The organism is Bradyrhizobium ferriligni (assembly GCF_056837965.1).
Map to the genome: position 1 here is coordinate 1 of NZ_JBXEJO010000004.1, position 175,034 is coordinate 175,034.

Annotated in this window: 180 protein-coding genes, 2 tRNA genes and 1 riboswitch; of the genes, 104 read left to right on the plus strand and 78 right to left on the minus strand. The window is 65.1% G+C overall.

The annotated features are described in order from the left end of the window. On the minus strand, window positions 1-665 hold a 665-nt coding region (locus AC1VNY_RS02900), incomplete at its 3' end, for a flagellar biosynthetic protein FliO (RefSeq protein ID WP_482404030.1). 359 nt (window positions 666-1,024) lie between these two features. On the opposite strand from AC1VNY_RS02900, the gene flgB reads away from it, so the two are divergent. From flgB to AC1VNY_RS02945, 9 genes are all read left to right on the plus strand, one after another. Then, window positions 1,025-1,435 (plus strand): flagellar basal body rod protein FlgB, encoded by a 411-nt coding sequence (gene flgB / locus AC1VNY_RS02905; RefSeq protein WP_482404031.1) that lies wholly within the window; start codon window positions 1,025-1,027, stop codon window positions 1,433-1,435. Between the two features lie 111 nt (window positions 1,436-1,546). Further along, a complete protein-coding gene (gene flgC, locus AC1VNY_RS02910) occupies window positions 1,547-1,972 on the plus strand; it encodes a flagellar basal body rod protein FlgC (protein WP_018272466.1) in 426 nt (141 codons plus the stop codon). Window positions 1,973-1,998: 26 nt separating this feature from the next. After that, complete coding sequence (gene fliE / locus AC1VNY_RS02915) at window positions 1,999-2,310, plus strand: flagellar hook-basal body complex protein FliE (RefSeq protein WP_038385464.1); 312 nt, start codon at window positions 1,999-2,001, stop codon at window positions 2,308-2,310. A 145-nt stretch (window positions 2,311-2,455) separates the two neighbouring features. Further along, on the plus strand, window positions 2,456-2,719 hold the full coding sequence (fliQ, locus tag AC1VNY_RS02920; protein ID WP_016844766.1) for a flagellar biosynthesis protein FliQ: 264 nt from the start codon (window positions 2,456-2,458) through the stop codon (window positions 2,717-2,719). A gap of 18 nt (window positions 2,720-2,737) precedes the next feature. Next, a complete protein-coding gene (gene fliR / locus AC1VNY_RS02925) occupies window positions 2,738-3,508 on the plus strand; it encodes a flagellar biosynthetic protein FliR (protein WP_016844767.1) in 771 nt (256 codons plus the stop codon). 11 nt (window positions 3,509-3,519) lie between these two features. Beyond that, complete coding sequence (gene flhB / locus AC1VNY_RS02930; RefSeq protein WP_304496122.1) at window positions 3,520-4,593, plus strand: flagellar biosynthesis protein FlhB; 1,074 nt, start codon at window positions 3,520-3,522, stop codon at window positions 4,591-4,593. A 142-nt stretch (window positions 4,594-4,735) separates the two neighbouring features. After that, entirely contained in the window at window positions 4,736-7,300 is a 2,565-nt protein-coding gene (cckA, locus tag AC1VNY_RS02935; RefSeq protein ID WP_482404142.1) for a cell cycle histidine kinase CckA, read from the plus strand. A 242-nt stretch (window positions 7,301-7,542) separates the two neighbouring features. Then, a complete protein-coding gene (locus AC1VNY_RS02940; protein WP_482404032.1) occupies window positions 7,543-8,505 on the plus strand; it encodes a Tim44 domain-containing protein in 963 nt (320 codons plus the stop codon). Window positions 8,506-8,655: 150 nt separating this feature from the next. Further along, window positions 8,656-9,333 (plus strand): hypothetical protein, encoded by a 678-nt coding sequence (locus tag AC1VNY_RS02945; RefSeq protein ID WP_018272461.1) that lies wholly within the window; start codon window positions 8,656-8,658, stop codon window positions 9,331-9,333. A gap of 156 nt (window positions 9,334-9,489) precedes the next feature. Here AC1VNY_RS02945 and AC1VNY_RS02950 read toward each other — a convergent pair whose 3' ends face one another. Next, window positions 9,490-9,897, minus strand: a complete 408-nt coding sequence (locus AC1VNY_RS02950) for a DUF3606 domain-containing protein (protein ID WP_069276127.1) — start codon at window positions 9,895-9,897, stop codon at window positions 9,490-9,492. Window positions 9,898-10,049: 152 nt separating this feature from the next. Here AC1VNY_RS02950 and AC1VNY_RS02955 point away from each other — a divergent pair, with 152 nt between their 5' ends. Then, window positions 10,050-10,757, plus strand: a complete 708-nt coding sequence (locus AC1VNY_RS02955; RefSeq protein WP_482404033.1) for a glutathione S-transferase — start codon at window positions 10,050-10,052, stop codon at window positions 10,755-10,757. A gap of 101 nt (window positions 10,758-10,858) precedes the next feature. Here AC1VNY_RS02955 and AC1VNY_RS02960 read toward each other — a convergent pair whose 3' ends face one another. Together AC1VNY_RS02960 and AC1VNY_RS02965 are read right to left on the minus strand one after the other, a co-directional pair. Next, a complete protein-coding gene (locus AC1VNY_RS02960) occupies window positions 10,859-11,218 on the minus strand; it encodes a GFA family protein (RefSeq protein WP_016844775.1) in 360 nt (119 codons plus the stop codon). 9 nt (window positions 11,219-11,227) lie between these two features. Continuing rightward, complete coding sequence (locus tag AC1VNY_RS02965) at window positions 11,228-11,902, minus strand: methyltransferase family protein (RefSeq protein ID WP_092084988.1); 675 nt, start codon at window positions 11,900-11,902, stop codon at window positions 11,228-11,230. Between the two features lie 147 nt (window positions 11,903-12,049). Here AC1VNY_RS02965 and AC1VNY_RS02970 point away from each other — a divergent pair, with 147 nt between their 5' ends. Both AC1VNY_RS02970 and AC1VNY_RS02975 read left to right on the plus strand, forming a co-directional pair. After that, window positions 12,050-12,376: an ArsR/SmtB family transcription factor gene (locus AC1VNY_RS02970; protein WP_482404034.1), complete on the plus strand. Its 327-nt coding sequence runs from the start codon at window positions 12,050-12,052 to the stop codon at window positions 12,374-12,376. Next, the gene (locus tag AC1VNY_RS02975) at window positions 12,376-12,816 is read left to right on the plus strand and encodes an SRPBCC family protein (RefSeq protein WP_482404035.1); all 441 of its coding nucleotides are present in this window, start codon (window positions 12,376-12,378) and stop codon (window positions 12,814-12,816) included. The genes AC1VNY_RS02970 and AC1VNY_RS02975 overlap by 1 nt, the downstream gene beginning before the upstream one ends. Here AC1VNY_RS02975 and AC1VNY_RS02980 read toward each other — a convergent pair whose 3' ends face one another. Continuing rightward, entirely contained in the window at window positions 12,817-13,278 is a 462-nt protein-coding gene (locus AC1VNY_RS02980) for a hypothetical protein (RefSeq protein ID WP_482404036.1), read from the minus strand. A 103-nt stretch (window positions 13,279-13,381) separates the two neighbouring features. Next, window positions 13,382-13,699, minus strand: coding sequence for a Kazal-type serine protease inhibitor family protein (locus tag AC1VNY_RS02985; protein WP_482404037.1), 318 nt, complete (start codon window positions 13,697-13,699; stop codon window positions 13,382-13,384). Window positions 13,700-13,930: 231 nt separating this feature from the next. Between AC1VNY_RS02985 and AC1VNY_RS02990 the strand changes: the two genes are divergently transcribed. From AC1VNY_RS02990 to AC1VNY_RS03000, 3 genes are all read left to right on the plus strand, one after another. Then, the gene (locus AC1VNY_RS02990; protein ID WP_482404038.1) at window positions 13,931-15,598 is read left to right on the plus strand and encodes a fumarate hydratase; all 1,668 of its coding nucleotides are present in this window, start codon (window positions 13,931-13,933) and stop codon (window positions 15,596-15,598) included. Window positions 15,599-15,607: 9 nt separating this feature from the next. After that, the gene (locus AC1VNY_RS02995) at window positions 15,608-16,282 is read left to right on the plus strand and encodes a DUF429 domain-containing protein (RefSeq protein WP_482404039.1); all 675 of its coding nucleotides are present in this window, start codon (window positions 15,608-15,610) and stop codon (window positions 16,280-16,282) included. A gap of 233 nt (window positions 16,283-16,515) precedes the next feature. Then, window positions 16,516-17,103, plus strand: coding sequence for a hypothetical protein (locus tag AC1VNY_RS03000; RefSeq protein WP_482404040.1), 588 nt, complete (start codon window positions 16,516-16,518; stop codon window positions 17,101-17,103). Window positions 17,104-17,139: 36 nt separating this feature from the next. On the opposite strand, the gene AC1VNY_RS03005 is transcribed toward AC1VNY_RS03000, so the two are convergent. The 4 genes from AC1VNY_RS03005 to AC1VNY_RS03020 form a co-directional block, all read right to left on the minus strand. Then, window positions 17,140-17,436 (minus strand): hypothetical protein, encoded by a 297-nt coding sequence (locus tag AC1VNY_RS03005; RefSeq protein WP_028337138.1) that lies wholly within the window; start codon window positions 17,434-17,436, stop codon window positions 17,140-17,142. A 119-nt stretch (window positions 17,437-17,555) separates the two neighbouring features. After that, on the minus strand, window positions 17,556-18,110 hold the full coding sequence (locus tag AC1VNY_RS03010) for an inner membrane-spanning protein YciB (RefSeq protein WP_482404041.1): 555 nt from the start codon (window positions 18,108-18,110) through the stop codon (window positions 17,556-17,558). A gap of 54 nt (window positions 18,111-18,164) precedes the next feature. Beyond that, window positions 18,165-18,752: a hypothetical protein gene (locus AC1VNY_RS03015; protein WP_482404042.1), complete on the minus strand. Its 588-nt coding sequence runs from the start codon at window positions 18,750-18,752 to the stop codon at window positions 18,165-18,167. 321 nt (window positions 18,753-19,073) lie between these two features. Beyond that, complete coding sequence (locus AC1VNY_RS03020; protein ID WP_482404043.1) at window positions 19,074-20,477, minus strand: carotenoid oxygenase family protein; 1,404 nt, start codon at window positions 20,475-20,477, stop codon at window positions 19,074-19,076. A gap of 113 nt (window positions 20,478-20,590) precedes the next feature. Between AC1VNY_RS03020 and AC1VNY_RS03025 the strand changes: the two genes are divergently transcribed. Beyond that, window positions 20,591-21,316: a TetR/AcrR family transcriptional regulator gene (locus tag AC1VNY_RS03025; RefSeq protein WP_028339829.1), complete on the plus strand. Its 726-nt coding sequence runs from the start codon at window positions 20,591-20,593 to the stop codon at window positions 21,314-21,316. 13 nt (window positions 21,317-21,329) lie between these two features. Here AC1VNY_RS03025 and AC1VNY_RS03030 read toward each other — a convergent pair whose 3' ends face one another. After that, the gene (locus tag AC1VNY_RS03030; RefSeq protein WP_482404044.1) at window positions 21,330-21,932 is read right to left on the minus strand and encodes a hypothetical protein; all 603 of its coding nucleotides are present in this window, start codon (window positions 21,930-21,932) and stop codon (window positions 21,330-21,332) included. Window positions 21,933-22,096: 164 nt separating this feature from the next. Between AC1VNY_RS03030 and AC1VNY_RS03035 the strand changes: the two genes are divergently transcribed. Then, a complete protein-coding gene (locus AC1VNY_RS03035; RefSeq protein ID WP_482404045.1) occupies window positions 22,097-22,768 on the plus strand; it encodes an SET domain-containing protein in 672 nt (223 codons plus the stop codon). A gap of 23 nt (window positions 22,769-22,791) precedes the next feature. Here the strand turns inward: AC1VNY_RS03035 and AC1VNY_RS03040 are convergent, their stop codons facing one another. Further along, window positions 22,792-23,082: a DUF6522 family protein gene (locus AC1VNY_RS03040; RefSeq protein WP_482404046.1), complete on the minus strand. Its 291-nt coding sequence runs from the start codon at window positions 23,080-23,082 to the stop codon at window positions 22,792-22,794. Further along, entirely contained in the window at window positions 23,079-23,513 is a 435-nt protein-coding gene (locus tag AC1VNY_RS03045; RefSeq protein ID WP_482404047.1) for an RrF2 family transcriptional regulator, read from the minus strand. The genes AC1VNY_RS03040 and AC1VNY_RS03045 overlap by 4 nt, the downstream gene beginning before the upstream one ends. Window positions 23,514-23,596: 83 nt before the next feature. On the opposite strand from AC1VNY_RS03045, the gene AC1VNY_RS03050 reads away from it, so the two are divergent. Both AC1VNY_RS03050 and AC1VNY_RS03055 read left to right on the plus strand, forming a co-directional pair. Then, a complete protein-coding gene (locus AC1VNY_RS03050; RefSeq protein ID WP_482404048.1) occupies window positions 23,597-24,058 on the plus strand; it encodes a group III truncated hemoglobin in 462 nt (153 codons plus the stop codon). Then, window positions 24,055-24,213: a hypothetical protein gene (locus tag AC1VNY_RS03055; RefSeq protein WP_482404049.1), complete on the plus strand. Its 159-nt coding sequence runs from the start codon at window positions 24,055-24,057 to the stop codon at window positions 24,211-24,213. The genes AC1VNY_RS03050 and AC1VNY_RS03055 overlap by 4 nt, the downstream gene beginning before the upstream one ends. Window positions 24,214-24,268: 55 nt before the next feature. On the opposite strand, the gene AC1VNY_RS03060 is transcribed toward AC1VNY_RS03055, so the two are convergent. Further along, window positions 24,269-24,667, minus strand: coding sequence for a hypothetical protein (locus AC1VNY_RS03060; protein WP_482404050.1), 399 nt, complete (start codon window positions 24,665-24,667; stop codon window positions 24,269-24,271). Window positions 24,668-24,699: 32 nt separating this feature from the next. Then, a complete protein-coding gene (locus AC1VNY_RS03065) occupies window positions 24,700-24,924 on the minus strand; it encodes a hypothetical protein (RefSeq protein ID WP_482404051.1) in 225 nt (74 codons plus the stop codon). A gap of 94 nt (window positions 24,925-25,018) precedes the next feature. Here AC1VNY_RS03065 and AC1VNY_RS03070 point away from each other — a divergent pair, with 94 nt between their 5' ends. The 3 genes from AC1VNY_RS03070 (at window position 25,019) to AC1VNY_RS03080 (ending at window position 27,295) form a co-directional block, all read left to right on the plus strand. Beyond that, window positions 25,019-25,843, plus strand: a complete 825-nt coding sequence (locus tag AC1VNY_RS03070) for a helix-turn-helix domain-containing protein (RefSeq protein WP_038385984.1) — start codon at window positions 25,019-25,021, stop codon at window positions 25,841-25,843. Between the two features lie 62 nt (window positions 25,844-25,905). Next, on the plus strand, window positions 25,906-26,571 hold the full coding sequence (locus AC1VNY_RS03075) for a DsbA family oxidoreductase (protein ID WP_028339838.1): 666 nt from the start codon (window positions 25,906-25,908) through the stop codon (window positions 26,569-26,571). Window positions 26,572-26,656: 85 nt separating this feature from the next. Then, window positions 26,657-27,295 (plus strand): NIPSNAP family protein, encoded by a 639-nt coding sequence (locus AC1VNY_RS03080; protein ID WP_461193330.1) that lies wholly within the window; start codon window positions 26,657-26,659, stop codon window positions 27,293-27,295. A gap of 271 nt (window positions 27,296-27,566) precedes the next feature. Here the strand turns inward: AC1VNY_RS03080 and AC1VNY_RS03085 are convergent, their stop codons facing one another. Further along, entirely contained in the window at window positions 27,567-28,751 is a 1,185-nt protein-coding gene (locus AC1VNY_RS03085) for a GNAT family N-acetyltransferase (RefSeq protein ID WP_482404052.1), read from the minus strand. 173 nt (window positions 28,752-28,924) lie between these two features. Continuing rightward, window positions 28,925-29,377 (minus strand): hypothetical protein, encoded by a 453-nt coding sequence (locus tag AC1VNY_RS03090; RefSeq protein WP_304496098.1) that lies wholly within the window; start codon window positions 29,375-29,377, stop codon window positions 28,925-28,927. 160 nt (window positions 29,378-29,537) lie between these two features. Between AC1VNY_RS03090 and AC1VNY_RS03095 the strand changes: the two genes are divergently transcribed. From AC1VNY_RS03095 to AC1VNY_RS03110, 4 genes are all read left to right on the plus strand, one after another. Beyond that, window positions 29,538-29,765 carry a hypothetical protein gene (locus AC1VNY_RS03095; protein WP_016848541.1) on the plus strand — a complete coding sequence of 76 codons (228 nt, stop codon included), beginning with the start codon at window positions 29,538-29,540 and terminating at the stop codon, window positions 29,763-29,765. A 129-nt stretch (window positions 29,766-29,894) separates the two neighbouring features. Next, window positions 29,895-31,340 carry a caspase family protein gene (locus AC1VNY_RS03100; RefSeq protein WP_482404053.1) on the plus strand — a complete coding sequence of 482 codons (1,446 nt, stop codon included), beginning with the start codon at window positions 29,895-29,897 and terminating at the stop codon, window positions 31,338-31,340. 72 nt (window positions 31,341-31,412) lie between these two features. Next, window positions 31,413-33,437, plus strand: coding sequence for a pyrroloquinoline quinone-dependent dehydrogenase (locus AC1VNY_RS03105; protein WP_482404054.1), 2,025 nt, complete (start codon window positions 31,413-31,415; stop codon window positions 33,435-33,437). A gap of 455 nt (window positions 33,438-33,892) precedes the next feature. Next, a complete protein-coding gene (locus AC1VNY_RS03110; protein WP_482404055.1) occupies window positions 33,893-34,093 on the plus strand; it encodes a hypothetical protein in 201 nt (66 codons plus the stop codon). 33 nt (window positions 34,094-34,126) lie between these two features. Here the strand turns inward: AC1VNY_RS03110 and AC1VNY_RS03115 are convergent, their stop codons facing one another. Next, the gene (locus AC1VNY_RS03115) at window positions 34,127-34,336 is read right to left on the minus strand and encodes a PRC-barrel domain containing protein (RefSeq protein ID WP_482404056.1); all 210 of its coding nucleotides are present in this window, start codon (window positions 34,334-34,336) and stop codon (window positions 34,127-34,129) included. A 1,129-nt stretch (window positions 34,337-35,465) separates the two neighbouring features. Here AC1VNY_RS03115 and AC1VNY_RS03120 point away from each other — a divergent pair. Both AC1VNY_RS03120 and AC1VNY_RS03125 read left to right on the plus strand, forming a co-directional pair. Further along, entirely contained in the window at window positions 35,466-35,702 is a 237-nt protein-coding gene (locus AC1VNY_RS03120; protein ID WP_482404057.1) for a DUF6894 family protein, read from the plus strand. Window positions 35,703-36,225: 523 nt separating this feature from the next. Beyond that, window positions 36,226-36,519, plus strand: a complete 294-nt coding sequence (locus AC1VNY_RS03125) for an HdeA/HdeB family chaperone (protein WP_050387706.1) — start codon at window positions 36,226-36,228, stop codon at window positions 36,517-36,519. Between the two features lie 425 nt (window positions 36,520-36,944). Here AC1VNY_RS03125 and AC1VNY_RS03130 read toward each other — a convergent pair whose 3' ends face one another. Together AC1VNY_RS03130 and AC1VNY_RS03135 are read right to left on the minus strand one after the other, a co-directional pair. Further along, complete coding sequence (locus AC1VNY_RS03130) at window positions 36,945-37,406, minus strand: PaaI family thioesterase (protein WP_482404058.1); 462 nt, start codon at window positions 37,404-37,406, stop codon at window positions 36,945-36,947. Between the two features lie 41 nt (window positions 37,407-37,447). Then, window positions 37,448-38,923, minus strand: coding sequence for an amidase (locus tag AC1VNY_RS03135; protein ID WP_482404059.1), 1,476 nt, complete (start codon window positions 38,921-38,923; stop codon window positions 37,448-37,450). 200 nt (window positions 38,924-39,123) lie between these two features. On the opposite strand from AC1VNY_RS03135, the gene AC1VNY_RS03140 reads away from it, so the two are divergent. The 3 genes from AC1VNY_RS03140 to AC1VNY_RS03150 all read left to right on the plus strand — a co-directional run bounded on the left by AC1VNY_RS03140 (window position 39,124) and on the right by AC1VNY_RS03150 (window position 39,960). Then, on the plus strand, window positions 39,124-39,255 hold the full coding sequence (locus AC1VNY_RS03140; protein ID WP_482404060.1) for a peptidylprolyl isomerase: 132 nt from the start codon (window positions 39,124-39,126) through the stop codon (window positions 39,253-39,255). 74 nt (window positions 39,256-39,329) lie between these two features. Next, window positions 39,330-39,632, plus strand: coding sequence for a hypothetical protein (locus AC1VNY_RS03145; protein WP_028339850.1), 303 nt, complete (start codon window positions 39,330-39,332; stop codon window positions 39,630-39,632). Window positions 39,633-39,729: 97 nt separating this feature from the next. Beyond that, entirely contained in the window at window positions 39,730-39,960 is a 231-nt protein-coding gene (locus AC1VNY_RS03150) for a hypothetical protein (RefSeq protein ID WP_016848527.1), read from the plus strand. 67 nt (window positions 39,961-40,027) lie between these two features. On the opposite strand, the gene AC1VNY_RS03155 is transcribed toward AC1VNY_RS03150, so the two are convergent. Both AC1VNY_RS03155 and AC1VNY_RS03160 read right to left on the minus strand, forming a co-directional pair. Then, window positions 40,028-40,231 (minus strand): hypothetical protein, encoded by a 204-nt coding sequence (locus AC1VNY_RS03155; protein ID WP_016848526.1) that lies wholly within the window; start codon window positions 40,229-40,231, stop codon window positions 40,028-40,030. A 1,508-nt stretch (window positions 40,232-41,739) separates the two neighbouring features. Then, on the minus strand, window positions 41,740-41,967 hold the full coding sequence (locus AC1VNY_RS03160) for a hypothetical protein (protein WP_482404061.1): 228 nt from the start codon (window positions 41,965-41,967) through the stop codon (window positions 41,740-41,742). 692 nt (window positions 41,968-42,659) lie between these two features. On the opposite strand from AC1VNY_RS03160, the gene recA reads away from it, so the two are divergent. Next, complete coding sequence (gene recA, locus AC1VNY_RS03165; RefSeq protein WP_050402041.1) at window positions 42,660-43,748, plus strand: recombinase RecA; 1,089 nt, start codon at window positions 42,660-42,662, stop codon at window positions 43,746-43,748. A gap of 107 nt (window positions 43,749-43,855) precedes the next feature. Then, window positions 43,856-44,839 carry a hypothetical protein gene (locus tag AC1VNY_RS03170; protein WP_461195811.1) on the plus strand — a complete coding sequence of 328 codons (984 nt, stop codon included), beginning with the start codon at window positions 43,856-43,858 and terminating at the stop codon, window positions 44,837-44,839. A gap of 59 nt (window positions 44,840-44,898) precedes the next feature. On the opposite strand, the gene AC1VNY_RS03175 is transcribed toward AC1VNY_RS03170, so the two are convergent. The 4 genes from AC1VNY_RS03175 to gcvT form a co-directional block, all read right to left on the minus strand. Then, the gene (locus AC1VNY_RS03175; protein ID WP_482404062.1) at window positions 44,899-45,336 is read right to left on the minus strand and encodes an acyl-CoA thioesterase; all 438 of its coding nucleotides are present in this window, start codon (window positions 45,334-45,336) and stop codon (window positions 44,899-44,901) included. Window positions 45,337-45,507: 171 nt separating this feature from the next. After that, complete coding sequence (gcvP, locus tag AC1VNY_RS03180; protein WP_482404063.1) at window positions 45,508-48,381, minus strand: aminomethyl-transferring glycine dehydrogenase; 2,874 nt, start codon at window positions 48,379-48,381, stop codon at window positions 45,508-45,510. Between the two features lie 156 nt (window positions 48,382-48,537). Further along, window positions 48,538-48,903: a glycine cleavage system protein GcvH gene (gene gcvH / locus AC1VNY_RS03185; protein ID WP_038385968.1), complete on the minus strand. Its 366-nt coding sequence runs from the start codon at window positions 48,901-48,903 to the stop codon at window positions 48,538-48,540. Between the two features lie 20 nt (window positions 48,904-48,923). After that, the gene (gene gcvT, locus AC1VNY_RS03190; protein ID WP_482404064.1) at window positions 48,924-50,069 is read right to left on the minus strand and encodes a glycine cleavage system aminomethyltransferase GcvT; all 1,146 of its coding nucleotides are present in this window, start codon (window positions 50,067-50,069) and stop codon (window positions 48,924-48,926) included. Window positions 50,070-50,210: 141 nt separating this feature from the next. Further along, window positions 50,211-50,299, minus strand: a riboswitch (glycine riboswitch). Between the two features lie 202 nt (window positions 50,300-50,501). Here gcvT and alaS point away from each other — a divergent pair. Further along, window positions 50,502-53,189 carry an alanine--tRNA ligase gene (alaS, locus tag AC1VNY_RS03195; RefSeq protein WP_482404065.1) on the plus strand — a complete coding sequence of 896 codons (2,688 nt, stop codon included), beginning with the start codon at window positions 50,502-50,504 and terminating at the stop codon, window positions 53,187-53,189. 11 nt (window positions 53,190-53,200) lie between these two features. Then, window positions 53,201-54,451: a cyclic nucleotide-gated ion channel gene (locus AC1VNY_RS03200; RefSeq protein ID WP_482404143.1), complete on the plus strand. Its 1,251-nt coding sequence runs from the start codon at window positions 53,201-53,203 to the stop codon at window positions 54,449-54,451. A gap of 94 nt (window positions 54,452-54,545) precedes the next feature. On the opposite strand, the gene AC1VNY_RS03205 is transcribed toward AC1VNY_RS03200, so the two are convergent. From AC1VNY_RS03205 to AC1VNY_RS03215, 3 genes are all read right to left on the minus strand, one after another. After that, window positions 54,546-55,046: a DUF3455 domain-containing protein gene (locus AC1VNY_RS03205; protein ID WP_482404066.1), complete on the minus strand. Its 501-nt coding sequence runs from the start codon at window positions 55,044-55,046 to the stop codon at window positions 54,546-54,548. A gap of 36 nt (window positions 55,047-55,082) precedes the next feature. Continuing rightward, complete coding sequence (locus tag AC1VNY_RS03210; protein ID WP_016848511.1) at window positions 55,083-56,297, minus strand: NADP-dependent isocitrate dehydrogenase; 1,215 nt, start codon at window positions 56,295-56,297, stop codon at window positions 55,083-55,085. Window positions 56,298-56,423: 126 nt separating this feature from the next. Beyond that, window positions 56,424-58,151 carry an alpha/beta hydrolase family protein gene (locus AC1VNY_RS03215; RefSeq protein ID WP_482404067.1) on the minus strand — a complete coding sequence of 576 codons (1,728 nt, stop codon included), beginning with the start codon at window positions 58,149-58,151 and terminating at the stop codon, window positions 56,424-56,426. Between the two features lie 314 nt (window positions 58,152-58,465). On the opposite strand from AC1VNY_RS03215, the gene AC1VNY_RS03220 reads away from it, so the two are divergent. Further along, on the plus strand, window positions 58,466-59,665 hold the full coding sequence (locus AC1VNY_RS03220) for a TrmJ/YjtD family RNA methyltransferase (protein ID WP_482404068.1): 1,200 nt from the start codon (window positions 58,466-58,468) through the stop codon (window positions 59,663-59,665). A 389-nt stretch (window positions 59,666-60,054) separates the two neighbouring features. On the opposite strand, the gene AC1VNY_RS03225 is transcribed toward AC1VNY_RS03220, so the two are convergent. The 6 genes from AC1VNY_RS03225 to AC1VNY_RS03250 form a co-directional block, all read right to left on the minus strand. Next, window positions 60,055-60,900 (minus strand): class I SAM-dependent methyltransferase, encoded by an 846-nt coding sequence (locus AC1VNY_RS03225; RefSeq protein WP_482404069.1) that lies wholly within the window; start codon window positions 60,898-60,900, stop codon window positions 60,055-60,057. 163 nt (window positions 60,901-61,063) lie between these two features. Then, entirely contained in the window at window positions 61,064-61,249 is a 186-nt protein-coding gene (locus AC1VNY_RS03230; protein ID WP_482404070.1) for a hypothetical protein, read from the minus strand. A 227-nt stretch (window positions 61,250-61,476) separates the two neighbouring features. Next, window positions 61,477-62,169, minus strand: coding sequence for a glutathione S-transferase C-terminal domain-containing protein (locus AC1VNY_RS03235; RefSeq protein ID WP_482404071.1), 693 nt, complete (start codon window positions 62,167-62,169; stop codon window positions 61,477-61,479). A gap of 116 nt (window positions 62,170-62,285) precedes the next feature. Then, window positions 62,286-63,731 carry a PAS domain-containing protein gene (locus tag AC1VNY_RS03240; RefSeq protein WP_482404072.1) on the minus strand — a complete coding sequence of 482 codons (1,446 nt, stop codon included), beginning with the start codon at window positions 63,729-63,731 and terminating at the stop codon, window positions 62,286-62,288. A gap of 278 nt (window positions 63,732-64,009) precedes the next feature. Continuing rightward, entirely contained in the window at window positions 64,010-65,236 is a 1,227-nt protein-coding gene (locus AC1VNY_RS03245) for an ABC transporter substrate-binding protein (RefSeq protein ID WP_461195824.1), read from the minus strand. Window positions 65,237-65,469: 233 nt separating this feature from the next. Further along, window positions 65,470-65,931 (minus strand): PACE efflux transporter, encoded by a 462-nt coding sequence (locus AC1VNY_RS03250; protein WP_482404073.1) that lies wholly within the window; start codon window positions 65,929-65,931, stop codon window positions 65,470-65,472. A gap of 149 nt (window positions 65,932-66,080) precedes the next feature. Here AC1VNY_RS03250 and AC1VNY_RS03255 point away from each other — a divergent pair, with 149 nt between their 5' ends. Next, the gene (locus AC1VNY_RS03255; protein WP_482404074.1) at window positions 66,081-66,971 is read left to right on the plus strand and encodes a LysR family transcriptional regulator; all 891 of its coding nucleotides are present in this window, start codon (window positions 66,081-66,083) and stop codon (window positions 66,969-66,971) included. A 101-nt stretch (window positions 66,972-67,072) separates the two neighbouring features. Next, the gene (locus AC1VNY_RS03260) at window positions 67,073-67,801 is read left to right on the plus strand and encodes an SDR family oxidoreductase (protein ID WP_482404075.1); all 729 of its coding nucleotides are present in this window, start codon (window positions 67,073-67,075) and stop codon (window positions 67,799-67,801) included. A gap of 68 nt (window positions 67,802-67,869) precedes the next feature. Here the strand turns inward: AC1VNY_RS03260 and AC1VNY_RS03265 are convergent, their stop codons facing one another. Further along, window positions 67,870-69,042: a diguanylate cyclase gene (locus tag AC1VNY_RS03265; RefSeq protein ID WP_482404076.1), complete on the minus strand. Its 1,173-nt coding sequence runs from the start codon at window positions 69,040-69,042 to the stop codon at window positions 67,870-67,872. 257 nt (window positions 69,043-69,299) lie between these two features. Further along, on the minus strand, window positions 69,300-69,959 hold the full coding sequence (locus AC1VNY_RS03270) for a TetR/AcrR family transcriptional regulator (RefSeq protein WP_482404144.1): 660 nt from the start codon (window positions 69,957-69,959) through the stop codon (window positions 69,300-69,302). 254 nt (window positions 69,960-70,213) lie between these two features. Here AC1VNY_RS03270 and AC1VNY_RS03275 point away from each other — a divergent pair, with 254 nt between their 5' ends. The 7 genes from AC1VNY_RS03275 to cynS all read left to right on the plus strand — a co-directional run bounded on the left by AC1VNY_RS03275 (window position 70,214) and on the right by cynS (window position 76,889). Continuing rightward, window positions 70,214-70,756, plus strand: coding sequence for an OsmC family protein (locus tag AC1VNY_RS03275; protein WP_038385944.1), 543 nt, complete (start codon window positions 70,214-70,216; stop codon window positions 70,754-70,756). A 36-nt stretch (window positions 70,757-70,792) separates the two neighbouring features. Continuing rightward, window positions 70,793-71,968: an acyl-CoA dehydrogenase family protein gene (locus AC1VNY_RS03280; protein ID WP_482404077.1), complete on the plus strand. Its 1,176-nt coding sequence runs from the start codon at window positions 70,793-70,795 to the stop codon at window positions 71,966-71,968. A gap of 125 nt (window positions 71,969-72,093) precedes the next feature. Next, window positions 72,094-72,972, plus strand: coding sequence for a sulfurtransferase (locus AC1VNY_RS03285; RefSeq protein WP_482404078.1), 879 nt, complete (start codon window positions 72,094-72,096; stop codon window positions 72,970-72,972). A gap of 106 nt (window positions 72,973-73,078) precedes the next feature. Then, a complete protein-coding gene (locus AC1VNY_RS03290) occupies window positions 73,079-74,470 on the plus strand; it encodes a CmpA/NrtA family ABC transporter substrate-binding protein (RefSeq protein ID WP_482404079.1) in 1,392 nt (463 codons plus the stop codon). A 157-nt stretch (window positions 74,471-74,627) separates the two neighbouring features. Beyond that, entirely contained in the window at window positions 74,628-75,467 is an 840-nt protein-coding gene (ntrB, locus tag AC1VNY_RS03295) for a nitrate ABC transporter permease (protein WP_482404080.1), read from the plus strand. A gap of 2 nt (window positions 75,468-75,469) precedes the next feature. Then, entirely contained in the window at window positions 75,470-76,381 is a 912-nt protein-coding gene (locus AC1VNY_RS03300; RefSeq protein WP_482404081.1) for an ABC transporter ATP-binding protein, read from the plus strand. Between the two features lie 19 nt (window positions 76,382-76,400). Continuing rightward, window positions 76,401-76,889, plus strand: a complete 489-nt coding sequence (cynS, locus tag AC1VNY_RS03305) for a cyanase (protein WP_429036692.1) — start codon at window positions 76,401-76,403, stop codon at window positions 76,887-76,889. Between the two features lie 58 nt (window positions 76,890-76,947). Here cynS and purB read toward each other — a convergent pair whose 3' ends face one another. Both purB and AC1VNY_RS03315 read right to left on the minus strand, forming a co-directional pair. After that, complete coding sequence (gene purB, locus AC1VNY_RS03310) at window positions 76,948-78,378, minus strand: adenylosuccinate lyase (RefSeq protein WP_482404082.1); 1,431 nt, start codon at window positions 78,376-78,378, stop codon at window positions 76,948-76,950. Window positions 78,379-78,574: 196 nt separating this feature from the next. After that, a complete protein-coding gene (locus AC1VNY_RS03315) occupies window positions 78,575-79,387 on the minus strand; it encodes an isocitrate lyase/PEP mutase family protein (protein WP_482404083.1) in 813 nt (270 codons plus the stop codon). 112 nt (window positions 79,388-79,499) lie between these two features. Here AC1VNY_RS03315 and AC1VNY_RS03320 point away from each other — a divergent pair, with 112 nt between their 5' ends. Further along, the gene (locus AC1VNY_RS03320; protein WP_482404084.1) at window positions 79,500-80,444 is read left to right on the plus strand and encodes a LysR family transcriptional regulator; all 945 of its coding nucleotides are present in this window, start codon (window positions 79,500-79,502) and stop codon (window positions 80,442-80,444) included. Window positions 80,445-80,471: 27 nt separating this feature from the next. Here AC1VNY_RS03320 and AC1VNY_RS03325 read toward each other — a convergent pair whose 3' ends face one another. Then, on the minus strand, window positions 80,472-80,795 hold the full coding sequence (locus AC1VNY_RS03325; protein ID WP_482404085.1) for a DUF1476 domain-containing protein: 324 nt from the start codon (window positions 80,793-80,795) through the stop codon (window positions 80,472-80,474). Between the two features lie 349 nt (window positions 80,796-81,144). Here AC1VNY_RS03325 and purC point away from each other — a divergent pair, with 349 nt between their 5' ends. From purC to AC1VNY_RS03350, 5 genes are read left to right on the plus strand one after another with little or no spacing between them, the layout of a single operon-like run. Further along, complete coding sequence (gene purC, locus AC1VNY_RS03330) at window positions 81,145-81,912, plus strand: phosphoribosylaminoimidazolesuccinocarboxamide synthase (RefSeq protein ID WP_016843454.1); 768 nt, start codon at window positions 81,145-81,147, stop codon at window positions 81,910-81,912. 15 nt (window positions 81,913-81,927) lie between these two features. Further along, window positions 81,928-82,170 (plus strand): phosphoribosylformylglycinamidine synthase subunit PurS, encoded by a 243-nt coding sequence (gene purS / locus AC1VNY_RS03335; protein ID WP_057018386.1) that lies wholly within the window; start codon window positions 81,928-81,930, stop codon window positions 82,168-82,170. Window positions 82,171-82,181: 11 nt separating this feature from the next. Then, entirely contained in the window at window positions 82,182-82,436 is a 255-nt protein-coding gene (locus tag AC1VNY_RS03340; protein ID WP_057018387.1) for a hypothetical protein, read from the plus strand. Next, a complete protein-coding gene (gene purQ, locus AC1VNY_RS03345; protein WP_057018388.1) occupies window positions 82,433-83,134 on the plus strand; it encodes a phosphoribosylformylglycinamidine synthase subunit PurQ in 702 nt (233 codons plus the stop codon). The genes AC1VNY_RS03340 and purQ overlap by 4 nt, the downstream gene beginning before the upstream one ends. A gap of 5 nt (window positions 83,135-83,139) precedes the next feature. Further along, window positions 83,140-84,102: a tripartite tricarboxylate transporter substrate-binding protein gene (locus tag AC1VNY_RS03350; RefSeq protein ID WP_482404086.1), complete on the plus strand. Its 963-nt coding sequence runs from the start codon at window positions 83,140-83,142 to the stop codon at window positions 84,100-84,102. A gap of 183 nt (window positions 84,103-84,285) precedes the next feature. On the opposite strand, the gene AC1VNY_RS03355 is transcribed toward AC1VNY_RS03350, so the two are convergent. Beyond that, window positions 84,286-85,263, minus strand: coding sequence for a DMT family transporter (locus AC1VNY_RS03355; protein WP_482404087.1), 978 nt, complete (start codon window positions 85,261-85,263; stop codon window positions 84,286-84,288). A 235-nt stretch (window positions 85,264-85,498) separates the two neighbouring features. On the opposite strand from AC1VNY_RS03355, the gene pstS reads away from it, so the two are divergent. Beyond that, a complete protein-coding gene (pstS, locus tag AC1VNY_RS03360; RefSeq protein WP_482404088.1) occupies window positions 85,499-86,551 on the plus strand; it encodes a phosphate ABC transporter substrate-binding protein PstS in 1,053 nt (350 codons plus the stop codon). Window positions 86,552-86,633: 82 nt separating this feature from the next. On the opposite strand, the gene AC1VNY_RS03365 is transcribed toward pstS, so the two are convergent. After that, the gene (locus AC1VNY_RS03365) at window positions 86,634-88,868 is read right to left on the minus strand and encodes an alkaline phosphatase family protein (protein WP_482404089.1); all 2,235 of its coding nucleotides are present in this window, start codon (window positions 88,866-88,868) and stop codon (window positions 86,634-86,636) included. A 251-nt stretch (window positions 88,869-89,119) separates the two neighbouring features. Next, window positions 89,120-89,599 carry a PaaI family thioesterase gene (locus tag AC1VNY_RS03370; RefSeq protein ID WP_028339884.1) on the minus strand — a complete coding sequence of 160 codons (480 nt, stop codon included), beginning with the start codon at window positions 89,597-89,599 and terminating at the stop codon, window positions 89,120-89,122. 196 nt (window positions 89,600-89,795) lie between these two features. Here AC1VNY_RS03370 and purL point away from each other — a divergent pair, with 196 nt between their 5' ends. Then, window positions 89,796-92,027, plus strand: a complete 2,232-nt coding sequence (gene purL, locus AC1VNY_RS03375; protein ID WP_482404090.1) for a phosphoribosylformylglycinamidine synthase subunit PurL — start codon at window positions 89,796-89,798, stop codon at window positions 92,025-92,027. 97 nt (window positions 92,028-92,124) lie between these two features. Here purL and AC1VNY_RS03380 read toward each other — a convergent pair whose 3' ends face one another. After that, window positions 92,125-92,385 carry a GlsB/YeaQ/YmgE family stress response membrane protein gene (locus AC1VNY_RS03380; protein WP_016843463.1) on the minus strand — a complete coding sequence of 87 codons (261 nt, stop codon included), beginning with the start codon at window positions 92,383-92,385 and terminating at the stop codon, window positions 92,125-92,127. Between the two features lie 107 nt (window positions 92,386-92,492). Next, on the minus strand, window positions 92,493-92,969 hold the full coding sequence (soxR, locus tag AC1VNY_RS03385; protein ID WP_482404091.1) for a redox-sensitive transcriptional activator SoxR: 477 nt from the start codon (window positions 92,967-92,969) through the stop codon (window positions 92,493-92,495). 163 nt (window positions 92,970-93,132) lie between these two features. Here soxR and AC1VNY_RS03390 point away from each other — a divergent pair, with 163 nt between their 5' ends. Then, complete coding sequence (locus AC1VNY_RS03390) at window positions 93,133-94,248, plus strand: efflux RND transporter periplasmic adaptor subunit (protein WP_482404092.1); 1,116 nt, start codon at window positions 93,133-93,135, stop codon at window positions 94,246-94,248. A 28-nt stretch (window positions 94,249-94,276) separates the two neighbouring features. Beyond that, window positions 94,277-97,357: an efflux RND transporter permease subunit gene (locus tag AC1VNY_RS03395; RefSeq protein WP_482404093.1), complete on the plus strand. Its 3,081-nt coding sequence runs from the start codon at window positions 94,277-94,279 to the stop codon at window positions 97,355-97,357. Here the strand turns inward: AC1VNY_RS03395 and AC1VNY_RS03400 are convergent, their stop codons facing one another. After that, a complete protein-coding gene (locus AC1VNY_RS03400) occupies window positions 97,358-98,542 on the minus strand; it encodes an acyltransferase family protein (RefSeq protein ID WP_482404094.1) in 1,185 nt (394 codons plus the stop codon). A 187-nt stretch (window positions 98,543-98,729) separates the two neighbouring features. Between AC1VNY_RS03400 and AC1VNY_RS03405 the strand changes: the two genes are divergently transcribed. Further along, window positions 98,730-98,903: a DUF1328 domain-containing protein gene (locus AC1VNY_RS03405; protein ID WP_024582607.1), complete on the plus strand. Its 174-nt coding sequence runs from the start codon at window positions 98,730-98,732 to the stop codon at window positions 98,901-98,903. Between the two features lie 122 nt (window positions 98,904-99,025). Here the strand turns inward: AC1VNY_RS03405 and AC1VNY_RS03410 are convergent, their stop codons facing one another. Continuing rightward, window positions 99,026-99,385 carry a DUF427 domain-containing protein gene (locus tag AC1VNY_RS03410; protein WP_016843469.1) on the minus strand — a complete coding sequence of 120 codons (360 nt, stop codon included), beginning with the start codon at window positions 99,383-99,385 and terminating at the stop codon, window positions 99,026-99,028. 186 nt (window positions 99,386-99,571) lie between these two features. On the opposite strand from AC1VNY_RS03410, the gene AC1VNY_RS03415 reads away from it, so the two are divergent. Next, complete coding sequence (locus tag AC1VNY_RS03415; protein WP_024518049.1) at window positions 99,572-99,808, plus strand: BolA family protein; 237 nt, start codon at window positions 99,572-99,574, stop codon at window positions 99,806-99,808. 34 nt (window positions 99,809-99,842) lie between these two features. Continuing rightward, the gene (locus tag AC1VNY_RS03420) at window positions 99,843-101,024 is read left to right on the plus strand and encodes a low temperature requirement protein A (protein WP_482404095.1); all 1,182 of its coding nucleotides are present in this window, start codon (window positions 99,843-99,845) and stop codon (window positions 101,022-101,024) included. Window positions 101,025-101,033: 9 nt separating this feature from the next. Here AC1VNY_RS03420 and AC1VNY_RS03425 read toward each other — a convergent pair whose 3' ends face one another. From AC1VNY_RS03425 to egtB, 3 genes are all read right to left on the minus strand, one after another. Beyond that, on the minus strand, window positions 101,034-101,429 hold the full coding sequence (locus AC1VNY_RS03425; RefSeq protein ID WP_482404096.1) for a DUF4345 domain-containing protein: 396 nt from the start codon (window positions 101,427-101,429) through the stop codon (window positions 101,034-101,036). Between the two features lie 130 nt (window positions 101,430-101,559). Next, the gene (gene egtD, locus AC1VNY_RS03430) at window positions 101,560-102,528 is read right to left on the minus strand and encodes an L-histidine N(alpha)-methyltransferase (protein WP_482404097.1); all 969 of its coding nucleotides are present in this window, start codon (window positions 102,526-102,528) and stop codon (window positions 101,560-101,562) included. A gap of 53 nt (window positions 102,529-102,581) precedes the next feature. After that, entirely contained in the window at window positions 102,582-103,835 is a 1,254-nt protein-coding gene (egtB, locus tag AC1VNY_RS03435) for an ergothioneine biosynthesis protein EgtB (protein WP_482404098.1), read from the minus strand. 292 nt (window positions 103,836-104,127) lie between these two features. On the opposite strand from egtB, the gene grxD reads away from it, so the two are divergent. From grxD to AC1VNY_RS03460, 5 genes are all read left to right on the plus strand, one after another. Further along, window positions 104,128-104,460 carry a Grx4 family monothiol glutaredoxin gene (grxD, locus tag AC1VNY_RS03440; RefSeq protein ID WP_016843475.1) on the plus strand — a complete coding sequence of 111 codons (333 nt, stop codon included), beginning with the start codon at window positions 104,128-104,130 and terminating at the stop codon, window positions 104,458-104,460. Further along, entirely contained in the window at window positions 104,457-105,011 is a 555-nt protein-coding gene (locus AC1VNY_RS03445; protein WP_482404145.1) for an O-acetyl-ADP-ribose deacetylase, read from the plus strand. The genes grxD and AC1VNY_RS03445 overlap by 4 nt, the downstream gene beginning before the upstream one ends. A gap of 46 nt (window positions 105,012-105,057) precedes the next feature. After that, complete coding sequence (locus AC1VNY_RS03450) at window positions 105,058-106,344, plus strand: serine hydrolase domain-containing protein (RefSeq protein ID WP_482404099.1); 1,287 nt, start codon at window positions 105,058-105,060, stop codon at window positions 106,342-106,344. A 103-nt stretch (window positions 106,345-106,447) separates the two neighbouring features. Next, window positions 106,448-107,710 (plus strand): serine hydrolase domain-containing protein, encoded by a 1,263-nt coding sequence (locus tag AC1VNY_RS03455; protein WP_482404146.1) that lies wholly within the window; start codon window positions 106,448-106,450, stop codon window positions 107,708-107,710. A 21-nt stretch (window positions 107,711-107,731) separates the two neighbouring features. Beyond that, window positions 107,732-109,246 carry a serine hydrolase gene (locus AC1VNY_RS03460; protein WP_482404100.1) on the plus strand — a complete coding sequence of 505 codons (1,515 nt, stop codon included), beginning with the start codon at window positions 107,732-107,734 and terminating at the stop codon, window positions 109,244-109,246. A gap of 44 nt (window positions 109,247-109,290) precedes the next feature. On the opposite strand, the gene AC1VNY_RS03465 is transcribed toward AC1VNY_RS03460, so the two are convergent. The 6 genes from AC1VNY_RS03465 to murI all read right to left on the minus strand — a co-directional run bounded on the left by AC1VNY_RS03465 (window position 109,291) and on the right by murI (window position 114,664). Beyond that, a complete protein-coding gene (locus AC1VNY_RS03465) occupies window positions 109,291-110,358 on the minus strand; it encodes a threonine aldolase family protein (RefSeq protein WP_482404101.1) in 1,068 nt (355 codons plus the stop codon). A 92-nt stretch (window positions 110,359-110,450) separates the two neighbouring features. Beyond that, window positions 110,451-111,068: a 30S ribosomal protein S4 gene (gene rpsD, locus AC1VNY_RS03470; protein WP_016843156.1), complete on the minus strand. Its 618-nt coding sequence runs from the start codon at window positions 111,066-111,068 to the stop codon at window positions 110,451-110,453. A gap of 373 nt (window positions 111,069-111,441) precedes the next feature. Continuing rightward, complete coding sequence (locus AC1VNY_RS03475) at window positions 111,442-112,227, minus strand: acyltransferase (protein ID WP_482404102.1); 786 nt, start codon at window positions 112,225-112,227, stop codon at window positions 111,442-111,444. 117 nt (window positions 112,228-112,344) lie between these two features. Then, window positions 112,345-112,734, minus strand: a complete 390-nt coding sequence (locus AC1VNY_RS03480) for a cupin domain-containing protein (protein ID WP_482404103.1) — start codon at window positions 112,732-112,734, stop codon at window positions 112,345-112,347. Window positions 112,735-113,029: 295 nt separating this feature from the next. Continuing rightward, a complete protein-coding gene (locus tag AC1VNY_RS03485) occupies window positions 113,030-113,806 on the minus strand; it encodes an HpcH/HpaI aldolase family protein (protein WP_482404104.1) in 777 nt (258 codons plus the stop codon). Window positions 113,807-113,866: 60 nt separating this feature from the next. Beyond that, the gene (gene murI / locus AC1VNY_RS03490; RefSeq protein ID WP_482404105.1) at window positions 113,867-114,664 is read right to left on the minus strand and encodes a glutamate racemase; all 798 of its coding nucleotides are present in this window, start codon (window positions 114,662-114,664) and stop codon (window positions 113,867-113,869) included. 184 nt (window positions 114,665-114,848) lie between these two features. Here murI and AC1VNY_RS03495 point away from each other — a divergent pair, with 184 nt between their 5' ends. Together AC1VNY_RS03495 and AC1VNY_RS03500 are read left to right on the plus strand one after the other, a co-directional pair. Continuing rightward, complete coding sequence (locus tag AC1VNY_RS03495; RefSeq protein ID WP_482404106.1) at window positions 114,849-115,412, plus strand: cytochrome b; 564 nt, start codon at window positions 114,849-114,851, stop codon at window positions 115,410-115,412. Between the two features lie 101 nt (window positions 115,413-115,513). After that, window positions 115,514-116,566: an agmatine deiminase family protein gene (locus AC1VNY_RS03500; protein WP_482404107.1), complete on the plus strand. Its 1,053-nt coding sequence runs from the start codon at window positions 115,514-115,516 to the stop codon at window positions 116,564-116,566. A 55-nt stretch (window positions 116,567-116,621) separates the two neighbouring features. Here AC1VNY_RS03500 and AC1VNY_RS03505 read toward each other — a convergent pair whose 3' ends face one another. From AC1VNY_RS03505 to AC1VNY_RS03515, 3 genes are all read right to left on the minus strand, one after another. Continuing rightward, window positions 116,622-117,794: a M20 aminoacylase family protein gene (locus AC1VNY_RS03505; protein WP_482404108.1), complete on the minus strand. Its 1,173-nt coding sequence runs from the start codon at window positions 117,792-117,794 to the stop codon at window positions 116,622-116,624. A 167-nt stretch (window positions 117,795-117,961) separates the two neighbouring features. Then, the gene (locus AC1VNY_RS03510; RefSeq protein ID WP_028339906.1) at window positions 117,962-118,615 is read right to left on the minus strand and encodes a response regulator; all 654 of its coding nucleotides are present in this window, start codon (window positions 118,613-118,615) and stop codon (window positions 117,962-117,964) included. A 1-nt stretch (window position 118,616) separates the two neighbouring features. Continuing rightward, window positions 118,617-119,987, minus strand: a complete 1,371-nt coding sequence (locus tag AC1VNY_RS03515) for a histidine kinase (RefSeq protein ID WP_482404109.1) — start codon at window positions 119,985-119,987, stop codon at window positions 118,617-118,619. Between the two features lie 249 nt (window positions 119,988-120,236). On the opposite strand from AC1VNY_RS03515, the gene AC1VNY_RS03520 reads away from it, so the two are divergent. The 7 genes from AC1VNY_RS03520 to AC1VNY_RS03550 all read left to right on the plus strand — a co-directional run bounded on the left by AC1VNY_RS03520 (window position 120,237) and on the right by AC1VNY_RS03550 (window position 125,989). Next, window positions 120,237-121,019, plus strand: coding sequence for a MotA/TolQ/ExbB proton channel family protein (locus AC1VNY_RS03520; protein WP_028339908.1), 783 nt, complete (start codon window positions 120,237-120,239; stop codon window positions 121,017-121,019). Beyond that, window positions 121,016-121,705 carry a hypothetical protein gene (locus tag AC1VNY_RS03525; protein ID WP_028339909.1) on the plus strand — a complete coding sequence of 230 codons (690 nt, stop codon included), beginning with the start codon at window positions 121,016-121,018 and terminating at the stop codon, window positions 121,703-121,705. The genes AC1VNY_RS03520 and AC1VNY_RS03525 overlap by 4 nt, the downstream gene beginning before the upstream one ends. Beyond that, window positions 121,698-122,306 (plus strand): hypothetical protein, encoded by a 609-nt coding sequence (locus AC1VNY_RS03530; protein WP_482404110.1) that lies wholly within the window; start codon window positions 121,698-121,700, stop codon window positions 122,304-122,306. The genes AC1VNY_RS03525 and AC1VNY_RS03530 overlap by 8 nt, the downstream gene beginning before the upstream one ends. 626 nt (window positions 122,307-122,932) lie before the next feature. Further along, complete coding sequence (locus AC1VNY_RS03535) at window positions 122,933-123,067, plus strand: hypothetical protein (RefSeq protein ID WP_016843141.1); 135 nt, start codon at window positions 122,933-122,935, stop codon at window positions 123,065-123,067. Further along, window positions 123,064-123,657 (plus strand): TetR/AcrR family transcriptional regulator, encoded by a 594-nt coding sequence (locus AC1VNY_RS03540; RefSeq protein ID WP_482404111.1) that lies wholly within the window; start codon window positions 123,064-123,066, stop codon window positions 123,655-123,657. Before AC1VNY_RS03535 ends, AC1VNY_RS03540 begins: the two co-directional genes overlap by 4 nt. A 107-nt stretch (window positions 123,658-123,764) precedes the next feature. After that, window positions 123,765-124,505, plus strand: a complete 741-nt coding sequence (locus AC1VNY_RS03545) for a metallophosphoesterase family protein (protein WP_482404112.1) — start codon at window positions 123,765-123,767, stop codon at window positions 124,503-124,505. Window positions 124,506-124,510: 5 nt separating this feature from the next. Beyond that, entirely contained in the window at window positions 124,511-125,989 is a 1,479-nt protein-coding gene (locus AC1VNY_RS03550; protein WP_482404113.1) for a serine/threonine protein kinase, read from the plus strand. A gap of 13 nt (window positions 125,990-126,002) precedes the next feature. Here AC1VNY_RS03550 and rpe read toward each other — a convergent pair whose 3' ends face one another. Further along, window positions 126,003-126,704, minus strand: coding sequence for a ribulose-phosphate 3-epimerase (gene rpe / locus AC1VNY_RS03555; RefSeq protein ID WP_482404114.1), 702 nt, complete (start codon window positions 126,702-126,704; stop codon window positions 126,003-126,005). Window positions 126,705-126,955: 251 nt separating this feature from the next. On the opposite strand from rpe, the gene AC1VNY_RS03560 reads away from it, so the two are divergent. After that, window positions 126,956-127,732 carry an EF-hand domain-containing protein gene (locus tag AC1VNY_RS03560; protein ID WP_482404115.1) on the plus strand — a complete coding sequence of 259 codons (777 nt, stop codon included), beginning with the start codon at window positions 126,956-126,958 and terminating at the stop codon, window positions 127,730-127,732. A gap of 131 nt (window positions 127,733-127,863) precedes the next feature. On the opposite strand, the gene AC1VNY_RS03565 is transcribed toward AC1VNY_RS03560, so the two are convergent. From AC1VNY_RS03565 to AC1VNY_RS03590, 6 genes are all read right to left on the minus strand, one after another. Then, window positions 127,864-128,859 (minus strand): P1 family peptidase, encoded by a 996-nt coding sequence (locus AC1VNY_RS03565; protein ID WP_482404116.1) that lies wholly within the window; start codon window positions 128,857-128,859, stop codon window positions 127,864-127,866. A 181-nt stretch (window positions 128,860-129,040) separates the two neighbouring features. Then, the gene (locus AC1VNY_RS03570) at window positions 129,041-130,159 is read right to left on the minus strand and encodes a branched-chain amino acid ABC transporter substrate-binding protein (protein WP_028339917.1); all 1,119 of its coding nucleotides are present in this window, start codon (window positions 130,157-130,159) and stop codon (window positions 129,041-129,043) included. 166 nt (window positions 130,160-130,325) lie between these two features. Beyond that, entirely contained in the window at window positions 130,326-131,075 is a 750-nt protein-coding gene (locus AC1VNY_RS03575) for an ABC transporter ATP-binding protein (protein WP_018272406.1), read from the minus strand. Next, window positions 131,072-131,905: an ABC transporter ATP-binding protein gene (locus AC1VNY_RS03580; RefSeq protein WP_482404117.1), complete on the minus strand. Its 834-nt coding sequence runs from the start codon at window positions 131,903-131,905 to the stop codon at window positions 131,072-131,074. Before AC1VNY_RS03580 ends, AC1VNY_RS03575 begins: the two co-directional genes overlap by 4 nt. Next, entirely contained in the window at window positions 131,902-133,227 is a 1,326-nt protein-coding gene (gene livM / locus AC1VNY_RS03585) for a high-affinity branched-chain amino acid ABC transporter permease LivM (protein WP_028339920.1), read from the minus strand. Before livM ends, AC1VNY_RS03580 begins: the two co-directional genes overlap by 4 nt. Before the next feature lie 10 nt (window positions 133,228-133,237). Then, window positions 133,238-134,155: an ABC transporter permease subunit gene (locus tag AC1VNY_RS03590; RefSeq protein WP_028336793.1), complete on the minus strand. Its 918-nt coding sequence runs from the start codon at window positions 134,153-134,155 to the stop codon at window positions 133,238-133,240. Window positions 134,156-134,524: 369 nt separating this feature from the next. On the opposite strand from AC1VNY_RS03590, the gene AC1VNY_RS03595 reads away from it, so the two are divergent. Further along, window positions 134,525-134,671 (plus strand): hypothetical protein, encoded by a 147-nt coding sequence (locus AC1VNY_RS03595; protein ID WP_162832451.1) that lies wholly within the window; start codon window positions 134,525-134,527, stop codon window positions 134,669-134,671. A 94-nt stretch (window positions 134,672-134,765) separates the two neighbouring features. Here AC1VNY_RS03595 and AC1VNY_RS03600 read toward each other — a convergent pair whose 3' ends face one another. Further along, window positions 134,766-135,524, minus strand: coding sequence for a hypothetical protein (locus AC1VNY_RS03600; protein WP_028339922.1), 759 nt, complete (start codon window positions 135,522-135,524; stop codon window positions 134,766-134,768). 194 nt (window positions 135,525-135,718) lie between these two features. Between AC1VNY_RS03600 and AC1VNY_RS03605 the strand changes: the two genes are divergently transcribed. Next, entirely contained in the window at window positions 135,719-136,246 is a 528-nt protein-coding gene (locus AC1VNY_RS03605; protein WP_482404118.1) for a hypothetical protein, read from the plus strand. On the opposite strand, the gene AC1VNY_RS03610 is transcribed toward AC1VNY_RS03605, so the two are convergent. From AC1VNY_RS03610 to AC1VNY_RS03620, 3 genes are all read right to left on the minus strand, one after another. Continuing rightward, window positions 136,226-136,618 carry a carboxymuconolactone decarboxylase family protein gene (locus AC1VNY_RS03610; protein WP_028339924.1) on the minus strand — a complete coding sequence of 131 codons (393 nt, stop codon included), beginning with the start codon at window positions 136,616-136,618 and terminating at the stop codon, window positions 136,226-136,228. The genes AC1VNY_RS03605 and AC1VNY_RS03610 overlap by 21 nt on opposite strands. A 141-nt stretch (window positions 136,619-136,759) precedes the next feature. Beyond that, window positions 136,760-137,542 (minus strand): 3-oxoadipate enol-lactonase, encoded by a 783-nt coding sequence (pcaD, locus tag AC1VNY_RS03615; protein ID WP_069279692.1) that lies wholly within the window; start codon window positions 137,540-137,542, stop codon window positions 136,760-136,762. A gap of 83 nt (window positions 137,543-137,625) precedes the next feature. Continuing rightward, window positions 137,626-138,981: a 3-carboxy-cis,cis-muconate cycloisomerase gene (locus tag AC1VNY_RS03620; RefSeq protein WP_482404119.1), complete on the minus strand. Its 1,356-nt coding sequence runs from the start codon at window positions 138,979-138,981 to the stop codon at window positions 137,626-137,628. A gap of 210 nt (window positions 138,982-139,191) precedes the next feature. Here AC1VNY_RS03620 and AC1VNY_RS03625 point away from each other — a divergent pair, with 210 nt between their 5' ends. The 9 genes from AC1VNY_RS03625 to AC1VNY_RS03665 all read left to right on the plus strand — a co-directional run bounded on the left by AC1VNY_RS03625 (window position 139,192) and on the right by AC1VNY_RS03665 (window position 146,742). After that, on the plus strand, window positions 139,192-139,638 hold the full coding sequence (locus AC1VNY_RS03625) for an SRPBCC family protein (protein ID WP_016840413.1): 447 nt from the start codon (window positions 139,192-139,194) through the stop codon (window positions 139,636-139,638). Between the two features lie 168 nt (window positions 139,639-139,806). After that, window positions 139,807-140,292, plus strand: a complete 486-nt coding sequence (locus AC1VNY_RS03630) for a (2Fe-2S)-binding protein (RefSeq protein ID WP_016840414.1) — start codon at window positions 139,807-139,809, stop codon at window positions 140,290-140,292. A gap of 82 nt (window positions 140,293-140,374) precedes the next feature. Beyond that, window positions 140,375-141,181 carry an FAD binding domain-containing protein gene (locus AC1VNY_RS03635; protein ID WP_482404120.1) on the plus strand — a complete coding sequence of 269 codons (807 nt, stop codon included), beginning with the start codon at window positions 140,375-140,377 and terminating at the stop codon, window positions 141,179-141,181. Window positions 141,182-141,229: 48 nt separating this feature from the next. Further along, entirely contained in the window at window positions 141,230-142,138 is a 909-nt protein-coding gene (locus AC1VNY_RS03640) for an AAA family ATPase (protein WP_482404121.1), read from the plus strand. 111 nt (window positions 142,139-142,249) lie between these two features. Next, the gene (locus AC1VNY_RS03645) at window positions 142,250-143,452 is read left to right on the plus strand and encodes a vWA domain-containing protein (protein ID WP_482404122.1); all 1,203 of its coding nucleotides are present in this window, start codon (window positions 142,250-142,252) and stop codon (window positions 143,450-143,452) included. Between the two features lie 28 nt (window positions 143,453-143,480). Beyond that, the gene (locus tag AC1VNY_RS03650; protein WP_018272401.1) at window positions 143,481-143,804 is read left to right on the plus strand and encodes an XdhC family protein; all 324 of its coding nucleotides are present in this window, start codon (window positions 143,481-143,483) and stop codon (window positions 143,802-143,804) included. 2 nt (window positions 143,805-143,806) lie between these two features. Next, on the plus strand, window positions 143,807-144,508 hold the full coding sequence (locus AC1VNY_RS03655) for an XdhC family protein (protein WP_482404123.1): 702 nt from the start codon (window positions 143,807-143,809) through the stop codon (window positions 144,506-144,508). After that, complete coding sequence (locus AC1VNY_RS03660) at window positions 144,505-146,109, plus strand: NTP transferase domain-containing protein (protein ID WP_482404124.1); 1,605 nt, start codon at window positions 144,505-144,507, stop codon at window positions 146,107-146,109. The genes AC1VNY_RS03655 and AC1VNY_RS03660 overlap by 4 nt, the downstream gene beginning before the upstream one ends. 282 nt (window positions 146,110-146,391) lie before the next feature. Next, the gene (locus AC1VNY_RS03665) at window positions 146,392-146,742 is read left to right on the plus strand and encodes a DUF4189 domain-containing protein (RefSeq protein WP_420888210.1); all 351 of its coding nucleotides are present in this window, start codon (window positions 146,392-146,394) and stop codon (window positions 146,740-146,742) included. Window positions 146,743-146,811: 69 nt separating this feature from the next. Here the strand turns inward: AC1VNY_RS03665 and AC1VNY_RS03670 are convergent, their stop codons facing one another. Beyond that, window positions 146,812-148,029, minus strand: a complete 1,218-nt coding sequence (locus AC1VNY_RS03670; protein WP_482404125.1) for an NAD(P)/FAD-dependent oxidoreductase — start codon at window positions 148,027-148,029, stop codon at window positions 146,812-146,814. Window positions 148,030-148,340: 311 nt separating this feature from the next. On the opposite strand from AC1VNY_RS03670, the gene AC1VNY_RS03675 reads away from it, so the two are divergent. Beyond that, window positions 148,341-148,751, plus strand: coding sequence for a DUF2000 family protein (locus tag AC1VNY_RS03675; protein WP_304496026.1), 411 nt, complete (start codon window positions 148,341-148,343; stop codon window positions 148,749-148,751). Between the two features lie 29 nt (window positions 148,752-148,780). On the opposite strand, the gene AC1VNY_RS03680 is transcribed toward AC1VNY_RS03675, so the two are convergent. After that, on the minus strand, window positions 148,781-149,758 hold the full coding sequence (locus AC1VNY_RS03680; protein WP_482404126.1) for a bestrophin-like domain: 978 nt from the start codon (window positions 149,756-149,758) through the stop codon (window positions 148,781-148,783). Window positions 149,759-149,923: 165 nt separating this feature from the next. Here AC1VNY_RS03680 and AC1VNY_RS03685 point away from each other — a divergent pair, with 165 nt between their 5' ends. The 6 genes from AC1VNY_RS03685 (at window position 149,924) to AC1VNY_RS03710 (ending at window position 156,086) form a co-directional block, all read left to right on the plus strand. Beyond that, window positions 149,924-150,658, plus strand: coding sequence for a TetR/AcrR family transcriptional regulator (locus AC1VNY_RS03685; RefSeq protein ID WP_482404127.1), 735 nt, complete (start codon window positions 149,924-149,926; stop codon window positions 150,656-150,658). Then, window positions 150,655-151,440 (plus strand): HlyD family secretion protein, encoded by a 786-nt coding sequence (locus tag AC1VNY_RS03690; protein ID WP_482404128.1) that lies wholly within the window; start codon window positions 150,655-150,657, stop codon window positions 151,438-151,440. The genes AC1VNY_RS03685 and AC1VNY_RS03690 overlap by 4 nt, the downstream gene beginning before the upstream one ends. Continuing rightward, window positions 151,437-152,396 (plus strand): ABC transporter ATP-binding protein, encoded by a 960-nt coding sequence (locus AC1VNY_RS03695; protein ID WP_038388293.1) that lies wholly within the window; start codon window positions 151,437-151,439, stop codon window positions 152,394-152,396. The genes AC1VNY_RS03690 and AC1VNY_RS03695 overlap by 4 nt, the downstream gene beginning before the upstream one ends. 6 nt (window positions 152,397-152,402) lie before the next feature. Then, window positions 152,403-153,566 carry an ABC transporter permease gene (locus AC1VNY_RS03700; protein WP_482404129.1) on the plus strand — a complete coding sequence of 388 codons (1,164 nt, stop codon included), beginning with the start codon at window positions 152,403-152,405 and terminating at the stop codon, window positions 153,564-153,566. 190 nt (window positions 153,567-153,756) lie between these two features. Further along, window positions 153,757-154,998 carry an adenylate/guanylate cyclase domain-containing protein gene (locus tag AC1VNY_RS03705; RefSeq protein WP_482404147.1) on the plus strand — a complete coding sequence of 414 codons (1,242 nt, stop codon included), beginning with the start codon at window positions 153,757-153,759 and terminating at the stop codon, window positions 154,996-154,998. Between the two features lie 170 nt (window positions 154,999-155,168). Continuing rightward, complete coding sequence (locus AC1VNY_RS03710; protein WP_482404130.1) at window positions 155,169-156,086, plus strand: PhzF family phenazine biosynthesis protein; 918 nt, start codon at window positions 155,169-155,171, stop codon at window positions 156,084-156,086. Here the strand turns inward: AC1VNY_RS03710 and AC1VNY_RS03715 are convergent. Both AC1VNY_RS03715 and AC1VNY_RS03720 read right to left on the minus strand, forming a co-directional pair. After that, window positions 156,083-156,544: a DUF488 domain-containing protein gene (locus AC1VNY_RS03715; RefSeq protein WP_028339941.1), complete on the minus strand. Its 462-nt coding sequence runs from the start codon at window positions 156,542-156,544 to the stop codon at window positions 156,083-156,085. The genes AC1VNY_RS03710 and AC1VNY_RS03715 overlap by 4 nt on opposite strands. A gap of 10 nt (window positions 156,545-156,554) precedes the next feature. Further along, the gene (locus tag AC1VNY_RS03720; RefSeq protein WP_482404131.1) at window positions 156,555-157,388 is read right to left on the minus strand and encodes a DUF72 domain-containing protein; all 834 of its coding nucleotides are present in this window, start codon (window positions 157,386-157,388) and stop codon (window positions 156,555-156,557) included. Between the two features lie 140 nt (window positions 157,389-157,528). Here AC1VNY_RS03720 and AC1VNY_RS03725 point away from each other — a divergent pair, with 140 nt between their 5' ends. From AC1VNY_RS03725 to AC1VNY_RS03755, 7 genes are all read left to right on the plus strand, one after another. Next, a complete protein-coding gene (locus tag AC1VNY_RS03725; protein ID WP_482404132.1) occupies window positions 157,529-157,900 on the plus strand; it encodes a hypothetical protein in 372 nt (123 codons plus the stop codon). 67 nt (window positions 157,901-157,967) lie between these two features. Then, window positions 157,968-158,174: a hypothetical protein gene (locus tag AC1VNY_RS03730; RefSeq protein ID WP_057018442.1), complete on the plus strand. Its 207-nt coding sequence runs from the start codon at window positions 157,968-157,970 to the stop codon at window positions 158,172-158,174. A gap of 276 nt (window positions 158,175-158,450) precedes the next feature. Next, a complete protein-coding gene (locus tag AC1VNY_RS03735) occupies window positions 158,451-159,584 on the plus strand; it encodes a glycosyltransferase (RefSeq protein ID WP_482404133.1) in 1,134 nt (377 codons plus the stop codon). A gap of 7 nt (window positions 159,585-159,591) precedes the next feature. Then, on the plus strand, window positions 159,592-161,094 hold the full coding sequence (locus tag AC1VNY_RS03740; protein ID WP_482404134.1) for a glycosyltransferase family 39 protein: 1,503 nt from the start codon (window positions 159,592-159,594) through the stop codon (window positions 161,092-161,094). Window positions 161,095-161,172: 78 nt separating this feature from the next. Then, window positions 161,173-161,868 (plus strand): DUF899 family protein, encoded by a 696-nt coding sequence (locus AC1VNY_RS03745; RefSeq protein WP_482404135.1) that lies wholly within the window; start codon window positions 161,173-161,175, stop codon window positions 161,866-161,868. 426 nt (window positions 161,869-162,294) lie between these two features. Continuing rightward, entirely contained in the window at window positions 162,295-163,437 is a 1,143-nt protein-coding gene (locus AC1VNY_RS03750; protein ID WP_482404136.1) for a DUF2778 domain-containing protein, read from the plus strand. Window positions 163,438-163,566: 129 nt separating this feature from the next. Continuing rightward, entirely contained in the window at window positions 163,567-165,063 is a 1,497-nt protein-coding gene (locus tag AC1VNY_RS03755; RefSeq protein WP_482404137.1) for an AMP nucleosidase, read from the plus strand. Between the two features lie 20 nt (window positions 165,064-165,083). On the opposite strand, the gene AC1VNY_RS03760 is transcribed toward AC1VNY_RS03755, so the two are convergent. Next, complete coding sequence (locus AC1VNY_RS03760; RefSeq protein ID WP_176937246.1) at window positions 165,084-165,677, minus strand: cysteine hydrolase family protein; 594 nt, start codon at window positions 165,675-165,677, stop codon at window positions 165,084-165,086. Between the two features lie 123 nt (window positions 165,678-165,800). Here AC1VNY_RS03760 and AC1VNY_RS03765 point away from each other — a divergent pair, with 123 nt between their 5' ends. From AC1VNY_RS03765 to AC1VNY_RS03790, 6 genes are all read left to right on the plus strand, one after another. Then, window positions 165,801-166,640 (plus strand): LysR family transcriptional regulator, encoded by an 840-nt coding sequence (locus tag AC1VNY_RS03765; protein ID WP_482404138.1) that lies wholly within the window; start codon window positions 165,801-165,803, stop codon window positions 166,638-166,640. Window positions 166,641-166,844: 204 nt separating this feature from the next. Next, window positions 166,845-166,915, plus strand: a tRNA-Ser gene (locus AC1VNY_RS03770). A gap of 2 nt (window positions 166,916-166,917) precedes the next feature. Continuing rightward, a tRNA-Val gene (locus tag AC1VNY_RS03775) sits at window positions 166,918-166,984 on the plus strand. Between the two features lie 337 nt (window positions 166,985-167,321). Beyond that, entirely contained in the window at window positions 167,322-168,473 is a 1,152-nt protein-coding gene (locus AC1VNY_RS03780) for a slipin family protein (protein ID WP_482404139.1), read from the plus strand. A 222-nt stretch (window positions 168,474-168,695) separates the two neighbouring features. Then, window positions 168,696-172,052 (plus strand): adenylate/guanylate cyclase domain-containing protein, encoded by a 3,357-nt coding sequence (locus AC1VNY_RS03785; RefSeq protein WP_482404140.1) that lies wholly within the window; start codon window positions 168,696-168,698, stop codon window positions 172,050-172,052. 335 nt (window positions 172,053-172,387) lie between these two features. Next, on the plus strand, window positions 172,388-173,125 hold the full coding sequence (locus AC1VNY_RS03790) for a Crp/Fnr family transcriptional regulator (RefSeq protein WP_482404148.1): 738 nt from the start codon (window positions 172,388-172,390) through the stop codon (window positions 173,123-173,125). 17 nt (window positions 173,126-173,142) lie between these two features. Here AC1VNY_RS03790 and AC1VNY_RS03795 read toward each other — a convergent pair whose 3' ends face one another. From AC1VNY_RS03795 to AC1VNY_RS03805, 3 genes are all read right to left on the minus strand, one after another. Continuing rightward, the gene (locus AC1VNY_RS03795; protein ID WP_304496009.1) at window positions 173,143-173,340 is read right to left on the minus strand and encodes a hypothetical protein; all 198 of its coding nucleotides are present in this window, start codon (window positions 173,338-173,340) and stop codon (window positions 173,143-173,145) included. Between the two features lie 40 nt (window positions 173,341-173,380). After that, window positions 173,381-173,596: a hypothetical protein gene (locus AC1VNY_RS03800; RefSeq protein ID WP_016840464.1), complete on the minus strand. Its 216-nt coding sequence runs from the start codon at window positions 173,594-173,596 to the stop codon at window positions 173,381-173,383. A gap of 707 nt (window positions 173,597-174,303) precedes the next feature. Beyond that, a partial coding sequence (locus AC1VNY_RS03805) for a TCP-1/cpn60 chaperonin family protein (RefSeq protein WP_482404141.1) occupies window positions 174,304-175,034 on the minus strand: 731 nt, incomplete at its 5' end.

Consider the following 175,034-nt stretch of genomic DNA (forward strand, 5'->3'; position numbering starts at 1 on the left):
GCCTGGGGAGGCGGTGGCGGCGGCGTCACGGCGCGCTCGGTTGTGCGCAGCGGCGGCGGCGCCTTCGGCGGCTCGGCGGCGCGCGGCGGACGCGGGACCACCGGCTCGGAGCGCGGCGGCAGGCGCGGCGGCATCGGATCGGGCCGCGGCTCGCCGCGTTCGGGCGTGAAGCCCGCGAGCGGATCGCTGCGACGCTCGGCGAGCGGCGGCGGGGGCCGGCGCAGCTCGTCGGCGAAGGAGGGCCGCGCCTGACGCGGCGGCAGCTCCGGCTCAGGAAGCTCGAAATTGTCGGAGCGGGCGGCTTCGCTCTCGTTCCACGCTGCATCCGGAAGCGGCGCCACGCGCGGCGGCGCGGCATCGGCTGCGACCGCGGGGCGGGTCGACATTTGATCGCGCGCGGGCATCGCGCGGACGATATTCGGCTCGACGACGATATCGGTGGGGCCGCCGATCATCAGGAGATGCTCGATGTTGTCGCGGCGGACCAGCACCAGGCGGCGCCGCCCGTCGACGGCGGCAGCGTCGATCACCGCCAGGCGCGGCATGCGTCCTCGGTTGGCGTTGGCCCCGAGGCGGTTTCCGGCGAAGCGGCGGACGAGCCATGCGGTCACGCCGATCAGCGCCAGCACGACAACGAATGCCAAGACGAATGTAATGACCTGCATATTGGAGTCCCCGGCCATCTTGGCCTTCCTCAGCTTTCGCCATCAACGGGCGCGGATTGACAGGTGCGGTTTGCGCAGCGAATCGCGCCCGAGATTCGCCTTATTTCTTAATTCCCAGCGGCTTGCAGCCCACTGTTCTATTAATAAACCAAGAATCGCTTGTCCCAAAACGACTTCTCAGTGCCCCACACTGTCTTGGTTTGTGCTGGTTAACGCAGCATTCGTGGCGAAAATGCGCTCGCAGGCTGCAGTTGCGGCGTTCTCCACGGATCCGTCCGGCATTTTAACCACCTGTTAACCATACACCGGGCAAATTCTGCCTACCTCGGAAGAGCCCAGAGGTTAACGGAGCCGCGGCGATGGCCATGAACGATCTCCCGATCCTGTCGGCGTTGCGCACCAAGATGCAGTGGCACCAGGAGCGCCAGCGGGTGCTCGCCGAGAACATTTCCAATTCCGACACGCCGAGCTTCCGGCCGCGCGACCTGGTCGAGCCGAAGTTCGACCGGACCGGCGCGACGGTCGGTAGCGGCGTGGGGACGCTGCCGATGATGCAGACCAGCACCACCCACATGGCGGCGTCCGGGGCGCCCGACAGCTTCGACAACGATCGCGGCAAGAGCGGGTTCCAGACTCGCCCGGCCGGCAACGCGGTCAATCTCGAGGAGCAGATGCTGAAAGTGTCGGCCAACCAGATGGACTATGCGGCCGTCACCTCACTCTACAGCCGCAGCCTGCATCTCCTGAAAACCGCGATCGGCAAGGGCTAGGGCATGACCCGGAAAAGTGTGAGGCGGTTTTCCGTCGCGACAAACGCGGAATGCGTTTGCGCGGAGATCATGCCCCAACCAGCAAAAGCCTGACGGCGGCAGGAGGATCCCATGGCAGATGGAACAAGCGATTTCGCCCGCTCGATGAGCATCGCGACCTCAGGCCTGCGGGCGCAAGCGGGGCGCATGCGGGTGATCTCGGAAAATATCGCCAATGCCGATTCGACGGCGCAGACCGCGGGCGGCGACCCCTACCGCCGCAAGGTGCCGACCTTTTCCTCGACGCTCGATCGTACGCTCGACGCCCAGGTCGTGGCGCTGGGCCGGATCCGCCCCGACCAGTCTTCGTTCCGTGTCAAGCACGAGCCGGGCAATCCGGCGGCGGACGCCTCGGGCAACGTCAAATATCCGAACGTCAATGCGATGGTCGAAATGACCGACATGCGCGATGCCCAGCGCTCCTACGAGGCCAACCTCAACATTATCAGCGCGACGCGGCGGATGATCCAGCGCACGCTCGACATCCTCAAGTCCTGACGCAACAAGAACAGGGAACGTAAATCATGGCTACACCGACCGTCGCCGCCAACGCCTACGCCAACCTCGCCAAGATGATGGAGCGCGGCGGCGCCGAGAAGGCCGGGCAGGCCGTCGCCGGCCCATCCTTCAGCGCGCTGCTGAAGGACTCCGTCGGCAGCGTGCTGGAGGCGGGCAAGAAGTCCGACGCGCAGACCATGGCGATGGCCTCGGGCAAGGCGAACGTGATGGACGTGGTGACGGCGGTCGCCGACACCGACGTTGCGGTGTCGACGCTGGTCTCGGTGCGCGACCGCGTGATCCAGGCCTATGAAGACATCATGAAGATGCCGATCTGACGTCGCTTGCGACGCCATCCCGGGGCGATGCGCAGCATCGAGCCTCAGATGTGCAATTGCACATCAAATATCTCGAGGTTCCGGGTTCGATGCGTTGCATCACCCCGGAACGACGGTGCAAACAACTGACAGCGAGAACTCAACAATGACCGGCCCCGAAACCCTCGACGTGGCGCGCGATGCGATCTGGACCATCGTGGTGGTGTCGTCGCCCCTGATGGTGGTCGGCCTCGTGGTCGGCGTCGTGGTGTCGCTGTTCCAGGCGCTGACGCAGATCCAGGAACAGACCCTGATTTTCGTGCCGAAGATTCTCGCGATCTTCGTCACATTGCTGCTGGCGCTGCCGTTCATGGCGGACTCGCTCTCCAGCCACATGATGCGGATTTCATCGCGAATCATCGGCGGTTGATGCACTAATGCCGCGGTCATGCGCATCGATGTCTCCCTGCTGCCGGCGCTGGCCGCGATCTTCGTGCTGGTCTTCGCGCGCGTGGGCGCGATGGTGATGCTGCTGCCCGGTTTCGGCGAGAGCAACATCCCGGCGCGCGTCAAGCTGTCGATCGCGCTGTTGCTGACGCTGATCATCCTTCCCCTGCATCGCAACGCCTATCATGTCGACCTGACGTCGATCTCCTCGCTCGGCGTCCTGATGGTGCATGAGCTCATCATCGGCATCGTGCTCGGCGCGACCGCGCGGGTGACGCTGTCGGCGCTCAACGTCGCGGGCTCCGTGATCGCGCAGCAGCTCGGCCTCGGCTTCGTCACCGCTGTCGATCCGACCCAGGGGCAGCAGGGCCAGATCATCGGCAACTTCCTCACCATCCTCGGCCTCACGCTGCTGTTTGCGACCGACAGCCACTATCTCGTCATTGCGGCGCTGAGCGAGAGCTACCGCATCTTCTCGCCGGGCGAGATCATGCCGACCGGCGATGTCGCCGCGCTTGCGACCTCGGCCTTCTCCGCCGCCTTCAAGATCGGCCTGCAGCTGTCCGCGCCGTTCTTGGTGTTCGGCCTGGTCTTCAACATCGGGCTTGGCGTGCTGGCGCGGCTGATGCCGCAGATGCAGGTCTATTTCGTCGGCGTACCGCTCTCGATCATGGTCGGGTTCCTGATCTTCGGCGTCGTGCTCGCCGCGATGATGAACACCTATCTCGACTATTTCCTCGGCGTCATGCGCCAGCTCGCTCCGATGAACTAGGGGGAGAAGAAGTGGCGGACGATACCGAAGACAAAACAGAAGACCCTACGCAAAAACGTCTCGATGAAGCCCTCGAGAAAGGTGACGTCGTCAAGAGCCAGGAGGTCAACACCTGGTTCGTGATCGCCGGCGGCACCTTGGTGCTGTCGACCTTCTCGGGCTCGATCGGCAGCGGCATCTTGATGCCGCTGCGCAACCTGATCGCCAATTCATGGATGATCCGCACCGACGGCGCCGGCCTGCTGGCGCTGACACAGTCGCTCGGCTACGCGGTGGTCGCCGCGATCGGCGTGCCGTTCTTGTTGCTGGCCCTGGCCGCGATCGCGGGCAACATGGTGCAGCATCAGCTGGTGTGGTCGGGCGAGCAGCTCAAGCCGAAATTCTCCAAGATCTCGCCGGCTGCCGGCTTCAAGCGGCTGTTCGGCAAGCAGGCGGTGGCGAATTTCCTGAAAGGCTTGTTCAAGCTGATTGCGCTCGGCGCCGTGATGGTCGCGGTGTTGTGGCCCGATCGGATGCGGATGGAATCCTTCCTGCGGGTCGATCCGGCCGAGCTGCTGCCCGCCATCACCGGCATGACGGTGCACCTGTTGGCGGCGGTGGTGGCCATCCTCGCTGCGGTTGCGATCGCCGACTACTTCTTCCAGTACCGGACCTGGTACGAGCGTCACAAGATGTCGCTGCAGGAGATGAAGGAGGAGTTCAAGCAGTCGGAAGGCGACCCGCACGTCAAGGGCAGGATCAAGCAATTGCGGGTCCAGCGCGCCAAGAAGCGCATGATGGCCCAGGTTCCGAAGGCCTCGGTGATCATCACCAACCCGACCCACTATTCGGTGGCGCTGGCCTACGACCGCAGCATGTCGGCGCCGATCTGTGTCGCCAAGGGCGTCGACATCATCGCCTTCAAGATCCGCGAGATCGCCAAGGAGCACGACATTCCGATCGTGGAGAACGTGCCGCTGGCCCGGGCGCTCTATGCGACGGTCGAGATCGACCGGGAGATCCCGGTCGAGCACTATCACGCGGTTGCCGAAATCATCGGCTACGTGATGCGGCTGAGGCGCGGCCTGTCCGGCCTGCGTCAGTAAGGGGCGGAAAACCCGCTTGAAATGCGCGTAGCTTGCGAAATTGCCGCCTGATGGACTTGCGTTTTCGGGTCCGATTCAGGCACTCAGGGGTGAGGTGGCCGGCCGGTCGCCTTCGTGATGCAGACGAGCCATGTCTCTCCAGATGACCGCCGATAGCAACGATCCTTCCGTGACCGAGCCGTTCGTGGCCCACGGGCCAGCGCGGCGGAACGGCAGCATCCTGCTGGTGGTCCTGATCGCCGCCGGCATCGTCGCGGTGGCGGTCTGGCTGATGACCATCGGCCGCACCGAGGCGCAGCCCTATATCCTCGGCGTGCTGGCGCTGCTCGCCACCGTCGGGCTGTTCAACCTGTTCGCCCTTGCCGCCGGCATCATCCGCTTCTCCGACCGCGCCACCGATGATCCGGTGATGGCGCGGATCGCCGACCAGGCCCAGGAAGGGCTCGTCGTCACCGACTCCCGCGGCCACGTGGTCTATTCCAACGCCGCCTATCTCACGCTGACCGGCGCGGCCGGGCCGCAGGACGTCCGTCCGGTCGAGCGCGTCTTCATCGGCAACCCCGACGTCTCCGAGGCCGTGTTCCGCCTTTTGAAGGCGGCCCGCGAGGGCAAGCGCCAGCAGGAGGAGGTCCGCGTCGCCGGCCACGAGGCCGGGCAGGGTCGCTGGCTGCGCCTGCGGGTACGCCCGCTCGGCGAGGGCAAGCGCGATGCGAAATACGCGGTTTGGTCGATCGCCGACGTCACCCGCGACCGCGAGCGCCAGGAAGACGTGTTCCAGGAGCTGCGGCACGCGATCGAATATCTCGATCACGCGCCATGCGGCTTCTTCTCGGTCAATCCGGCCGGCGAGATCGCCTATGTCAACGCCACGCTGGCCAACTGGCTGGACTACGATCTGGCCGAGATCGGCTCGGGCGGCCTGAAACTGACCGACATCGTCTCGGGCGACGGCGCGGCGCTGTTGACCTCGATTGCGGCGGTGCCGGGCGAGGTCAAGACCGAGGTGTTCGACATCGACCTGCGGATGCGCGGCGGCAAGACCGTGCCGGTGCGGCTCTATCACAAGCTCGCCTTCGGCGCCGACGGCGCGGCGGGCGCCTCGCGCACGCTGGTGATCAGCCGCGCCCGCGACGAGCATTCCGATCCGGAGCGCGCCGCCGAGGTGCGCTTCATGCGCTTCTTCGACCATACGCCGATGGCGATCGCGACCGTCGATCGCGGCGGCAATGTGGTCGGCGCCAATGCGCGCTATGCCAAGCTGGCGCAGGGCCTGAACGGCGACGGCGGCGCCGCCAAGTCGATCTTCCGCGCCGTCAATCCGCGCGACCGCGGCCTCTTGATCGCCGCGATCAACCAGGCGGCCGAGGGCCAGGGCGACATCGCGCCGGTCGAGGTGATGCTCGACGGGCCCAAGGAGCGCTTTGCCCAGTTCTTCGTCACCACCGTCGAGAAGGACGAGCGCGACGCCGAGACCGCGATCGTCTACATGCTCGAGATCACCGAGCGGCGCGCGCTGGAAAACCAGATCAACCAGTCGCAGAAGATGGAGATGGTCGGCCAGCTCGCCGGCGGCATCGCGCACGACTTCAACAACGTGCTGTCGGCCATCATGATGGCCAACGACTTCCTGCTGAACGCGCACAAGCCGACCGACCCGTCGTTCCAGGACATCATGCAGATCAAGCAGAACGCCACCCGCGCCGCGACGCTGGTGCGGCAGCTGCTTGCATTCTCGCGCCGCCAGACGCTGCGGCCGCAGGTGCTCGATCTCGGCGATGCATTGAGCGACCTCACCATGCTGCTGCGCCGGCTGATCGGCGAGAAGGTCAAGCTCGACCTCGTGCATGGCCGCGACCTGTGGCCGGTGAAGGTCGACGTCTCGCAATTCGAGCAGGTGGTGGTCAATCTCGCGGTCAACGCGCGCGATGCGATGCCCGACGGCGGTAAGCTGATCATCCGCACCGCCAATGTGCCGACCGAGGAAGCCGCCCAGCTCGCCAACAAGGGCATGCCGGCGGCGGACTATGTGAAGATCGAGATCGCCGACACCGGCACCGGCATTCCGGCCGAGATCATCGACAAGATCTTCGAGCCGTTCTTCTCGACCAAGGACGTCGGCAAGGGGACCGGTCTCGGCCTGTCCACGGTCTACGGCATCGTCAAGCAGACCGGCGGCTTCGTCTATGTCGATTCCGTGCCGGGCGGCGGCACCACGTTCCGCATCTATCTGCCGCGGCATCGCCAGGAGCAGGAGGTCGCACCGGAGGCCCAGGCCGGCAACGGCGCGGCCAAGGAACCCGCCGTGGAAGCCGCCAAGCCGAAGCCCGATCTCACCGGGCAGGGCACCATCCTGCTGGTGGAGGACGAGGATGGCCTGCGCTCGCTCAATGCGCGCGGCCTGCGTTCGCGCGGCTACAGCGTGATCGAGGCGGCGAACGGCGTCGAGGCGCTGGAGGCGTTCGAGGAGAAGAACGGCGCCGTCGATCTCGTCGTCTCCGACGTCGTGATGCCGGAGATGGACGGCCCGACGCTGCTGAAGGAAATGCGCAGCCGCAACGCGGAGCTGAAGATCATCTTCGTCTCAGGCTACGCCGAGGACGCGTTCGAGAAGAGCCTGCCGGAGAACCAGCAGTTCGCGTTCCTGCCGAAGCCCTTCACGTTGACGCAGCTGGTCGCCGCGGTGAAGGAAACCATGACGGCGAATTAGCCGCGCGGTGATGCGCGTTGCGGATTCACCTGTTCCGGGGAGGTGGCGGGCGGGTGCTGTTCCGGTTGAACCTCGGCCGCATCTCGGGTTAGGACGCGCCGTCGCAGCCACAAGGACCATAGTGTCACATCTCCGCGACCGAGGGCCGCAGCCGCGGTTCCGGTTTCCCGCTTCACTTTTAACCGGCCCTGCCCATCTTAGGGGCGTTTCCCCATGCCGGGGAATCCTTTGAGGAAACCAACATGAATTTCTCGCAACGCACGCGTGGAATTGTTCGGGCGATCGCCGTCGCGATGGCGCTGGCGCTGCCCGTGATGATGACCGTTTCGGCGGCCGACGCCCGCGTTGGCGGCGGCGGCTCGCGCGGCTCGCGGACGTTCTCCGCGCCGCCTTCGACCAACACGGCGCCGGGCTCGGTTGCGCCGATGAACCGCACCTTCAGCCAGCCTGGTAGCCCGAACATGGGCGCGCCGGCGGCGGCGAATTCCGGCGGCCTGTTCGGTCGCGGCGGAATGGGCCGCGGCCTGCTCGGCGGCCTGGCCGCGGGCTTCCTTGGCGCCGGCCTGTTCGGCATGCTGTTCGGCGGTGGGCTGTTCTCGGGTCTCGGCGGCCTGTCGTCGATGCTTGGCCTCTTGCTGCAGATCGGCCTGATCGTGCTCGTGGTTCGCCTTGCGATGTCGTGGTGGCAGCGCCGCAACACGCCGGCGGCCGCCTATGCGGGTGGCCCCGACGTCGGCCCCGGTCCGCAGGCGAACGCCCGCTCGGGCTTCGGCTTCGGCCTCGGTGGCGGATCGAATGCGCCGGTCGAGATCGCGCCTGGCGACTACGAGACGTTCGAGCGCCTGCTCGGCGACATCCAGACCGCGTGGTCGAACGAGGACATCGCGAAGCTGCACACGCTCGCGACGCCGGAGATGGTGTCGTACTTCTCGAAGGATCTCGAGGAGAACAAGGCGCGCAATGTCACCAACAAGGTGACCAATGTGAAGCTGCTGCAGGGCGATCTGGCGGAAGCCTGGCGCGAAGGCGACAGCGAGTATGCGACGGTCGCGATGCGCTACTCGCTGGTCGACACCGTGCTCGAGCGCGGCACCGGCCGTCAGGTCGGCGGCGGCACGCAGCCGGAGGAGGTCACGGAGGTCTGGACCTTCGTGCGCCAGCGCGGCGGCAATTGGGAGCTTTCGGCGATCCAGCAGACCAACTGATCGATTGCCGGAGATGACAGACACAAGGCGCCGCGGCCTGGTCCGCGGCGCCTTTGTTTTGTGCCTTCATTCACATGTCGCGGCGCCGGAATATCCGGAAGGCCTGCGGGTTGATCTCAGCGGACCATAACAACCATCGGGAGGATTGAGATGAAGATCGTTGCGCAGATCGCGGTTCCGGCCTGTCTTGCGTTCGTCGTCGTGGCGGCGCCGCCGGCGGCGGCGCAGACCGCCGACACCAGCTTCTTCCTCACCAGCAACGGCATCGGCAACGGCGGCAATCTCGGCGGGCTCGCCGGCGCCGACAATCATTGCCAGACGCTGGCGCAGGCCGCCGGCTTCGGTGCGCCGAAGACCTGGCGCGCCTATCTCTCGACCCAGGCGGCCGACGGCAAGGCAGCGGAGAATGCGCGCGATCGCATCGGCAAGGGACCTTGGAAGAATGTAAAGGGCGTCGTGGTCGCCAAGGACGTCGCCGACCTGCACAGCGCCGGCAACAATCTCACCAAGCAGACCGCGCTGTCCGAGAAGGGCGAGGTCGTCAACGGTGCCGGCGACACGCCGAACCGCCACGACGTGCTGACGGGATCGCAGGCAGACGGTACGGCATTTGCGGCCGGCGAGGACCGCACGTGCAAGAACTGGACGAGCAGCACGCAAGGCGCCGCCATGCTCGGGCATTTCGACCGCAAGGGCCTGCGCGACGACGAGCCGTCCAAATCCTGGAACACGTCGCATCCCTCGCGCGGTCCCGACGGCGGCTGCTCGCAGGCCGACCTGAAGAGCACCGGCGGCGACGGCCTGCTGTACTGCTTCGCGGCGAACTGAGGGAAGCGCATCTGCTTCGTCATTGCGAGCGCAGCGAAGCAATCCATCCTGCCGTACGCGCGGAGCGATGGATTGCTTCGTCGCGGAGCCTGTCATCCGGCGGCGCTTTGCGCCGACCGGGTGGCTCCTCGCAATGACGGGATCGTGCGGCCGCGCTCAGCTCTTCTTGCGCTTGACGGTCTTCTTAACTGTCTTCTTGGCCGTCTTCTTTTTCTTTGCGGTTTTCTTCTTCGCCGCGAAATAGGCTTCGACCTTCTTCGAGGAATGTCCGACGGCTGCGACCGCGGTCTTGAGCCGGGCAGGGGTCACCTTGAACTTCTTCGACCAGTAGCGCACCTCGTAGGGCTCGCTGATCGCGATCCGCGCGCGGTCGGCGGCCTTGTGGCGCTGCTCCTTGAAATGGGCTTCCACCTTCTTGGCGGAATGCCCGACCTTCTTGACGGCGGCTTTCAGCTTCGCCGGCGTGACCTTGAACTTCTTGGACCAGTACGCAACTTCGTAGGACTCGCTCAACGCGATCAGAGCGCGATCTGCCGCGCCCCGCTTCTTCTTGCTATCCGCCATAAGATGATCCCTCATCGAAGATTCGACGTTGGAACCTTAGCAGCCTCGGCGCGGTTCGCCCAGGCGGCCGCGCGCGATGGACGATCTGACCGCGGCGCGGCTACGATCGAGCTGAAGCGAAGCGATGCGGCGAAGTTTTCGGAGGTAACTGCATGCACTATCAGCTTTACTACTGGCCGATGATCCAGGGCCGCGGCGAATATGTCCGTCTCGCGCTCGAGGATGCGGGCGCCGGCTACACCGATGTCGCGCGGGCCAAGGGCGGCATGGGTGCCATGACGAAGATGATGGAGGCACACAAGGGCACGCCGCCCTTCGCGCCGCCGTTCCTCAAGGCCGGCAGTCTCGTGATCGGGCAGACCGCCAACATCCTGCTCTATCTCGGCGCGCGCCACGGCCTCGCGCCGAAGGCGGAGGGCGGAAAGCTCTGGGTGCACCAGCTGCAGCTGACGATCGCGGACTTCGTGCTGGAGATCCACGACACCCATCATCCGCTCGGGCCATCGCTGTATTACGAGGACCAGAAGGCGCCGGCGAAGAAGCGCACCGAGGAGTTCTGGGATTCGCGGGTGCCGAAATATCTCGGATATTTCGAGGACCTCGTGCAGGCCAACCGCGGTGCGTTCGTCACCGGCCGCCGGCTGACCTACGCCGACCTGTCGCTGTTCCAGATCGTGGAAGGCCTGCGCTATGCGTTTCCGAAGCGGATGGCGGCGTTCGAGAAGAAGATCCCGCGGCTGATCGCGCTGCGCGATCGCGTCGCCGAGCGGCCGAACATCAAGGCGTATCTGGCCAGCGAGCGGCGGATTCCCTTCAACGAAGAGGGCATTTTCCGGCGCTACAAGGCGCTGGATTTGTAGGCACCGTCATTCCGGGGCGCGAAGCGAACCCGGAATCTCGCGCCACAATCTCTGGATTCCGGGTTCACGCTCCGCGTGCCCCGGAATGACGGCGTGGAAGGCTACCGGCTCCGCCCGTCCACCGGCGTCATCGCGATCTTCGACAGATCGATGCCATCGATGCAGCTGACATTCAGCGCCACGATGTCGGTGCCATCGGGCTTCTTGCCGCGCGCGAACACGTCGACGCCGCAATCGACGCAAAGCTGATGGCGGATCGCATGGCGGTTGAAGAGATATTCCTTGAGGTTTTCGGCGCCGGCGCGGAGCTGGAAGCTCGACGGCGGCATGAACACGAAGTGCAGGCCCTTCTTGGTGCAGATCGAGCAGTTGCAGGCCGTCACCATGGCCATATCGGTGGTGCATTCGAAGCGGACCTGTCCGCAATGGCAACCGCCGGTGTAGGTCTTGCTCTCTGCCATGATGATCCCTCACCACAGCCCGGGCACGAGGCGGTAGCGCACCCGTGCCGCATAATCGGCGTAGCCTGACAGTCCCGTCACCAGCGTGCGCTCCTCGATCCCTGTGCGGATCGCAAACATCACGAAGAACACCGGCACGAAGGCGAGGCCCCACCAGGAGCCGAGCGTCAGCGGCACGCCGATGAAGAACAGCATCACGCTCGTATACATCGGATGGCGGACCAGCGCGTAGGGACCGGTCGAGATGACGTGATGGTCGCGCTCGGTCTGCACCTTCACGACCGGCGCCGCGAACGAGTTGGTGCGGAACACCCAGAGGATCAGCACGGTCGACAACAGGTACAGCGCAAGGCCGAGCACGATCAGCGGCACGCCGTCATTGACGCCGTCAAAGCGCCGGTCGAGCCCCATCGCGACGAACCACAGCACGGCTACGACCAGGAACACCAGCATGAACCGCTTGTCCTCGGTGGGCTGGCCTTCACGCGCGGTGAGGCGCATGCGCTCGGCCAGCAGCCCGGGATCGACCTTGGCAAGCCACAGCCCGCAGGCCGGGCCGATCACGGCCGAGGCGATCAGATAGGCCCATGCGCCGGGCCAGTGCAGCGTGCCTGCGAAGGCGAACAGCAGCACGGCCATGGCGATGACGAAGAAGGTATTCTGCAGAAGGAGCTTTGCGATCATGAGCGGCTCCGCGCGATTCCAGTCGATATTATCGCACCCTTTTCCCGGCAAACATGCGACCGCAGCGATCAACTTTCGGAGCAGGCGAGACGTTCCTGCGTTGCGACTGTATTGACAGTCATATAAGCAATTGCTTATATATTTCTCATGCCCGCCGCCACGCAGCTGACCGATGTGCTCAAGACCCTCGCGGACCCGACGCGGCGGGCGGTGTTTGAGCGGATCGCGCGGGAAGGCGAGATCGCCGCGACCGGCCTGGTGCAGGGTTCAAAGGTGTCGCAGCCGGCGGTGTCGCAACATCTGCGCGCGCTGCGCGATGCCGGGCTGGTCGCCGAGCGGCGCGAGGGCCGGCATATCCATTATCGCATCGCGCCGAAGGGGCTCGGCCCGCTGATCGACTGGCTCGGCCATTACGAGAAGTTCTGGGCCGAGCGCTTTGCAAACCTGGAACGGCTGCTGAAGGAGAGTGAGTGATGGGTGAGACGCACGCGATCACGGTCGAGAAGGTGCTGCCCTACGCGGCCGAGAAGATCTGGCGGACGCTGACGACGAGCGATCGGATCGCGAAATGGCTGATGCCGAACGATTTCGCGCCGGCCGTTGGCCATCGCTTCAATTTCCACACCAAGCCGATGGGCGACTGGGACGGTGTCGTGCATTGCACGGTGCTGGATTGCGATCCGCCGCGTCTGTTGCGCTACTCCTGGAAGGGCGGCGCTGATACCAATCCGGAATACGGCTCGAAGCTCGATACGATCGTCACCTGGGCGCTGACGCCGGTCGAAGGCGGCACCCATCTGCGGATGGTGCATGACGGGTTCGTGCTGCCGGGCAACCGCTTCGCCTTCGACATGATGAGCCCGGGATGGGGCAGGGTGCTCGACGCCATCGCGCGCATCACCGGCGAAGGCTGATCACTCGTTGTTGCCGCGACGAACCGTGATCGACGCGTCGGTCTTGTTGCGGGTGCATTCGAGGTTGAGGCGGCGATAGCGCATCGTGATGGTGTTGCCGCGCAAGATGCCCATCCGCTTCAGGCAGCGCGAGGTGCCGGTGACGGCGTCGTCCTTCGGCACGGTGAAGATCAGCGCCGTGGCGGAGCCGACCAGGTTGAAGAACTCCGGCTTCATCTTGCGATCGGTCTTGGCGTAGAGCTCGATCGAATAGTCCTTGCCGCGGCAGCCGAGCGACAATTCCTTCGCCGCCGGGTGCGTGAGGTAGGTGATGTTGGCGGCGCTGAAATTGACCTTCAGCCCGTCGATCTGCCCGGCGAGCTGCTTGGCGATGTCCACGCAGGGATCGGCATGCGCGGGCGCTGCGACGAAAACCGTCGCCAGCGCGATCAGCGCGGCCAGCAGTGTGGAGCGGATGCTCAAAGGCAAGCGTCGGCGCAACGATGCTGTCACGAAATACCCCCCGCGGTATGAAAATACGCGAAGTTACATGCAGGCTCCCGCGGAGCCCGTCAATATGGCCGCGTCAGGACGAGCACTTGCCGTCCTGCGCCTTGGAAACTCCGGCGGCCCGGCGCTCGCAATCATTGCCATAGGTCTTGCCGTCGCAGCCGCAGACGGGCTTGAAGATCTTGTTGCAGATCGTCGGGCGGAACGCGCAGGTGCCGGTCTGGTCGAAGCGGCCGCAGGTCCCGGGCTTGAACTGGCAGAACTGGCCGCGACTGCTGCATTGCAGGCCGGCAAGGCCGCCGCACGGCTTGCCGAGGCGGGCGGCATCGGCGCCGGTCGGGACCGCGATCAGCAAGGTCAGCGCCGCGAACCAGATGAAGAGCGCTGTCTTCATGAAGGTCTCCTGATGGTTTCCTGATGGTTTCCCTGGCCGTTTCGCGGCTTGCCGGCGTTGTGGCAACCTGGGATTACGATGGCATGAAACATAGCACGTGGATTGCCGGTCCCGCGCATGGCTGGAAGGCGGCCGGCTTCCCTTTCCTTTGTCGGAAAAAGGCTTAGAACGGCTCTACATTGCCGGCGGCCCCGCGGCCGGCATCGGCCTTTCGAAACCGACGAGCAGCTCATGAACGCCCCCTCAGCCTTCCCCGACCAGCAGAAGCCCGTTCCGCCCTACAAGCACACGCCTCTGTTCCCGCTTGGTGCCGACACCACGCCCTACAAGAAGGTGACGAGCGAGGGCGTCCGGGTCGAGAAGGTGTTGGGCAAGGACATGCTCGTGGTGTCGCGGGAGGCGCTGCGGGCGCTTTCCGAGGCCGCCTTCGGCGACATCAACCACTATCTGCGGCCGGGCCACCTGAAGCAGCTGCGCTCGATCCTCGAGGACAAGGAAGCCAGCGACAACGACAAGTTCGTCGCCTTCGACTTCCTGAAGAACGCCAACATCGCGGCCGGCGGCGTGCTGCCGATGTGCCAGGACACCGGCACCGCGATCATCATGGGCAAGAAGGGATGCAACGTCATCACCGAAGGTGACGACGAGGCCGCGCTGTCCGAAGGCGCGCGCGATGCCTATCTGCGCCGCAATCTGCGCTACTCGCAGGTCGCTCCGTTGTCGATGTATGAGGAGAAGAACACCGCCAACAACATGCCGGCGCAATGCGAGATCTACGCCGAGGGCCAAGGGGATTCTGCGGGCGCCTACAAGTTCATGTTCATGGCCAAGGGCGGCGGCTCGGCCAACAAGAGCTTCCTGTTCCAGGCGACGCCCTCCGTGCTGACCAAGGACCGACTGCTCGCCTTCCTGAAGGAGAAGGTGCTGACGCTGGGCACCGCGGCGTGTCCCCCTTATCACCTCGCGATCGTGATCGGCGGCACCTCGGCCGAGCTCTGCATGAAGACCGTGAAGCTTGCCTCGGCACGCTATCTCGATGCGCTGCCGACCCACGGCTCGGCCGACGGCAATGCGTTCCGCGATCTCGAGATGGAGCAGGAAATCCTCAAGATGACGCAAAGCTTGGGGGTGGGCGCGCAGTTCGGCGGCAAATATTTCTGCCACGACGTGCGCGTGATCCGTATGCCGCGCCACGGCGCCTCGCTGCCGATCGGGCTCGGCGTCTCCTGTTCGGCGGACCGCCAGGTGCTCGGCAAGATCACCAGGGACGGCGTCTATCTCGAGGAGCTCGAGCACAACCCGGCGCAGTATCTGCCCGCGGTCGAGCAGTCGCTCGGCGGTGAGGTCGTCAAGATCGACCTCAACAAGCCGATGAAGGAAATCCTCGCAACGCTGTCGCAATATCCGATCAAGACCCGCGTCTCGATGACCGGCACCATGATCGTCGCGCGCGACTCCGCGCACGCCAAGCTGCGCGAGCGCCTGGAGAAGGGCGAGCCGCTGCCCGATTATTTCAAGAACCATCCGGTTTATTACGCGGGTCCCGCCAAGACGCCCGACGGCTACGCCTCCGGCGCATTCGGCCCGACCACGGCGGGACGCATGGATTCCTTCGTCGACCAGTTCCAGGCCGCGGGCGGCTCGATGGTGATGGTCGCCAAGGGCAACCGCGCGGTCGCGGTGCGCGAGGCCTGCAAGAAGCACGGCGGCTTCTATCTCGGCTCGATCGGCGGCGCCGCGGCGAACCTCGCCGAGCACTGCATCAAGAAGGTCGAGGTTGTCGAGTATCCCGAGCTCGGCATGGAAGCGATCTGGCGCATCGAGGTGGTCGACTTCCCGGCCTTCATCATCATCGACGACAAGGGCAACGACTTCTTCAAGGAATTGAATCTCGGTTGAGGATCCGGGTTGATTGCGGTCGGCCTCGACGGATTCTCCAAGGGCTGGGTCGCCGTCACCATCGACGGCGACCAGCGCACGATTTCCATTCACAGCGATATTGCCGACGCGCTGGCGCGTCCGTTCGATCGCGCCGGGATCGATATTCCGATCGGTATGACCGATGACGGCGAGCGCGATTGCGACCTGCTTGCGCGCGTGAGATTGCGCCCGCACACCTCGCGCGTCTTCACCGGCGCGCGGCGCTGGTTGTGGCAAGAGTTTGACGATCCGGACGCGGCGAACGAGGAAGCGCGGCGTCGCGGCCAGACCCGTGTGTCGCGCCAGCTCTGGCATCTCGGGCCAAAGATCATGGAGGTCGACGCGTTCGTGCGCGCGAACGCCACGCGCGATATCCGCGAGGTGCATCCCGAACTGGTGTTCCTGCGGCTGAACCGCGGCGAGGCCTTGCCGCGCAAGAAGTCGGAGGAGGGCGATGCGCTCCGCCGCAGGCTGCTGAAGCGAACGGGCTTCCGCGAGATCGATCGCTGGCTCACCGAGATGCGGACCGGCACCGGCGCGAAGCGCGATGACGTGCTGGATGCGTGTGCAGTGGCGCTGGCTGCGCGCGAACCTTGTGGAAGCGTTCCGGAAGGCGTGCCGCCGCCGGATGGGCACGGTCTGCCGATGCAGATCTGGTTTTAGTGGGTGTGACGGCGTCACACGCGGCGCGGCCGTCCGCCTCAGCCTGTATCGTTTGCATTAACCACGCTGCAGCGGCTGCGACGTTCTGCCACGCGCGAGGTTGTGCCCATCGAAGAAAGCAACCGATTTCAGCCAAGTACCCTTAAGGTTTGTCGTCGACCCTCCGCGCTCATCCAGAGGTCGGCGTGGATGAGATGACTCCGCGCTGACGATTAATCGCAATGGATGGGAGATTGACGATGAAGCCTTTTTCCTTCGGTGTATTTCTTGTGGCCTGCGTGGTGGTCTATCTGTACTTCACCCTTTTACCCGGCGACGGCATGGTCTATCGCGTGCCGATCGCGCAGGCACGCCAGGAACTCGCGAAGGCTGAGCTGCCGCCCTTGGTGTTCGGAAGCGCTGTGCTGGATGTCGGGGTCCGCAGCAACGGCGACTCGGAAGTCGTCTGGATCGTCCGCCGGAAGGGCGAGGAGTTGTTCCGCTACACCGCCCAGCTCTCGGCTGAGGACAAGGACTCCACGCGCGTCAAGCTGAAGCTGGAGGGCGCGCAGGGGCCTACCCAGAACTACGCCAAGAACCTCGAGGATAACCCCAAGACGCGGGACTTGTATCTCGCCGCGATGCAGGAACGCGTCTCTTCCACGCTGCAGCATCGGCAGTTCGAGATGTCGCGCCTTCATGCCGCGATGGCGTCTGCCGCGGCGGCGAACCTCGGCAACATCCGCGCTTCGGCGGATCAAGCTGCCGCGGCAGCTGCGGAGCTGGAACGCAGCTCCGTGCAAAGGACCTATCGCAACGAGCCGGCCGGCGTGCGTCGCTGAGCGCGCGACTGCGCCGGCCGGCGTGTTCGGCCGGCGTTACGCCCGCGTGCCGGTGAACGGGAAGCTGCCCATCGGGCCGATGCCCATCTCGCCGGAGATGCCGTCGCCGGAGACCTTGCCGGTGAATTCGAGCGTCAGAGGCATCGGATTGGTGATGGAAACCTTCCAGGCGACGTCGTCGCCGTTCACGGTGCCGTCGAAGATTTCGGTGGAGTTGCCCTCGGCGCCCTGCGTGCCGGTGAGCGTGCCGCCGGAGCTTGCCAGCGACAGCGTCGCCTTGCGCTCGCCCATCGGGGTCGTCATCGTGAGATTCCAGTTTCCGTCCACCGCCATTGATGTCTCCCCTCCAGGTAAAGCGCTTTCGAGCGAAATGGCTACCGGTTCGCGTGAAGAAAACGCGTGCGCGGGTATAGCCCATCTTGCCGCGCGCGCCTAGTTCGCGGCTGCGGCGATCAGGCGCGGGCGGCGGCGCGCAGCCGGCTTCCGACCAGGAAGCGGAAGGCGACATACTGGATCGCGAAGGCGGCGATCTTGGCGCCGACCAGCACCACCGACACGTAGAACGCCCACAGCTTCATGTCGCCGGTCGCCGCGATCGCAATGGTGCCGGCGGCGAGAATGAACATCAGCGCGGCCCAGGCGTAGCCGGCGAGGGTGGCGTATTCCGGAATCGTCTCGGTCACGATCGGCGGCAAATAGCGCAGCATCCAGCCGCGCTTGAGCATGATCGCGCCGATCGCGATGTGGCCGATCGCGGGCTTCGCCAGCACGAAGCGCGGATCGTTGGTGAAAAGCGTCGCGCCGCCGAGCACGATCACGAGCCCAAGGCTCGCCCAGGTCATGTAGCCGAGCGCCTGTCCCTTGACGCGCGCATAGATCACTTGTGCGATCGCGCCCGCGATCGCAACGCCGGTGGCGATCAGGACATTGTCGGTGGCGAAATAGACCACCAGGAAGACGATGGTGGAGAGGAAGTCGCTCGCAAGCCTGGCAAATACGCTCTTCATCGTCGTGGTTTCCGTTTCCTCGGGATGATCGTGGTGATGTTGTTATGACAGCGTTTAGCGGGACGGCAGCGCGCCGGCCGGCGGCGCCGCGTCCTTGGCCGCGCGATGGTGCGGATACCAGTGGGTGAAGTACACCGCCGCGTTACGTACGGCGAAGGCGATCAAGAGGCCCGTCCACAGCGGCAGCGCCGGCACGTAAAGCACCGCAATGTTGCCGATCAGCATGAGCAGCATCGCGACGGTCCAGGCACCGGTGATCAGGTAATTGGCGTGGATGAAGCCGGGCAGCTTCGCGGTTTCGGCATCGACCTGTTCCAGCGCATATTGCCGCGTGAAGGGATGGCCGATCATGATCGAGCCGAGCGACACCAGCAACATGCCGGCATCGACCGCGATCTTCACCGCGATGCTGCTCGACGTCGCGTCGACGAAGATGAGGTAGAGGCCGACCGCGGCGAACACGATCACCGAACCGACGCCGAGGATCTTGATGCTGCGGCCGCGTGCGACATCGAACGCGATCACGGCAAGGCAGATCAGGGCGGCACAGAGCAGGCTCACCGTGGCCGAGGTCACCAGCATCAGCATGGCGAAGGCGCCGTAGGGAGCGAGGATCAGGAAGATCGTCATGGTGAGCCTCATCGGCTGATCTTTACATCGTAAAGATACCCTAGAGGCGAGCAATGGAAGCGTCAAGCGAAATCTTTACAGTGTCAAAATCGTAAGGTGACTGGAAAAAATCCAGCTATGACAGTGACATAAAAATGGCTCCCGCACTTGGCGCTCGCCGTCCCGCATCGTTGTGGCCGGGCATGGCCGTTGACGGGCGGCGTCGCTTCCGCTCGCTTATGTCCCGGCCACCCACGTCTTTCCCGCAAGTGGCGACCAAGACGTGGATGCCCGGCACGAGGCCGGGCATGACGAGCGAGGAATTGCTGCTCTGACGTCTGGGACGATCGACGATTACTCCGCGCCCACCCAATTGCCGTGGAATCCATCCGGCACGCGGTGGCCGAGATGGACCAGCGCGGTTGGGCCCGCTTCGACATCTTGCGCGTTGAACACGGCGAGGTCGCTGCGGTTTTCGCGGGCGCGCCAGACCACCGCGAGCAGCCAGCCGTCGCCTTCCGCGGCGTCAGCGCCGCGCTCGACGAAGACAGGCTCGGAGATCGTATCGCCGGCGGGCAGCAGATAGTGGCCGAGCCGCTTGCCACGGCCATCGACGTGCACGATGCCCGACAGCGCACCGAACATCGGCAGATCGGGGTTGGCGCAGGCATACCAGCCGTGATTGCTGGCAAATCCGGCGCGGCGATCGTCGACGCGGGGGAATTCGCCGGTGAGGTCGTCGAGATAGGTCTGCGTGAAGCGGTCGGTGTTGCCGGAGAGGTCGAAGGTCCAGCGGCAATAGCGCGCGCGGTTCTTGCGCGGGTCGGTCGGCGAGCCGTCGGGATGGTTGAACAGCGGCGCTTCCTCGAACTGCATCACGTCGGCGATGATGCGGTTGCCGTCCTCCCACGCGTTCATCACGTGGAAAACGTAGCAGGTCTCGGCGCGGAACCAGACGATGTCCTTTGACGCGCCGCTGCGCTTCATCACGCCGACATAGGCGCCTTTCTCCGGCTCCCAGGCATAGGGCGCCTGTCCGCGCATCGCGCGCTGCATGCTGCCGGTGATCGGCAGGATCGGAAACAGCACATGATTCTCGGTGACGATGAAGTCGTGCACCATGCTGGCATAGGGCGCCTCGAAGCGTTCGAATCGCGTCACCACGCCGGACGAGCTCACCGCGCCGAACGACAGCGCCGGCGTCAACGGGCCTGCGGCGTTGTAGCCGAAGAACACCATCTCGCCGGTGACCGGATCGATCTTCGGATGCGCGGTGAAGGGGCCGGAGATTGCACCCTTGTAGTCGCAATAGCCGAGGCGATTGAGCGTGCCGGGCTCGATCTCGGTCGGCAGATGGCCTTCCTCCAGTGCGAGCAGCCGGCCGCCATGGAAGATGATGTTGGTGTTGGCGACGCCGCCGTCGGTCGTCGTGGTGGCCGGCGCATCCGGCATCTTGCGCCCGAAGCCGCCGAACAGCGCGCGGCCGGCATCATGCTCGGCCTGCCATTTCGGCGTGCGGACCCAGCGGTTGCGGTAGCTGGCGCGGCCGTTCTCGAGATGGAAGGCGTGCAGCATGCCGTCGCCGACGAACCAGTGCGCACCGGGCGCCTCGAATTGCGGGTTGGGACCGTTGCGATAGAGCGTGCCGTTCAGCTCGCGCGGCAATTCGCCCGAGATCTTCAGGAATGGCGCGTCGGCTTCGAATGGGATCGGCGCCAGATTGGTGCGCGCCGCATTGGATGTGACCTGGTCGAGCATTCCGCATCTCCCTGCATTATGATCTTTACATCGTAAAGATATCAGTAGGGATGACGCCGCCGATCGTCAAGCAAAATCTTTACAGTGTAAAAATTGCGACATATAAGGGCCCGATGGCAAGAATATCCAAAGAAAACAAGGCGACTCGCCCGGCACGGGCTCCGACCCGCCGGGTTGCACGGACCGCGGCGGCTCGTCCTGCCCCACGGCGCCGCGCCAACGACACGCCGTATCATCACGGCGATCTGCATGAGGCACTGTTGAAGGCCGCCGAGCGCGTGCTCGAGCGTGATGGATTGGCGGGACTGACATTGCGTGCGGTGGCGCGCGAGGCCGGTGTGTCGCACGCCGCCCCGACGCATCATTTCGGCGATCTCACCGGTTTGCTCAGCGAACTCGCAGCGATCGGTTTCCGGCAATTCGGCCTCGCGATGGCGGCTGCTGACGCCTCGGCGGCCACGACGCCCGAGAAGGGCGTGGCGAGCGCCAAGGCTTATGTTGCCTATGCGCAGGCACATCCCGGCATGTACGGACTGATGTTCCGCAGTGAGCGGCTCGATCATTCGCGGCCGTCGCTGCACGAGGCGTCCGAGGCTTCGTTCGCAGGGCTGACCCGCGGCGTCGGCGCCAGTCGGCACGAGCAGATTTCCAAGGAGCAGCTTACGCTGGACCAAGCGGCCGCGATCGCGTCCGCCTGGTCGCTGGTGCATGGTTTCACCATGCTGCTGCTCGACGGACGCCTCAAGACGATTCTGGATCGGTCGCCCGAGGGCACATCCGCGGAAATGTTGTTGACCGCGATGCTGCGATTGTCCGCGGGCCGCTCGGCGCGGCAATAACCAGTGCTGTGGGCTAGCGCCTCACAAGCGACGTGGTCCGGCCGCTCTGTCCGACCGTCTTCACCGTATCCGTGCCGCATTTGAAATCGCGGGCGAAATCGTCGGCGGCCTGTCGCGCCAGCGCGTTGGCGTTGGGATTGGCCGCGACGTCGACATAGGCGACGTGACAGACATCGCCCGGCGGCAGCCGGGTCACGGCGAGCATCGCCCGCGAGACGGGGCCGCCGCGCTTGTCCTGCTCGCTGTTGTCGGCGATCTGCCAACGCTGGATGATCGCAAACGGCTTGCTGCCGGCTGCACGCCATTCGACCGTATCGCCGGTCGAGCTGAACGGGCCGAACCAGGCCTGCGCCGCAGGTTCCCTGGCTGCTGCCTCGCGGTTTCGGCCGACCGAGACCACTTCGCGCAGATCGCCCTCGTTGATCAGCACCACAAGCCCGGATTTTCCCGGACAGACCCTCGTGGTGCTGCCGTCCTCCTCGCTGGGCTTGCCGATCATGCGGCAGGCCTTCGGCGCGGTCGATGTGTAGCTGCTGCTGATTGTCTCAGCGCCGGCCTGACCAGGATTTGCACCGGCAAGCGCCATAACGACTGTTGCAAAAGCAAGGTATTTCATAGGGGGAAACCTGGGATCCGGACGTTACTTTGTGTCTGACATATGCAATCTGGGGAAGGTTCAATAGACACGCGGGAAACACCTGACAGGCGCGCGGAATCGTCCTAGAAGGGCGGCTTCGCAACTTCTGTCGCGTGCACTTGCGTGCCGTAACCTTGATCGTCATGACCACGATATCATCCAACAAGCCCTATCGCGTCGGCCGTTCCCGTACCGGTCTTGGCCTTTTCGCCACCAAGCCGATCAAGAAAGGCACCAAGATCATCCGCTATTTCGGGCCGTTGCTCGACTCGAAGAAGAAGGATGAGGACGCGATCGAGAACAAATATCTGTTCGAGCTCACCAACCGCTGGACCATCGACGGCTCGATCCGCGAGAACGTTGCCCGCTATATCAACCACGCCTGCAGGCCGAACGCGGAATCCGACGTTCGCCCACGCAAGCGCAAGGTGTTCATCCGCGCCATCAAGGACATCGAGCCGGGCGACGAAATCAATTACGATTACGGAACCGACTATTTCAAAGCCTATCTGAAGCCGATCGGCTGTAAGTGCGATGCCTGCGAGAGGAAGCGCAAGAAGAAGCGCGCGGAGGCGAGGGCGGAGCGGGTGCGGCTGAAGGAAAGGGCCGAGCGGAAAGCACAGCGCAAGGCCGAGAAGCTCGCCGAGGAGCGGGCCAGGCAGCGGAAGGCGAAGAAGGCTGCCAAAGCAAACGGCAAGCTCGTCAACGGCACGGCGCTGAACGGCAGTCACCTCAATGGTCACAGCCTGATCAACACGGCGGGCAAGAAGGCTGCCTCGTCGAAGCGGGGCACCGCTCGGGCACTGAACGCCTGATACCCACGTCGCCCGAAAACGCTCTAGCCGCTCGGCCGGTGCGCCGCGCGTGGCAACGGGGAATTGCCGAAATCCAGCGTCGAGCGCTGGATGATCGTGCCGTGCTCGTCGATGACGAGACGGAAACGCTTGCTCCCCGAGAAGAATGTGAGGCGATGGCGCCCCTGATCAGCGTCGAGCCCGCGCTCCGAGCGCGTCGTGATCGCGCCCGAGCGCATCCCGGCCTGCAGCAGCGGAACCGCGATACCGAGGCCTTCGGCGATGATATTGGCGTCAACCTCGAACGCGCCGTCCGCGAATGCGATCGTCGTCATGATGCCCTCGCGGGATGGCGGACGGGACGCGGCAGGTAGGCGCATTCGGCGAGCGTCGTTCCGTCGAGCTCGCGCATGAAGGCCTCGCGTGCCGCCGCAAGCTTTGCCTTCAGCCGGCAGCGCGGCAGCAGCAGGCAGTCTCCGCCATCATCCCTGAAACATTCGACCAGCGCGCTGCTGCCTTCCAGCGCGCGCACCACCTCGCCGAGGGTGATGGTCTCCGCCGGCCGCGCCAGCGAGAACCCGCCGCCAGCGCCGCGCTGGGTGGCAATGAAGCCGGCCTCGGCAAGGTCGCGCACCACCTTGGCAAGATGATTGCGGGAAATCTCGAATTCGGCCGCGATCTCGCTGGTGGCAAACGACCGGTCCGGCTCGCCGGCCAGCCGCATCAGGGCGCGGAGCGCAAAATCCGTGAACGATGTCAGGCGCATGGAAGCCCTTCGAAATCAGCACTTGGCGGATCAGCTATAGCAGGCTAAATAGGCATTTGAAATACCTATTTAGGATGTGAGCCATGACAGGAGCAGAGCGCCGCGAGCAGATCACCGCCGGGATTGTCGCGCGGACTGGGATCACCGAGGCCATGATCGAGCAGCTGGTGCACGCCTTCTACGCCGGGGTCCGCAAGGACCCGATGATCGGGCCGGTGTTCGAGAGCAGGATCAGCAATTGGGCGCCGCACCTGGCCCAGATGTGCGCGTTCTGGTCCTCGGTCGCGCTGATGACCGGGCGCTATCACGGCACGCCGATGGTCAAGCATATGCCGCTGCCGATCGACGCCGCGCATTTCGACCGCTGGCTCGAACTGTTCGAGGCGACCGCAGCCGAGCTGTGCCCGCCGGCGGCCGCGGCGCATTTCATCGATCGCGCGCGGCGCATCGCCTCGAGCCTCGAGATGGGCGTCGCCAGCGGGCAGGGCGTGATGCTGGCGGTTGGCGAGCGTTACAGGCGAAGCGAAGCAGGAGCAGTGCAATGAGGAACAGGGCGAAGGCAATCGCGCGCGCCGTCGACAGCGCATGGTTTCATCAGGATCAGGCCGATCCGTTTTCCGGCAGCAGCCTGGTGCCGATGCTGATCATCGGCCTGGCGCTGACCTTTGCCGGCATGATCGTCGCGGTGGTGCTGAGCTGACAGAAACGGCCGCCGCGTTTGCCGCGACGGCCGCTCGTCACGTCTGGCGTTCAGTTTACGCCGCGACCGCTTCACCGCTGCGGCGCAGCCCGACATATTGCAGCTCGGCGAACACGCCGGTGGCGATCGCCTGGGCGAGGATCACGATGGTCCCGAAGAGGTTCGGCGACACCGCGCCCGACAGCAGCAGCGCGATGCTGGCGAGCGTCCAGGCCGCGTTGCCGACGACCACCAGCATCACCAGCGGCTTCGGCACCGACATGCGCGTGCCGAGCCAGCCGACCAGCGCCGTATAGGCGATCAGGAACAGCCCGGTCTCGCGCAGCAGCGCTTCCGGCAAGCCGAGCAGCGATGCCAGCGCGTCGGCGTCGAGCACCATCGCTATGGCGGATACGCCACTGAAGACGGCATCGGCAAGCAAAGCGCGGCGCAGCAGCTGGGACGAATGGATCATGGCACGGTCTCCTCTGGTTGGGATGGGGGTGGTCAGCGGAACAGCGACTGCAGCTGACGCCACAGCCGGAGCGGACACAGCGCCTTGCCGACCCTCATCTCGACCGCATAGACCTGCGCGAACACGAACACGCCGGTTGCGTGCACGAACGGCTGCGGCATGTTGAGCGAGCGCGCCAGCAGCCAGGTGGCCAGATGGACCAGCCACGGCAGCAGGACGGCGAGGGCGCGGACAAGGGACAGCATCAGCATGGTCATCTCCTGTGCCGTGGAAGATGAGCCGGCCGGCGCGCCAATTCGATTACCTCGCATGTAATGGAACGGGCGAATTTCGCATGGTAGGTTTTGCACCATGAACGCACATGCATCCATGGCGCGGGCCGAGCCCGCAAAACCCGTCCCGATCGGCGAGCACCTGCGCGAGTGGCGGCAGCGCCGCCATCTCAGCCAGCTCGACCTTGCCGTCGATGCCGAGATCTCGGCGCGGCATCTGAGCTTCGTCGAGACCGGCCGCTCGGCGCCGTCGCGCGACATGGTCCTCAAACTGGCGGAGCGCCTCGACGTGCCCCTACGCGAACGCAACGTGCTGCTGGTCGCCGCGGGTTTCGCGCCCGCATTCCCGCAACGCTCGCTGGATGATCCGGCGCTGAAATCGGCGCGCGAGGCCATCAACCTGGTGCTGAAGGCGCACGAGCCCAATCCGGCGCTGGCCTATGACCGGCACTGGAATCTGGTCTCTGCCAACCGCATGGTGGCGCCGCTGCTCGAGGGCGTGCCGCAGCGGCTGCTCGGCCAGCCCTTCAACATCCTGCGGCTTGCCTTCCACCCCGAGGGCCTCGCGCCGCGCACCGTGAACCTCGCGGAATGGGCCGCGCATCTTCTGGAGCGGCTGCATCGGCAATGCGAGGCAACGGCCGATCCGGAGCTGCTCAAGCTCTATCAGGACCTGAAGTCCTATCCGATCCCGGCGCGGTCGGCCCCGATCACCACCGACAACAACGTCGCGCTTCCCTTCAAGCTCCGCCTCAATGGCGAAATCCTGAGCTTCATCTCGACCACAATGGTGTTCGGCACGCCGGTCGACATCACGCTGCAGGAACTGGCGCTGGAGACCTTCTTCCCGGCCGATGAGCTGACCGCCGAGCGGATGCGGCAGATGGCAGCCAGTATGAAATAGCGGCTTGTCTCGGGACGCTTTCGGCCTACCTTTGGGGTTCCATTTCCGCCGGGAACCCCGCCATGAGCGATCTGAAGCCGCTTCGCCTCGACATCGTCTCCGACGTCGTTTGCCCCTGGTGCTATATCGGCAAGCATCGCATCGAGGATGCGCTCAAGCTGGTGCCCGATGTGCCGGTCGAGGTGCACTGGCGGCCGTTCTTCCTCAACAACTGGGTGCCGCGCGAGGGCATCAGCCGCGAGGAATATCTCACCGCCAAGTTCGGTTCGGTCGATGCCTACAAGGGCATCGCTGGCCGCGTGGTCGCCGCCGCCAATGAGGAGGGGCTCACCTACCATCCCGAGCTCGTCAAGCGGCAGCCCAACACGATCGACTGCCATCGCCTGATTCACTGGGCCGAGGCCAAGGGCAAGGCGGCCGAGATGAAGCAACGGCTGATGGAGCTGTATTTCCGCGACGGCGGCGATCTCACCGACAGCAACGTGCTGGTGCAGGCAGCAAGCGACGTCGGGCTCGATGCCGACGACGTGCGCAAGCGTCTTGCCACCGACGAAGATGTCGCGCTGGTCTCGGCGCAGGCCCAGGAAGCCGCCGAGAAGGGGATTTCGGGCGTGCCGACCTTCGTGTTTGCGCAGAAATACGCGGTGTCCGGCGCCCAGCCGGCCGAGCAGCTCGCCCGCGCCATCCGCCAGGTCTCGGCAGAGATCAACGCGCAGGCGGCGCAGTAGTCCGCAGTCCACATCAAAAGCCCGGCTCATGCCGGGCTTTTTCGTTTGCCCACATCATCCATCGGAAACAATCAGGGAGACCATCATGATCTATGAGCTGCGCACCTACACGGTACGTCCAGGCGCCGTCGGCGAGATGGTGAAGGCGGCGAGCACGATCTCGCGCGATATCCGCGCCGACAATTTCGGCAAGCTGGAAGGCTACTGGATCACCGAGATCGGTCCGCTCAATCAGGTCATGCATATGTGGAGCTACGCCGATCTCAACGAGCGGACCCGGCTGCGCGCCGAGCTCGCCAAGAATCCGCGCTGGACCGGCGAGTATATTCCGGTGATCCGTCCGCTGCTGGTGCGGCAGGAGGTGCGGCTGCTCAATGCTGTCATCCCGCCGGTGGCGCCGGCGACATCAGGCAACATCTACGAATTCCGCAACTATCGCGCCAAGCCGGTCGGCGGCGCCAAGCAATGGCTCGATCTGATCACCGGCGTGATGCCGGAGCGCGAGAAATACTCCAAGATCGTCGGTCTCTGGACCACCGAAGCCGGGCAGCCCAACGAGGTCTGCCACATCTGGGCCTATCCCGATCTCAACGCCCGCGCCGCCGCACGCGGCAACGCGATGAAGGATCCGGCCTGGCTGGAATTTTTGAGCAAGGGCACGCAGGTGCTCGAGGAAATGCACTCGACCATCATGCTGCCGGCACCGCACTCGCCGTTGCAGTGACGGAGGCGATCATTCGCGTCGCGACGAGCCGTGTTGTCCCGCAAGACAGAGAGGCCGCGTTGAGGCGGCCTTTCGTTTGGCGTCGGGACGTCGAGAGCGCGGGCAAAAAGCCTCATCCGATGTTTCCATCAGATGAGGCTTTCGAAGCAAGGGCGCGCGCCGTCTGAGAACCAGCGCGCCGCAACGCTAGTCGGGCCAGCTGACACCAACCTGACGGCGGCAGCCACTTGTTTCCCGATGTGTCTGCATGCCTACGAAAGGGTAAACCGCATTATCCGGACTTGCCGCGCCGGCTACGGATGAAGCGCACGGCGTCGCGCGCGCCTTCGTAGGCGAATTTGTTCAGGGTCAGCGCGGCGTGAATGGCCGGCACCAGCGGATCGCGGCGTCGCAGCGGCAGCAAGACGTCGCCGATCGCGAAGCGGCCGCGCCAGATCGGGTCGATCATGGGGTGGCCCGGCGCCGCGGTGGAATCGGCCGAATTGATCGCGGGATCGGCGCAGAGATGGCGCGTCAGCTCCAGCGTCAACTGCGCGCCGGGCGAATGTTTCGCAAAGCGCTCGTCGACGCCGATCTTGAAGAAGAAGGCGCGGTCCTGGTGGCGCACCACGATGCCGCCCGCGACCGGCTTTTCGCCCGCATGCAGCGTGATGATCTCGCAGCGGCCGGCTTCGGCCATCGTCGACGTCGCGCGGCGGATGAAGGCCGCATCGCCGGCATGCTGGCTGAGCGCCGTGCCGCGCTCTCCTTTCCAGCCACCGGCTTCGAGGACAAGGAAAGTCTCGAGCGCCATCGCAACCTCGTGCGGCGTGCGGGCGACAGAGAAGCGCACCGCGCCATGGTCGGACAGGCGATGGTGCTGACGGCGCAGCTCCTTCAGCTTCTTAGGCCCGAGCGCGTCGCGCAACAATTCCTCGGCATCGCGCGTCGCATCCAGCTGGGCGCGCTGATAGGCGCTCAGCACGCGCGGCTGCAACCCGTCTCGCGCCAGCACCGCGCGGATCGCCGCCATGGCCGGGCCCTCGAGCGACATGGTGCGCAGGATCAGCGCATGCGCGCCCGCATTGCGCGCCTGCCGCAGCATCTTGCCCACCGCTTCCTCGGCGGCGTCGCGGTCGAGCAGCGGCGTGCACAGCGTGCCATAAGGTTCGGCGCCGACTAGCGCGGGCATGGGGATGCGGTAGATCCGCCGCATCGGAACGACAGGCAACAGCCCGATCAATTGCCCGGCATCGCCGGCGGCGCTGAGCAGCGCCGCGCCGGTGCGGCCGCGCGCGGAGGCATCGACCGCCAATTCCCAGTCGGGCTGATAGTAGCCATTGGCCTCGATCGCGCGCGCGGCAAGCGCACGCCATGCATTGAGCGGCGCGGCCGACAGCGGCGGCAACGTGCGATCGTCCGTGGCATCCCTGCGCGATGCACGGTGGATCATTGCCTGGTCAGCAATATCGGCCACGTCGCTGTTTCCCCAGTCCGCGAGGCTGATTGGGCCTTGCGTTCGTCAGGGCAACGCTAGCGGAAAGAAATGGAAAATGCCGTTGAGGCCATCAGGCAATTTGAGCGGTCGTGTTAACGGGCCGTTCAGCATACCCGGTGCGCGCCGGCCTGGCCGGCTCGCCGGCTCAAGCGCTAGGGTTTGGCGCTCCGCTGCGCTTCCGCCGCAACGGTGCTCTCGACCGGTTCGTAATTCTGCGTCACGCAATTGTCGTCGGCCTCCACCTGCCGGCGATCGAAGATCGCGCCGTCGTTGATGAAGACGCGATAGGTCTGCGTCCCCAGCGGCTTGCCGATCACCGATGTCAGCTCGGCGCGCACGCAGGCGGTCCAGCCGGTGCCGCGCGGGTCGTGCAGCGGGGCGGAGACCCGCACATGGGTCGGCTGTGAACCGGCCGTGAACACCGAATCCAGCTTGCCCGCGACCAGCCGTTTGACGTCCGGAGGCGTCTCGAGCGGGGCCGGCTCTGTAGCCTTGACCTTCAAGGCCTCCGGCCACACCGCGTGGCTGTCCGCCAGCCCGCAGCCACTCAATATGAAGGCGGCGCCGGCCAGCAGCGCCGCCAGATGTACTTGTCCCTGTCCCATTGAGCGAATTTAATGTGCCGCCGCCAAGATTGCGCCCCCCTGGTGGCGCTGAATTCGCATCGCGCGGCGCTTTGTCGATCAACAAATGTCGAGCGACAAGTTATCGTTGGGGTAGAGGTATTACCGGATGTTGCTGCGGCGGCGGGGGAGACAGACTGACATGAAACGCTTCACGGTTGCTGCCGTCATTCTGGCGCTGCTCGCGACACCCACGCTGGCCCAGGGCCGGCGAGGGGGCGGTGGGGGCGATACGAAGACGGAGCAGAAGCCAAAGGTCGACGAGAAGGCCTACAAGGCCGCGCTCGATCGGATCCCTGAGCCCAAGGAGAAATACGATCCCTGGGGCGTCACCAAGCCGGCAGCGGATCCGGCCAAGAAGCCGAAATAGCCGGGTTCGCGAGGTCTCTGCGGCCATTCGACATCCGAAGCGGCGTCGCTCGGCAGCAGATTGCCGCACGGCATGAACCTTGGTCTGACGGCCTCCGACCCATCTTCGATGTCATTGTCGGAGGCCGCCATGCTTCGCCGTTCGCTCCTCAGCCTGATCGTTCCGGCAGCGATCCTGCTCGGCGTCGTGCCGGCGTCGGCGGAAAACCGGCTGGCGCTGGTGATCGGGCAGTCGGCCTACAAGTCGGTGCCCGCGCTGCCGAATCCGGCCAACGACGCCAAGGCTGTGTCGCAGATGCTGACCGATGCCGGATTTGCAGTGACGGCCGCATCGGACCTGTCGCAGGACGAGATGCGCGCACGGCTCAGCGATTTCGCCGGCCAGGTGGCGGCGAAGGGCGCCGACACCGTGGCGCTGGTGTTCTATGCCGGGCATGGCCTGCAGATCGACGGCGAGAACTATCTGGTGCCGGTCGATGTCGATCCGAAGCGCGAGGCTGATATCCCGATCCAGGCGGTTCGGCTCAACGACGTCCTGAATACGCTGACCTCGGTGCCGAGCCGGATGCGCATCGTGCTGCTCGATGCCTGCCGCAACAATCCATTCCCGGAGCTCAGCAAGACCGCGGGGCATGGGCTCGCCATCGTCGATGCCAAGGTCGGCTCGCCCGGCACGTTTGTCTCGTTCTCGACCTCGCCGGGCGCGGAAGCCGAGGACGGCAGCGGCGCCAACAGCCCCTACACGACCGCGTTGCTGGCCTCGGCCAAGGAGCCGGGCATCCCGATCGAGGACACCTTCAAGCGCGTTCGCCTCGCGGTGAACAAGGCAACCGACGGCCGCCAGACGCCGTGGGACTCGTCCTCGCTCACCGACGACTTCCGTTTCATGGCGGGTGCTGCGGCGTCGCCGGCGGCCACGCCGACGCCGGCCCCAGCCAAACGCAGCGTCGACGAATGGAAGCGCGAATTGCAGGGCAAGCCGATCGAGGCCGCGAATGAGCTGATGGTGGTCGACGGCACCGACGAATCCTATGAGGCCTTCGCCGCGATCTTCGCAGGTACGCGACACGGCCTGCAGGCACGCGACTGGCTCGACCGGCATCGCCGCATGGTGTCGTGGAATAGTGCTGTTCTCGCCAACACGGCGGCGGCCTATCGCGGCTTCCTCGCGCAATATCCTGACACCGACCTGACAGCGACCGCGCGCAAGATGATCGAACGGCTGCGCTACCGTCCCGATCCGGCACCCGCCGTCGCGCTCAGTGTGCCCGCGACCAACGTCGCGCTAGCGGCGCCGACGTGTCCCTGCAACGCCGCGCCGCCGCAACAGCCGCTGCAGCAGAGGGCCAACGTGCCGGTGAAAAAGCGTGCCGATCCCGATCCGCCGCGGCGCGCGGGCAAGCGCCCGCCGCGCGTCGTCGTCGAGGACGACGTCGTGGTGGTGCGCCGTCCGCCTCCAGCCGTGGTCTATGAGCCTGCCGGACCGCCGATCGGAATCGGGATCGGCATCGGCATCGGTGGCGGCGGTGGTTATCGCGGCAACTACGGCGGCGGCTATCGCCGGGGTGGATACTGACGCGCCGATCGCGTAAAGGCTTTCCCCGCATAAGATGCGGCGCCTGATGATCGCATCTTGGGGGAGGACGCGATGCGGTCGCTGTTTTGCCTGCTTGCCGCGCTGCTGCTGTGTAGTCAGCCGGCGCGCGCCTGGGAGTATTGGGGCGGCGACCGCGGCGGACAGCGCTTCTCGCCACTAGCGCAGATCACATCAGACAATGTCGGCACGCTGGTGCGCGGCTGGGAATTCCGCACCGGCGATCTCGATACCCGCCCGCCCGAGGTGATGAAGCGCACCAAGTTCGAGGTGACGCCGCTGTTCGTCGAGGACAGCCTGATCCTCTGCACGCCGCTCAACGAAGTGATCGCGCTTGATCCCGGCACCGGTGCGCAGAAATGGCGTTTCGATCCGAAGATCAGCATGGCGCAACGGCCGGCCAATCGCTTTGTCTGCCGCGGCGTCGCGCACTGGACGGACGATCGTGCGGCGGAAGGCGCGGCCTGCAAGTCGCGCATCTTCACCGGCACCAACGACAGGCGCCTGATCGCGCTCGATGCCAGAACCGGCAAGCCCTGCGCCGATTTCGGCAACGGTGGCGAGATCAAGATCGACGTTGGGATGAAGCTGGAATGGCCGGGCGAGTTTCAGATCACGTCGGCGCCGGTGACGGGACGCGGCGTGGTCGTGGTCGGGTCCGCGATCGGCGACAACCGGCGGGTCGACGCGCCGCTCGGCGCGGTGCGCGCCTTCGATGCGCGGACCGGCCAGCCGCGCTGGAGCTTCGATCCGCTCATGCACAATGGCGTCGAGGCCGGCCACAGCAATGTCTGGGCGCCGATGTCGGTGGACGAGGAGCGCGGCCTGGTGTTCCTGCCGACGACTTCGCCCAGTCCGGACTTCTGGGGCGGCAAGCGCCCCGGCAACGACGAGCACGCCAATTCCGTGGTCGCGCTGCGGATCGAGACCGGCGAGCTCGCATGGGCATTCCAGACCGTGCATCACGACGTCTGGGACTACGACCTGCCGGCGCAGCCGACGCTGGCGCGGATCGACACCGGCGATGGTCAGCACGACGTCGTGATCCAGCCGACCAAGCAGGGCTTTGTCTTCGTGCTCGATCGCGACACCGGCCAGCCGGTGTGGCCGGTCGAGGAGCGCGCGGTGCCGCAGAACGGCGCCGAGGGCGAGAGGCTTTCGCCGACGCAGCCGTTCCCGACCCACGTGCCGCCGCTGCTAACGCAGCGGATGACGGCCGACGATGTCGCCGGCCTGCTGCCGGGCACCGGGAGCGCGGCCTGCGAGACGCTGCTCGCGCAATCCCGCAATGAGGGCCTTTACACGCCGCCGTCGACGCAAGGCACTGTGATCTATCCGATGACCGGCGGCGGTGTGAACTGGGGCGGCGCGGCGTTCGATCCGATCAATCAGGTCCTCTACGCCAATGTCAGCCATGCGGCGCACATCGTCACACTGATTCCGCGCGACCAGGCCAAGGGCTTCAATCCGCCGCCGGGTCATGAATTCGGCCAGCAGGAAGGCGCACCGTTCGCGATGTCGCGGGCGCTGGCGAAGTCGGCGGTCGGGTCGCCCTGCAACAAGCCGCCATGGGGCGAGACGGTGGCGGTCGATCTCAAGGCCGGCAAGATCCTCTGGCATGCGTCGGTCGGCACCAGCGAGGATCTCGCGCCGCTCGGCATCGCGCTCAATACCGGCACGCCGCTGGTCAACGGCGTCGCGATCACCGCGGGCGGCCTCGTGTTCACCGGCGCGATGGATGCCTATCTGCGCGCGTTCGATGCCAGGTCGGGCAAACAGCTTTGGCTCGGCCGGCTTCCGGTGCCCGGCGTCGCCAATCCGATGACCTATCTCTGGAGGGGCGAGCAGTACGTCGCGATCGGCGCCGGCGGCCATTCCGAGGCCGGCACATCGATCGGCGACAGCGTGGTGGCATTTCGTCTGCCGCGTCAGGGCGAGGGGGCATCGTTGTGGACTCGCCTGATCGACTGGCCCGGCGGGCGGTTCACCGCCAAGGCTGTGGCCACCGGACTCGTGCTCGTGGCCCTCATTGCGCTGTTGTGGCGCTGGCGGCACAGCCGTCGCTCGCGATCCGCTTAGGTGCTCCCTGCTGCAGGTGTGCGCCTCCAAAATATCGAAAACAACCCCATGCAAAGGAGCCGGCGGCTGCCGGCGTTCGAAAAGCAACTTGACACGTCGGGCAACTCAGGGGTATTTTTCTACTATTCCGAAATAGTGCAAGTGCCGCCTCGCAGCGCCAAGCCGCGATGAATTCAGGTTGAATCGGCCGGCGGCATTCGCTGCATCCTCCCGCAACCGGAGAGGGAGCGCAGGTTGTTCGCGGATGCAATTGAACCCAGGGCGTGGACTCATCTGGGATATCGCTTCCGAGAGGAAATGCGGGCACGCGGCGTAGACCGCGGGGATGTCGCCTTGTGGACCAGCTTCGCCGCCTCCGACTGGTCCGGTGTTGGGTGCAGTCCGGACTTCTCGTCAACGATCCTCGACCGCCGCTTGTCACCCTAAGCGGCTTTGCCTTTATTAGGCCGCCTCGGATGTCCGCGCCGCTCGCATCTCGCGCCGTTTCGTTTGAAAGCGAAACATTTTCTGGCCTGATGATTTACTCTTGGGGCTTCGCAAGATGCGAGGCATTCATGAACCCTCTCTCGGCGAGCGACGTGTTCCTTACGGTCGCGATCATGAGCGTCACTTTCCTGGCCGAAATCGCTCTTTTCATCTTGATTGGACTGATCTGAAAGGATCGTGCTGTGCAGCGCGCGGCCGAGCGACTAGTTCTCCGTGATCTTGATGGTTGAGACCGGCCACCTTCCGTCATGACCTTTGATCGAAATCCGAAGCCCGTGCAATTCGTCCAGCCAAACGTACTCGATCGTGCCTGCTTTTCCATCGGAAAGGACGACGGCTTTACCGATCAATTCGGCTTGCGCCTCGCCGTACTCATTCAGAATTTTTGACGCACGACGCTTCACCGATGGCATTGCTCATCCAATTCGGCTGAGCCGTCTTTCGCTCATCGGCGAACCTTGTCCCAGCGCTCAGCCGCAGGAATGATCGATGGTGATTGCTCCTCCAATTCGCGGAGGCGGTCGATTTGCTGTCTAAGTCCCTCTGGTAGTCCCGGCTCTGGCTTCAGCGACGCGCCCAATCTCTCGCCGATCTCTCGAACGATGGCGCGGCTGTGCGTGTGGTCAAGGTCAACGCGACGGTCCATGCTATTGCTCTCGTTCCGGTAAAGGCAACGCCAGCCATGTCCAGCACCGTAGCGCCCCCTCCGCAACCTCAATGGAGGCACGGCCAGCGACTTTTGAATGGAGCCGGAGACCGCCGCTTTTGGCTATCTGCGCGAGCGCTCGTTTTGACAACAGCGGGTCTTTGGTAGCGACCTTTGGCTATCCGCGACATGCGCCGGCTTTTTACCAGCGAGCGGCGGTCTCGTGTTTCTCTAAAGCCCGGCATGCGCTTTCGTTCCTTTGATCTCTAATCACTACGCGATGTTCCATTCGGAGGAACCCGGAGCGGGGTCGACATCCCCACAAGACTTACCGAGTGCGTGCCATCGTCGCGCGCGGGAACCATTTCTGAGAGTGTCCAGTTAGTTCATGGGGCGATGAAGGGACCATCGTCATGAGGACCAAATATCTCGCTGCGATCGCGATAGCTGTTCTTGCCGCTTGTAGTGGGCTGGTCGTGAATTCCGTCGGCTCGCTTCATCCCGAAGAGAACTCCACGCTGTCTGCCAGACAAGTGGCGGACCGATTAGCTGGATCCCTGGATCCGTATTTGACGCGGTCTGGTGGGTGACAGCCGGCGTCACTCAGAATGCATCTGGCGGCGCTGCCTAAAGTCATGGGGCATCGGGCTCGTTTGGCAGAGCCATCGGCTTGTCCGATCCACGGCCGATGTCCACGCGCGACGATACTGAGCGCCCCGTCCGGCAAGAAACGCTCTAACGCCTTTGTCTCACATCCCATGGCGCTCGCATCCATACGGCGCGTTCCTCGTCTGTCGGGTTGATCGGGTTGAACACTGCTTCTTGTCTATGTCGCAACGTCGCGTCCGCGCTGGGCTGCGCGAGGAACATCCCCCTCCTTCTCTGCATTTCACCAGATGCGAAGATATTATTTTGACCTTCGCGACGGCGAAGCACTGATCCCGGATGAAGAGGGAATGGTGTTGCCTGACATGGGATCGGTTCAGGAAGAGGCCGTGAAAGCCTTGGCCGACATGGTCCACAATGCAGCCCAAAAATCCGCCAGCCTAATTCAGATGGCGATCGAGGTACGCGACGACGACGGGCCCGTGATGCAGCTTAAATTCGCGTTCGATATCGTCAGGCCGCATTGAGGACAACAGGACGGAGAAGCCGTTCATGTGTGAAAAATGCGCTGAGCTCGACAAGAGGATAGTGCATTACACGGAGCTATCCATGCGGACCACGGATCAACTGACCCTGGAGGGCATTGCGCTGCTGATCGAGCAATACGAAGTACAGAAGCGCGAGTTGCATCCAGAACCGAAGGAGTAAGGCCGCGTCAGTTGGCGGCCTCTTTCACCGCGACTGTCACCTGTTGGCCCTGGGCGGACGTTCACCAAAGCATCGCCGATGTCGGCTTTTGAGAGCGACACGGACCTCGCGATCCCCGCTCGCACACACTGGATTATTGAGTGCACGCCCTGTTCTCATCAAGTTTTAGCGCGGCGCCGTCACAAATCAGAAACACGAGTTCTCAATCCGCGCATCGAAGCGACGTGCGGGGCGGTCTGCGCGGTACCATGCTTGCGTTCGCCGCGGTGCTTCGTTTACGACGCGCTAGCGGAAGCGCTGTGCTTCCCGTTGATTTCAAAATACTTGCCCATGGAGATTGCGATGAAGATCACTGCCTCGATCATGCTTGCCGCCGCGCTCGCTCTGTCGTCGGCACCAGCCAGCGCCACCGTCCTCGATCTCTCGACCATGACCTGCAAGCAGTTCGTCGACGGCGGCGACGACACCATCAAGATGGTGCTGGTCTGGATGGACGGCTGGTACAAGGGCGATTCCGACGAGGCGATCATCGATACCGACGTGTTCACCGAGAACGCCAAGAAGTTTGGCACCTATTGCGGAAAGAATCCGACGATCAGCATCGTCAACGCGGCGGAGGCCGTGCTCGGCAAGTAAATCTTGCTACGCAAGCTATGGCGGGATTGGTCTAGTCGGCTTGCTCAGTGTCATCACCCGCGCATTGCGGGTGATCCAGTATTCCAGAGACCGTGGTGATGGAATGAGAGGCCGCGGCGTACTGGATCGCCCGGTCAAGCCGGGCGATGACAGTTGCGTAGGATGGGTAGAGCGAAGAGAAACCCATCATCTCAATGCGCGGCAAGATGCTCGGCAAGTAAATCTTGCAGCATGATTAGCCTGAACCCTCATGGTGAGGAGCGCGGAACGCGCGTCTCTGTACGATGCTTCGCATCGCCAGGCGAACCATGAGACCGGGCTGGTGGCCTCGTCCTTCGAGACGCTTGCTGCGCAAGCTCCTCCAGCGACAAAGGCGAAGCCTTTGCGCGGGGATGAGGAGATGCATCGTCTATGATGCGAGAGGCCTATCCCGGCAGCATCGCGAAGGCGCTCGACACCATCGCCACCGGCTTGTTGTCGGTGGCGGAGGATAGCGTGACGCGGCCGAAGCTCATGGTGCGGCCGAGCCTGACCACGCGGGCGTCGGCCAGCACGTCGGAGGCGGTCACCGCGCGCATGAAGTGGGTGGTCTGGTCGACCGTCGTCATCGGGCGATAGCCCTTGTTGGCCGCGAGGTTGGCGAGCACCATCGCGGTGTCGGCGAACGCCATCAGCGCCTGGCCGCAGACGATGCCGCCATTGCGGCACAATCGCTCGGAAAACGGCATGCGCAGGATGGCGCCGGGCTGCCAATCGGCATCGCCACCGGCAGGCGGGGCGATGTCGAACTGCTCGATCGCCAGATTGAGGTCCTGCACCCATGGCGCAAAGACGTCGCCGAGCACGCGTTTCGCATCGTCGATCCCGAATTCACCGGCCTGCTGCATGACGTCCCGTTTCCTCCGCTGATGGTTTTGCCATTTATCGCCTAGTTGCGCGTGACATGCACGGCCGGCGTGTTGCCTGCATTCCACTTGCCGTTGATCGCCCGTTCGATCTGGGCGGCGAGCTGCAGCAACAGCCCGTCGCTCGCTTGCTTTCCGATCGCCTGAATGCCGAGCGGCAGGCTGTGCTCGTTGGTCGCGAGCGGCAGCGAGATCGCGGGGATGCCGCAGAGATTGGCGAGCGGCGTGAAGGCGAAGTTGCGCCAGAGATTGCCGAACCAGTCCAGCACCGACGGATTGTCCGAGATGGTGAGATATTCCGTGGTGCCGACCTTCGGCGTCGGCAGCGCCGTGACCGGCGTCAGGATGATGTCCCAGTCCTCGAAGAAGGCGCCGAAGCCGCGCGAGGTGGCGTTGAAGACGGCCTGCATGCGGGCGCGATCGGCGAAGCTGAAGTCGCGGCCATGCTCCCAGATGCGGATATTGATCGGCTCGATCAGCTCCACTGGGGGCCGCTCGAGGCCGCGCGCGGCGAGCATGTTGCCGATCACGACGGCGAAATTGCTGATGTAGCAGGTGGTCTGCGCCGCGAAGGCATCCCGGTAGTCGATCGCCGGCAGTGCGTAATCGACCTGATGGCCGAGGCCTTCGAGGAAACGTCCGACCCGCTCGAGCTCGGCTACGATGTGCGGCGTCGCGCGATAGTCGCCCCATGTGTGCGACAGCGCGATTCTGAGCCGGCCGGGATCGCGCGCGATCATCGCGGCATATGGCTCGGGCGAGGTCCAGAACGGCATGAACTCGCCGGGCGCAGGTCCCCGGCAGGCATCGACGAAGCCAGCGGTGTCGCGCACCGTGCGGGACTGGCAGCCCTGGATCGAGACCAGCCCGGTGAGATCCGACAGATGCGGTGCGAGCGAGAACACGCCGCGCGAGACTTTCAGGCCGATATTGCCGTTGACCCCGGCGGGAATCCGGATCGAGCCGCCGCCGTCGGTCGCGTGCGCGATCGGCACGGCGCCGGCGGCGACCATCGCCGCGCTGCCGGCCGACGAGCCGCAGGTGGTGTAGTCGGTGTTCCAGGGATTGCGCGTGACATAGACCGCGGGATTTTCCGCCGAGCTGCAGACCCCGAACTCCGGCGTCGTGGTGCGGCCGATCAAATTGAGGCCGGCCTTGCGCATCTTCGCGGTCAGGAAGGTATCCGCCGCGGCGCGATTGCCGCGCATCATCAGCGAGCCCATCTCCTGCAGCCGCCCCTTCAAGGTCGGGCCGAGGTCCTTCATCAGGAAGGGCAGGCCGGCGAACGGGCCGTTTAGGTCGGCGCCGTCGCGCGCCGGATCGGCGATCACATCGTCGAACAGCTCGACGACGCCGGAGAGCGCGGGATCGACCTTGGCGACGGCGCTGGCTGCCTGCGACGCCAGCTCGCGGGGCGTCAGCTCGCCGTCCCGGACACGCCCTGCGAGCGCCGTCCCGTCGTGCTGCGTCCACTCGTCCCAGCTCATCGCCAAAGTCATTTGATCGATTCCTTTTCTGCTTTGTTGCGCAGTGTAATTTGCGCGGCCGCCCGGTCAAACCGACGCGATTGCGCTGCGCTCCGAAGCGCGCTTGCGCTACGTTCCGATGGGCGCTGCGCTGCGTTGCAAGCGCCGTGCCCGGCTTGAAATTGCCCCAGTTTCGGCGCCCAGTCGCCTCCTCGCGATTGGTGGGGGCGCACATGTTCCGCAGATTGGTGGTGCTCGGCGGCGTGGTTGCGATCGGGCTTGCGCTCAGCGGTTGCACGCGCTGCGGTCCGGTCTGGGACGACTGGATGCAGTCGCCGAAATCCTGCAAGTCAGACCATCTCTAGGGCCGGGGCAGGCGCGCTTGGCGGCGGCTTTCTTGCGGTGATATACCGGCGACGAAAATGCAAGGAGCGTACTCATGAGAGTTTTGTGCGCAGTCGCGGTTGCGGTGCTGCTGTCGGCGCCGGCCTATGCGCAGATGCCGAACGTCAACCTGATGCCTGAGGTCAAGACCAGGACCCAGGAGGAGAAGGAGCAGGACGCGGTCAGGGACAAGGCCTACAAGGACTCGCTCAGCAAGATTCCCGATGCCAAGGGATCGTCCGATCCCTGGGGCGTCGTGCGTAGCGATCCGCCGAAGGCGGCCGCCCATCCCGCCAAGCCGAAGACCAAGACCGGAAGCTCGGCGCAGCCCGGAAGCGCCGCGCCGCGCAGCCAGTAACGCCCGTTCGGGGCGACTTCATCCGTCTCCCGCAGACTCGGATTCTCCTGCCGCCGCCCCTATATTGGGGTGTCGTCAGTTGGTCCGGAGTTGCGGCATGGTGTCTCGTCCGCGCGATCTCGCCAGCCGGATGGCCGAGCGGCGGAAGCCGGACGACGGCTATCTGCGCGAGACCTTCAGCCTGCCACGCGATCAGGCCCGCGTGAGAGCGCGTGACTTTCTCAAGCGCTACCCGAAGGCGGCCTATATGAGCGCCGTCGAGAGCTGGCGCGAGCTCCCCGGCGGCGACATCGAGTTCACGATGCGGCGGCTGGCAAGCGCGGATTGAAGCGTTTTCGAGCGAAGCGCGAGGGCCAGCCCGTCAGCGCACCGCGGCGTGCACGATAGACCGTGCCTCAGTCCCCATTGCTGCCGCGGGTCCGTTCCCGCTCCAGATTGTTCAGCTCGCGATCGATCCGCAGTTGCACGCGGCGGATCGCCAGAAGATCGAGCTTTGCTTCGGTCTTGCCCGTGAAGACGCGATCGCCGATCTGGAAGCGCCATTTCCAGACGCCGGCCATCAGCTGGGTGACGCTGAACTCGATGCCCCTGTGGATCATTTGTAACGGTTCCGCGAATGAAGGCGGTCGTCGATATTTAAACCATTAGTTGTAGTAATGATCAGCACCCGTAAAAAGATCGTGTGAAAGACCGCGCCCGTTCGAGCCGTCGTTGTGGATTCCGGAAAGGATTCGTCCGCCGGCAGCGTCGCCAGGGAACCGTCGCCAGTCGTGTTGGCTGCCCAGCGCCGCGCAATTCGCGTTGGTTGAGCAGGCCAATGTTACGAACACTGGCGGAACCCGAGTCTTCCGTCGAACGCTACGGAGTTTTTTCAGGGCTCAGGAGGGGTACAAAGGTAGTATGCAGATTGTGCCAGCCGTTGTCTGACGCGGTCGAGCCTGTCAGGTTAACTCGTTGATTATCGGGGGAACTTCGGGCGCAAGGTGCGTCGTACGGCCCGGAACTTTGTTCTTGGCCGGAGAACTACGGAATTTTAAACGGCCCCAACAGGGGGCCGCCAACCCGTCCCGGAGGCGGGTTTTCCTCCAGCAGTCGGGGGGCTACCTGTCTGGCTGGGGGCCCCCAAATAAGGGCACTGCCGGGCCGATTGTTCCAGTAAACATTCCGCGAGAACAGATCGCGACCCGCAGGAAGTTATGGGGCCAGAACATCTGAGGGCCTCCTCAGTAGTCCTACCGAGAACATCGGCTAACCCTTGGTTGCGACGGGGTTAAACCCAAACCAGGCCACTCCAAAAATCAAAGCAGGCCATTGTGGATGGAAACGGGCCGGCACCTCATTGCCGGTGCTGTCCTAATTAGGACACCCACTCTGCGGAACTAGGACACTGTTGCACGCATGCTATTGCGAGAGGATCGGCGGGGGCGGCAGTATTGAGGCTGCCGACTTCCAAGTTGATCGGCGGATCACATGACGGCCCCAGCACCGGCCTCCGGCCCCCAGAGGTGCTGGGGCCGTTCTTTTGAGCCTCCGCCATAGGGCACGGCTGCTGACTGACATACGCTAAAGCGCCGTCGGGAACCGAGGTGTAACGTTTGAACATTATGTTCAGAACCGATTTCGATGGCATCGAGTACAGCCTTTTAGGCTTAGCGGGAATATCGCTCGTTGCCTTCATCGTCAGCTTAGGCTGGCTTCTGATCGGCTGAGTTGTCGTACCTCATGGATGAGACTCAAACTTGGCCTCAGTGTTCTCTCGGCGCTGAGGCTGTTTTCGTTGGGTGCTGTTCCGCTAGACTCGTAAAAGTTGAGTCCCTCTCTATACTTACCGCCGCGTGAGCGGCAACATTGGCGTGAAAGAGATCGAGCGCCTAATTCAGAAGCTCGAAATCGATAAGGAAATCCTTGCCGATCAGGAAGGGCACGAAAACGAAGAGGCCGCCAACTGAGGCGGCCTTCTGGGAGAGCTAAACAATGAACTCTAGATTGCTTCGAAAGTACGGAAGGATCGTGGTGGCTAGCTGGCTAACGATCATGGCTGTTGGGACGGTTGCGCTGTGGGCGCACGTTAGCCATTGAGAGTTCGCCAACTGAGGCGGCCTCTCACTCACTTCTCTTGATGCTCAAGTCGGATCACGAAGCGTTCGCCGCTCCACAGTTCGATATCGTGGGCGTCTATGAGCTGCTTAGCCCAAATAATGGCGTCGCTATCGTCGGCGCACTTGAACGCGCGGGACGCGATAAAGTGGCCGTCTTGCCCAAGCGTATACGCCCGGTATTCGTTCATTTGGGCGAGTTGATCTTCAGATGTAGGGGGAGGAGATCGACGGTGCATCGGGCAGCCCTCCTAGATTGGAGCCCTTGGACCGGGGGACGTCAGCCACTCTGTCAAATGAGCGGTGGTCTCGTTGTGCCGCGCCTTTTTAAGTAGTGCTTCCCGCTCTCGACTTGGGGGAAGTTTTCTAGCTCGTTGGCGTAGCTCTCTGGCTTCCTGGGTGAGACGTTCTTCAAGGGGGAGAATCTGAGCAACCCTGCGTCGTCGCTTCATGACACCTACCTCGTCTTACTCACGGGTCCTAACCGTTGGGTGTGAGTTCCACGAATCTTAATATGCCGATGGACGGCGGTCGGTTCCAAAGTGAACATTCGAGATTGCGCGATTTAGGAACTCCGTTCACCCACGGAGAATCCCGGATTTGGGACTAGACCTCCTGATCTAGATCAATCTGAGAACAGATGGCGTCCCATGGAAATTGATGGGGCCAGAACATCCAATGGCCGCCTCGGTAGTCCTACTGAGAACAACGGCCAAGCTACGGTTTCCGTTCGCTTAATCCGAATTAGGACACTCCGAAAATCAACTTAGGACACGGGGGCTTAAATACGGACAGCACCTCATTGCCTGAAAGAACATATTGCGAACATAGAACAAACGTGGTACGAGGTTCCTATCAACAACGCATTCCACCCGCTCTCATCGCCCGTTTTTCCCGCTAGCGAATCCCCGCCATAAGGAGCACATCCCAAATGTCCGCTACTGCACTGCGTATCGTCGAAGGATCCTCCATGGACAAGTCCAAGGCCCTCTCAGCCGCGCTCTCCCAGATCGAGCGCCAGTTCGGCAAGGGCTCGGTGATGAAGCTCGGCAAGAACGACCGGTCGATGGATGTCGAGACGGTGTCGTCGGGGTCGCTCGGGCTCGATATCGCGCTCGGCGTCGGCGGTCTGCCGAAGGGACGCGTCGTCGAAATCTACGGGCCGGAATCCTCGGGCAAGACCACGCTGGCGCTGCACACCGTGGCGGAAGGCCAGAAGAAGGGCGGCATTTGCGCCTTCATCGACGCTGAACACGCGCTCGACCCGGTCTATGCGCGCAAGCTCGGCGTCAACATCGACGAGCTCTTGATCTCGCAGCCGGACACCGGCGAGCAGGCGCTGGAGATCTGCGACACGCTGGTGCGCTCCGGCGCGGTCGACGTGCTGGTGGTCGATTCGGTTGCGGCGCTGGTGCCGAAGGCCGAGCTCGAGGGCGAGATGGGCGATGCGCTGCCGGGCCTGCAGGCGCGCCTGATGAGCCAGGCGCTGCGCAAGCTCACCGCCTCGATCAACAAGTCCCACACCATGGTGATCTTCATCAACCAGATCCGCATGAAGATCGGCGTGATGTACGGCTCGCCGGAGACCACCACCGGCGGCAACGCGCTGAAGTTCTATGCCTCCGTTCGCCTCGACATCCGCCGCATCGGCGCGATCAAGGAGCGCGACGAGGTGGTCGGCAACACCACCCGCGTCAAGGTGGTGAAGAACAAGCTGGCGCCGCCCTTCAAGCAGGTCGAGTTCGACATCATGTATGGCGAGGGCGTCTCCAAGATGGGCGAGATCCTCGACCTCGGCGTCAAGGCCGGCATCGTCGAGAAGTCGGGCGCCTGGTTCTCCTATGACAGCCAGCGGCTCGGTCAGGGCCGCGAGAATTCCAAGGCATTCCTGAAGGCGAACCCCGACATCACCGCCAAGATCGAAGCCGCGATCCGGCAGAACTCCGGCCTGATCTCCGAACAGATCCTCGCTGGCACTCCCGAACGCGACGCCGAAGGCGAGGAGCCTGCCGACGAGTAAGCCGCAAGGCTCAATCATTTCGCTGGAAGCGGGCGCTGAGGACGTTGAGTTGCCGACGTCTTCGGCGCCCGTTTCGCTTTGTGCCTGGCGTCGAGAGAGTTGAGCGGATGAAACGCCTGATCCTGACCAGCCCGTCCGGCCTTAGCCTCGCGCGTTCGGGGCTCACCGAGATCGCTATTACATCCGGCTTTCGGTTTGTTGGTGGACCGCTGCCGCCGCCAGGAGAGCTTGAGGCTTACTTCGGATTACGGTCGGACCAGGATTCAGTCGGACATTGGTCGCACTGGAGCTCACAGAGCCAGTGGCCTCAGGATGCCCGTGCGCGCCGGCATCTCGCACTGATCGAATTCTGCGAACCTTACGAGATTATCGAGCTTTGGTTCGATCCGAACCCAATGGATCAATTGCAGCTGATTTGGTTGCTCGATCATTTCCGGGCCTACCCGGCGATGGCGGCCAAGCTGAAATTGCGCCTGGTCGCGTTCGATCTGTCGATGATGCACGAGACATGGCGCGGATGGAACGAGGTGCCGCTGATCAACATACGGCCTGCCGACCTCGAGACTGCAAGTCTCTGTTGGCAGGCGTATCGAGCGGCAACGCCCGAGGCCTGCTTCGATACGCTGCATCGAGACCTCAGCGGCTTTCCCTTGCTGAGGCCGGCGCTGCTTGATTTGCTCCAGGAGCTTCCGTGGAGCGGATCGGGACTTGGCGCAACCGAACTGCGACTGCTCGAATTGATTGCGGCGGGCTTCATGGGTACGAACGGGCTGTTCTACCTTCGCGGCTTTCGTCAACGCGGCGTGTTCACCGACATGGAAATCGGCACGCTGCTTCAGGGGCTCGCGCATGGGCCGCGGCCCGCGATCGCCGGGCTCGATGATGAGCTACGCGTCATCGCCCCTGAGAATTTGCGCGCGCGTATGGAGGCGTATCAGCGAAGCCGGTTGTCGCTGACTGAATTCGGCGAGGCTGTCCTTGCCCATAAGGAGGACTTCAGTCGCCACAATCCGATCGATCGTTGGTGGGGCGGCACGCATCTCACCAACGACAGCCTTTGGCGCTGGGCCCCAACGCTGGGGAAGCAATAGCGCCCGATGGCGGAGTGGCCGTTGTGACTCAATCCGCGCAACACCGATTGGCAATCGGCTCACCCCTGCGCCAGCGCCTTTTCCCGGCCTGCGATCAGTGCCCGCAAGTCCTCGGTCACGGCGACCGATTGATGGGTCTTCTGGTCGGTGGCGACCCAGATGATCTCGCCGGTGGCACGCAGGTCGTCCGAGCTCTTGGCGAAGATCGCGAGCGCAAGCACAATCGAGGAGCGGCCGATCCGCGCCACCCGCACGCAGACCTCGATGTCCTCGTCGAACCGGATCGGCGTCTTGTATTCGACCACCGATTTTACGGTGTGAAAGTCGATCCCGGTCCGCGCCACCTCGCCGAGATAGTCGTAGCCGAGCGCGCGGAAATACTCGGTGATCGCGGTGTCGAAATAGGTCAGGTAGTGGGCGTTGAACACCACGGCCTGCGCGTCGACCTCGGAATAGCGGACGCGGAACGGGAAATGAAACCAGAATTCCTCGCGCATGTTTCCTCCTGCCGCAGGCGGCCCTGCTTTCTATCGTTCGTCCCGCCGTTAGCAGGGACGTTACGATCGCTGGACCGTAGGATGGGTAGAGCGCAGCGAAACCCATCACTGCGCATCCCGCTCGATGAATGATGGGTATCGCTGCGCTCCACCCATCCTACGAGAGCGGCTCTACTCCGCCGCCTGCGCGTAGTCCTCGACCGGCGGGCATGAGCACACCAGGTTGCGGTCGCCATAGACGTTGTCGACGCGGCCGACCGGGCTCCAGTATTTGTCGGAACGCGACACGCCGGCGGGGAAGCAGCCCTCGGCGCGGGTATAGGCCCGGTTCCAGGCGTCGTCGGCGATGTCGTGGACGGTATGCGGGGCGTGGCGCAGCGGCGAGGCCTCGATTGTCCAGCGGCCGTTCTCGACCTCTGCGATCTCGCCCCGGATCGCGATCATCGCGTCGCAGAACCGGTCGATCTCGAACTTCGATTCCGATTCCGTCGGTTCGATCATCAGCGTGCCCGCCACCGGGAAGCTCATGGTCGGGGCGTGGAAGCCGTAATCGATCAAGCGTTTCGCGATGTCGTCGACGGTGACGCCGCTCGTCGTCTTCAGCGCCCGCGGATCGACGATGCACTCATGCGCGACGCGGCCGCGCTCGTTGCGGTACAGCACCGGGAAGTGCGGCTGCAGCCGTGCGGCGATGTAGTTGGCATTGAGGATCGCGATCTCGGTGGCGCGCGTAAGGCCTTCGCCGCCCATCATCAGGATGTAGATGTAGGAGATGGTCAGGATCGACGCCGAGCCGAACGGCGCGGCCGACACCGGGCCGATGGCGTGCGCCGTCGTGCCGTCGGTTGCGGGATGGCCCGGCAGATAGGGCGCAAGATGCGCTTTCACGCCGATCGGGCCCATGCCCGGGCCGCCGCCGCCATGCGGGATGCAGAAGGTCTTGTGCAAATTGAGATGGCTGACATCGGCGCCGTAATCGCCGGGCCGCGAGAGGCCGACCTGCGCGTTCATGTTGGCGCCGTCGAGATAGACCTGGCCGCCATGCGCATGCACGATGTCGCAGATCTCGCGGATATGCTCCTCGAACACGCCGTGGGTCGACGGATAGGTGATCATGACGGCGGCGAGATTGGCGGAGTGCTTTTCGGCCTTGGCGCGGAGATCGTTGACGTCGACGTCGCCGCGCGCATCGCACGCCACAACCACGACCTCCATGCCGACCATCGCGGCCGAGGCGGGATTGGTGCCGTGCGCGGAGGAGGGGATCAGGCACACCTTGCGGTGCGGCTCGCCGCGCGCCAGGTGATAGCCGCGGATCGCCAGCAGTCCGGCATATTCGCCCTGCGCGCCGGAGTTCGGCTGCAGCGACACCGCGTCATAGCCGGTGATGTCGCACAGCCATTGCTCCAGCCGCTTGAACAGCGCGTGATAGCCCTTGGCCTGATCCGCGGGCGCGAACGGATGCAGATTGCCGAACGCCGGCCAGGTCAGCGGGATCATCTCGGTGGTGGCGTTGAGCTTCATCGTGCAGGAGCCGAGCGGGATCATCGCGCGGTCGAGCGCGAGGTCGCGATCACTGAGCTTGCGCATGTAGCGCAGCAGCTCGGTCTCCGAGCGGTGGGTGTTGAACACCGGATGGGTGAGGAACGCGCTGGTGCGCCGCAGCTCCTTCGGCAGCGCCTCGCGCGCGGCCGCTTCGATCTCGGCAAAGCTGAGCTTGCCGCCGAACACGCGCCATACTGCCTCGACGGTCTCCGGCGTCGTGGTCTCGTCGAGCGCGATGCCGAGCGTGGTCGCACCGATGCGCAGATTGATCCGCTCCGCCTGCGCGCGGGAGACAATCTCGACCCGCTTCGCTCCGGCCTCGACCGTCACGGTATCGAAGAACGCTTCGCTGGTCGGCGCAAAGCCGAGCTTGCGCAGGCCGGCGGCAAGCACGGTCGCGCGGCGATGCACGCTGCGTGCGATGTGGGTCAGGCCCTCGGGACCGTGATAGACCGCATACATCGAGGCGATCACGGCGAGCAGCACCTGCGCGGTGCAGATGTTCGAGGTCGCCTTCTCACGGCGGATATGCTGCTCGCGGGTCTGCAGCGCGAGGCGATAGGCGGGCTGCCCACGCGAATCCACCGAGAGGCCGACGAGGCGGCCGGGCAGCGAGCGCTTCAGCGTGTCGCGCACCGCCATGTAGGCGGCGTGCGGTCCGCCATAACCCATCGGCACGCCGAACCGCTGCGCCGAGCCGATCGCGATGTCGGCGCCGAGCTCGCCGGGCGAGGTGAGCAGCGTCAGCGACAGCGGGTCCGCCGCGACGATCGCAAGCGCGCCCCTGGCGCGCAGCGAGGCGATGGCAGGCTTGAGGTCGCGCACCGCGCCCGATGTTCCCGGATATTGCAACAGGGCGCCGAGCACATCGGCGTTGTCGAGCTCGGTCAGGGGATCGCCGACCACCAGCGCCCAGCCCAGCGGCGCGGCGCGCATGCGCATCACCGCCAGCGTCTGCGGATGCACCTCCTTGTCGACGAAGAACACCTTCGCTTTGACCTGCGAGTGGCGCTCGGCGAGCGCCATGGCTTCGGCCGCCGCCGTCGCTTCGTCGAGCAGCGAGGCGTTGGCGACGTCGAGCCCGGTGAGATCGCAGATCATGGTCTGGAAGTTGAACAGGGCCTCGAGCCGGCCCTGGCTGATCTCCGGCTGGTACGGCGTATAGGCGGTGTACCAGGCCGGGTTTTCCAGGATGTTGCGCTGGATCACCGCGGGCAGGATGGTGCCGGAATAGCCCTGGCCGATCAGCGACGTGAACACCTGGTTCTGCGCGGCGAGCTCGCTCATATGCGCGAGCGCCTCGGTCTCGCTCAGCGCCCGGCCGAGATCGAGCGGCGCCTTCTGGCGGATCGACGCCGGCAGCGTCTCGTTCATCAGCGCCTGCAGGCTCGCGGCGCCGACCGTTTCCAGCATCGCGTTGACGTCGCGCGGCGACGGTCCGATGTGGCGGCGGACGAAATCGGTGGCGGCTTCGTTGATCGGCTTGAAGGGCGCGTTCATGACGTGGTCCTCGTTGTCAGCCGTCATACCCCGCGAAAGCGGGGTATCCAGTACGCCGGGACATCAGTGATTGAGCTGAAGGGCCGCGGCGTACTGGGTCGCCCGGTCAAGCCGGGCGATGACGGTGAGTGTGTGGTCGCTATCTGCTTCATTCTCTTAGGCGGTGTGCGCGGCGTAGGCGGCCTCGTCCATCAGGCCGCCGAGTTCGCCCTTGTCGGCAATCTTCATCTTGAAGAACCAGGCCTTGCCGCCGGCGTCCGAATTGACCAGCGCGGGCTCGGCGGCGAGCGCCTCGTTGACCTCGACCACCTCGCCGGTGATCGGCGCGTAGACGTCGGAGGCGGCCTTGACGGATTCGACGACAGCGGCGGCCTCGGCCTTCTTCAGGCTGCGGCCGACCTTGGGCAGTTCGACAAACACGACGTCGCCGAGCTGCGACTGCGCATAGTCGGTGATGCCGATCGTGGCGACGTCGCCCTCGATGCGGAGCCATTCGTGGTCGGACGTGTACAGCGTCGTCATGGGGATCGATCCTTTGGCGTTTAGCGTTTGTAGGTATTGGGGACGAAGGGCGTGGCGGCGACCTTCAGCGGGAGCCGCTGGCCGCGCACTTCGGCGAAAACGGTGGTGCCGACGGCGGAAAGGGCGGTAGGCAGATAGCCCATCGCGACCGGCGCATTGAGGCTCGGCCCGAAGCCGCCCGAGGTCACCTTGCCGATCTGCTCGGTCGAGGCGGCATTGGCGAACAATGCGGCGCCTTCGCGCACCGGGGCGCGGCCGTCGGGCTTCAGGCCGACCCGCCGGCGCGCGGCGCCATCTGCGAATTGTGCGAGAATCTTGTCGGCGCCCGGGAAGCCGCCGGCGCGGGCGCCGCCGCTGCGGCGAACCTTCTGCACCGACCATTCCAGCGCGCCTTCGACCGGCGTCGTCGTGGTGTCGATGTCATGGCCATAGAGGCACAGCCCGGCTTCGAGCCGCAGGCTGTCGCGCGCGCCGAGCCCGATCGGCAACACGTCGGGATTATCGAGCAGCGCGGTGACCAGGGCTTCCACCTTGTCTGCGGGCACGGAAATCTCAAAGCCGTCCTCGCCGGTATAGCCGGAGCGCGAGACGAAGCAGTCGGCGTCGCCGACGCGGCGCGGACCGGCGTCCATGAATCTCATCGAACTGACATCTGCACAAAGTTTCGCCAGCGCCGATTCGGCCTTCGGCCCCTGCAGCGCGATCAGCGCGCGGTCGGCCAGCGATACGATCTCGCAAGCGTCGGCGAGGCTAGCGCGCAGATGCGCCTCGTCCTCGGCCTTGCAGGCGGCGTTGACCACCAGGAACAGGTGATCGCCGAAATTCGCGACCATCAGGTCGTCGAGCAGGCCGCCGTCATTGTTGGTGAATTGCGCGTAACGCTGCCGTCCCGGCGCAATACCGACGATGTCCTGCGGCACTAGTTTTTCCAGTGCGAGCGCAGCATCGGCGACCTTGCCGGATTTGGCCTTCAGCACGAGCTGGCCCATGTGCGACACGTCGAACAGGCCGGCTTCCTTGCGGGTGTGCAGATGCTCCTTGAGCACGCCGGCCGCATATTGCACCGGCATGTCGTAGCCGGCGAACGGCACCATCTTGGCGCCGCGCGCAAGGTGCAGCGCGTGTAGCGGGGTCTGTTTCAGCGGGGAAGTTTCGCGTGCAAGCATCACAGGGCCCTCGCGGTTCCCGTCGGGGACCTATTTCCCCTTGAGAAACCTGCAGAAAGCCCCATCTGTCGCTGTGCCTGAGAGTATTATCCCGTCGGCGGACGCATCGGGGCGAACCCCAGCGTCTCTTTCCAGATGTCAGACGTCACGCGGTCCTTTTGCCTGAGAGTTTCCGGGGCGGTTGCTCCTTCGGCGCCGGCCGTAAGGCCGGTCTCTCCCGACGTGACTAGGTATAGGTAGGTAGAAAACACGGCGCCACCAAGACTGTCAACGCAGCTGCAGCAACTATCCAATGGGCTTTGTGCTGCCGCGGCAAGCCCATGATCCGCCTGCACAGTTTCTGGACACCGCAGCTGGCAATGTCTAAAAGCGTTCGGCCGGAAAATGACGCCTTTTTGCGGCTGGCCGGCCCCTTTTTCCGATTGGATGAACATGAGCAGCGTCAACGACATCAGGTCGACATTTCTGAACTTCTTCAAGGAGAACGGGCACGAGATCGTGGCCTCGTCGCCGCTGGTTCCGCGCAACGACCCGACCTTGATGTTCACCAATGCCGGCATGGTGCAGTTCAAGAACGTCTTCACCGGCGTCGAGAAGCGCGGCTATCAGCGCGCCACGACGTCGCAGAAATGCGTGCGCGCCGGCGGCAAGCATAACGACCTCGACAATGTCGGCTACACCGCGCGCCATCTCACCTTCTTCGAGATGCTCGGCAACTTCTCGTTCGGCGATTACTTCAAGGAGCGCGCGATCGAGCTCGCCTGGAATCTGATCACCAAGGATTTCGGGCTGAAGAAGGACAAGCTGCTGGTCACCGTCTACCATACCGACGACGAGGCGGCCGGCTACTGGAAGAAGATCGCGGGCTTCTCGGATGACCGCATCATCCGCATCCCGACCTCGGACAATTTCTGGGCGATGGGCGATACCGGTCCGTGCGGCCCGTGCTCCGAAATCTTCATCGACCGCGGCGAGCACATCTGGGGCGGCCCTCCGGGCAGCCCGGAGGAGGATGGCGATCGCTTCCTCGAATTCTGGAACCTGGTGTTCATGCAGTACGAGCAGGTGACGAAGGAGGAGCGCGTGGCGCTGCCGCGTCCCTCGATCGACACCGGCATGGGGCTGGAGCGCATGGCGGCCATCCTGCAGGGCGTCGAGAGCGTGTTCGAGACCGATCTGTTCCGCAACCTGATCGATGCCGCCGCGTCTACCCTCGGGCACGGTCCGAACGAGCAGAACGTTGGGTCGTATCGGGTGATCGCCGACCATCTGCGCTCGTCGGCGTTCCTGATCACCGACGGCGTGCTGCCGTCGAACGAGGGCCGCGGCTACGTGCTGCGCCGGATCATGCGCCGCGCGATGCGCCATGCGCAGCTCTTGGGCGCGAGCGAGCCGCTGATGCATCGCCTGGTCTGGGCGCTGGTCCGCGAGATGGGCCAGGCCTATCCGGATCTGGTCCGCGCCGAGAAGCTGATCGAGGAGACGCTGCGGCTGGAGGAGGCGCGCTTCCGCAAGACGCTGGCGCGGGGCCTGTCGATCCTCGACGAGAAGAGCGCCGGCCTCAAGAAGGGCGACATGTTCGACGGCGACACTGCGTTCACGCTGTACGACACCTATGGCTTCCCGCTGGATCTGACGCAGGACGCGCTGAAGTCGCGCGGCATCAGCGTCGACCAGGCGTCGTTCACCGACGCGATGGAGCGGCAGCGCGTGAAGGCGCGTGCCTCCTGGGCAGGCTCGGGCGAGGCGGCGAGCGAGGCGATCTGGTTCCCGCTGCGCGAGAAGCTCGGCGCGACCGAATTCCTCGGCTACGAGACCGAGAGCGCGGAAGGCGCGGTGACGGCGCTGATCAAGGACGGCGCCGAGGTCGACGCACTCAAGGCCGGCGAGAGCGGCGCGATCGTGCTGAACCAGACCCCGTTCTACGGCGAGTCCGGCGGCCAGGTCGGCGACATCGGCGTGCTCACCGGCGAGGGCGTCAAGTTCCGCGTCACCGACACGCAGAAGAAGGCCGGCGATCTGTTCGTGCATCTCGGCACGGTGGAGCAGGGCACGCTCGGTGTCGGCACCGCGCTGCAGCTCGAGGTCGACCACGCCAGGCGTTCGTCGATCCGCGCCAACCATTCGGCAACGCATTTGTTGCACGAGGCGCTGCGCCAGGTGCTCGGCGATCACATCGCCCAGCGCGGCTCGCTGGTCACGCCGGACCGGCTGCGCTTCGACTTCGTGCATCCGAAGCAGATCACGCCGGAAGAGCTCGCCCGGATCGAGGACATCGCCAATGATGTCGTGCTGGAGAATGACGAGGTCACGACCCGGGTCATGGGCGTCGACGATGCCCGCGAGGCCGGCGCCCGCGCGCTGTTCGGCGAGAAGTACGGCGACGAGGTTCGCGTCGTGTCGATGGGCAGGGGCGCCCGCGATCACGGCCAGAACGCGCTTGGCTGGTCGGTCGAGCTCTGCGGCGGCACCCATGTCCGCCGCACCGGCGACATCGGCTTGATCTCGGTGACCAGCGAGGGCGCGGTGGCGTCCGGCGTGCGCCGCATCGAGGCGCTGACCGGGCATCACGCGCGCAAGCACGCCAACGACACCATCGCGCTGGCCAAGACCGCGGCGCTGGAGCTGCGCACCACGATCGACGACGTGCCGGCGCGCATCGCCGCGCTGATGGAGGAGCGCAAGAAGCTCGAGCGCGATCTGTCTGATGCCCGCAAGAAGCTCGCGATGGGCGGCGGCGGTGCGTCGAACGGCGCCGCCTCAGCCGTTCGCGAGGTCGGCAATGTCAAGCTGCTCGCGCGCGCGGTCGAGGGCGTCGAGACCAAGGATCTCAAGAGTCTCGTCGACGACGGCAAGAAGCAGATCGGCTCGGGCGTGGTCGCGATCGTCGGCGTCACCGAGGACGGCAAGGCGGGCATCGTGGTCGGCGTCACCGCCGATCTGACCGCGCGGTTCAACGCGGTAGAGCTCGTGCGCAAGGGCTCCGAGGTGCTCGGCGGCAAGGGCGGGGGCGGCCGGCCCGACATGGCGCAGGCCGGTGGGCCCGACGGCGCCAAGGCGGACGCCGCGCTGTCGGCGATCGAACAGGCCATGACTCAACAGGCATCGGCCGGCGCCTGACGGAGAGGCTGATCGTGGCGACGGCTCCGCTCAAGCCCACGATCAGCGATCCCGGGCTGCGTGACCGTCTCTACGAGCTGCTCGAACGCGATGATCTGCCGCATTCGGGCGGCTTGCGCTTTGCCCGGGTCATCGTCGCTATCATCGCCGTCGATGTGCTGGCGGCGATCCTGGCCTCCGTGCCCGAGATCGATGCGCAATTCGGCTGGCTGCTGACGACCATCGAGATCGCGGCGGTCATCGCCTTCGCGCTGGAATATGCCGCGCGGCTCTGGAGCGTGGTCGGCCACTCGCTGCGCGATATGACGCCGGCACGGGCACGGCTGGAATACGGCTTCTCGGCGCTCGGCGTGATCGACCTGCTCGCCTTCCTGCCGTCGGCCATCGCGCTTGCCATCGGTGACAAGACCGCGCTGGTGCTGTTCGGCATGCTGCCGTTCCTCAAGCTGGTGCGCTATTCGACCGCGATGCGCTCGCTGCTGGCGGCGCTGCATGCCGAGCGGCGCACGCTGTTCGGCTGCGTCGTGATCCTGACCGGCGCGGTGCTGCTGTTCGCCTCGCTGCTCTATGCCATCGAGCACAAAGTGCAGCCGGACAAGTTCGGCACCATGCCGCAGGCGATGTGGTGGGCGATCGTGACGCTCGGCACCGTCGGTTACGGCGACGTCATCCCGATAACGCCGCTCGGTCGGACCGTCACGGTGGTCGCGATCGTGGTCGGCTTCGCGATGATCGCGCTGCCGGTCGCGATCATCTCGACCGCGTTTGCCGACGAGGTCCGGCGCCGCGACTTCGTCGTGACCTGGGGCATGCTGGCGCGGGTGCCGCTGTTCTCGCATCTTGGCGCCGCCGATATTTCCGACATCATGCGGCTATTGCGGTCGCAGACCATCGAGGCCGGCGAGGTGCTGGTGCGGCGCGGCGATGCGGCCTCATCGATGTATTTCATCACCGCGGGCGAGGTCGAGATCGACCTGCCGAGCCAGCTTGTGCGGCTCGCCGACGGCGCGTTCTTCGGCGAGATCGCGCTGCTGCGGCGGACCAGCCGCTCCGGCACGGTGACCGCGACGCGCAAGACCAAGCTCCTGGTGCTCGATGCGCAGGACTTCCATGCCCTGATCGAGCGCATGCCGGCGCTCGCCGCGCATGTCCGGGAGACCGCCGAGGCGCGGCTTGCCGATCCGCTCGCGGCCGGCGGCGACCTGGCCGCCGCAGAGATCGCCCAGGCGCCGCGCGAGACCGACGGCGGCATCCGCGACTAGAACCTCATTCCGATTGAATCGGAACGAGGCTCTCGATTCTTCGTTTGACGCGTTTTCTTCACGCGGACCGGTTACCCACTTCGCTCGAAAACGCTCAGTCCCGTCGCAGGAACACGTAATCCGCCGAATATGCCGCGCCCTTCAGCGCGCCCGATTTGTCGCAGGCGCCGCTGAGCTCGCCGCCCGAGGTGTTGATCCGCTGCACGGTTGCGACGCCGGAGAAGAGGCCATTGCCGCGGTGGGCAATCACCTCGAGCTTCAGCCAGGCAATGTCGGAAGGCGTTGCGCCGGGTGCGCTGCCGGCGGTGCGGGCGGTCACGGCGCTGCCGTCGACATGCTCCCAGTTCGGACCCGCATAATGCCGGCCGACCGTGCGGCCGTCGGCGATCAGGGTCGCGACCGGTTCGCGGAACGACCAGGCGAGCTTGCCGTCGGTGACCGGCTTGCACTCATAGACCTGCACGCCCTCGGCATGGACCGACAGAACCGGGGACTCGCCGGGCGCCGCGACCGCGTCGGGCAGGGGGCCGGCAGCGAATGCCGCCGACCCGGTGAGCGAGAACGATGCGAGCACGACGGCTCTGACAAGGGCCATGGTCATGCTCGCACCTGTCTTCCCAGGATGACGGCCTCAGGCCGCGATCGCCTTCACGAGGTTGTCGGACACCTTGTCGAGGAATCCGGTGGTCGAGAGCCAGCGCTGGTCGGCGCCGACCAGGAGCGCGAGGTCCTTGGTCATGTAGCCCTCTTCGACGGTCGCGACGCAGACCTTCTCCAGGGTGGTGGCGAACTTCGCCAGCGCCTCGTTGTTGTCGAGCTTGGCGCGATGGGCGAGGCCACGGGTCCAGGCGAAGATCGACGCGATCGAGTTGGTCGAGGTCTCCTTGCCCTTCTGGTGCTCGCGGTAGTGGCGGGTCACGGTGCCGTGGGCGGCCTCGGCTTCCACGGTCTTGCCGTCCGGGGTGAGCAGCACCGAGGTCATCAGGCCGAGCGAGCCGTAGCCCTGGGCCACGGTGTCGGACTGCACGTCGCCGTCATAGTTCTTGCAGGCCCAGACATAGCCGCCGGACCATTTCAGCGCCGAGGCCACCATGTCGTCGATCAGGCGGTGCTCGTAGGTCAGGCCCTTGGCGTCGAATTCCTTCTTGAACTCGCGGTCGAAGACGTCCTGGAAGATGTCCTTGAAGCGGCCGTCATAGACCTTCAGAATCGTGTTCTTGGTCGACAGATAGACCGGGTAGTTGCGCATCAGGCCGTAGTTGAACGAGGCGCGGGCGAAATCGGTGATGGAGTCGTCGAGATTGTACATCTCCATCGCGACGCCGGCGCCGGGCGCCTTGAACACTTCCTTCTCGATCACGGTGCCGTCCTCGCCGACGAACTTCAGCGACAGCGTGCCCTTGCCGGGGAACTTGATGTCGGTGGCGCGGTACTGGTCGCCATAGGCATGGCGGCCGATGATGATCGGCTTGGTCCAGCCGGGAACCAGGCGCGGCACGTTCTTGCAGATGATCGGCTCGCGGAAGATGCAGCCTCCGAGGATGTTGCGGATGGTGCCGTTCGGCGACTTCCACATCTGCTTCAGGCCGAATTCCTTCACCCGGGCCTCGTCGGGGGTGATGGTGGCGCATTTGACGCCGACGCCGACCTTCTTGATGGCTTCGGCGGCGTCGATGGTCACCTGGTCGTTGGTCTCATCGCGGTATTCCATGCCCAGATCGAAATAGAGCAGTTCGACATCCAGGAACGGGTTGATCAGCTTGTCCTTGATGTACTGCCAGATGATCCGGGTCATCTCGTCGCCATCAAGCTCGACGACGGGGTTGGATACCTTGATTTTTGCCATGATGGGGAGGCCCTCTTGGGAACGGCGCGCTTTTGACGGCGGGGATGGAAAAGATGCCTGCGCTATAGCACCGCCCGGGGGCGGGCGGAAGCGGAGGGGTTATGCACTTTCAGCCCATCTTTTCACCTAAAATGGGACCTGAGTGGCCGTCCCCGCGACGATGTACCAGGTCACGAACAGGCCCGCGATCAGGGCGCCCGGCAGGCTCGATCCGGTCCGCCGCCAGGTGAAGGTCGCGATCACGGCGACGATCGCGAGCAGCGGCACGAACTGGATCGCGACGATGGTCGAGAGCGGCACGAAACCGGGGTCCGGGACCGGGTTGAACAGCTTCCCCGTCAGCCACAGCGTGCCGTATTGCAGCGCCAGCAACACGATGAAACCGAACGTCAGCGCCAGGATGTTGGTCAGGTACAGCGCCCCGCGCGGCGCATCCATGGTCGAGAAATTCCGGTGCAGCACGTGCAGCGCCACGACGAAAAACGCCGTGAACGGAATCAGATAGATCAGGAAGATGAGGAATTGCTTCGCGCTCATCAACTTGAGTGCGACGATCCAGAAGCGGAAGTCGATCTTGAAGGCGAGGTCGGCGAGCCACAACGCGGCATAGCCGACCGCGACCGAAGCCAGCGCGATCACGACGGATTGACCGACGAGGCCGGTCCGGCTGGCGCGCTTCGGGGCAAACCGCATCAGGGCGAGCGTGATCAGACCGTTGATGATGGCCCAGACCAGGATCTGGTTGGTGATGCCCTGCGGCAGGAACGCACTTGGGGTGACGAAAGTGCCGCCCAGCGCAAAGGCCGGGTAATAGGTCAGCGCCGGGATGAAGGCGGACAGGATGAACGCCGTGGTCCAGCGCCGGCCGCTCGCGGCCTGATGCGGCGGCATCGTGCCGTCGGCAACCGCCGGCAGCCGCAGGCGGGAGAACACCTTGGCCTCCAGCAAGCCGTCGAACGTCCCGATGACCAGGGCAATGAAACCGATGAGGGCGAGGAGCGTGCCGATCTCCTTGCGGAACCAGATCTGGTCGTCGACCGGACGCGGGGTGCCGCCCTTCAGTGTCTTGGCGAACCAGTCGAGGCTGTAGCCGATCGCCTCATGCGAGATGTGCTCGGCCGGATGGGTCATCGCCGGGGTGTACAGCACCCGCGCGGTGCCGTTGGCCGGATCGCCATAGACCTTGCCCGGCTCGACCGCGCCCTGCGTGCCGAACAGCGCCCAGAGCTTTGGGCTCTTGGTGACGTCGCGCGCGAGCTGGACGCCCCACATCAGGTCGGGGAATTCCTCGTACTGCGCGAACACCAGCGCGGTGTTGCGCGGCCAGTTCACGGTGCCCTCGGCGGCGAATGGCTTGCCGGTGGACGAGCCCTCCAGCACCATCGACTTGTAGTCGTTGGGCATCGCTGCGGCGGCCGCCAGCACGGTCCAGCCGCCCATCGAATGGCCCTCGAGCCCGATGTTCTCCTTGTCGACGAATTGGAGGCTGCGGAGATAGGCAAGGCCGTCAGGTCCGCCAAAACCGTTGGCGAAGGAGGGTGGGTCGCTATAGCCGTGGCCGGTCTGGTCGAGCGCGAGCACCACGTAGCCGCGGCGGGCGAACTCGATGGCGAAGCCGTCCTGGGTCTCGCGCGAATTGATATAGCCGTGGACGGCGAGGATGCCGGGCGCCGGGATCTGCGGCGTGGCATTCGGTGGGATGTAGAGCAGGGCGCTCATGGTATTGCCCTTGGCGCCCTTGAAGCGCACATCCTCGATTCGGATGCCGCCGGCGGTCTGCGTGAAGTGGGCGAGCAGGCCCCCCGCCACGATCAAGATCAGGCCCAAAATCGCCAGCGTCCATCTGCCCCGCATCGTCGTCCCCCCAAGGTGCCTCGCTGTTCAACCGGCGTCTCAAGCGTGCCTTTACAGCTTCGCTTTGGTTGTGGTTGATAGCCTATCCGAAGGCCAAGTGCGCGCAAGCGGCTGCCTTCGCTTCGTGCGATTGGGACTCCGATTGAGGATTCGCAAACGCCGCTAACCCTGTTATCTCCTTGGAGAAAATGGTCCCGCGCAAAACCGGTGCAAAGCTGGTCGATGCGGTCTTGGGCCCCTGCTTGAGATTTTGAAGCAGCCGCTTTGGAAGCTGATTCAAAATCTTCAGACGTTGAATCAGAAAGTGAAGTGAGATGTCCGGCACCGACAAGACCAAGGCAGGGCACGACCTTGCCGGTCCCGTCGTCATCCTGGTCGAGCCGCAGCTTGGCGAGAACATCGGCATGGCCGCGCGCGCGATGGGCAACTTCGCGCTGTCGAGGATGCGCATCGTCAACCCGCGCGACGGCTGGCCGAACATTGCCGCCCAGCGCGCCGCCGCCGGTGCCGACCACATCATCGGTTCCGTCGAGCTGTTCGACACGGTCGAGCAGGCGATCGCCGATCTCACGCTGGTGTTTGCGACCACCGCCCGGGCCCACGACCAGGCCAAGCCGGTGGTCGGGCCGGAAGGCGCGGCGGGTGAGATCGTCGGTCATGTCGCATCCGGCGGCGGCGCCGGCATTCTGTTCGGGCGCGAGCGCGCCGGCCTGACCAATGAGGAGGTCGCGCTCGCCAACCGCATCATCACCTTCCCGGTGAATCCGGGCTTCGCTTCGCTCAATCTGGCGCAGGCGGTGCTGTTGATGGGCTACGAGTGGTTCAAGCTCTCGACCGCCGGCGCGCTGCCGTTCGCGATGCCCGAGCGGTCCGAGCCGGCCTCCCAGCACCAGATGCAGGCGTTCTTCGACAACCTCGTCGCCGAGCTCGACAAGGTCGAGTTCCTGCGGCCGGCGGAGAAGCGCGACACCATGCTGGTGAACCTGCGCAACATCTTCACCCGGATGGATCCGACCAAGCAGGACATGCACACGCTGCACGGCGTGGTGATGGCGATCGCCGAGGGCCGCAAGGGCCCCGCCAAGGGCGGCGTGCTGGATGGGGCCCAGGCGACCCGGCTGCGGGCGCTGCTCGCCGAGCAGGGGCAGGGTGGCGCGACCGCCGACAGCAGCAGCACCGTGCGCGGGCTCGCCCGGCTGCTCCGCCGCAATCCGACCGACGCCGAACGGATCCTGTGGCAGGCGCTGACACGGGACCGCCGCTTCGCCGGCCAGTTCAAGCGCCAGACCCCGGTCGGCCGCCACATCCCCGACTTCGTCTCCTTCGTGCACCGGCTCGCGATCGAACTGGTCAACCCGAACGAGAGCGAGGCCATCGGAGCCGACCGCGCCAAGCGCAGAGCCTGGCTCGAGGCGCGCGACTATCGGGTGGTCGACATGCACGTGGCCGAAGTCGAGCGCGATCTCGACGGCGAACTCGCGCGGCTTGAGGCGGGGTTGCAGCAGGGGCGGTGAAGTTCGCCGCTTCTCTCTCCCCGTCGTACGCGTGGACTTGAGCGCGTAGCTCCCTCCACGCGTCGTCCCTGCCTAGTGCGCAATTGCGCACGGGAGCAGGGACCCATACGCCGTGGCTTGTGTTGTTGAAGTGACTCGTCGTTCCATCGTCGCAAGACAATCAGCATCTGTGGTTATGGGTCCCTGCTTTCGCAGGGACGACACTGTGTTTGTTGCGCGGCCGGTGAGTCACACATACGCGTTCTCGAGCCTCGCTTCGCCCGAGCTTTGCTCCTCGTTTCGCCGCTCCGATTACAGAAGGCGCAGGGAAAGCCGAGTGCCGACCGCAGGCGCGGGTGCGGCGCGGATGGCGTGGTATCTGCCTTCGCAATCCGGAACGCGGCATCTCGCTAGGCTAGCGCCGACACGAGCCACAGACCCACATGCAGATCGCGCCCATCGGCTCCGATGCTTGCGGCGAGCGCGTTGCGTACCGCTTCTATGGCGCGATGACGTTGATCGTCCGTGGCATTCTCGAGCAGCGCAGGCAGCGGGCCGGCCTGCGTGATGAAGGCCATGCTTTGCGTGATGTCGCCGCCATGGATCGGCACGTCGGTGGCCTTGAGCGCAATCTCGTGAAACCCGGCCTCGGTCAGGATGCCGCGGACGCGCTCCTCGCGCGCGAACGAAAACATCCCAGGCGCCGATGGATCGAGCGGCGGTTGTGGCGGCACGTGCGGTCGTGCCGCCTCGATCGGCACGCGAAACCACGGCGACTCCGGCATGGTGCGAAAACAGACGAACACCAGCCGCCCGCCCGCCTTCATGCCGCTGCGGATGTTGGTGAAGGCCTTGACCGGGTCATCGAAGAACATCAGGCCAAAGCGCGAATACACCAGATCCGCCCAGCGAGGTTCGAACCCGTAGATCGTCGCGTCGGCCAGCGCACAAGTGACGTTGCCAAGCCTCGCCTCGGCGACACGATGCCTGGCCAGATCCAGCATCGGGACCGAGATATCGACACCCAACACGGCACCTGACGGACCAACAATCCTGGCGAACGCCAACAATGTGTCACCGGTGCCGCATCCGATATCGATCACATGATCACCCGGCTTTGCCGCCGCAGCACCCAGGCTGACGCCGGTGACCGACGTGAAGACATCGCTGATCACGGCTTGCTGCGAAACCCATGAGTGCCCCATGGTGCTGTTCCAAAACTCTGCTCCTCGGGGGTTTGCGGTAGGCGTCTGCATTTGATCAATCTCCTGGTGCTGAAAAATCCGACGGGTGTCGTCTGAAACAAACTGCACAAAATTCCAAATGGAATGCGAACTGCAGCCGCCGCGCTTCCCATGTCGGCTTCAGGCTATCAGCACGTCTTCGCACGATCCGTATCTGATCGATGCTGGACGGCGCTCAGGCGGTGGAGTCATTGCCGCCGCTGCCCTTCGGCCTGGACATCGGAGGGATGCAGCTGCCGAAGCGTGGATCGAGCGGATCGTAGCGCGACCTCATTCTCGCGACGATGTAGAGCGCCGCCAGTGCGAAGGAGCCGAGCAACAGCAGGCCCCATGCAGGTGGCGGACCTGCAATCAAAAGCACTGCTGCTCCAACGAGTACTGACGCGAAAAGGCCCGAAGACAATTTTGAAGCCATGACCGGCTCCGCAGCTAGCCCAAGGACGCGATACTACCCCTGAAATTGATCTGTTTGTGAGAGGCCGGCTGCGACACGCCAGCGCAGATATATCCAGCTACGCCCGAGCAACCGCCAGTTCGCTCCCGGCCGCGAAGGTCATATTGCGAGTCAGAGGTCGAGTTGGCCCCGGCTCACTTGCTCACTGCCGCGTGGATGGTGCGGCAATGTTGTACCAGAGCCTCGTGCGAGACCACGAATTGCTTCAGCGGCGTCTTGATGTCGTAGAAGTAGATGTTGGCCACGAAGCCATAGATGCCGGCATCGACGGTCGTCGGTTTGTCGCCATGCACATAGCCTCGGCTCGGGATCAGGCTCGCCAGTGCGGCGAGATCGGCGAGCCCGCGGGCCATCGCGGCGTCGGGCTCGAAGCGGCCGATGCCCTGGTAGTAATAGCGCCGGGCGTTGAACTCCTTGGCCTTCATCAAGCCGTCGTCGGTGAGGCCCGGATGTTCGCGCTTGAGCGCATCGCGGAACTGGGGCCAGTAGCGCTCATCCTGCCAGCGCGAATAGGACATCACCCAGTAGAGATCGTCGAGCGTCCGCGTGACGAGCAGGTTGGTCGTGCGCTGCGCCGGCGTCAGCGCGGCATCCAGCGTCACGCCATATTTTCCGGTGACATAGGCGAGGATGGTCTCGCTGTCGCCGACAGTGTCACGGCCGTCAACGATATAGGGCAATTGCTGGCGCGGCGCCTTCGACGCATCGAAGATGTGCTCGTGCCGGAACGGCACGCCGGCGAGCTTCAGGAAAGCGAATACCTTCAGGCCATAGCCATTGTTGTCGGCGACGCCGAACAACGGCGGATAGGAATAGAGCGTGAGCATGGCGGCTCGTCACGTTCAAGGGCGCTGCAGGCTATCTCAGATACGCCAGCTAGGCGAGCCCCGCGACTTCCATCAAGGTCCACAAGGAGGAGAAACCTTGTCGTCCCTTTCTGTCCTCAAACCCCAAGGCGATCCAAAGGAGCCTTGATCCTTATCTTGAGGCCGTTCTGCCGCCAGTCGTATTCGATCTTGCCCCCGAGCTGACCGGCAATACTGCGCTCCGTGAGTACGCTGCCAAAGCCGGCGGCTTGCGGCGGGACGGCAATCATGGGCCCGCCGGTCTCATCCCACTCAAAATGCAAGTCGCCACCTTGCGTCTCCCATTTGATACGGATCGCCCCGCTCGGCTCCGAGAGTGCCCCGTATTTGGCTGCATTCGTCGCAATTTCGTGCAGCGCAAGGGCGAAGCTCGTTACGGCCATCACGCCTACAGGCACATCGGGGCCGCCGATCATGATGCGGTCGCGCGAGCCGTCGTCATAGGGTTGCATGACGGTTCGCACGACCTCGTCCACCGTCGTCCGTTCGCTATGCGCCTCCGTACCCATGATCCCCGGACGTATAAGGTCCTTGGCCCGCATGAGGGCATCCAGCCGCCCGCGAAGCGAATGTGCCATTTCTTGCGGCGTTCGAGCTGATCGAGCACTAAGGCTAATGATGCCGTGGAAGATCGCGAACAGGTTTTTCACCCGGTGGTTCGCCTCTCGCGCAAGCAACCGTTGATGCTCTTGCGCTTCCTTCTGAGTGGTGATGTCCACCACGACACCGACGAAGTTGGTAAGCTCGCCGTTCGCGTCTCTCAGGCATTCGCCGCGCGCCTCGACCCAGCGGATGGTTCCGTCTTTGTGGAGCAGCCGGTATTCCTGGATGTACTTTTCTCCGGTGGCGACCGCGAGACTCACGGCCGCAGTAGTCCGCTCCACGTCCTCCGGATGGATGCCCGCGACATATTCCGACAAAGGTGCGCCTTTCTCGCCCTTGGCGGGATCGACTGAGAACATTTGTGCGAAATACGCATCCGAATAGAACGTGTCTGTCGGCACATGCCAGTCGAACGTGCCTATCATTCCGGCGGCACTTAGCGCTTGGCTGAGCCGCTTCTCCGCTCTGGCCAGTTCTCGCTGTGCCACAACGCGTTCAGTTGTCTCGTTCACGATGCAGAGGACGCCGCCTATGTCGCCCGCCTCGTTTCGAACCGGGGAATAGGAGATGTCGAAATAGACGTTCTCCGGATAGCCGTGCCGCTCGATGTAGAATGGACGATCCTTGGCGAAGACCGTCTCACCAGTGTCGAGGACGCGCCTTAGCAGAGGTTCAAGATCGTCCCAAAGCTCCGCCCAGTTCTCTCGCGCGGGCCGCCCAAGTGCCCTTGGATGCTTCTCACCGATGGTCGGTGCGTAGGCGTCGTTGTAGAGGGCCACGAAGTCCGCGCCCCAGAACAGCACGATTTGTGCGTTGGCAGGCAGCATGAGGCTGACCGCGCTCTTGAGATGTGCAGGCCATCCGTCAATGGGTCCCAAACTGGTCGTGGACCAATCGAGCGCGCGAATGAGCGCACTCAATTCGCTCCCGCTCGGCAGGAAGTCAGTTTGACATTTGCCGCGGGGACTCGTCTCGCGAGTGGTGCTCATTGCATTGAAGCAAACAGGACTTTGCGACCGGAAACAAGAGCCGCGTTCTCCTGCCGCTCCCTTAGTCAACTGAGCCAGTTGAGCCAAATGAGCTAACAATGGCTATTCGGCAATATCCGGTTCGGGTCATGAGCCGCCGATGACGCCCAAGCCGGTCGGCTTCCGCTTTGCCATCGGAAGCCGACGCCAGCGGTGCACGCATCGGACGGTCAGGCCTTCGAGATCCCGCCGTCGATCACCGGTCCCATCGGCTCGTAGCGCTCGCCGCTGAAGCGCACCAGTTGCAACTGCTCGAGCGGATAATAGTCTGATGGCGAGGTGTTGATCCGGATGCCCGGCAGCAGCATGTCGGATTCGAAATCCTTCAGGTTGGCCGCCTGCTTGATGATGCTTTCGGACGACACGTCGTCGCCGCATTGCTTGAGCACCTGAACCAGGATCTGGCTGGTGAGATAGCCGGTGACCGCGTAGATGTCGTTCTTGGCCGCCGCCGGATCGTATTTGTCGAGGAAGGCGCGCCATTTCTGGATGGCGGGATCGTTGTCCCAGGCGGCGTCGACGGGATCCTTCAGATAGGCGCTCGAAATGATGCCCTTGGAGACGTCGAAGCCCGCGGCCTTCAGCGTCGAGCCGGCGGAGGAGGCGTTGTTGCCGATGTAGTGCGCCGGCTGCCAGCCGAGCTCGGCGATCTTCTTGATGCCTTGGGCGGCGAATTTCGGCGTGGTCATGCTCATGAATACGTTGGCGCCGGCGGATTTGCAGCGGACCACCTGGCTGTCGATGGTCGGGTCGGCGGTCTCATAGGACAGCTCCGCCACGATCGCGGACGTCCTGGCGCCAAGTCCGTCCTTGAAACCCTTCAACACGTCGCGGCCGAAATCATCGTTCTGGTAGACGATGCCGATCTTGGGGTCGTTCTGTGTCGACAGCACATGCTGCGCGAAGGCGCGGCCCTCGATCTGGTAGCAGGGCTGGAAACCCATGGTGTAGGGGAAATTCTTGTAGTCGCCGAACTTGGTCGCGCCGGAAGCGATGAAGAGGTGCGGGACCTTCTTCTGGTTCATGTACTTCATGATCGCCGCATTGGTCGGCGCGCCGAGCGGCGCGAACAGCACGTCGATCTCGTCGCCTTCGACCAGCTTGCGCGCCTGTTCCACTGTCTTGGCCGGGCTGTAGGCGTCGTCATAGGTGATGTACTTGATCATGCGGCCGTTGATGCCGCCTTGCTCGTTGATCATCTTGAAATAGCCGCCGGGCGTGCGACCGATCGACGAATAGACCGCAGCAGGTCCCGAATAGGCGTCGATATTGCCGATGACGATCTCGGTCTTGCCCTTGGCAATGGCGGGCGTGCCGAGCAGCAGCGTGGCCGACGTGGCGGCAGTGCCCTTGATGAGATCACGGCGTGTGAGCCGGGATGAACGGTTCCTTGGCATTGTCGTCCTCCGTTTCTTGTTGTTGGCCGTTTTGGCATTGTTGGCCGGTTGGCAGCCTCTGACGGGCATGTCGGCTTGAAGCTTCCATAGTGCTTCAGCCGGATCAAACCAGTCTATGAGTGAGGCGCGGCAGAACTTGTGTGCAGTCGCTATCGCCGGAAATATTCGCGCGGTGTCAGGGTCCGGAGCGGCGCGGCAGACCACATGATCCGCCGCGCCGACGCCGAGATCGATCAGGCCGCCAGAGCCCGGTTCGCCGCGCGATCGTGCGCGTCGAGCTCGCGCACCGGAAACACGCGATCGTAGGCGATGTTAAAGGCGAACGCGTAGACCAGATAGAACGCGACGATGGAGATATCCATCATCAGCGCCGCCCACAGCGAGACGCCGAGATACCAGGCGACGAACGGGATCAGCAGCACGATCAGGCCGGCCTCGAACAGCATCGCGTGCGCGACGTGGATCGGCATCGTCTTGGCGATACGGCCGGTGACGCGGACCAGCGCGTGGTCGAAGCCGAGATTGAACAGCAAGTTCCAGGCCGTCGCTACCGTCGCCGAGACGATTCCGATGACGCCCATATGGGCGACCGGCTGATTGAACAGCCAGGCGGCCGCCGGCGTGAAGATGGCGATACCGATCAGTTCGAACAGGACTGCGTGCCTGACCCGGTCGGAGAAGGAACGCATAGACATTTTGAAACCCTTTCTAGATTCTTGTTTTGACGCGTTTTCTTCACGCGAACCGGTATCCACTTCGCTTGAAAACGCTGTCGTCGTTGCGACCGGGTTTCTATCTGATATTGTGCCATAACCAAGTTAGGTATTATCTGGAAAACAGATATATGTCGGTTTCCATGGACCAGCTCGAATCCTTCGTGGCGGCGGCCGAGCAGGGCTCGTTCTCCGGCGCGGCGCGGCTTTTGAAGAAGGCGCAATCAGCGGTCAGCACGCATGTCGCCAATCTGGAGGCCGATCTCGGCATCGCGCTGTTCGACCGCGCCGGCCGCAATCCGGTGCTGACCGAGGCAGGGGCGCGGCTGTTGCCGGAAGCAAAACTGATCCTCGATCGCCGCGAGCACCTGATCGGTGTCGCCAGCAGTTTCGAGGCCCATGTCGAGAAGCGCCTGGTGGTGGCGATCGACGAGCTCTATCCGGAGAGCGCGGTAGGCGAGCTGTTCGCGGAATTCGCCGGGCGTTTTCCCCATGTCGAACTGGAACTGCTGTTTCCGATCATGGAGGACGTCAGCCGTCTCGTGCTCGACGGCAAGGCCGATGTCGGCGTGATGTGGCGGCAGGAGCACCTGCCGCCAGAGCTCGGCTTCAAGACCATCGGCTGGGTGCCGCTGCAGCTGGTTTGCGGCAAGAACCATCCGCTGGTGCATGGCCGGGTGGATTGGGAGGAGCTGAAGCGGCATCGCCAGATCATGGTCACGGTGCGCAACGAAGGCACCGAGCGGCATCGATTGCGTGTCGCAGCCGAGGTGTGGTGGGTCGAGAGCCATTGGGTGATCCTGCAGATCCTCAAGCAGGGCGTCGGCTGGGCGCTGATTCCGGCGCACATCATGGCGAGCTCGCAGGTTGCCGATGAGCTCGCCATTCCCGAACTGGAATTCGACGAGGGCGCACATCCCGTCGCGCTCGAAGTGGTCTGGCACAAGCAGCGGCCGGCCGGGCCGGCGGCAAAATGGCTGCGCCGCCGTTTCGCTACGCGGCCGCCCATGCTGCGCATGTGACGGGATCAGACAAACGTGGAGTTGCTCATCGCATGATGAGCTGACATCGCGACCATGATGTGTTGCGATAGGTGCTGCACGGACCTGACAGGGTGGAGACGATGGCGAAGCAATTGGAAGGTAAGGTCGCGGCCGTGACCGGAGCGGCGTCGGGCATCGGACTGGCCAGCAGCGAGGCGATGCTGGCGGCCGGCGCGCGCGTGGTGATGATCGACCGCGACGCCGCCGCGCTGCAGGCGCTCGCCGCCAGGCATGGCGATGCCGTGATCCCGCTGGTCATCGACCTGCTCGACCCGAAGGCCTGCGCCACGCTGCTGCCGCGGGTGCTCGAGAAGACCGGCCAGCTCGACATCCTGCATGCCAATGCCGGCATCTATGTCGGCGGCGACCTCGTCGATGCGGATACGAGTGCGATCGACCGGATGTTGAACCTCAACGTCAACGTCGTGATGAAGAACGTGCACGATGTGCTGCCGCACATGATCGGGCGCGGCACCGGCGACATCATCGTGACGAGCTCGCTCGCCGCGCATTTCCCGACGCCATGGGAGCCGGTCTATGCCTCGTCGAAATGGGCGATCAACTGCTTCGTCCAGACCGTGCGGCGCCAGGTGTTCAAGCACGGCATCCGCGTCGGCTCGATCTCGCCGGGGCCCGTGATCAGCGCGCTGCTCGCCGACTGGCCGGCGGAGAAGCTGCAAGAGGCCAAGGCAGCGGGCAGCCTGCTGGAGGCCAGCGACGTCGCCGAGGTCGTGATGTTCATGCTGACCCGCCCGCGCGGCATGACCATCCGCGACGTCGTGATGCTGCCGACGAATTTCGATCTGTAGAGCGCATTTCTGCCGGACGTCGCCTCAGGCGGCGCCGCGATCGAACGCCGGTGCGGGGTCCTTCTTCGTCAGCCGGCGCAGCGCCGCGACATTGGTCGCGACGGAGGCCGGCGGCACTGCGCCTTGCCGTCGGATTTGGCCTCATAGAGCGCGGCATCGGCAACGGCCAGGAGCTCCTCGGCCTCGGTACCGTGCTCGGGCGAAACAGCGACACCGACACTGACGCCGACCTTTGCGAAGATGCCGTCGGCGAGCCGGTAGGGCATCGTGACGGTCTGGATGATGCCATGACCGACGGCGAGTGCCTGCTCGGCGGTGACGCCGTTCGCCAGCACCACGAATTCATCGCCGCCGAGCCGCGCGATCACTGTGGTCTCGGGCAGGGCGCGCCGCAGCCGCTCGGCGGCCAGCATCAGCACCTGGTCGCCGGCCGCATGGCCATAGGTGTCGTTGACCGGCTTGAAATTGTCGAGGTCGAGGAACAGCAGCGCGAACGGCCTGCTATCTCCGGTCGGGGCCGCGAGCTTCGCGTTCAACGCGGCGACGAAGCCGGCGCGATTGCGCAGGCTGGTCAGGGTGTCGTGATGGGCGAGATGGCCGTTCTCGCGCTCGGCGCGCATGGTCGCGATCAGCATTTTGTTGAGGCGGAAGGCCGCGACCGTCATCGCCGCAAGATACATCGGCACTTGCAGGAACACGATGAAGAGCAGCGGCTCGCCGGCCAATGCCGCCCCGGGCACGATCGGGCCGAGGCTGAGCAGGATCATGGTGCCGGCAAGGCGCGGCGCGCTGAAGTTGCGGAAGCAGATGCCGCCGACCATCGCCGCCGCCGACAGCGAGGCCAGCATCGCAACCACCCAGTCGCCGCTTCCGAGGCTGATCAGGATGCCGAAGCCGACACTGGTGCTCCAGGCGACCGCAAGGACGAGGTGCAGATCGGTCGGCGTCGGCCGCCGCTCGCGCGCCGCGCGATGCGCAGCCACCAGCACCGCCAGTCGCGAGAGGCAGATGACGAGTTCGAGGATGACCCAGGTGATGAACGGCGCGGTCGGCTCGCGGATCGCAATCACGGCCGCGACAGCAACCGTATTGACCGCACCGGCCGCGAACACCGGCAGCGAGCCGTAGAGATCCCCGATCAGCGCCGCGCGGATGTCATCGGGCACGCCCGGACCCGCATCGGCGAGCCAGCGCGTCACGCCCCAGCGCGGCTGGCTGTATCGTCCTTTTTCGGACTGCATTGTTCTTGCCTCGTACTTTCACGGGCAATTGACCGGGCCGGACCTAACAGGCGTTTAAGGCCGCGGCGGATCGCGCGGTGTGATTGACGACAGGTAAACCCGCGGGCGATCAGCGCCGCTGAAGACCGATGCCGGGGGTTGCGATGTGACCGTTGGTCGCGACAATCGGTTCGGCCGGCTGTCAATTTTCGCGCGGGCGATCGAGGCGGGCAACGAGGCGATCGGGGGGCGTCGCCATTTCGCGGCGTCCTTTTATTTCAGACCGCCATGAGTTCGTCCGCGCGGCCCGCGCGCTTCGGCTTCTTGATCTTGGCCGGCGCGAACAGATTGTCCGCGGCAAGCCCCGCGGTGTCGGCGACGCCGGGATCGCACGACACCATGGCCGCGACGATGGCGCCGTCGATCAACAGCGCGAGTTGGTGCGCGAGCACGGCCGGCTCGGCCGCGCCCATTTCGCCGGCGAGCTTCTCGATATGCGCCAGCACCACCTTCTTGTGCTTCAGCGCGATGTTGCGGAACTGCTTGGCGTCCTTGTCGTGCTCGGCGACCGCGTTGATGAAGGGGCAGCCGTAGAAGCGCTCCTCGGCGAACCAGGTCTTCAGGGCAGGGAAGATCCGCGACAACTTGGTCCGCGGATCGCCGCCGCCGGCCTCGATCGCGCCGATGAACCATTCGCGCCACTGCCGGCCTTCGCTCTCCAGCACCGCATGCACGAGGTTGGTCTTCGAGCCGAACAGCTTGTAGAGCGTGGTCTTCGCGGTTCCGGCCTCGTCGATGATCGCATCGATGCCGGTGGCGTTGATGCCGTTCTTGCAGAACAGATGGGTCGCGGCGTTCAGCAGGCGCCCGCGCGCCGATTCATCGTTGCCGGCGGTGAACGCCGCGGCAGGTTTTTTCTTCGCAAGCGATTTGGCCATGCGCGGCAGTAAATCGGAGCGCGGCAGAATCATCAAGTCGCATCTTCATGCCCCATCGATGCGCTGAAAATCATCGCGGTCGCGCGGCATTTGCTTGGTGATTGAGCAGGCCGGCGCTGATCAATCCGGAGGCAGCTCCGCTTAAGCACCTGCGGGACTTCGCCTTTTGATTTGGCGGAGGATTGGCACGCTTCGTGCAGGAAACAGACCGTTCGGTATCCTGACCAATTCCATCGCTCCCAGGGAGAAAACTGATGACCGCTGTCGCCCAGAAAACCGCACTGACCGGCTGCCTCGCGCCGATCGACAGAGGCGGGCTCGAGCAGTTGATTGCCAATGGCAAGGCCAACCCGAAGGTCATCAAGACCTTGAAGTGCAAGACGGTCGCCGAGGGCAAGTTCCGCCACGCCAACTACATCCGCAACCTCGCGCCCTACATCGTCGACGAGCCGCCGGGCCTGCTCGGCGACGACACCGCGCCCAATCCCTCCGAGGCCTCGCTCGCCGCGCTCGGCTCCTGCCTCGCTGTCGGCCTGCACGCCAACGCCGTGCATCGCGGCTGGATCGTCAACAAGCTCGAGCTCGAGCTCGAGGGCGATCTCAACATCACCGCGGTGTGGGGCACCGGCGACGTCAGCGAGAAGCCGGTCGGCTTCACCGACGTCCGCGTCAAGGTCGACATGGAGTGCGAGGGGGTCTCGCAGGCCGAGATCGACGCGCTGGTGGCGCATGTGAAGAAGTGGTCGCCGGTCGCCAACACCTTCACCCGTCCCGTCAATCTCGAGGTCAGCGCGTAAACGCCCGACCGGCAATTCAAGGTGCGGAGATCATCCATGGGTTCACTGGCTTTGTCGCGGGTCGCAGCTCGAGATCCCGCACCGACCATTGCGGACGAGGTTGCCCGCCTTGCCCGTCAGGAGCTGGCGCCGATCGCAGCCGCGGTCGATGCCGGCTCGGTCTATCCCGGCGAATTCCTGCACCGGCTCGGCAAGGTCGGCGCCTGGAGCAGCCATGTGCCGCAGGAAGGTCCTGCCGACCTGCGCTGGGCCATCCAGTCGATGGCCGCGCTCGGTGAGGTCTGTGGCGCCACCGCCTTCATGGCGTGGTGCCAGAACACGCTGGTCTGGTACGTCGCCAACTCCACCAACATGAAGCTCGCCGCGCGCTTCGGTGACTGCTTCTCGCGCGGGCGCGTGCTCGGCGGCACCGGGCTCTCCAACCCGATGAAGAGTTTCTTCGGCATCGAGCGGCTGAAGCTGAAGGGCCGCAAGGTCGAGGGCGGCTACATCGTCCGCGGTGCGCTGCCCTGGGTGTCGAACCTCGGGCTCGGCCATTACTTCGGCACGATCTTCGAGCGCGAGGACGAGGGCACCAAGGGCGAGCCGGGCGGCATCGCCAGCGGCGAGCCGGGCGGCATCGCAAACGGCGAGCCGGGCAGCACCGTGATGTTCCTCGCCGACTGCTCCGATCCCGCGATCACGCTGACGCCCTGCAAGCCGTTCCTGGCGATGGACGGCACCGGTACCTATGGCGTCCAGTTTCGCGACGTGTTCGTGCCGGACGAACTGATCCTGGCCGAGCCGGCTGCGCCGTTCGTCAAGAAGATCCGCGCCGGCTTCATCCTGTTGCAGGCCGGCATGGGTCTTGGGCTGATGAAGGATTGCATCAACATCATGGACGAGGTCCATGCGCCGCTCGGACACGTCAACCGCTATCTGCCGCAACAGCCGCTGCAATTCCGCGAGCTCTATGCCGAGTTCGAGAAGGAGACGATGGCGCTGGCAAGCGATCCCTACAATGCCGATGACAGCTACTGGCGCCGCGTCGTCGCACTGCGGCTGCGGATCGGCGATGCCAGCGTCGCATTCGCACATGCCGCGATGCTCCATTGCGGCGCGCGCGGCTATCTGATGAGCCACCGCGCCCAGCGCAGGCTGCGCGAGGCCTATTTCGTCGCCATCGTCACGCCCGCCACCAAGCAGCTGCGCAAGATGCTGGCGGACGGCTGAAGCATGATCCGGAAAAGTGGAAACCGGTTTTCCCTCGCGACAAACGCGGAACGCGTTTGCGCGGAGATCATGCTCAAACAAGTTCGGGACCACCACAACTGCAACCACAGACAGGAGAGGCTGCCATGACGGACGTTCTGATCACCTCCGGCGAACTTGCCGAGCTCGTCAAGAAAGACCCGTGTGTCATCATCGACACGCGGAATCCGGATGCCTATGCGGCCGGCCATTTGCCCGGTGCCGTCAATGTGCATGACATCTTCACGTTCCTTGCGACCTCGACGCCGGAAGGCATCCACGAGCTGAAGACCAAGTTCGCTGACGCGTTCGGTGCCGCCGGTCTCTCCGGCAAGGAGACCGCCGTGATCTACGAGCAGTCGATGAATTCCGGCTTCGGCCAATCCTGCCGCGGCTACTATCTTCTGACGATGCTGGGTTATCCCAAGGTGAAGGTGCTGCATGGCGGCTTCGATGCCTGGAAGGCGGCCGACCTTCCGGTGACCACCGACGTTGCAGCGCCGGCGAAGACCTCCTTTGCGATCGTGCCGGAGGCCGGCGACATCATGATCGACGCCAAGGCGATGCTGGCGGCGGTCGGCAAGCCCGGCGTTGCGATCCTCGACGTGCGCGACGTCGACGAGTGGATCGGCGAAAGCTCCTCGCCCTACGGCAAGGATTTCTGCCCGCGCAAGGGCCGCATCCCCGGCGCGGTGTGGCTGGAATGGTACCGCATGATGAAGCCGACCGCCGAGGGCCCGCGCTTCAAGTCGAAGGATGAGATCCTGGCGGAGTGCGCCACCGTCGGCATCTCGCAGACCACGCCGGTCTATCTCTACTGCTTCAAGGGTGCGCGCGCCTCGAACACCTTCCTGGCGCTGAAGAACGCCGGCGTGAAGGACGTGCGGATGTACTTCGGCTCCTGGAACGAGTGGTCGCGCGACCCGTCGCTGCCGATCGATGAGGGCTTGCCGACCGCGCCCGTCGTCACCGGCAAGGCGGCATAGAACCTGCATGCTTATTGGTGTCCGGCGGCGCAAAACGCGGCCGGACGCCGATCAATGAACCGGATCGCGGAGCTCTCTGCGTTTCGGTGCGACAATGGGGCGCAGCATGTCCACGTCAGATGATCCCTTCGACGCCGACCGCGTGCTCACGCGATCGGGTTGCGCCTGCGGCTGGCATCGCTCAGCCGCCGAGCATGAGCAGGCCGCGCGCACGCTGCGCTGCGAGCCGGTCGGCGATCTCAGCGAACAGAAGCGCTACGAAGGCATCGTCGCGTCGGCGGTGATGCGGGCGGTGTTTCCGCAGGATGTCGCGCGCCGCGCTTTCCTGAAATCGGTTGGCGCCGCGACGGCGCTCGCCGCGCTGTCACAGTTCTTCCCGCTGAAGACGGCGACGGAGGCGTTCGCCGACGCCGGGCCGCCGGAGAAGAAGGACCTCAAGGTCGGCTTCATTCCGATCACCTGCGCGACCCCGATCATCATGGCGGCGCCGCTCGGCTTCTATGCCAAGCAGGGCCTCAACGTCGAGGTGGTGAAGACCGCCGGCTGGGCGGTCATTCGCGACAAGACCATCAACAAGGAATACGACGCAGCCCATATGCTGGCGCCGATGCCGATCGCGATCTCGCTCGGCCTTGGCGCCAACGCCATACCGTTCACGGTCCCTGCGATCGAGAACATCAACGGACAGGGCATCACGCTGGCGATGAAGCACAAGGACAGGCGCGATCCGAAGGACTGGAAGGGCATGAAGTTCGCCATTCCGTTCGACTACTCCATGCACAATTATCTGCTGCGCTATTACCTCGCCGAGCATGGGCTCGATCCGGATACCGACGTGCAGCTCCGCTCGGTGCCGCCGCCGGAGATGGTCGCCAATCTGCGTGCCGACAATATCGACGGTTTCCTCGCGCCCGACAATATCTGCCAGCGCGCGATCTATGACGGGGTGGGCTTCCTGCACATCCTCTCCAAGGAGATCTGGGACGGCCATCCCTGCTGCAGCTTTGCCGCCAGCCGCGAGTTCATCACGACGGCGCCGAATTCCTTCGCGGCGCTGACCCGCGCGATCGTGGATGCCACCGGCTACGCGGCGAAGGCCGAGAACCGCAAGCAGATCGCGGAAGCGATTGCGCCGGCCAACTACATCAACGCGCCGGTGACGGTGCTGGAGCAGGTGTTGACCGGCACCTATGCCGACGGCCTCGGCGGCGTGAAGACCGATCCGAAGCGCGTCGACTTCGACCCGTTCCCCTGGCAGTCCTTTGCGGTGTGGATGCTGACGCAGATGAAGCGCTGGGGCCAGATCAAGGGCGATGTCGACTACAAGGCAGTCGCTGAGCAGGTCTATCTCGCCACCGATACCAAGAAGGTGATGGCCGAGATGGGGCTCGCGCCACCCGCCACCTCGTACAAGTCGTTCTCGGTGATGGGCAAGAGCTTCGACCCGGCCAAGCCCGACGATTATCTCGCGAGCTTCAAGATCAGGAAATCGTCGTGAGGCGAAAAATTCTAACCACGCCGTCGTCCCCGCGAAAGCAGGGACCCATACGCCGTACTCTCTCGGTTAGGCGCGCGGGGAGACACTCAGCGCACCAATTGGGGCCGGTGGTTATGGGTCCCTGCTTTCGCAGGGACGACGCGGGGAGGGAGTGCGCGTGACCTTCTCCCTCCGTCTTCGCGCCGCCATCGTCTCGATCGCGCTGCTCTGCGCCTTCCTCGGCGCTTGGCATCTCGCCACCCGCAGCGGCGGCACGACGGCGGCGATGAGCCCCGAATACGCCAGGCTGATGGGGCTGACCGCGACGCAGGGCAAGTCGGCGATGCCCGGGCCGCTCGATGTCGGCGCCAAGCTGTGGGAGCATCTGAAGCGGCCGTTCTACGACAATGGCCCGAACGACAAGGGGCTCGGCATCCAGCTCGCCTATTCGATCGGGCGCGTCGGGCTCGGCTATCTGATCGCGGTCGTCGTCGCGATTCCGCTCGGCTTCATGATCGGCATGTCGCCCCTGATCAGCAGGGCGCTCGATCCCTTCATCCAGGTGCTGAAGCCGATCTCGCCGCTGGCCTGGATGCCGCTCGCGCTCTACACGATCAAGGATTCCTCGATCTCCGCGATCTTCGTCATTTTCATCTGCTCGGTGTGGCCGATGCTGCTCAACACCGCGTTTGGGGTCGCCGGCGTGCGCAAGGAGTGGATCAACGTCGCGCGCACGCTCGAGGTCGGCACCATCAGGCGCGCCTTCACCGTGATCCTGCCGGCGGCGGCGCCGACGATCCTGACCGGCATGCGGATCTCGATCGGGATCGCCTGGCTCGTGATCGTCGCCGCCGAGATGCTCGTCGGCGGCACCGGCATCGGCTACTTCGTCTGGAACGAGTGGAACAACCTGTCGATCACCAATGTGATCATCGCGATCCTCCTGATCGGCCTCGTCGGCATGCTGCTCGACCAGGTGCTGGCGCGGTTCACGCGCATGGTGACGTTTCCGGAGTAGCGATGACCGACAAGTTCATTTCCATCGAGGGCATCGCGCGGCGCTATCCGGGCGCGGGCGGCGGCATCACCACGGTGTTCGAGAATTTCTGGCTGTCGATGGCGCGTGGCGAGTTCGGCTGCGTGATCGGCCATTCCGGCTGCGGCAAGACCACGGTGCTGAACATCCTCGCCGGCCTCGACGAGCCGAGCGAGGGCACGGTGATCGTCGACGGTCAGGGGATCGAGGGCACCAGCCTCGACCGCGCCGTGATCTTCCAAAGCCATGCGCTGCTGCCGTGGCGCACCGTATTGGGCAATGTCGCCTATGCCGTCAGCTCGAAATGGCGCAAATGGGACCGTGCGCGGGTGAAGGCGCATGCGCAGAAGTTCATCGATCTCGTCGGGCTCACCGGCTCCGAGCACAAGCATCCGTCCGAGCTCTCCGGCGGCATGAAACAGCGCGTCGGCATCGCGCGGGCGCTGTCGATCACCCCGAAGATCATGCTGATGGACGAGCCGTTCTCGGCGCTGGACGCGCTGACCCGCGGCACGCTGCAGGACGAGGTGCGGCGGATCTGCCTGGAGACCGGGCAGACCACCTTCATGATCACCCATGACGTCGATGAGGCGATCTTCCTCGCCGACAAGATCTTCCTGATGACCAACGGTCCCGGCGCCGTGCTGGCCGAGATCGTCGAGAACCCGCTGCCGAAGGAGCGCGGCCGCATCGACCTGCACCGCCATCCCTATTACTATGCGCTGCGCAACCATATCGTCGATTTCCTGGTCAGCCGCAGCAAGAGCTTTGCCGCCGAGGTGACCGGTCACGATCCGCGCCGCGTGCCGACGGTGCGGCCCGGCGTCGGCGAGCCCGTGATCGTCTCGCCGCCACGCGCCGTCGAACCCAATCCCGCGCAGAGCGCTGCGCGCTGAAGCCTGAGGAGGAAACCTGATGAAACGCGAAGACCTCACCGAGAAGCTGCTCGACATCAAGCGCGAGAAGGGCTGGAGCTGGAAATACATCTGCGAGAAGATCGGCGGCTATTCCGACGTGCTGATCACGGGCGCGATCCTCGGCCAGATGAAGCTGACGAAGCCGCAGGCGGCGAACGCCGGGGAATTGTTCGGGCTGTCGAAGGCCGAGATCGCGATGCTCAACGAGGTGCCGATGCGCGGCACCGGCACGCCGATGCCGCCGACCGATCCCTTGATCTACCGCTTCTACGAGATGGTGATGGTGAATGGCCCGGCGTGGAAGGCGCTGATCGAGGAGGAGTTCGGCGACGGCATCATGTCGGCGATCGACTTCGACATGGCGATGGAGCGGGTCGCCAATCCGAAGGGCGACCGCGTCAAGATCACCATGAGCGGCAAGTTCCTGCCGTACAAATATTACGGCGCCAGCGGCAACGTGCCGGAATACGGCTTCAAGGAGGAGTGAGAAGGGTGCGCGTGGCGAGTAGCGAATGGAATCGCTACTCACCCGATCGCGAAAAACATCACAGGATCGTTCCCGGCGCGTAGCTCGCGGCTTCCGGCTTGGCCTTGGCCAGGGCCTCGACCTGCTCGGCGAAGAAATCGACCTGGGCGCCGGCGTCGCCGGAGTTGGCGCGGCCCTGCTCGAGCACAAGCTGCAGTTCGGCTGCGCTCAAGCCAAGACGCCTGTCGGCGGCGAGACGTTGCAGCAGATCGTTCTGCACGATCTTGCCGGTGCGCAGGTCGCCGATGGCCGCGACGGCATGCTCCTTGATCGCCTCGTGGGCGCCTTCACGGCCCGCGCCCTTCTTGACCGCTTCCATCATCACCGTGGTGGTCAGCAGGAAGGGCAGATAGCGGTTGAGCTCGGTCTCGACGACGGCTTCGAACACCTCCATCTGGTCAAGCACCGTGAGCAGGGTTTCGAGCAGGCCATCCATGGCGAGGAAGGCGTCGGGCAGCATGACGCGGCGGACGACCGAGCAGGAGACGTCGCCTTCGTTCCACTGATCGCCGGCAAGGCCTGCGGCCATCGCGAGATAGCCCTTCAGGATCACATGCAGGCCGTTGATGCGCTCGCAGGAACGGCTGTTCATCTTGTGCGGCATCGCCGAGGAGCCGACCTGGCCCTTGGCAAAACCTTCGCTGGCGAGTTCGTGGCCCGCCATCAGGCGGATGGTCTTGGCGAAATTGCCGGGTCCGCTGGCGAGCTCGGTGAGCACGCTGACCGCACGGAAGTCGAGGCTGCGCGGATAGACTTGGCCGACGGCATCGAGAGCCTTCGGCAGGCCGAGGTGAACGAGGACGCGCTGCTCGAGCGTGCGCGCCTTGCCGGCATCGCCATTGAACAGGGTGATCTGGTCGAGACGGGTGCCCACCGCGCCCTTCAGGCCGCGCGCCGGATAGGTTTGCAGCACGTTGACCAGGCTCTGATGCGCCAGCAGCATCTCCTCGCCGGACATCGCGATGCGCTTGCCGAGCGTTGTGACCTGCGCGGCGACGTTGTGGGTGCGCGCGGTGAACGGGATGTCGCGCAATTGCTTCGCGCGCGTGGCAAAGCGGATGAGCGCGGCGATGCTCTTGGTCTCGATGAGCTGCAGCGCGCGGTAGACCTGCAATTGCTCGACGTTCTCGGTGAGGTCACGGCTGGTCATGCCCTTGTGCAGATGCTCGTGACCGGCAAGCTCGCAGAACTCCTCGATGCGCGCCTTGACGTCGTGGCGGGTGACGCGCTCCCGCTTCATGATGGAGGCCAGGTTGATCTGGTCCTTGACGCGCTCGTAGCTCTCGATCACGCCATCCGGCACCGCGATCCCGAGATCGCGCTGGGCCTTCAGCACGGCGATCCAGTAGTCGCGTTCGAGGCGGACCTTGCCTTCGCCGCTCCAGATGGCGCGCATGGCGGGCGAGGCGTAACGTTCGGCGAGGACGTTGGAAATGTGATCTTGGGACATCCCGCTCTCTTGGCATTGCCTGAGGCTGGCTGCAAGCCGCGACCCGCGATGAATCGTCAGGTCTGATAACGCCTCGGCCGGGCTTGCGGTGCCGGCGCCAGCATACCAGATTCTAGAAGGCGCCGCCTCGGGCAATCCGGGGCGGCGCTGGCATGCGCCGCGCTGGCCGGCGGCGCACCTCGCGGCGAGAGACCGATCAGTTGAACGCGGCCCGGACCTCCTTCACCGGCGCCATGTCGCGGACGAAGCTGAACGCGCCGTTGTCCTTCATCTCGCGGGCACAGCGCAGGAACGCAGCCAGCGCGTGGCGCTGCATCGCGCCGCCGACGCTGATGCGCTTGACGCCGGCGGCCGACAGCTGCTCGACCGTCAAGGTCGGATCGGCATAGCCCATCACGAGGTTGAACGGCTTCTTGACCGACGACACCACGGTCTTGATGGTGGCGAGATCGTAGAGGCCCGGCGAATACAGCACGTCGGCGCCGGCGGCCTCGAACGCCTGCAGCCGCTTGATGGTGTCGTCGAGATCCTTGCGGCCGTGCAGGAAGTTCTCCGCCCGCGCCGTCAGCGTGAACGGGAAGGGCAGCGCCCGCGCGGCCTCGACCGCGGCCTGCACCCGCTCGACGGCGAGCGTGAAATCATAGATCGGGCGCTGCGGGTCGCCGGTCGAATCCTCGATCGAGCCGCCGACCGCGCCGGCTTCGGCGGCGAACCGGATCGCCTCGGCCGCAAGCTTCGGCATGTCGGCGCCGCAATTCTCCAGATCGGCGTTGACGGGCAGGTCGGTGGCCTCGGCGATCTCCCGGCAATTCTCGATGATCTCGTCGAGGCTGACGGTCGAACGGCCAAGCGTGTTGGCGACCCCGAGGCTGGTGGTCGCGAGCGCCTCGAAACCCATCGATGCGAGCAGCTTCGCCGTCCCGGCGTCCCACGGATTTGGAATGATGAAGGCGCCGGGCCGCTGATGCAGCTCGCGAAACCGTGCTGCCTTGTCCGCCTGGGTGCGCATGTGAACTCCTGCTGTTGTCAAAAGCGACTGGCAGCAGCGATAGGGCGGTTTCGTCCATCAGACAAATTTGTTATTTCTTTCGATATCATCAGCTTTTTGCATGAGGTTCGGCATGGACAGCGACGCGCTCAACACGTTCCTGGTGGTGCATCGGCGCGGCGGGATTTCGCATGCCGCCAAGGCGCTGCATCGCTCGCAGCCGGCGATTTCGCGGCGCATTGCGCTGCTCGAGCAGGAGCTCGGCGTGCCCCTGTTCGAGCGGATCGCGGGCAAGACGCGGCTGAGCGATGCCGGGCGGGTGATGGTGCCCTATGCCGAACGGGCGGTGGCGGCGGCGCAGGATGCCGAGAACGCCGTGCGCGCGCTGCTGCGCGACAATTCCGGCCCGGTGGCGCTGGCGGTGACCGGTACGCTCGCCGGCGAGCGGCTTTCGAACGTGCTGAAGCGCTTTGCCCGGCGGCATCCGGACGTAGCGCTGACGCTGCGCACCGCGACCAGCGCCGAGGTCAGCGACCTGATCCGGCGCGGCGAGGCGACGATCGGGTTGCGTTACGACCGCGACCGCTCGCGTGACCTCGATTGCGAGGTGCTGTTTGCCGAGCCGCTCTGGGTGGTCTGTGCGCCGGACCATCCGCTGGCGGGACGCCGGGTCGGCAAGCTTGCCGATCTCAGGGATGAGCGGTGGATCGCCTTCCCAGAGGTGCCGGGACGCCGCGAAATCACCGCCTCGCACGTCTTCGCCCTGTTCCTGACGCACGGGCTCGGCGAGATCGCCTGGACGCCGGTCGACAGCCTCACGGCGCAGAAGCGCCTGGTCGAGGCCGGGCTCGGGATCGCGCTGCTGTCACAAAGCAATGCGGCGGAGGAATTGGGTAGCTCCAGGATCGCGACGATCCGCGTCGGCGATCTCGCCGCAAGTCACGAGATCGTCGCCGTGACGCGGCATGGCGGCTTTCTCAGCGCCGCCTCCCGCCGTCTGCTCGACATCCTCCGTGCCGATTTCACCAGGACGAGGGGCACAAACACGGCGCGCCGGAACGGTGTCCGGCGCGCATGAAAGTCGGGTTGGTCGTGTCCCGGGAACTCAGTTTCCCGCCTTCACCTGCGCCGCGGCCACCGCCAGCAGCTCGTCCATCTTGGCGCGGATATCGCGCTCGGTGACGGCATGGCCCTTGGCGGTGAGGTCCTTCAGAACCTTGTGCAGCACGTCGTTATCACCGGCTTCCTCGAAATCGGCGGCGACCACTTCCTTGGCATAGGTGCTGGCGGCATCGCCCGTGATGCCGAGCTTCTCGGCGGCCCACAGGCCGAGCAGCTTGTTCCGGCGGGCTTCAGCCTTGAACTTCTGCTCCTCGTCGAGGGCGAACTTCTTCTCGAAACCTTCCTCGCGCTTGTTGAATTCGCTCATGGCTGAAGTTCCAATTCCCTTGCTGAATGAGGGCCGCCGCGCGTTGCGGCAGCCCCGATGCCTGCCTAGATAAGTGGGAGGAATCGGCAAGACAACGAGCCGTTAAGCCGCAGGCAAAACTGGCGGAATCGGCCCTTTATGATAGGGCGGTATAAGTGCCCTCAAGGGGGCACTATCGATTGTGCTGGATGGGCCAATCGGATAGGTTGCCAACAGGCATGGTTCTTGTTCTGTTTCCAGTTGGATTACCCAGGTTCCAGGCCTCCGCGGCAGCTCCGTCGTGGGTCGTAACCCCAAGTCATTCGGAGCACCCAAATCCATGGATTTCAACAAAACACGGTACATCCCAATGAGCCGTCGACGCCGTATTTATGAAGGCAAGGCCAAGGTGCTTTACGAAGGCCCCGAGCCGGGAACCCTGATCCAGCACTTCAAGGACGACGCGACCGCGTTCAACGCCAAGAAACACCAGGTGATCGAGGGCAAGGGCGTCCTCAACAACCGGATTTCGGAGTACCTGTTTCAGCACCTCAACGACATCGGGGTGCCGACCCACTTCATCCGCCGCCTCAACATGCGCGAGCAGCTGATTCGCGAGGTCGAGATCGTGCCGCTCGAGGTGGTGGTGCGGAACGTCGCCGCCGGCTCGCTGTCGCAGCGGCTTGGGATCGAGGAGGGCACCCAGCTGCCGCGCTCGATCATCGAGTTCTATTATAAGAACGACCAGCTCAACGACCCGATGGTGTCGGAAGAGCACATCACCGCCTTCGGCTGGGCGACGCCCCAGGAGATCGACGACATCATGGCGCTGGCCATCCGCGTCAACGACTTCCTGACCGGCCTCTTCCTCGGCATCGGCATCCGCCTCGTCGACTTCAAGATGGAGTGCGGACGGCTGTTCGAGAACGAGATGATGCGGATCATCGTCGCCGACGAGATCTCGCCGGACTCCTGCCGGCTGTGGGACATCAAGTCGAACGAGAAGCTCGACAAGGACCGTTTCCGCAGGGATCTCGGTGGTCTGCTCGAGGCCTATACCGAGGTCGCCAAGCGGCTCGGCATTCTGATTGAAAACGAGCGGCCGGCCGGCAGCGGTCCGGTGCTGGTGAAGAGCTAAGCTGAAGGGGCGACCGTGAAGGCACGTGTGACTGTGACGTTGAAGTCGGGCATCCTCGATCCGCAGGGCAAGGCGATCGAGGGCGCGCTGAAATCGCTCGGTGTGGATGGCGTCGCCAGCGTTCGCCAGGGCAAGGTGTTCGACATCGAGCTCGCCGCGACCGACAAGGCCAAGGCGGAGGCGGCGCTGAAGGCCGCCGCCGACAAGCTCTTGGCGAATACCGTGATCGAGAACTATGCCATCGAACTGAAGGCGTAAGGGGCGAGCAAATGGCCGACGTGACGATGGAGCTGATGTTCGAAGTGATGAAATCGGTCCAGGCGCGTTTGGCTCAGGTCGACGGCAAGATCGATGAGTTGAAACAGGAAATGCAGGCATCGCGAACGTCTCAGAATGGTATCCGTCAGGAAATTACCGGCGTGTTCCAGGAGATTTCCGGTATTCACGCGACGCTGGTTCGCCACGAAGGGCGTCTTGACCGCATAGAGACACGTCTCGAATTGAACGAAGTACCAACTCCATGAAATCAGCCGTCCTCGTCTTCCCCGGCATCAACCGCGAGCGCGACATGGCGCGCGCGCTCAAGCTCGCATCCGGCAATGAGACCGCGATGGTCTGGCATGCCGAGACCGCGCTGCCCAAGGGTACCGACCTCGTGGTGGTGCCCGGCGGCTTCTCCTATGGCGATTACCTGCGCTGCGGCGCGATCGCGGCGCGCGCGCCCGTGATGGACGCGGTGCGCGACTTCGCTGCCAAGGGCGGGCTTGTGCTCGGCGTCTGCAACGGTTTCCAGATCCTCTGCGAGTCCGGGCTGTTGCCGGGCGTGCTGATGCGCAATGCCGGGCTGAAGTTCATCTGCCGCGACGTGCATATGCGCGTCGAGCGCTCCGACACCCCGTTCACCCGCGGCTACAATGCCGGCCAGGTGATCCGCGTGCCGGTGGCGCACGGCGAAGGCAATTACGAGGCGGACGAAGAGACGCTGAAGCGGCTCGAAGGCGACGGGCGGGTGCTGTACCGCTACTGCTCGCCGGAGGGCGTGGTCGACGAGGCCTCCAATCTGAACGGCGCCGCGCATTCGATCGCCGGCATCGTCAATGAGCGCGGCAACGTGCTCGGCATGATGCCGCATCCGGAAAACCACGTCGAAGAGATCATGGGCTGCACCGATGGCCGCGGCCTGTTCGCGGGCCTGGTCCAGCAGTTCGAAAAGGCGGCGTAACGATCATGCTGCGGCGGTGGTGCGTTGCCGCGGCTGCGGCGCTTGTGCTTGCGACGTCGGCCTACGCCCAGGACTTCCCGAAGCGTCCGATCACGATGATCGTGCCGTTTACGGCAGGCGGCACCTCCGACGTCATCGCCCGCGCGGTCGCCGACCAGATGAGCGCTGCGCTCGGCCAGAGCATCATCATCGAGAATGTCGGCGGCGCCGGCGGCTCGACCGCGCTCGCCCGCGCTGCGCGCGCCGAGCCGGACGGCTACACCATCGCGATCGGCAATGCCGGCACCAACGCCGCGACCTACACGATCTATCCGAAGCTGCCGTTCACGCCAGACTCCTTCGCGCCGATCGCCATGGTCGCGAAGACCTTCGGCATCGTCGCGCTGCGCAAGGATTTTCCGGCCAAGGACCTCAAGGAATTCATCGACTACGCCAGGAAGAATCCGGGCAAGGTCAATCTCGGCCATGCCGGCGTCGGCTCCTCGAATTACCTGATCTGCAAGAGCTTCGTGCATGCCGCCGGCATCGACGTGCAGCTGGTCGGCTATCGCGGCGCGGCGCTCGCGCTGACGGATGCGATCGGCAGCCAGATCGACGGGGTCTGCGATGCCGCGGCCTCGGTGTCGCAGGCGATCGACGACAAACTGGTGAAAGCGGTCGTGGTCGGCTCGACGGTACGGCTTGCGTCGCTGCCCGAACTGCCGACCTCGGCCGAGGCCGGACTGCCCGAGTTCGAGGCGCAGGGCTGGAACGGCCTGTTCGCGCCGAAGGGCACACCGCCCGAGATCATCGCCAAGCTCAACGCCGCGGCGCGCACCGCGGTTGCGAGCGAGGCGGTGAAGAAGCGCTTCGCCGACCTGTCGACCGTCGCCCCCGACGCCAATGAGCTCGCGCCCGAGGTGCTGCAGCAGCTGGTGACGCGCGACGTCGCGAAATACCGCGCCCTGCTGGCGGACGACAAGAAGTAGCCGCTTCGCGGCGCCGCCGGACGCGCGGAGCAGAAGCGGCGGTCGGCTTGAGCTGCGATAGATGTTGACTCGTCATTGCGAGCGCAGCGAAGCAATCCATCGTGCCGCAAGTGGAGATATGGATTGCTTCCTCGCTGTCGCTCCTCGCAATGACGTCGGCAAGCTGTGTACAAGTAATCGCTTCTACAGCCTTCGCAGCCAGCGCTTGACCGCTTCCGCCGGCACCGTCATCGCGGCGACGCCGGCCATGACGAGCAAGAGGCCGAGCGCGAGATTCGACGGCACGGATTCCCCGAGCAGGATCACCGACAGCGCGACGCCGATCGGAATGCGCAAGTAGCCCTGCGCATTGGTCGTGAGCGTGCCGAGCCGTGTCAAGCACATGTAGAACAGCATCAGGCCAAACGCGCTGGAGAAGATGCCCATCACGACGGTGGCGACCAGCGCCTGCGGCGTCGGGTGCAGGGTCCAGGGATGGTCGACGATCAAAGCGACCGGCAGCAGCACGGTGCCGCCGAACAACAGCGAGCCGGCCGCCACGACCATCGGATCATAGTCCGACAGCCGAAGCCCGAAGATCGTGGCGCAGGCGAACGAGACAGTGGCGAGCAGGATCGCGATCTCGGCGAAGATCTCCTTGCCGAAGCCTGAGAGCGCGTCGAGGCCGATGATCGCGACCGTGCCGGCGAGGCCGAGGATCGCGCCGACCAGCTTGAGCAGCGAGGCCGGCTCGTGCCGCGTGATCGCCCAGGTGATGAGGAAGGCGAAGATCGGCGTCGTCGAGGCCAGCACCACGGTGTTGGATGCCGGCACGTAAAGCTGCGCCCAGGTGATCACCAAAAAAGGGATCGTGGAATTGATGGTCTGCTGGAAGGCGAACAGCTTCCAGGCCTTGATGTCGGTCGGGATGCGAATGCCGCGAACGCGCAGCACGATGAGCAGGAAGGCTGCGGCCACCAGCGAGCGCGCGGAAATGAAGGTGACCGGCGGGATCGAGCCGAGCCCGATCTTGGTCAGCGGGTAGGTCGAACTCCAGCAGCAGGCCAGCGCCAGCAGCAGCGCATAGTCGCGCCAGCCGCGCGCGCCCGGCGTTGACGTGGACCGGGTGGATGTAATCGCGGGAGCCGTCACGCCGCCCGTTTTCGCTGTGCTCTTCGGCACCTTGATTTGGCTCCCTTCGCGCATTGGCGCGCGAAGCAGCAATCTAGCGTGGCGGTGCGGTGCAAGGCTAGGGTATTGAATTTGCGCCGATATCCCGTTTGGAGGAATTGGCCGGCTGCGTCTGTGGGACTGAGGCTGGCGTCGTCCGGGTGCCAGTCCAGCGCCTCCGGCGCATGGTACCGCTTTGTGACTTGGCCCACACGGGCGTCTGGCTCGCCCTGCTAGGCTCAGCACCATGACGAAGCATTTCAGATTACCGATCATTTTCACTGCGCTCGTCGTCGCAACGCAATGCTTCGCTGCGGAGACCAGGGGCGCCGGCTCAACCTTCGTGTCGCCGGTGATGGCGAAATGGATCGATGCCTACAAGGCAAAGACCGGCAACACCGTCAGCTACCAATCGGTGGGTTCGAGCATCGGCGTCGGCCTGATCAAGAAGGCCGCCGTCGATTTCGGGACGAGCGATATGCCGCTCGATCCGAAAGAGCTGGACAGGCTCGGCATGGTGCAATTCCCGATCGTGATCGGAGGCGTCGTGCCGGTGGTCAACATCGCGGGCGTCAAGCCCGGCCAGATCCAGTTCACCGGACAGCTGCTCGCCGACATCTATCTCGGCAAGGTCAGATCGTGGAGCGATCCGGCCATCCAGGCGGTCAATCCCGATCTGAAGCTGCCGCGCACGGCGATCACCGTCGTGCATCGCCTCGATGGGTCGGGGACGACGTTCAATTGGTCGAACTATCTTGCGAAGGTCAGCGCGCAGTGGAAGGCAAGCGTCGGAGAGGGCACGTCGGTCGAGTGGCCGGTCGGGCTCGGCGGCAAGGGCAACGATGGCGTCGCCTCGCTCGTCGGCCTGATTCCCGGGTCGATCGGCTATCTCGAATACGCCTACGCGCTGCAACGGCTCGACCGGATTTCCTTCGGCCTGGTGCAAAACAGTGCCGGCAATTTCGTCACCCCCGACGCCGCATCGTTCCAGGCTGCGGCCTCGAGCGCGGACTGGATGGCGACGCAGGACTTCAACCTGGTCCTCACCAACGCCCCGGGCGAAGACGCGTACCCGATCACGGCCACGACCTTCGTCCTGATGCACAAGCAGCCGAAATCGCCCGACGGGTCGGCAACCGCGATCGACTTCCTGCGCTGGTCATTGCAGAGCGGCAAGCCGCAGGCTCAATTGCTCAACTACGTTCCGTTGCCAGCCACGCTGGTCGAGCAGATCGAGCAATATTGGCAGCACAATTTCGAGGCGCTCACGGCGTCGGCAGCGGCGTCCGGAAAGCGCTGACGCCGTATCTGTTGATTGCAGAACGATGGACGCCGCTCGGGCGTCCATCGCGTGAGCTTTGCCTGAAATGCCGGACCATGCGCTAGCGCAGGACCTGGCCCAGCACCTCGCCGTCGACCTGCTGCGGTGCCGAGCCGAGGATCCGCATGATGGTCGGCGCCACGTCGATATTGCGCATGTGCCGCACCACGGTGTCCTTGCGGATCTGCGGCCCCGCGGCGATGAACGTCGCGCTCATCACCGGAAGCTCGGGGTCGTGACCGTGGGCGCCATAGAAATTCGGCATCGACAGCATGGTGGTTGCCGCGTTGAACGGCGCGTCGCCCTGGCGCGCGACGCCGGGGTTCTGGATGCCGTCGAAATTGTAGCCGGGCGCCATCAGCGCGAACACGTCGCCATAGTCCTGGCCGATGGTCTTGCTGATGCATTGTCCGGTTCCGGCGTCGCATTGCAGCGGCCGGGTCTCGACGACGGTGAAGATGCGCTGGTCCTTGAGTGAGTAGTTGAAGCGGGCATTGGGGTCGACCGCGTTCTTCACCGCGTCGGTGATCTGCGCCACCAGTGTGCGGTAGGTCGCCAGATCGACGGTGCCGCCGAGCTCGCGGTTCTGCAGGTTGATGTAGATGTCGGCGGCGGGGCCGGACGTGCGGATCCCGACCTTGCTGGTGTCGATCCCGGCGTTGCGCAGGATGTTGGTGAGATTGACCGAGGTGTGGAACGGCGCGAAGCCGTGGTCCGACACCACGATCACGTTGCTGTCGCGGCCCGCCGCATCGGCGATCTGCTTCACCGCTCTGTCGGCCGTCTGGTAGGCGAAACGGATGTAGGACGCGTATCGCTTGACCTTGGCGACATCCTGGTTGGCGCCGATCGAATTCGGGTCGGTCGGGTTGGTGCCCTGGCGGGGATCGGTCAGCAGGAACTGGTGTTCGGAGCCGTCGGGCTGCTCGATATAGACCATGACAAGGTCGGCCTCCGGATGGGTCTTGATCGCGCGCTCGCCGATATTGGCCTGGTAGCGCACGAAGGTCTTCACCATGTCCTCGAACATCGTCTCGATCTCGACGTCGGGGAAATTGGTGAAGCCGGGGCTCAGCCGCTCCGGAATGCGGAAGTCGGCCTGCGGACGCCAGAACCCGATGTTGTTGTTGATGTCGTCGACGTCGGCGAGAACAGGCGTGTTGCGCGGGATGTAGTTGGCGCCGTAGCGGGCGAAGCGCACCACAGAGAGATCGGGAGACAGCGCAGAGACGAAGTACGCGGCACCAACCTTCGCCCCGCTGCCTTCGAAGAAGAACGGTGCGTTCTCGCCGCCAAACTTGACATAGGCCGGCCCGGTCGACGGCGCGTGGAACGGTCCCGCGGTGATGCCGCGGTTGGCATCGAAGAACACCAGCGTGTCGTAGTTCACCTTCCGATCGTTGGTGGTGTCGATGGCGGCGACGCGGATCGAATACTTCACGTCGAGCGTCGAGGCGTTGGTGCAGGTCGCGGTTGCCGCGGCGGAGCAGGAGAACGTCTCGATCGGTGCTGAAGTCACCAGCACCGGGCTGAACGAGAAATGGCCGGCAGCCTGCAGCGCCGTCACGATGCTCGGGTCGGCCGTGAAGTCGCCTCGGGACAGCGAAAAGCCCTGGGCCCCGATGCCGCCGAACGCGCCGAACGGGACCGTGAAGTCGGTGATGCGGGTCGGCTGGGCCGGCTGCACCACGGTCTTGTTGATGGAGATGTCGGCGCCGTCGCCGCCGGGCCAGGTCGCCGTGACGACCTTCTTGCCCTGCTGGCGCAGCTGCACCCACAACGGCACCGCTGTCGGGTGCGGCGATGGCCCGAGCGGGCTCTCGCTGTAGCCGCCGATCGGCGCCGCAAAGCCGCTGATGCTGCCGGAGATCGGCCCAACGATCGGCTCGAACGTGTTCGAGGGGATGTCGTTGTGGACCGCCGTCGAACCGGTCGCGATCGCGATATGCGACACCGCGGTGAGCGACGGTGACGCCGTCACGTTCTGCAACGCCACCGCGCCGCGCCGGCTCAGCCGGGCGAGGCCGCCGTCGCGCGGCAGCACGCCTTCCTCGATGAACTTCTGGATGAAATCGGGCTTGGCACCGTCGAGCGAGATCATCACCACGCGCGGCTTGCGGCCATGATGACCACCGTCATGATCCTGGTCTTGATCCTGATCGTGACCGCGAGCATCGCCAACGCTGCGATCACCATTATCGCCGTCTTGAGCGGCGCGCGCCGGAGTTGCAGTCCACGCCAGCGATGCGACAAGCGACATCGCCGTCGTAACGGAAACGAAAGTCTTCAATTTCATGAGGATGCCCCAACATCGCTGCGCGAACGCACAAACGGAAACCGTTCAGCAATCTTCGAGGGCTTGCCTGACGCGCATGTGACGCGCGCGCGACGACGCAACGACAGTGCGTCGATGCGTCACAACCGTAGTTCGTATTGCCTCACGCAAAGAACGCGCGTGAACACAACGCGCTAGGGCTGCGCTTTCGATTCAAATTCGTGCCGATGTAACGGCTGGACGACGGCGTGTGTCCACAGCCGCCACGAACTTTACGCCGTTGCCTCCGCCGGCGCCCTGCGCTTCACCCGCTTGATGGTGCCGGAGAAGGTGAACAGCGGCCGTTCCGCCGATGTCAGCATGCCCCGCACGAAGATCAGCGACATGCCGGCGCGGGTGACCTCGCCGGTGCACTCGATCAGATCGCCCTCGCGGGCGGCGTCGAGGAATTCCGAGGCGAACGAGACCGTGACGCCGGGGCCCTGCAGCACCGAGCCGGCGAGCGCGAACAGGCAGTAATCGGCGAAGGTCATGAAGCAGCCGCCATGGACGTTGCCGGAGCCGTTGAGGTGCTTCTTGCCGACCCGGAACGCGCAGGTGATGCGGCCGTTCTCGTCCATACGGTGGTAAAACGGGCCGGTATGGGTCTCGAAATTGTCCCGGGTCCAGGTTCGCCAGCCGGCGAATTCGCCCTCGGTTTCGACGTGCAGGTCGGGGCGGCGGTTGAATGCGGTTTTGGCGAGCTCGTTCACGAAATATGGCCTTCAATTATCGGGTTCGGGTCCTTAAATCCGATCCATCCCCGTTGTGCAAATCCGGATGTAAATCCGGAAGTAAATCCAAGTGCAAATCCCGGGCCGCGGCCAGCTGCCGCAAAGCTCTGGACAGGCCGGAAATGGGCCCTAAAAGGCCTTTTCGCCCCCGTTCGATCTACCTATTAAGGGTCCCATGAACGCGCCCAAGAACGACCCCAGGAACGAGCCCCAAATCACCCCCGAACTCGTCGCCGCCCACGGGCTGAAGCCGGACGAGTACGAGCGTATCCTCAAGCTGATCGGGCGGGTTCCGACCTTCACCGAGCTCGGCATCTTCTCGGCGATGTGGAACGAGCATTGCTCGTACAAGTCGTCGCGCATCCATCTGCGCGGTCTGCCGACCAAGGCCCCCTGGGTGATCCAGGGCCCCGGCGAGAATGCCGGCGTGATCGACATCGGCGACGGGCAGGCCGTGGTCTTCAAGATGGAGAGCCACAACCACCCGAGCTACATCGAGCCCTACCAGGGCGCGACCACCGGCGTCGGCGGCATCCTGCGCGACGTCTTCACCATGGGCGCGCGCCCGATCGCCTGCCTGAACGCGCTGAGCTTCGGTGCGCCCGAGCACCCCAAGACCCGGCATCTGGTGTCCGGCGTGGTCGCGGGCGTCGGCGGCTACGGCAATTCCTTCGGCGTGCCGACGGTCGGCGGCCAGGTTCGTTTCCACACCCGTTACGACGGCAACATCCTGGTCAACGCGATGGCGGTCGGTCTCGCCGACGCCGACAAGATCTTCTACGCGGCGGCCTCCGGCGTGAACATGCCGATCGTCTATCTCGGCTCCAAGACCGGCCGCGACGGCATTCACGGCGCCTCGATGGCCTCGGCCGAATTCGACGACGCCTCCGAGGAGAAGCGCCCGACCGTGCAGGTCGGCGATCCCTTCGCCGAGAAGCTGCTGCTGGAAGCGTGCCTCGAGATCATGGAAAAGGGTTGCGTGATCGCGATCCAGGACATGGGCGCGGCGGGCCTGACCTGCTCGGCGGTCGAGATGGGCGCCAAGGGCGACCTCGGCGTCGAGCTCGACCTCAGCGCGGTGCCGACCCGCGAGACCGGCATGAGCGCCTACGAGATGATGCTCTCGGAGAGCCAGGAGCGCATGCTCATGGTGCTGAAGCCCGAGAAGGAAGAAGAGGCCGAGGCGATCTTCCGCAAATGGGGGCTCGATTTCGCCATCGTCGGCTACACCACGCCGACCAAGCGCTTCGTCGTCAAGCATGCTGGCGACGTGATGGCCGACCTGCCGATCAAGGAGCTTGGCGACGAGGCGCCGGTCTATGACCGTCCGCACGTCGCCTCGAATGCGCTGGCGGTGATCCGCGGGCAGGACGTCAAACCGCCGGTCGGCATCGCGGACGCGCTGGAAAAGCTGATCGGCACGCCCGAATTGTGCTCGAAGCGCTGGGTGTGGGAGCAGTACGACCACGTCATCCTCGGCAATACTATGCAGCGCCCCGGCGGCGATGCCGCGGTGGTTCGCGTCGAGGACGGGCCGAAGGGCCTTGCGCTCACCGTCGACGTCACGCCGCGCTATTGCGAGGCCGATCCGTTCGAGGGCGGCAAGCAGGCGGTCGCCGAAGCCTGGCGCAACATCACGGCGGTCGGTGGCCGGCCGCTCGCGATCACCGACAATCTCAACTTCGGCAATCCTGAACGGCCCGAGATCATGGGCCAGTTCGTTGGCTGCCTGAAGGGCATTTCGGAGGCCTGCCGCACACTGGATTTCCCGGTCGTGTCCGGCAACGTCTCGCTCTACAACGAGACCAACGGCCGCGGCATCCTGCCGACGCCCTCGATCGGCGGCGTCGGCCTGCTCGACGACTTCACCAAGTCCGCGACCCTGGCTTTCAAGACGGCCGGCGAGGCGATCCTCTTGGTTGGCGAAACGCAGGGGTGGCTCGGACAGTCGGTCTATCTGCGCGACGTCTGCGGCCGCGAGGAGGGCGCTCCGCCACCGGTCGATCTCGCTGCCGAGAAGCGCAATGGCGACGTGGTGCGCGGCATGATCCACGCCGGCACCGCGACCGCGGTGCACGACGTCTCCGACGGCGGTCTTTTGATCGCGCTCGCCGAAATGGCGATCGCAAGCGGCATCGGCGCGCAGCTCCTGGCCTCGCCGTCCTCGATCGTGCCGCATGCCTATTGGTACGGCGAGGATCAGGCCCGCTACATCGTCACCGTGCCGGCCGCCGACGCAGGCCTCGTGCTGGCCAAGATGAAGGGGGCCGGCGTGCCCTGCGCGCGCATCGGCACCACCGGCGGCGACGCGATTGCGGTGGCTGGGGAGTTGCCGGTTGCGGTCGAAAGCCTGTCGCGCGCCTTCGAGCACTGGCTGCCGAACTACATGCACGGCACCGCCGCCTGATCCGGCTGGATCAGGCGCCGCGAGCAACGATTCAATGGCGCGATGAACCCATCATCGCGCCATTTCTATTCCGAACGTGATCCCTTCGGGTCATGCCTTATGTCGCGCCGCGGACCGCGCGCCAGGCAAAGATGATGATGCAGGCGCCGATGAAGCCGGCGACGAGATAGCTGAGCCAGCCTCCGCCGAGCGACACGCCGAGCAGACCCAACAGCCAGTTCGCCAGCGCGGCGCCGACAATGCCGAGGATGATATTCATGAAGATGCCGGTTCCGGACTTCATGAACATCTCGGCGAGCCAGCCCGCCAGTCCGCCGACGATGATGGCGGCGATCCATCCAACTTGTGGGTCGTTCATCTCAGGACTCCCTAGGGTCAAGCAGTCCGGCCAGCATACCTGAGAATCACCTGGCGGGATGTGACCAAAGGCAGGTTGTGCGCAACTTGTCGGCTGCGAAAATGCCGTCAGCCCCGGCGCTTGCGCCGCGCCCGGCGTTCGGCCGCGGTGATCAGGATGCGCGGGCCCGGCCCCTGGGCGCCGAGCTTGTCGTCGCAATTGCGCAGCGGGCAGTCGGTCACCGACAGGCAACCGCAGCCGATGCAGTTGAACAGCTTGTCGCGGAGGTCGGTGAGATCGCTGATGCGCTGCTCCAGCGTCTCGGTCCAGGCGCGCATCGCGCGCTCCCATTCGCGCACGGTCGGCGCGCGATCGAGCGGTATCGCGGCGAAGGTCTGCCTGATCTCTTCCAGCGGGACCCCGGCGCGCTGCGCGATCCTGATCACCGCGATCCGCCGCAGCACGCCGCGCATGTAGCGGCGCTGGTTGCCGCCGGTGCGCCGGCTCGCGATCAGCCCCTTGCTCTCGTAGAAGTGAAGGGTGGAGACGGCAAGCCCGCTGCGCCGCGCCACTTCGCCGACTGAAAGCTCCTGCGCAAGCGTCATTGACCAGCAATCCCGGATTGGAAGTCCTGCATTGGAAATCTTGCGTTAGAAGTCTTGCAAGCTGCCAGCCTTGACCTCAACCATACTTGAGGTTCTATACCAGTTGCGGGCTTGCAGGGGCAAGCTTCCGGCCGACACGCCGGGGTTCGTTCTTGGAAGCGATATGCCGTCCGCATCATTGTCGTCGCGCCGCCGGCTCGGGCTTCGTGCCAAGCCGTTCGGCATCACCGTTCTGTTGCTCGTCTGTGCCGCGGCCGGCTTGTTTGCCTGGCGCGCAGGCGGGTCCAGCGCCGCGGCCAAGGCCACCGCCGAAGCGCCGCCGACGCCGGTGGCGGCGATGGTGGTGCGGACGGAAACCTTGCCGCGGTCGATCGAGGCGATCGGCTCGCTGCAGGCGGTGCGGCAGGTGATTTTGGCGCCGGAGGTTGCCGGCCGCGTCACCGCGATCAATTTCGATGCCGGCACCGATGTCGCCGAGGGCGCGCCGCTGGTGCAGCTCTATGACGCGCCGCTGCGCGCCGCGCGCGCGGTCGCGGTCTCCAAGGGACGCTTTGCGCAGCTACAGGAGAAGCGTTCGCAGGGCCTCGCGCCGTCCGGCTTCGTGACCCAGGAGACGCTGCAGCAGCGGCAGGAAGATCTGAAGCAGGCCGACGCCTCGCTCGACCAGCTCGATGCGCAGATCGCGCAGATGGCGATCCGCGCGCCGTTTGCAGGCCAGATCGGTCTGCGCAAGGTCAATCTCGGCCAATACGTCAATGCCGGCGATGCGCTCGCGACGCTGACCGCGCTCGACCAGCTCTATGCCAATTTCACCGTTCCGCAGCAGCGCCTGTCAAATCTGAAGGTGGGAGGCGCGGTGACGATCCGTACCGACGCTTTCCCCGATCGGGTGTTCGAGGCAAAGATCAACGCCATCGAGCCGCAGGTGGCCGAGGACACCCGCAATGTCCTCGTGCAAGCCCTGTTTTCCAATCCCGACCGGCTGCTGCGGCCGGGCCTCTTCGTGATGGTGAACGTCGTGCTGCCGCCGCAGCCTGACGCCATCGTGGTGCCGGTCACCGCGATCCAGACCAGCGCATCCGGCGAGAGCGTGCTGGTCGTGCGTGACAACAAGGCGGTCGGCGTCGCCGTGAAGACCGGGCAACGGATCGGCGAGCGTGTCGTGGTGGAGCAGGGGCTTGCGCCCGGCGATCACATCGTCACCGCGGGCCAGCTCCGCGTCATGCCCGGCGCGGCCGTCCAGACGACCATGGCGGAGACGCCGGAGAAGGGACGCTAGCTTCGCGAGCAGCGCCCGAGGAATCATCATGCATTTCACCGACATCTTCATCCGCCGGCCGATTCTGGCGACGGTCGTCAGCCTGCTGATCCTGTTGATCGGCACCGCGGCGATGGTCTCGCTGCCGGTGCGGCAATATCCCAGCATGGAGAGCGCGACGATCCAGGTCGACGTCTCGTTTCCCGGCGCGACCCAGGACGTCATGCAGGGCTTCGTGACGTCTGTCATCGCGCAATCGATCGCGACTGCCAACGGCATCGAGTACATGACCTCGAACTCGACGCTCGGCCTCAGCCAGATCAAGGCCAAGCTGGTGCTCAACGCCAATGCCGACCGCGCCATGACCGAGGTGCTCGCCAAGGTGCAGCAGGTTAAGTACCGGATGCCGGCCGGCGTGTTCGACCCTGTCATTACCAAGATCACCGACGGCGCGTCGGCGGTGCAGTACATCGCCTTCACCAGCGACACGCTGACGCCGGCGCAGATCACCGACTTCGCCACCCGCGTGGCGCAGCCGCTGCTCACCTCGGTGCCCGGCGTCGCGTCGGCCGACACCTCGGGCGGATCGTCGCTGGCGATGCGGGTGTGGATCGATCCGTTCAAGCTTGCGGCGCGCGGGCTGACCGCGGCCGATATCTCCGCCGCGCTGCGGTCCAACAACGTGCAGGCGGCGCCTGGGCGGCTGCGCGGCGAGATGACCGTCACCAACATCACCGCGGCGACCGATCTGCGCAATCTCGACGATTTCCGCAAGATGGTGATCAAGACCGGCGCCGGCGGCGGCGGCCTGGTGCGGCTCGGCGACGTCGCCACCCTCGAGATCGGCGGCGAGAACTACGATTCCAACGCGCGCGACAGCGGCAGGCCTACCGTATACATCGCGGTGCAGCCGACCCCCGACGGCAATCCCTTGGAGATCGTCGCCGCCACCGCCAAGGTGATCGAGGACCTCAACCGCGTGGCACCGCCCGGTTTGAAGGTTGCCGACGTCTTCAACATCGTGCACTTCGTCAAGGCTTCGATATCGGAGGTGCAGCATTCGCTGGCCGAGGCGATCGCGATCGTGGTGGTGGTGATCCTCTTGTTTCTGGGCTCGTTCCGCTCGGTGCTGATCCCTGTGGTCACCGTGCCGCTGTCGCTGGTGGGTACCGCCGCGATGATGCTGGCGCTCGGCTTCTCGATCAATCTCCTGACCCTGCTCGCGATGGTGCTGGCGATCGGGCTCGTGGTCGACGACGCCATCGTGGTGGTGGAGAACATCCATCGCCACATCGAGGAAGGGCGGAGCCCCGGCGACGCCGCCCTGATCGGCGCACGCGAGATCATCGGTCCCGTGATCGCGATGACGATCACGCTCGCCGCGGTCTATGCCCCGATCGGCCTGATGGGCGGCCTTACCGGCAGCCTGTTCCGCGAATTCGCCTTCACGCTGGCGGGCTCGGTGGTGGTCTCGGGCGTCATCGCCCTGACCTTGTCGCCGATGATGAGCGCGCAGCTGCTCGGCGAAGCCACCTCGCACGGCCGGTTTGCCCGCTTCGTCGAGCATCAGTTCTCAAGGCTGTCGCGCGGCTACGGCCGGCTGCTGGCCGCGACGCTCAAGATGCGCGCTGCAGTGCTGCTGGCGGCATTCAGCGTGCTGGCGGCGATCGTGGTGCTGTTTCTCGGCAGCCAGCGCGAGCTCGCGCCCTCCGAGGACCAGGGCTACGTGTTCACCGTGCTCCGCGCGCCGCAATATGCCAGCGTGGATTACACCACGCGCTCTTCCGACCAGATCGAGCAGCTGTTTCGCTCGTTTCCCGAATACCACGCGAGTTGGTTCATCAACGGTACCGACGGGCAGAACCATGCCTTCGGCGGCATCACCCTGACCGATTGGGACAAGCGCAAGCGCTCGGCCAACGACATCCAGAACCAGCTCTACGGCATGTCCTACGGCGTGCTCGGCGCCAGCGTGACGCCGTTCCAGCCGGCGGCGCTGCCAGCGGCGACCGGCGGCCTGCCGTTCCAGATGGTGGTGCGCTCGGCCGGCGATTTCGCCACCATCTATCAGGAGGTCGAGACGCTGAAGGGGGCCGCCTGGAAGAGCGGGCTGTTCGCCTTCGTCGACAGCGATCTCGCCTTCGACAGCCCGACCGCGCGGATCACCATCGATCACGCCAAGGCGGCCGAGGCCGGAGTCAGCATGCAGACCATCGCCGACACGCTCGCGGTGCTGGTCGGCGAGAACTATGTCAACCGTTTCAATTTCTTTGAACGCTCCTATGAGGTGATCCCGCAGGTGCGCCAGGTCGACCGGGTCACGCCGGAAGGGCTCGGAAACTTCAACGTCCGCTCGAGCTCGGGGCAGATGTTCCCGCTGTCGACGGTGATCAAGGTCAACGTCAAGCCGGAGCCGAACCGGCTGCCGCAGTTCAATCAGATGAACGCGGCGACGATCTCGGCGGTGCTCAAGCCCGGCGTGACCATGGGGCAGGCAGTGTCGTTCATGCAGGCGCAAAAGCTGTCGCCGGGCATGACCGTCGACTGGCTGTCGGACAGCCGGCAATATGTCCAGGAGGGCAACCGCCTGATCGTCACGTTCGGCATGGCGCTGATCGTGATCTTCCTGGTGCTGGCGGCGCAGTTCGAGAGTTTTCGCGATCCGCTGGTGATCATGGTGACGGTGCCGCTCGCGGTCTGCGGTGCGCTGCTGCCGCTGTATTTCGGCTTCACCACGCTGAACATCTACACCCAGATCGGCCTCGTCACTTTGATCGGGCTGATCTCCAAGCACGGCATCCTGATGGTGAGCTTCGCCAACGAGATCCAGCATCACGAAGGCCTCGACCGGGTCGCGGCGATCCAGAAGGCGGCCGCGGTGCGGATGCGGCCGGTGCTGATGACGACAGCCGCGATGGTCGCGGGCCTCGCGCCGCTGCTCTATGCCGACGGCGCCGGCGCGGCGAGCCGCTTCGCCATCGGCATCGTGGTGGTGATGGGCATGCTGATCGGCACGCTGTTCACGCTGTTCGTGCTGCCGACCTTCTACATCCTGATCGCCCGCGACCATCGCGCGGCGGCCGCCCCGCGGCTGGAAAGCGTGGCGGCGAGGGACGAGATCGCGGCCTGATTAGAGCACGTATCTTGAGCCAGGAGTCTTGCGCAGCACGGCCGTGACCGCCCAGCTCAGCGCCACCGTGGCGAAGAACGCGATCGCGGCCTTGGCGAACGCCGGCAGCTCCATATCGAACAGCCAGTATTGCAGCCACAGCACGATCGGATAGTGCACCAGGAACATGCCGTAGGCGTCGCCCTGCATGCGGTCGAGCAGCGTCGGGCCCGACGATTTCGATTGCAGGAAGTAGGCCAGGATCGCGAACAGGATCGAGGCGCTGAACAGCACGTAGAAGCTGCCGTAGATCCCGAGATACCAGCCCGGCAGCGGATCGGGGTTACCGATGATCATGCGCTTGATGTAGATCATCACCCACATCAAACAGTAGGGGATCAGCGTGATGCCGGTCCAGAACCAGCGCCGCTCGGTCAGCCGTCCGTGCGCGCTGAGCACGCCGCCCTCGAGGTTCGCCGCCCCGATTCCCGCGCCGATGAAGAAATAGGAGGCATACAGCAGCACGCGGCTCGCCTGCACCGAAAACGGTCCGAACTCGAACCAGTAGTTCTGGCCGTAATGGATCAGCATCGGCAGGTAGGCGGCGGCACTGACGATGACGAGGAACAGCCAGAACTTCGAGGGACGTTGAAATCCCTTGATCGACAGACGGTTGATCGGATCGAGCAGACGCGACGACACCCGGTACAGAATGCTCGCCGTCAGGTCGAAGGCCATCAAGACATAGACGAACCAGATCGGACCGCTCGGCCATGGTCCGACCGTCATGGTTTTCCACCAGAATTCGGAGAAGCTCAGCTCCGGCGTCTGACGCAGCGCGATCGCGTAATAGGCGAGCGGAATCACGCTGACCGCGCAGACCACGAACGGCAGGCCGAGCCGCAGCAGCCGGTCGCGCAGGAAGATCAGCCATGGCTTGTTGCCGAGCCCCGGCCAGACGAACAGCCCCGACAGGAAAAAGAACATCGCCATGAAGAAGCTGTCGGTGGCGAGCACCACGCAGTCGAAGCCGATCCACGATGTCGGGTCGGTGTGCCCGAAATAGGTGTAGGGGATCACCGCGTGGTGCAGCAGCACGACCAGGGTCAGGAAGGTGCGCGCGCGGTCCAGCGCGACATTGCGCTTGTGGAGCTTCGGTGCTGCCTGGATGTCGACGGCCGGAGCCGCGTGAGCAATCGATTTCATGGTGCCACCAGCCGGGTCTGCAGTCTGATGTTGCAATCGGGAACCCGATTCAGCAAGGCCCAATCGGCCGGATCGGGGAGTATCGAGGTCGGTCATCTCGGCGAATCTGTTTCGTTTTTGGAACCGCGGTCGGATGCGGGCGTTCTCGTCCGAACTGGCGGACGCGCGCGGTTATCCGGAGTGAACAATGACAATTCTGAAATGGGCGCTGATCTTCCTTGTCGTGTCGATCATCGCGGGCTTGCTCGGCTTCACCGGCATTTCCGCCGCCTCCGCCGACATCGCGCGCTTTCTGTTCTATGTATTCGTCGTGATCTTCCTGGTGCTCCTGATCCTCGGGCTCACGATATTCAGGGTATAGCGGGGCCGAGCGCTGCCGACGTCATGCCCGGGCCTCGCCCGGGCATTGCCGTTTTGCAGGCCGGGTCAGCGCGCGACGAAAGACCGGGCGGGGCCCGGCGCTTGCGGCAGCCGACGATTCCCCTAGGCGACCTCCTCGATCTTCACCTTGTCCGGATAGAAGGCGAGGTGGCCGGCGATCTCGGTCATGGCCGGGAAGGGCTCCTCATAGGTCCAGATCGCGTTGTCCAGCGTCTTGCCGTTGGCCTTGATGCTGAAGTAGCTCGCGTCCCCCTTGTACGGGCAATGCGTGGTCCGCTCCGTGCGGGTCAACAGCTCCATGTTGGCGTCCTGCCGGGGGACGTATTGCACGGCCGGATAGCTCGCTTCCTTCAAGGTCAGCGCATGGGTGGTCTCGGCGATCACGACGCCGTCGGCGGTGACGCGGACGCGCTTGGCATTGGGCGTGATGGTGATCGGATGGTCGGGGCCGGGGAGCTTCATGATTCTGCGCCTCTTCTGGTCATTTCGGCGTGATGGCTTGTGACCGATTGATGCAGGTTTAAATCGCTGGGAATGGGAATATAGTGTGCCCGGGATGACCTAGAAGACCCCAAGCGCTAGGTTTTATCCTAAGGCTTATCCGGCCGAGCCGGCCTGATTCGAACGACCTGACGGAGGTGGACTGGGATGCCGATGGACGCCCGTGATATCGAATCGATGATCAAGGCAGCGATCCCCGATGCCGAGGTGACGATCCGCGATCTGGCCGGCGACGGCGACCACTACGCGGCCACTGTTATTTCCGAGTCCTTCCGCGGCAAGTCCCGCGTCCAGCAGCACCAGATCGTCTACCAGTCGCTGAGGGGCCAGATGGGCGGCGTGCTGCACGCGCTGGCCCTGCAAACCGGCGTGCCGGAAGGCTAGGGCCCCGGCGGCCAGCGGGCGGGGGCCTCGAGCGATGGTGGACAATCCGCGCGGCGCGATGTTTCGCGTCATCGTGCCGAACCAGCACAGCCGCGTCACCAATGCCGAGCTGTTCTTCGACCTCGTCTTCGTCTTCGCAGTCACGCAACTGTCGCATACGCTGCTGCACCACTTCACCCCGCTTGGCGCGGTGCAGGTCACGCTGCTGTTCCTCGCGGTATGGTGGGTGTGGGTCTACACCACCTGGGTCACCAACTGGCTCAATCCCGAGCTGACGCCGGTCCGCCTGCTGCTGTTCGTGCTGATGCTGGGCGGGCTGTTGCTGTCGACCTCTATCCCGACCGCCTTCGAGGGCCGCGGGCTGTGGTTCGCCGGGACCTATGCGGCAATGCAGGTCGGCCGCACCGCGTTCTGGCTGCTGGCGACGCCGCGGCGCCGGACGGCGGTGCGCCACAACGCCATCCGCATCCTGACCTGGCTCTCCTGCTCGGCCGTGCTGTGGATTCTCGGCGGCTTCGCCGAGCACGAGACGCGGATGTGGCTCTGGATCGCGGCGCTGACCATCGAATATGTCGCGCCGGCCGCGCGGTTCTGGACCCCTGGGCTCGGCTTTTCCTCGATCGAGGCCTGGTCGGTCGAGGGCGGCCACATGGCCGAACGCTGCGCCGGCTTCATCATCATTGCGCTCGGCGAGGCCATCGTGGTCGACGGCGCGACCTTTGCCGAGCTGACCTGGACGCCGGAGAACATGGCGGCGTTCATCTCGGCGCTGGTCGGCAGCATCGCGATGTGGTGGATCTATTTCCACAAGGGAGCCGAGGCCGGCTCGGACATGATCTCCAAGTCCGAGGAATCCGGCCGCGTGGCGCGGATCGCCTATACCTATCTGCACATGCCGATCGTCGGCGGCATCATCCTCACCGCGGTCGCCGACGAACTGGTGCTGAAGCACCCGTCCGGCCATTCCGACCTGAACACGATCGTCAGCTCGGTCGGCGGGCCCATGCTTTTCCTGGTCGGGACCATCCTGTTCAAATATGTGATCCGCAACTTCCTGCAGCTGTCGCACGGCGTCGGCATCGTCGCGCTGGCGATCACGGCCTATTTCGCGCGCGAGATGTCGCCGCTGGTGCTCTCGATCGTCACCACCGCGATCATGATCGTGGTCGCGGCGTGGGAGTCGATCTCGCTGCGGTCGACGGGGGAAGAGGAATAGCGGCCGCCGCTACTTGCGGCCGGCCGTAGCCACGCGGTGCTGCCAATAGACGAACAGCGGTGCGCCGATCACTTCGAGCGCGGTGAAACCCACGAAGGGCAGCGGCGGCATGCCGACCATCACCATCGACAGCAGCCTGCCGATGCCGCCGAGGAAGATGCCGCCCCAGACCACCCGAAACAGCACGCCCTCGCTCTCGATGCGCGGCACCAGCCAGAGCAGTGCGAGCCCGAGACCGAGCCAGACCCCGCCGAAGAAGCGCAGATTGCTGTCGAGCACCGGCAGCGCCGGAACGCCCGAGGAGGCGTAGAGCGGATCGCTGACGCCGAGCATGGTGATGATGCCGGTCAGGATCGGGACCAGGGCGAGCAACGCCGTCGCGATCTGCAGCGGACGCCTACCCATGATTTGCCCCGTCCCCAAGGTTTGGGTGCTAGAGCGTTTTCGAGCGAAGTGGATACCGGTTCGCGTGAAGAAAACGCGTCAAAACGAGAATCTAGAGCCCCGTTCCGATTCCATCGGAACGGGAAAAGCTCTAGTCCGCGACCAGCGCGTGCACCGAGAACATCGTGTTGGCGTCGGTCCAGCTCTCGCGCACCGTCCAGCCCCCGCTGCGGGCGAGCGCGGTGAAACGCTCGAGCGAGTATTTGTAGCTGTTCTCGGTATGAATGCTCTCGCCCGGACGGAACGCAAATGTCTTGCCGAGGATGCGCACGGTCTGCGCCCTGCGGCTGATCAGGTGCATCTCGATGCGATGGCGGTCGCGGTTGTAAATCGAGCGGTGCGTGAAGCCCGACAGGTCGAAATTGCCGCCGAGCTCGCGGTTGATGCGAACCAGCACATTGAGGTTGAACCGCGCGGTGACGCCGGCCGCGTCGTTATAGGCGTCGTACAGCACGCGCTCGTCCTTCTCGAGGTCGACGCCGATGATCATCTGCGCGCCGTGGCCGAGGATCTGGCGTGCGCTGCGCAGGAAGGCCAAGGCCTCGCTCGGTTCGAAATTGCCGAGCGTCGAGCCGGGGAAGAAGCCGACCTTCGGCATCGCGGCGACGGCCTCGGGCAGCGTGAACGGCGTGGTGAAATCGGCCGCGACCGGGTAGATGCCGAGACCGGGGAAATCCTTCCGCAACCCGTCGGCCTGGGCTTTGAGGAAATCGCCCGAGATATCGACCGGCACATAGGCCGCGAATTCGCAATGCTCGAGCAGCAGGCGCACCTTGGTGGTGGCGCCGGCGCCGAACTCGACCAGCGCCGCGCCGTCAGGGATGATCGCGGCGATCTCGTCGCCGCGGTCGCGCAGGATGCCAAGCTCGGTGCGCGTCGGATAATATTCCGGCAGCACCGTGATCTGCTCGAACAGCTCCGAGCCGGTGGCGTCGTAGAAATATTTCGGCGACAGCCGCTTCGGGTGACGGGCGAGATTGCCGATCACGTCGCCGGCGAACGCCGAAGTCGCTTCGTCGAACGGATACGCTTTGGCCAAAGCGGCGGCATGCACATTCATGATACTCTCCCGAACGCGCTTACCGGCGCGCCATTGATGTCGACAGTGCTTGATCAGGCATAGTCGGCGAGGCGTAACCCCGTGAATTGCCAGCGATGGTGCGGATAGAAGAAGTTGCGGTAGGTGACACGGCTGTGACCCGCGGGCGTCGCCAGCGACGAGCCGCGCAGCACGAGCTGGTTGACCATGAACTTGCCGTTGTACTCACCGAGCGCGCCTTCGATCGCGCGGTAGCCCGGATAGGGCGAATAGGCGCTGCGGGTCCATTGCCAGACGATGCCGTGGGCATCGTTGAGCAGGCCGGCGCGCGCGGCGACCTCCCATTCCATCTCGGTCGGCAGGTGCTTGCCGGCCCATCGGGCGAAGGCGTCGGCCTCGTAATAGCTGACGTGGCAAACCGGCGCTGACGGATCGATCGGCTGCAGGCCGCCCAGCGTCATGATCCTCCATTCGCCGTCGATCTCGCGCCAATGGCCGGGTGCCTGCCAGCCCTCGTTGCTCACGGTGCCAAAGCCATCCATCAGCCACAGCGTGGCGGTGGAATAGCCGCCGTCCTTCATGAAGGCGAGCCAGTCGGCATTGGTGACGAGATTCTTCGCGAGCTTGACCGGGCCGACCAGAGCGCGATGCGCGGGCTTCTCATTGTCGAAATGGAAGCTGTCGTCGGCGTGGCCGACGGTGTGGATGCCTTCGTTGAGCGGCACCCATTCCTCAGGCCCGTGATGCGCCGCCGGGAAGCGCCACGCCGGATCGTAGGCCGGCGGGATCGGGTTCTGCGCGAAGGCATGCAGGATGTCGGTGTACATCAGCTCCTGATGCTGCTGCTCGTGATTGAGGCCGACCTCGACCAGCGGCACCAGCGCCTCGAGCTTGTCGGCTCCGGCAGTCTGGAAGAATTTCACCACCTCGGCGTCGACATGGCGGCGGTAGGCGGTGACTTCGTCGGCGGTCGGGCGGGTCAAATGGCCGCGCTGGTGACGGGCGTGCCGCGGACCGGCGCTGACGTAATAGGAATTGAACAGATAAGCGTAGTCCGGATGGAATGGCGTGTAGCCCTTGACGTGCTCGCCGAGCAGAAACTGCTCGAAGAACCAGGTGGTATGGGCGCGGTGCCATTTGGCGGGGCTCGCATCCGGCATCGACTGGATCAGCTGGTCTTCGGGCGACAGCGGTGCGGCCCGGCGCTCGGTCTCGTCGCGGACGGCGCGATAGGCCTCCACGAGCCGCTGGGCGAGCGGCCCGGATTCGGAGGACAGTGACGGGGAGGCGGCGGGAAGGGCGGCCGCGGCAGAGGCTGGTTTCGTCACAGGGGTCTCCGATTCAAGGGAGAGAACGTTGCTTCGGCAAACTGGTTCCCGACGGACAGTTCGTCCTAGATAGGGGCTCCGTTACGGGAAAAAAGCCTCCCCCCGCGATGATATTGGGGCCGTCAGATAATCCCGGCCCCTTTCGGGCGCCCGCAGCGCCCGGCACATGCCAGATTTCCGCCATTTTGCTTTGGATGCACAATGGTTTGAGCTACATATATAGTCAGTCACGGGTTAGAAGGGCGGGCCGGCCCGTCAAGGCCTGAGAGCGCCGCCCCCGAAGGAAGCGAAAATGAGCATCGAGCAATTCATCGACAACGAAGTGAAGTCGAACGACGTCGTGCTGTTCATGAAGGGCACGCCGCAATTCCCGCAGTGCGGGTTTTCCGGTCAGGTCGTGCAGATCCTCGACCACATCGGCGTCGGCTACAAAGGCCTCAACGTTCTCGAGTCCGCCGAACTGCGCAACGGCATCAAGGTCTATTCGAACTGGCCGACGATTCCGCAGCTCTATGTGAAGGGCGAGTTCGTCGGCGGTTGCGACATCATCCGCGAGATGTTCCAGGCCGGCGAATTGCAGCAGCTGTTTGCCGACAAGGGCATCCCGGTCGACGTGGCTGCCTGACCTTGACGGCGCGCCAGATCGGCAAGGCGCGGCTCGAAGTCATCGTTACCGACATCACGACCCTGCGCGTTGACGCCATCGTCAACGCGGCCAATTCATCGCTGCTCGGTGGCGGCGGCGTCGACGGCGCGATCCATCGTGCCGCGGGCCCCGAGTTGCTCGCCGAGTGCCGCACCCTGCACGGCTGCAAGACCGGCGACGCCAAGATCACCAAAGGCTATCGGCTCCCGGCCAAGCACGTGATCCACGCCGTCGGCCCGATCTGGCACGGCGGCACCCAAAACGAGGATGCGCTGCTCGCATCCTGCTATCGCCGCGGCATTGAGCTGTGCCACGCCAATCAGCTTGGCTCCATTGCATTTCCCGCCATCTCGACCGGCGTCTATCACTTCCCGCCGGACCGCGCCGCCGGCATTGCGGTCAAGGCCGTCGTCGATGCCCTGGCCGCCGCACCCGACCTCACGCAGGTGATCTTCTGCTGCTTCTCGCCCCAAAGCGGCCAGCTTCATCAGGAGGTCCTGGAGGCCTTTGGCAGCCCTTGTGCCCGATGATACCGCCGCTACACTTCCCCGTGATTTCCGGGGAGGGATAGTTCAAATGCATTCATTTCGTTTGACGTGCGCGGCCGTGGCCGCCGCCGCGGTGGTGCTGGCGGCGCCGGCGTACCCGCACACCGAGGGCACCTACGAGATTCCGGCGGGTGCGCATTTCAACCCCGCCAAGCTCGCCAAGATCAGCGAGTTCTTCAAGAACGAGGTCGCGACCGGGAAGATTCCCGGCGCCATCGTGCTGATCCAGCAGCACGGCAAGCCGGTGTATCACGAGGCCTTCGGCGTGCAGGACGTGGTCAGCAAGGTGCCGATCACGGACAAGACCATCTTCCGCCTGGCCTCGATGTCCAAGTCGATCACCGCCGTGGTGTCGATGCAGTTGCTGCAGGAAGGGAAATACAAGCTCGACGATCCCGTCTCGAAATACATCCCGTCCTTCGCCAACGTGAAGGTCGGCGTCGAGAAGAAGGCCGAGGACGGCACCAAGACGCTGGAGCTGGTGCCGCCAAAGCGGCCGCTCACGATCCTCGATCTGATGACGCATACGTCGGGTATCACTTACGGCTTCTATGGCGACAGCCTGGTCCGCAAGGCCTACAAGGAAGCCAATATCTACGGCGGAGATTTCGATCTCGCCGAATTCGCCGAGCGGATCGCCAAGCTGCCGCTGCACAACCAGCCCGGCGCGCTCTGGCAATACGGCCATTCCACCGACATTCTGGCGCGCGTGATGGAGCTGACCACCGGCGAGAAGCTCTCGACGATCGAGCGCGAAAGGCTGCTCGACCCGCTCGGCATGAAGGACACCGGCTTCTTCGTCACCGATCCCGAGAAGCAGAAGCTGATGGCCGAACCGATGCCGAACGACAGCGACTTCCGGGTCGGCCGGGTCAACGATCCGACCAAGGTCAAGAAATGGGAGTCCGCCAGCGGCGGCATGGTCTCGACCATGGCGGATTATTCGCGCTTCGCGCAGATGCTGCTTAACGGCGGCACCCTCGACGGCAAGACCATTCTGAAGCCGGAGACGTTCAAGGAGCTGACGACCGACCGTGTCGGCCCGGGCTCCGGCGTCGAGCGCGACTTTTTCTACTTCCCCGGCGACGGCTTCGGCTTCGGGCTTGGCATCGCGGTGCGCACCGATCCCGGCACTGCGAAGCCGCCGCCGCCCGGCGATCTCGGCGAGCTGAAATGGGACGGCGCCAGCGGCTGCTATTATGTCATCGACCGCAAGCAGGACTTCTTCTTCGTCCTGCTGGAGCAGACGCCGACCGAGCGTCAGCGCATCCAGCGGACGCTGAAGCAGCTCGTCTATGAAGCCATGGAAAACTAGAGCGTTTTCGAGCGAAGTGGATACCGGTTCGCGTGAAGCAACGCGTTGAAAAGAAGGGAATGACGGCATGATCCGATTCAGGCGGATCGGCTCATGCGCTTGCATGCGTGGGGGCCGCGCGTTCGTCGCGTCACTCGCGTTCGCGTTGGTCGCAACGGTTGCGAAGGCCGGCTCCGCGGGACCGGCCGCGCACAGCTTCTCGGCGGAGGGCCTCGCCAAGGTCTCCGACTATGTCCGGAACGAGGTCGCGACCGGAAAGATCCCGGGCGCGATCCTGCTGCTGCAGCAGCATGGCAAGCCGGTCTACTACGAGAAGTTCGGGGTTCGCGACGTCGCCACCGAGTACTCGATGAGCGCGGATACCATCTTCCGCCTCTATTCGATGTCGAAGCCGATCACCACGGTCATCGCGATGATGCTGGTCGAGGAAGGCAAGCTCGCCCTCGGCGATCCGGTGTCGAAATATATCCCGGCCTTTGCCGATATGAAGGTCGGGGTAGAAAAGCGCGGCGATGAGGGCAAGATGGCGATGACGCTGGAGCCGCTGAGGCGCCCCATCACCATCGAAGACCTGATGCGCCACACCGCCGGCCTGCCTTACGGCTATTACGGCGGTGGTGTCGTGAACAAGACCTACGCCGATGCCGGCCTGTTCGACAACGATCCCGACAATGCCGAATTCGTGGCGCGGCTTGCGGCGCTGCCGCTCGCCGAACAACCCGGCACGCAATGGGACTACGGCCACTCCACCGACGTGCTCGGCCGCATCATCGAGGTGATAACAGGCAAATCGCTGTTTCAGGTCGAGAAGGAGCGGCTGCTCGGCCCGCTCGGGATGAACGAGACCGCGTTCTATGTCGCCGACCGGGCGAAATGGCCGCTGATCGCCGAGCCGATGCCGAAGGATCGCACCATCAGTCCGGTCGCCGACGTCCGTAATCCGCGCAAGCCGCTGCGATGGGAATCCGGCGGCGGCGGCATGGTCGGCACCATCGGCGACTATGCGCGCTTCTCGCAGATGCTGCTGAATGGCGGCAGCTATGAAGGCAGGCGCTATCTGAAGCCGGAGACCATCGCGCTGATGGCGAGGGACCATATCGGTCCGGAGACCGGCGTCGTGCGTGACCAGAACTACTATCCCGGTCCGAACTCCGGCTTCGGCCTCGGTTTCGCGGTCCGCACCTCGGTGCCGCCGAGCACCGACTGGCCATTGGGCGAGTATCGCTGGGACGGTGTCGGAGGCACGTTCTTCTTCATCGATTCCGCGGACGATCTGTTCGGGATCTTCATGGTGCAGACGCCGTCGCAGCGGGGCCGGATCCAGCAGGAGCTGAAGACGCTGATCTACCAGGCAATGGGACGCTAGACGTGGCGCGTGGAGGTGGTCATGCAGGCGCTGACATTCACTCTCCGCAAGCTCATCCTGGTGGCCGTCACATCTGCCGCCATGACTGCGTGCCGGCCGGTTCTGGCCGAAGAACCTCGCCGCCTCGGTGATGCCGACGTCATGCAGCGGACCGACCATGTCTTGAACGGCCTGAGGACGGCGATTGTCGTCGACGGCGATGCGCCGATGACGCTTGCCGATCGCATGAACGAGCTGCACGTTCCCGGTGTCAGCATCGCGGTGATTCATGGCGGCGCCATCGAATGGGCGCGCGGCTTTGGCTCAACCGCCGTCGGCGGTGCTCCCGTGGTGCCGGAAACGCTGTTTCAGGCGGCCTCGATCAGCAAGCCGGTGACCGCCATCGCCGCTCTTGCGCTGGCCCAGGCCGGCAAGCTCGATCTCGATGCGGACGTCAACGCTGCGCTCAAGAGCTGGAAGATTCCGGACTATCCGTATTCCCAATCCCGAGTGACAGTTCGGCGGTTGCTGAGCCATACGGCCGGGACGAACGTGCCCTACTACCCGGGCTATCGGGCCGGCCAGCCGGTCCCCTCTCTTCGCCAGATTCTCGATGGCACGCCGCCCGCGAACAGCGCGCCTGTCCGGGTCGAGCACGAACCCGGCAAGCAGGATCAATATTCCGGCAGCGGCTACACGATCGTTCAGCAACTGCTCGTCGACGTGACGGGGCGGCCGTTTCCTGCGCTGCTCGACGATGTCGTCCTCAAGCCTTTCGGGATGACGCATTCCAGCTTCGCGCAGCCATTGCCTGCTGATCGTTTGACGATGGCCGCCACACCGTACCGGTCAGACGGCGCGCCGGTGCCTGGCGGCCCGCATGTCTATCCCGAACTGGCCGCCGCGGGATTATGGACGACGCCGACCGATCTCGCCCATCTCTTGCTCGGCGTGCTGGATTCGTTAGCCGGTCGGAGCAATCCCGTTCTGTCGCAATCGATGACGGCCGAGATGCTCTCGCCGGTTCTCGGCAGTGCCGACGGGCTACCTCCTGGGATCGGACGACGCGGGCTGGGCTGGCTGGTTCGCGGCTCGGCGCCCAACCGGCAATTCTGGCACAACGGCGTGAACGAGGGCTTCATCGACACCATGGTTATTTTCGAGAACGGCGATGGCGCCGTCGTCATGACCAACGGCTGGGGCGGTCGGATCCTCGTCGACGAGATCCTGCGCAGCATCGCGGCCGAGTACCGCTGGCCGGATCGCCAGGCCAAGGTCGGGAAGTTCATTGCAGTGAGCCCGCAGACGCTGGACCGTCTGGTCGGGACCTATCGGTTCTCGCCGGAATTTTCGATCCACGTCACGAGGGACGGCAATCGCCTGTTCAGCGAGGCGACAGGGCAGGAGCGGCGCGAAATCTTCGCCACCAGCGATCACGAGTTCTTTTTCAAAGTCGTCGATGCCGTGCTGTCATTCGACACGGACGGTCGGAACGCGGCAACGCAAGTGACCCTTCACCAGGAAGGAACTGACCACGTCGGAAAGCGGCTGCCGTAGTTTGGCAGCCCGGATTTCGTGGCGCTCCATCCGGGCTACGGGAGTTACGCCGCGCGCACGATGTCCCTGACGTGCCCGACCGCTTCCTCGATCATCGCTGCGGTGACATCGAGATGCGTGCAGGCCCTGATCCGGCCGTCCATCATCGCCAGTGTCACGCCGCGCTTGCGCAGCTCGGCGACCATCTTGTCGCCGGATACCCCGGCGCCGTCGGGCTTGAAGAACACGAGGTTGGTCTCCGGCGCCTGCACCGCGATGCCGTCGATCTGAGACAGGCCGCGCGCCAGCGCCCGCGCATTGGCGTGGTCGTCGGCGAGGCGGTCGACATGGTGATCGAGCGCATGGATGCAGGCCGCGGCGCAGACGCCGGACTGCCGCATCGAGCCGCCGAGCCGCTGCTTCCAGCGCCAGACATCGTCGATGAACGCCCGGGTGCCGGCGATCACGCCGCCGATCGGCGCGCCGAGGCCCTTGGAGAAATCGATCCAGGCGGAATCCCAGCCCGCCGTCATGTCGCGCGGCGAGATGCCGGACGCGACGGTCGCATTGAGCAGCCGCGCGCCGTCCATGTGGGTGACAAGGCCGTGGGCCTTGGCGATGCGCACGACCTCGTCGAGCGCCGGCTTCTTCCAGATCGTGCCGCCGCCGATATTGGCGGTCTGCTCGACGCTGACGAGCACCTGCGGCGGCTGGTAGCGGGTGCGCGGATGCAGCGCGGCCTGGAAGGTGTCCGGCGTGAACTGGCCGTCATCGCCCGGCAGCTGCGTGATCTGGAAACCGCCGAGCGCGGCATGGGCGCCGCCCTCGCGCGCAATGATATGCGCGGTCGCATGCGCCAAAATCTCGTCGCCGGGACGGCAATAGGCCAGCGTCGCCGCAACGTTGCACATGGTGCCCGACGGCATGAACACGGCGGCTTCCTTGCCGAGCAGATCGGCGACGCGGGCGCAGAGCTCATTGGTGGTCGGATCATCCCCGACCTGCTCGTCGCCGACCTCCGCCTTCGCCATCGCCTCGCGCATCGCCGGCGTCGGCCTGGTCTGCGTATCGGACAGAAGGTTGATGCGAACGGGCGGGGCCTTCGGATCGGGCCGGGCAGGGGTGTAGTGCATGATGTTTCTCTCGGTCGATATGCCCTGACTTTAGCCAAACAAAAAGGCCCCGGCAAAACCGGGGCCTTTCGGATCTCGCATGCGTGCTGTGATCAGCGCGAATAGAATTCGACGATCAGATGCGGCTCCATCTGCACCGGGAACGGCACGTCCGAGAGGCCGGGGGTGCGCGCGAACTTCGCGGTCATCTTGGAGTGATCGACCTCGATGAAGTCGGGCACGTCGCGCTCGGGGAGCTGGGCCGCTTCCAGCACCGGGGTCAGCTGCTTGGAGGATTCCTTGACCTCGATGAGGTCGCCGACCTTCAGCTTGTAGCTGCCGATGTTGACCTTGCGGCCGTTCACCTTGATGTGGCCGTGGTTGATGAACTGGCGCGCGGCGAACATCGTGGAGACGAACTTGGAGCGATAGACCACGGTGTCGAGACGGCGCTCCAGGAGGCCGATCAGGTTCTCGCCGGTGTCGCCTTTCAGGCGGCTGGCTTCGACATAGATGCCGTGGAACTGGCGCTCGGAAATGTTGGCGTAGTAGCCCTTGAGCTTCTGCTTGGCGCGCAGCTGCACGCCGAAGTCGGAGAGCTTGCCCTTGCGGCGCTGGCCGTGCTGGCCGGGGCCGTATTCGCGGCGGTTCACGGGGCTCTTCGGGCGGCCCCAGATATTCTGGCCCATACGGCGATCGATCTTGTACTTCGCCTCACTGCGCTTTGTCATCGCGTCCTCTTTTGCATAGCCGTCGCTACCCAGCGGCCGGCGTTTGTCAGTTTCAGGTTTGAGGAGACGCGCCCTCCTGTGTACCGGCCAAAAGGTCTGTACCGACAGGTCCGCCTCGAAAGCTCGGGGAGGACCACGGGTCGCGAAACGCATCGCGGGCCGAAACCGGCCCGCGAGCAAGGGTGGTCTTAAGGAGAAAGTCCGGTTCTGTCAAACAAAACGCAGGGCATTTTGGGCCGAATCGGTATCGAAATCGGCCAATTTCGTCCCTTAAAGCGGTTTTCGAGCGAAGTGGATACCGGTTCGCGTGAAGAAAACGCGTCAAAACAAGAATCTAGAGCCCCGTTCCGATTCAATCGGAACGGAAAAGGCTCTAGAGGCGGCTTCCGGCCGCGCGGACCAGCCGGGCATCGGCTTGCGGCCGGCCCGCGCCCAGTTCCGCGGCGATATCGCCGCCCAGTACCTGCTCGAGGCGGGTCAAGGTCTGCGCGATCAGGGCGGCGTCGCAGACCAGATGGTCCCAGCGCAGCACCACGTCGACAGTGTGGTCCGGCCTGATCACGCCATAGCTCAACAGGAATGGCCCCGGGCTCAGCGCGTGCAACTCGCCGGGGCCATAGGCCGCGACCGAGGTCACGCCAAAACTGCCGCAGAAATTGGCGCGCTGCCGGCCAAAATTCATCCCGATCGCCCACGCCAGGCGGCGCAGCGGCAGCGGCAGGCGCGTCACGCAGAGTATTTTGCGGAACGAGGGGATTTCGTGCAGCGGCGCGGTCTTGGCGCGGCGGATCAGCGCGTCGACCTCGGCGAGCGGCATCTCGTCGGCGGCACAGACGCGCTCGAACAGCACGCAGTCCTCGCCCTTCTCAACGCGCGCAATCGCGACCATGCCGACGCTGCGCGGCAGCTCGTAGAGGCAAGGCCAGGGCCATTTGACGTGCAGCGTGCGCAGGGTCGGCTCGGTCCTGGCGACCAGCGCGAATGCCTTGACGAAGATGGCGGCCCAGCCGGGTGCCTGCGCCACACGTGCACGGGCCTCGACGATTGCACGGACGTTCAGGGTGCGCTTCAGGGAAACCAGCGGCACGCCGGCCGATGCATGCATCAGATCGGCGACGAGGCGGCGCGGCAATGAAATCTGACGAAATTTACCGCGCATCCGCTCGGTTCAGTTCCCTTGCAAACAGGCAAAAATCAAAGGCCCGGCGAGCTCAATGGTTGCTCGCCGCACCTGAAGCTCAGATGAACCAGCTGGCCGAAGACCAAGCGGTTTTGCTCACGGCGCTGGTTTTGCCAACGGCTCGCCGGCCTTGACCACGTAGACGCCGAGCACCTTGAGCGGCTTGTCGCCGGAAGTCTTGGCGTCGTGCACCGCGCCTTCCGGGATCTGGTAGGAATCGCCCGCCTTCAGCTTCAACGGCGGCTTGCCGTCGATCAGAAGCTCGAGCTCGCCCTCGAGCACATAGCCGGTTTCAGCGCCGGGATGGGTGTGACGCCCCGACGCACCCCCGGCCGGAACCTCGGCGATCGCGGTGACCGTGTTGTAGCCCGGCGGAAAATCGACCTTCTGCAGCGGCGTCCGCTTGATGCCGCTCTGCTGCGCAAAGGCAGCGCCGGCACCGGCAAAGGCAATCACGGTGAGACCAAGCAGTAATTTCCTGAACATGCATTTTCCTCCCAACCCGAAAAACTCTAGCAGCGCGGAATCGCGGCGGAAAGCGGGCGATGTGTGATGTGCACTTCCGACGTTGGGATTAGTCCGTTCATCCAACAGCGCAGGTTTGCGCCGCATATTCATGAGCTACTCAGGCGAACGAGTTGTCTCGGCAATGGTGACACGCACCGTTCACTCCGTCGCAGGCGCGATGCCGGAAGTTGCGCCGCGGTTCCTTCTCGACGCGATGGGAACCTGCTCGCCGGCAGCTGTGAACGAGCGGAGCGCCGCGCGGCCGCGTTGACGCCTACCGCTTGATCCCCGCGAACGCAGCCGCAATGCCGCGCTGGAACAGCGACCAGTCGAAGCCCAGCGCGAGCGCGAGGTAACCGCGCTCGATCATCGCATTGGCCTGCTCGGCGGTGCGCGCGACGCCGCCGATCGGCACGCCGCTCTTCATGATGCCTTCTTCGGCGCGCTGCATCAGCGCGACCACTTCGGGATCGTCGGGCAGACCGCGCTTGTTGATCGAAGTGGCGAGATCGCCGGGGCCAATCACCGCGAGGTCAATGCCCGGTGTCGCCATGATCTCGTCGATGCGGTTCACCGCATCGACATGCTCGATCGTGATCATGCAGATCATGTCGTCGTCAGCGGTCGCCATGTAGTCGTTCATCGAGACGCCCCAGCGGAACGGCGCATGGAACGGTCCCCAGAGCCGGTCGCCCTTCGGCGGATAGCGCACGCTGCGCACCGCCTTCACCGCATCGCTTGCGTTGCAGATCATCGGAAAATTGATGCCAAGCGCACCGATGTCCATCGGTGCCTTGGCGAGATGCGGCTCGTTGGCGGCGATCCGCACCATCGGCACGCAGGGCGTGCCCGAGGTCGCCACGATCATCGCATGGGCGGTGCCGAGATCGATCGGGCCGTGCTCGAGATCGACGATAATCCAGTCCAGCGACTGCGCCATGATCTGCACGGTCTGGATGCTCGGAATGGTCGCGATCGCGCCGAAGGTCGGGCGCTTGTCGCACCAAGCCTTGCGCAAGCGATTGAGCGGCGTCAGCGGGGCTGCGGTCAAATTCGGATCCTCCCTCGAAGGAGAGCAGAGGCTAGCAGCGCGTTGTGACGGCGAAAAGGATCAGGCCGGGACGCGGCCGCCGAAGAATGGCGTCAAGGCTTCCGTCAGCGCGTGCGGGCGCTTCGAGGTGAAGATCATCTCGGCGCCGGCCCGGTCGCTCTCGTGGCCGGCCGGGCCGAGCAGGTCGGCGACGCGGCGTGCGATCGCCGGCGCCGGATCGATCCAGTCGACCGGCCAGGGTGCGAGCCTCCTGAGGCGTTCCAGCAGCAGCGGATAATGCGTGCAGGCGAGCACGACGGTGTCGGTGCGGGCGGGGTCGTGGGCGCCATCGCCGACGAAGCAGGGCGCGAGCTCGGCCGCGATGTCCTCGTCGCGCACCCTCTCGCCACTGAGGGCGGCCTCCGCCAGCGAGGCGAGCTCGCCGGAGCCGACCAGCGTCACCTCGCAGCCCTGCGCAAAGTCGGAGATCAGCTTGCGGGTATATTCGCGCTTCACGGTGCCCCTTGTGCCGAGCACCGACACGCGCTTCGTTTTCGACGAGGCACAGGCCGGCTTGATCGCCGGCACGGTGCCGACGAAGGGCAGGCGGTAGGCGTCGCGCAGATGCGACATGACCAGGGTGGATGCCGTGTTGCAGGCGATCACGACGAGGTCGGGCGCGTGGGCCGCGATCAGCTCACCGACCAGCGGCACCACGCGGGCGATGATCTCGTCCTCGCCGTGGTGGCCATAGGGGAAGAAGGCGTCGTCGGCGACATAGACGTAATGCGCGTCGGGCCGGGCGCGGACGATCTCGCGCAGCACGGTGAGGCCGCCGAGGCCGGAATCGAACACAAGGATGGTCGGGGGAGTGGACACGCGAAAACTCTATCCGAAGCAGGGTTACCATTCAGTTGTTTTTGGCTATCCGGCCGCTTCGGCCGACAAAAGGCGGTGAAGCCAGGAATTTCACATGGCCTTGACCGATAGCTGCAAGTATCACGGCAAACTATTGCTGCGACGTGTGAAATCCAAAAATGCGGCCGCAAGGGGGCCACGCGACATGATCCGCAATACCGCCGCGAGCTGGGGCTCGCTCGCCCGCGCGTTCCACTGGGGGCTCGGCCTCGCCATCATCGGCATGCTGGCCTATGGCTGGTGGATGAACCACGTCCCGGCGCGGGCGGACAAGTTCTTCTACCGCTCGATCCACGCCGATATCGGCTACCTGGTGCTGCTGCTCACCGTGCTCCGGCTGATCTGGCGCGGCCTTAACCCGACGCCGGCGCTGCCGGCCGACATGCCCGCCTGGCAGCGGATCGCCGCCCGCGTCAGCCACGGCGCGCTCTATGCCGTCACCATCCTGGTGGCGATGCTGGGGTGGGCGCATTCCGGCGCCCGCGCCCAGGATTATTCTGATTTCTTCGGCCTGTTTCACGTTCCCCAGATCACCTCGCCCGACAAGGCGGCGGCGGATGCCTTTGAGGATCGCCACATCTTCTTCGCCTATGTCTTGCTGGCGCTGATCGTGCTGCACCTCGCCGCGGTCGCCTTCCACCACTTCGTCAAGCGCGACCGTGTCGCCGCGCGGATGATGGGGACAAGCGAGGTCGACCCCGCCCGCTAGGCACGGGCGGCCGGCTCGGTGCGTTCCAAAATGGTCGCCCGCGCGGGGGCACCTGCGTTACCCTGTGACGAACGGGGGCGGCCATCGCGGTTCGAATGCTCATGAACGATTCTGCACGACATCAAACGAACTGGCGCATGCCGGACGAGGGCGCCCCGCATGCCGCCACCTGGATGGCCTTTGGCGCCGACGTGGAGCTCTGGGGCACGAAGCTCCTTCCCGTCATCAGAAATAATCTCGCCAGCGTTGCCAAGGCAATCGCGGTCTATGAGCCGGTGAAGATGCTCGTGCGCGAGGAGGACTACGACATCGCCGCGCGGCTGTGCGGTCCCTCGGTCAGCCTCGTCGTTCAACCGCTCGATGACGTGTGGCTGCGCGACACGGGACCGGTCTTTGTGACCAATCCTGCCGGGCAGCTCGGCGCCGTCGGTTTCAATTTCAACGGCTGGGGCAACAAGCCGCAACCGTATACACGCAAGCAGCATCTAAATGTACGCGATGCCAGGGTTGCAGAGCATCTGGCCGGAGCCGCGCAGGCAATCTTCGTGAAGGCCGATCTGGTGCTGGAAGGCGGCGGGATCGAGGTCGACGGTGAGGGGACGGCCATCATCACCGAGAGCTGCGTCCTCAACCCAAATCGCAATCCCGACGTCTCCAAGGCAAAATGCGAAGACGAATTGTCTCGCCTGCTCGGACTGGACAGGATCATCTGGCTGCCCGGCATCGCCGGCAAGGACATCACCGACGGACATACCGACTTCTACGCGCGATTTGCCAGCCCCGGCGTTGTCGTAGCCGGCCTGGAACCGGACCCGTCGTCGTTCGATCATGCGGTGACCAAACGACACCTCGATTTGTTGCGCGGCGTTTTTGATGCGAAGGGCCGGCGCCTGGATGTCGTGGAGTTGCAGGGCCCGTCGACGGTGCGTCCGAAGCACAGCAGCAAGGACTTCGCCGCCGGCTACATCAATTTCTATGTCTGCAACGGTGCGGTGATCGCGCCGGAATTCGGTGACCCGGCGGCGGACCGCAACGCGCGCGACAAGCTGCGCGACCTGTACCCGGACCGGGAAATCATCCAGCTCAACATCGATGGCATCGCCGCCGGTGGCGGCGGCATCCACTGCACCACGCAACAGCAGCCGCGCTTGTGAAAGGCGACAGCCCGGTCGCGAAGCGAGCGACCGGGCCGTGGCTGCATGAGCGGCGCTAACCCGCCGGCATCTGCTTCTCGACCAGCCGCACCCAGTAGGAGGCGCCGTGGCCGAGGATGTTGTCGTTGAACTTGTAGGCGGGGTGGTGGCACATCGGACCGTCGCCCATGCCGAGGAAGACGAACGCGCCGGGGCGCGCCTCCAGCATGAACGCGAAATCCTCGGCACCCATCACCGGCACCAGGTTGTCGTTGACGCGGTCGGCGCCGACCACGTCGCGGGCGACCTCGGCGGCGACGCCGGCCTCGCGCGCGTGGTTCAACGTCACCGGATACATGCGTCCATAATCAGTCTCGGCCGAGCCGCCATAGGCCTCGGCGATGCTGGAGGCGACCTCTCCGATCCGGCGCTCGACCAGGTCGCGCACACCGGGATCGAGCGTACGCACGGTGCCGCCCAGCGTCACGGTCTCCGGGATCACGTTGAACGCGGTGCCGGCCTCGAACATGGTGATCGAGATGACCGCCGATTTCAGCGGGTCGACATTGCGCGATACGATCGACTGCAGCGCATTGATGATCTGGGCACCGATCAGCACGCTGTCGACCGCCTCGTGCGGCGCGGCGCCGGCGTGACCGCCCTTGCCGTGGACGACAATCTTCAACGTGTCCGACGAGGCGAGCATCGGGCCCGGCGTCGTCGCGAAGTACCCCTCGGGCAGCCCCGGCATGTTGTGCAGGCCATAGACCTCCTGAATGCCCCAGCGGGTCATCAGCCCGTCGTCGACCATCGCCTTGCCGCCGGCGCCGCCTTCCTCGGCGGGCTGGAAGATCACGACCGCGGTGCCGTCGAAATTGCGCGTCTCGGTGAGATATTTGGCGGCGCCGAGCAGCATCGCGGTGTGGCCGTCATGGCCGCAGGCGTGCATCTTGCCGGGAATCTTCGAGGCATAGGCGACGCCCGAGGCCTCCGCGATCGGCAGCGCGTCCATGTCGGCGCGCAGGCCGATGGTCTTTCCCGAAGTGGATTTGCGGCCGCGGATCACGCCGACCACGCCGGTGCGCCCGATCCCCGTCACCACCTCGTCGCAGCCGAACTCGCGCAGTCTGTCGGCGACGATGCCGGCGGTGCGGTGGACTTCGTAGAGCAGTTCAGGATTCTCATGGAAGTCATGGCGCCAGGCGGCCATTTCATCCGAGAGGGCGGCAACGCGATTGACGATGGGCATGGGGAGCGTCCGTTTCTTGTATTGCGTAGGGCGGGTCAGCGTAGCGTAACCCGCCGCGTTGTCACGCGGGAATGGCGTCAGTAGCCCGGATGAGCGCAAGCGATATCCGGGGATATGCACAACCCGCCCCGGGTGTCGCTGCGCTCACCCGGGCTACGGGAACGGGGCTACAAATTCGCCAGCCCGCATTCGACGGCGAGGCGGACCAGCTGGGCGTCGGTCCGCATGCCGGTCTTGGCCTTGATGAGGTAGTGATAGTTCTGCACGGTCTTGGTGCTGAGGTTGAGGTTGGCGGCGATCTGCTCCTTGGTGCTGCCGGCCGCCAGCTGCCGGAGGATTTCGATCTCCCGCTCGCCGAGCTGGTCGAGCGCCGATCGGGTCGGCACCAGGCTCTCCAGCGCCAGCACGCGCGCGACGTCGTCGCTCATCGCATGCTCGCCGCGCGCCACCGAGCGGATCGCCGCGATCAGCTCGGCCGGTTCGCTGCCCTTGGTGACGAAGCCACTGGCACCGGCGCCGAATGCCGCCTTCACCTGGGCCGCCTCGCTGTGCATGCTGAAGACGAGGATGCGCGCGTCGGCGTCGCGCGCGCGGATGTTGCGGATCGCCTCCAGTCCGCTCGCACCCGGCATCGAAATGTCCATCACCACCACATCGGGCTGGTGCGACTTGAACGCGCGATAGGCATTGGCGGCGTTGTCGGCCTCGGCGACCACGCGGAAATCGTCCTGATGCTCGAGTACGCGCCGGTAGCCCTGGCGGACGACCGGATGATCGTCCACCAGCAGGATCGAGATGCCGCGGGTAGTCACGGTTGTCATCTCAGGCGGCGAGCGGGATCGTGGCGGCGACCGACAGGCCGCGGCTGGCGCGCGCGATCGACAGCGAGCCGCCGAGGGCTGTGACGCGCTCACTGACGCCGGTGAGGCCGAAGCCCGCGGATTGCGCCACCTTGGCCGCATCGCCGCCGCCATCGTCCTCGACGCGGACCAGCAGGGCGTTCTCGCTTCCGGTCCGCCGCTCGATCCGCAGCACGATCTCGCGCGCCGAGCTGTGGCGCAGCGCATTGGTCAGGCATTCCTGCGCGACGCGATAGGCGGTGGCGGCGACCGTGCCGCTGATGTCGGCAAGGTCGCCGTGCAGATCGAGCTGGATCATCGGCTGCGCCGTACGCGACCGCCAGCTGTCGACGAGATCGACCAGGCTTGCCTCCAGCCCGAGCTCTTCGGCCGGCGGATGGCGCAGCCGGTTCAGTGTATCGCGCAGGCACGCCATGATGCGGCGCGTCGCCTGCGAGATCATCCGTGCATCCTGCGCAATTTCGGTGCCGGCGGCGTACTTGTCGCCGGCGCTTGCCTCGATCGTGTTGGCGAAGGCGAGGATCGCGGTGAGATTCTGGCCGAACTCATCGTGCAGCTCTCGCGCCAGCGTGCGGCGTTCGTCGTTGCGGATTTCGAGCAGCCGCCTGGTCAGCACCGTGCGTTCCTCCTCGGCAAGCGCGAGGCGGTCGCCGAGATCGCTGACGGCGCGCCCTATCATCGCGAGCTCCATCGAGCGGACGCGCGGCAGCGGCGTGCGGTACTCGCCGTCGGCCATGCGCCGCAGCGCCGACGCGATCGAGTGGGCGGGCGCCAGTGTGTGCGCGATCGCAAGCGAAGCGAGCAGCGCGATGGCGAGCGCCATCAACAGCGCGACATGGATATTGTCGAGAATGTGCTGCCAGGCGAGCGCGATCGCGGCGTCCGGATCGGCGATGGCGCGGACGGTTCCCGCGGTCGCGGCGCGGGCGCTGATCGGCCGCTCCACGGTGGCGTGATCGCCGAGCACCATCTGCACGGTGGCCGCGAACCAGCGCGGCGGCGCCTTGCCGATCCCCTTGCTCTGGCCGCAGAGCGGCTTCTCGAAGGCGCCGGCCGGTTCGAACTGCACGCAGATCCCCGGCGCGATCAGGCCCATGGTTTCGATGGTGCGCCAGTCCGGTGCCGGCAGCAATTGCTCGCGCATCCGGTTGCTGCGCAGCAGCAATTCGCGCCAGTACAGCGCTTCGAGCGATTGCGAGACCCGCTCGGCGGACGCCTGCGTGGCGCGATCGATGCTGCGATAGGCGTCGATCGTGGCCCAGACGGTGGCTGCGCCGAGGCATAGCGCGACGATCACGAGCAGGCGGGCGACCAGTTGAAGCACGAGGCGCATGCGATCACTCCACGGCCAGAGCATGATCCGGAACGGAGAGACGCGGCTGGTCATGCTCAAACGAGAGATGCGATGCTAACAGCACCGCTGTTCCCCGCCAATCGCAAGCATGCGAAGCTATGCAGGTCGGGAAATTTGCCCGACGGAATCTGGGCAGATGTCTTTGGACGGCGCAGGCCGGCTCTGCTCTAACCGAAAGTGAGGCTCGCGGAGCCTCATGGAACAGTCGCCACAGGGAGCTCACGCAGCATGGATGCCAAGGTCGACGTTGCGGCCGCATCGGCCGGCACGGACGCGGCGGAGCGCAGCGCCCTGCTGCTCTGGATGATCTTCACCGGCCTTTCGGTGTTCGCCGCCTTCCTGCTGTGGCGCTACGGGCTGATCCGCCTCATGATCAGTTCCGACCGCACCTACATTTCCAGCGTCATCGCCGTCCTCTACATCGTCACCTGCATCCATTGCTTCTGGCGGACGCGGGCGATCGCGCGGGAAGGGGAGGTCGCGCGCTCCTGCCGCACCATCCTTGCCGCGCCCGATGGCGCCAGGATCCTTGCATCAGGGGCGCTTGCATCAGATGCGCGCGGCCTGCCCGGCGGGCTCGTCACCGATCACATCAAAAGCCTGGTGCAGAAGGCCGAGGCGCAGGCCAAGGGGCGCATCGACCAGACCCTGCTGCTGCGCACGCTGGCGGACCGGCTGCGCGGGTCCAACGGCTTTGGCGCCTTCGTCTCCGACACGCTGATGAAGCTCGGCCTGCTCGGCACCATCATCGGCTTCATCATCATGCTGGCGCCGATCGCTTCGCTGGATGCCGCCGACAAGGTCGCGATGAAATCGTCGATGGGCCTGATGAGCGACGGCATGGCGGTCGCGATGTACACGACGCTGGCCGGGCTGATCGGATCGATCCTGGTCCGGATCCAGTATTACATGCTCGATTCCGCGACCCAGCGGGTGTTTTCCGACGCCGTCGTGCTGACCGAGACGCACGTCACGCCGGCCCTGGAACGTCGCCTTGGTACGCCGTCATGATGGATGAGTTCGGGCTCTATCCGCGCGAGGAGCCGTTCGATCCGCTCGGCGTGATGCTATTCAAGGCGCTGCAGGTCATCGCCTTCCTGTTCTTCCTGGCGCTGCTTGCGGTGTCGCCGGATTCCAAGGAAGGCAAGATCGAATCCAAGGCGGAGTTCATCATCACGATGGACTGGCCGGACAACCATCCTGACGATCTCGACCTGTTCGTGCAGGATCCGGCCGGCAACATCGCCTGGTACCGGCATCGCGAGGCCGGCTTCCTTACGCTCGATCGCGACGACCGCGGCGGCGCCAACGACTTCATCATCGTCAACGGCAAGAAGATCGCATCGCCGATCCGCGAGGAGATCGTCACGCTGCGCGGCGTCGTCGCCGGCGAATACACCGTTAACGTCTCGCATTTCCAGGCGACGACCGGCGAGCCGGTGCAGGCCAATGTGAAGGTGCAGAAGCTCAATCCGACGGCGCAGGTGATCTTCGACGACAAGCTGACCGTCGATCACACGGGCGACGAGAAGACTGCGGTCAGGTTTCGTCTCGACGCCGAGGGCAAGGTGATCAACGTGGACCGGCGGCCGAAATCGCTGCTCGAGACCTTCCGCAGCAGTTGGCGCAACGGCGGCGACCTCGATCCGAAAACCGGTGTCCCGAAAAGCGGCGTCAGGGTGCTCCGCAATGATTAGCTTGCAGTCGGTCATTCTCACGCTTGCGGTCGCATACGCGGTGGTCGGTGCGCTGCTCCTGATCGTGCTGGTCTATGCGCGGCTGCACTGGTCGCTGAAGGCCGTCGTCATCGTCGTGACCAGCGCGTTCTACTTCGTCAGCTTCGGCGGCATGCGCGGTCTGCTCGGCTGGGCGTCCGCGGAAAAATTGCCGGCGAACTTCAAGCTGCTGTCGACGCGGATCGTGGAGCCGCATTCGCTGGAGAGCGACCCCGGCTCGATCTATCTCTGGGTCGAGGAGCTTGACGAGGACAACAGGCCGAGCGCGATCCCGCGCGCCTTCCGGATTCCCTATAGCGAGGCGTTGGCGGAGCAGACCCACACCGCCGAGAACGAGATCAAGGCCGGGCATCCGCAAGGCGGGCGGGCGGCGGATTTCGGCGGCGGCGACGGCACCATCATGGACTTCGTCAGGGAGTACATCACGCCGAAGACGATCCTGGAGACGACGGGCGGTGATTCCACCACGGGGACGTTCGTGGCTCCGCCGGCCGGCGCGCAAGGGTCGGTGTTCACGCCGTTGCCGCCGCCCCGGATGCCGCCCAAGGACGAGCAGCGATAGCAGGATGCCTACCCAGGAGGGTGGCATAAAAATAGGGATCGGCAATAATCAGTCAGCGGGATGGACAGTAATCATCCGGAATTCCTCAATTCCCTGAAGCGTGTAGTCTTGGGGCTAACCGGGGCTAGATTTTATCCCCAAGCCATTTTTCCCGGCAAAGGGGCCGCTGCGTGAAGCGGCCCCTTTCGATTCCGGCGGCAAGACTCGGTGAGGGGCCGGCGAGGTGAGGCGGGCTCACAGCACCGTCAGAAATGCGATCGCGAGAACCATCAGCCACCCGACAATGACGAGCGAGACCACCGCGCCCGCGGTGATCTTGGCGATCTCCTTCAAGGTCATTGGCCGGTCCATGCAAACCTCTCCCGGGTAGCCCTGAGCGAGACATAGGCGCGGACTGGCAGATCGCCCCGGCTGCTCACGGAACGTTGTAGTGCCCATAAGCCAGGGGTGGGCCCTTCCCAGGGGGCACAGCTGTCATTTCACAAAATATTGTCTGACAGATATTGAAATCTGTCAGCGGGATGGTGTATATACTCATCAGCCCAAGGGAGGAGGGCGCCCAGTGGCTGTTCCGGCGTTTGGCCGGGGAGCCGGACTTAATTTGACTACCTCGAAGGACTACCTCCATGACCATAGAAATCTTTCAATTGACCGCCCAGATTCAACAGTGGCTCAATCTTCGCGTCGCCCGCCACTTGGCCGCCCAAGCCGCCAAGTTCACCCGCGGGCAGGACAGCGATAACCAGACGGTAAACGCATGAACGAGGCGGTGGTTTTGACACCCGAGCGGATCCTCGAGGCAACTGAGGATGTCTTGAGGCGCTTCGGGCTGACCAAGGCCACCGTTGTCGACGTTGCCCGTGCGCTGGATGTCAGCCACGGCAGCGTCTACCGTCACTTCCCCAGCAAAGCCTCGCTGCGCGATGCCGTCGCCAAGCGCTGGCTCGACCGCGCCAACGAGCCGCTGTGCAAGATCGCGGCCGGTTCAGGCCCGGCGCCGGAGCGGCTGGAGCAATGGTTGCGCACCGCCTTCACGATCAAGCAGAAGAAGGTCTGCGACGATCCCGAGATGTTCGCGACCTATCTGGCGCTGGCGCAGGGCGCGCGCGAGGTGGTGGAAGCCTACAAGGACAAGCAGGTCGACCTGATCGCGAAAATCCTGTCCGACGGTGTCGCGCAGGGCGTGTTCGAGATCGATAATGTGAAGGCGACCGCACGTGCCGTGTTCGACGCCACCGTCCGCTACCATCACCCGGCGCATGCCGAGGAATGGGCCAAGCCGGAATGCCCGGGGCGGATCGATGCGCTGCTGGCCCTGCTGCTGAAGGGCCTGCGGGTCTGCAAGCCCTGACCGACCTTTCTGCCGACATCCTCTGACCACCTGATGCGTTTGGCCCGATTGCGAGCCCGGGGCCGCGTGTGCTTGATATCGGATAGGGATCAGCAACGCGGAACGCGATGCGGCTTGCACTGTTCGCCGATATTCACGCCAACCGGCAGGCCTTCGCCGCCTGCCTCGACGCTGCGCGTGCGCGCGGCGCCGAGCGGCTGATCTGCCTCGGCGATATCGTCGGCTACGGCGCCGATCCGGAATGGGCCGTCGATACGGTGATGGACCTCGTCGCCAAGGGGGCGATCGCGGTGCGCGGCAATCATGACAATGCGATCGGCGTGCCGAGCGACAGCATGAATGCCGAAGCGCAGGCCGCGATCGACTGGACCCGCGGCCGGCTCAGCGGCGAGCAGAAGCAGTTCCTCGCCGCGCTTCCGATGTCGCGGCAGGAGGACAACAGGCTCTACGTGCACTCCGAAGCTTCGGAGCCCACGAAATGGCGCTATGTCCGCGACACCGCCGACGCCGCGCGCAGCATGATGGCCACCGAATTGCACATCACGTTCTGCGGCCACATCCATCGTCCCGGCCTCTATTCGATGTCCTCGACCGCCAAGATGACGAGCTTCGTTCCGACCTCGGGCATCGCCGTTCAGTTGCTGCCGGGGCGGCGCTGGCTTGCGGTGCTCGGCTCGGTCGGCCAGCCGCGCGACGGCGATCCCGCGGCGTCGTTTGCGATGTTCGACACCGCGAGCCGCGAGATCACCTATCATCGCGTGCCCTACGATGTCGCCACCGCGGCGGCGCGGATCAAGGCGAGCGGCCTGCCGCACTGGCTCGCCGACCGTCTGCCGCTCGGCCGGTGACGCCGATGGCGGCGCTGGCGATGCAGGCGGGCGCCGAGATCGATGGCTTCACCATCGGCGAGCGCGTGCATCGCGGCGGCATGGCAACGCTGTGGAGCGTCACCCATCCCGGCATCACCGTGCCGCTGCTGATGAAGGTGCCGCTGACCTCGGAGGGCGAGGATCCGGCCGCGATCGTCAGCTTCGAGATGGAGCAGATGATCCTGCCGCGGCTGTCGGGGCCGCACGTGCCGGCCTGTTTCGGCACCGGCGACTTCGAGCGCCAGGCCTATGTGGTGATGGAGCGCATCCCCGGGCAGACGCTCTACAAGCGGCTCGGCGAGCTGCCGCTGCCGTATGAGGAGGCGAGGGTAATCGGCGGCAAGGTCGCCATCGCGCTCGCCAGCCTGCACCGGCAGAACGTCATCCATCACGACATCAAGCCGAGCAGCATCATGTTCCGCGAGCGTGGCGAGGCGGTGCTGATCGATTTCGGCCTCTCGCATCACCGCCATCTGCCCGACCTGTTGCAGGAGGAGTTTCGCCTGCCTTACGGCACCGCGCCTTACATGGCGCCGGAGCGCCTGCTCGGCGTGCGCGACGATCCGCGCAGCGATCTGTTTTCGCTCGGCGTGCTGCTCTATTTCTTCACCACCGGCGTCCGCCCGTTCGGCGAGACTGAAAGCCTGCGCGGCATGCGCCGGCGGCTGTGGCGTGACCCCTATCCGCCGCGCCAGCTGAAGCCCGACTATCCGCCATGGCTGCAGGAGATCGTGCTGCGCTGTCTGGAGATCGACCCCGTGGCGCGCTATCCGACCGCGGCGCAGCTTGCCTTCGATCTCGGCCATCCCGATCAGGTGAAGCTGACGGCGCGGGCGCAGCGGCTGAGCCGCGATCCGCTCGGCACGGTCTGGCGCCGCCGCTTCAATCTCGGTGCGGTGCCGCCGCGGCCGAAGTCCGATGTCGCGGCCCAACTCGCCTCGAGCCCGATCGTTGCCGTCGCGCTCGATATCGGCGAGGGGGCCGAGGCGCTGAACGACACTATCCGCGTCATCGCCGAGCGGGTGCTGTCGACCTCGCCGTCGGCGCGGCTCGCCTGCGTCAACGTGCTGAAGCTCAATCGCCTGGCGATCGACCGCACCCATGACGAGCAGGGCCAGAACAAGCATGTCGACCGCCTGGTGGCGCTGCAGCACTGGGCGCGACCGTTCGGACTCGAGGAAGGGCGGCTGACCGTGCATGTGCTGGAGGCGATCGATCCCGCCGCCGCGATCCTGGAATTCGCCGCGGTCAATCTGGTCGACCACATCATCATCGGCGCGCGGCAGAACTCGCCGCGGCGCGCGCTGCTCGGCAGCGTGTCCGCCAAGGTCGCGGGGGAAGCGCCGTGCACGGTGACCGTGGTTCGGCCGTCGCGGCTGGCATCGCAAGCGGACGACGGCGAGGGCGATAGGGCGGCGGACCCTGCGGCCAATGCCGCGGTCACGCCGCCCGCGTTGTTCTAGTTTCTCCGGATCATCAGATCGCTTCGCCGCGTGCCTCGGCCGCCGCATGGCGGATCGCGGCGATGTTGGTCTTGTAGGCCTCGATCGTGCCGCCCTTGAACACGGCGGACCCAGCGACGAAGGCGTTGGCGCCGGCGGCCGCGAGCTGGCCCGCGACGTCGGGCGCAACGCCGCCGTCGACCTCGATGTCGATCGGGCGGCCCGCGACCATCGCCCTGACATCGCTGATCTTGCCGATCGCCGAGCGGATGAAGGCCTGGCCGCCGAAGCCGGGATTGACCGACATGACCAGCACGAGGTCGATCAGGTCGAGCACATATTCGATCGCGCTCGCCGGCGTTGCCGGATTGAGCGAGACGCCAGCCTTCTTGCCGAGCGTGCGGATCGCCTGCAGCGAGCGGTGCAAATGCGGGCCGGCCTCGGCATGCACCGTGATGTGGTCGCAGCCCGCCTTGGCGAACGCCTCCAGGTAGGGGTCGCAGGGCGAGATCATCAGATGGGCGTCGAAGATCTTCTTGGTGTGCGGCCGCATCGCCTTGATGACGTCGGGGCCATAGGAAATGTTCGGCACAAAGTGTCCGTCCATCACGTCGAGATGGATCCAGTCGGCACCGGCCTGGTCGACGGCGCGGACCTCCTCGCCGAGCTTTGAGAAATCCGACGCCAGGATCGACGGAGCGATAACGAGGGGACGCGGGGTGAATGACTGAGTCATGTCAGCTGTTCCGGAAGACTTCAGGGGGCGACGGGTGAGTCCGCCTAACATGCGGACGCGTGGCGGGCAATGCGAGCGGACGGCGCTCTGGGACCGGAAAATTCTTCCGCCGGCGGCAGCTCTTGCCGGGTGCGCGGAACCCGCTTCGACGCGGGACCGCCTGGTTTTACTGGGTTTTTGCCATGGCACGCCCCTTGCTCAGCCACTGACCAGCGTTTGAGCCGCCAGGCGCGGCCCGTTGGAGTATTGCCATGCTGTTCGCCCTTGGCGCTGCGTCGTCGGCCATTGACCTCTTGAGCTCGCTGATGTCGTCGAAGTCGACGACCCAGACCGGCAACTCCGGTCAGGGGAGTCAGACCTCCGGCCTGTTCGCCCCTTCGACCGGTACATCGACGTCGACCGGCAGCAGCACCGGCAGCGGCTCTCCGCAGATTTCGCCGCTGACGATGGGCGCGCTGATTTCCGCGCAAAGCCAGTCCCAAACCGCGGTTTCAAACAGCCCGACGGCGGCCAGCCGGTCGGGTGCGCTCAAGGACCTGTTCTCGCAGATCGATGCCGACGGCAACGGCAAGATCACCCAGTCCGAATTCGAGAACGCGCTCGGCGCCGGCGGCACCAACACGGCGCAGGCCGACGACGTGTTCTCCAAGCTCGACAGCAATGGCGACGGCAGCGTCAGCCTCGACGAGATGTCCCAGGCGTTGCAGGGCCACAAGGGCGGCCATCATCGCCATCACATGGCCAGTGGCTCGAGCGATGGATCCGGCTCCGGCGCGGGCGGATCGGGCTCCGATCCCTTGATGCAGGCGCTGGACGGGGCGACCTCGACGTCGGTGACCAACAGCGACGGCTCGACCACCACGACGACGACCTATGCCGACGGCTCGAAGGTGGCGATGACGACGCCGGCCGCATCCTCCGCGACCCTCAACGCGGCCTCGTCCTACAATATCGTCGAGCAGCTGATCCAGCGCCAGGCGAAGGCGATCTCCGCGCAGAACTTCGCTGCGATTTCGGTCAGCGCGTAGCTCGACACACTTGGCATCGAATAGAGCAGACTGCCTCTGCTTCGCCCCGCGTGCGGGGAGAGTCCGGAACGCATCGTCAGATGCGTTCCGGGTGAGGGGGAGTCTCCGCGAGCGCGTCGCTTCAATTCGAACTAACCGAACCGATCGTGCCAGCTCGGCAGCCCGCCGGCGAATGGCAGCGCGGTCGCTGAATGGACGCCGCGGGCGATTGCGCGCGCCACCGTGTTGGCGGCGAGCGCACCGAGCTTGGTGAGGCCGATCAGCGGATCGATCGGCTTGGCGCCGGTCGCGGCGGCAAACACCACATCGCCGTCGAGCGGGGCGTGCACCGGATAGATCGCGCGCGCCATGCCGGTCTGCGCGATCATCGCAAGCCGCCGCGCCTGCGGCTTCGTCAGCTGCGCGTCGGTCACGACAACGACGAGGGTGGTGTTCTCGGCGGCGCTGGCGTCAGCGCCGCCCTTCAGCCGCGCCTTCAACATGTCCGGCGTGAACGAGGGCGGCAGGCCGCGCCCGCCGAACTCGCGGCCGACCTCGAACGGCGCCGCCCAGAACCAGGGGCCGCTGCCGACCGTGACGCTGCCGACCGCGTTGACCACTGCAAGCGCCGCCACCTTCACGCCGTCGTCGGTCACGTCAGACGCCGAGCCGAGGCCGCCCTTCAGATTGGCCGTGGTCGCGCCCAGGCCGGCGCCGACGCTGCCGAGCTCGAAGTCATCAGAGGCGGCGTTGGCCGCCGCGTAACCGAGATCGCGATAGGGCGGAAAGCGTCCCCACGCCTTGTTGCCGCCGTTGAGCAGGTCGAAGCAAATCGCGCCCGGCACGATCGGGATCACCGCGTCGCGGATGCGGAAGCCGCGGCCGCGCTCGGCGAGCCAGGCCTGCACGCCGCCGGCGGCATCGAGCCCGTGCGCCGAGCCGCCGGACAGCGCGATGGCGTCGATTGCCTCGACGACGTTGTGCGGCGAAAGCAGCGCTTCCTCGCGGGTGCCGGGACCGCCGCCGCGGACATCGATCGAGGCGACCGCCGGCCGCTCGAACAGGATGGCGGTGACACCGGAGGCGACCGTGGGATCGTCGGCATGGCCGACGGCAACGCCGGCAATATCGGTGAGAAGGTTTTTCACGATGGGTCCATCCGCCTGCTGTCCGATCGATCCGGTATAGCAGCCGCGACGGATGCATCAACCGTCGGGCAGGGGCGGGCGGAGGCGTGCGGTAAGACTTGCAGGCATCCGGCAAACAGAAAAACGCCCCGGCGGACCGGGGCGTTCTCGTATCTCTGATTGGATCAGACGCGCGAGAGGCTCAGGAGCCCTTCGGATTGATCTCGGTGTAGTTGCCCTTGGCGTCCCACTTGTAGACGACGTAGTCGATCGCCTTGATGTCACCCTTGGCGTCGAAGGCCATCTTGCCGAGCACGGTGTCCCACTCGCCGGCCTTGATGGTGTCCATCACCTTCTTGGCGTCGGTCGAGCCGGCCTTGGCGACGGCCTGGGTCCAGACCTGCATCGCGGCGTAGGTGTAGAGCGTGTAGCCCTCCGGATCGATGTTCTTGGCCTTGAACTTCTCGACGATCGCCTTTGCGGTCGGCTTGTTGCGCGGGTCCGGGCCGAAGGTGAACAGCGTGCCTTCGGCGGCGGGGCCGGTGATCGAGGCGAACTCCTTGTCGTTCATGGCATCGCCCGCCATCAGCACGGTCTGCAGGCCCTGGTCGCGCATCTGGCGCAGGATCAGGCCGGCTTCCTGATGGTAGCCGCCGACATAGACCAGATCGATGTTGTCGCGCTTCAGGCGCGAGACGATCGAGTTGAAGTCCTTGTCGCCCTTGTTGTAGGACTCGAACATCTTCTCCTGGAAGCCGGCCTTGTTCAGCGCCTTCTTGGTCTCGTCGGCGAGGCCTTTGCCGTAGGTGGTCTTGTCGTTCAGGATCGCGACGTTCTTGCCCTTGTAGTTCTTCATGATGTAGTCGGCGGCGACCAGGCCCTGCTGGTCGTCACGGCCGCAGACGCGCGCCACGTTCCAGAGCTTGCGCTCGGTGAACAGCGGGTTGGTCGAGGCCGGGGTGATCTGCAGCACGTTGGCGTCGGCATAGGCCTCGGAGGCCGGGATCGAGGACGACGAGCAGAAATGGCCGGCCACGAACGGGATCTTCGAAGAGCCGATCTTTTCCGCGATCGAGCGCGCCTGCTTCGGATCGCAGGCGTCGTCGTCGGCTTCCAGCGCGAGCTTCTTGCCGAGCACGCCGCCGGCGGCGTTGATGTCGGCGACCGCCTGCTCGGCGCCGTTCTTCATCTGCCGGCCGAAAGCGGATTCGGAGCCCGTCATCGGGCCCGCGACTGCGATGGTGATGTCTTGCGCGAACGCGCTCGCCGATAATGCGAACGAAGCGCCCAATGCCAGGCCGATCAGCTTCAGTGATTTCATGAGACGTCCCTCGTGGTCGTTGCCTCTTGCGGAGGGGCCCGGCACGCCGGGCCCCAAAACCGCGGGCATTCTCAGCTGATTTCGCAGCGAAGTCACCGGCAATTTTCAGGCAAATCGACGCTGTATCAGCTGCGTCTTGCTTGCGGGGGCGGCACGGAACGTTAAGCTAGCCGCGGCGGCCGCCTTCCAGATAGGCGGCGCGGATTTCCGGGCGCTGCAGCAATTCGGCGCCGGTTCCGGCCAGCGTGATCAGGCCGTTGACCATGACATAGCCGCGATGGGCGAGCTTCAGCGCATGGTTGGCGTTCTGCTCCACGATCAGCACGGTGAGGCCGTCCTGCCGGTTCAGCGTGCGGATGGCGTCGAAGATCTGCCGCGCGATCAGCGGCGCGAGCCCGAGCGAGGGCTCGTCCAGCATCAACAGCCGCGGCCGGCTCATCAGGGCGCGGCCGATCGCGAGCATCTGCTGTTCGCCGCCCGACAGCGTGCCGCCGCGTTGCGCAACGCGTTCCTTCAGGCGCGGGAACAGCGCGAACACCCGCTCCAGCCCGGCTGCGCGCTCGGCCTCGCTGCATTCGGTGGCATCGGCGCCCATCTGCAGGTTTTCCGCGACGCTCATGCGCGGAAAGATCCGCCGGCCTTCCGGCGATTGTGCGATGCGCAGCCGCGCGATCTCGTGGGTCGGCACGCCGGTGATGTCACGGCCGTCGAATTCGATGGCGCCGGCGCGGGCGCGCGGCCTGCCGAAGATCGTCATCATCAGCGTCGACTTGCCGGCGCCGTTGGCGCCGATCAGAGCGACGATCTCCCCGCGATTGATCTCGATATCGACGCCCTTCAGCGCCTCGATCTTGCCATACGCCGCGCGCACGCCGCGCACCGCGAGCAGGGGTGTCGTTGCCTGTGCCGCGCTCACGTGCCGCTCTCCATCACGGCGATCGCCTCTTCCTCGTCGGCGCCGAGATAGGCGGCGATCACCTTGGGGTCGTCGCGCACCGTCTGCGGCGCGCCTTCGGCGATCTTGACGCCGTAATCCATGACCACGACGTGATCGGAGATCTCCATCACGACCGACATGTCGTGCTCGATCAGGAGGATCGAGGTGCCCTGTTCGTTGCGGATCGACAGCAGCAGTTCGTTGAGCCCCCCGCTCTCGCGCGCGTTCAGTCCGGCCGCCGGCTCGTCGAGACAGAGCAGCGCAGGTTCAGTGCACATCGCGCGCGCGATCTCGAGCCTGCGCTGGTCGCCATAGGGCAGGTTGCCCGCGGCATCGTCGGCGCGGTCGAGCAGGCCGACGCGCGCGAGCCAGGTCCGCGCCAGATCGATGGCGCGCTGCTCGGCCTCGCGCCAGGACGGCAGGCCGAGCAGTCCGAGCAGGGTCAGGCCCGAGGCGCGCATCAGCGCGTTGTGCTGGGCGACCATCAGATTTTCCAGCGCCGTCATGCCGGGAAACAGCCGGATGTTCTGGAAGGTGCGCGCCACCTTGGCCTGCTTGGAGATGCGGAAATCGTTCAGCCGTTCGAGCTGGATGGTGCGGCCGTCGTCATGGGCGAGGCGGATCGCGCCCCCGCTCGGCCGGTAGAACCCGGTGATGCAGTTGAACACGGTGGTCTTGCCGGCGCCGTTCGGCCCGATCAGCGCGGTGATCTTGCGCCGCTCGGCCGCAAAGGACAGCTCGTTGACCGCGACGATGCCGCCGAAGCGCATCATCAGCCGGTCGACGGTGAGGATGTGGTCGCCGCTCATCCGTGGCCCTCCTTGACGAGGTCGGACGAGATCGCCTGGTTGCGTTCCAGGAACACGGTCGGCGAGCGATGGCCGATCAGCCCGCGCGGCCGCCAGATCATCAGCAGCACCATCGCCATGCCGAACACCAGCATGCGGTATTGATCGAGGCCGCGGAACAGCTCGAAGCCGCCGATCATGGTCAGCGCGGCGAGCGCCACGCCAAGCTGCGAGCCCATGCCGCCGAGCACCACGATCGCCAGCACCAGCGCCGATTCCTGGAAGGTGAAGGATTCCGGGCTGATGAAGCCCTGCCGCGTGGCGAAGAACGCGCCGGCTAAGCCGCCGAACATCGCACCGGTCGCGAACGCCGTCAGCTTGGTCGTCGTGGTGTTGATGCCGAGCGCGCGGCAGGCGACCTCGTCCTCGCGCAGCGCCTCCCAGGCGCGGCCGATCGGCAGCCGCCGCAGCCGGATCGTCACCCAGTTGGTGATCAGCGCCATCGCCAGGATCAGGTAGAACAGGAAGACGAGGCGGTGGGTCGGCGAGAATTCGATGCCGAGCTTGGCGGCGAGCCCGTCATCACCCGCCGTCAGCGGAATGCCGAACATGGTCGGGCGGGGAATTCCGGAGACGCCGTTGGGGCCGCCGGTCAGGCTCTGCCAGTTGATGATGACGAGGCGGATGATCTCGCCGAAGGCGAGCGTCACGATCGCGAGATAGTCGCCGCGCAGCCGCAGCACCGGGAAGCCGAGCAGCACGCCCCAGAACGCCGCCAGGATGCCGGCAAGCGGCAGGCAGACCCAGAACGACAATCCGAAATTGGTCGCAAGCAGCGCGTAGGAATAGGCACCGACCGCGTAGAACGCGACGTAGCCGAGGTCGAGCAGGCCGGCGAGGCCGACCACGACGTTCAATCCCCATCCCAGCATCACATAGGTCAGGACCAGGATCGACAGGTCGAGAATGTAGCGCTGGTTGTAGAAGATGACAGGGACGAGGAAGGTGAACACCAGGAGCGCCGGCGCCAGCCAGCGGCCGGCGAACGACATCGCCGATTGCACCGGCTTCGGCACGACGCGGTCCTTGTCGACCGGTCCCCACCATTGCCGCAGCAACTCGACGACGATGCTGCCGCCGAACACCGCGCCGACGAGGGCTGCGAGGTCGCCGAACCGCGTCCAGTAGATCAGGCCGCCCTGCGGCCCGGCCTCGGTACGAATGCCGATCATCAGCGAGAACAGCACCAGCGCGACAAGGGCGCTGATCAGGGCTTTCTTGAGAATGAAGGCGCTGCCCGAGGGCTGCGCGGCGTGCGAGGGGCGGGCTGAGGTCGCGCTCACGAAGTGCCTGTCAGACTTTTTCGACTTCGGGACGGCCAAGCAGGCCGGTCGGCATGAAGATCAGCACCACGATCAGGATCGAGAACGCGGCGACGTCCTTGTACTCCACAGAGAAATAGGCCGACCAGAACGTCTCGATCAGGCCGATCGCGAGCCCGCCGAGCATCGCGCCCGGCAGCGAGCCGATGCCGCCGAGCACGGCGGCGGTGAACGCCTTGATGCCGGCGACGAAGCCCATGAAGAAATCGACCAGGCCGTAATACAAGAGATACATCATGCCTGCGACCGCGGCGAGCGCGGCGCCGATCACGAAGGTCATCGAGATGGTGCGGTCGACGTCGACGCCGAGCAGCGCGGCCATGGTCTGGTCCTGCTCGCAGGCGCGCATGTCGCGTCCGAGCCGGGTGCGCGAGACCAGCCAGGTGAACAGTGCCAGCACGACGATGGTGGCCAGCACGACCATGATCTGGATGTTGGAGAGCTGCACGGCGAAGCCCGCCGGGCCTTCGTGCAGCGTGTAGCCGCCGGTGATGATCGGCGGCACCGGCTTCACGCGCGCGCCCTGCGACACCTGCGAGAAATTGGTCAGCACGAATGACATGCCGATCGCCGACAGCATCGGCGCCAGGCGGAACGAATGCCTTAAGGGCCGGTAGGCGATGCGCTCGATGGTCCAGCCATAGAGCGCGGTGATCGCCATCGAGACCAGCAGCACGATCAGCAGGATCAGGGGGATCGCGGTGAGGCCGAGCGACACCAGCACCAGGAACGAGATCAGCGCGATGAAGCCGCCGATCATGAAGATGTCGCCATGCGCGAAGTTGATCATGCCGACGATGCCGTAGACCATCGTGTAGCCGATGGCGATCAGGCCGTAGATCGAACCGAGCACGAGGCCGTTGATCAATTGCTGGGCGAAATAATCCATACGCTGCCGTCAGAGCCTGTTCGGTTGAGAACCGACCAGGCTCTCGTGTTGATCTGGACGCGCTTTCTTCACGCGAACCGGTTCCCACTTCGCTCGAAAACGCTACGTCGAGGGTGACGCGGCGAGGGCCCCGGCAGCCTGATCCGTCGCGTCGTGTCGTTTTCTAACAGTGGAACCCCGGCCGCGGCAACAGCGTGGCAGCAGCAGAAAGGGCTTGTACATAACTAGTTTGGCGGATGCGGTTCCGATGTCACAGGGCCGACATGGCCTTGCCTTGCAATGATCACGCCGGAACCCGTGTTCCCCGCGCAACCGCGCTTCCGACGCGCGCGTTGTCCCCAGCTTGATGAAAGCAAAGGGAGTAGCTGAATGAGCAACCCAAATCAGAATCCGGGACAGCCGAACCAGAACCCCAATCAGAAGCCCGGCCAGCAGCAGCAGGGCGGCGGCCAGAAGCCCGGCCAGCAACAGCAGGATCCGGGCCGGCAGGGCCAGAAGCCCAATCCGGAGCGCTAATTCGGACAATTGAGCCGAACTGGCAGGGAGGCCTCGCCGAAGGGCGAGGCCTTCCTTGTTTCGGCTTAAATCCTGTTCGCTTGGGCTGTCTTGTTCAGGCCAACTGGTCGGCGAAGCGGCCGCGGAAGGCGTATGAACCGAAATGCGTGAGCTCGCTTCGAAGGTCGAGCCAGATTTCGCCGCCGAGATCGATCCAGCGCCGACAGAACGCGTAATCTTCGGACAAATACTCGCCGGTCGTCTTGTCGATCATGCATTCGAACAGCGACACGCGGTCGAGGTCGGCGCGAACCAGGTCGCCGGTGTTCAAGTCGTTGCTCTTGTGGTTCGCACGATATTTGAGTTCGGGATGGGCGTCGCACAGCCTGACGAGGGCGGATCGCTTCATCATGAGAAAGCCGGTTCCGGCATATCGGACCTTGGCGAAGCCGTCGCCGCGCGCCGTGATCTGGTCGCCCTCCCATGTGACGACATAGTCCAGCGAGGATGACGCGAGGTTCTTGCGCTTGGCCTCCGCAGCCCGCTGCACCTTGGCCCAATCGATGTGCTTGAGCGGATAGGCCGCGGCCGAAACGTCAGTGCCGCAATCCAGCAGCCGGAAGACGGACTCGGGTTCGAACCCGATATCGGCATCGATGAACAGGAGATGGCTGGCGCCGGATGCAAGGAATTGGTGGGCCAGTTCGTTCCGGGCGCGCACGATCAGCGATTCGTTTCCGATCAGATGGAACTGGATGTCGATGCCCCGGGCCGTGGCCGCAGCCTGAAGCTTCAGGGCGGACAACACATAGGCCATCTTCAGATCGCCGCCGTAGCAGGGCGTTGCGACGAAAACGCGCGTTCTTTCGGTCATTTTACCCCCTTTATCCCCGGCCGGCGCCGATCTCGCGCAGATCCCGGCCGGGCCCCGATCGCATCGATCCGGAACCATCGCATCGCGCTTAACCTTAACAAAGGGTTTAAATTGCTGCCGGCAATTGATCGGCGTTAGCTCGCGCCCTGAATCGTCGCCGATCGGATAAGGCGCGGGAAGCACGGGAAGCGGCAATGTCGAACAACTGGCGGATCAGCTCCTTCAATGGCGCGCTGCTTGCGGCCTATTTCATTCCGGTCTGGACCATCATCGCCTTCAGCATCATGGTGTCGCCGATCCACGGCCTCTATGAGCGGCCGAGCGTGTCGATCGCGTTCTATGCCAGCGACTATCTGCACCTCGGCAAGATGGCGACGGTGCGGCTCGCGTGGCTGCTCGCGCTGGCGCGGATCACCGTGGTGGCGTTCTTCTCGGTCTTCCTCGCGATGACCGCGTTCTCGCCGCTGCGCAAGAGCAGCAGCGGCGCCGACGAGGCGCTGGCGGTGGCGCTCTGCCTCGGCAGCGTGCTGAGCTTCGCCAGCATGATGATCGCTTCCAAGGTCGGCGAGATCGAAGCGCTACGCATGCATGCGGCCGAGCTCCTGATGCTGCTCGGGACCGCGATCGTGATGTTGTTCGAGACCGCGCCGAAGCGGGCCGTCGAGGCGCCTGTCGTCGAGGCGGGCGCGCCTGCGAGCGAGCTATCCCTTCAGCAACCCTAGCTCGGCAATGATTGCGCCGGCTTCCTTGACGGCGTGATTGGCCGCAGGCACGCCGCAATAGATCGCCTGTTGCAGCAGGATCTCCTTGATGTCCTCGGGCGTGAAGCCGCCTTCGGCGAGCGCCGCGCGCACATGCAGGCGGAATTCGTCCCACTGGCCGAGTGCGACCATGGTGCCGATCACAAGTACGCGGCGGGTGCGGTGATCGAAATGCGGCCGGGTCCAGATGTCGCCCCACGCATAGCGCGTGATCAGGTCCTGGAAGTCGGTGTTGAACGCGTTGCGGTTCTTGATCGACTTGTCGACCCATTCATTGCCGAGCACCTTGCGGCGCTGCGTCATGCCGTCGTCGCGGCGCTGATTGTCGTCCATGGATGTCTCCTCATGAAAATCGTAGCCCGGATGGAGCGCGGCGCAATCCGGGGGGGCAGCATCGGCCGAAGACTTGTCCCGGATTTCGCTTCGCTGCATCCGGGCTACGCAGTCCCTGCGTTGCAACAACGCTTTTCGTTGCTACCGTTGCGTCAGGAAGCCGACCACGGCTTCGGTGAAGGCGTGCGACTGCTCGACATTGGAAATATGCGCGGCATCGAGCAGCGTCATGCTGGCGCCGGGAATGCCGCTGCGGATCATTTCGCCCGCCGACACCGGCGTTGCCATGTCCTGCTTGCCCGCGATCACCAGGGTCGGGCTCTTGATCCTGGGCAGCAGCGCGCGCTGGTCGAGTGTCGACAGCGCCTCGCAGCAGGCGAGATAGCCTTCGACCGGCGAGGCAACCAGCATCGCCTTCATGCGCGCCGCGGTCTCCGGCTCGCGCTCGCGGAAATCGGCGGTCAGCCAGCCCGCGATCACGGTGTCGGCGACGGCGGCGATGCCGCCTTCCTTCACCGCCTTGATGCGATTCAGCCAGTTGGTCGGATCGGGATAGTAGCAGGCGGTGTTGGCGAGGATGATCTTGCCGAATCTTTCCGGGGCATTCGCTCCCAGCCACTGTCCGACCATGCCGCCCATCGACAGCCCGCACCAATGCACTTTCTCGATGTTGAGGTCGTCGAGGATCGCCAGCACGTCGCGGCCGAACCGCTCCATGGAGTAAGGGCCCGCCGGCACGCCGGACTTGCCGTGACCCCGGCGGTCGTAGCGGATGACGCGGAACAGCTGCGTCAATGCCCGCATCTGCGGCTCCCACATCTGCAAGGTGCAGCCGAGCGAGTTCGACAGCATCAAGGTCGGTCCGCCGTCGCGGCCATCCACCTGGACGTTGAGCAGGCACCCGTCGGCGTTGATCATCGGCATCGTCTTGTCCCTCTCGTTATGCGCTTGCCGGGTCATCTGCGCGAAGACGCGCTTCGCGCTTTTGTCCGGCAATGACATCGTCGCTATTTGTCATCCAGTGAAGCCAGCAGGCGGTCGATCAGCGCCTGCGAGGCGCCCTGATAGGTCATCGGCTCGAACAGCTCCGCGATTCGTTTCGCGTCGAGATGTGCGGTGATCTTGGCGTCCGCCGACAGCACCTCGCGCAGATGCTTGTCCTCCGCGACCGCGCGCTTGCTGGCGGCCTCGATCAGATGATGGGCGTCGCTCTTGCCGATCTTTTCGGCGAGCGCAAAGGTGATGGCTTCCGCCATGATCAACCCCTGCGTCGCATCGAGATTGCTGCGCATCCGCGCCGCATCGACCTCGAGCCCTTCGGCGAGATCGACGATGGCGGCGAGCGCGCCCGAGGTCACCAGCATCAGGGCCGGCAAGGTCGGCCATTCCGCGTGCCACGGGCCGGCGCTGCGCTCATGGTCCTGCACCTGCGCGGCGAAGATCGTGGCGGCGAGGTTCGGCGCCATGGTCGCAGCCCCCAGCGCGCTCGCGGCAGCGACCGGATTGCGCTTGTGCGGCATGGTGGAGGAGCCGCCACGACCGGCGCCCGCCGGCTCGAACGCCTCGCCGACATCGGTCTGCATCATCAGCGACACGTCGCGCGCGATCTTGCCGCAGCTGCCGGCGAGGATCGCGAACACCGACGCGGCCTCGGCGATGCGGTCGCGATGGGTATGCCAGGGTGCATCCGGCAGCGGCAGATCGAGCTCTTGCGCAAGGGCGGCGGCGACCGCCAGGCCCTTGTCCCCAAGCGCGGCGAGCGTTCCGGCGGCGCCGCCGAATTGCAGCGCCAGCGTCTGGCGGCGCAGGCGCAGCAAGCGCTTGCGGGAGCGATGCAGCGCCGCGGCATATTCGGCGAGCTTGAGGCCGAACGGCATCGGCAGGGCGTGCTGCAGCCAGGTCCGCGCCACCACGGCGGTGTCGCGATGGGCGCGCGCAAGCTTGGCGAAGCCGGCAACGGCGCGGTCGAGGTCGGCCAGCAGCGCGTCGATCCCCGCGCGCAGCGACAGCATCGTCGCGGTGTCGATGACGTCCTGGCTGGTCGCGCCCCAATGCACGTAGCGCGCCGCCCCGGCGTCGGCCTTGGCGACACTGGCGGTCAGGGCCTTCACCAGCGGGATCGCCAGATTGCCGGACCGCATCGCGGCGTCGGCCAGCGCGGCCAGGTCGAATGATTCGGCCTTGCAGGCGGCGCCGATCGGTCCTGCGCCAGCTGCGGGAATCACGCCGCAGGCCGCCTCGGCGCGGGCCAGCGCGGCCTCGAAATCCAGCATGTTCTGCAGCGTGGCGGCGTCGTCGCACACCGCGCGCATCGCGGCGCTCGACAGCATCGGCGCGAGCAGGGGAGAGAGGGCTGTGCTCATGGCCGGCGACCTAACCATTCCCGCGCGTCCCTGCCAATGCCCCGGGGCTGCCTGCATTTTCAACGACGCGGATTGCGCGATTTCGTGAACAATGGGCTTGGCTTGCTGCGGTTGCGAATATGCATCGCTCATCCTCCGAAGGTGCCCTTTCCTTTGCGCCCCGGCTGCTTTACTTGGGGGAAAAGGTTCTAGCGATCGAGGAGATCCCCCATGGCCATGACAATGACCGGCGAAGTCCAGCTTGCAGCGCCGCGCCAGGCTGTGTGGGACAAGCTCAACGATCCCGAAGTGTTGAAGGCCTGCATTCCCGGCTGCGAAGAGCTGGAGAAGACCGACGAGGGCGGCTTCCGCGCCACCGCCAAGATGAAGGTCGGCCCGGTCTCCGCCCGCTTCAAGGGCAAGGTCACATTGAGCGATCTCGACCCGCCGAACGGCTACAAGATCTCAGGCGAAGGCGAGGGCGGGGTGGCCGGCTTCGCCAAGGGCGGCGCCACCGTTGGCCTTGCCGACAAGGATGGCGGCACGCTTCTGAGCTACAATGTGGAGGCGCAGATCGGCGGCAAGCTCGCCCAGCTCGGCCAGCGCCTGATCAACGGCGCCGCCAAGAAGCTGGCCGATGAATTCTTTGCAAATTTCGCCAAGGCGGTGCAGGGTTAGCCCCGCCTTTCGGCTGGATTATTCAGGTCCGGCCATGTCTTGCCGTTATGTCCTGGACGGGTGGCTCCAAAGGTTGCCCATCGCGGGGCGCGCCCATATTATGCCGTCTGGAATGATTTAAAACCGCCTGCTTCGCCGATATGCGGTGGCGCAGATAAGAGAGTGCTGATGGCCAAGATTTCAATGATCGTGAACGGCAACCCCGTGAACGCGAATGTCGACCCCCGTACCCTTCTGGTCCAGTTTCTGCGCGAAAACCTGCGGCTGACCGGCACCCATGTCGGCTGCGACACCTCGCAGTGCGGCGCCTGCGTCGTGCATCTGGACGGCAAGGCGGTGAAGTCCTGCACGACGCTTGCGGTGATGGCCGACGGTCATGAGGTCAAGACCATCGAGGGGCTGGCGGCCGATGGCGCGCCGCTGCATCCGATGCAGGAGGCCTTCCGCGAGCATCACGGCCTGCAGTGCGGCTTCTGCACGCCGGGCATGATCATGACCGCGGTCGACCTGGTCCATCGCAAGGGCCACGAGCTCTCCGACGAGGTGATCCGCGAGGAGCTGGAAGGCAATCTGTGCCGCTGCACCGGCTACCAGAACATCGTCGCTTCGATCGCCGCCGGCGCCAAGGCGATGGCCAAATCGGACCTCGCTTAGGGCATGATCCGGAAAAGTGTGAAGCGGTTTTCCGAAAAGATCATGCCCCAGTAAATATCGCGACCGCGATCAGGACATTCCAATGTACGAATTCAAATATCACCGTCCCGGCACCGTGCGGCAGGCCGCCAACCTCCTGGTGAAGAACGAGGACGCCAAGCTGATTGCCGGCGGTCACACGCTGGTGCCGGTCATGAAGCAGCGGCTCGCCAGCCCGCCGCATCTGGTCGACCTCTCCCATATCGAAGGTCTCGACACGATCGAGATGAAGGGCCGCTCGCTGGTGATCGGCGCCACCGCCAAGCACGCCGAAGTCGCGAACTCCGCGATCGTCGGCGAGGCGATCCCGGCGCTTGCCGAGCTTGCCGGCCTGATCGGCGATCCCGCCGTGCGCCACCGCGGCACCATCGGCGGCTCGCTCGCCAACAACGACCCGACCGCCGACTATCCGGCCGCGGTGCTGGCGCTGGGCGCGACCATCGTCACCAACAAGCGCCGCCTCAAGGCCGAGGAGTATTTCCAGGGCCTGTTCTCGACCGCGCTGGAAGCCGACGAAATCATCACCAAGGTGATGTTCCCGCTGCCCAAGAAGGCGGCCTACGTCAAGTTCCGCAACCAGGCCTCGCGTTATGCATTGGTCGGCGTGTTCGTGGCCAAGCGTCCGTCCGACGTGCGCGTCGCGGTCACCGGTGCGGGCTCCGACGGCGTCTTCCGCGTCACCGCGTTCGAGGACGCTCTTAAGAAGCGCTTCTCGCACAAGGTGCTCGACGGCATCGCGGTTTCGGCCGACGGGCTGAACAGCGACCTGCACGGCAGTGCGGAATACCGCGCGCATCTGATCGGCGTTTTGACGCGCAGGGCGGTGGAAACCGCGAACGCCAAGGACTAAGTACCAAGGCGTGACCTTGCTCACTCTCGTTCGAAGACTGGCTGTTCCATGAGTGCATCGGCGTTACCCACTTCCGTCGATGCGCTCGAGGATTTCTTGACCTCGCGCGGCTATCTCGCCGAGCGGTCGCTCGCAACCGTGACCTATCTCGCGCTGCGGATGGGCCGGCCGCTGTTCCTCGAAGGCGAAGCCGGCGTCGGCAAGACCGAGATCGCAAAAGTGTTGTCGGCGGCGCTCGGGCGCAAGCTGATCCGCCTGCAATGCTATGAAGGCCTCGACGTCGCCTCCGCCGTCTACGAGTGGAGCAGTGCGGCGCAGATGATCGCGATCCGCCTTGCGGAGGCTTCCGGCGATACCGATCGCGACCAGCTCGCCAGCGACATTTTCGCTGAGCGCTTCCTGATCAAGAGGCCGCTGCTGCAGGCGCTCGAGCCCGACGTCGCGGGGCCGCCGGTGCTCTTGATCGACGAGCTCGACCGCGCCGACGAGGCGTTCGAGGCGTATCTGCTGGAAATCCTCAGCGACTTCCAGGTCACGATCCCCGAGCTCGGCACCGTGAAGGCGCCGGCGCCGCCGATCGTGATCATCACCTCGAACCGCACGCGCGAGATTCATGACGCGCTGAAGCGGCGCTGCCTCTATCACTGGGTGGATTATCCCTCCGCCGAGCGCGAACTCGCGATCGTCAAGTCGCGGGTGCCGAACATTTCCGCAAAGCTGTCGCAGCAGGTCGTCCGCTTCGTGCAGGCGCTGCGCAACCAGGATTTCTACAAGTCGCCGGGCGTTGCCGAGACCATCGACTGGGCCACCGCGCTGTCCGAGCTCGACGCCCGCTCGCTGACCCCGCAGGTCGTCGGCGACACCCTGGGCGCGCTCTTGAAGTATCAGGACGACATCGCGCGCATGCAGGGCGATGCGCTGCAGAAGACATTGAAGGAAGCGACGAGCGAGACGTAAGTCGCGCGTCATAACAACGTCCGTCATTCCGGGGCGATGCGTCAGCATCGAACCCGGAATCTCGAGGTTCCGGGTTCGCTCGCGCCCCGGAACGACGGGAAATGGATCACGATGGCGATCAACCACCTCGCGCCTCCGACCGGCCACATGGCCGACAACTTGATCGGCTTTGCCCGCGCGCTGCGGGCGGCCGGGCTGCCGGTCGGGCCGGGCTCGGTGATCGACGCGCTCGACGCGCTGCAGCTGATCGAGGTCGGGCATCGCGGTGACTTCTACGCCACGCTGGAAGCGATCTTCGTCAAGCGCCATGAGCATGCGCTGATCTTCCGCCAGGCCTTTATGCTGTTCTTCCGCGCCGCCGAGGAGTGGAAGAGCATGCTGGATTCCGTCCCGCTGCCCGACCACGCCAGGAAGAAGCCGCCGCCGGCCTCGCGCCGGGTCCAGGAGGCGATGGCGCAGCCGGCGAAGAGCGAGGAGCGGCCGCAGGCCCAGGAGCAGGAGCTCAAGCTCTCGGTCTCCGACAAGGAGGTGCTGCAGAAGAAGGATTTCGCGCAGATGACCGCGGCGGAGATCGCCGAGGTGACGCGCGAGATCGCCAAGATGCGGCTGCCGCAGGCCGAGCTCGTGACCCGCCGCTACCAGCCGGACGCGCGCGGCTTGCGGCTCGACATGCGCCGCACCGTGCGCAACTCGCTGCGCACCGGCGGCGAGATCATCGATATCAGAAAGCTCGGCCGGATCGAGAAGCCGGCGCCGATCGTGGCGCTGCTCGATATCTCGGGCTCGATGAGCGAGTACACCCGCCTGTTCCTGCATTTCCTGCATGCCATCACCGACGCCCGCAAGCGGGTCTCGGTGTTCCTGTTCGGCACCCGCCTGACCAATGTGACGCGGGCGTTACGGGCCCGTGACCCCGACGAGGCGCTGGCGAGCTGCTCGTCCTCGGTCGAGGACTGGGCCGGCGGGACGCGGATCGCGACCTCGCTGCACAGCTTCAACCAGCACTGGGCCCGCCGGGTGCTGGGGCAGGGCGCCATCGTCCTCCTTATATCCGATGGACTAGAACGGGAGGCTGATGCCAAACTGGCCTTCGAGATGGACCGATTGCACCGTTCCTGCCGCCGCCTGATCTGGCTCAATCCGCTGCTGCGCTACTCCGGCTTCGAGGCCAAGGCGCAGGGCATCAAAATGATGTTGCCCCACGTTGACGAATTTCGCCCGGTGCATAACTTGACGTCCATCAAGGGCTTGATCGGGGCGCTGTCATCCCCGCCGCCGGCGCACCACCGCAGCCTGATCCGCTCTGTAGCCTAAGAAGCATCCGATTTCACAGGAGGCCGCCATGCTGAACCGCGACGAAGACATCCTGCAGGCCGCCGAGACCTGGCAGAAAGAGGGCCATGGCGTGGCGCTTGCCACCGTGGTCGAGACCTGGGGCTCGGCGCCGCGCCCGGCCGGCTCGAGCCTCGTCATCAATGACGACGGCACCTTCCTCGGCTCGGTCTCCGGCGGCTGCGTCGAGGGCGCGGTCGTGACGGAAGCGCTCGACGTCATCGCGAGCGGCCAGCCAAAAATGCTCGAATTCGGCGTCGCCGACGAGACGGCCTGGAATGTCGGCCTGTCCTGCGGCGGCACCATCCGCGTGTTCGTCGAGAAGGTCGGTTAGCCGTGAAACTCGAGATCCTGAAAGAGCTGAACGCCGAGCGCGCCGCGCGCCGCCCGGTGATCATCGTCACCGACACCGCCAATGGCGAGCAGCGCCTGGTCAAGGCCGCGGACATCGCCGCCGATCCGCTGCGCGCCGAGCTCGCAAAGCAGCTGCGGATGGGCAAGAGCGGCAATGTCGAGGTCGGCACCAAGAAGTTGTTCCTCAACGTCTACGCGCCGATCGCAAAGCTCGTGATCATCGGCGCGGTCCATATCAGCCAGGCCCTTGCGCCGCTGGCGCGCTCGCTCGACTATGACGTCACGGTGGTCGATCCGCGCACCGCGTTTGCGAGCCCGGAGCGTTTCCCCGATGTGCCGCTGGTCGCCGAATGGCCCGACGTCGCGCTGCCGCCGCTCAACGTCGATCACTACACGGCGTTCGTCGCGGTGACGCATGATCCGAAGATCGACGATCCGGCGCTGCTGCATGCGTTCGACCGGGACTGCTTCTATATCGGCGCGCTCGGCTCGCGGAAGACCCACGCCAAGCGTGCCGAGCGGCTGCGTGCGCAGGGCGCCAGGGACAGCGACATCGCGCGCATCCACGCGCCGATCGGCCTCGATATCGGCGCGGTGTCGCCGTCGGAGATCGCGGTCGCGATCATGGCCGAGATCACCGCGCAGCTGCGCCTGCCTCCCAAACAGAAAGAAGAAGCGGCATGAAATTCGGTCCCGCCAGTCCGGCCGACGCGATTGGCGGCGTCACCGTTCATACCCTCCGCCAGGGTGCGCTGGTGCTCAAGAAGGGCACCACGATCGGCCCCGCCGAGGTCGAGGCGCTGACCAAGGCCGGCGTCGACGAGATCGTCGTGGTGCGGCTCGACGAGGGCGACGTTTCCGAGGACGCCGCGGCCGCCAGCATCGCGCAGGCGGTGGCGGGCGAGGGCGTCAATGTCGAGCGCGCCTTCACCGGCCGCGCCAATCTGTTCGCGGCGCGCCCCGGCGTGCTGGTGATCGATCGCGCCGCGGTCGACCGCATCAACGACGTCGACGAGGCCATCACCTTCGCGACCCTCGCCGCGTTCAAGCCGGTGGTCGAAGGCGAGATGATCGCGACCGTCAAGCTGATCCCGTTCGGCGTCGAGGGGCGCTTACGCGATGCCGCCGTCGCGGTCGCCGGCAAGGATACGCTGCGGATCGCGCCCTACGTGATCCGGAAGGTCGGCGTGGTCTCGACGCTGCTGCCGGGTCTTGCGCCGAAGGTGATCGACAAGACGCTGCGCGTCACCGCCGAACGCCTCGCGCCGGCCGGCGCCACCATCATCGCCGAGCGCCGCGTACCGCATGACGAGACGGTGCTCGCAGCCTCGATCAAGGAATTGCTGGAGCTGGGCGCCGAGCTCGTCATCGTGTTCGGCGCGTCCGCGATCGCCGACCGCCGCGATGTCATTCCCGCTGCGATCACCGAGATCGGCGGCGCGGTCGAGCATTTCGGCATGCCGGTCGATCCGGGCAATCTGCTGCTGATCGGCAGCGCGAGCGGCGTGCCGGTCTTGGGCGCGCCGGGCTGCGCGCGCTCACCGGTCGAGAACGGCTTTGACTGGGTCTTGATGCGGCTGCTCGCCGGCATCAAGGTGAAGCGGTCGGATCTCACCGGCATGGGAGTCGGTGGTCTCCTGATGGAGATTGTGACCCGGCCGCAGCCGCGCACCGTGCCGGACACCGAAGGCAACCGCAACGTCGCCGCAATCGTGCTTGCCGCCGGCCGCTCGACCCGGATGGGCGGTCCGAACAAGCTGCTCGCCGAGCTCGACGGCAAGAAGCTCGCGCGCATCGTCGCCGAGCAGGCGCTGGCGTCGAAGGCTTCCGAGGTGATCGTCGTCACCGGGCATCAAGCCGACCTGGTCGAGCAGGCGCTCGATGGCCTCAAGGTCAAGTTCGTCCGCAACCCGGATTTTGCCGGCGGCCTCGCCAGCTCGGTCAAGGCGGGCATTGCGGCGGTGTCCGACAGCGTCGATGGCGCGATCGTTTGCCTCGGCGACATGCCGCTGATCGATGCGAAGCTGATCGACCGTTTGATCGAGACCTTCGCGCCCGACCGCGGCCATCTGATCGCGGTCCCGGTCAGCGAGGGCCGCCGCGGCAATCCGGTGCTGTGGTCAAGGCGCTTCTTCAAGGAGCTGATGACGCTCGACGGCGACATCGGCGCGCGTCACTTGATCACCAAGCATGCCGAGGTGGTCGCCGAGGTCCCGGTCGAAGGCAACAGCGCCTTCCTCGACATCGACACGCCGCAGGCGCTGGAAGCGGCAAGGCGGAGTTAAACACTATCCGCGTCGTCCCGGCGAAGGCCGGGACCCATTACCACCAATCGTTGTTGTTGGTGGGACAGTGGCCAGAGCCTCGCGCAATCATCACCATCAGTGGTTATGGGTCCCGGCTTTCGCCGGGACGACGAGTGGATGGAGCAGCGTCGCCCTCAACCCGTCATTCACCATCTGGAAACGACCCCTGCGTAGAGTCCGCGCCGGACTTTGGGGGATTTCCGCTTGATCATTTCGACCGCCGCCGCGCAGCGTCGCGCGCTGACGATTCTTGTTCTAACGTTGCTGCTCGGCGCCACGCGTTTCTCGGTGGAAACCTTCGTGCCCAAGGCGCGCGCGGCCGGCGCGTTCGCGGTCGGCAAGTGCGGAGCCTACGGCCAGGCCTACGACTATCCGGCGGAAGGCGCGGCGCGCGCCGCGGCGCTGAAGCAGTGCAAAGGCGATTGCACCACCGTGACCATGAAGCGGGCCTGCGCCGCGCTCTCGATCGACATGAAAAATCCCTGCGGCGCCCATGGCTATGCCGTGGCGCCGAAGATTTCGAGCTCGCTCAATGCCGCGACCAAGAAGTGCTACGACTATGGCGGCAAGGAATGCGTGATCCGCGCCTGGGCCTGCGACGCCAAGGGGTAGGGCGGCCGCCGATCCGCAAGATCCGCCTGGCTGGCAAGGCGCGCTGATAGCCCTCAGTCCGAGCCGCGCTCAGACGGCGCCGTAGAAGTGTCGGTACTGCCAGGCGGCGTCGCGCTCCAACTGGTCTTCAGACCACGATTGGTCTTTGAAACGCATGACCGACATCGGCGATAGATCGACGGGCGGCTCGCCGTCTACGATCCAGGCCGCGAGCGCCTCGCCGACGGTCGGCGAGATCGACAGACCGGCGACGTTGCATCCGCTCGCAAAATAGAAGCCGGTCATGCCGGCGGCCGGGCCAAGAATATGATGGCCGTCGGCGGTCATCGTCGGAATGCCGCCGCGAAACTCCCGCACCTTGGCGGTTTGCAGGAACGGGAGCTGGTCCTTGACCTCATCGGCGGCTGCATGAAGCACGCCGATGTCGAGCGGCATGTCCTTGACGTCGAAGCCGGCCCCAAGCGATTGCATATCGAAGAAGCGCGGCGTTTCCTCGTAGACACCCCACAGGAAGCCGCCCTGACACGGGCGGGCATACACCGCGGCATCCATGATGCGGATCATCGGCAAGTCGGCACGCGCGCCATCCAAAGGCTCGGTGACGATCAATTGCTGCCGGGTCGGCACCAGCGGCACGCGAATCCCGCTCGCCTCCGCGACCTGCCGGGTCCACGCGCCGGCCGCATCGACGACAACCGGACACTCTATGACGCCGTTCGCCGTGGTCACGCCGATCACGGTGCCGCCGACGATGTTGACGGCGCGCACGTCGGTCTTCGGCAGCAAGGTTGCACTGTTGGCCGCGGCGGCTTTGGCGAATCCGACGGCAACCTGCGCCGGGTCGAAATACCGGTCGTCGCCGATCCGCATCGCTGCGACGACACCCGCCGGCTGCAAGAACGGATTGAGACCGCTCGCCTCTTCCGGAGAGATCAGCTCGACATCGAGGCCGGTGCGGCGTCCGCGCTCGAAGTCGTCCTCGATCACTTCGGCGTCCTGCGGCCGGCGCGCAACCTTCAGGCTGCCCGAATGCACCCAGTCGAGCGGCTGGCCGGTTTCTTCCGTGAACGTCTCGATCTTGCGACATGCGTCCTTGATGAGGCCGATCATCAGGTCGCTCTTGCGCGCGCAACTCACCATGCCTGCCGCGCGGGGCGAGGTTTGCGATCCGATCTCATGCTTGTCGACAAGGGCGACGCTGAGACCTCCACGCTTGCTCAAGTAGTAGGCTGTGGCCGCGCCCAATCCGCCCGAACCAATAACAACAACATCGGCGTTGCTGATCATGATGCAATGCCCTGAAATATGCTGATGGTAATCGAACGCCCGAAGCCTACTACGCGGCGCAGGACCTGACTATCGCTTTCCGTCCCGGCACGGGCCTTAGGTCTTTGCGGCGCCGCACGGCTAGCGGTCGACGTGTGGGGTGAGCTTCTTCGCCGCAGCGATATCAGCTTCGCCAGCCGCGACGTCGCCCTTCAGCGGGCAGGGGCCGCCCGTGGGTTGCTTAAGAAACTAACGTCAGCGCCTGACGGGCAGATGAGGGATGCGCGGTCAGAACTGGCGTTTGTCGTCAACCTGCGGATAGATTTATCGCCATGCAGTTCGACACCAAGATCGCGGTCGTGATCCGCACCGACCTGGAAGTCTGGCAGAAGCTCAACGTGGCGTCGTTTCTTGCCGGCGGCATCGCCGCTTCCTTTCCCGAATGCATCGGCGAGAATTACGAGGACGGCTCGGGGACCAGATATCTCTCCCTGATCGGCCAGCCGATCCTGATCTACGGCGCCGACGGGCCCGCGCTGTCGCGGGCGCTGGAGCGCGCGCTGGCGCGCAACGTGCAGCCGGCGCTTTACACCGAGGACATGTTCAAGACCACGCATGACGCCGCCAACCGCGAGGTGGTGAAGGCGGTCGCGCGCAGCGAGCTCAATCTGGTCGGCCTCGCCATTCGCGCCGAGCGCAAGGTGGTCGACAAGATTCTCGACGGCCTGAAGTTTCACACGTAGCGGACAGCGAGCGTAGTGCGGTCCGGCGCTTATCGGCTCGCCTCCTTGTCCGGCATGATTTGCAGCAACGGCGTCGGCGCAATCGATATCTGACCGGTGAATGGTCGATCGTGCGCGGCAATTAGCAGAACGGATGTTGCCACGCCGGTCGCGAACAGGCCCATCGCGATGGCGGATCCCAACCGGTTGTCGCAGTGAACAAGGGCAATGACCAATAGCTCGCAGATGGCCTGAAGGTAGAGGCACCACCACTTGATCGAGTCGACCTCCGTCTGGCTGACGATGATCCGTTGTCGTCGCGCATCGAGTGCCGAATTCAGATTGGTGATGATCTCGTGCTGCGTCGTCTGCTGGCCCGGGTTTTGCGCGGGCGTTGACACGACAAGCCGCAACGCCGCGGTCAGCGCGGGAGGCGCTGCCTTGAGCGATGCAGCCTGGCGCGCCATCATCGGCCATTCCACGGCGACCGTTTCCTCGACGTAGTCGCGAACGAGGCCGCGCAGGCGCGCCTCCTGCTCCGGCGGCAGGCCGCCGGCGAGCAGGATGACCGCCCGCAGCGAACTGGCTTCGCGGCTCACCGCCGCGGTGGCGCGATCGCTGTCACTCCAGACCTGTGCCGCGGTGAACGCGACAAACAGGCCGAAAAGGATGCCGAGCACCGGCAACATGCCGGGCGAGATCGATTTGAACGACGTTGCGCGCTCCTTGGTCGACAGGATCGCAACGCCTGCGAAAATCAGTATGGCAACAAGATAGGTGAAGCCGAAGACGATGAAGGCCATCCACGGCACAGAAAGGTTGTGTAACCAATCGCTCATAGGTGTTTCCCCCAGCCGATCGCTTGTATCAAAATCCCCCCGATCTTGCCGGGGAGAGCACGAAGTGAGCCGTAGCGCATAGCGCAGGGAAGGCCGGATTGCTCCGGTTACACCTGCGGTGCCACCCCAGCGCCTTCTTGTTGCACAGGGCCCGCGGGTGCGATCGGCAATCGATTTTCCCTGCGCCATCTGTTCTCCCGAGGGACGGAAATAGGCAGCAAACTCGGGCATTTGCGCCGCGAGATCGCGAACCCAGGCGCACCCTTAGTGAGCCGCGAAGGCCGACAGGAACGCTTCCGGCCGGCAGACGTTTTCTCTGAACGCATTGACAATGACTGACTGGTCAGTCATATTATGGTCATGACAAAGCGCACCGAAGAAACGATCCGCTCCCGGCTTGCCAAGCGCCGGACCACCACGATCCGGGCTGCCGCGGCGAGGATCCCGAAGGTGGCCTCGGCGAAGCTGCTTGAGCCGAAGCCCGCCGCGAACCGCGCCGAGAAATCGGCGGAGCGACGCGCTGCGATCGTCGAGGCGGCGATGGACGAGTTCATCGCGCGCGGCTTTGCCGCGACGCGGCTCGACGATGTCGCCAAGCGGGCGGGCGTCGCCAAGGGCACGCTCTATCTGTACTTCAAGGACAAGGAATCGATGTTCGAGGAGCTGATCCGCACCGCAGTCGTGCCCTTGGTCAATCGCATGGCCGCGCCGCCGACCATCACCGGCCCGGTGCGCGATGCGGTGGAGAGATTCGCCGAGACCTTCATCCGCGAGGTCGTGTCCACCCGACGCGGCGACATCATCCGCCTGATCGTCTCCGAAGGGCCGCGCTTCCCGGCGATCGCCGACTTCTATTTCCGCGAGGTGGTGTCGAAGGGGATGGCCGCGATGCAGGCGCTGATCCAGCTCGCGATCACGCGCGGCGAGATCAGGCAGCGCCAGCTCGCTCAGTTTCCCCAGCTCGTCGTGGCGCCCGCGATCGTCGCGGTGATCTGGCAGAGCCTGTTTGCCCGGCACGCGCCGCTCGATGCCCTCGCGATGTTCAAGGTTCATCTCGATCTGATCTTCGGCGAACGGAGCAAGCCATGACCGTCTCGCGCATGATGAAGCTCGTGACAGCAGCCGCGCTGGCGGCGGCGCTGGCCGGTTGCCAGGAGAAGCGCGATCCCGGCTTCCAGGGCTGGGTCGAGGCCGACATGATCTTCGTCAGCCCCGATGAATCCGGCCGCGTCATCAAGCTCAACGTGCGCGAGGGCGACGAGGTCAAGCCCGGCGATCTGCTTTATTCGGTCGACGACGACCTGCAGCGCGCCGATCTCAACCAGAATAACGCGACCCTCGCCAACGCGCGGCAGAGCTATGACCGCGCGGCCTCGCTGCGCGGTACCGGCGCCGGCACCCAGGCCAATCTGGATTCCGCGGTCTCGGCGCTGCGCGTCGCGGAGGCGCGGGTCAATACCTCGCAGACCCGGCTCGACCGTCGCAAGGGCTTTGCGCCGATCGCGGGCTCGATCCAGCAGATCTATTTCCGCGAGGGCGAGATGGTGCAGGCGCAGCGCCCGGTGCTGTCGATCATGCCACCCGGCAACATGAAGCTGCGCTTCTTCGTGCCGGAGGCCGAGCTGCCGAAGCTCGCGCTCGGCGACGAGGTGAGGGTGACCTGCGACAATTGTGCCGCCGACCTCACGGCAAAGATCTACTTCATCGCCACCACGGCGGAGTACACGCCGCCGGTCATCTACAGCCTCGATGAGCGCAACAAGCTGGTCTATCTGATCCAGGCGCGGCCGAGCCGGCCCGATGTGCTGCGCGTCGGTCAGCCGATCAGTATCTATCTCAACCCCAAGACGCCGGTGGCGGAGCGCAGATGAACGGCGGCTCCACCAGCGCGCGGTCGAACGCATCCTCCATCGCCATCGATGTGAAGGGACTGACCAAGTCGTTTGGCGGCCGCGAGGTGGTCCATGACCTGTCGATGCAGGTCAAGCGCGGCTCGATCTACGGCTTCCTCGGTCCGAACGGCAGCGGCAAGACCACGACCATCCGCATCCTGTGCGGCCTGCTGACGCCCGACAGCGGCGAGGGCACCTGCCTCGGCTACGACATCCGGCGCGATGCCGACAAGATCAAGCGCAAGGTCGGCTACATGACGCAGCGCTTCAGCCTCTACCAGGATCTTTCGGTGCGCGAGAATCTGGAATTCGTGGCGCGGCTCTATGGCATGCCGGACGCGCGCGGCGCCGCGGCCGACATGATCGCGCGGATCGGGCTGAAGGGCCGCGAGGAGCAACTCGCCGCCAACCTTTCCGGCGGCTGGAAGCAGCGGCTGGCGCTCGGCGCCTGTACGTTGCCCAATCCGCAATTGCTGTTGCTGGACGAGCCGACCGCCGGCGTTGATCCGAAAGCACGGCGCGATTTCTGGAACGAGATCCACGCGCTCGCCGCCGAAGGCCTCACCGTGCTGGTCTCGACCCATTACATGGACGAGGCCGAGCGCTGTCACGAGATCGCCTACATCGCCTACGGCCATCTCTTGGCGCACGGCACGGTGGACGAGGTGATCGCTGCGTCCGCGCTGTCGACCTGGACGGTGACGGGCGAGGATTTCAACGGCCTGATGGCCGAGCTCACGGACAAGCCCGGCGTCGACATGGTGGCGCCGTTCGGCACCAGCCTGCATGTCTCCGGCCGCGACAAGGCGGCGCTCGAGGCCGCGATCGCGCCCTATCGGGACAATTCGAAGTGGCAATGGCAGGCCAGCGAGCCGTCGCTCGAAGACGTCTTCATCGACCTGATGGGGCGCTCCAAAGACAACTTTCAGGGATAGGGTCCGATGAGCGCAACGGAAACGATCCAGAACAGCGAGGCGAGGGAGCCGGCATTCGGCTTCTGGCGGCGCAGCTACGCGATGCTGGTCAAGGAGTTCATCCAGCTTCGCCGCGACCGCGTCTCGTTCGCCATGATCATCATGCTGCCGGTGATGCAGCTGACGTTGTTCGGCTATGCCATCAACACCACGCCGCGCAATCTGCCGACCGCGGTGCTGACCCAGGAGGACAGCGATCTCGGCCGTTCGATCCTGAAGGCGATGGAGAACACCGCCTATTTCCATTTTGTCCGCGAGGTCCACACCGTCGAGGAATTCGACGAGCTGCTGCAATCCGGCAAGGTGCTGTTCGGCGTCGAGATCCCGCGCGGCTTCGAGCGCGCGGTGCGGCGCGGTGACAGACCGGCGCTGCTGGTCGCGGCCGATGCCACCGACCCGGTCGCGTCGGGCTCGGCGCTCGGCGCACTCGGGCCGCTGGTGCAATCGGCGCTGGCGCATGATCTGCACGTCGGCGATCCCCCGGACATGCCGTTCGAGATCCGCGCCCACGCCCGCTACAACCCGGCGGCGGACTCGCGCCTCAACATCGTGCCCGGCCTGGTCGGCACCATCCTGACCATGACCATGCTGATCTTCACCGCGCTCTCGGTGACGCGCGAAATCGAGCGCGGCACCATGGAGAGCCTGCTGTCGATGCCGATCAAGCCGGTCGAGGTGATGTTCGGCAAGATCATCCCCTATGTGCTGGTCGGCTTCATTCAGGCCACGCTGATCATCGCCATTGGCATTTTGCTGTTCGGCGTGCCGGTCCTCGGCAGCCTCACGCTGCTGGCGCTGCTCACCACGCTGTTCATCACCACCAATCTGTCGATCGGCTACACCTTCTCGACCATTGTGCAGAACCAGCTGCAGGCGATGCAGCTCTCGATGATGTTCTTCCTGCCGAGCATCCTGCTGTCCGGCTTCATGTTTCCGTTCGCGGGCATGCCGGTCTGGGCGCAATATATCGGCGAGGGGCTGCCGCTGACCCATTTCGTGCGCATCGTCCGGGCCATCATGCTGAAGGGGGCGGCGATGCAGAACCTGCAATACGACACCGCCGCATTGATCGCCCTGATGCTGTTCGCCATGACGATCGCGGTGACGCGCTTCCGCCGCACGCTCGATTGAGGCTAGTATGGCTGTTATTGAGCGTCATTCCGGGGCGCCTCGAGGAGGCGAACTATGGTACGCAATTGCGTACCATAGAATCTCGGGCTTCCGGGTTCGCTTCGCGCGTTGGAATGACGGGAGTGAGGGATTGACGGAATTTCCAGACAAGGCAAGCACGGCGGTCGCGACGGACTTCCATCACGCCCTGATGCGCGAGGTGATGACCACCGAGCTGCTCCGCATCAAGGTGCTGATCGGCACCGCCGCTACCCTCGCGGCGATCAGTCTGCTGGTGTATTTCTTCGCGCCCGACGCGGTCAGCCGCGTCTGGCACGGCAACCTCAGCCCCGTCTACGTCTTCTACGTCACAATTCCGCTGATCCTGTTCGAGTTCTGGGTGCACGGGGCGATCAGCTGGCACATGCGCAAGGGGCGCGACCTGCCGGTGATCCGGCGCTACATCGGCGTGCTGGTCGAGACGTCGCTGCCGACCGTCGTGCTGGCGCTGCACATCAACAGCATGGGGCCGCAGGAGGCGCTCGGCTTCGTGGCGCCGCTGATCTATTTCGTCTTCATCATCCTGTCGACGCTGCGGCTCGACTTCTGGCTCTCGACCTTCACCGGCTTCGTCGCGGCGGCCGAGTTGTTCTACATGGCGGTGTTCTTCCATCCCTCGGGCGGCGGCGCGGCCGAGACCAGCATCTACTATCACGCCGCGCGCAGCGCGATCATCCTGATCTGCGGCGTGCTGGCCGGCGCGGTCGGCATGCAGCTGCGCCGGCAGTTCGCGGCCAGCATCGCGGCCGCCACCGCGCGCGATCGCATCACCAATCTGTTCGGCCAGCACGTCTCGCCGCAGGTGGTCGAACGTCTGATGACCGAGGGCGCCGGCACCGGGAGCGACATCCGGCGCGTCGCCGTGATGTTCGTGGATTTCCGCAGCTTCACGGCCGGCGCGCGCACCCGCTCACCGCAGGAGGTGGTGGACAGGCTCGACGGCGCCTTTGCCGTGCTGGTCGATATCCTCGATCGCCATGGCGGCATCGTGAACAAGTTCTTGGGCGACGGCTTTCTCGCGCTGTTCGGTGCGCCGTTTGAGACCGGCGACGCCGCGCATCAGGCGGTCGCCGCCGCGCGTGAAATGCTCGCGGCGAACGAGCGCACCAACGCAGCGACGAGCTGGCCGCTACGCATCGGCATCGGCATCCACATCGGCGAGGTCGTCGCCGGCAATATCGGCTCGCCCCGGCGCAAGGAATACACCGTGATCGGCGACACCGTGAATTTTGCCGCGCGGCTCGAGGCGCTCAACAAGGAGCTCGGCTCGCAGTTTTTGATTTCCTCCGCCGTGCGCGAGGCGCTCGGCGACGATTGCAGCGACGCCGTCTCGCGCGGCGAGATTCCGGTGCGCGGCTACGAGCACCCGGTGCACGTCTGGCAGTTGGGGTAGGCGGCAGCACGCGCATGATCCGAGGCGGTGATCGATGTCTCCTCAAACCGTGCGAAGCTGCCTGCATGTGACTTGCCCGCGATTGCACCGAGTGCTCTGAAGGGCATCGCCAGGGCTGTGCTACGATGACGTCATCGGTCGCGGGTGACCGGAGCACAAGGACAAGCAAGATGCAGCGGCGCTATATCACCGTCGACGTTTTCACCGACCGCGCCTTCGGCGGCAACCCGCTCGCCGTGGTGCTCGACGCCGGGGGGCTGTCGACCGAAGAGATGCAGGCGATCGCGACCGAGTTCAACTATTCCGAGACGACCTTCGTGCTGCCGCCGCAGGACAAGGCCAACGACGCCCAGGTTCGCATCTTCACGGTGCGCTCGGAAATTCCGTTCGCCGGCCATCCCAATGTCGGCACCGCCTTCGTGCTGGCGAGCCGGGCCGCGAAGGCGCCGGCGCGCTTGAGGTTCGAGGAGAAGGCGGGCCTCGTGCCGGTCGAGATCCTGTCCGATGGCGGCAATGTGGTCGGGGCCGAGCTGACGGCGCCGCAGGCGTTGCAGCGGACCAACGAGGTGAGCGCGGCCGCGGCTGCCGCGTGCCTGTCGCTGACGGCGGCTGATGTGAAGACCGATCGGCACGCCCCGCAGGTCGTCTCGGTCGGGCTGCCGTTCCTGGTGGTGGAGATCGCCTCGCGCGAGGCGCTGAGGCGCGCCCGGCCGGATGCTGCGGCGTTCGCCAGGACGCTGGCCGAGATCGGCCGCGACGTCGTCTATTTCTACACAAGCGACGTGCCCGCGAGCGAGCAGCCGCTCGACCTGCAGGCGCGCATGTTCCATCCGGGCGCCAGCGGCCTGTCCGAGGATCCCGCGACCGGCAGCGCGACCGCGGCGTGCGCGGCGCTGCTCGCCGACATCGATCCCGCGCGCGACGGCGAATTGCGGCTGCGGATCGGGCAGGGTGTCGACATGGGCCGGCCGAGCCTGTTGCTGACGCGGGTGCGCAAGCAGGCCGGCGCGATCAATTCGGTGCATGTCGGCGGCGGCTGCGTGAAGATGATGGAGGGAACGCTGAACGTTCCGGGCGAGGCAGGCTAGACCTGCGGCGCGACCAGGTTCTCGATCCTGACGCCGTCGCGCTCCTCGATGATCTCGGCGATCCAGCGACGGTGACAGTGTTCGTGGTCGCGCTCGTAGCAGAGGATGCAGACCGGGCCGGACTGCTTGACCAGTGCCGACAGCTCGTCGAGCTCCTCCTTGGCCTGCGCCGTCTTCAGGTGCGCCGAATAGATCTTGTGCAGCAGCGCATACTGCCCGCTGCGCGCCGCCTCCCGTCCGCTCTTCGGCGTGCCGAGGCCGCGCAGGTGGACGTAGGCGATGCCGCGCTCGTCGAGGCCCGCGGCGAGCTGGGTCTTGGAGAACCCGGGCCGGCGCGAGGAGGCGATCGCGCGGACGTCGACCAGCAGCTTGACGCCGGCGTGCTGGAGCTCGTCGAGCACCGCTTTCGACGGCGTCTGCTCGTAGCCGATGGTGAACAGCCTTTTCGCTTTCGCCATCGGTTCTCCCTCACTTCACCCGGTCGATCAATTCCATCGCGCCCGCCGGCGCGCGGACCTTGCCCTCGTGGATCACATAGGCGAACACGTCGCGCGGCGCCTTCTTGGGCGCGGTCTTCTCGACCTTCGGCAGGTCGTCGGGCTCGCCGCCGCCGGCCCAGTCCTGAAACCGCTTGGCCCAGGCGTCGAGCTGCTTCGGTGGATAGCAGGTCTTCAATTCGTCATTGCCCTTCTGCAGCCGGGCATAGACGAAGTCGCTCGCGACGTCGGCGATCGCCGGATATTTGCCGTGCTCGGCGAACACCACCGGCACCTCGTGCTCGCGAATGAGGGCGACGAATTCGGGCACGCAAAAACTGTCATGGCGCACCTCGACGACGTGGCGCAGCGCGCGGCCGTCGAGCTTGCGCGGCAGCAGCTCGAGGAACTTGCCGAAATCGGCGCCGTCGAACTTCTTGGTCGGCGCGAACTGCCAGAGCACCGGCCCGAGCCGGTCCTTCAACTCCAGCACGCCCGAATCATAGAACCGCTTCACCGAATCGCCGGCCTCGGCGAGCACGCGGCGGTTGGTGGCGAAGCGCGGTCCCTTCAGCGAGAAGATGAAGCCGTCGGGCACTTCGCTGGCCCATTTGCGAAAGCTCTCCGGCTTCTGCGAGCCGTAATAGGTGCCGTTGATCTCGATCGAGGTCAGCTTCGAGGCGGCGTAGGACAGCTCCTTCGCTTGCGCGAGCTTCTCCGGATAGAACACCCCGCGCCACGGCTCGAAGGTCCAGCCGCCGATGCCGATATAGATGTTGCCTGCGTCTGTCTTGGTCTTGGTCGCCTTGGTGGGAGCTTTGGCCACGACTGCACTCATCGTGAGGGAGGGAACAGGAAGCAAGACTAGTCAAAATAATCGTGATTGGCCAGTTTGCCAGATCGGCGCGGCAGTGCTTATCGTCTCTGTCGCTCTTCGCTACGATGCGCCAAAATGGAGAACAACAGATGCGCATGCTGGTTGCGGCCACCCTCTTGATCATGTCTTCCGCCGCCATATCGTCCGCTGCAATGGCCGATGAGGTCGACGATGCGCACAAGCTCGCGATCACCGGCCGCGACGCCTACTGGAATTGTCTCGCCCGCGAATATCCCCGCGACAGCAACAAGGCGATGTCCGACCAGGAATTCACCTCGCTGATCGCCAATGTCTGTCCCTCGGAGCGGCAGAACTTCCGGGTCTCGCTGATCGACTTCCTGTCGCTGCAATTTCCGAAACAGGATGCCGATGCGAATCTGACGACCGCCAACCGCGCGATCGAGCTCGCGCAGAAGGACATCGTGACCGCCTTCACCCGGCGCAAAGCCGCGGCCAAATAGGTTCCCAAATCCTGTTGCGGCCGGCCGATTTTTGATATCAATCCGCGCAGGCGAGGGGATCATCGGCATGAGATCACAATCGACGGCAGGCTTCTTGGGCGCACTGGTCGCGGCCGTCGCGCTGGCGGCGGCGTTCATCTACGGCCCGTCGCCGAGCCAGCTCCGCAACCCGACCCGGTCCGCCGCGCAGCCGCAGGCGGCTCCTGCCGCCGAGGCCGCGCCGGCGGCCCCGGCGCCGCGCGGCCCGGTGATCCGGGAAGTCCCCAACAACTAGCGCGCCAAAACCCCGTGCAGACGACCCCTTGCAGACGGCCCCCTTGCGGACCGCCTGGCGCCTTCCTATTTAGCCTTCAACGGCGACGTTGAGCTTCAGGGCTCCGGCGCTGGGACGACCACGACATTGATTGGCTGCGCCGGATGTACGCGCGCCCCTTGTTCGTGGTCGTTGGCATTTCCGAACGGTTTTTGCCCCGTTTTCCCGCTTTCCGAGCGCGCGTTTGGGTCGGCCTGCCTTGGCAGCGGATGAGGCTGCGGCTATACGCTGGCCCTCATGAGCGAAGCCATCAAGCCGGGCCCCGAAACCTCATCGCAGGCGGCAAGTTTGCCGCAGCTTTCGGTGGTCGTCCCGACCTTCAACGAACGTGACAATGTCACGGTGCTGTATCGCCGGCTCGACGCGACCCTGAAGGACGTGTCCTGGGAAGTCATCTTCGTCGACGACAATTCGCCCGACGGAACCTGGGACGTGGTGCGCGCGCTGGCGCGGAAGGATTCCCGCGTGCGCTGCATCCGCCGCATCGGCCGGCGCGGCCTGTCCGGCGCCTGCATCGAGGGCATTCTGGCCTCGAGCGCGCCCTATGCCGCGGTGATGGACGCCGACCTGCAGCATGACGAGACCCAGCTGCCGAAGATGGTGGCGCTGCTGCAGAGCGGCGAGGCCGAGCTCGTGGTCGGCAGCCGCTATATCGAGGGCTACAAGGCCGACGGCTTCAACAAGCAGCGCGCCGGCGCCAGCGCGTTCGCCACCGAGATCGCGCGCCGCACGCTGAAGGTCGAGATCGCCGACCCCATGAGCGGCTTCTTCATGATCCGCCGCGACCGTTTCGAGCAGCTCGCGCCGCAGCTGTCCACGCAAGGCTTCAAGATCCTGCTCGACGTCGTGGCGACGGCGGAGGGCAAGCTGCGCGCGGTCGAGATTCCCTACACCTTCGGTGCGCGCCAGCATGGCGAGAGCAAGCTCGACTCGATGGTCGCGCTCGACTTCCTCGGCCTGGTGCTGGCGAAGCTGACCAATGATCTGATCTCGCTGCGCTTCATTCTGTTCGCAGCCGTCGGCGGGCTCGGCCTGGTGGTGCACCTCACCGTGCTGTTCATCGCGCTCGAACTGTTCAAGGCGCCATTCCCGGAGGCCCAGGCCACCGGTGCGATCGTCGCCATGACCAGCAACTTCATCCTCAACAATTTCCTGACCTACCGCGACCAGCGGCTGAAGGGCTTTGGCATCCTGCGCGGCCTGCTGCTGTTCTATCTGGTCTGCAGCGTCGGCCTGCTCGCCAATGTCGGCGTCGCGTTCTCGGTCTACGACCAGGAGCCGATCTGGTGGCTGGCGGGCGCGGCCGGCGCGCTGATGGGCGTGGTGTGGAACTACGCGATGTCCGGGCTGTTCGTCTGGCGCAAGCGATGACGGCGGCATGAACGCGAACGAGGCGCGGCTTGCCCGGAACACCGCGCTTGCGGTGTGCGCGCTGGTCGTGTTGCGGCTGGCCGCCGCCGCATGGACGCCGCTGACCTTCGACGAAGCCTATTACTGGATGTGGTCGAAGTCGCTCGCCGGCGGCTATTACGACCATCCGCCGATGGTGGCGATCGTGATCCGGCTCGGCACCCTGATCGCGGGCGATACGCCGTTCGGCGTGCGGCTGGTGTCGATCCTGCTCGCACTGCCGATGAGCTGGGCGATCTACCGGGGGGCCGGGATCCTGTTCGGCGGCCGGCGCATCGCCGCGAGCGCAACGATCCTGCTCAATGTCACGCTGATGGCCGCCGTCGGCACGCTGATCGTGACGCCGGATGCGCCGCTGCTGGTCGCTGCCAGCCTCCTGCTGTACGCGCTCGCAAAGGTACTGGAGAGCGGTCGCGGCGCCTGGTGGCTTGCGGTCGGCGCCGCCGCCGGCGCGGCGCTGCTGTCGAAATACTCGGCGCTGTTCTTTGGTCCGGCGATCCTGATCTGGCTTGCGGTGGTGCCGAAGCTGCGGCGCTGGTTGCTCTCGCCCTGGCTCTATCTCGGCGGTCTGGTCGCGCTCGGCCTGTTCAGTCCGGTCATCCGCTGGAATGCCGACCATCACTGGGTGTCGTTCATCAAGCAGATGGGCCGCGCGCGGATCGAGGATTTCCGGCCGACCTACATCGCCGAGCTGATCCCGACCCAGTTTGCGTTCGCAACGCCATTGGTCTTCATCCTCGGTGTGATGGGCCTCTACGCGCTCTACCGGCGTCGCGCCGGCGCGATGGAGGCGCGCGTCCTGGTCAACACGATGTTCTGGACCATCGTCGTCTACTTCACCTGGCACGCATTGCATGCGCGGGTCGAGGCCAACTGGTTCGCGCCGGTCTATCCCGCGTTTGCCGTGGCGGCCGCGGTCGCGGCAGTCCAGGTGCAGTGGGCGCCGCGCGAGCAGCGCACGATCGATTTCTGCCGCCGCTGGGCCGCGCCCACAGGCGTCGTGCTGTTCGCGCTGCTGATCGTGCAGGCCAACACCGGTTTGCTCTCGGGTTACCGCCGCGACGCCACCGTGCGCAGCGTCGGTGTCGGCTGGCAGGAACTTGCGGACGAGATCGAGGCGGCGCGGGTGCGGACCGGCGCGAGCTGCGTGCTGGCGGCGGATTACGGCACCACGGGCTGGCTCGCCTTCTATCTCCCCAAGGGCACCTGCGTCGCCCAGCAGGGCCAGCGCATTCGCTGGGTCAACATGCCGGAGCCGAGCCCTGAACAGCTGTCCGGCAAGCTGCTCTATGTGCACGAGGTCGAGCAGGCGATGCCGGCCTCGCTGCGCGACAATTTCGCCCGTGTCGAAACGGTGGCCGAGGCCAAGCGCATGCGGGGGCCGTTGACCATCGAGACCTACGCGCTCGATCTGCTGGAAGGTGCGAAGGGCGAGATCCTCGACCGTTCCCCGCCGCCGGAACTGCAATAAAATCCTCGCCGTTAAGTGTCGGATCGTCCGGGTCCGGGTCGTCTTCCAGACAGCCCGTCAACCACGCGAGGTTCCAACATGACCAGTTCCGTTCTCAAGCCTGCTGCCGAACTCGCCACGACCAACGTCAGGCGCTTTCCCAATGAGAGCGCCGAGTATCGTCGCGCCCGCCAGGAATTGCTCGTCGAAGAGATCGAGCTGCGCCGGCATATCGAGCGCGTCGCCGCGCTGCGCCGTGCATTGCCGCCGGGCGGCGAGGTGACCAAGCCCTATGAGTTCACCGGCGAGGCCGGCGCGGCCTCGCTCGCCGATCTGTTCGGCGACAAGCCGACGCTCATCGTCTACAGCTACATGTACGGCCCGCAGCGTGAGAAGCCGTGTCCGATGTGCACGTCGTTCATGGGCACGTGGGAGGAGAAGCTGCCCGATATCGAGCGGCGCGTGTCGTTCGTGTTCGTGGCGCGCTCGCCGATCGCACGGCTGATCGAGGCGAAGAAGGCGCGCGGCTGGACACGTCACAGAATCTACTCGGATGCATCCGGCGATTACACGCGCGACTATGTCAACAAGGATGACAGCGACCTGCCGGGCTACAATGTCTTCACGCGCCACAACGGCACGATCCGTCATTTCTGGGCCGGCGAAATGGGCGCAGGCACGATGGACCCCGGCCAGGACCCGCGCGGCGCGCCGGACATGGATCCGCTCTGGACCTTGCTCGACACGACGCCTGAAGGGCGCGGCAAGGACTGGTATCCGAAGCTCGCCTATTGAGGAGATGGTTTTTGCTCGATCCCCGCGTGATTACGGGGCGATCGGCAAGGAAATTCTCCCTAGGTTTCACCCCGGCATGCCGCGCTGGAGCGGCATGCCGGAATGTCCCATCATGGGACAGAAAAGCCGCTTTGGCGGTCCAATGTCATCTTAAAAAAGCCCTACGCCACAGGCACTTCCCGCGTTGCAGGGGATCGCATCCGGTTAAGTCGCATTTAACTAAAAGTCGCCTTAATGGCCGTCTGAGCCCCCGCGCGACGTTGAGCCGAACATCGTTCGACCCCGCGTCGAGTGAGGGACAAAGGTGGACCTGTTTTGAGCGCCGGGCGTATGGGTACGAGTGCGAGTGCGTATGTTCTTGGGGCGCCAAGCCGCAAGAAATCCTCCCGAAAAATTCTCCCACAGCATTTCCTCGGCAGCGCCGCGGTGGCGGGGCTGGTGCTTGGCTGCGCCTGGACCGTCTACGCCAACATCTTTGCTGCGAGCGTCTATCCCTCCGTCGGCAATGCGTCGTTCGATGCGCCGGTGGTGAAGCGGCCCGTCGCGGTTGCTGCGCGACCGACGCCTGCCTTCAACGAGGTGTTCGCGTCCCTGACGCCGGCACCGGTGGCTCCCGCGAAGACCGAGGTGGCGAAGTCGGAAGCGCCGGCATCGTCGCTTATGTTTAACGATCGGTTTGCGGCCGCCTCGCCCGAAGGCGTCGCGTCCAGCGTCGTGGCTGACGCCGCACCGCAGATCGACCCGATCAAGCAGGCCGCTGCGCCCAAGCTCGCCGAAGCGGCGAGGGCGGTCGCCTCCGCCGAGCTCGCCGAGACATCGAAGCCGTTGCCGGCGCCGAAGTCGGTCGAAGCCGCCAAGAAGCAGGCCGCCGCCAATCTGAAGGTGGCGCTCAACGATCCCGCTGCGGACGTTCAGCCCAAGGGTGCCGATAAGGCGTCCGAGGCGAAACCTGACGAAGCCAAGCAGGCGACGAAATCCGGCGGCGTCCGTGACATGGCCGCGCGCGCCAAGGCCGCGGTGATGTCGATCGCATCGAACGAGCGGCAGACCATGGTCGAGAAGCTGTGGGGCAAGCGGGAGTCGGGCGGCGGGCTGCTGTCGTTCGCCTCGGCCGACGCCAATGTCACCGGCAGCATCCCCTCGACGTTGGACCAGAACCCGATGCTCGGCGGCTCGCCGCCTTATGACCGTCAGACCGCGGTCTACGACATCTCAGCCAAGACCGTGTACCTGCCCGACGGCACGCGCCTCGAGGCGCATTCGGGCCTCGGCTCCAGGCTCGACGACCCCAGGTCCTCGCATCTGAAGATGGTCGGCGTGACGCCGCCGCACATTTACGAGCTCAAGCCGCGCGAGGCGCTGTTCCACGGCGTGCCGGCGCTGCGGCTCAATCCGATCGGCGGCGAGGGCAAGATCTTCAACCGCGACGGCCTGCTCGCGCACACCTTCATGCTCGGCCCGAACGGCGACTCAAACGGCTGCGTCTCGTTCAAGGACTATTACGCGTTCCTCGACGCCTACCGTAACAAGGGCATCCGCCGTCTCGCGGTGCTGGCGCGGATTCAGTAGGCAGAATGGCCGGCGGGCAGCGGCCCACCGCTGCGGCGTGATCGACGTCTGGAACTCGATGCCATAGTCGCTATACTGCGCTGATCCAGAGCGAGTCCAAGCTCGACAACCGATCTGGCGCGAAGCGACATGTCTCCTGCATCTTCCGTCCAAACCCCGCCGCCGATCGCGACCGAAGCGTTCGTCGATGCCGCTGCCGCGGTTGCCCGCCTCGAAGAGATCTACGCGCGCAACACTGACTTCCTGCGCAATCGCTTCGAGGCCTATGTCAACGGCGTGCCGTTCACGACGCGGGTGCGGGCGCATTACCCGTTCGTCAGCATCACGACCTCGTCACATGCGCGGCTCGACTCGCGGCTTGCCTATGGTTTCGTCGCGGGGCCCGGCATCCACGAGACCAGCATCACGCGGCCCGATATCTTCCGGACCTATCTCACCGAGCAGATCGGGCTCCTGATCAAGAACCATGGCGTGGCGGTCGAAATCGGCGAGTCGAACGAGCCGATCCCGATCCATTTCGCCTACCGCCGCGACATCAATATCGAGGCGGCGCTGACCATCGCCGATAGTTCGGCGTTCACCCGGTCGCTGCGCGACATCTTCGATACGCCCGATCTCGCCGCGATGGACGATGCGATCGCCGACGGCACCTTTGAGCTGACGCCAGGCGCGCCGGAGCCCCTGGCGCTGTTCCGCGCCGCGCGGGTCGATTACTCCTTGCGCCGGCTCTACCACTACACCGGCACCGACCCGGAGCACTTCCAGAATTTCGTGATCTTCACGAACTACCAGTTCTATGTCGATGCCTTCGTGCAGCTTTCCCAGCAGCGGCTTGCGTCGGGCGAGGCCGGTCTCGAGGCCTTCGTCGCGCCCGGCAATGTGATCACGCACAATGCACGGCTCGGCGGCGGCACCATCGGGACCCCGTCCGAGCGCGTCCCGCAGATGCCGGCCTTTCATCTGGTCCGGCCCGGCTATCGCGGCATCACCCTGATCAATATCGGCATCGGTCCGTCCAATGCGCGCAACATCACCGACCACGTCGCGGTGCTGCGGCCGCATGCCTGGCTGATGATCGGGCACTGCGCTGGCTTACGCAACACGCAGCGGCTTGGCGATTATGTGCTCGCCCACGGCTATGTGCGCGAGGACCACGTGCTCGATCACGAGCTGCCGCTCTGGGTGCCGATCCCGGCGCTTGCGGAAATGCAGGTCGCGCTCGAGGAAGCCGTCGGCGAGGTGACCGGGCTCACCGGGTTCGAGCTCAAGCGGCTGATGCGCACCGGCACGGTCGCCAGCGTCGACAACCGCAACTGGGAGATCAGCGGGCCGCAGGTGATCCGGCGCATGTCGCAGTCGCGCGCGGTCGCCCTCGACATGGAATCGGCGGCGATCGCCGCCAACGGCTATCGCTTCCGCGTACCCTACGGCACGTTGCTGTGCGTCTCCGACAAGCCGCTGCATGGCGAGATCAAGCTCGCCGGCATGGCCAGCGAATTCTACCGCCAGCGCGTCGGCCAGCACCTTGAGATCGGTCTCAGGGCGCTGGAGCGGCTCAAGCAGCAGGAATCCGAACGCCTGCATTCGCGCAAGCTGCGCAGCTTCGCCGAGGTCGCGTTTCAGTAGCGCACAGAGGGGAGCGGCCCTCAGGCGAGCGCGTTGCCGCGGGCGATGATCGCGAAGCGGTCGGACAGTTCGGCGAGCGCGACGTCGTGAATGAGCCTTGCGGCAATCGTGCCGCCGACGCCGTCGGGCAGGTCGCGGGTGGCGCAGCTGTCGGCGTCGATCGTGGTGCGGAAGCCGAGATCGAGCGCGGCGCGGGCCGTCGAGCTCACGCACATATGCGTCATGAAGCCGGCGAGCACCAGCTCCTTGCGGCCGGTCGCGGCAAGCTGCGCGTTGAGGTCAGTGCCGGCGAACGCATTCGGCAATTGCTTCTCGATCACGATTTCGCCCGGCCGCGGTGCCAGCGGCGCGACGATCGCGCCACGCTCCGCGGTGCGGTCGAACAGGCTGCCCGGCTGGCCCTTGTGCGCGATGTGGATGATCGCAGCGCCGCTTTCCCGCGCGCGCGACAGCAAGGCGGTGGCGCGCGCAATCGCCGGGTTGGCGTCGGGCAGCGCCAGCGGACCTGCAAGATATTCGTTCTGGATATCGATCAGCACCAGGCAGCTGTCGCCGAGGCGGGGCGGGGTGAGGTCGATACCGGCAAGCTGCATCAATGTCTTGGCTGACGTCATGGTCTTTCTCCAGCGGATGTGTCGCCGAAAACATAGCCCGGGTTCTGCCTGCTGTTATGCAGGGATATTGCAGCCGATGGCTGCGTTATTGCAGGCTGCCGCCGCACGATATAGCCTGCCGCCATGAACTGGGACGATCTTCGTATCATCGCGGCCGTCAGGGACGAGGGCACTTACGCGGGCGCTAGCGCACGGCTGCGCATCGACGAGACGACGGTCGGACGCAGGCTGGCGCGGATCGAGCGCGCGCTCGGCCTGCGCCTGTTCGAGGCCGTCGATGGAGTCCGCAAGCCGACCCGGCAGTGCGACATCGTGCTCGCGCATATCCAGGCGATGGCCGCGCATGCCGAGGAGATCGGCCGGATCGGCGAAAGCCTGCCTGGTCCGGTCGGGCGGCTGCGCATCGCCTCCACCAGTGCGATCGCCGAGGAGGTGCTGGCGCCGCGCGCAAGTGAATTCCTGCGCGCCCATCCGGGCCTGACGCTGCAGTTTCTGACGTCGAGCGACAACGTAAAATTCTCGCGCTGGGAGGCCGATCTCGCGATCCGCTTGCGCAAGCCCGACAAGGGCGACTTTGCGATCTCGAAGCTCGCTGAGGTCAGGTCGTATTTCTTCGAGCCGGCCGCGACAACGGCGGGAGAAGCGATGCTGTGCGCCTATCCGGACGAGCTCGGAGGGATTCCGGAAATGCAGTTCCTGCGCACGAAGCGACTTCGCGCGCGCTGCGTGACCGACAATGTCCGGATCATCCACACGCTCATCCAGTCCCATCACGCGGTCGGCGTGTTGCCGGAGCACAGCTGTGCCGACCTGCTGACCGACCGCCGTCTGCGCGCCACGCTGCTGCCGAAGCGACGCGACGTCTGGCTCCTGGTGCAAAACCATCTCAAGCGCGACGCGGCAACGCGCGTCACCATCGACTGGCTGCGCGCCTGCTTCCAGGACGTCGCGCAGAGGGGGTGACGCGCCCTCGCAATGACGGGACGTGCTGCGACGCCTGGGTCACAGCTCCGCCCCGTCAAGAAAAAATCACACGCAGCCCCCTTGCAACCCGGACGTGCTTCGTCTATTAGCCCGCTCCTTCGCTTCGGCCACGGGTTCGGGCTCGTTGAGATCCCGACTGGCGCGAGCCGCTTTGCGGTGTCGTGTTCCGCCGAAATGAAGATCGCGAGATGAAGCTCATGGGCGAGCGTCGGGATGGAATCCCGAAGGTATCGGTTCGAATCCGGTCTCTCACAAAGGATAGCTCAGTTGGTTAGAGCAGGTGAATGACACTCATCGGGTCGCGGGTTCGATTCCCGCTCCAAGCGCTCCGTTTCAGCCTGAAAAGCTGATACCTCTGAAGGGGACCGGACGCGCGCTTCAGTCGCAGTCCGGCCGTCCTGCCGCAAGGCATTTCGTCCGAACATCGACACTGTGAGACCGGCTTTGCGCCGCGGTGGATACCGCTTGCGCTGATGCCGGGTGGCTCCGCTCGGCCGCGCGACGTCAGTCGCGCGAACGCGCGCGTGCGCCCGTCATCGCGCAAGCCTCAAGCCACGGCCCGCTTGGCTGACAGGAAGCCGCGTTCGCGTCCTCACGTCCTTTGCAAAATGAAACCCGCTCTTCGGCCCATGGGCCTCGGAGCAACAATGGAGGCGTGTCATGACCTGGCACTTCCTGACGACCAATTTGACGGTGAAGGATGGCGAGCGCGCGTTGCTGATGCGCGACGGCCGGCTCGAGCAGGTGCTCGTGCCCGGACGCCACCGCCTATTCGATCCCCTGCATCAGCTCAAGGCCGAGCTGTTCAGCGTCGTGCGGACCGAATTCCCCGCGGATCGCTTCGCGGTGATCAAGGCCGCGCGCCCTGATCTCGCCGACGAGCTGTTCGAGGCGATCGAGACCCGCGCGAACGAGATCGCGATCGTCAGCCTCGACGGCCGTCCCGTGCAGCTGATGACGCCCTGGCAGACGCGCGTGTACTGGAAGGTCGCGACGTCGGTCGAGGTCGAGCGCATCGACGTCACCAGCGATCCCAGGGTCACGGCACGCCACCTCGCGATGATCCAGCCCAACCGGGCCGGCGTCATCACCGAGGCGGTGGTCGAGAACCACGAGGCCGGTCTGCTCACGGTCGAGGGCAAGCTGGTCGAGCGGCTCGCGCCCGGCCGGCACGCGTTCTGGATCGCGGGCCGCAAGATCGAGGTCAAGCGCCTCGACCTGCGTCCCCAGGCGGTCGAGATCACGGCGCAGGAGATGCTGACCAAGGATCGCATCGCGCTGCGCGTGACGCTGACCGCGTTCCGCCGGATCGTCGATCCCGAGCGGGTCGTGGCCACGGTGCCCGACGTGGATGCGTGGCTGTACCGCCTGGTGCAGTTCGCGATCCGCGAGGCGGTGGCCGGCCGCACGCTGGACGAGGTGCTGTCTGCGAAGACGGCGCTCGATACGGAGCTTCGCGACTATGTCCGCGATCGTGTCGCGGACAGCGGCGTCGAGGTCACCGAGCTCGGCGTGAAGGACGTGATCCTGCCCGGCGAGATCCGCGAGCTGGTCAACAAGGTGGTGGAGGCGGAGCGGGTGGCGAAGGCCAACCTGATCCGCCGCCAGGAGGAGACCGCGGCGACGCGTTCGCTCCTGAACACCGCCAGGCTGATGGAGGAGAACCCTCTGCTGCTGCGGCTCAAGGAGCTGGAGTCGCTCGAGCGTCTGGTCGAGAAGGTCGGCCGCATCGACCTGCATGCCGGCGAGGGTCAGGGCCTCGATGCGCTGCTGACCAAGCTGGTCCGCCTCAAGGCGCCCGAGAGCGCGTAAGAAGAGGGGCCGCCCACGGGCGGCCCTTCGATTTTTTCGCCCGGACGGACCGCCGGCACCGTACGAATGTTAACGTGCAGACGGCTGTAACGGGGCACCGCCGCGGCACAATTCGCATGTCCTGCGCCACGCCGCAAAACAGAGGTGCCACCCCGGGCAGATTGCGATAACGTTTGCGCACCGTGGTCCATTCGGCCAGCCGTCAACCCGTCGGTGAAGCCAATGCAGCAGATTGCGGAATGGCTCGAGAAGCTGGGACTTGGGCAATACGCGCTGCGTTTTGCCGAGAACGGCATCGACCTTGGCGTTCTTCCAGAATTGACGGATGAAGACTTCGACAGGCTCGGCGTCCTGCTCGGCCATCGCCGCAAGATGCTGCGTGCGATCGCCGATCTCAATCGAGCCGAACTGATCGCCGCGCCGGTTTCACCGCACGATGCCGAGCGCCGCCACCTCACCGTGATGTTCTGCGACCTGGTCGGCTCGACGGCCTTGTCGGCGCGTCTCGATCCCGAGGACATGTGGGAGGTGATCCGCGCCTATCGCGCAGCCTGTGCGCAGGTGATCACGACATATGACGGCGCCGTTGCCAGATTTATCGGCGACGGCATCCTCGCTTATTTCGGCTATCCCCGTGCCCACGAGGATGATGCGGAGCGCGCGGTGCGCGCCGGCCTCGACGTCATCGCCGCAATCGGCAAGCTCGAGACCCGCGCGAAAGAGGGCGTTGCGGTGCGGATCGCGATCGCGAGCGGGCTTGTCGTGGTCGGCGACCTCGTCTCCGGCGGCGCGTCGGAGGAGCAGGCGCTGGTCGGCGATGCGCCGAACATCGCGGCGCGGCTGCAGAGCCTGGCGGAGCCGGGCGTGGTGGTCGTGGCGGCCTCGACCCGCCGGCTGCTCGGCAATCTGTTCACGCTGCGCAACCTCGGCCGCCGCGAGGTCAAGGGCATCTCGGAGCCGATCGCGGTGTGGGCCGTCGAAGGCGAGCCGGCATCGGAAAGCCGTTTCGAGGCGGTGCGCACCGCGCGCTCGATCGGCTTCGTCGGCCGCAAGGCAGAGATCGAATTTGCGCTGTCGCGCCAGCAACTGGCGTGGCAGGGCCAGGGCCAGGCGGTGCTGATATCGGGCGAAGCGGGTATCGGCAAATCGCGCATCGTGGCGATGCTCTCCGACAGCCTGGCGCCCGGGACACACCGCCGCGTGCGGTATCAATGCTCGCCCTATCACACCAACAGCGCGCTGCACCCGTTTGTCGCTCAGCTCGAACGTGCCGCCGGCATCAGGTCGGAAGATGCGCCGGAGCAGAAGCTGGACAAGCTTGAAGCCATGCTGGCGCTCGGCACGCAGCACGTGCCCACCGTGACACCGCTGATCGCAGCGCTGCTGTCGATCCCGACCGGCGAGCGCTATCCGCCGCTCGGCCTCAGCCCGGCGCAGCAGCGGCGGCAGACATTCGCAGCGCTGCTCGACCAGCTCGAGGGCCTTGCCCGGCAGCAGCCGGTGCTCGTCGTCTGCGAAGACGTGCATTGGGCCGATGCCACGTCGCTCGAACTGCTCGACCTCGCGGTCGACCGGATCAGGGGACTGCCGATCCTCATGCTCATGACGTTCAGGCCGGAGTTCGAGCCGCCATGGGCGGGGCTCGCCAATGTCAGCCTGCTGCGGCTCGATCGGCTCGACCGGCAGGACACCCGCGCGCTGATCGAGCAGGTGACCGTCGGCCGGTTGCTGCCCCGCGAGATGATGACGCAGATCGTCGAGCGGACGGACGGTGTCCCGCTGTTCGTCGAGGAGCTGACCAAGATGGTCATGGAGTCGGGGCTGCTGGTCGAGAATGCCGGCCGCTATCGCCTCGACAATCCGCTGCCGCCGCTGGCGATCCCGGCGACGCTGCAGGACTCGCTGATGGCCCGGCTCGACCGGCTGGCGCCGGTCAAGGAGGTGGCACAGATCGGTGCAGCGATCGGCCGCGAGTTCTCATATGCGCTGCTGCGCAGCGTGGCCGGGCGCGATGATCTGACGCTTGCCGCGGCGCTTGCCCAGCTCGAAGAGGCCGAGCTGCTGCTGCGCCGGGGCGTGCCGCCGGATGCAAGCTACAGCTTCAAGCACGCGTTGGTTCAGGAAGCGGCTTACGAGAGCTTGCTCAAGAGCCGACGGCAATTGCTTCACAAGCATATCGGCGATGTGTTGCGCGACAAGTTTGCCGAGATGGCCGAGATCGAGCCGGAAGTCGTTGCCTACCATTTCACCGAGGCAGGGCTCGGCGAGACCGCGCTGGCGTGGTGGCGCAAGGCCGGTCAGCAGGCACTGAAGCGCTCGGCCTATTGCGAGGCGATCGCGCATCTCGGCAAGGCGGTCGCCATCGCCGATGAACTGCCCGACGAGCCGGATCGGATGATCGGCCGGCTCCATCTGCAAATCGCCTACGGCCGCGCGCTGCGGGGCAGTCTTGGGCACAGCGCCCCCGAGACGGTCGCCGCCTGGACGCGCGCCCGGCAGTTCGCCTCTGACATCGATGATCCAATCGAGCTCGCGCCGATCCAGTCGGGCCTCTTCAACGCCTGCTTGACCCACGGCGAGCTCGCGCCGATGCGAGAGTTGGCGGAGGCGATCATGGGCGCAGCGGAGCGGCATCCGCAGTCGCCGGTGGCGACAATCGTCGCGCGCTGGGCCAGCGGGGTGACCTCCTGGTTCGCGGGCGAGTATGTGAATGCGGGCATCCATCTCGAGCAGGCCTTCGCGGCCTATGCGACCGAGCCGGATCCGGCAACCTTCAAGGCGTCGACACTCGACCTGCCGTTCGTCATCATGAGATTTCTCGCCCTGGTGCTTTGGCCGCGTGGCGAGATCGATCGGGCCCGGCAGCTTGCGGGCGCGGCGGTGAACGTCGCCGGGAGACAGCGCGCGCTCGCGCGCGCCAATGCGCTGGTTCACAAGGCCGTCTTCGACGGGCTGTGCGGCAGCAGGTTGCGCCAGACCGAGACGATCCTTGCCCTGGGCCTGGCGCAGGACCACACGATGCCGCTCTATGTCGCCGCCGGCACCTATCTCAATGGTCTGGAGAAGTGGCGTGCCGGCGACCGGGCCGCAGGTCTTACGGAGATGCAGCGTGGCTGGACGTTGCTTCACGAGAACGACTGCTATCTCTGTGAACCGTTCTGGGGATTGCAGATCGCCGTGGCGAATGCCGAGGCCGGGCATGTCGATGCCGGGCTCGACATCATCGATGAGTTGATCGACGCGACGGAGCAGTCCGGGCAGCACTGGCTTGATGCCGAGCTATACCGCGTGCAGGGAGAGCTGCGGTCGCGTCGTCACAGCCCTGACATTTCCGGCGCGGAGAATGCCTTCCATCGCGCCCTCGAGATCGCGCGAAGGCAGCAGACCAGGACGTTCGAGCTGCGCGGCGCGCTGGGACTTGCACGTCTTTACAGCCGCAGCGGCCGGGCAGAGGAGATATCTCAATTGTTGGCGCCGGTGCTCGCCGGCTTCGATCCGGCGCTCGATCTTCCCGAAATCAAGGACGCGCAGGAACTGCTCATGCAGGCGTGGCCGGACCGCCACTCGCGCGCGTCTTGACGGGTGCCGCCGCAGCGGCGCGGTCACACCGCGTCCGCCCCACGCCTGCGCAGGTGGTGAAAGAGAAGGTTCGGATGTCGCGCGCGGCGCGAGCGATGCGAAACTGGAACTGTTGAGTTCCCGAAGTTCTACGGTGCGACGATGCGCATTTTGCTATTGCGTCCGGCGGCGCATTTGCATCTAACTTTAAGGACGCTGCCGCGGAGAATTCCGCCTTGCGGTCAATCGTTTGGAATTTGTTTTTGATCCTGTGTTCGAGTGAGTAAGCTGTGCGACCGTTGACGTTCCCGCAGGTGAGCATTTCGAGTGGAACTCGTAATCGCCTTCTCGCGACATTGTCGCCGGCGGATCTGGACCTCCTGAAACCGGAACTTGAGACTGTCGTGCTCGAACAGGATGCGGTCCTGGCGCGCGCCGGTGACGAGATCGACTACGTCTTCTTTCCTCACAGCGGCGCGATCCTGTTGATGATCGACATGGCGGATGGGCAGACGGTCGCGACCGGCGTGGTCGGATGCGAAGGGGCCGTGGGCAGTCTTTCGGTTCTCGGAGCCTCGCCGTCGGGCATTACCGCCGTCGTTCGTGCGGCTGGTACCGCCTCACGGATCCCGGCGGCGCGCTTTCATGCCGCTTTCGGCCGCAGTCCCGGGATTCGGCAGGCGATCCAGAAGCACGTCAGGTCGATGCTGATCCAGTTTCAGCTCGGCTCCGCCTGCAATGCGCTCCACCCGGTCGAGGCGCGGATGGCGCGCTGGCTGCTTCAGCTTCGCGACCGCGTCGACAGCGACGTCCTCCCGCTGACCCAGCACGCGCTGTCGCAAATCCTCGGCGTACGACGAACGACGGTGACCTTGCTGATGGGCAACCTGCGCAAGCGCGGTGCGATCAGGTCGGATCAACGGGGCCGGATCGAGATCGACCAGGCGCGGCTCTTGGCCGCGGCGTGCGAATGCCATCGCGTCATGCGTCTCGAGGCCGAGGAGATCTTCTCGGGCGACAAGGTTCGAACGCGCGGAATGGCGCCGGCCAACGATCCGCGCATCCCGGAAATCGAGGCTGATGACGCCGTGTAAGCGCGTTCCTGGTCGGATCAGCTTCCCGGCCGCCGATCAAGCTCCCGTGCAGGCGAGGATACCCCTTCGTGCTTCGCGATCTCGCGCAGCACCTTTGCGGTCTCGCGCAACTCATTGCGCTTCGGGCCGGGCTTCAGCCGTCGTGCCTCATCGAGAAAGTCCTTGGCCTGCAGCAGCCAGGCAGACGTTTCCGTCGAGATCTGCACATGCGCCATGGTGTCCCTCCATCGCGGTCGTCAATAGGGGTGGCCATTGTCAGGCCGGCGAACCGCCGCCGCGGCGTCGCCGCACGCGGATGCTCGGCTCATCGACCCAGGCGTCCCGCGCAAACCAGGCGTGATCCGCGCGGCAAAACGGACAGGGCGTGCGCGCGAAGAACACGGTACTGCGTCGAAAGCTCTCGCGATCGGTTTTGATTCCGGTGGAAATCGCGTGTCCGGTTTGCGGACATCTGACCATCACCATGCCCATGAGCGCCTCCCTCCCATATATCCTTTTGCTTTTTGCCTTTTGCCTTGCAGAAATAGTCCGGCCGGTTGGATTGGCCCCAGATCGGTGCGCGGGGTAGTAGGGGGGCATCGCGCACCTGCGGCGTTTGACGGAGCATCGGCAGTGGGGGCTGCACGCTCTCGTCACTGGGCTTCTTCCAACCGGCCAGGTCCCTCCTTGAACGAATCCTCGATGTGACTTCAATTCCGCTTCTTCAGGCGGCTTGGCAGAGAACCTCTTCGCTTTCGCCCACGGCACAGCCTCCCTTGCAAGTGAGAGCATTCTCCGCAACGCTTGCCCGCGTCACGGGAGCTGACGCTCCGTGCTCGATTCAGATTTTTGAGAGTGAAGTTCGATCTCGTCCCGAGCTTACTGTGCGGGACGAAGGCGACAGTGTCGGTTCGGTTTGCGACTCTCGCACAAAATTTTTTTTGAGATTGTCAACTCAGACCAACGTATATTTACGGAGAGTGTTGTGCATAACGTGCATGCTGAGAGCAGCGTGAGGCTCCTGCATCAGCGTGAGGTTGTGCAAATATCCGCACTGGCCGCGCTGCGGTAAGCGAGCTCGCCCCAAACAAAAACCCCGGCATCGCTGCCGGGGTTCTGCATTTCGTTTTCGCTGAGCGAGATCCCGGCTCTGCGGTGCACCGCTTTGCGCTGCACCGCGTCCGGGACGACTTCGTCGCTTAGAAGTCCATGCCGCCCATGCCGCCGCCCGGAGGCATCGCGGGGCCGCCGGCGTTCTTCTTCGGCAGCTCGGCAACCATCGCTTCCGTGGTGATCAAGAGCGCGGCAACCGAGGCAGCGTTCTGGATCGCGGTGCGGACGACCTTGGTCGGGTCGATGATGCCCTTCTTGACGAGGTCGGCATAGTCGCCGGTCTGGGAGTCGAAGCCGTAGTTGTAGGCCTTGTTCTCCAGGATCTTGCCGACGATGACCGAACCGTCTTCACCGGCGTTGATCGCGATCTGGCGAGCGGGAGCCGACAGCGCCTTGCGCACGATCTCGACGCCGGTCTTCTGGTCGTCGTTCTTGGTGCGCAGGCCCTTGAGCTGCTCGGAGGCACGGAGCAGGGCGACGCCGCCGCCCGGGACGATGCCTTCCTCGACAGCCGCGCGGGTCGCGTGCATCGCGTCATCAACGCGATCCTTGCGCTCCTTCACCTCGACCTCGGTCGCGCCGCCGACGCGGATCACCGCGACGCCGCCTGCGAGCTTGGCGAGACGCTCCTGCAGCTTCTCACGGTCGTAGTCCGAGGTGGTCTCCTCGATCTGCGCCTTGATCTGGGCAACGCGGGCGTCGATGTCGGCCTTCTTGCCGGCGCCGTTGACGATCGTGGTGTTCTCCTTGTCGATCATCACCTTCTTGGCGCGACCGAGCATCTGCAGCGTGACGTTCTCGAGCTTGATGCCGAGGT

Excerpts from the sequence above, each read along its gene's own strand:
- flgB (WP_482404031.1), top strand. The coding sequence starts at position 1,025 with ATGGCCATGAACGATCTCCCGATCCTGTCGGCGTTGCGCACCAAGATG.
- flgC (WP_018272466.1), top strand. The coding sequence starts at position 1,547 with ATGGCAGATGGAACAAGCGATTTCGCCCGCTCGATGAGCATCGCGACC.
- fliE (WP_038385464.1), top strand. The coding sequence starts at position 1,999 with ATGGCTACACCGACCGTCGCCGCCAACGCCTACGCCAACCTCGCCAAG.
- fliQ (WP_016844766.1), top strand. The coding sequence starts at position 2,456 with ATGACCGGCCCCGAAACCCTCGACGTGGCGCGCGATGCGATCTGGACC.
- fliR (WP_016844767.1), top strand. The coding sequence starts at position 2,738 with ATGCGCATCGATGTCTCCCTGCTGCCGGCGCTGGCCGCGATCTTCGTG.
- cckA (WP_482404142.1), top strand. The coding sequence starts at position 4,736 with ATGACCGCCGATAGCAACGATCCTTCCGTGACCGAGCCGTTCGTGGCC.
- AC1VNY_RS02940 (WP_482404032.1), top strand. The coding sequence starts at position 7,543 with ATGAATTTCTCGCAACGCACGCGTGGAATTGTTCGGGCGATCGCCGTC.
- AC1VNY_RS02945 (WP_018272461.1), top strand. The coding sequence starts at position 8,656 with ATGAAGATCGTTGCGCAGATCGCGGTTCCGGCCTGTCTTGCGTTCGTC.
- AC1VNY_RS02950 (WP_069276127.1), bottom strand. The coding sequence starts at position 9,897 with ATGGCGGATAGCAAGAAGAAGCGGGGCGCGGCAGATCGCGCTCTGATC.
- AC1VNY_RS02955 (WP_482404033.1), top strand. The coding sequence starts at position 10,050 with ATGCACTATCAGCTTTACTACTGGCCGATGATCCAGGGCCGCGGCGAA.
- AC1VNY_RS02960 (WP_016844775.1), bottom strand. The coding sequence starts at position 11,218 with ATGGCAGAGAGCAAGACCTACACCGGCGGTTGCCATTGCGGACAGGTC.
- AC1VNY_RS02965 (WP_092084988.1), bottom strand. The coding sequence starts at position 11,902 with ATGATCGCAAAGCTCCTTCTGCAGAATACCTTCTTCGTCATCGCCATG.
- AC1VNY_RS02970 (WP_482404034.1), top strand. The coding sequence starts at position 12,050 with ATGCCCGCCGCCACGCAGCTGACCGATGTGCTCAAGACCCTCGCGGAC.
- AC1VNY_RS02975 (WP_482404035.1), top strand. The coding sequence starts at position 12,376 with ATGGGTGAGACGCACGCGATCACGGTCGAGAAGGTGCTGCCCTACGCG.
- AC1VNY_RS02985 (WP_482404037.1), bottom strand. The coding sequence starts at position 13,699 with ATGAAGACAGCGCTCTTCATCTGGTTCGCGGCGCTGACCTTGCTGATC.
- AC1VNY_RS02990 (WP_482404038.1), top strand. The coding sequence starts at position 13,931 with ATGAACGCCCCCTCAGCCTTCCCCGACCAGCAGAAGCCCGTTCCGCCC.
- AC1VNY_RS03005 (WP_028337138.1), bottom strand. The coding sequence starts at position 17,436 with ATGGCGGTGGACGGAAACTGGAATCTCACGATGACGACCCCGATGGGC.
- AC1VNY_RS03010 (WP_482404041.1), bottom strand. The coding sequence starts at position 18,110 with ATGAAGAGCGTATTTGCCAGGCTTGCGAGCGACTTCCTCTCCACCATC.
- AC1VNY_RS03015 (WP_482404042.1), bottom strand. The coding sequence starts at position 18,752 with ATGAGGCTCACCATGACGATCTTCCTGATCCTCGCTCCCTACGGCGCC.
- AC1VNY_RS03020 (WP_482404043.1), bottom strand. The coding sequence starts at position 20,477 with ATGCTCGACCAGGTCACATCCAATGCGGCGCGCACCAATCTGGCGCCG.
- AC1VNY_RS03025 (WP_028339829.1), top strand. The coding sequence starts at position 20,591 with ATGGCAAGAATATCCAAAGAAAACAAGGCGACTCGCCCGGCACGGGCT.
- AC1VNY_RS03030 (WP_482404044.1), bottom strand. The coding sequence starts at position 21,932 with ATGAAATACCTTGCTTTTGCAACAGTCGTTATGGCGCTTGCCGGTGCA.
- AC1VNY_RS03035 (WP_482404045.1), top strand. The coding sequence starts at position 22,097 with ATGACCACGATATCATCCAACAAGCCCTATCGCGTCGGCCGTTCCCGT.
- AC1VNY_RS03040 (WP_482404046.1), bottom strand. The coding sequence starts at position 23,082 with ATGACGACGATCGCATTCGCGGACGGCGCGTTCGAGGTTGACGCCAAT.
- AC1VNY_RS03045 (WP_482404047.1), bottom strand. The coding sequence starts at position 23,513 with ATGCGCCTGACATCGTTCACGGATTTTGCGCTCCGCGCCCTGATGCGG.
- AC1VNY_RS03050 (WP_482404048.1), top strand. The coding sequence starts at position 23,597 with ATGACAGGAGCAGAGCGCCGCGAGCAGATCACCGCCGGGATTGTCGCG.
- AC1VNY_RS03055 (WP_482404049.1), top strand. The coding sequence starts at position 24,055 with ATGAGGAACAGGGCGAAGGCAATCGCGCGCGCCGTCGACAGCGCATGG.
- AC1VNY_RS03060 (WP_482404050.1), bottom strand. The coding sequence starts at position 24,667 with ATGATCCATTCGTCCCAGCTGCTGCGCCGCGCTTTGCTTGCCGATGCC.
- AC1VNY_RS03065 (WP_482404051.1), bottom strand. The coding sequence starts at position 24,924 with ATGACCATGCTGATGCTGTCCCTTGTCCGCGCCCTCGCCGTCCTGCTG.
- AC1VNY_RS03070 (WP_038385984.1), top strand. The coding sequence starts at position 25,019 with ATGAACGCACATGCATCCATGGCGCGGGCCGAGCCCGCAAAACCCGTC.
- AC1VNY_RS03075 (WP_028339838.1), top strand. The coding sequence starts at position 25,906 with ATGAGCGATCTGAAGCCGCTTCGCCTCGACATCGTCTCCGACGTCGTT.
- AC1VNY_RS03080 (WP_461193330.1), top strand. The coding sequence starts at position 26,657 with ATGATCTATGAGCTGCGCACCTACACGGTACGTCCAGGCGCCGTCGGC.
- AC1VNY_RS03090 (WP_304496098.1), bottom strand. The coding sequence starts at position 29,377 with ATGGGACAGGGACAAGTACATCTGGCGGCGCTGCTGGCCGGCGCCGCC.
- AC1VNY_RS03095 (WP_016848541.1), top strand. The coding sequence starts at position 29,538 with ATGAAACGCTTCACGGTTGCTGCCGTCATTCTGGCGCTGCTCGCGACA.
- AC1VNY_RS03100 (WP_482404053.1), top strand. The coding sequence starts at position 29,895 with ATGCTTCGCCGTTCGCTCCTCAGCCTGATCGTTCCGGCAGCGATCCTG.
- AC1VNY_RS03105 (WP_482404054.1), top strand. The coding sequence starts at position 31,413 with ATGCGGTCGCTGTTTTGCCTGCTTGCCGCGCTGCTGCTGTGTAGTCAG.
- AC1VNY_RS03110 (WP_482404055.1), top strand. The coding sequence starts at position 33,893 with ATGTCCGCGCCGCTCGCATCTCGCGCCGTTTCGTTTGAAAGCGAAACA.
- AC1VNY_RS03115 (WP_482404056.1), bottom strand. The coding sequence starts at position 34,336 with ATGCCATCGGTGAAGCGTCGTGCGTCAAAAATTCTGAATGAGTACGGC.
- AC1VNY_RS03120 (WP_482404057.1), top strand. The coding sequence starts at position 35,466 with ATGCGAAGATATTATTTTGACCTTCGCGACGGCGAAGCACTGATCCCG.
- AC1VNY_RS03125 (WP_050387706.1), top strand. The coding sequence starts at position 36,226 with ATGAAGATCACTGCCTCGATCATGCTTGCCGCCGCGCTCGCTCTGTCG.
- AC1VNY_RS03130 (WP_482404058.1), bottom strand. The coding sequence starts at position 37,406 with ATGCAGCAGGCCGGTGAATTCGGGATCGACGATGCGAAACGCGTGCTC.
- AC1VNY_RS03135 (WP_482404059.1), bottom strand. The coding sequence starts at position 38,923 with ATGACTTTGGCGATGAGCTGGGACGAGTGGACGCAGCACGACGGGACG.
- AC1VNY_RS03140 (WP_482404060.1), top strand. The coding sequence starts at position 39,124 with ATGTTCCGCAGATTGGTGGTGCTCGGCGGCGTGGTTGCGATCGGGCTT.
- AC1VNY_RS03145 (WP_028339850.1), top strand. The coding sequence starts at position 39,330 with ATGAGAGTTTTGTGCGCAGTCGCGGTTGCGGTGCTGCTGTCGGCGCCG.
- AC1VNY_RS03150 (WP_016848527.1), top strand. The coding sequence starts at position 39,730 with ATGGTGTCTCGTCCGCGCGATCTCGCCAGCCGGATGGCCGAGCGGCGG.
- AC1VNY_RS03155 (WP_016848526.1), bottom strand. The coding sequence starts at position 40,231 with ATGATCCACAGGGGCATCGAGTTCAGCGTCACCCAGCTGATGGCCGGC.
- AC1VNY_RS03160 (WP_482404061.1), bottom strand. The coding sequence starts at position 41,967 with ATGCACCGTCGATCTCCTCCCCCTACATCTGAAGATCAACTCGCCCAA.
- recA (WP_050402041.1), top strand. The coding sequence starts at position 42,660 with ATGTCCGCTACTGCACTGCGTATCGTCGAAGGATCCTCCATGGACAAG.
- AC1VNY_RS03170 (WP_461195811.1), top strand. The coding sequence starts at position 43,856 with ATGAAACGCCTGATCCTGACCAGCCCGTCCGGCCTTAGCCTCGCGCGT.
- AC1VNY_RS03175 (WP_482404062.1), bottom strand. The coding sequence starts at position 45,336 with ATGCGCGAGGAATTCTGGTTTCATTTCCCGTTCCGCGTCCGCTATTCC.
- gcvP (WP_482404063.1), bottom strand. The coding sequence starts at position 48,381 with ATGAACGCGCCCTTCAAGCCGATCAACGAAGCCGCCACCGATTTCGTC.
- gcvH (WP_038385968.1), bottom strand. The coding sequence starts at position 48,903 with ATGACGACGCTGTACACGTCCGACCACGAATGGCTCCGCATCGAGGGC.
- gcvT (WP_482404064.1), bottom strand. The coding sequence starts at position 50,069 with ATGCTTGCACGCGAAACTTCCCCGCTGAAACAGACCCCGCTACACGCG.
- alaS (WP_482404065.1), top strand. The coding sequence starts at position 50,502 with ATGAGCAGCGTCAACGACATCAGGTCGACATTTCTGAACTTCTTCAAG.
- AC1VNY_RS03205 (WP_482404066.1), bottom strand. The coding sequence starts at position 55,046 with ATGGCCCTTGTCAGAGCCGTCGTGCTCGCATCGTTCTCGCTCACCGGG.
- AC1VNY_RS03210 (WP_016848511.1), bottom strand. The coding sequence starts at position 56,297 with ATGGCAAAAATCAAGGTATCCAACCCCGTCGTCGAGCTTGATGGCGAC.
- AC1VNY_RS03215 (WP_482404067.1), bottom strand. The coding sequence starts at position 58,151 with ATGCGGGGCAGATGGACGCTGGCGATTTTGGGCCTGATCTTGATCGTG.
- AC1VNY_RS03220 (WP_482404068.1), top strand. The coding sequence starts at position 58,466 with ATGTCCGGCACCGACAAGACCAAGGCAGGGCACGACCTTGCCGGTCCC.
- AC1VNY_RS03225 (WP_482404069.1), bottom strand. The coding sequence starts at position 60,900 with ATGCAGACGCCTACCGCAAACCCCCGAGGAGCAGAGTTTTGGAACAGC.
- AC1VNY_RS03235 (WP_482404071.1), bottom strand. The coding sequence starts at position 62,169 with ATGCTCACGCTCTATTCCTATCCGCCGTTGTTCGGCGTCGCCGACAAC.
- AC1VNY_RS03245 (WP_461195824.1), bottom strand. The coding sequence starts at position 65,236 with ATGCCAAGGAACCGTTCATCCCGGCTCACACGCCGTGATCTCATCAAG.
- AC1VNY_RS03250 (WP_482404073.1), bottom strand. The coding sequence starts at position 65,931 with ATGTCTATGCGTTCCTTCTCCGACCGGGTCAGGCACGCAGTCCTGTTC.
- AC1VNY_RS03255 (WP_482404074.1), top strand. The coding sequence starts at position 66,081 with ATGTCGGTTTCCATGGACCAGCTCGAATCCTTCGTGGCGGCGGCCGAG.
- AC1VNY_RS03260 (WP_482404075.1), top strand. The coding sequence starts at position 67,073 with ATGGCGAAGCAATTGGAAGGTAAGGTCGCGGCCGTGACCGGAGCGGCG.
- AC1VNY_RS03265 (WP_482404076.1), bottom strand. The coding sequence starts at position 69,042 with ATGCAGTCCGAAAAAGGACGATACAGCCAGCCGCGCTGGGGCGTGACG.
- AC1VNY_RS03270 (WP_482404144.1), bottom strand. The coding sequence starts at position 69,959 with ATGGCCAAATCGCTTGCGAAGAAAAAACCTGCCGCGGCGTTCACCGCC.
- AC1VNY_RS03275 (WP_038385944.1), top strand. The coding sequence starts at position 70,214 with ATGACCGCTGTCGCCCAGAAAACCGCACTGACCGGCTGCCTCGCGCCG.
- AC1VNY_RS03280 (WP_482404077.1), top strand. The coding sequence starts at position 70,793 with ATGGGTTCACTGGCTTTGTCGCGGGTCGCAGCTCGAGATCCCGCACCG.
- AC1VNY_RS03285 (WP_482404078.1), top strand. The coding sequence starts at position 72,094 with ATGACGGACGTTCTGATCACCTCCGGCGAACTTGCCGAGCTCGTCAAG.
- AC1VNY_RS03290 (WP_482404079.1), top strand. The coding sequence starts at position 73,079 with ATGTCCACGTCAGATGATCCCTTCGACGCCGACCGCGTGCTCACGCGA.
- AC1VNY_RS03300 (WP_482404081.1), top strand. The coding sequence starts at position 75,470 with ATGACCGACAAGTTCATTTCCATCGAGGGCATCGCGCGGCGCTATCCG.
- cynS (WP_429036692.1), top strand. The coding sequence starts at position 76,401 with ATGAAACGCGAAGACCTCACCGAGAAGCTGCTCGACATCAAGCGCGAG.
- purB (WP_482404082.1), bottom strand. The coding sequence starts at position 78,378 with ATGTCCCAAGATCACATTTCCAACGTCCTCGCCGAACGTTACGCCTCG.
- AC1VNY_RS03315 (WP_482404083.1), bottom strand. The coding sequence starts at position 79,387 with ATGCGCACCCAGGCGGACAAGGCAGCACGGTTTCGCGAGCTGCATCAG.
- AC1VNY_RS03320 (WP_482404084.1), top strand. The coding sequence starts at position 79,500 with ATGGACAGCGACGCGCTCAACACGTTCCTGGTGGTGCATCGGCGCGGC.
- AC1VNY_RS03325 (WP_482404085.1), bottom strand. The coding sequence starts at position 80,795 with ATGAGCGAATTCAACAAGCGCGAGGAAGGTTTCGAGAAGAAGTTCGCC.
- purC (WP_016843454.1), top strand. The coding sequence starts at position 81,145 with ATGAGCCGTCGACGCCGTATTTATGAAGGCAAGGCCAAGGTGCTTTAC.
- AC1VNY_RS03340 (WP_057018387.1), top strand. The coding sequence starts at position 82,182 with ATGGCCGACGTGACGATGGAGCTGATGTTCGAAGTGATGAAATCGGTC.
- purQ (WP_057018388.1), top strand. The coding sequence starts at position 82,433 with ATGAAATCAGCCGTCCTCGTCTTCCCCGGCATCAACCGCGAGCGCGAC.
- AC1VNY_RS03350 (WP_482404086.1), top strand. The coding sequence starts at position 83,140 with ATGCTGCGGCGGTGGTGCGTTGCCGCGGCTGCGGCGCTTGTGCTTGCG.
- pstS (WP_482404088.1), top strand. The coding sequence starts at position 85,499 with ATGACGAAGCATTTCAGATTACCGATCATTTTCACTGCGCTCGTCGTC.
- AC1VNY_RS03365 (WP_482404089.1), bottom strand. The coding sequence starts at position 88,868 with ATGAAATTGAAGACTTTCGTTTCCGTTACGACGGCGATGTCGCTTGTC.
- purL (WP_482404090.1), top strand. The coding sequence starts at position 89,796 with ATGAACGCGCCCAAGAACGACCCCAGGAACGAGCCCCAAATCACCCCC.
- AC1VNY_RS03380 (WP_016843463.1), bottom strand. The coding sequence starts at position 92,385 with ATGAACGACCCACAAGTTGGATGGATCGCCGCCATCATCGTCGGCGGA.
- soxR (WP_482404091.1), bottom strand. The coding sequence starts at position 92,969 with ATGACGCTTGCGCAGGAGCTTTCAGTCGGCGAAGTGGCGCGGCGCAGC.
- AC1VNY_RS03390 (WP_482404092.1), top strand. The coding sequence starts at position 93,133 with ATGCCGTCCGCATCATTGTCGTCGCGCCGCCGGCTCGGGCTTCGTGCC.
- AC1VNY_RS03395 (WP_482404093.1), top strand. The coding sequence starts at position 94,277 with ATGCATTTCACCGACATCTTCATCCGCCGGCCGATTCTGGCGACGGTC.
- AC1VNY_RS03400 (WP_482404094.1), bottom strand. The coding sequence starts at position 98,542 with ATGAAATCGATTGCTCACGCGGCTCCGGCCGTCGACATCCAGGCAGCA.
- AC1VNY_RS03405 (WP_024582607.1), top strand. The coding sequence starts at position 98,730 with ATGACAATTCTGAAATGGGCGCTGATCTTCCTTGTCGTGTCGATCATC.
- AC1VNY_RS03410 (WP_016843469.1), bottom strand. The coding sequence starts at position 99,385 with ATGAAGCTCCCCGGCCCCGACCATCCGATCACCATCACGCCCAATGCC.
- AC1VNY_RS03415 (WP_024518049.1), top strand. The coding sequence starts at position 99,572 with ATGCCGATGGACGCCCGTGATATCGAATCGATGATCAAGGCAGCGATC.
- AC1VNY_RS03420 (WP_482404095.1), top strand. The coding sequence starts at position 99,843 with ATGGTGGACAATCCGCGCGGCGCGATGTTTCGCGTCATCGTGCCGAAC.
- AC1VNY_RS03425 (WP_482404096.1), bottom strand. The coding sequence starts at position 101,429 with ATGGGTAGGCGTCCGCTGCAGATCGCGACGGCGTTGCTCGCCCTGGTC.
- egtD (WP_482404097.1), bottom strand. The coding sequence starts at position 102,528 with ATGAATGTGCATGCCGCCGCTTTGGCCAAAGCGTATCCGTTCGACGAA.
- grxD (WP_016843475.1), top strand. The coding sequence starts at position 104,128 with ATGAGCATCGAGCAATTCATCGACAACGAAGTGAAGTCGAACGACGTC.
- AC1VNY_RS03450 (WP_482404099.1), top strand. The coding sequence starts at position 105,058 with ATGCATTCATTTCGTTTGACGTGCGCGGCCGTGGCCGCCGCCGCGGTG.
- AC1VNY_RS03455 (WP_482404146.1), top strand. The coding sequence starts at position 106,448 with ATGCGTGGGGGCCGCGCGTTCGTCGCGTCACTCGCGTTCGCGTTGGTC.
- AC1VNY_RS03460 (WP_482404100.1), top strand. The coding sequence starts at position 107,732 with ATGCAGGCGCTGACATTCACTCTCCGCAAGCTCATCCTGGTGGCCGTC.
- AC1VNY_RS03465 (WP_482404101.1), bottom strand. The coding sequence starts at position 110,358 with ATGCACTACACCCCTGCCCGGCCCGATCCGAAGGCCCCGCCCGTTCGC.
- rpsD (WP_016843156.1), bottom strand. The coding sequence starts at position 111,068 with ATGACAAAGCGCAGTGAGGCGAAGTACAAGATCGATCGCCGTATGGGC.
- AC1VNY_RS03475 (WP_482404102.1), bottom strand. The coding sequence starts at position 112,227 with ATGCGCGGTAAATTTCGTCAGATTTCATTGCCGCGCCGCCTCGTCGCC.
- AC1VNY_RS03480 (WP_482404103.1), bottom strand. The coding sequence starts at position 112,734 with ATGTTCAGGAAATTACTGCTTGGTCTCACCGTGATTGCCTTTGCCGGT.
- AC1VNY_RS03495 (WP_482404106.1), top strand. The coding sequence starts at position 114,849 with ATGATCCGCAATACCGCCGCGAGCTGGGGCTCGCTCGCCCGCGCGTTC.
- AC1VNY_RS03500 (WP_482404107.1), top strand. The coding sequence starts at position 115,514 with ATGAACGATTCTGCACGACATCAAACGAACTGGCGCATGCCGGACGAG.
- AC1VNY_RS03505 (WP_482404108.1), bottom strand. The coding sequence starts at position 117,794 with ATGCCCATCGTCAATCGCGTTGCCGCCCTCTCGGATGAAATGGCCGCC.
- AC1VNY_RS03510 (WP_028339906.1), bottom strand. The coding sequence starts at position 118,615 with ATGACAACCGTGACTACCCGCGGCATCTCGATCCTGCTGGTGGACGAT.
- AC1VNY_RS03515 (WP_482404109.1), bottom strand. The coding sequence starts at position 119,987 with ATGCGCCTCGTGCTTCAACTGGTCGCCCGCCTGCTCGTGATCGTCGCG.
- AC1VNY_RS03520 (WP_028339908.1), top strand. The coding sequence starts at position 120,237 with ATGGATGCCAAGGTCGACGTTGCGGCCGCATCGGCCGGCACGGACGCG.
- AC1VNY_RS03525 (WP_028339909.1), top strand. The coding sequence starts at position 121,016 with ATGATGGATGAGTTCGGGCTCTATCCGCGCGAGGAGCCGTTCGATCCG.
- AC1VNY_RS03530 (WP_482404110.1), top strand. The coding sequence starts at position 121,698 with ATGATTAGCTTGCAGTCGGTCATTCTCACGCTTGCGGTCGCATACGCG.
- AC1VNY_RS03535 (WP_016843141.1), top strand. The coding sequence starts at position 122,933 with ATGACCATAGAAATCTTTCAATTGACCGCCCAGATTCAACAGTGGCTC.
- AC1VNY_RS03540 (WP_482404111.1), top strand. The coding sequence starts at position 123,064 with ATGAACGAGGCGGTGGTTTTGACACCCGAGCGGATCCTCGAGGCAACT.
- AC1VNY_RS03545 (WP_482404112.1), top strand. The coding sequence starts at position 123,765 with ATGCGGCTTGCACTGTTCGCCGATATTCACGCCAACCGGCAGGCCTTC.
- AC1VNY_RS03550 (WP_482404113.1), top strand. The coding sequence starts at position 124,511 with ATGGCGGCGCTGGCGATGCAGGCGGGCGCCGAGATCGATGGCTTCACC.
- rpe (WP_482404114.1), bottom strand. The coding sequence starts at position 126,704 with ATGACTCAGTCATTCACCCCGCGTCCCCTCGTTATCGCTCCGTCGATC.
- AC1VNY_RS03560 (WP_482404115.1), top strand. The coding sequence starts at position 126,956 with ATGCTGTTCGCCCTTGGCGCTGCGTCGTCGGCCATTGACCTCTTGAGC.
- AC1VNY_RS03570 (WP_028339917.1), bottom strand. The coding sequence starts at position 130,159 with ATGAAATCACTGAAGCTGATCGGCCTGGCATTGGGCGCTTCGTTCGCA.
- AC1VNY_RS03580 (WP_482404117.1), bottom strand. The coding sequence starts at position 131,905 with ATGAGCGGCGACCACATCCTCACCGTCGACCGGCTGATGATGCGCTTC.
- AC1VNY_RS03590 (WP_028336793.1), bottom strand. The coding sequence starts at position 134,155 with ATGGATTATTTCGCCCAGCAATTGATCAACGGCCTCGTGCTCGGTTCG.
- AC1VNY_RS03595 (WP_162832451.1), top strand. The coding sequence starts at position 134,525 with ATGAGCAACCCAAATCAGAATCCGGGACAGCCGAACCAGAACCCCAAT.
- AC1VNY_RS03600 (WP_028339922.1), bottom strand. The coding sequence starts at position 135,524 with ATGACCGAAAGAACGCGCGTTTTCGTCGCAACGCCCTGCTACGGCGGC.
- AC1VNY_RS03605 (WP_482404118.1), top strand. The coding sequence starts at position 135,719 with ATGTCGAACAACTGGCGGATCAGCTCCTTCAATGGCGCGCTGCTTGCG.
- AC1VNY_RS03610 (WP_028339924.1), bottom strand. The coding sequence starts at position 136,618 with ATGGACGACAATCAGCGCCGCGACGACGGCATGACGCAGCGCCGCAAG.
- pcaD (WP_069279692.1), bottom strand. The coding sequence starts at position 137,542 with ATGCCGATGATCAACGCCGACGGGTGCCTGCTCAACGTCCAGGTGGAT.
- AC1VNY_RS03620 (WP_482404119.1), bottom strand. The coding sequence starts at position 138,981 with ATGAGCACAGCCCTCTCTCCCCTGCTCGCGCCGATGCTGTCGAGCGCC.
- AC1VNY_RS03625 (WP_016840413.1), top strand. The coding sequence starts at position 139,192 with ATGGCCATGACAATGACCGGCGAAGTCCAGCTTGCAGCGCCGCGCCAG.
- AC1VNY_RS03630 (WP_016840414.1), top strand. The coding sequence starts at position 139,807 with ATGGCCAAGATTTCAATGATCGTGAACGGCAACCCCGTGAACGCGAAT.
- AC1VNY_RS03635 (WP_482404120.1), top strand. The coding sequence starts at position 140,375 with ATGTACGAATTCAAATATCACCGTCCCGGCACCGTGCGGCAGGCCGCC.
- AC1VNY_RS03640 (WP_482404121.1), top strand. The coding sequence starts at position 141,230 with ATGAGTGCATCGGCGTTACCCACTTCCGTCGATGCGCTCGAGGATTTC.
- AC1VNY_RS03645 (WP_482404122.1), top strand. The coding sequence starts at position 142,250 with ATGGCGATCAACCACCTCGCGCCTCCGACCGGCCACATGGCCGACAAC.
- AC1VNY_RS03650 (WP_018272401.1), top strand. The coding sequence starts at position 143,481 with ATGCTGAACCGCGACGAAGACATCCTGCAGGCCGCCGAGACCTGGCAG.
- AC1VNY_RS03660 (WP_482404124.1), top strand. The coding sequence starts at position 144,505 with ATGAAATTCGGTCCCGCCAGTCCGGCCGACGCGATTGGCGGCGTCACC.
- AC1VNY_RS03670 (WP_482404125.1), bottom strand. The coding sequence starts at position 148,029 with ATGATCAGCAACGCCGATGTTGTTGTTATTGGTTCGGGCGGATTGGGC.
- AC1VNY_RS03675 (WP_304496026.1), top strand. The coding sequence starts at position 148,341 with ATGCAGTTCGACACCAAGATCGCGGTCGTGATCCGCACCGACCTGGAA.
- AC1VNY_RS03680 (WP_482404126.1), bottom strand. The coding sequence starts at position 149,758 with ATGGCGCAGGGAAAATCGATTGCCGATCGCACCCGCGGGCCCTGTGCA.
- AC1VNY_RS03685 (WP_482404127.1), top strand. The coding sequence starts at position 149,924 with ATGGTCATGACAAAGCGCACCGAAGAAACGATCCGCTCCCGGCTTGCC.
- AC1VNY_RS03690 (WP_482404128.1), top strand. The coding sequence starts at position 150,655 with ATGACCGTCTCGCGCATGATGAAGCTCGTGACAGCAGCCGCGCTGGCG.
- AC1VNY_RS03695 (WP_038388293.1), top strand. The coding sequence starts at position 151,437 with ATGAACGGCGGCTCCACCAGCGCGCGGTCGAACGCATCCTCCATCGCC.
- AC1VNY_RS03700 (WP_482404129.1), top strand. The coding sequence starts at position 152,403 with ATGAGCGCAACGGAAACGATCCAGAACAGCGAGGCGAGGGAGCCGGCA.
- AC1VNY_RS03705 (WP_482404147.1), top strand. The coding sequence starts at position 153,757 with ATGCGCGAGGTGATGACCACCGAGCTGCTCCGCATCAAGGTGCTGATC.
- AC1VNY_RS03710 (WP_482404130.1), top strand. The coding sequence starts at position 155,169 with ATGCAGCGGCGCTATATCACCGTCGACGTTTTCACCGACCGCGCCTTC.
- AC1VNY_RS03715 (WP_028339941.1), bottom strand. The coding sequence starts at position 156,544 with ATGGCGAAAGCGAAAAGGCTGTTCACCATCGGCTACGAGCAGACGCCG.
- AC1VNY_RS03725 (WP_482404132.1), top strand. The coding sequence starts at position 157,529 with ATGCGCATGCTGGTTGCGGCCACCCTCTTGATCATGTCTTCCGCCGCC.
- AC1VNY_RS03730 (WP_057018442.1), top strand. The coding sequence starts at position 157,968 with ATGAGATCACAATCGACGGCAGGCTTCTTGGGCGCACTGGTCGCGGCC.
- AC1VNY_RS03735 (WP_482404133.1), top strand. The coding sequence starts at position 158,451 with ATGAGCGAAGCCATCAAGCCGGGCCCCGAAACCTCATCGCAGGCGGCA.
- AC1VNY_RS03740 (WP_482404134.1), top strand. The coding sequence starts at position 159,592 with ATGAACGCGAACGAGGCGCGGCTTGCCCGGAACACCGCGCTTGCGGTG.
- AC1VNY_RS03745 (WP_482404135.1), top strand. The coding sequence starts at position 161,173 with ATGACCAGTTCCGTTCTCAAGCCTGCTGCCGAACTCGCCACGACCAAC.
- AC1VNY_RS03755 (WP_482404137.1), top strand. The coding sequence starts at position 163,567 with ATGTCTCCTGCATCTTCCGTCCAAACCCCGCCGCCGATCGCGACCGAA.
- AC1VNY_RS03760 (WP_176937246.1), bottom strand. The coding sequence starts at position 165,677 with ATGACGTCAGCCAAGACATTGATGCAGCTTGCCGGTATCGACCTCACC.
- AC1VNY_RS03765 (WP_482404138.1), top strand. The coding sequence starts at position 165,801 with ATGAACTGGGACGATCTTCGTATCATCGCGGCCGTCAGGGACGAGGGC.
- AC1VNY_RS03780 (WP_482404139.1), top strand. The coding sequence starts at position 167,322 with ATGACCTGGCACTTCCTGACGACCAATTTGACGGTGAAGGATGGCGAG.
- AC1VNY_RS03785 (WP_482404140.1), top strand. The coding sequence starts at position 168,696 with ATGCAGCAGATTGCGGAATGGCTCGAGAAGCTGGGACTTGGGCAATAC.
- AC1VNY_RS03795 (WP_304496009.1), bottom strand. The coding sequence starts at position 173,340 with ATGGCGCATGTGCAGATCTCGACGGAAACGTCTGCCTGGCTGCTGCAG.
- AC1VNY_RS03800 (WP_016840464.1), bottom strand. The coding sequence starts at position 173,596 with ATGGGCATGGTGATGGTCAGATGTCCGCAAACCGGACACGCGATTTCC.